209 protein-coding genes and 1 tRNA gene (2 of these 210 only partly in view) are annotated in these 228,444 nt (G+C 72.9%); 123 read left to right on the top strand and 87 right to left on the bottom strand.

Annotation, left to right across the window (positions count from 1 at the left end):
- The 3 genes from BKA05_RS14055 to BKA05_RS14045 all read left to right on the top strand — a co-directional run.
- A protein-coding gene (locus BKA05_RS14055) for a carbohydrate kinase family protein (protein ID WP_179531985.1) crosses the window boundary here: on the top strand, positions 1–739 show its 3' portion. The gene continues 158 nt to the left of window position 1, outside the view; 739 of the gene's 897 nt are visible here — the last part of the coding sequence; its start codon lies beyond the left edge, outside the window; the stop codon is at positions 737–739.
- A 62-nt stretch (positions 740–801) separates the two neighbouring features.
- Positions 802–1,680 (top strand): tRNA pseudouridine(38-40) synthase TruA, encoded by an 879-nt coding sequence (truA, locus tag BKA05_RS14050; protein ID WP_179531984.1) that lies wholly within the window; start codon positions 802–804, stop codon positions 1,678–1,680.
- Positions 1,677–2,279, top strand: a complete 603-nt coding sequence (locus BKA05_RS14045) for a class I SAM-dependent methyltransferase (protein ID WP_179531983.1) — start codon at positions 1,677–1,679, stop codon at positions 2,277–2,279. The genes truA and BKA05_RS14045 overlap by 4 nt, the downstream gene beginning before the upstream one ends.
- A 27-nt stretch (positions 2,280–2,306) precedes the next feature.
- Here BKA05_RS14045 and BKA05_RS14040 read toward each other — a convergent pair whose 3' ends face one another.
- Genes BKA05_RS14040 through BKA05_RS14025 form a run of 4 tightly spaced genes read right to left on the bottom strand, consistent with a single transcriptional unit; the run spans position 2,307 to position 6,337 of the window.
- Positions 2,307–2,999, bottom strand: coding sequence for a maleylpyruvate isomerase family mycothiol-dependent enzyme (locus BKA05_RS14040; RefSeq protein ID WP_179531982.1), 693 nt, complete (start codon positions 2,997–2,999; stop codon positions 2,307–2,309).
- 53 nt (positions 3,000–3,052) lie between these two features.
- Complete coding sequence (locus BKA05_RS14035; protein WP_179531981.1) at positions 3,053–4,012, bottom strand: alpha/beta hydrolase; 960 nt, start codon at positions 4,010–4,012, stop codon at positions 3,053–3,055.
- 17 nt (positions 4,013–4,029) lie between these two features.
- Positions 4,030–5,175 carry an acyl-CoA dehydrogenase family protein gene (locus BKA05_RS14030; RefSeq protein WP_179531980.1) on the bottom strand — a complete coding sequence of 382 codons (1,146 nt, stop codon included), beginning with the start codon at positions 5,173–5,175 and terminating at the stop codon, positions 4,030–4,032.
- Between the two features lie 13 nt (positions 5,176–5,188).
- Positions 5,189–6,337 (bottom strand): acyl-CoA dehydrogenase family protein, encoded by a 1,149-nt coding sequence (locus BKA05_RS14025; protein WP_179531979.1) that lies wholly within the window; start codon positions 6,335–6,337, stop codon positions 5,189–5,191.
- A gap of 164 nt (positions 6,338–6,501) precedes the next feature.
- Between BKA05_RS14025 and BKA05_RS14020 the strand changes: the two genes are divergently transcribed.
- From BKA05_RS14020 to BKA05_RS14000, 5 genes are all read left to right on the top strand, one after another.
- Positions 6,502–8,196, top strand: a complete 1,695-nt coding sequence (locus tag BKA05_RS14020; protein WP_179531978.1) for an ATP-binding cassette domain-containing protein — start codon at positions 6,502–6,504, stop codon at positions 8,194–8,196.
- Positions 8,197–8,346: 150 nt separating this feature from the next.
- Complete coding sequence (locus BKA05_RS14015) at positions 8,347–9,915, top strand: cellulase family glycosylhydrolase (RefSeq protein WP_179531977.1); 1,569 nt, start codon at positions 8,347–8,349, stop codon at positions 9,913–9,915.
- Between the two features lie 79 nt (positions 9,916–9,994).
- Positions 9,995–11,779 carry a DUF294 nucleotidyltransferase-like domain-containing protein gene (locus BKA05_RS14010; RefSeq protein WP_179531976.1) on the top strand — a complete coding sequence of 595 codons (1,785 nt, stop codon included), beginning with the start codon at positions 9,995–9,997 and terminating at the stop codon, positions 11,777–11,779.
- Positions 11,780–11,786: 7 nt separating this feature from the next.
- Positions 11,787–12,374 carry an exonuclease domain-containing protein gene (locus tag BKA05_RS14005; protein WP_179531975.1) on the top strand — a complete coding sequence of 196 codons (588 nt, stop codon included), beginning with the start codon at positions 11,787–11,789 and terminating at the stop codon, positions 12,372–12,374.
- 43 nt (positions 12,375–12,417) lie between these two features.
- Positions 12,418–13,455, top strand: a complete 1,038-nt coding sequence (locus BKA05_RS14000; RefSeq protein WP_179531974.1) for a GNAT family N-acetyltransferase — start codon at positions 12,418–12,420, stop codon at positions 13,453–13,455.
- 322 nt (positions 13,456–13,777) lie between these two features.
- Here the strand turns inward: BKA05_RS14000 and BKA05_RS13995 are convergent, their stop codons facing one another.
- Positions 13,778–15,073 carry a S1C family serine protease gene (locus BKA05_RS13995; RefSeq protein WP_179531973.1) on the bottom strand — a complete coding sequence of 432 codons (1,296 nt, stop codon included), beginning with the start codon at positions 15,071–15,073 and terminating at the stop codon, positions 13,778–13,780.
- Between the two features lie 110 nt (positions 15,074–15,183).
- Here BKA05_RS13995 and BKA05_RS13990 point away from each other — a divergent pair, with 110 nt between their 5' ends.
- The 3 genes from BKA05_RS13990 to BKA05_RS13980 all read left to right on the top strand — a co-directional run bounded on the left by BKA05_RS13990 (position 15,184) and on the right by BKA05_RS13980 (position 20,413).
- Complete coding sequence (locus BKA05_RS13990; protein WP_179531972.1) at positions 15,184–16,803, top strand: long-chain-fatty-acid--CoA ligase; 1,620 nt, start codon at positions 15,184–15,186, stop codon at positions 16,801–16,803.
- 132 nt (positions 16,804–16,935) lie between these two features.
- Positions 16,936–19,896: a choice-of-anchor A family protein gene (locus BKA05_RS13985; protein WP_179531971.1), complete on the top strand. Its 2,961-nt coding sequence runs from the start codon at positions 16,936–16,938 to the stop codon at positions 19,894–19,896.
- 124 nt (positions 19,897–20,020) lie between these two features.
- On the top strand, positions 20,021–20,413 hold the full coding sequence (locus BKA05_RS13980; RefSeq protein WP_179531970.1) for a hypothetical protein: 393 nt from the start codon (positions 20,021–20,023) through the stop codon (positions 20,411–20,413).
- Between the two features lie 102 nt (positions 20,414–20,515).
- On the opposite strand, the gene BKA05_RS13975 is transcribed toward BKA05_RS13980, so the two are convergent.
- Both BKA05_RS13975 and BKA05_RS13970 read right to left on the bottom strand, forming a co-directional pair.
- Positions 20,516–21,124, bottom strand: a complete 609-nt coding sequence (locus BKA05_RS13975; RefSeq protein ID WP_343045685.1) for an HAD family hydrolase — start codon at positions 21,122–21,124, stop codon at positions 20,516–20,518.
- Positions 21,125–21,195: 71 nt separating this feature from the next.
- Entirely contained in the window at positions 21,196–22,485 is a 1,290-nt protein-coding gene (locus BKA05_RS13970) for a citrate synthase (RefSeq protein ID WP_179531968.1), read from the bottom strand.
- A 292-nt stretch (positions 22,486–22,777) separates the two neighbouring features.
- Here BKA05_RS13970 and rplM point away from each other — a divergent pair, with 292 nt between their 5' ends.
- The 6 genes from rplM to BKA05_RS13940 all read left to right on the top strand — a co-directional run bounded on the left by rplM (position 22,778) and on the right by BKA05_RS13940 (position 27,568).
- Positions 22,778–23,221, top strand: coding sequence for a 50S ribosomal protein L13 (gene rplM, locus BKA05_RS13965; RefSeq protein WP_179531967.1), 444 nt, complete (start codon positions 22,778–22,780; stop codon positions 23,219–23,221).
- A gap of 29 nt (positions 23,222–23,250) precedes the next feature.
- Entirely contained in the window at positions 23,251–23,763 is a 513-nt protein-coding gene (gene rpsI / locus BKA05_RS13960) for a 30S ribosomal protein S9 (protein ID WP_179531966.1), read from the top strand.
- A 16-nt stretch (positions 23,764–23,779) separates the two neighbouring features.
- The gene (gene glmM, locus BKA05_RS13955) at positions 23,780–25,120 is read left to right on the top strand and encodes a phosphoglucosamine mutase (RefSeq protein ID WP_179531965.1); all 1,341 of its coding nucleotides are present in this window, start codon (positions 23,780–23,782) and stop codon (positions 25,118–25,120) included.
- A gap of 80 nt (positions 25,121–25,200) precedes the next feature.
- Positions 25,201–26,094 carry an ATP-binding cassette domain-containing protein gene (locus BKA05_RS13950; protein WP_179531964.1) on the top strand — a complete coding sequence of 298 codons (894 nt, stop codon included), beginning with the start codon at positions 25,201–25,203 and terminating at the stop codon, positions 26,092–26,094.
- The gene (locus tag BKA05_RS13945; RefSeq protein ID WP_179531963.1) at positions 26,091–26,891 is read left to right on the top strand and encodes an ABC transporter permease; all 801 of its coding nucleotides are present in this window, start codon (positions 26,091–26,093) and stop codon (positions 26,889–26,891) included. Before BKA05_RS13950 ends, BKA05_RS13945 begins: the two co-directional genes overlap by 4 nt.
- Positions 26,892–26,980: 89 nt before the next feature.
- Complete coding sequence (locus tag BKA05_RS13940) at positions 26,981–27,568, top strand: hypothetical protein (protein ID WP_179531962.1); 588 nt, start codon at positions 26,981–26,983, stop codon at positions 27,566–27,568.
- 18 nt (positions 27,569–27,586) lie between these two features.
- Here the strand turns inward: BKA05_RS13940 and coaA are convergent, their stop codons facing one another.
- Positions 27,587–28,573 carry a type I pantothenate kinase gene (gene coaA, locus BKA05_RS13935; RefSeq protein ID WP_179531961.1) on the bottom strand — a complete coding sequence of 329 codons (987 nt, stop codon included), beginning with the start codon at positions 28,571–28,573 and terminating at the stop codon, positions 27,587–27,589.
- A 69-nt stretch (positions 28,574–28,642) separates the two neighbouring features.
- Here coaA and glmS point away from each other — a divergent pair, with 69 nt between their 5' ends.
- Together glmS and BKA05_RS13925 are read left to right on the top strand one after the other, a co-directional pair.
- On the top strand, positions 28,643–30,487 hold the full coding sequence (glmS, locus tag BKA05_RS13930) for a glutamine--fructose-6-phosphate transaminase (isomerizing) (protein WP_179531960.1): 1,845 nt from the start codon (positions 28,643–28,645) through the stop codon (positions 30,485–30,487).
- A gap of 21 nt (positions 30,488–30,508) precedes the next feature.
- Positions 30,509–30,862, top strand: a complete 354-nt coding sequence (locus BKA05_RS13925) for a holo-ACP synthase (RefSeq protein ID WP_179531959.1) — start codon at positions 30,509–30,511, stop codon at positions 30,860–30,862.
- 24 nt (positions 30,863–30,886) lie between these two features.
- Here the strand turns inward: BKA05_RS13925 and BKA05_RS13920 are convergent, their stop codons facing one another.
- Positions 30,887–31,636, bottom strand: a complete 750-nt coding sequence (locus BKA05_RS13920) for a hypothetical protein (RefSeq protein ID WP_179531958.1) — start codon at positions 31,634–31,636, stop codon at positions 30,887–30,889.
- A 311-nt stretch (positions 31,637–31,947) separates the two neighbouring features.
- Between BKA05_RS13920 and BKA05_RS13915 the strand changes: the two genes are divergently transcribed.
- From BKA05_RS13915 to BKA05_RS13880, 8 genes are all read left to right on the top strand, one after another.
- The gene (locus BKA05_RS13915; RefSeq protein WP_179531957.1) at positions 31,948–33,363 is read left to right on the top strand and encodes a bifunctional ADP-dependent NAD(P)H-hydrate dehydratase/NAD(P)H-hydrate epimerase; all 1,416 of its coding nucleotides are present in this window, start codon (positions 31,948–31,950) and stop codon (positions 33,361–33,363) included.
- Between the two features lie 109 nt (positions 33,364–33,472).
- Positions 33,473–34,609 (top strand): alanine racemase, encoded by a 1,137-nt coding sequence (gene alr, locus BKA05_RS13910; RefSeq protein ID WP_179531956.1) that lies wholly within the window; start codon positions 33,473–33,475, stop codon positions 34,607–34,609.
- Positions 34,606–35,670, top strand: a complete 1,065-nt coding sequence (locus BKA05_RS13905) for an alpha/beta fold hydrolase (RefSeq protein ID WP_343045684.1) — start codon at positions 34,606–34,608, stop codon at positions 35,668–35,670. The genes alr and BKA05_RS13905 overlap by 4 nt, the downstream gene beginning before the upstream one ends.
- A complete protein-coding gene (gene tsaE / locus BKA05_RS13900; protein WP_179531955.1) occupies positions 35,667–36,623 on the top strand; it encodes a tRNA (adenosine(37)-N6)-threonylcarbamoyltransferase complex ATPase subunit type 1 TsaE in 957 nt (318 codons plus the stop codon). The genes BKA05_RS13905 and tsaE overlap by 4 nt, the downstream gene beginning before the upstream one ends.
- A gap of 14 nt (positions 36,624–36,637) precedes the next feature.
- On the top strand, positions 36,638–37,099 hold the full coding sequence (locus tag BKA05_RS13895) for a hypothetical protein (protein ID WP_179531954.1): 462 nt from the start codon (positions 36,638–36,640) through the stop codon (positions 37,097–37,099).
- 73 nt (positions 37,100–37,172) lie between these two features.
- Positions 37,173–40,790, top strand: a complete 3,618-nt coding sequence (mfd, locus tag BKA05_RS13890; RefSeq protein WP_179531953.1) for a transcription-repair coupling factor — start codon at positions 37,173–37,175, stop codon at positions 40,788–40,790.
- A gap of 183 nt (positions 40,791–40,973) precedes the next feature.
- Positions 40,974–41,777: a hypothetical protein gene (locus tag BKA05_RS13885; protein ID WP_179531952.1), complete on the top strand. Its 804-nt coding sequence runs from the start codon at positions 40,974–40,976 to the stop codon at positions 41,775–41,777.
- Between the two features lie 4 nt (positions 41,778–41,781).
- Positions 41,782–42,414 (top strand): MazG family protein, encoded by a 633-nt coding sequence (locus tag BKA05_RS13880; protein ID WP_343045683.1) that lies wholly within the window; start codon positions 41,782–41,784, stop codon positions 42,412–42,414.
- Here the strand turns inward: BKA05_RS13880 and BKA05_RS13875 are convergent.
- Complete coding sequence (locus BKA05_RS13875; protein WP_179531951.1) at positions 42,401–45,046, bottom strand: esterase-like activity of phytase family protein; 2,646 nt, start codon at positions 45,044–45,046, stop codon at positions 42,401–42,403. The two genes, BKA05_RS13880 and BKA05_RS13875, sit on opposite strands and share 14 nt — an antisense overlap.
- Positions 45,047–45,262: 216 nt before the next feature.
- Here BKA05_RS13875 and eno point away from each other — a divergent pair, with 216 nt between their 5' ends.
- The 10 genes from eno to BKA05_RS13825 all read left to right on the top strand — a co-directional run bounded on the left by eno (position 45,263) and on the right by BKA05_RS13825 (position 51,933).
- The gene (gene eno / locus BKA05_RS13870; protein WP_179531950.1) at positions 45,263–46,540 is read left to right on the top strand and encodes a phosphopyruvate hydratase; all 1,278 of its coding nucleotides are present in this window, start codon (positions 45,263–45,265) and stop codon (positions 46,538–46,540) included.
- Positions 46,541–46,554: 14 nt separating this feature from the next.
- Complete coding sequence (locus BKA05_RS13865) at positions 46,555–47,124, top strand: FtsB family cell division protein (RefSeq protein WP_179531949.1); 570 nt, start codon at positions 46,555–46,557, stop codon at positions 47,122–47,124.
- Positions 47,121–47,639, top strand: coding sequence for a DUF501 domain-containing protein (locus BKA05_RS13860; RefSeq protein WP_179531948.1), 519 nt, complete (start codon positions 47,121–47,123; stop codon positions 47,637–47,639). Before BKA05_RS13865 ends, BKA05_RS13860 begins: the two co-directional genes overlap by 4 nt.
- Positions 47,630–48,532 (top strand): Ppx/GppA phosphatase family protein, encoded by a 903-nt coding sequence (locus tag BKA05_RS13855; RefSeq protein WP_343045682.1) that lies wholly within the window; start codon positions 47,630–47,632, stop codon positions 48,530–48,532. The genes BKA05_RS13860 and BKA05_RS13855 overlap by 10 nt, the downstream gene beginning before the upstream one ends.
- A 103-nt stretch (positions 48,533–48,635) precedes the next feature.
- The gene (locus BKA05_RS13850; RefSeq protein WP_179533217.1) at positions 48,636–48,887 is read left to right on the top strand and encodes a hypothetical protein; all 252 of its coding nucleotides are present in this window, start codon (positions 48,636–48,638) and stop codon (positions 48,885–48,887) included.
- Between the two features lie 77 nt (positions 48,888–48,964).
- The gene (locus BKA05_RS13845) at positions 48,965–49,594 is read left to right on the top strand and encodes a uracil-DNA glycosylase (RefSeq protein ID WP_343045681.1); all 630 of its coding nucleotides are present in this window, start codon (positions 48,965–48,967) and stop codon (positions 49,592–49,594) included.
- Positions 49,591–50,112 (top strand): ACT domain-containing protein, encoded by a 522-nt coding sequence (locus BKA05_RS13840; protein WP_179531947.1) that lies wholly within the window; start codon positions 49,591–49,593, stop codon positions 50,110–50,112. The genes BKA05_RS13845 and BKA05_RS13840 overlap by 4 nt, the downstream gene beginning before the upstream one ends.
- Positions 50,109–50,684 (top strand): peptide deformylase, encoded by a 576-nt coding sequence (gene def / locus BKA05_RS13835; RefSeq protein WP_343045680.1) that lies wholly within the window; start codon positions 50,109–50,111, stop codon positions 50,682–50,684. The genes BKA05_RS13840 and def overlap by 4 nt, the downstream gene beginning before the upstream one ends.
- A 93-nt stretch (positions 50,685–50,777) precedes the next feature.
- Positions 50,778–50,851 (top strand) — tRNA-Leu (locus BKA05_RS13830).
- A 218-nt stretch (positions 50,852–51,069) separates the two neighbouring features.
- Positions 51,070–51,933 (top strand): Bax inhibitor-1/YccA family protein, encoded by an 864-nt coding sequence (locus BKA05_RS13825; RefSeq protein ID WP_179531946.1) that lies wholly within the window; start codon positions 51,070–51,072, stop codon positions 51,931–51,933.
- 155 nt (positions 51,934–52,088) lie between these two features.
- On the opposite strand, the gene BKA05_RS13820 is transcribed toward BKA05_RS13825, so the two are convergent.
- Positions 52,089–53,150: an SGNH/GDSL hydrolase family protein gene (locus BKA05_RS13820; RefSeq protein WP_179531945.1), complete on the bottom strand. Its 1,062-nt coding sequence runs from the start codon at positions 53,148–53,150 to the stop codon at positions 52,089–52,091.
- 138 nt (positions 53,151–53,288) lie between these two features.
- Here BKA05_RS13820 and BKA05_RS13815 point away from each other — a divergent pair, with 138 nt between their 5' ends.
- The 7 genes from BKA05_RS13815 (at position 53,289) to BKA05_RS13785 (ending at position 63,227) form a co-directional block, all read left to right on the top strand.
- On the top strand, positions 53,289–54,683 hold the full coding sequence (locus BKA05_RS13815) for a cystathionine beta-synthase (protein WP_179531944.1): 1,395 nt from the start codon (positions 53,289–53,291) through the stop codon (positions 54,681–54,683).
- A gap of 132 nt (positions 54,684–54,815) precedes the next feature.
- Positions 54,816–55,259, top strand: coding sequence for a Zn-ribbon domain-containing OB-fold protein (locus BKA05_RS13810; RefSeq protein WP_179531943.1), 444 nt, complete (start codon positions 54,816–54,818; stop codon positions 55,257–55,259).
- Complete coding sequence (locus tag BKA05_RS13805; RefSeq protein ID WP_343045679.1) at positions 55,256–56,446, top strand: lipid-transfer protein; 1,191 nt, start codon at positions 55,256–55,258, stop codon at positions 56,444–56,446. The genes BKA05_RS13810 and BKA05_RS13805 overlap by 4 nt, the downstream gene beginning before the upstream one ends.
- Before the next feature lie 323 nt (positions 56,447–56,769).
- Positions 56,770–58,224 carry a cytochrome ubiquinol oxidase subunit I gene (locus BKA05_RS13800; protein WP_179531942.1) on the top strand — a complete coding sequence of 485 codons (1,455 nt, stop codon included), beginning with the start codon at positions 56,770–56,772 and terminating at the stop codon, positions 58,222–58,224.
- A 12-nt stretch (positions 58,225–58,236) separates the two neighbouring features.
- Positions 58,237–59,268 (top strand): cytochrome d ubiquinol oxidase subunit II, encoded by a 1,032-nt coding sequence (cydB, locus tag BKA05_RS13795; protein WP_179531941.1) that lies wholly within the window; start codon positions 58,237–58,239, stop codon positions 59,266–59,268.
- The gene (gene cydD, locus BKA05_RS13790) at positions 59,269–62,583 is read left to right on the top strand and encodes a thiol reductant ABC exporter subunit CydD (protein WP_179531940.1); all 3,315 of its coding nucleotides are present in this window, start codon (positions 59,269–59,271) and stop codon (positions 62,581–62,583) included.
- Positions 62,559–63,227 (top strand): response regulator, encoded by a 669-nt coding sequence (locus BKA05_RS13785; protein ID WP_343045678.1) that lies wholly within the window; start codon positions 62,559–62,561, stop codon positions 63,225–63,227. The genes cydD and BKA05_RS13785 overlap by 25 nt, the downstream gene beginning before the upstream one ends.
- Positions 63,228–63,265: 38 nt before the next feature.
- Here BKA05_RS13785 and BKA05_RS13780 read toward each other — a convergent pair whose 3' ends face one another.
- From BKA05_RS13780 to BKA05_RS13765, 4 genes are all read right to left on the bottom strand, one after another.
- Positions 63,266–64,837 (bottom strand): GAF domain-containing protein, encoded by a 1,572-nt coding sequence (locus BKA05_RS13780; protein WP_179531939.1) that lies wholly within the window; start codon positions 64,835–64,837, stop codon positions 63,266–63,268.
- 21 nt (positions 64,838–64,858) lie between these two features.
- Positions 64,859–65,299: a pyridoxamine 5'-phosphate oxidase family protein gene (locus tag BKA05_RS13775; protein ID WP_179531938.1), complete on the bottom strand. Its 441-nt coding sequence runs from the start codon at positions 65,297–65,299 to the stop codon at positions 64,859–64,861.
- A 95-nt stretch (positions 65,300–65,394) separates the two neighbouring features.
- Positions 65,395–65,778, bottom strand: coding sequence for a YchJ family protein (locus tag BKA05_RS13770; protein ID WP_343045677.1), 384 nt, complete (start codon positions 65,776–65,778; stop codon positions 65,395–65,397).
- The gene (locus tag BKA05_RS13765; protein WP_179531937.1) at positions 65,775–66,605 is read right to left on the bottom strand and encodes an adenylate/guanylate cyclase domain-containing protein; all 831 of its coding nucleotides are present in this window, start codon (positions 66,603–66,605) and stop codon (positions 65,775–65,777) included. The genes BKA05_RS13770 and BKA05_RS13765 overlap by 4 nt, the downstream gene beginning before the upstream one ends.
- A gap of 116 nt (positions 66,606–66,721) precedes the next feature.
- Here BKA05_RS13765 and BKA05_RS13760 point away from each other — a divergent pair, with 116 nt between their 5' ends.
- The 5 genes from BKA05_RS13760 (at position 66,722) to BKA05_RS13740 (ending at position 83,268) form a co-directional block, all read left to right on the top strand.
- Positions 66,722–67,621 carry a universal stress protein gene (locus BKA05_RS13760; protein ID WP_179531936.1) on the top strand — a complete coding sequence of 300 codons (900 nt, stop codon included), beginning with the start codon at positions 66,722–66,724 and terminating at the stop codon, positions 67,619–67,621.
- A gap of 38 nt (positions 67,622–67,659) precedes the next feature.
- Positions 67,660–69,075, top strand: coding sequence for a MoxR family ATPase (locus tag BKA05_RS13755; RefSeq protein ID WP_343045676.1), 1,416 nt, complete (start codon positions 67,660–67,662; stop codon positions 69,073–69,075).
- A gap of 3 nt (positions 69,076–69,078) precedes the next feature.
- Positions 69,079–71,163 (top strand): VWA domain-containing protein, encoded by a 2,085-nt coding sequence (locus BKA05_RS13750; protein ID WP_179531935.1) that lies wholly within the window; start codon positions 69,079–69,081, stop codon positions 71,161–71,163.
- A 286-nt stretch (positions 71,164–71,449) separates the two neighbouring features.
- Positions 71,450–76,603: a DUF7507 domain-containing protein gene (locus BKA05_RS13745; RefSeq protein ID WP_179531934.1), complete on the top strand. Its 5,154-nt coding sequence runs from the start codon at positions 71,450–71,452 to the stop codon at positions 76,601–76,603.
- Between the two features lie 548 nt (positions 76,604–77,151).
- Positions 77,152–83,268 carry a DUF7507 domain-containing protein gene (locus tag BKA05_RS13740; RefSeq protein WP_179531933.1) on the top strand — a complete coding sequence of 2,039 codons (6,117 nt, stop codon included), beginning with the start codon at positions 77,152–77,154 and terminating at the stop codon, positions 83,266–83,268.
- 11 nt (positions 83,269–83,279) lie between these two features.
- On the opposite strand, the gene BKA05_RS13735 is transcribed toward BKA05_RS13740, so the two are convergent.
- On the bottom strand, positions 83,280–84,158 hold the full coding sequence (locus tag BKA05_RS13735) for an ABC transporter substrate-binding protein (protein WP_179531932.1): 879 nt from the start codon (positions 84,156–84,158) through the stop codon (positions 83,280–83,282).
- Between the two features lie 36 nt (positions 84,159–84,194).
- Between BKA05_RS13735 and BKA05_RS13730 the strand changes: the two genes are divergently transcribed.
- Complete coding sequence (locus tag BKA05_RS13730; protein ID WP_179531931.1) at positions 84,195–84,974, top strand: TSUP family transporter; 780 nt, start codon at positions 84,195–84,197, stop codon at positions 84,972–84,974.
- 7 nt (positions 84,975–84,981) lie between these two features.
- Entirely contained in the window at positions 84,982–85,620 is a 639-nt protein-coding gene (locus tag BKA05_RS13725; RefSeq protein WP_343045675.1) for a YigZ family protein, read from the top strand.
- Here the strand turns inward: BKA05_RS13725 and BKA05_RS13720 are convergent.
- Together BKA05_RS13720 and BKA05_RS13715 are read right to left on the bottom strand one after the other, a co-directional pair.
- A complete protein-coding gene (locus BKA05_RS13720; RefSeq protein WP_179531929.1) occupies positions 85,603–86,010 on the bottom strand; it encodes a DUF2695 domain-containing protein in 408 nt (135 codons plus the stop codon). The genes BKA05_RS13725 and BKA05_RS13720 overlap by 18 nt on opposite strands.
- Positions 86,011–86,068: 58 nt before the next feature.
- Positions 86,069–87,082 (bottom strand): IS481 family transposase, encoded by a 1,014-nt coding sequence (locus BKA05_RS13715; RefSeq protein ID WP_179531928.1) that lies wholly within the window; start codon positions 87,080–87,082, stop codon positions 86,069–86,071.
- 165 nt (positions 87,083–87,247) lie between these two features.
- On the opposite strand from BKA05_RS13715, the gene BKA05_RS13710 reads away from it, so the two are divergent.
- Positions 87,248–87,760, top strand: coding sequence for a mycothiol transferase (locus tag BKA05_RS13710; RefSeq protein WP_179531927.1), 513 nt, complete (start codon positions 87,248–87,250; stop codon positions 87,758–87,760).
- Between the two features lie 124 nt (positions 87,761–87,884).
- On the opposite strand, the gene BKA05_RS13705 is transcribed toward BKA05_RS13710, so the two are convergent.
- A complete protein-coding gene (locus BKA05_RS13705; protein ID WP_246290301.1) occupies positions 87,885–89,219 on the bottom strand; it encodes an ABC1 kinase family protein in 1,335 nt (444 codons plus the stop codon).
- A 195-nt stretch (positions 89,220–89,414) separates the two neighbouring features.
- Positions 89,415–90,062, bottom strand: coding sequence for a peptide-methionine (S)-S-oxide reductase MsrA (gene msrA / locus BKA05_RS13700; RefSeq protein ID WP_343045674.1), 648 nt, complete (start codon positions 90,060–90,062; stop codon positions 89,415–89,417).
- 163 nt (positions 90,063–90,225) lie between these two features.
- On the opposite strand from msrA, the gene BKA05_RS13695 reads away from it, so the two are divergent.
- Genes BKA05_RS13695 through ilvA form a run of 4 tightly spaced genes read left to right on the top strand, consistent with a single transcriptional unit; the run spans position 90,226 to position 95,008 of the window.
- Complete coding sequence (locus BKA05_RS13695; protein ID WP_179531924.1) at positions 90,226–91,176, top strand: hypothetical protein; 951 nt, start codon at positions 90,226–90,228, stop codon at positions 91,174–91,176.
- Between the two features lie 12 nt (positions 91,177–91,188).
- Positions 91,189–92,379, top strand: a complete 1,191-nt coding sequence (locus BKA05_RS13690) for a cystathionine gamma-synthase (protein WP_179531923.1) — start codon at positions 91,189–91,191, stop codon at positions 92,377–92,379.
- Positions 92,380–92,411: 32 nt separating this feature from the next.
- A complete protein-coding gene (locus BKA05_RS13685; protein WP_179531922.1) occupies positions 92,412–93,806 on the top strand; it encodes an AI-2E family transporter in 1,395 nt (464 codons plus the stop codon).
- Complete coding sequence (gene ilvA, locus BKA05_RS13680; protein WP_179531921.1) at positions 93,803–95,008, top strand: threonine ammonia-lyase; 1,206 nt, start codon at positions 93,803–93,805, stop codon at positions 95,006–95,008. The genes BKA05_RS13685 and ilvA overlap by 4 nt, the downstream gene beginning before the upstream one ends.
- 124 nt (positions 95,009–95,132) lie before the next feature.
- Here ilvA and greA read toward each other — a convergent pair whose 3' ends face one another.
- Both greA and BKA05_RS13670 read right to left on the bottom strand, forming a co-directional pair.
- Entirely contained in the window at positions 95,133–95,636 is a 504-nt protein-coding gene (gene greA / locus BKA05_RS13675; protein WP_179531920.1) for a transcription elongation factor GreA, read from the bottom strand.
- Between the two features lie 296 nt (positions 95,637–95,932).
- Positions 95,933–96,334 (bottom strand): DUF4307 domain-containing protein, encoded by a 402-nt coding sequence (locus tag BKA05_RS13670; protein ID WP_179531919.1) that lies wholly within the window; start codon positions 96,332–96,334, stop codon positions 95,933–95,935.
- 59 nt (positions 96,335–96,393) lie between these two features.
- On the opposite strand from BKA05_RS13670, the gene mca reads away from it, so the two are divergent.
- A complete protein-coding gene (gene mca / locus BKA05_RS13665) occupies positions 96,394–97,311 on the top strand; it encodes a mycothiol conjugate amidase Mca (RefSeq protein WP_179531918.1) in 918 nt (305 codons plus the stop codon).
- A 2-nt stretch (positions 97,312–97,313) separates the two neighbouring features.
- Positions 97,314–97,568, top strand: coding sequence for a hypothetical protein (locus BKA05_RS13660; RefSeq protein ID WP_179531917.1), 255 nt, complete (start codon positions 97,314–97,316; stop codon positions 97,566–97,568).
- Positions 97,569–97,644: 76 nt separating this feature from the next.
- On the opposite strand, the gene BKA05_RS13655 is transcribed toward BKA05_RS13660, so the two are convergent.
- From BKA05_RS13655 to BKA05_RS13645, 3 genes are all read right to left on the bottom strand, one after another.
- Positions 97,645–98,028 carry a thioredoxin family protein gene (locus BKA05_RS13655; RefSeq protein WP_179531916.1) on the bottom strand — a complete coding sequence of 128 codons (384 nt, stop codon included), beginning with the start codon at positions 98,026–98,028 and terminating at the stop codon, positions 97,645–97,647.
- Between the two features lie 43 nt (positions 98,029–98,071).
- Complete coding sequence (locus BKA05_RS13650; protein WP_179531915.1) at positions 98,072–99,427, bottom strand: protein kinase domain-containing protein; 1,356 nt, start codon at positions 99,425–99,427, stop codon at positions 98,072–98,074.
- 279 nt (positions 99,428–99,706) lie between these two features.
- Positions 99,707–101,929, bottom strand: a complete 2,223-nt coding sequence (locus BKA05_RS13645) for a beta strand repeat-containing protein (RefSeq protein ID WP_179531914.1) — start codon at positions 101,927–101,929, stop codon at positions 99,707–99,709.
- 206 nt (positions 101,930–102,135) lie between these two features.
- On the opposite strand from BKA05_RS13645, the gene BKA05_RS13640 reads away from it, so the two are divergent.
- Positions 102,136–102,717, top strand: a complete 582-nt coding sequence (locus BKA05_RS13640) for a sigma-70 family RNA polymerase sigma factor (protein ID WP_179531913.1) — start codon at positions 102,136–102,138, stop codon at positions 102,715–102,717.
- Complete coding sequence (locus BKA05_RS13635) at positions 102,714–103,436, top strand: anti-sigma factor (RefSeq protein ID WP_179531912.1); 723 nt, start codon at positions 102,714–102,716, stop codon at positions 103,434–103,436. The genes BKA05_RS13640 and BKA05_RS13635 overlap by 4 nt, the downstream gene beginning before the upstream one ends.
- A 264-nt stretch (positions 103,437–103,700) precedes the next feature.
- On the opposite strand, the gene BKA05_RS13630 is transcribed toward BKA05_RS13635, so the two are convergent.
- The 9 genes from BKA05_RS13630 to BKA05_RS13590 form a co-directional block, all read right to left on the bottom strand.
- On the bottom strand, positions 103,701–104,093 hold the full coding sequence (locus BKA05_RS13630) for an ATP-binding protein (RefSeq protein WP_179531911.1): 393 nt from the start codon (positions 104,091–104,093) through the stop codon (positions 103,701–103,703).
- A gap of 37 nt (positions 104,094–104,130) precedes the next feature.
- The gene (locus BKA05_RS13625) at positions 104,131–105,174 is read right to left on the bottom strand and encodes an alpha/beta fold hydrolase (protein WP_218842414.1); all 1,044 of its coding nucleotides are present in this window, start codon (positions 105,172–105,174) and stop codon (positions 104,131–104,133) included.
- Complete coding sequence (locus tag BKA05_RS13620; RefSeq protein WP_179531910.1) at positions 105,171–106,577, bottom strand: wax ester/triacylglycerol synthase family O-acyltransferase; 1,407 nt, start codon at positions 106,575–106,577, stop codon at positions 105,171–105,173. Before BKA05_RS13620 ends, BKA05_RS13625 begins: the two co-directional genes overlap by 4 nt.
- Before the next feature lie 2 nt (positions 106,578–106,579).
- Positions 106,580–108,229 (bottom strand): AMP-binding protein, encoded by a 1,650-nt coding sequence (locus tag BKA05_RS13615; RefSeq protein ID WP_179531909.1) that lies wholly within the window; start codon positions 108,227–108,229, stop codon positions 106,580–106,582.
- Positions 108,229–109,032 (bottom strand): 1-acyl-sn-glycerol-3-phosphate acyltransferase, encoded by an 804-nt coding sequence (locus tag BKA05_RS13610; protein ID WP_179531908.1) that lies wholly within the window; start codon positions 109,030–109,032, stop codon positions 108,229–108,231. Before BKA05_RS13610 ends, BKA05_RS13615 begins: the two co-directional genes overlap by 1 nt.
- On the bottom strand, positions 109,029–109,844 hold the full coding sequence (locus tag BKA05_RS13605; protein WP_179531907.1) for an alpha/beta fold hydrolase: 816 nt from the start codon (positions 109,842–109,844) through the stop codon (positions 109,029–109,031). Before BKA05_RS13605 ends, BKA05_RS13610 begins: the two co-directional genes overlap by 4 nt.
- Positions 109,845–110,006: 162 nt before the next feature.
- Positions 110,007–110,918 (bottom strand): cation diffusion facilitator family transporter, encoded by a 912-nt coding sequence (locus tag BKA05_RS13600; RefSeq protein WP_179531906.1) that lies wholly within the window; start codon positions 110,916–110,918, stop codon positions 110,007–110,009.
- A 123-nt stretch (positions 110,919–111,041) separates the two neighbouring features.
- Positions 111,042–111,458 carry a response regulator transcription factor gene (locus BKA05_RS13595; RefSeq protein ID WP_179531905.1) on the bottom strand — a complete coding sequence of 139 codons (417 nt, stop codon included), beginning with the start codon at positions 111,456–111,458 and terminating at the stop codon, positions 111,042–111,044.
- A gap of 117 nt (positions 111,459–111,575) precedes the next feature.
- Positions 111,576–111,980, bottom strand: a complete 405-nt coding sequence (locus BKA05_RS13590; RefSeq protein WP_179531904.1) for a response regulator — start codon at positions 111,978–111,980, stop codon at positions 111,576–111,578.
- A 78-nt stretch (positions 111,981–112,058) separates the two neighbouring features.
- Here BKA05_RS13590 and BKA05_RS13585 point away from each other — a divergent pair, with 78 nt between their 5' ends.
- The 4 genes from BKA05_RS13585 (at position 112,059) to BKA05_RS13570 (ending at position 117,309) form a co-directional block, all read left to right on the top strand.
- Positions 112,059–113,687: a cation:proton antiporter family protein gene (locus BKA05_RS13585; RefSeq protein ID WP_179531903.1), complete on the top strand. Its 1,629-nt coding sequence runs from the start codon at positions 112,059–112,061 to the stop codon at positions 113,685–113,687.
- 149 nt (positions 113,688–113,836) lie between these two features.
- The gene (locus BKA05_RS13580) at positions 113,837–115,216 is read left to right on the top strand and encodes an ABC transporter substrate-binding protein (protein ID WP_179531902.1); all 1,380 of its coding nucleotides are present in this window, start codon (positions 113,837–113,839) and stop codon (positions 115,214–115,216) included.
- A 186-nt stretch (positions 115,217–115,402) separates the two neighbouring features.
- Entirely contained in the window at positions 115,403–116,371 is a 969-nt protein-coding gene (locus BKA05_RS13575; protein ID WP_218842413.1) for a carbohydrate ABC transporter permease, read from the top strand.
- Positions 116,368–117,309, top strand: a complete 942-nt coding sequence (locus BKA05_RS13570; protein WP_179531901.1) for a carbohydrate ABC transporter permease — start codon at positions 116,368–116,370, stop codon at positions 117,307–117,309. Before BKA05_RS13575 ends, BKA05_RS13570 begins: the two co-directional genes overlap by 4 nt.
- A gap of 85 nt (positions 117,310–117,394) precedes the next feature.
- Here the strand turns inward: BKA05_RS13570 and BKA05_RS13565 are convergent, their stop codons facing one another.
- Entirely contained in the window at positions 117,395–118,801 is a 1,407-nt protein-coding gene (locus BKA05_RS13565; protein ID WP_179531900.1) for a GH1 family beta-glucosidase, read from the bottom strand.
- Between the two features lie 59 nt (positions 118,802–118,860).
- On the opposite strand from BKA05_RS13565, the gene BKA05_RS13560 reads away from it, so the two are divergent.
- Both BKA05_RS13560 and BKA05_RS13555 read left to right on the top strand, forming a co-directional pair.
- Positions 118,861–119,880, top strand: coding sequence for a LacI family DNA-binding transcriptional regulator (locus BKA05_RS13560; protein ID WP_179531899.1), 1,020 nt, complete (start codon positions 118,861–118,863; stop codon positions 119,878–119,880).
- Positions 119,881–119,963: 83 nt separating this feature from the next.
- On the top strand, positions 119,964–120,854 hold the full coding sequence (locus BKA05_RS13555; protein WP_179531898.1) for a DUF1353 domain-containing protein: 891 nt from the start codon (positions 119,964–119,966) through the stop codon (positions 120,852–120,854).
- A gap of 10 nt (positions 120,855–120,864) precedes the next feature.
- Here the strand turns inward: BKA05_RS13555 and trhA are convergent, their stop codons facing one another.
- The gene (gene trhA / locus BKA05_RS13550; RefSeq protein WP_179531897.1) at positions 120,865–121,617 is read right to left on the bottom strand and encodes a PAQR family membrane homeostasis protein TrhA; all 753 of its coding nucleotides are present in this window, start codon (positions 121,615–121,617) and stop codon (positions 120,865–120,867) included.
- A gap of 90 nt (positions 121,618–121,707) precedes the next feature.
- Between trhA and BKA05_RS13545 the strand changes: the two genes are divergently transcribed.
- The 4 genes from BKA05_RS13545 (at position 121,708) to BKA05_RS13530 (ending at position 125,667) form a co-directional block, all read left to right on the top strand.
- Entirely contained in the window at positions 121,708–122,481 is a 774-nt protein-coding gene (locus BKA05_RS13545; protein ID WP_179531896.1) for an isoprenyl transferase, read from the top strand.
- Between the two features lie 472 nt (positions 122,482–122,953).
- Positions 122,954–124,297 (top strand): RNA 5'-3' helicase PhoH2, encoded by a 1,344-nt coding sequence (gene phoH2, locus BKA05_RS13540; RefSeq protein ID WP_218842955.1) that lies wholly within the window; start codon positions 122,954–122,956, stop codon positions 124,295–124,297.
- A gap of 182 nt (positions 124,298–124,479) precedes the next feature.
- The gene (locus BKA05_RS13535; RefSeq protein ID WP_179531894.1) at positions 124,480–125,151 is read left to right on the top strand and encodes an aggregation-promoting factor C-terminal-like domain-containing protein; all 672 of its coding nucleotides are present in this window, start codon (positions 124,480–124,482) and stop codon (positions 125,149–125,151) included.
- Positions 125,152–125,208: 57 nt separating this feature from the next.
- Positions 125,209–125,667 (top strand): thioesterase family protein, encoded by a 459-nt coding sequence (locus BKA05_RS13530; RefSeq protein WP_179531893.1) that lies wholly within the window; start codon positions 125,209–125,211, stop codon positions 125,665–125,667.
- A gap of 18 nt (positions 125,668–125,685) precedes the next feature.
- Here the strand turns inward: BKA05_RS13530 and BKA05_RS13525 are convergent, their stop codons facing one another.
- Positions 125,686–127,074, bottom strand: a complete 1,389-nt coding sequence (locus BKA05_RS13525) for an aspartate ammonia-lyase (protein ID WP_179531892.1) — start codon at positions 127,072–127,074, stop codon at positions 125,686–125,688.
- Between the two features lie 166 nt (positions 127,075–127,240).
- Between BKA05_RS13525 and BKA05_RS13520 the strand changes: the two genes are divergently transcribed.
- On the top strand, positions 127,241–128,638 hold the full coding sequence (locus BKA05_RS13520) for an O-antigen ligase family protein (protein WP_179531891.1): 1,398 nt from the start codon (positions 127,241–127,243) through the stop codon (positions 128,636–128,638).
- 25 nt (positions 128,639–128,663) lie between these two features.
- Positions 128,664–129,227, top strand: coding sequence for a hypothetical protein (locus tag BKA05_RS13515; protein ID WP_179531890.1), 564 nt, complete (start codon positions 128,664–128,666; stop codon positions 129,225–129,227).
- A 13-nt stretch (positions 129,228–129,240) separates the two neighbouring features.
- Here BKA05_RS13515 and BKA05_RS13510 read toward each other — a convergent pair whose 3' ends face one another.
- Entirely contained in the window at positions 129,241–129,951 is a 711-nt protein-coding gene (locus BKA05_RS13510) for a spermine/spermidine synthase domain-containing protein (protein ID WP_179531889.1), read from the bottom strand.
- An 85-nt stretch (positions 129,952–130,036) separates the two neighbouring features.
- On the opposite strand from BKA05_RS13510, the gene BKA05_RS13505 reads away from it, so the two are divergent.
- Complete coding sequence (locus BKA05_RS13505) at positions 130,037–130,234, top strand: hypothetical protein (RefSeq protein WP_179531888.1); 198 nt, start codon at positions 130,037–130,039, stop codon at positions 130,232–130,234.
- A 97-nt stretch (positions 130,235–130,331) separates the two neighbouring features.
- Here the strand turns inward: BKA05_RS13505 and BKA05_RS13500 are convergent, their stop codons facing one another.
- Positions 130,332–132,011, bottom strand: a complete 1,680-nt coding sequence (locus BKA05_RS13500) for a FumA C-terminus/TtdB family hydratase beta subunit (protein WP_179531887.1) — start codon at positions 132,009–132,011, stop codon at positions 130,332–130,334.
- 186 nt (positions 132,012–132,197) lie between these two features.
- Between BKA05_RS13500 and BKA05_RS13495 the strand changes: the two genes are divergently transcribed.
- The gene (locus tag BKA05_RS13495; protein WP_179531886.1) at positions 132,198–133,277 is read left to right on the top strand and encodes an ABC transporter ATP-binding protein; all 1,080 of its coding nucleotides are present in this window, start codon (positions 132,198–132,200) and stop codon (positions 133,275–133,277) included.
- A gap of 65 nt (positions 133,278–133,342) precedes the next feature.
- Here the strand turns inward: BKA05_RS13495 and BKA05_RS13490 are convergent, their stop codons facing one another.
- Genes BKA05_RS13490 through BKA05_RS13470 form a run of 5 tightly spaced genes read right to left on the bottom strand, consistent with a single transcriptional unit; the run spans position 133,343 to position 138,606 of the window.
- Positions 133,343–134,551, bottom strand: coding sequence for a sn-glycerol-3-phosphate ABC transporter ATP-binding protein UgpC (locus BKA05_RS13490; RefSeq protein ID WP_179531885.1), 1,209 nt, complete (start codon positions 134,549–134,551; stop codon positions 133,343–133,345).
- 3 nt (positions 134,552–134,554) lie between these two features.
- Positions 134,555–135,397: a carbohydrate ABC transporter permease gene (locus tag BKA05_RS13485; protein ID WP_343045673.1), complete on the bottom strand. Its 843-nt coding sequence runs from the start codon at positions 135,395–135,397 to the stop codon at positions 134,555–134,557.
- 7 nt (positions 135,398–135,404) lie between these two features.
- Positions 135,405–136,343, bottom strand: a complete 939-nt coding sequence (locus BKA05_RS13480; protein WP_298759842.1) for a carbohydrate ABC transporter permease — start codon at positions 136,341–136,343, stop codon at positions 135,405–135,407.
- Positions 136,340–137,659: an extracellular solute-binding protein gene (locus BKA05_RS13475; RefSeq protein ID WP_179531884.1), complete on the bottom strand. Its 1,320-nt coding sequence runs from the start codon at positions 137,657–137,659 to the stop codon at positions 136,340–136,342. Before BKA05_RS13475 ends, BKA05_RS13480 begins: the two co-directional genes overlap by 4 nt.
- Positions 137,660–137,694: 35 nt before the next feature.
- Entirely contained in the window at positions 137,695–138,606 is a 912-nt protein-coding gene (locus BKA05_RS13470) for an alpha/beta fold hydrolase (RefSeq protein ID WP_179531883.1), read from the bottom strand.
- 97 nt (positions 138,607–138,703) lie between these two features.
- Here BKA05_RS13470 and BKA05_RS13465 point away from each other — a divergent pair, with 97 nt between their 5' ends.
- Positions 138,704–139,540, top strand: a complete 837-nt coding sequence (locus BKA05_RS13465) for an esterase/lipase family protein (protein WP_179531882.1) — start codon at positions 138,704–138,706, stop codon at positions 139,538–139,540.
- An 84-nt stretch (positions 139,541–139,624) separates the two neighbouring features.
- Here the strand turns inward: BKA05_RS13465 and glpX are convergent, their stop codons facing one another.
- From glpX to BKA05_RS13440, 5 genes are read right to left on the bottom strand one after another with little or no spacing between them, the layout of a single operon-like run.
- The gene (gene glpX, locus BKA05_RS13460) at positions 139,625–140,641 is read right to left on the bottom strand and encodes a class II fructose-bisphosphatase (protein WP_179531881.1); all 1,017 of its coding nucleotides are present in this window, start codon (positions 140,639–140,641) and stop codon (positions 139,625–139,627) included.
- Complete coding sequence (locus tag BKA05_RS20505) at positions 140,638–141,633, bottom strand: ABC transporter ATP-binding protein (protein WP_218842412.1); 996 nt, start codon at positions 141,631–141,633, stop codon at positions 140,638–140,640. Before BKA05_RS20505 ends, glpX begins: the two co-directional genes overlap by 4 nt.
- Positions 141,630–142,445 (bottom strand): ABC transporter permease, encoded by an 816-nt coding sequence (locus tag BKA05_RS13450; RefSeq protein WP_179531880.1) that lies wholly within the window; start codon positions 142,443–142,445, stop codon positions 141,630–141,632. The genes BKA05_RS20505 and BKA05_RS13450 overlap by 4 nt, the downstream gene beginning before the upstream one ends.
- Positions 142,442–143,440 (bottom strand): molybdate ABC transporter substrate-binding protein, encoded by a 999-nt coding sequence (gene modA, locus BKA05_RS19770; RefSeq protein ID WP_218842411.1) that lies wholly within the window; start codon positions 143,438–143,440, stop codon positions 142,442–142,444. Before modA ends, BKA05_RS13450 begins: the two co-directional genes overlap by 4 nt.
- A complete protein-coding gene (locus BKA05_RS13440) occupies positions 143,437–143,826 on the bottom strand; it encodes a TOBE domain-containing protein (protein ID WP_179531879.1) in 390 nt (129 codons plus the stop codon). The genes modA and BKA05_RS13440 overlap by 4 nt, the downstream gene beginning before the upstream one ends.
- A gap of 107 nt (positions 143,827–143,933) precedes the next feature.
- Here BKA05_RS13440 and BKA05_RS13435 point away from each other — a divergent pair, with 107 nt between their 5' ends.
- On the top strand, positions 143,934–144,509 hold the full coding sequence (locus BKA05_RS13435; protein ID WP_179531878.1) for a DUF4245 family protein: 576 nt from the start codon (positions 143,934–143,936) through the stop codon (positions 144,507–144,509).
- Positions 144,510–144,588: 79 nt separating this feature from the next.
- Entirely contained in the window at positions 144,589–145,821 is a 1,233-nt protein-coding gene (locus tag BKA05_RS13430; protein ID WP_179531877.1) for an MFS transporter, read from the top strand.
- 22 nt (positions 145,822–145,843) lie between these two features.
- Here BKA05_RS13430 and BKA05_RS13425 read toward each other — a convergent pair whose 3' ends face one another.
- Both BKA05_RS13425 and xseA read right to left on the bottom strand, forming a co-directional pair.
- Positions 145,844–146,065 carry an exodeoxyribonuclease VII small subunit gene (locus BKA05_RS13425; protein ID WP_179531876.1) on the bottom strand — a complete coding sequence of 74 codons (222 nt, stop codon included), beginning with the start codon at positions 146,063–146,065 and terminating at the stop codon, positions 145,844–145,846.
- A complete protein-coding gene (gene xseA, locus BKA05_RS13420; RefSeq protein WP_179531875.1) occupies positions 146,058–147,332 on the bottom strand; it encodes an exodeoxyribonuclease VII large subunit in 1,275 nt (424 codons plus the stop codon). Before xseA ends, BKA05_RS13425 begins: the two co-directional genes overlap by 8 nt.
- Before the next feature lie 45 nt (positions 147,333–147,377).
- Here xseA and BKA05_RS13415 point away from each other — a divergent pair, with 45 nt between their 5' ends.
- The gene (locus tag BKA05_RS13415; RefSeq protein WP_179531874.1) at positions 147,378–148,388 is read left to right on the top strand and encodes a 4-hydroxy-3-methylbut-2-enyl diphosphate reductase; all 1,011 of its coding nucleotides are present in this window, start codon (positions 147,378–147,380) and stop codon (positions 148,386–148,388) included.
- A 27-nt stretch (positions 148,389–148,415) separates the two neighbouring features.
- A complete protein-coding gene (locus tag BKA05_RS13410; RefSeq protein WP_179531873.1) occupies positions 148,416–149,039 on the top strand; it encodes an L-threonylcarbamoyladenylate synthase in 624 nt (207 codons plus the stop codon).
- 135 nt (positions 149,040–149,174) lie between these two features.
- On the opposite strand, the gene BKA05_RS13405 is transcribed toward BKA05_RS13410, so the two are convergent.
- The 4 genes from BKA05_RS13405 to BKA05_RS13390 are packed head-to-tail and all read right to left on the bottom strand — an operon-like array spanning position 149,175 to position 151,720.
- On the bottom strand, positions 149,175–150,275 hold the full coding sequence (locus tag BKA05_RS13405) for a DNA recombination protein RmuC (protein WP_179531872.1): 1,101 nt from the start codon (positions 150,273–150,275) through the stop codon (positions 149,175–149,177).
- A 48-nt stretch (positions 150,276–150,323) separates the two neighbouring features.
- Positions 150,324–150,650, bottom strand: a complete 327-nt coding sequence (locus tag BKA05_RS13400; protein WP_246289803.1) for a type II toxin-antitoxin system PemK/MazF family toxin — start codon at positions 150,648–150,650, stop codon at positions 150,324–150,326.
- Position 150,651: 1 nt separating this feature from the next.
- On the bottom strand, positions 150,652–150,882 hold the full coding sequence (locus BKA05_RS13395; protein WP_179531870.1) for an antitoxin: 231 nt from the start codon (positions 150,880–150,882) through the stop codon (positions 150,652–150,654).
- 40 nt (positions 150,883–150,922) lie between these two features.
- Positions 150,923–151,720: an exodeoxyribonuclease III gene (locus tag BKA05_RS13390; RefSeq protein ID WP_218842409.1), complete on the bottom strand. Its 798-nt coding sequence runs from the start codon at positions 151,718–151,720 to the stop codon at positions 150,923–150,925.
- A gap of 103 nt (positions 151,721–151,823) precedes the next feature.
- On the opposite strand from BKA05_RS13390, the gene BKA05_RS13385 reads away from it, so the two are divergent.
- From BKA05_RS13385 to BKA05_RS20500, 5 genes are all read left to right on the top strand, one after another.
- Positions 151,824–152,660 (top strand): matrixin family metalloprotease, encoded by an 837-nt coding sequence (locus tag BKA05_RS13385; protein ID WP_218842408.1) that lies wholly within the window; start codon positions 151,824–151,826, stop codon positions 152,658–152,660.
- A 53-nt stretch (positions 152,661–152,713) separates the two neighbouring features.
- Positions 152,714–153,799, top strand: coding sequence for a redox-regulated ATPase YchF (gene ychF, locus BKA05_RS13380; protein ID WP_179531869.1), 1,086 nt, complete (start codon positions 152,714–152,716; stop codon positions 153,797–153,799).
- A gap of 258 nt (positions 153,800–154,057) precedes the next feature.
- Entirely contained in the window at positions 154,058–154,906 is an 849-nt protein-coding gene (locus BKA05_RS13375) for a hypothetical protein (RefSeq protein WP_179531868.1), read from the top strand.
- 86 nt (positions 154,907–154,992) lie between these two features.
- On the top strand, positions 154,993–155,214 hold the full coding sequence (locus BKA05_RS13370; protein ID WP_179531867.1) for an addiction module protein: 222 nt from the start codon (positions 154,993–154,995) through the stop codon (positions 155,212–155,214).
- The gene (locus BKA05_RS20500) at positions 155,211–155,585 is read left to right on the top strand and encodes a type II toxin-antitoxin system RelE/ParE family toxin (RefSeq protein ID WP_415836672.1); all 375 of its coding nucleotides are present in this window, start codon (positions 155,211–155,213) and stop codon (positions 155,583–155,585) included. Before BKA05_RS13370 ends, BKA05_RS20500 begins: the two co-directional genes overlap by 4 nt.
- On the opposite strand, the gene BKA05_RS13360 is transcribed toward BKA05_RS20500, so the two are convergent.
- Positions 155,539–156,498 carry a sterol desaturase family protein gene (locus BKA05_RS13360; RefSeq protein WP_343045672.1) on the bottom strand — a complete coding sequence of 320 codons (960 nt, stop codon included), beginning with the start codon at positions 156,496–156,498 and terminating at the stop codon, positions 155,539–155,541. The genes BKA05_RS20500 and BKA05_RS13360 overlap by 47 nt on opposite strands.
- Before the next feature lie 102 nt (positions 156,499–156,600).
- On the opposite strand from BKA05_RS13360, the gene BKA05_RS13355 reads away from it, so the two are divergent.
- From BKA05_RS13355 to BKA05_RS13335, 5 genes are all read left to right on the top strand, one after another.
- Positions 156,601–157,137, top strand: coding sequence for a DUF1697 domain-containing protein (locus BKA05_RS13355; RefSeq protein ID WP_179531864.1), 537 nt, complete (start codon positions 156,601–156,603; stop codon positions 157,135–157,137).
- A 61-nt stretch (positions 157,138–157,198) separates the two neighbouring features.
- Positions 157,199–157,501, top strand: coding sequence for a putative quinol monooxygenase (locus BKA05_RS13350; RefSeq protein WP_179531863.1), 303 nt, complete (start codon positions 157,199–157,201; stop codon positions 157,499–157,501).
- Between the two features lie 72 nt (positions 157,502–157,573).
- Positions 157,574–157,858, top strand: coding sequence for a type II toxin-antitoxin system Phd/YefM family antitoxin (locus BKA05_RS13345; RefSeq protein WP_179531862.1), 285 nt, complete (start codon positions 157,574–157,576; stop codon positions 157,856–157,858).
- A complete protein-coding gene (locus BKA05_RS13340) occupies positions 157,855–158,118 on the top strand; it encodes a type II toxin-antitoxin system RelE family toxin (protein WP_179531861.1) in 264 nt (87 codons plus the stop codon). Before BKA05_RS13345 ends, BKA05_RS13340 begins: the two co-directional genes overlap by 4 nt.
- Positions 158,119–158,161: 43 nt before the next feature.
- On the top strand, positions 158,162–158,818 hold the full coding sequence (locus tag BKA05_RS13335; protein WP_179531860.1) for a VOC family protein: 657 nt from the start codon (positions 158,162–158,164) through the stop codon (positions 158,816–158,818).
- A 127-nt stretch (positions 158,819–158,945) separates the two neighbouring features.
- Here the strand turns inward: BKA05_RS13335 and BKA05_RS13330 are convergent, their stop codons facing one another.
- Entirely contained in the window at positions 158,946–161,471 is a 2,526-nt protein-coding gene (locus tag BKA05_RS13330; RefSeq protein ID WP_179531859.1) for a hybrid sensor histidine kinase/response regulator, read from the bottom strand.
- A gap of 194 nt (positions 161,472–161,665) precedes the next feature.
- On the opposite strand from BKA05_RS13330, the gene BKA05_RS13325 reads away from it, so the two are divergent.
- The 8 genes from BKA05_RS13325 to BKA05_RS13290 all read left to right on the top strand — a co-directional run bounded on the left by BKA05_RS13325 (position 161,666) and on the right by BKA05_RS13290 (position 167,781).
- On the top strand, positions 161,666–161,926 hold the full coding sequence (locus tag BKA05_RS13325) for a metal-sensitive transcriptional regulator (protein WP_179531858.1): 261 nt from the start codon (positions 161,666–161,668) through the stop codon (positions 161,924–161,926).
- 31 nt (positions 161,927–161,957) lie between these two features.
- On the top strand, positions 161,958–162,974 hold the full coding sequence (locus BKA05_RS13320) for a GDSL-type esterase/lipase family protein (RefSeq protein ID WP_179531857.1): 1,017 nt from the start codon (positions 161,958–161,960) through the stop codon (positions 162,972–162,974).
- A 144-nt stretch (positions 162,975–163,118) separates the two neighbouring features.
- The gene (locus BKA05_RS13315) at positions 163,119–163,826 is read left to right on the top strand and encodes a YoaK family protein (RefSeq protein ID WP_343045671.1); all 708 of its coding nucleotides are present in this window, start codon (positions 163,119–163,121) and stop codon (positions 163,824–163,826) included.
- Positions 163,827–163,901: 75 nt separating this feature from the next.
- On the top strand, positions 163,902–165,005 hold the full coding sequence (locus BKA05_RS13310) for an ABC transporter substrate-binding protein (protein WP_179531856.1): 1,104 nt from the start codon (positions 163,902–163,904) through the stop codon (positions 165,003–165,005).
- A 9-nt stretch (positions 165,006–165,014) separates the two neighbouring features.
- Complete coding sequence (locus BKA05_RS13305; RefSeq protein WP_179531855.1) at positions 165,015–165,842, top strand: ABC transporter ATP-binding protein; 828 nt, start codon at positions 165,015–165,017, stop codon at positions 165,840–165,842.
- Between the two features lie 13 nt (positions 165,843–165,855).
- Positions 165,856–166,656: an ABC transporter permease gene (locus tag BKA05_RS13300; RefSeq protein ID WP_179531854.1), complete on the top strand. Its 801-nt coding sequence runs from the start codon at positions 165,856–165,858 to the stop codon at positions 166,654–166,656.
- Positions 166,653–167,513: an ABC transporter permease gene (locus tag BKA05_RS13295; RefSeq protein ID WP_179531853.1), complete on the top strand. Its 861-nt coding sequence runs from the start codon at positions 166,653–166,655 to the stop codon at positions 167,511–167,513. The genes BKA05_RS13300 and BKA05_RS13295 overlap by 4 nt, the downstream gene beginning before the upstream one ends.
- A gap of 58 nt (positions 167,514–167,571) precedes the next feature.
- Positions 167,572–167,781 carry a hypothetical protein gene (locus BKA05_RS13290; protein WP_179531852.1) on the top strand — a complete coding sequence of 70 codons (210 nt, stop codon included), beginning with the start codon at positions 167,572–167,574 and terminating at the stop codon, positions 167,779–167,781.
- Between the two features lie 30 nt (positions 167,782–167,811).
- On the opposite strand, the gene BKA05_RS13285 is transcribed toward BKA05_RS13290, so the two are convergent.
- From BKA05_RS13285 to BKA05_RS13220, 14 genes are all read right to left on the bottom strand, one after another.
- Positions 167,812–168,321, bottom strand: a complete 510-nt coding sequence (locus BKA05_RS13285; RefSeq protein WP_179531851.1) for a nucleoside deaminase — start codon at positions 168,319–168,321, stop codon at positions 167,812–167,814.
- Entirely contained in the window at positions 168,306–171,098 is a 2,793-nt protein-coding gene (locus BKA05_RS13280; RefSeq protein ID WP_179531850.1) for a molybdopterin-dependent oxidoreductase, read from the bottom strand. Before BKA05_RS13280 ends, BKA05_RS13285 begins: the two co-directional genes overlap by 16 nt.
- Positions 171,095–171,844: an FAD binding domain-containing protein gene (locus BKA05_RS13275; RefSeq protein WP_179531849.1), complete on the bottom strand. Its 750-nt coding sequence runs from the start codon at positions 171,842–171,844 to the stop codon at positions 171,095–171,097. Before BKA05_RS13275 ends, BKA05_RS13280 begins: the two co-directional genes overlap by 4 nt.
- On the bottom strand, positions 171,844–172,692 hold the full coding sequence (locus BKA05_RS13270) for a MurR/RpiR family transcriptional regulator (protein ID WP_246289802.1): 849 nt from the start codon (positions 172,690–172,692) through the stop codon (positions 171,844–171,846). Before BKA05_RS13270 ends, BKA05_RS13275 begins: the two co-directional genes overlap by 1 nt.
- Positions 172,689–173,981 carry an allantoate amidohydrolase gene (locus BKA05_RS13265; RefSeq protein WP_179531848.1) on the bottom strand — a complete coding sequence of 431 codons (1,293 nt, stop codon included), beginning with the start codon at positions 173,979–173,981 and terminating at the stop codon, positions 172,689–172,691. Before BKA05_RS13265 ends, BKA05_RS13270 begins: the two co-directional genes overlap by 4 nt.
- The gene (locus BKA05_RS13260; protein WP_246289801.1) at positions 173,978–175,195 is read right to left on the bottom strand and encodes a pyridoxal-phosphate-dependent aminotransferase family protein; all 1,218 of its coding nucleotides are present in this window, start codon (positions 175,193–175,195) and stop codon (positions 173,978–173,980) included. Before BKA05_RS13260 ends, BKA05_RS13265 begins: the two co-directional genes overlap by 4 nt.
- Positions 175,192–176,520, bottom strand: a complete 1,329-nt coding sequence (allB, locus tag BKA05_RS13255) for an allantoinase AllB (RefSeq protein ID WP_179531847.1) — start codon at positions 176,518–176,520, stop codon at positions 175,192–175,194. Before allB ends, BKA05_RS13260 begins: the two co-directional genes overlap by 4 nt.
- Before the next feature lie 4 nt (positions 176,521–176,524).
- On the bottom strand, positions 176,525–177,355 hold the full coding sequence (pucL, locus tag BKA05_RS13250; protein WP_179531846.1) for a factor-independent urate hydroxylase: 831 nt from the start codon (positions 177,353–177,355) through the stop codon (positions 176,525–176,527).
- A 3-nt stretch (positions 177,356–177,358) separates the two neighbouring features.
- Positions 177,359–177,655 (bottom strand): hydroxyisourate hydrolase, encoded by a 297-nt coding sequence (locus tag BKA05_RS13245; protein ID WP_179531845.1) that lies wholly within the window; start codon positions 177,653–177,655, stop codon positions 177,359–177,361.
- Positions 177,652–178,137, bottom strand: coding sequence for a 2-oxo-4-hydroxy-4-carboxy-5-ureidoimidazoline decarboxylase (gene uraD / locus BKA05_RS13240; protein ID WP_179531844.1), 486 nt, complete (start codon positions 178,135–178,137; stop codon positions 177,652–177,654). Before uraD ends, BKA05_RS13245 begins: the two co-directional genes overlap by 4 nt.
- A gap of 217 nt (positions 178,138–178,354) precedes the next feature.
- Positions 178,355–179,872, bottom strand: coding sequence for an AtzH-like domain-containing protein (locus BKA05_RS13235; RefSeq protein ID WP_179531843.1), 1,518 nt, complete (start codon positions 179,870–179,872; stop codon positions 178,355–178,357).
- A complete protein-coding gene (locus BKA05_RS13230) occupies positions 179,869–180,987 on the bottom strand; it encodes an acetamidase/formamidase family protein (RefSeq protein WP_179531842.1) in 1,119 nt (372 codons plus the stop codon). Before BKA05_RS13230 ends, BKA05_RS13235 begins: the two co-directional genes overlap by 4 nt.
- A 29-nt stretch (positions 180,988–181,016) precedes the next feature.
- Positions 181,017–181,625: a hypothetical protein gene (locus tag BKA05_RS13225; protein ID WP_179531841.1), complete on the bottom strand. Its 609-nt coding sequence runs from the start codon at positions 181,623–181,625 to the stop codon at positions 181,017–181,019.
- Positions 181,626–181,657: 32 nt separating this feature from the next.
- Complete coding sequence (locus BKA05_RS13220) at positions 181,658–183,241, bottom strand: hypothetical protein (protein WP_179531840.1); 1,584 nt, start codon at positions 183,239–183,241, stop codon at positions 181,658–181,660.
- 110 nt (positions 183,242–183,351) lie between these two features.
- Here BKA05_RS13220 and BKA05_RS13215 point away from each other — a divergent pair, with 110 nt between their 5' ends.
- The 3 genes from BKA05_RS13215 to BKA05_RS13205 all read left to right on the top strand — a co-directional run bounded on the left by BKA05_RS13215 (position 183,352) and on the right by BKA05_RS13205 (position 188,106).
- Positions 183,352–186,555, top strand: coding sequence for a hypothetical protein (locus tag BKA05_RS13215; protein ID WP_179531839.1), 3,204 nt, complete (start codon positions 183,352–183,354; stop codon positions 186,553–186,555).
- 161 nt (positions 186,556–186,716) lie between these two features.
- Positions 186,717–187,286: a YetF domain-containing protein gene (locus BKA05_RS13210; protein ID WP_179531838.1), complete on the top strand. Its 570-nt coding sequence runs from the start codon at positions 186,717–186,719 to the stop codon at positions 187,284–187,286.
- A 10-nt stretch (positions 187,287–187,296) separates the two neighbouring features.
- Positions 187,297–188,106 (top strand): acyl-CoA thioesterase domain-containing protein, encoded by an 810-nt coding sequence (locus BKA05_RS13205; protein WP_179531837.1) that lies wholly within the window; start codon positions 187,297–187,299, stop codon positions 188,104–188,106.
- 15 nt (positions 188,107–188,121) lie between these two features.
- Here BKA05_RS13205 and BKA05_RS13200 read toward each other — a convergent pair whose 3' ends face one another.
- Positions 188,122–189,702: a hypothetical protein gene (locus tag BKA05_RS13200; RefSeq protein WP_179531836.1), complete on the bottom strand. Its 1,581-nt coding sequence runs from the start codon at positions 189,700–189,702 to the stop codon at positions 188,122–188,124.
- Positions 189,703–190,028: 326 nt separating this feature from the next.
- Here BKA05_RS13200 and BKA05_RS13195 point away from each other — a divergent pair, with 326 nt between their 5' ends.
- Positions 190,029–192,629, top strand: a complete 2,601-nt coding sequence (locus BKA05_RS13195; protein ID WP_179531835.1) for an Ig-like domain-containing protein — start codon at positions 190,029–190,031, stop codon at positions 192,627–192,629.
- 290 nt (positions 192,630–192,919) lie between these two features.
- Here the strand turns inward: BKA05_RS13195 and BKA05_RS13190 are convergent, their stop codons facing one another.
- The 3 genes from BKA05_RS13190 to BKA05_RS13180 all read right to left on the bottom strand — a co-directional run bounded on the left by BKA05_RS13190 (position 192,920) and on the right by BKA05_RS13180 (position 195,785).
- On the bottom strand, positions 192,920–193,936 hold the full coding sequence (locus tag BKA05_RS13190) for a hypothetical protein (protein ID WP_179531834.1): 1,017 nt from the start codon (positions 193,934–193,936) through the stop codon (positions 192,920–192,922).
- A complete protein-coding gene (locus BKA05_RS13185) occupies positions 193,933–194,829 on the bottom strand; it encodes a DMT family transporter (protein WP_179531833.1) in 897 nt (298 codons plus the stop codon). The genes BKA05_RS13190 and BKA05_RS13185 overlap by 4 nt, the downstream gene beginning before the upstream one ends.
- 137 nt (positions 194,830–194,966) lie before the next feature.
- A complete protein-coding gene (locus BKA05_RS13180; RefSeq protein WP_179531832.1) occupies positions 194,967–195,785 on the bottom strand; it encodes a hypothetical protein in 819 nt (272 codons plus the stop codon).
- Between the two features lie 146 nt (positions 195,786–195,931).
- Here BKA05_RS13180 and BKA05_RS13175 point away from each other — a divergent pair, with 146 nt between their 5' ends.
- The 4 genes from BKA05_RS13175 to BKA05_RS13160 are packed head-to-tail and all read left to right on the top strand — an operon-like array spanning position 195,932 to position 199,639.
- Complete coding sequence (locus tag BKA05_RS13175; RefSeq protein WP_179531831.1) at positions 195,932–196,633, top strand: NUDIX domain-containing protein; 702 nt, start codon at positions 195,932–195,934, stop codon at positions 196,631–196,633.
- Positions 196,626–197,537, top strand: a complete 912-nt coding sequence (gene mshB, locus BKA05_RS13170) for an N-acetyl-1-D-myo-inositol-2-amino-2-deoxy-alpha-D-glucopyranoside deacetylase (RefSeq protein ID WP_179531830.1) — start codon at positions 196,626–196,628, stop codon at positions 197,535–197,537. The genes BKA05_RS13175 and mshB overlap by 8 nt, the downstream gene beginning before the upstream one ends.
- The gene (locus BKA05_RS13165) at positions 197,534–197,884 is read left to right on the top strand and encodes a hypothetical protein (RefSeq protein ID WP_179531829.1); all 351 of its coding nucleotides are present in this window, start codon (positions 197,534–197,536) and stop codon (positions 197,882–197,884) included. Before mshB ends, BKA05_RS13165 begins: the two co-directional genes overlap by 4 nt.
- 9 nt (positions 197,885–197,893) lie before the next feature.
- Entirely contained in the window at positions 197,894–199,639 is a 1,746-nt protein-coding gene (locus tag BKA05_RS13160) for a VanW family protein (protein ID WP_179531828.1), read from the top strand.
- 6 nt (positions 199,640–199,645) lie between these two features.
- Here BKA05_RS13160 and BKA05_RS13155 read toward each other — a convergent pair whose 3' ends face one another.
- Complete coding sequence (locus tag BKA05_RS13155) at positions 199,646–200,581, bottom strand: GNAT family N-acetyltransferase (RefSeq protein WP_179531827.1); 936 nt, start codon at positions 200,579–200,581, stop codon at positions 199,646–199,648.
- A 129-nt stretch (positions 200,582–200,710) separates the two neighbouring features.
- On the opposite strand from BKA05_RS13155, the gene fdxA reads away from it, so the two are divergent.
- Entirely contained in the window at positions 200,711–201,037 is a 327-nt protein-coding gene (gene fdxA, locus BKA05_RS13150; RefSeq protein WP_179531826.1) for a ferredoxin, read from the top strand.
- 8 nt (positions 201,038–201,045) lie between these two features.
- Positions 201,046–202,161, top strand: coding sequence for a succinyldiaminopimelate transaminase (gene dapC, locus BKA05_RS13145; protein ID WP_218842405.1), 1,116 nt, complete (start codon positions 201,046–201,048; stop codon positions 202,159–202,161).
- 168 nt (positions 202,162–202,329) lie between these two features.
- Here the strand turns inward: dapC and BKA05_RS13140 are convergent, their stop codons facing one another.
- Positions 202,330–202,716, bottom strand: coding sequence for a cupin domain-containing protein (locus tag BKA05_RS13140; protein ID WP_179531825.1), 387 nt, complete (start codon positions 202,714–202,716; stop codon positions 202,330–202,332).
- Positions 202,717–202,786: 70 nt separating this feature from the next.
- On the opposite strand from BKA05_RS13140, the gene BKA05_RS13135 reads away from it, so the two are divergent.
- Positions 202,787–204,718, top strand: a complete 1,932-nt coding sequence (locus BKA05_RS13135) for a hypothetical protein (protein ID WP_179531824.1) — start codon at positions 202,787–202,789, stop codon at positions 204,716–204,718.
- A gap of 18 nt (positions 204,719–204,736) precedes the next feature.
- Here BKA05_RS13135 and BKA05_RS13130 read toward each other — a convergent pair whose 3' ends face one another.
- The 3 genes from BKA05_RS13130 to BKA05_RS13120 are packed head-to-tail and all read right to left on the bottom strand — an operon-like array spanning position 204,737 to position 207,246.
- On the bottom strand, positions 204,737–205,702 hold the full coding sequence (locus tag BKA05_RS13130; RefSeq protein ID WP_343045670.1) for a VldE C-terminal domain-containing protein: 966 nt from the start codon (positions 205,700–205,702) through the stop codon (positions 204,737–204,739).
- A gap of 27 nt (positions 205,703–205,729) precedes the next feature.
- Positions 205,730–206,695, bottom strand: a complete 966-nt coding sequence (gene dapD / locus BKA05_RS13125) for a 2,3,4,5-tetrahydropyridine-2,6-dicarboxylate N-succinyltransferase (protein ID WP_179531823.1) — start codon at positions 206,693–206,695, stop codon at positions 205,730–205,732.
- Positions 206,696–206,718: 23 nt separating this feature from the next.
- Positions 206,719–207,246, bottom strand: a complete 528-nt coding sequence (locus tag BKA05_RS13120) for a DinB family protein (RefSeq protein ID WP_218842404.1) — start codon at positions 207,244–207,246, stop codon at positions 206,719–206,721.
- Between the two features lie 52 nt (positions 207,247–207,298).
- Here BKA05_RS13120 and BKA05_RS13115 point away from each other — a divergent pair, with 52 nt between their 5' ends.
- Together BKA05_RS13115 and ileS are read left to right on the top strand one after the other, a co-directional pair.
- Positions 207,299–207,883 carry a hypothetical protein gene (locus BKA05_RS13115; protein ID WP_179531822.1) on the top strand — a complete coding sequence of 195 codons (585 nt, stop codon included), beginning with the start codon at positions 207,299–207,301 and terminating at the stop codon, positions 207,881–207,883.
- A 308-nt stretch (positions 207,884–208,191) separates the two neighbouring features.
- Positions 208,192–211,494, top strand: a complete 3,303-nt coding sequence (gene ileS, locus BKA05_RS13110; protein WP_179531821.1) for an isoleucine--tRNA ligase — start codon at positions 208,192–208,194, stop codon at positions 211,492–211,494.
- An 81-nt stretch (positions 211,495–211,575) separates the two neighbouring features.
- On the opposite strand, the gene BKA05_RS13105 is transcribed toward ileS, so the two are convergent.
- Both BKA05_RS13105 and BKA05_RS13100 read right to left on the bottom strand, forming a co-directional pair.
- Positions 211,576–212,649 carry a helix-turn-helix transcriptional regulator gene (locus BKA05_RS13105; RefSeq protein WP_179531820.1) on the bottom strand — a complete coding sequence of 358 codons (1,074 nt, stop codon included), beginning with the start codon at positions 212,647–212,649 and terminating at the stop codon, positions 211,576–211,578.
- Between the two features lie 150 nt (positions 212,650–212,799).
- Positions 212,800–213,663 (bottom strand): LLM class F420-dependent oxidoreductase, encoded by an 864-nt coding sequence (locus BKA05_RS13100; protein WP_179531819.1) that lies wholly within the window; start codon positions 213,661–213,663, stop codon positions 212,800–212,802.
- 95 nt (positions 213,664–213,758) lie between these two features.
- Between BKA05_RS13100 and dapE the strand changes: the two genes are divergently transcribed.
- From dapE to BKA05_RS13075, 5 genes are read left to right on the top strand one after another with little or no spacing between them, the layout of a single operon-like run.
- On the top strand, positions 213,759–214,847 hold the full coding sequence (gene dapE, locus BKA05_RS13095) for a succinyl-diaminopimelate desuccinylase (protein ID WP_179531818.1): 1,089 nt from the start codon (positions 213,759–213,761) through the stop codon (positions 214,845–214,847).
- Positions 214,834–215,598 (top strand): LOG family protein, encoded by a 765-nt coding sequence (locus tag BKA05_RS13090; RefSeq protein WP_179531817.1) that lies wholly within the window; start codon positions 214,834–214,836, stop codon positions 215,596–215,598. The genes dapE and BKA05_RS13090 overlap by 14 nt, the downstream gene beginning before the upstream one ends.
- On the top strand, positions 215,595–215,870 hold the full coding sequence (locus BKA05_RS13085) for a DivIVA domain-containing protein (RefSeq protein ID WP_246289800.1): 276 nt from the start codon (positions 215,595–215,597) through the stop codon (positions 215,868–215,870). The genes BKA05_RS13090 and BKA05_RS13085 overlap by 4 nt, the downstream gene beginning before the upstream one ends.
- A 15-nt stretch (positions 215,871–215,885) precedes the next feature.
- The gene (locus BKA05_RS13080; RefSeq protein WP_179531816.1) at positions 215,886–216,308 is read left to right on the top strand and encodes a hypothetical protein; all 423 of its coding nucleotides are present in this window, start codon (positions 215,886–215,888) and stop codon (positions 216,306–216,308) included.
- On the top strand, positions 216,308–217,207 hold the full coding sequence (locus tag BKA05_RS13075; RefSeq protein ID WP_179531815.1) for a M14 family zinc carboxypeptidase: 900 nt from the start codon (positions 216,308–216,310) through the stop codon (positions 217,205–217,207). The genes BKA05_RS13080 and BKA05_RS13075 overlap by 1 nt, the downstream gene beginning before the upstream one ends.
- Before the next feature lie 97 nt (positions 217,208–217,304).
- Here the strand turns inward: BKA05_RS13075 and BKA05_RS13070 are convergent, their stop codons facing one another.
- A complete protein-coding gene (locus BKA05_RS13070) occupies positions 217,305–218,147 on the bottom strand; it encodes an enoyl-CoA hydratase/isomerase family protein (protein ID WP_179531814.1) in 843 nt (280 codons plus the stop codon).
- A 157-nt stretch (positions 218,148–218,304) separates the two neighbouring features.
- Here BKA05_RS13070 and BKA05_RS13065 point away from each other — a divergent pair, with 157 nt between their 5' ends.
- The 3 genes from BKA05_RS13065 to BKA05_RS13055 are packed head-to-tail and all read left to right on the top strand — an operon-like array spanning position 218,305 to position 220,381.
- A complete protein-coding gene (locus BKA05_RS13065) occupies positions 218,305–218,472 on the top strand; it encodes a DUF3117 domain-containing protein (protein ID WP_166191440.1) in 168 nt (55 codons plus the stop codon).
- Between the two features lie 10 nt (positions 218,473–218,482).
- The gene (locus BKA05_RS13060) at positions 218,483–220,033 is read left to right on the top strand and encodes a leucyl aminopeptidase (protein WP_179531813.1); all 1,551 of its coding nucleotides are present in this window, start codon (positions 218,483–218,485) and stop codon (positions 220,031–220,033) included.
- 3 nt (positions 220,034–220,036) lie between these two features.
- On the top strand, positions 220,037–220,381 hold the full coding sequence (locus BKA05_RS13055; protein ID WP_179531812.1) for a hypothetical protein: 345 nt from the start codon (positions 220,037–220,039) through the stop codon (positions 220,379–220,381).
- Between the two features lie 89 nt (positions 220,382–220,470).
- Here the strand turns inward: BKA05_RS13055 and BKA05_RS13050 are convergent, their stop codons facing one another.
- On the bottom strand, positions 220,471–221,061 hold the full coding sequence (locus BKA05_RS13050) for an O-methyltransferase (RefSeq protein WP_343045669.1): 591 nt from the start codon (positions 221,059–221,061) through the stop codon (positions 220,471–220,473).
- A gap of 285 nt (positions 221,062–221,346) precedes the next feature.
- On the opposite strand from BKA05_RS13050, the gene sigE reads away from it, so the two are divergent.
- The 3 genes from sigE to BKA05_RS13035 all read left to right on the top strand — a co-directional run bounded on the left by sigE (position 221,347) and on the right by BKA05_RS13035 (position 223,962).
- Positions 221,347–221,979 (top strand): RNA polymerase sigma factor SigE, encoded by a 633-nt coding sequence (sigE, locus tag BKA05_RS13045; protein WP_179531811.1) that lies wholly within the window; start codon positions 221,347–221,349, stop codon positions 221,977–221,979.
- Positions 221,976–222,446 carry an anti-sigma factor gene (locus tag BKA05_RS13040; protein WP_179531810.1) on the top strand — a complete coding sequence of 157 codons (471 nt, stop codon included), beginning with the start codon at positions 221,976–221,978 and terminating at the stop codon, positions 222,444–222,446. Before sigE ends, BKA05_RS13040 begins: the two co-directional genes overlap by 4 nt.
- A gap of 106 nt (positions 222,447–222,552) precedes the next feature.
- Positions 222,553–223,962 (top strand): trypsin-like peptidase domain-containing protein, encoded by a 1,410-nt coding sequence (locus tag BKA05_RS13035; protein ID WP_179531809.1) that lies wholly within the window; start codon positions 222,553–222,555, stop codon positions 223,960–223,962.
- A 34-nt stretch (positions 223,963–223,996) separates the two neighbouring features.
- Here BKA05_RS13035 and BKA05_RS13030 read toward each other — a convergent pair whose 3' ends face one another.
- Positions 223,997–224,230, bottom strand: coding sequence for a helix-turn-helix domain-containing protein (locus BKA05_RS13030; RefSeq protein ID WP_179531808.1), 234 nt, complete (start codon positions 224,228–224,230; stop codon positions 223,997–223,999).
- Between the two features lie 788 nt (positions 224,231–225,018).
- On the opposite strand from BKA05_RS13030, the gene BKA05_RS13025 reads away from it, so the two are divergent.
- The gene (locus tag BKA05_RS13025) at positions 225,019–226,383 is read left to right on the top strand and encodes a CpaE/TadZ family protein (protein ID WP_179531807.1); all 1,365 of its coding nucleotides are present in this window, start codon (positions 225,019–225,021) and stop codon (positions 226,381–226,383) included.
- On the opposite strand, the gene BKA05_RS13020 is transcribed toward BKA05_RS13025, so the two are convergent.
- Together BKA05_RS13020 and BKA05_RS13015 are read right to left on the bottom strand one after the other, a co-directional pair.
- Positions 226,346–227,710, bottom strand: coding sequence for a hypothetical protein (locus BKA05_RS13020; protein ID WP_343045668.1), 1,365 nt, complete (start codon positions 227,708–227,710; stop codon positions 226,346–226,348). The two genes, BKA05_RS13025 and BKA05_RS13020, sit on opposite strands and share 38 nt — an antisense overlap.
- A gap of 2 nt (positions 227,711–227,712) precedes the next feature.
- Positions 227,713–228,081: a hypothetical protein gene (locus BKA05_RS13015; protein WP_179531806.1), complete on the bottom strand. Its 369-nt coding sequence runs from the start codon at positions 228,079–228,081 to the stop codon at positions 227,713–227,715.
- A gap of 70 nt (positions 228,082–228,151) precedes the next feature.
- Here BKA05_RS13015 and BKA05_RS13010 point away from each other — a divergent pair, with 70 nt between their 5' ends.
- Positions 228,152–228,444, top strand: partial view of a WS/DGAT/MGAT family O-acyltransferase gene (locus tag BKA05_RS13010; protein ID WP_179531805.1) — the 5' end (the start) only. The gene runs 1,258 nt beyond the window's last position; the window shows 293 of its 1,551 coding nt (coding positions 1–293); the start codon lies at positions 228,152–228,154; the stop codon falls past the right edge of the window.

The raw sequence follows: 228,444 nt of genomic DNA, 5'->3' as shown, positions 1-228,444 counted from the left end.
GGACGAGTACGGCGGCATGCTGGCCGACCACCTCTCCACGGCGGGGGTGTCCCTGGCGTCGGACCCCAACGTGGTGGCGAGGACGTCCTCGGCCGTGGCCACGATCGGCCCGGACGGCGCGGCGTCGTACGAGTTCGACGTGGACTGGCAGCTCGGGGAGGTCCCCGCGGAGCCCCGGCCGCTGGCCGTGCACGTGTGCTCGCTGGGAGCCGTGCTGTCGCCGGGGGCCGAGGACGTGCGGGCGCTGGTCGAGCGGCAGCGTGCCGCGGCGACCATCACCTACGACGTCAATGCCCGCCCGTCGATCACCGGCACCGGGCCGGAGGTCGTCGCCACCGTGGAGGCCCTGGTCTCGCTGGTCGACGTGGTCAAGGTCAGCGACGAGGACCTCGAGGTCCTCTGGCCCGACCTGACGGTGGACGAGGCGGCCGGGCGGCTCGCGGGTCTCGGGCCACGTGCCGTCGTGGTGACCCGGGGCGGTGACGGTGCGAGCTGGGTGGAGGCCGACCGTCGTGTCGACGTGGCCTCCCGCCCGGTGACGGTCGCCGACACCATCGGTGCGGGCGACACCTTCGCGGCCGCGCTGGTGGACGGGCTGTGGACCCACGGCCTGCTCGGGGGTCGGCTGCCCGTGCTCGCCGACGACGTCGTGACCGACCTGCTCACCCACGCGGCGCGTGCCGCAGCGGTGACGGTGTCGCGGCCCGGGGCCGACCCGCCGTACCGCACCGAGCTCTGAGACCGGAGACGCAGCCGAGGCTCGATGTGCCGGACGGGTCCGGCCTGCGCGAGGATGGGGCCGTGCGCCTGCGGATCGACCTCGCCTACGACGGTGGCGGCTTCCACGGGTGGGCCGCCCAGCCCGGCCTGCGCACCGTGCAGGGCGAGGTGGAGCAGGCCCTGGCCGTCGCGCTGCGACGCCGGGAGGCCGACGGGACGCTGCGGCGGGTGCCCGTCGTGTGCGCGGGTCGGACCGACACGGGCGTGCACGCACGCGGCCAGGTGCTGCACGTGGACACGACCCCCGAGGAGCTGGCGGCCTCGGCGGGGCGCTCGCCCGAGCCGCCGCTGGAGGCACTGGTGCGCCGACTCGGCGGCATCCTCCCCCCGGACGTGGTCGTCCGGGCGGTGAGCCGGGCGCCGGAGGGCTTCGACGCACGGTTCTCCGCGACCTGGCGCCGCTACGTCTACCGGGTGGCCGACCAGGCGGCGGCGGTCGACCCGCTCACCAGGTCCCACGTCCTGGCCTGGCGCCGACCGCTCTCGCTCGAGGCGTTGCAGGCGGCCTCCGCGCCGCTGGTCGGCCTCCACGACTTCGCGGCCTTCTGCAAGCAGCGCGAGGGGGCGACCACCGTCCGCACCCTGCTCGACCTCACTTGGGCACGGCGCACCGACGGGGTGCTGGAGGCCACCGTGCGGGCCGACGCGTTCTGCCACTCGATGGTCCGGGCGCTGGTGGGGTGCCTGCTGGCCGTCGGGGAGGGCCGCCGCGACGTGGGCTGGCCGGCCGAGGTGCTCGGGTCCACGAGCCGGTCGCCGGAGGTGACGGTCGCGCACGCGCACGGGCTGACCCTCGAGGAGGTCGGCTACCCCGCGGACGACGAGCTGGCCGAGCGCGCCGAGCAGACCCGGGCCCGCCGGCTGCCGTTGGCCGACACGGCGCAGGAGGGCCAGGCATGACCGACGACGAGCACTACTTCACCGCCGACCCCAGTGTCGCCTTCCGGCGGGAGCCGGTCAGGGCGTCCGTCTGGGGCGTCGACCTCACCCTCGACTCCGGGTCCGGGGTCTTCGCGCGGGGACGCGTCGACGTGGGCACCGCGGTGCTCTTCCGCGAGACCGAGGCGCCCACGCAGGGCCACGTCCTCGACCTCGGCTGCGGCTACGGGCTGATCGGCCTGGCGGCGGCCGTCGCCTCACCCGCCGTGCGGGTCACGGCCGTCGACGTCAACGAGCGGGCGCTGCTGCTGGCCCGCGAGAACGCCGCCGCCCTCGGGGTGGCCGAGCGCTACCGGGCGGTCCTGCCCGAGCAGGTCGAGCCGACGACGACGTACGACGAGATCTGGTCCAACCCGCCCATCCGGGTCGGCAAGCAGGCGCTGCACGACCTCCTCCTGACCTGGCTGCCTCGGCTGGCGCCGGGCGGCCGCGCGGTGATGGTGGTCGGGAAGAACCTCGGGGCCGACTCGCTGCAGCGCTGGCTGGGCGAGCAGGGCTGGCCGACGACCAGGTTGGCGTCGGCGAAGGGCTTCCGGATCCTGGAGACCCGGCGCGGCTGACCGTGCGCGAGCGACCTCTCGGGGTCGTCAGGGGGTGATGGCGTGCTGCAGCAGCGCCGCGGCCTCGGGGTCCTGGGTCTCGGAACGGTGCCAGAGCAGGAGCAGCAGCTCGCGGGCGGTGCCGCGCAGGTGGACGTGCGGCTCGCCGTCGCCGATCCGGACCGGACCGGCCCCGGGGGCCTCGGCGGGTACGTCGGTGGCCTCGAGCACCAGGGTGCCCGGCAGCGGCTCGGTGCGGGCCATCTTGACCTGGCGCAGGTAGAAGGTGTCCTGGACCTCGCGGACGCCGTCCCACGCCACGGCCGGGTCGGGCTGCCACTCCGCGTCCCGCCCGGCGGCGGAGAGCAGGTCGTAGGTGTGCATGGAGGCCTCGTGGGTCTGGCGGCGCGCCCACCAGCCCGCGGTGCCGACACCGCGGCCGAACGTCCAGGCGGGCGCCGTGGGGTCGGTGGTGGCGAGGGTCTCGACGAGGTCACCGGCGTGACCGGCGTACCACGCGGCGAGCTCGCTGAGGTCGGTCGGCGCGTCCTCCGGGCGACCCTCGGGGGTCCCCTCGACCACCGCGTGCCGCGCCCACTGGTGGACCCCGCCGAGGTGCTCGACGAGGTCGGCCACGCACCACTCCGGGCAGGCCGGCACCGACGCGGTGAGGTCCACCTCGTCGATCAGCCGGGCGACGCGGCCGGTGGCGGCGGTGAGCAGTGCGTTCCAGTCGTGCATCCCGCCATCCAACCAGCCACGACCCTGCTCCGCCGTGATCTGTCCCACCCGGGTCAGCGGTGCAGGAGGTCCCCGAAGAGCCGGCAGGTCTCCAGCACCGCCGCGTCGGCCGCGGGGGAGTGGCGCCCCATGTCGACGAACCCGTGGATCAGGCCCGGGAACTGCCGGTGCTCGACCCGGACGCCGGCGTCGGTGAGGGCTCGTGCGTAGCCGTCGCCGTCGTCGCGCAGCGGGTCGAACTGGGCCGTGACGACGACCGCGGGCGCCAGCCCGGCCAGGTCGCCGTGGCGGGGTGAGAGGCGTGGGTCGCTCGGGTCCACGCCGGCGGGACCGGCGTACTGGGCGCCGAACCAGAGCATCGTGTCGGCGTCGAGGAAGTAGCCCTCGGCGTTGTCGCGGAAGGAGTCGGTGTCGGCACCCATCTCGGTGACGGGGTAGATCAGCAGCTGGGCGGTGAGGTCGTGCCCGCGGTCGCGCAGGTGCTGGGCGGTGACGGCGGCGAGGTTGCCGCCGGCGGAGTCGCCGGCCACGGCGGTGCGGTGGTCACCGCCGAGGTCGCCGGTGTGCTCCACGAGCCACTCGGCGGCCGCCAGCGTGTCCTCGACCGCGGCCGGGAACGGATGCTCGGGAGCCAGGCGGTAGTCGAGGGAGACGACGACCGCGCGGCTGTGCTCGGCGATGGTGCGGCAGGTCAGGTCGTGGGTGTCGAGGTCGCCGATGACGAAGCCGCCGCCGTGCAGGAAGAGCACGGTGGGCAGCGGGCCCTCGGCGTGCGGCCGGTAGACCCGGGCGGGCCGGGGGCCGGCGCCACCGGGGACCTCGACGTCGCGGACCTCCGCCATCGGTGGCAGCAGCGAGTCGTCACGCAGGTCGACGGCGAGCGTGCGGAACCCCGCGCGCGCCTGCTCGGGCGTCTGCTGCGACATCGGCGGGGTGCCGGCCGCGGCCAGGAACGCCAGCAGCGCACCGGTGGCGGGGTCGAGGTCGGGGTGCGTCCCGGTCGTCTCGGTCATCGTGGTGGTCCCCGGCCTCAGCCGACGGCGAGCGGGTCGATGGCGCCGTGGTCGGCCACGGACCCGGCCAGGTCGACGAGGTGGTGGTCGCCGTCGCCCAGCAGGTGGTCGAGCGCGGTGAGCACGGCGGTGTAGGAGCCGACGGAGTACTCGGCGGTCATGCCGATGCCGCCGTGCAGCTGGATCGCCTCCTGACCGATGTGGCGCCCGGCCCGGCTGGCCTGGAGGCCGGCCCGGGCGGCGGCGTCGCGCACCCGGGCGACGTCCCCGGTCTGCAGCACCATGGTGGCCCAGGAGACCACGCTCGTGGCCAGCTCCAGGGAGACGTACATGTCGGCGGCCCGGAAGGTCAGCGCCTGGAAGGTGTTGAGGGTGACCCCGAACTGCTTGCGACTGGTGAGGTAGCCGCTGGTCGTGCGCAACGCGGTCTCCATCGCACCGACGGCGATGTTGGCCGCCATGATCCGGGCGATGTCCTGGACCGTCGCGATGCTGCCGGCCAGGTCGCGGCCCGGCTCGCCCAACGGGGTCGCCGGGGTCGCGTCGAAGGTGACCTGCGCGGCCCGCCCACCGTCGTACGTCGGGTAGTCGGTGCGCTCGATGGCGTCGGCGTCGACGAGGAACAGCCCCGTGCCGCCGTCGGGCAGGGCGGCGCTGACGACCAGCTGGTCGGCGCGCGCGCCCTGGACGACCGGCTCCTTGGTGCCGGTCAGCGACCAGGAGTCGCCGTCCTGGGCGGCGGTGACCGCCGACGCGGTGGGGGCCCACCGCGAGCCGGGCTCGTCGTGGGCGAAGGCCAGCAGCCGCTCGCCGCCGGCCAGGGCGCCGAGGACGTCCTGGCGCTGCTCGGGGGTGCCGCAGGCCTGCACGAGCCCGCCCGCCAGGACGACCGCCTGCAGGTAGGGCTCGGGCGCGATGACGCGACCGATCTCCTGGCACACGATCGCGATCTCGACCGGGCCGGCGCCGACACCGCCGTCCTCCTCCGAGAACGGCAGCCCCAGCAGGCCCATCTCGGCCATCTGCGACCAGACCTGCTCGCTGAAGCCGGGGTCGGCCTTGCAGGTCTGGCGGCGCTGCTCGAAGTCGGAGTAGGCCTTGCCCAGCAGCCCGCGGACCGCGTCGCGCAGGGCGTCCTGCTCGTCGTCGTAGGTGAAGTCCATGACTGTCTGCCTCTCAGAGTCCGAGGATGGTGCGGGCGATGATCTGGCGCTGCACCTCGTTGGAGCCGCCGTAGATGGAGGCCTTGCGGTAGTTGAGGTACGTCGGGACCGTCCGGTGCACCCAGTCGGGCAGGGCGCCCTCCGCGGTGCCGCTGGCGAGTCCGGCCGGCCCGGCCAGGTCGACGAGCAGCTCGGTGACGGCCTGCTGCAGCTCGGTGCCCCTGAGCTTGAGCACGCTGGAGGCCGGGTGGGGCTCGCCGTCGGCGGAGTGGGCGACCACGCGCAGCGCGGTCAGCTCGAGGGCGAGCAGCTCGTTCTCGAGCTCGGCCACGCGCGCGGCGAGCAGCGGCTCCTGGAGACGGTCACCTGCCAGCTGCTTGGCGCGGGCCAGGGCGTGCTTCGTGGCCCCCACCGGGGCGACCCCGACGCGCTCGTTGCCGAGGAGGAACTTGGCCATCGTCCAGCCCTGCCCGGGCTCGCCGACGAGGTTCTCGCCGGGGACGCGGACGTCCTCGAACCACACCTCGTTGACCTCGTGGCCGCCGTCGATGAGCTCGATCGGGCGGACCGTGAGCCCCGGGCTGGTCATGTCGATGAGCAGCATGGAGATGCCGGCCTGCTTCTTCACCTCGGGGTCGGTGCGCACGAGGGTGAAGATCCAGTCGCCGTGCTGACCCAGGGTGGTCCAGGTCTTCTGGCCGTTGACGACCCAGTCGTCGCCGTCCCTGACGGCGCTGGTGCGCAGGCTCGCGAGGTCGGAGCCGGCGTCGGGCTCGGAGAACCCCTGGGACCACCAGATCTCGCAGGAGCGGGTCTTCGGGAGGAAGCGCTCCTTCATCTCCTGGCTGGCGAACTGCGCGAGCACCGGCCCGATCATGGAGGCGTTGAAGGCCAGCGGGACAGGGCAGCCAGCCGCCTGCATCTCCTCGAGGTAGAGGTGGCGGCGCAGGTCGCTCCAGCCGCGCCCGCCCCACTCCTCGGGCCAGTGCGGGACGGCGAGGTCGTGGTCGTCGAGCAGCTTCATGCTGCCGGCGATCTCCTCCTTGGAGAGCTCTCGGCCCTCCAGCACCTTGGTGCGGATCTCCTCCGGCACCACGGTGGTGAAGAAGGTCCGCATCTCCTCGCGGAAGGCCTGGTCCTCGGGCGACAGGGCGAGCTGCATGGAGTCACTATGGCGCAGGTCACCAAGCGCCGCGCCACCCCCCGTCTCGGGTCTCGTGGCTCGCTGCGCTCGCACCTCGTGCAGCGACCCGGCCGGCGGCGCGAGACCCGGCCCGGCGATATCGACGTGACCGCAGGCGGGGTGATCGCGGAGAATCCTCGGACGTGGGACACGTGGACGTCGCCGGGGTCAGGTACGAGCTGCCCGACGGGAGGGTGCTGCTCGACGACGTGTCGTTCCGGGTGGGGGAGGGCGCCAAGGTCGCGCTGGTCGGCGCCAACGGTGCCGGGAAGACCACCCTGCTGCGCATCGTCACCGGCGACCTCGTCCCGCACGCGGGGGTCGTGACGCGCAGCGGTGGGCTGGGCGTCATGCGCCAGGACGTGAAGGCCGGCCTCGGCGAGGACCCGACGGTGGCCGACCTGCTGCGGAGCGTCGCCCCGCCGCGGGTGCGCGCCGCCGCCGACGAGGTGGACCGCCTCGAGCTCGCGCTGATGGACAGCGACGAGGAGGCCACCCAGATGCGCTACGCCGAGGCGTTGGCGGAGTACGCCGACGCCGGCGGCTACGACCTCGAGGTCACCTGGGACGTGGTCACCAGCGCGTCGTTGGGGGTGCCCTACGAGCGCGCGAAGTACCGCGCGCTGTCGACCCTGTCCGGCGGTGAGCAGAAGCGGCTGGTGCTGGAGTCGCTGCTCAGCGGCCCCGACGAGGTGCTGCTGCTCGACGAGCCCGACAACTACCTCGACGTCCCCGGCAAGATCTGGCTCGAGCAGCGGCTGCGCGCTAGCGACAAGACCGTGCTGATGATCAGCCACGACCGCGAGCTGCTCGACAACACCGCGACCCGGGTCGTGACCGTGGAGCTCGGGTTCGCCGGGAACACGGTGTGGACCCATCCCGGTGGCTTCGCGTCGTACCACCAGGCGAGGAAGGACCGGTTCGCCCGCTTCGAGGAGCTCCGCAAGCGGTGGGACGAGGAGCACGCCAAGCTCAAGGCGCTGGTGCTGCGGCTGAAGGTGAAGGCGGAGTTCAACGACGGGATGGCCGCGGCCTACAAGGCCGCACAGACCCGGCTGCGCAAGTTCGAGGAGGCCGGCCCGCCGACCGCGCAACCGCGCGAGCAGCAGGTGACGATGCGGCTCAAGGGCGGGCGTACCGGCAAGCGTGCGGTGGTCTGCGAGCGGCTCGAGCTCACCGGCCTGATGCGCCCCTTCGACCTGGAGGTCTGGTACGGCGAGCGCGTGGCCGTGCTCGGCTCGAACGGGTCCGGCAAGTCGCACTTCCTGCGGCTCCTGGCCGCGGGCGGCACCGACCCCGAGGTCGGCAACCGCCCGGTCGGGGAGAACCCGATCAAGCCCGTCGAGCACACCGGCCTGGCCAAGCTCGGTGCCCGGGTGCGGCCGGGGTGGTTCGTGCAGACCCACGACCACCCCGAGCTGGTCGGTCGCACGCTGCTGGAGATCCTGCACCGCGGTGACGGGCACCCCGACGGCCGCCAGGGCATGGGGCGCGAGCAGGCCGCGCGGGTGCTGGACCGCTACGAGCTGGCCGCCTCCGGTGAGCAGACCTTCGAGTCCCTCTCCGGGGGTCAGCAGGCGCGCTTCCAGATCCTGCTGCTGGAGCTCTCCGGCGCGACGCTGCTGCTGCTCGACGAGCCGACCGACAACCTCGACGTGCAGTCGGCCGAGGCGCTCGAGGAGGGCCTGGCGGCCTTCGAGGGCACGGTGCTGGCGGTGACCCACGACCGGTGGTTCGCCCGCGGGTTCGACCGCTTCCTGGTCTACGGAGCCGACGGCGAGGTCTACGAGTCCGACGGGCCCGTGTGGGACGAGGGACGGGTGCAGCGGGTGCGGTAGCCCGGCCGGGACGAACCGTGCGCAAGCACGCGACGGGCCGCCGTGTCATACCCCATTGTGGGTACGTCCGACGTCGCGGCGCCGGTCCGGATTCGTACGGTGCCGCGACCTTCCCGCCCGGGATGGTCGTGTCTTCCGCAAGGATCCCCCATGTTGCACCTCCACCGCGTCCTGGCCGCTGCAGTCGGCGGGACGCTCCTGCTCGGCGGCGTCCAGGCCGTCGCGACCTCGCTCCCGCCCGACACCCCGAGCCCGGCGGTCACGCCGGGCGGTGGTGACGGCGCCGAGCGCAGGACCGACGGCTACCGCGCCGTCCCGGCACGCCGGGTCGAGCTCACCAGGACCGCCCGTACCCTCCGGGTGCGCGCCGTCCGCCCCGGTCGCGCTCGCGTCCACGTCCCGCCCGGCGAGGCCCTGACGGGGTTGCCGACCGGGACCCCGGTCGACGGCAGCGCCTGGTTCCGAGCCCGGCGCGGGGACCACGTCGCCGCGGTCGTCGTGCGCGAGCACGTCGGCGACGAGCTGGTGCAGCGGCAGGTGAGCCGGGTCCGCCTCTCCCGCGGCGAGTGGACCGAGGTGCGGACCCCGCTGACGACCGACGAGGCGGGCTCGAGGCTCACCGTCGTCGTCGCGGCCGACGCGACGGGCGGGACCGTCGACGTGCGCATCCGCGACGTGGACCTGGGCGTCACCGGGGCGGTGACCCCGCTCGAGGAGCCGACGGTGCCGGCCGAGCCCGAGGAGCCGACGGTGCCGGCCGAGCCCGACGAGCCGACCGTGCCGGCCGAGCCCGACGAGCCGACCGTGCCGGCCGAGCCCGAGGAGCCCGTGGCGACCGAGCCCGGGGGCGCCGGGGTGCTGACCAACGGCTGCACGTACACCAAACGGGGTATCCCGGCTTGCGGCGCCTACCTGGGCGCCACCTACGGCGGGAACTCCGACCCCGCGGTGCTGGAGGGGCAGCTGGGGCGCCGGCTCGGCGTCCGGCGCACCTTCTACACCGGCAGCGGCGTCAGCTCCGCGGTGCGCAACGCCACCGCGGACCTGGCCGCGGGGCGGCTGCCCTGGATCAGCTTCAAGCTGCCCCACTCCTGGGAGCAGATGGCCGCCGGCGCCGGGGACGCCTGGGCGAAGGACCTCGCCACCCGGCTGAGCCGGCTCGACGGCCCGGTCTGGGTCGCCTTCCACCACGAGCCCGAGGGCGACGGTGACATCGACGCCTGGCGCAGGATGCAGGAGCGGCTCGCGCCGCTCGTGCGCTCCGCGGCGCCGAACGTCGCCTACACCGTGGTGCTGACCGGCTGGAACCAGTTCTTCGGCAAGGCCGAGTACAGCCTGGCGAACCTGTGGCCGCGGGACACCAAGGTCGACGTCGCCGGCTTCGACCTCTACAACGAGTACGGCGTGCGCAAGAACGGCTCCACGATCACGCGCTGGCCGGACTTCGACACCGAGTACTTCGCCAAGATCCAGCAGTGGGCCGACGCCCGCGGCATCGCCTGGGGCATGGCCGAGTGGGCCTACACCGACGAGGGCCACCGCTACGACAAGGACTGGATCGAGAAGACCTACCACCAGATGGTCGCCCGCGGTGGCGTCGCGGCGGCCTACTTCGACACCGAGCTGAACGCCTACGGCTCGTGGCTGCTCGGCACCGACAGCAAGCGGGCCGACCTCGCGGCCGGGCTGCGGGGCTCCGCGGCGCTGCCCCTGCCCTGACGCCGGGCCCGCGCCGAGGGCGGCGGGCAGGGACCTCCGTCCCTGTCCCGTCGACCCCCGGCGCGGGCAGGATGGCGCCATGGGTGACCGGCTCCCGCCCGAGGTCCTCGCCGACCTCGTCGACCTGCTCGCCGGGTGTCGCGCCTTCGAGGGCGTCCCCCGCCAGCAGCTGCGCGGGGCCGCGCGCGGCATCGAGGTGGGCTACCTCGCGGCGGCCGAGGACGCGCCCGGACCGCTGGTGGTCATGCGCGGGGCGCTGCGCGTCCTCGATCCCGCCGGGACGGTGGTCGACGTCGTCGACGAGGGGGAGTACGCCGCCCCCGGGCCGTCCGCGAGGGTCGAGCCGGTGACCAGCGCGCTGGTGGCCTGGCTCGACGAGAGTGCGGGCGCCCTGGCCTGGTCGGCGGCGCGCGACCCGTCGTGGCGGGCACCCGCCACCGGGTCGACCACCCGCCTGCACGCGACCCCGGTCCGAGCCGTGATGAGCAGCCCGGTGCTGATGGTCGAGCCCTCGGTCACCTGCCGCGAGGCGGCGGTCCTGATGCGCGAGCAGCGGGTCTCCTCGGTCCTCGTCGCCGGCCGCGACGGCCCGGGGGTCCTCACCGACCGCGACCTGCGCTCCCGGCTGGTCGCCGAGGGGCGACCGGCCGACACCGTGGTGGCCGAGGTGGCGTCGTACCCGGCGCTGGTGGTGGGGGCCGAGGTGACCTGCGCCGAGGCGCAGCTGGAGATGCTCTCCGCGGGCGTGCACCACCTGCCCGTGACCGAGGGCGACCGCGTCGTCGGGATGGTGACCTCGACCGACCTGCAGACGCTGGAGGGGCGCAGCCCCCTCGCGGTGCGCGCGGCGGTCGACCGCGCGGGCAGCGTCGACCAGGTCGCCGCCGCGATGGCCGAGCTGCCGGGTTCGGTCGCGCGGATGCTCGGCGACGGGGCCGGCCCGCACGAGGCGGGGCGGGTGGTCGCGACGGTGACCGACCGGGTCCAGCGCAAGCTGCTCGACCTGGCCTTCGACGACCTCGGCCGGCCCGAGGGGCGTTTCGCGTGGCTGTGCTTCGGCAGCCAGGCGCGCCGCGAGCAGACGGTGCTCACCGACCAGGACACCGGGCTGGTGCTGCCGGAGGGTGCCGATGACACCCAGGACGCGGCGTGGGCGGCCGTCGCGGCGTGGGTCACCGACGCGCTGGAGCGGGTGGGCTACCCGCGCTGCCGGGGCGGGGTGATGGCCTCCGAGCCGCTGTGGCGTCACGACATGGCCGGCTGGCACGCCCGGCTGGACGCCCTCGTGCGCCGACCGACCGAGCACCACCTGCTGGAGAGCGCGATCGTCTTCGACGCCCGGGTGGTGACCGGCTCGGTGACGGTGGCCGACCTGCTGGGGCCCGCCCTGGCCGGAGCGGTCCGCGACGCCACCTTCCGGGGTCGGCTGGCCCGGGTCGCCACGACGCACCGACCACCGCTGGGCTTCCTGCGCCGGCTGACCGTGGAGCACCGGGGCGAGCACCGCGGCCAGCTGGACCTGAAGAAGGGGGCCCTGCTGCCGGTGGCCGACCTGGCCCGGCTGACCGCCGTGGCGCGGGGCGGCCCCGAGGTCGGCACCGACGAGCGGCTCGTGGCGGCGGCCGAGACCGGGGCGATGTCGCGCGAGCTGTCCGGGACGCTGCGGGCCGGCTACACCCTCGCGCTCGGGCTGCGCCTGCAGCGGCACGCGGAGCTCTTCGCGGCCGGGGAGCCGCTGTCCAACCACGTGGACCCGACCGAGCTCGACCCGTGGGTACGCGCGGAGCTGCGGGAGTACTTCCGGGCCGTCCGGGTGGCGCAGGAGCACGTCGCGTCGACGTACCTCGTGGGGATGCTGGGGTGAGCCCGCGGTGAGGAGCGCTCGTCGGGTGGACTGGCGCGAGGCCGACCTGCTGGTGCTGGACTTCGAGGCCACGGGCGCGGACCCGCGGACCGCGCGGCCGCTCTCGGTCGGCTGGGTCGGGGTCGTCGGCGGTCGGGTGCGCGCCGCGGAGTGCGGGTACGCCGTGGTCCGGCACCACGACCCGGTGCCGGTCGCGGCGCTGGCCGTGCACGGGCTGACGCCTGACGTCGTGGCCGCCGGACGACCGGTGGAGGAGGTGCGCGGGGAGCTGGCGCCGATGCTGGAGGGGCGGGTGCTGGTCGCGCACCACGCCCCGCTCGAGGTCGCCCTCCTGCGCGGGTGGGGCCTGCGGCCGGACGCGGTGCTGGACACGCTGGCCCTCCTGCGACGGCTCGACGAGCGCGCCGGCCGGCCCCGCGCCGACGTGACGCTCGCCGGTGCGGCGCGCCGTCTGGGCGTGCCGGCGGCACGGTCGCACCACGCGTTCGGCGACGCCTGGACGACGGCGCTGCTGCTCCTGGGCCTCGCGGGGGACCTGGAGGCGGAGCGCGGCACCGTGAGTCTCGACGACCTGCTGCGGCTGGGGCGGGCGTAAGTCGGTGGTGGACGGGGCGGCGCCCGGGCAGGATGTCGGTCCCGTGAGCACCGTGCAGATCACCCGCGTCGACGTCCACGACGATGCCGCGCTCGCGGCCTGGCACGACCTGGTGGACCGCTCGGAGCGGCACGACCACGGCGACCTGATGACGATCTGGACGCTGCCCGAGCTGACCGCGGAGCTGCGCTCGGGCCGGCGCCAGGTGGCCTCCGCGGCGTACGTCGGCACGGTCGACGGCGCGCCGGTCGTCTGGGGGATGACGATGCTCCCGCAGCTGGACAACCTGGGCACGGCCGACCTCGGGGTGGCCGTGCCGCCGGAGCACCGGCGTCGTGGGCACGGCTCGGCGATGCTGCGGCACCTGGAGGCGGAGGTGTCCGGGGCGGGTCGATCGGTGCTGACCGCGGAGGTCATGTGGCCGGTGGCGGCGAGCCGCGACGGGGTCGGCCAGGCGGGCGTGGAGTTCGCGCGGCGACAGGGCTTCACCGTCGGCAACGTGGAGGTGAAGCGGGTGCTGCGCTGCCCGGTGGCGACCCAGCGGCTCGACGAGCTCGCGGCGTCGGCCGCACCCCACCACGCCGGCTACACCCTGCGCTCGTGGACCGGCCCGGTGCCCGAGGACCTGCTGGAGAGCTGGGCGGTGCTCACCTCGAGCCTGACCAGCGAGGCCCCCAGCGGTGACCTGCACGTCGAGCCCGAGGCCGCGGACGTCGAGGCGGTGCGCGAGAACGAGCAGCTCTTGGTGGCGCAGGGGCGCACGGCATACCGGTGCGTCGCGATGGCGCCGGACGACACCCCGGTCGCCTACACCGAGCTGGTGACGACGGTCCACGAGCCGGGGCGGGCCTACCAGTGGGGCACGCTCGTGCACGGTGACCACCGCGGCCACCGGCTCGGGCTGGCGCTGAAGGTCGCCACCCAGCGGGCGGTGCAGGAGGCCGGTGCGGTCGACCCTGCCGGCCCGGTCGACCACGTGCTCACCTGGAACGCCGACTCCAACGCGCACATGGTGGCCGTCAACGAGGCCTTGGGCTTCGAGCCGGTCGAGTGGTGCGGGATGCTGCAGAAGCGGCTCTGACCGAAGCCGGTCTCATCCGTCACAGGGGGCTCAGGAATCACGCGGCGGAGATAGTCCGCATCACAACGAATGCTGCGCGCGCGCTGAGGGTGACATCGAATGCGTCGTATCCCGCGCGCCGGCTCACCCCACCAACCCCGCCAGCACCAACCGCCCCACGAGGGACGCCACGACCCCCGCCCCACCCGGGAGACGGACCGGTGGGACGGGGGTCGTGGTGGACGGCGGGTGCGGAGGGAGGGGCCGCACCCACCGTCCGGTCCCGGCGCAGCGACGCCACCGGGAGGTCGGTGATCCGCGAGGGATCAGGACGGGGGAGGGGTCATGACTGGTCCGCGTCGGAGTCGAGCACGAGCGTGGTCGTCTGCTCCTCGCCGTCGCGCTCGTAGGTCACGGTGACCTCGTCGCCGGGGCGGTAGGAGCGGATCGTGGCCACGAGGGAGTCGGCGCTGGTGATCGCGGTGTCGTCGATGCCGGTGATGACGTCGCCCTCCTGCAGACCGGCCTCGCCGGCGGTGGAGCCGGCGCCGATGGTGCGCACCTGCGCGCCGTCGGTCACCAGGGCGCCGTCGGTCGACCCCGGGACCGAGCCGTCGCGGCCGGTCCCGACGCCCACGTCGCTCACCGAGATGCCGAGCCGGGCGTGCGTGGGCGCCTCGCCGGCGGCCATCTGCTCCACGATCGGCATGATCTCGTCGATGGGGATCGCGAAGCCCAGGCCGATCGACCCACCCTCGCTGCTCTGGCCGAACGGCGTGCTCGAGCCGGTCGTGCGGATCGAGGAGTTGATGCCCACGACCCGGCCGGCGAGGTCGACCAGCGGACCACCGGAGTTGCCGGGGTTGATGGCGGCGTCGGTCTGGACCGCGGGGTAGACCGTCGCGTTGCCCTCGCTGTCGGTGCCGACGTCGACGGGGCGGTCCAGCGCCGAGACGATGCCGCTGGTGACGGTGGCGTCGAGGCCGAAGGGGCTGCCGATGGCGACGACGTCCTGCCCGACGGCCAGGGCGTCGGAGCTGCCGATGGTCGCCGGGGTCAGGCCGGAGACGTCCTGGGCCTGGATGACGGCGGTGTCGGTGAGCGGGTCGAGACCGAGGATCTCGGCGCGGGCGTGGCTGCCGTCGGCGAAGTCGACCGTGATGGTGCCGCCCTCGGCGGCCAGCTCCACGACGTGGTGGTTGGTGAGGATCTGGCCGTCCTCGGTGAGGATGACGCCCGAGCCGGAGCCACTGCCCCCGCCGCCGGAGACGTTGATCTTCACCACCGAGGGGAGCACCGCCTCGGCCGCGGCCTGCACCGAGCCGTCGGTCGCGGCGGGGGCCGGAGCGGCGTCCAGGACGGGGGAGGCACTGGTCGCGCCGGTCGTCGAGGTGCCGGAGGCGGCCGGCTCGGGGCCCCACTCCTGCCAGGCGGCGGCCCCGCCCACGCCGGCGGCGCCACCGGCGAGCACGGCCGTGGTGAGCACGGCGGCCGCGAGGCCCGCCCGACGGCGCGGCGGCGGCGGGGGAGCGGCGTACGCCGGCTGCTCGGTCTGCCAGAGGGGACCCAGGTCGCGGGTCGGCTCCTGCAGGTGCTCGGGGGTGGCCCCGCCGTGCTGCGGGTCGGGCGTCTCGGTCATGGCTCCACTGTGCAGAGCCAGTCTGTGAGCCGGCTTAGAGAGCGCTGGGTGGTCAGGAAGAAGTGACCCCCACCCTTGAGTCCGCCTGTGACCTGGACCACAATGACAGCATGACTGTCACGGACGCGTCCACGGACCTGATCGACACCTCCGACGCCCCGGAGCCCCGTTTCGTCGACGACCGGCTCGCCCACTGGGCGGCGACCACGCCCGACGCGGAGTGCTTCACCTACCTCGGCCGCAGCTGGACCTACGCCCAGACCGACGACCGGGTACGCCGCTTGGCCGGCGCCCTCCACGGGCTGGGCGTCCGGCGCGGCGACACCGTCTCGTTCCTGGACAAGAACCACCCGGCCTGCGTGGAGCTCAGCCTGGCCGCGGGGTCGCTGGGGGCGGCCAACGCGATCATCAACTTCCGGCTGGCCGGTGACGAGATCGACTACGCCGTCAACGACTCCGGGGCCAAGGTGCTGCTGGTGGGCACCGAGTTGATTCCCGTCATCGAGGGGATCCGCGATCGGCTGACCCACGTCGAGCACGTCATCGAGGTGACCCCAGAGGGCGGCGAGGGTGACGCCTACGAGCAGCTGCTCGCGGGCGCCGAGCCGATGGCCCGGCCCGACGAGGTCTCACCCGAGGACACCTGCCTGGTGATGTACTCCTCCGGCACCACGGGGCGTCCCAAGGGCGTGATGCTCAGCCACGCCAACATGGTCGCCCACACCCTCAACGCCCACGACGGCTGGGGCTTCGCCCCCGGTGACAAGTCGATGGTCGCCATGCCGCTGTTCCACGTGGGCGGCTCCTCCTACGTGCTCTTCGGCCTGCACGACGGCATCCCCAGCGTGATGACCCGCGACCCCGACGGCGCCTCCCTGGCCGGGGCCATCCTCGCCGGGGCCAACCGGACCTTCCTGGTGCCGGCGGTCCTCGCCCAGGTGCTGCAGGCCGGCCCGGACGCGGTGAAGCTCTTCGGCGCGCTCAAGACCTACACCTACGGCGCCGCCCCGATGCCGCCGCCGCTGCTGCGCGCTGCCATGGAGGCCTGGCCCGACACCGACTTCCTCCAGGTCTACGGCCTCACCGAGGTCGCCGGCGTGGTCACCCACCTGATGCCCGACGACCACCGCACGGCGATCCCCGACGGCCACCCGGAGCGGCTGGTCTCGGCCGGGCGGGCCATCCCCGGCGTGGAGGTGCGCATCGTGGACCCCGGCACGCTCGAGGACGTGGCGACCGGCGAGCCCGGCGAGATCTGGCTGCGCACCCCGCAGCGCTTCCAGGGCTACCTCAACAAGCCCGAGGCGACCGCGGAGGTCGTCACCGAGGACGGCTGGTTCCGCTCGGGGGACCTCGGGCGGTTGGACGCTGACGGGTACCTCTTCGTCGAGGACCGCCTCAAGGACATGATCATCAGCGGTGGGGAGAACATCTACAGCCCCGAGGTCGAGCGGGTCCTCGCCGAGCACCCGGCGGTGATGGAGGTCGCCATCATCGGCGTACCCGACGACCGGTGGGGCGAGTCGGTCAAGGCGGTGGTGTCCTTCCACGAGGGCGCCAGCGCGACCGAGGAGGAGCTCATCGCCTTCTGCCGCGAGCACCTCGCGCACTACAAGTGCCCGCGCAGCATCGACGTGCTGGAGATGCTCCCGCGCAACCCGACCGGCAAGATCCTCAAGCGGGACCTTCGCCAGCCCTACTGGGACGGGCGCTCCCGCCAGGTGAACTAGGGGCCGGTCTGGACCAGCGGGTCCCTCGCGGGGACCCGTCAAACACCCTTCCTCAACAAGACCCCCACGGCCGGGCAACAGCCCGCGAACCGGTGGCACGGTGGGCTCACATCCACTGACCAGGGGGGTCACATGCTGGGGGGCACACCACGGCGCGCGCCTGCGCGCTCCACCAGGGGCGGGCGACCGCTCGACCACGGCGGCACCCGCGCCGCCGACCGCACCGCCGACCGCACCGCCGACCGCACCGGCGCCGGTCGCGCCCTGGCGGTGGCCGGCACCGGTGCGGCGCTCGCGTTCACCGCCGTCCTGGTGCCGGGCCTGCTGCTCGAGGGCAGCTCGGCCACCGGCACCAGCTGCACGCCGGTGACCCAGCCGCTGGGCCCGGCCACCGGCTTCACCGAGTTCGTGCGGACCGACGGTCAGCGCGGTTCGGAGTCCGAGGGCGCCATCGCCTACGGCGGCAACCTGCCGACCGCCATGACCGTCGGCACCCGGCTCACCTCGGCGGCCGGTGCGCCGACCCTGGTGGTCGCGGGCAGCCACGGCCAGTGGTTCAACCTGCAGAAGGGGTCGGCGTACGTCGTGCCCCAGTCGGGCGTGAACTTCAACGGCGGCGGCAGCTACCTCGCCAGCAACCCGATCGACTTCGCCGCGGGCTTCACCTACCTCGAGGGCCTCTCCGACGACCTCGCGACGAGCGCCGCGACCGGCACGGTCTCGGTCGGGAGCGCCGGCGGGAACCAGGTGCTGGTCCTCAGCGGGTCGAACGCCGGCCGCAACGTCTTCAGCCTCACCGCCGCGCAGCTGGCCTCGCAGTCGGGCATCGGCTACGACGTGCCCGCCGGCTCCCAGGTCCTGGTCAACGTCACCGGCTCGGCCCCCAGGGTCACCGGTCAGATGTGGATCCAGCAGGGCGGCGGCTGGCAGCAGGTCAGCGACACCACGATGGAGAGCTGGCCGGGCATCCTGTGGAACTACACCGGTGCCGACACCTTCACCGTCCAGGTCGGCTCGGCCTGGGGCGGCACGATCCTGGCGCCTCGCGCCTTCGTGGACGTGGCGTCGGCCGGCCACACCATCGGCCAGATCATCGCGCGCAAGCTCAGCTCGGGCTTCGAGACCCACCAGCGGCTCTTCCCGAACACGCTGTGCGTGCCGGGCGCCGGTGGCGGCACGGGTACGCCGACACCCACCGCGTCCGGGTCGGCCACACCGACCGGTGGCCCGACGGCCACGGTCACCGTGACCGAGACCGCGACGGCCACCGCCACCGCGACCCAGACCGCGACGGCCACCGCCACCGCGACAGAGACCGCCACCGCCACCGCCACCGCCACCGCCACCGCGACGGCCACCGCGACGGCCACCGCCACCGAGACGGTCACCGAGACCGCGACGGCGACCACGACGGCGACGGTGACCGAGACGGCCACCGCCACCGCGACCGCCACGCAGACGGCGACCGCCACGGCCACCGCCACGGTCACCGAGACGGTGACGTCCTCGCCGTCGCCCACGGCGTCGCCGACCACCCCGGGCGGTCCCGGCGGCACGCCGGAGAGGTCCGACGTGACGATCCTCAAGAGCGTCTCGGACGCCGCGCCGGAGGGTGGTGACCAGGTCACCTACACGCTGGTCGTCACCAACCAGGGCACGGCGCCCGCTACGGGGGTCGTCGTCCGTGACGACCTGCCCTCGGGCGTCACCTACGTCAGCAGCAGTCCCGGGTGCGCCATCGCCGGGAGCGTGCTGACCTGCACCGTGGGCGACCTCGACCCCGGCGAGTCGGTCTCGCTGCAGATCGTGGCCACCGTCAACCCGACGGCCGGCGCCGGCCGTCCGGTCGACCCGCAGTCGCACCACTGGCTCACGCCGTACAAGTCCGAGCAGCAGATCGACCTCGAGCCCGGCCAGACGCGCACCGTCACCGTGGACTGCGTCGACGGCGGCATCGTGACCGACGGCTCCGTGCGCATCGACCACGTCGACCAGGGCACCGGCGATGCCTCCGACGTCCACGTCCTCTACGCCGGCTCCCCGACGACCAGCACCTGGAAGGCGATCGTCCGCAACGACGCGACGGGTCGCGCCCAGGCCAAGGCGTTCGTCGCCTGCCTCCCGGCCGAGACCGGTGTCGCGGACAGCCAGGTGGGCACCGGCAACAGCCACACCCACCAGCTGCTCGCCGACCCCGACCTGGTCACCGACACCCGGGCGCTGCCTGCGGGCACCACCTCGATGACGGTCACCTGCGCGGCCGAGGGCACCTTCCCCATCGCGCCGACCCACGCCCTGAGCGGAGGCGAGGCGTGGCTGGTGGGCTCCGAGCCCGCGGGCGGCCGCACGTGGGAGTTCACCTTCCTCGTCGACGACCCGACGACCGCCACGGTGGGGGTCCGCTGCCTGCACCTGACCACCTCGGCGGTCCAGGGCCACACCCACGACCTGCAGCACACGATCGAGTCCACCGCGGCGACCGTGCCCGCGGGCGCGAACGTGGAGCGGCAGCTGCACTGCCCCGACGACGCCAAGGGCATGGTCTCGGGCTGGCGCGTCCCGCCCGGCGTCCTCGCCGTGGGCAACGACCCGCGGCTGAAGACCCGGGCCTTCCGGTTCCAGAACACCTCGGCCTCCGACCGGCAGGTGACCATGTGGCTGGTGTGCTTCAAGGACCGCACCACCGTGGAGTCGATCGGCACGGGCTCGCCGCTGCTGGTGACCAACGTGGCTCGGGTGAGCTCCACCTCCGAGGACGCCGACCCGGGCAACAACCAGGGCACCGCGTCGATGCTGGTCGAGCCCGGCGACGACAACGTCACGCTCCCGCCGGTGGCCCTGCGGGTGGGCAAGAAGCTGCAGCTGCAGGTCCTGTCCGCCGTGCCCGGCACCAGCAAGGTCGTGGTCAGGGCGGGCGGCAAGAAGCTGGCCAAGGGCCGCCTGGTCCTCGACCCCGACCACCAGACGCCCGGCACCGTGGAGCTCACCAGGAAGGGCAAGCGCCTGCTGGCCCGTACCGACGTGGTGGCGACGGTGACCGCGGACCCGAGCCGCGGCCGCACCGCTCGAGGAAGGGTGCAGCTGCAGGGGTGAGCCCTGCCCCGCCGGCGGGCGTGGGTCGAGACCAGGCACCGGTCACGACCCACGCCCGTTCTGCGTCTCCGGGGCCGTGCCGGGGCGTTGGCGTGCCCCGCCCGCTCCTGCGATCCTGGCGCCCATGCGGTTCACCGAGCACGAGATGACCCGGGCCATGGAGGCGGCGGCCAAGTCGGTCCTCGCGCTGCGCCGAGCCAACCGGCGGCGCGACGTCGAGGTCGTCTGGGCGGAGATGACCCGCTATCAGCGCTACCAGGTCCTGGACTCCCTCGGCGACCAGGTGCTCCCCGTGCTGGTGGCGCTCCCGGACGTCGAGGTCGCCGCCGGCACCCGCCCCACGTTCACCGACGCGCAGGTCACCGCCGCCGTGCAGGAGCAGATGGCCGCGGAGGGCGGCGGGCGGCTGCGCAGGGCTGTGGTCCTGCGGGCCCGGGTCGCCCTCGTGCAGGCGGCCCTCGCCGGCGTACCCCCTCGGCAGGATCCGGACGCGCTGGTGGTCCCTGACCACCTGTGAGTCGATCCGGTTTCACCACCCGGGTGGTGAAACCGGCGCTTGTCGACCGGAACTCCGGACGACAAGCGCCAGTTCCATGAGACCAGTGCGCCGGCCGGTGGGTCAGACGGGCAGGCCGAGGGCGCGCAGGTCGGTGCGCAGGGTGTCCGCGTCGGTGAAGACCAGCCCGTGCAGGCCGCAGGCGATCGCGGCCTCGACGTTGGAGGCGCGGTCGTCGACGAAGACCAGCTGGTACGCCGGTAGCCCGGAGCGCTCCACGGCCAGCCGGTAGGCGGCCGGGTCCGGCTTGGCCACGCCCTCCGTGCCGGACACGACGACGGTGCCGAGCAGGCCCAGGACGGGGAACAGCCGTGGGGCGTGGGGGTGGTAGAGCTCGTCGGACCAGTTGGTCAGCCCCCACTGGCCGATCCCGGCCGCGTGCAGCTCGCGGATGAGCGCCTCGGTGCCGGGGACCGGGCCGCGCAGCGAGGCCTCGAAGTGGCGGCGGTAGGCCCGCGCGTGCGGCAGCCAGTGCGGGTGGGTGCGCTCGAGGTCGGCCTCGGCGTCGTCCCAGGAGTCGCCGGAGTCGGGACCGTGGTTGTAGGCCATGAAGTCGACGTCCTCGGCGTCGAGGAAGCGTCGTGCCTCGACCTCGCCGACCCCTGCTGCGATCGCGTGGAAGGGGTCCCAGTCGACGATCACGTTGCCGAGGTCCCAGACGACCCCGCGCACGCGCGAACCGTCCGGAGACGGGACGACCCCGGACACGGGGTCCGGGGTCGTGCCGAGTGGAGCGGGGTGGCTCATGCCCAGCGCTGCTCGCGCGGGGTGAAGTCGAGACCACGGTCGCCCATGTAGAGCTGCTTGGGGCGAGCGATCTTCTGCTCCTTGTCCTGGGTCAGCTCCAGCCACTGCGCGAGCCAGCCGGGGGTGCGGCCGATGGCGAAGAGGACCGTGAACATCTCCGGCGGGAACTGGAAGGCCTCGTAGATCAGGCCGGAGTAGAAGTCGACGTTGGGGTAGAGCTTGCGCTTGACGAAGTACTCGTCCTCGAGCGCGATCTTCTCCAGCTCCAGCGCGATCTCGAGCAGCGGGTTGACCCCGGTGACCTCGAAGACGTCGTCGCAGGCCTTCTTGATGATCTTCGCGCGCGGGTCGTAGTTCTTGTAGACGCGGTGCCCGAAGCCCATCAGGCGCTCGTTGCCGTCCTTCACGCCCTTGATGAAGGCGGGGATGTTCTCCTTCGACCCGATGCGGCGCAGCATCCGCAGCACGGCCTCGTTGGCGCCACCGTGCAGCGGGCCGTAGAGCGCGCCGATGCCGGCGGCGACGGCGGAGTAGGGGTCGACCTGCGAGGACCCGACGGAGCGGACCGCGTTGGTCGAGCAGTTCTGCTCGTGGTCGGCGTGCAGGATGAACAGGGTGTCCAGCGCCTTGACGAGGCGCTCGTCGGCCTCGTACTTGCTCTCGCTCATCTTGAACAGCATCGAGAGGAAGTTGGCGGTGTAGGACAGGTCGTTGTCGGGGTAGACGAACGGCTTGCCCTGCGCGTGGCGGAACGACCAGGCGCCCAGGGTCGGCATCTTCGCGATCATGCGGACGATCTGCATCTGCCGGTTCTCGGCGTCCTGGATCATCCCGGCCTCGGGGTAGAACGTCGAGAGGGCCCCCACCGACGCCATCAGCATCCCCATCGGGTGCGCGTCGTAGCGGAAGCCCTCCATGAAGCCCTTCACGTTCTCGTGGACGAACGTGTGGTAGGTGATGTCGTGCACCCACTGCTCGTACTCCACCTTGGAGGGCAGCGAGCCGTGGATGAGGAGGTAGGCGACCTCGAGGAACGTCGAGCCCTCGGCGAGCTGCTCGATGGGGTACCCGCGGTACTCCAGGATCCCCTTGTCACCATCGATGTAGGTCACGGAGGAGCGGCAGGAGGCGGTGTTGACGAAGCCGGGGTCGTAGACGGCCAGTCCGGGCGCGTCGTCAGCGGCCTTGATCTTCCCGAGATCCGCGGCCTTGATGGCGCCGTCGGCGATCGGGACGTCGTACTCCTGTCCGGTGCGGTTGTCACGGACGGTCAGAGATTCGGTCACGCCTTGCGACTCTAGCCCGCTCCGGCTGCGAGCGGGAATCCGGCGTCCCACGGAGCGACCCCTCGCCCGTTTTGGCGTACGCCGCCGGCGGCCCTAGTCTTGTCGGTCGCGACCTCTGCCGCGTGCTGGCCCTCGGGCCGGCGTGCAGATCTGGACGTGAGCCGCACCCGTTCTCCTCGCCGAGGAACCGGGTGGGTCGGTGCGAACCAGGCCGTGTTCGTCAGCGGTCGCAGCAGCACCACCCCGTCCGGGGCCTCCGGTCGGGACCGACGAACGAACAGGTAGTACTGCCGTGCGCACCTACAGCCCCAAGCCCGCTGACATCCAGCGCGAGTGGCTCGTGATCGACGCGACCGACGTCGTGCTCGGTCGCCTCGCGACCCACACCGCCAACCTCCTGCGGGGCAAGCACAAGCCGACCTTCGCCCCCCACATGGACATGGGCGACTTCGTGATCATCGTCAACGCCGAGAAGGTCTCCCTCTCCGGCTCCAAGGCGACCAAGAAGATGGCCTACCGCCACTCCGGCTACCCGGGCGGCCTGTCCTCCACGCCGTACGGCGAGCTGCTGGACAAGGACGCCCGCAAGGCCATCGAGAAGGCCGTGTGGGGCATGCTCCCCAAGAACAAGCTGGGCCGCCAGATGCTGAAGAAGCTGAAGGTCTACTCGGGTCCCAACCACCCGCACGCCGCCCAGCAGGCCACCCCCTTCGAGATCAGCCAGATCTCCCAGTAATCGCCACCGCAGAGGATTTGAGGACCACCATGGCTGACTCCGCCACCACCGAGACCACCGAGGTCGAGGAGACCTTCACCACCGACGAGCAGGGCATCGCCTACAGCTCCGAGTCCGCGCCCTCGGCCGACGCCGAGCTCCGCCCGGCCACCATCGCCCCCGCCGCGGCCACCGGCCGCCGCAAGGAGGCCGTCGCCCGCGTCCGGATCGTCCCGGGCACCGGCGTGTGGACCGTCAACGGTCGCACCCTGGACTCCTACTTCCCGAACAAGCTGCACCAGCAGGTCGTCAACGAGCCCTTCGCCGAGCTGCAGCTCGAGGGCCGCTTCGACGTCATCGCCCGCATCCACGGCGGCGGCATCACCGGTCAGGCCGGCGCCCTGCGCCTCGGCGTGGCCCGCTGCCTGAACGCCGTCGACGTCGAGGCCAACCGCCCGGCCCTGAAGAAGGCCGGTCTGCTGACCCGCGACGCGCGCGTGATCGAGCGCAAGAAGGCCGGTCTGAAGAAGGCCCGCAAGGCGCCCCAGTTCTCCAAGCGCTGATCCGGTCGTCTCTCCTGTGGGACGACTCTTCGGCACGGACGGGGTCCGCGGTCTCGCCAATGGCGACCTGACCGCGGACCTCGCTCTGCGTCTGGGCGAGGCTGCCGCGCGCGTGCTCGTCGGCCAGGTCGACGGCCGGCGTCCGCTGGCCGTGGTCGGTCGCGACACGCGCATCTCCGGGCAGTTCCTGGAGCACGCGGTGGTGGCGGGGCTGGCCTCCGCCGGCGTCGACGTGCTGCGGCTGCGCGTGGTGCCGACCCCGGGCGTCGCCTACCTCACCGACCACCTCTCCGCCGACCTCGGCGTGGTCATCTCCGCGAGCCACAACCCGATGCCCGACAACGGCATCAAGCTGCTCGGTCGCGGCGGTCACAAGCTCGACGACGCGGTGGAGCAGGCCATCGAGGCGGCCATGGACACCCCGGTGACCCTGCCGACCGGCGCCGACGTGGGTCGGGTGACGCCGTACGCCTCGACGATCGCCGACTACGTCGAGCACCTCGTCGAGACCCTCGACGTGCGCCTCGACGGGCTCACCGTGGTGCTCGACTGCGCCCACGGTGCCGCCCACGAGGCGGGCCCGAGGGCGCTGGCCGCCGCGGGCGCGCGCGTCATCCCGATCGGGGACCGCCCCGACGGGCTCAACATCAACTCCGGCTGCGGCTCGACCGACCTGACCGCGCTGCGGCAGGCCGTCCTCGAGCACGGGGCCGACGCCGGCTTCGCGGTCGACGGTGACGCCGACCGCTGCCTGGCCGTCGACCACACCGGGCAGGTCGTCGACGGCGACCAGATCCTGGGCCTGCTGGCCGTCGCGCTGCGCGAGCAGGGCCGCCTCGCCGAGGACACCCTGGTGGCGACCGTGATGAGCAACCTCGGCCTGCACCAGGCGATGACCGCCGCCGGCGTCCGGGTCGAGCAGACCGCGGTCGGCGACCGCTACGTCCTCGAGGCGATGCGCACCGGCGGGTTCTCCCTGGGCGGCGAGCAGTCCGGCCACGTCATCCTCAGCCGGCACGCCACCACCGGCGACGGCCTGCTGACCGCGCTGCACGTGATGCAGTGGATGTCGATCACCGGTCGCTCGCTGCGCGACCTCGCCTCCCGGGTGCGGCGGCTGCCGCAGGTGCTGGTCAACGTGCCCGGCGTCGACAAGGACCGCACCGACGACCCCGAGCTGCTGGCGGCGGTAGCGGCCGAGGAGGCCGAGCTGGGTGCCGAGGGCCGGGTGCTGCTGCGGGCCTCGGGCACCGAGCCGCTGGTCCGCGTGATGGTCGAGGCACCCACGCAGGAGCGTGCGCAGGCGGTGGCCGACCGGCTCGCCGACGTCGTGCGCGCCCGTCTGAGCCTGGCCTGAGCCCCGGCCCGACACGCGGCGGTCGCCACCACGCTCGCCCGGTCCTCGCCGAGGCTCCGGGCGCGGTTAGGGTCGGGCGGGTGGAAGCTCCCGCTCTCGAGGTCGCGGGCCTCGGCAAGTCCTTCGGGTCGGTGCGCGCCGTCGACGACCTGTCCTTCCGGGTCGAGCCGGGCCGGGTGACCGGCTTCCTGGGCCCCAACGGCTCGGGCAAGACCACCACGCTGCGGATGCTGCTCGGCCTCGTGCGGCCCAGCGACGGCCGGGCCCTGGTGGGTGGTCGCGCCTACGCCGACCACCCGGTACCCGGTGCGCTCGTCGGCGCCGCGCTCGAGGCGACCGGGTTCCACCCCGGCCGCACCGGGGCGGCCCACCTGGCGGCGTACGCCCCGCAGGTCGGCGCGGACCGGGACCGCTGCCGCGAGGTGCTCGACCTCGTCGGTCTCACGCCCGCGGCCGAGCGGAAGGTCGGGGGCTACTCCCTGGGGATGCGTCAGCGCCTCGGGCTGGCCACCGCCCTGCTGGCGGACCCGCCCGCGCTGGTGCTCGACGAGCCGGCCAACGGCCTGGACCCCGAGGGCATCGTGTGGCTGCGCGGGTTCCTGCGCCACCTGGCCTCCCAGGGGCGGACCGTCCTGGTCTCCTCCCACGTGCTCGGCGAGGTGCAGCACACCGTCGACGACGTCGTGGTCATCGCCCGCGGCCGGCTGGTGCACGCCTCCTCGCTGGCCGAGCTGGCCTCGATGGCGGGGGTGCGCACCTACGTCGAGACCCCCGACCCGGAGCGCTTCGCCGCCCTGTGCGCCGAGCGGGGCTGGGAGTGCGCGGCACGCGGCGCCGGGCACGAGGTGGCCGACGTGCCCGCGGCCGCGGTGGGGGCGGCGGCGTACGCCGCGGGGCTGGAGCTGCACCAGCTCGCCACCCGGGGCGCGGACCTCGAGGACGTCTTCCTTCGACTGACGGGAGCCGCGGCATGAGCAGGTTCACCGCGGCGCTCGCCGCCGAGTGGCGCAAGCTGACCAGCACGGCCCTGTGGTGGGTGCTCGCTCTCGGGATGGCCGCCTACCTCGCCTTCGTCGGCGCGGCCATGGCGTTCTCGCTGACCGTCGCGCCGGAGGGCCAGGCGCCGCCGCTCGGCGGGCTCGACGCGGCGCTCACGGCCTACGGCGTGCTCAACGCGGTGGGCTACGTGTTCCCGCTGGTCGTCGGCACGCTGCTGGTGACCACCGAGGTCCGCCACAAGACCTTGACCCAGACGCTGCTGGCCGAGCCGCGCCGGGGCGTCGTCCTGGGCGCCAAGCTGGTGCTGGCCGCGGGGATCGGACTGCTCTACGGGCTGGCCGGCGTCGTGGGCCTGGTGGCCGCGGCCGCCCCCGTGCTGTCGGCTGCCGGCGACGGCGCCTACCTCGGCGTCCCGCAGGTGCTGCGGGCGCTGCTGCTGGGGGTGCTGGTGACCGGGCTGTGGGCCGTGCTCGGCACCGGCTTCGGCGCGGTCGTGCCGCACCAGGTCGCCGCCGTGGTCGCGATCCTCGCCTTCACCCAGTTCGTCGAGCCGATCGGCCGGCTCGCGCTCGGCGCCGTCGACGGGCTGTCCGTGGTCTCCGCCTACCTGCCCGGCGCCGCCGCCGACGCCGTCGTGGGCGCCAGCCTGTTCAGCCAGATGGGCGACGTCGACCTGCTGCCCGCCTGGGCCGGCGCGCTCGTGCTGCTCGGGTACGCCGCCGCCCTGGCGCTCGCCGGGCGGCTCACGACCTTCGCACGGGACGTGGTCTGACCGCCCCGCCCCGGACCTGTGGAGAGCCGCTCGCGGCCGTCGGTGATCTGGCGTAGACCTGTGCCGTGCTCTCGGGACGGTCGTGGCGGGTGTCTGCGCGGTCGCTCGTGTGGCTGCTGGCCGCGCTGACGACCTGCCTCGTGCTGTGCACGGCCGTGCTGCTGGCGGGGGACTGGCGGGCGCGGGCGTCGGGTCCCGGGGCGGCGGGTCCGGCCCTGGAGCGGCACGGTCTCGTGGTGCGGCTCCCGCCGGGGACGGAGGTGCTGGCGCCGGGGGAGCGGCTGCTCTACCGGGGCGACGACGGCAGGGTGGCGGCGTCGGTGGCCGGTGCAGCGTTGCTGGTCCCCGGGGCGTGCCCCGACGTGCCCGGGTCGTCGCGGGGGTTCGTGGGCGTGGTGCGCGGCGACCACGAGGAGCTGGTCCGAGCCTGGTCGCGGGGGCTCGCGGCCGCGGTCGGGTCGACCCCGACACAGTCCGACGTGGAGGCACCGGTGGGGCGTCGTACGGACCTGGAGGTGGCGGTGGGGGTCGACGCGCCGTGCCAGCCGCCGCGGGTGCGCGCCAGCCTGCTGACCCGCAGCGGGGTCACGGTGGTGCTGGTGCGCGACGTCGGGGTCGCAGGGGCGATCGACGACGCGACGGCCGAGCTGGTGCTGGCCTCGACGCAGTTCCGGTGAGGGAGTGCCGGGCAGGGCTCAGAGCTTGCGCAGGCGGACGTAGCGCACCGAGTGGTCGCGGTCCTTGCGCAGCACGAGCGTCGCCCGGGAGCGGGTGGGCAGCACGTTGTCGGTGAGGTTGGGCCCGTTGATGGTGTCCCAGATGCGGGCGGCCTCCGCGAGGGCCGCCTCGTGGTCGAGGTCGACGTACTTGCCGAAGTAGGAGCCGGGGTCGCGGAACGCGGTCTCCCGCAGCCGCATGAACCGCTCGACGTACCACTGGCGGATGTGGGAGGTGCCCGCGTCCACGTAGACGGAGAAGTCGAAGAAGTCGCTGACGGCCAGCCCGGTGCGACCGTCCTCGCGGGCCCGCGCCGGCTGGAGCACGTTGAGGCCCTCGATGATCACGACGTCGGGGCGCTTGATGACGATCTTCTCGTCGGGGACGACGTCGTAGACCAGGTGGGAGTACGTCGGAGCCTCGATCTCGTCCTTGCCGGACTTGATGTCCACGACGAAGCGCAGCAGCGCGCGGCGGTCGTAGGACTCCGGGAAGCCCTTGCGCTGCAGGATGCCGCGGCGCTCAAGCTCGGCGTTGGGGTAGAGGAACCCGTCGGTCGTCACCAGCGCGACGTTGGGGTGCTCGGGCCAGTGGGCCAGCATCTGCTGCAGCACGCGGGCGGTGGTCGACTTGCCGACCGCCACCGAGCCGGCCAGCCCGATCACGAACGGCGTGCGCGGGGGCACCGGTCGCTGCAGGAACTCCTCCTGCTTGCGGTGCAGCCGCCCCGCGGAGCCGACGTACATCGAGAGCAGGCGGGACAGCGGGAGGTAGACCTCGCGGACCTCGTCGATGTCGAGGGAGTCACCGAGCCCGCGCAGCCGGCGTACCTCCTCGGCCGTGAGGGGGCTCTCGGTCTCCGCGGCCAGCGCCGCCCAGGCGTCGCGGTCCAGCTCGATGAAGGGTGACGGCTCCCGGCCGTTGTCGTCGTGACCCTGCGCAGGGCCCCGGCCGGGCGTGGACATGGCTGCCAGTCTGGCAGGACGCGCCGGCTGTGCCGGGACCGGCCCACGGGTTGCGTAGACTCCTGGGCCATGTGCGGGATCGTCGGTTACGTCGGGCACCGCTCCGCGCAGGACGTCGTCGTGGAGGGGCTGCGCCGCCTGGAGTACCGCGGCTACGACTCGGCGGGGGTCGCCCTGGTCGAGGCGGGGCGGATCGAGTGGCGCAAGCGCGCCGGCAAGCTGGCGAACCTGGAGAAGGTGATCTCCGAGGAGCCACTGCCGGGCACCACGATCGGCATCGGGCACACCCGGTGGGCCACCCACGGGGCGCCCAACGACCGCAACGCCCACCCGCACCTGGGCCACGGGCGCCGGGTCGCGGTCGTGCACAACGGCATCATCGAGAACTTCGACGACCTGCGGGCGCGTCTCGAGGACGACGACCACCACCTGGTCTCCGAGACCGACACCGAGGTGGCGGCGCACCTGCTGGAGCTCCAGGTGGCCTCGGGGGAGGACCTGACCACCGCGATGCAGCGGGTCTGCCAGATGCTGGAGGGCGCGTTCACGCTGGTCGCGGTCGACGCGCAGGACCCGGACCGGGTGGTGGCCGCGCGCCGCAACAGCCCGCTGGTGGTGGGCGTGGGCGAGGGGGAGAACTTCCTGGGCTCGGACGTCGCGGCGTTCATCGAGCACACCCGTGAGGCGCTGGAGCTCGGCCAGGACCAGGTCGTGACGATCACCCGTGACGCGGTGTCCGTGACCGACTTCGCCGGCCGTGAGGTGGAGGCGAAGGCCTACCACGTGGACTGGGACCTCTCGGCGGCCGAGAAGGACGGCCACGACTGGTTCATGCGCAAGGAGATCTTCGAGCAGCCGCACGCGGTGGCCGACTCCCTGCTGGGGCGGCGCACCCGCACCGGTGAGCTGCAGCTGGACGAGATGCGGCTCTCGGACCAGGAGCTGCGCGACATCGACAAGATCATCATCATCGCGGCCGGCACCTCCTTCTACGCGGGGATGGTCGCCAAGTACGCCATCGAGCACTGGTGCCGCATCCCGGTGGAGGTCGAGCTGAGCTCGGAGTTCCGCTACCGCGACCCGATCCTGGACTACTCCACGCTGGTGGTGGCGATCAGCCAGTCCGGGGAGACCGCGGACACCCTGCAGGCCATCCGGCACGCGCGGTTGCAGCGCAGCAAGGTGCTGGCGATCTGCAACACCAACGGCTCCACGATCCCGCGGGAGTCCGACGCGGTGATCTACACCCACGCCGGGCCCGAGATCGGGGTGGCCTCCACCAAGGGGTTCGTCACCCAGCTGGTGGCCTGCTACCTCCTCGCGCTCTACCTGGCCCAGGTCAAGGGCACCCGCTTCGGTGACGAGATCGCCGACGTGGTCCACCAGCTCGAGGCGATCCCCGGGCACATGAGCACGGTCCTGGACCGTGCCGAGGAGGTCTACGAGCTCGCCCGCGACCACGTCGGGGAGCGCACCGTGCTGTTCCTGGGCCGTCACGCGGGGTACCCGATCGCGCTCGAGGGGGCGTTGAAGCTCAAGGAGCTGGCCTACATCCACGCCGAGGGGTTCGCCGGCGGTGAGCTCAAGCACGGTCCGATCGCGCTGATCGACGAGGGGATGCCGGTCCTGTGCGTCGTACCCCCCAAGGGCCGCGACCAGCTGCACGGCAAGATGCTCTCGGCGATCCAGGAGGTCCGGGCCCGCGGGGCGCGCACCATCTGCCTGGCCGAGGAGGGCGACCGCTCGGCCGCGGCCGTCGCCGACACCGTCATCGAGCTGCCCAAGGTCCCGGTGCTCCTGCAGCCGCTGCTCGCCGTCGTACCCCTCCAGCTCTTCGCCTGCGAGCTGGCCACCGCCATGGGCCACGACGTCGACCAGCCGCGGAACCTCGCGAAGTCCGTCACCGTCGAGTAGCGCGGACCGGCGGAGGCGAGCGTGGCCGTGATCGGCGTCGGCATCGACGTCTGCGACATCGAGCGCTTCGGGCTGTCGCTGGAGCGCACCCCCGGGCTGCGGGAGCGGCTGTTCACCCCCGGCGAGGCGACCCGCCCGCTGGCCTCCCTCGCCGCGCGCTTCGCCGCCAAGGAGGCACTCGCCAAGGCGCTCGGTGCCCCCGTCGGCATGTCGTGGCAGGACGCGGAGATCGTCTCGGAGTCCACCGGTCGCCCGCGCTTCGAGGTGCGCGGCACGGTCGCCGACCAGGTGCGGGCCTGCGGCGCCACCTCCGTCCACGTCTCGCTCTCCCACGACGCCGGCGTCGCCTCGGCCGTGGTGGTCCTCGAGTCCTGACCGTCTCGTGTGGCTGAGCGCGGTCTATGCGCCGCGCTGGACCACACGAGGCGGGACGCCGAGCCGGATGAGGTCCGCGGCGAGGCGGGCGGCGTCCTCCCTCAGCTCGCGCGCCGTGCACCTGACAGCCTGCCGATCCGCGGCGAGGAGGCTCCGCTCACGGGCGATGTCCTCCTCCCAGTGCTCGACCTCCATGTGGAAGCCGCCGTCGATCTCCAGGACGAGCGTGCGACCGTCCGACAGCCGCCACTCCGCGTCGGTGTAGCGCAGGCGTCCGTCGCTGCCCCGCCTGCGTGCCTGCCGGGTGGGCGCGGCCAGGCCGAAGGTGCGGCACAGGCGGGCGAGGTCGACCTCCGCGAGGGAACCGGCGCCGCCCGCGATCTCCTCGAGGCACGTCCGCAGCAGCGGGGCCTTGTGGAGCGGCTTCATCCGGCGGATCCACTCCTGCAGGGCGGCAGGGGTCGTGAGGCCCTGCTGCACGACGGCGGCCATCACGCCCTGCGCAGTCCGGGGCGAGCGCTGGTAGGCAGCGAAGTGCAGCACGGCGGGCTCGAGCTTCATCGTCGGCAGTGACAAGGCGCTACGCATCGAGGGAAGGTGGCGACGCGTGCGGCGGTACACCACACCGTCGACCTGGCTGTCCAGCACCAAGTCGTCGGGGATGATCACCGTGGTGTCGTCACGGTGCCATCGCTGGAGACCGTGCACCTCTGCGGCCGACAGATCGGCCACCAGCGCCCGCGGGCCCGCGTGCAGCACACCCACCCAACGCATCTGTGCCCTCGTGGGAGGACCGGTCGTGGTCGACAGCACCATGGAGGAGCGAGCCACCCATCGTTCTGCGTCCACCTGTGCCCGCACGTGGTGGCGATCCACCCCGAGCATGGTCAGCTGACGCCGAGAGAGGAGGCCCTCCTGCGCGCGCGCCAGCTCGCGCCAAGTGGGTGCGGCTCGCTCGGATGTCACGGATCCAGGATGGCTTCTCGGCCGGATCCGTGCGCTCCGCTCTCCACAGCCCCGCCTCGTGTGGCTCAGCGCGGTCCATGGCCCGCGCTCAACCACACGAGGCGACTACGTTTGGCGGCATGAGGCGGGCGCACACGGTCGAGGAGGTCCGGGCGGTGGAGGGCGCGCTGATGGCGCGGTTGCCCGAGGGGACGCTGATGCAGCGCGCGGCGCACGGGCTGGCGGGGGCCGTGGCCGACTGGCTGGGGTCGACCTACGGCCGACGGGTCGTGCTGCTGGTGGGGTCGGGGGACAACGGCGGCGACGCGCTGTACGCCGGAGCCCTGCTCGCCCGGCGCGGAGCCGGTGTCGAGGCGTGGTTGCTCGGCCGGTCGGCGCACGAGGGCGGGCTGGCGGCGCTCGCGGCGGCCGGTGGCCGGGTCGGTGCACCACGCGCGCTGCGCGACCGGCCCGACGTGGTGGTCGACGGGATCGTGGGCATCGGTGGTCGCCCGGGGCTGTCCGACGCGGCGTCCGCGGCGCTGGCGTTGCTCGAGGGCGTGCCGGTGGTGGCGGTGGACACCCCCAGCGGCGTCGGCGTGGACTCCGGCGAGACCCCCGAGCCGCACGTGCGGGCCGACCTGACGGTCACGTTCGGCACCCACAAGACCTGCCACCTGGTCGACCCCGCGGCACAGGCGTGCGGCGCGGTGCAGCTCGTCGACATCGGGCTGGACCTCCCCGAGGCGCCGGTCGAGAGCCTGCAGCCCGCCGACGTCGGCCGCCTCCTGCGCGTGCCCGGGCCGGACGACCACAAGTACACCCGCGGGGTCGTCGGGGTCCGGGCCGGCAGCGCGACGTACCCCGGCGCGGGGCTGCTCTCCGTCGCCGGTGCCTCCTGCGGGCTGGCCGGGATGGTGCGCTACGTCGGTGACTCCGCCGTCGCCGACCGGGTGCGCGAGCAGCACCCCGAGGTCGTGGGGGCCGGGAGGGTGCAGGCCTGGGTCGTGGGTTCGGGGGGCGGCGCCGCGGCCGGCGACGAGCTCGCCGCCGCGCTGGCCGACGAGGTCCCCACCGTCGTCGACGCCGACGCGCTGCAGCACCTCGAGGCCGTGCTCGACGGGAGCACCCGGGCCGACCTCGTGCTCACGCCGCACGCCGGCGAGCTGGCGGCGCTGCTCGGGGTCGAGCGCGGCGAGGTCGAGGCCCGCCAGCTGCACCACGCCCGGCTCGCGGCCCGGCGCTTCGGCTGCGTGGTCGGGCTCAAGGGGCGACACACGCTCGTCACCCGCCCCGACGGGCGCACCCGCGTCACCACCACCGGCACCCCGTGGCTGGGGACCGCCGGCGCAGGCGACGTGCTCGGCGGCGTGATCGGTGCGGTGCTCGCCACCGGGCTCGACCCCTGGGACGCCGCCGCCGTCGGGTCGTGGCTGCACGGCGCGGCCGCCACGCTGGTCTCCGACGGCGGTCCGATCGTGGCCGGTCAGGTGGCCGGTGCCGTGGCGGACGTGGTGCGGGGGCTGCCGGTGGTCTCGACGCCCGCTCGTCGCTAGCGCTCCTCGCTGCTCGACCACCGGAGGGGGCCCGCTCGTCGCTGACGCTCCTCGCTGCTCGACCACCGGCGACCTCGCCCACCGGGGTGGGATGGGAGGATGGGCGGCGATGTCCTCGGACCCGGTGGTGCGTGCGGAGATCGTCGTCGACCTGGCGGCGGTCCGCGCCAACGTGCGTGCCCTCGCGGCGCACACCCGGACCCCGCTCATGGTGGTCGTGAAGGCCGACGCCTACGGCCACGGGTTGCTGCCGGTCGCGCGGGCGGCCCGCGCGGCGGGCGCCTCGTGGCTCGGCGCCGCCACCCTCGAGGAGGCGCTCGCGCTGCGCGAGGCCGGTGACACCGGGCCCGTCCTCACCTGGCTCTTCGTCCCCGGGGAGCCGCGGCTCACCGACGCGGTCGCCGCGGGCATCGACGTGACCGCCCACAGCGCCGAGGGCCTCGACGCCGTCGCCGAGGCGGTACGACGCAGCGGCACGCCCGCGCGGCTCCAGCTCAAGATCGACACCGGCCTGTCCCGCAACGGCTGCGCCCCCGAGGACTGGGCGGGGCTGGTCGAGCGGGCCCGCGACGGGGAGCGCGCCGGCACTTGGCGGGTGACCGGCGTCTGGTCGCACCTGGCCTGCAGCGACGAGCCCGACCACCCGGCCAACGTCGCGCAGCTGGTCGCCTTCGAGGACGCCCTGGCCGTCGCCACCGAGCACGGACTCGCGCCGGAGGTGCGCCACCTGGCCAACTCCGCGGCGGCGATCATCAGCCCCGAGACCCGGTTCGACCTGGTGCGGGTGGGGATCGCGGCGTACGGCCTGGACCCGGCGCCGGGGCACACGCCCGACCTCGGCCTGCGTCCGGCCATGACGGCGCGGGCGGCCCTGGCGCACGTGAAGCGTGTCCCGGCGGGTGCGGGGGTGTCCTACGGGCACAGCTGGGTCGCGGACCGCCCGACCACCCTGGGCCTGGTGCCCGTCGGCTACGGCGACGGGGTGCCGCGGCACGCGGGAAACCACGCGCAGGTCGACGTCGGCGGCAAGCACTGCCCGGTGCGCGGCCGGGTGTGCATGGACCAGCTGGTCGTCGAGGTGCCGGACGGCCACGGGGCGGTCGGTGACGAGGTCGTACTCTTCGGTGCCGCCCCGCACCCGACCGCCCAGGACTGGGCCGAGGCCTGCGGGACCATCAGCTACGAGATCGTGACCCGCATCGGTGGGCGCTTCGGCCGCCGGTGGGTGGGCCAGGAGGACGAGTGAGCAGGACCAGGAGCACGGTGTGGCGCTGGGCCGGCGCCGCCGCGGGTGCGCTGGCGCTCGGGGCCGGGGTCGAGGTCGCCCGACGGCGCCGCGACCTCGCGGCCCGCAGGGGAGCCGGGGACGCCACGCCCCTGGGCTCGCTGCGCTCGCCCGCGCGGACGGTCGTCACCCCCGACGGCGTCCCCCTGCACTGCGAGGTCGACGAGCCGTCGGAGCCGGACGCGGAGACCGCGGTCACGGTGGTCTTCGTGCACGGCTACGCCCTCACCCTCGACTGCTGGCACTTCCAGCGCGCCGGCTACCGCGGGCTGGTCCGCACGGTCCTTTACGACCAGCGCTCGCACGGCCGGTCCGGCCGGTCGGACCACCACCACGCCACCATCGACCAGCTGGGGCTGGACCTCGAGCAGGTCATCGAGGAGCTCGCGCCCGACACCCCGGTCGTGGTCGTCGGGCACTCGATGGGCGGGATGAGCATCATCGCCCTGGCCGAGCAGCGACCGGAGCTCTTCGGCGAGCGGATCGTGGGCGTCGGGCTGCTCTCCACGACCGCCGGCGGCCTCGACGTGGGCCGCATCCTGCTGCCGATCGGGCCGGCGCGCCTGGGCGGTGTCATGACCACCCGCGCCGTGCGCGGCCTGCGCCGCGGGCACCGCGGGGTCGACGTCCTGCGGCGCCTCGGGGCGACGGTTGCGGAGGTGTTCACCGACGTGTTCGCCTTCGGGGACGAGGTGCCGGCCTCCTACGTGCGCTACGTCGACGCCATGCTCAGCCGTACGCCGTTCGAGGTGCTGGCGGAGTTCTTCCCGAGCCTGCACGGGCTGGACAAGTTCCACGCCGTGGAGGCGCTGGGGGGCGTCCCCACGACCATCGTCTGCGGCACCGCCGACCGGCTGACCTCGATCGGCCACAGCCGCAAGCTGCACAGCCGCATCGACGGCTCCGTGCTCGTCGAGGCCGAGGGCGCCGGGCACATGGTGATCATGGAGCGGCACGAGCAGGTCAACGCGGCGCTCGACCAGCTGCTGGCCGCCGCGACCGAGCGGGTGGGGCAGCGGTGACCGACACCCGACCCGAGTCCAAGGTCGCCGTACGCCGCGTGGGGCCGGAGGCCGCTGCCGAGGTGCTGCACGTGGTGCGCGCCGCCTTCGGGGCCCGACCGGACATGGACCCCAAGCCCGACGCGTTGCTGGAGACCGAGGAGACGATCGCCGCCAAGCTCGCCGCCGGCGGTGGGCTGCTCGCCGAGCTCGACGGCGAGCCCGTGGGGACGCTGATCCTCGACCCCATCGGCTCCACGACGTACCTGCGGCGGTTCGGCGTGGTGCCCGGGCACCAGGGGCACGGCATCGCCGGGTCGTTGATCGACGCGGCGGTCGACGCCGTGCTCGAGTCCGGCACCGGCACCGACGACCTCACGGTCGTGGCCCGCGAGGAGCTGCCGAAGACCATCCGCTTCTGGGACCGCCAGGGCTTCCGGGAGATCACCCGGCGCTCGCCGCTGGTGGAGATGCGCCGTCCGCTGCGCACCGCGGTCTTCCAGGCCCCGACCGCCGACGCGATGCGCGGCATCGGTCGCTCGCTGGCCGGTCAGCTGACCCGGGGCGACCTGATCGTGCTCACCGGCGACCTCGGCGCGGGCAAGACCACCTTCACCCAGGGCCTGGGTGCCGGCCTCGGGGTGCGCGGCCACGTGACCTCGCCGACCTTCGTCATCGCCCGGGTGCACCCCTCCCGGGTCGGTGGGCCCGAGCTCGTGCACGTCGACGCCTACCGGCTCGACGGGTTGGAGGAGCTCGACGACCTCGACCTCGACACCTCCCTGGAGGACGCCGTGACCGTCGTGGAGTGGGGCGAGGACCTCGCCGAGGGGCTCTCGGAGTCGCGGCTGGAGATCAGGATCGTGCGCGACCTCGAGGGCGGCGACCCCGACGACACCTTCGACCCGCGGCGCGTGGAGATCACGCCCGTCGGGCCGCGCTGGCACGCGCTGTCCTTCCGCGGCCTGGGCTGAGGCGGCGGTCGCAGGTGAGGGGTCGCCGCGCGCTCGTCCTCGCCGTGGTGGTGGGGCTGCTCGGCGCCGGGCTCGCGGTGTCGGTGGCGGACCAGCGGCTGCGCGCGGGGGAGGACCGAGCCCTGCGGGCGTGCGGTGAGCGCGCGTACGCCGCGGCCGTCCGCGCCGACCGGGTGCTCGGGTCCATGGCGGAGTACATCCGGCCCTCGCTCGCCGAGCGCAGTGGGCTGTGGGTGCTGATGTCCGAGGCCGCCGAGCGGGCCCGGCCCTCGGTGGACGACGCGCTCGCCTCCTGCCGCGACGTGGAGGTCCGCGGGGTCCACCGCACCCACGTGCGCGAGCGGGCCGCCTACGTCGACTACCTGCGGGCCCGCAGCGAGCAGCTCGGCGCGATCGTCACCGACGGCCGGGCCGCCGCGGAGTCCGACCCCGAGCTCGCCCGCCTGCGTGAGGTCGCCTTCGGGGACCGACCGTAGGATCGGGTCCGCACCCCCCGGTCGCTCGTCGACCGGGGGCGCTCGTGCTGCCCGGCCCCTGCCCAGGAGACAGATGAACCCCGACCTGCTCGGTCCCGTGCTCGAGGACCCCACCCTCGCGGCCGCCCTCGAGGACGCCCGCGAGGCGCGGGTGCGCGCCCTCGACCTGACCGCCCCCGAGGCGCTGCGGCCCTTCGTCACCGCCGGGCTGGTCCGCGCCGGACGCAGCGTGCTGGCCGTCACGGCGACCGCGCGCGAGGCCGAGGACCTCGTGGCGCACCTCGGAGACCTCCTCGACCCCGACCGGGTCGCCTACTACCCCAGCTGGGAGACGCTCCCGCACGAGCGGCTCAGCCCGCGCAGCGACACCGTCGGCCGTCGCCTGGCAGTGCTGCGCCGGCTGCTCCACCCGGGGGTCTCGACGAGCTCGACCAGCGGTGGGGTCAACGGGCCGCTCGACGTGGTCGTCGCGCCGGTCCGCTCGGTCCTGCAGCCGCAGGTCAAGGGGCTCGGCGACCTCGAGCCGGTCGAGCTGAGCGCCGGGGACACCGCGCCCCTGGAGGACCTCACCCGTCGCCTCGCCGACGCCGCCTACACCCGCGTCGACCTGGTCGAGAAGCGCGGCGAGTTCGCCGTGCGCGGCGGCATCGTCGACGTCTTCCCGCCCACCGAGGAGCACCCGCTGCGCGTGGAGCTCTGGGGCGACGACGTCGAGGAGATCCGTGCGTTCTCTGTCGCCGACCAGCGCACCCTGGAGCCGGTCGACCGGCTGTGGGCGCCGCCGTGCCGCGAGCTCCTGCTCACCGAGGACGTACGCCGCCGCGCGGCCGAGCTCGGCGCCAGCCACCCGCAGCTGCTCGAGCTGACCGACAAGATCAGCCAGGGCATCGCGGTCGAGGGCATGGAGTCCCTCGCCCCGGTGCTCGTCGACGAGATGCAGCTGCTCGTCGACCTGATGCCGGCCGACACCCACGTGCTGGTGCTCGACCCCGAGCGGGTCCGGGCGCGGGCGCACGACCTGGTGGCCACGAGCGAGGAGTTCCTCGGCGCCTCCTGGGCGGCTGCCGCCTCGGGCGGGTCCGCCCCCATCGACCTCGGTGCGGCGTCGTACCGGACCCTGGCCGACGTGCGCGAGCACAGCCTCGAGGGCGGGCGGCCGTGGTGGACCGTGAGCCCGTTCGGGCTCGACCCCGGCGCGGGTGGTGACGGGGAGCAGGTCGTCCGCGACGAGACCGGACAGGTCGTGCACGTCGACGTGGACGTCACCGTGGGCGCCGTCCCCACCCGGGCGTTGGCCGCCGGCCCCGTCGAGGCCTACCGCGGTGACGTCGACCGGGCGATGAAGGACCTCGACACCTGGCGCTCCGACGGCTACCGCGTGGTCGTCGTGCACCCCGGTCACGGCCCGGCGCAGCGGATGGTCGAGGCGCTGTCGGAGGCCGAGGTGCCCGCCCGGCTGGTCGAGCCCGGCAGCGGGGAGGACCTGTGGCAGGTCGGCGTCGTCACGGTCACCTGCGGCGCGCTGACCCAGGGCTTCGTCGACGAGACCCACCGGCTGGTGCTGCTCACCGGCGAGGACGTCAGCGGGCAGCGGACCTCCACCCGCGACATGCGCAAGATGCCGGCGCGACGCAAGCGGCAGATCGACCCCCTGGAGCTCAAGACCGGCGACTACGTCGTCCACGAGCAGCACGGTGTGGGCCGCTTCGTGGAGATGAAGCAGCGCGAGGTCGGCGGCGCCACCCGCGAGTACCTCGTCCTGGAGTACGGCGCGTCCAAGCGCGGCGCGCCGCCGGACCGCCTCTACGTGCCGGCCGACGCGCTGGACCAGGTCACCCGCTACGTCGGCGGCGAGCAGCCCAGCCTGGACCGGCTCGGCGGCGGTGACTGGGCCAAGCGCAAGAGCCGGGCCCGCAAGGCGGTCCGGGAGATCGCCGCGGAGCTGATCAAGCTCTACGCCGCCCGGCAGGCCACCAAGGGGCACGCCTTCGGGCCGGACACGCCGTGGCAGCGCGAGCTCGAGGACGCCTTCCCGTTCCAGGAGACCCCCGACCAGCTCTCCACGGTCGACGAGGTGAAGTCCGACATGCGGCAGGTGGTCCCGATGGACCGGCTGATCTGCGGCGACGTGGGCTACGGCAAGACCGAGATCGCGGTGCGGGCGGCGTTCAAGGCCGTGCAGGACGGCAAGCAGGTCGCGGTGCTGGTGCCGACCACGCTGCTGGTCACCCAGCACCTGTCGACCTTCGCCGAGCGGATGAGCGGCTTCCCGGTGGTGCTCAAGGCGTTGAGCCGCTTCCAGACCGACAAGGAGGCCGCGGAGGTGATGCGGATGATGGCCGACGGCTCCGTCGACATCGTCGTGGGCACCCACCGGCTGCTCAACCCCGACGTCCGCTTCAAGGACCTCGGGCTGATCATCGTCGACGAGGAGCAGCGCTTCGGCGTCGAGCACAAGGAGCAGCTCAAGCGGATGCGCACCGCCGTCGACGTGCTGTCGATGTCGGCCACGCCGATCCCGCGGACCCTGGAGATGGCGATCACCGGCATCCGCGAGATGTCCACGATCACCACGCCGCCCGAGGAACGGCACCCGGTGCTCACCTACGTCGGTGCCTACGAGGACCGCCAGGTCGTCGCCGCCGTGCGCCGTGAGCTGCTGCGCGAGGGCCAGGTCTTCTACATCCACAACCGGGTGCAGTCGATCGAGAAGGCCGCCGCCCGCATCCGCGAGCTGGTGCCCGAGGCGCGCGTCGCCACGGCGCACGGCCAGATGAACGAGAAGCAGCTCGAGCAGGTCATGCTCGACTTCTGGGAGAAGCGCTTCGACGTGCTCGTGTGCACGACGCTCGTGGAGTCCGGGCTCGACGTCTCCAACGCCAACACGATGATCATCGAGCGCGCCGACACCCTCGGCCTCTCCCAACTGCACCAGCTGCGCGGACGTGTCGGCCGCTCCCGCGAGCGGGCCTACGGCTACTTCCTCTACCCCGGGGAGAAGCCGCTGACCGAGACCGCCCACGAGCGGCTGGCGACGCTGGCCCAGCACTCCGACCTCGGCGGCGGCATGGCGATCGCGATGAAGGACCTCGAGATCCGCGGCGCCGGCAACCTGCTCGGCGGCGAGCAGTCCGGCCACATCGCCGACGTCGGCTTCGACCTCTACGTCCGCCTCGTCGGCGAGGCCGTGGCGGAGTTCAAGGGCGACGGTGCCGAGGAGCTCTCCGAGGTCCGCATCGAGCTGCCCGTGGACGCCCACCTCCCGCACGACTACATCGGCTCCGAGCGGCTGCGCCTGGAGATGTACAAGCGGCTGGCCGAGGTGCGCTCCGACGAGGACGTCGACGCGATCGAGGAGGAGCTCAAGGACCGGTACGGCGACCTGCCGATCGTCGTGGTGTCGCTGCTGCTCGTGGCGCGGTTCCGTGCGCGGGCCCGGGCCGCGGGCATCGGCGAGGTCACGATCGCGGGCAAGAACGTCCGCTTCGCGCCCGTCTCGCTGCCCGACTCCCGCGTCGTGCGGCTGCAGCGGATGTACCCCAAGTCGCTGGTCAAGCCGCAGACCGACACCATCTTGGTCCCGCGCCCGCAGACGGCCGTGATCGGCGGCAAGCCGCTGGACGGCATCGCGCTGCTGGAGTGGGCCAAGGGCGTCATCGACCAGGTGATCGACCCTCCCGCCGCCTCCTGACGCTCCTCGGGTCACCGTCCTCCAGCCGAACCGGCGTATTGATACGCCGGTTCGGCGGGCTGGGGTCGGTCCGTGCGGGTCGAGCCGGCGTATTGATACGCCGGTTCGGCGGGCGGTGCGTGGGTGCGGGAGAACGGCTGGTTCAATGGGCGACGCAGGTCACACCACCCGCTAGGAGTCCCCGTGCGTCTGTCCCGTCCTCTCGTCGGTCTCGCCACGGTCGCGGTGCTCGCCACCGGCGCCCTGAGCGGCTGCGGGGTCGCCGATGCCGGCGTGCGTCCCGGCGCCGCCGCGGTGGTCGAGGGGGAGGAGATCTCCCTCGGCGAGGTCGACGACGCCACGACGGCCACCTGCGAGGTCCTGCAGGGCTCCGCCGACCTGCTCGCCGGTGGGTTCACCGGCGCCGAGCTGCGCGGCATCGTGGTCCAGCAGCTGGTCGTGACCGAGGTGGCCGAGGCGATCGCCGCCGACAACGACCTGCCCGCCGATGAGGTGCGCCGCGAGGCCGAGAAGCAGGCCCGGATCAGCTTCGGGCTGGCCGGGGACGACCAGAACGCCGCGGTCACGGTCTTCGCCGCCAGCAGCTTCTTGACCTCGGTCGTCTCCGAGATCGTCGACCCGACGCTGAGCGAGGACGAGCTGGTGCAGCCGGGCCCGGCGTACCAGGCCTACCTCGAGCAGTGGCAGGCCGAGCACGACGTGGAGGTCAACCCGCGCTTCGACCAGGTCGACTTCGCGACCTCCGCGTCCGACTCCACCACCTCCGACCTCTCGGTCGCGGTCTCGCAGGCGGCCTCGCTGCGTGCGGAGATCGACGAGCTGCGGGCCCGGGCCCAGCAGGGCGACGTCGGGGCGCAGGCCGAGATCACCGCGCTGGTCTCCGGGCTCCCCGACTCCCAGGGGTGTGCCCCGGAGGTCGCCGAGACCGAGCCCGAGCCGACCATGCCGATCCCGCTCGAGAACCCGGGCAACCCCAACCAGGGCTGAGCCCGTGACCGCGCAGGAGCCGCCGCTCGAGCCCCTGCTGGAGTTGCGGTCGGTCATGGCCAGGCTGCGGGCCGAGTGCCCGTGGAAGCGCGAGCAGACGCACCGCTCGCTGCTGCGCTACCTGCTCGAGGAGGCCTACGAGACCGTCGAGGCGGTCGAGTCCGGGGATCCTGAGCCCGACGCGGACCACCTGCGCGAGGAGCTCGGGGACCTGCTGCTGCAGGTCTACTTCCACGCCGCGGTGGCCGCCGAGCGCGGTGCCTTCGACATCGACGACGTGGCCCGCGGCATCACCGAGAAGATGGTGCGCCGCAACCCGCACGTCTTCGCGCCCTCGGCCGCCGAGCAGCCGCAGGACGCCGCCGCGGTCAACGACGCCTGGGAGGCGATCAAGGCGGAGGAGAAGGCCGAGCGCACCGATCCCGCCGACGGGGTGCCCACGGCGCTGCCGGCCCTGCTGTACGCCGACAAGCTGGTCGACCGGCTGTCCCGCGCCGGTCGGCCGGTGCACGTCGACGCCGGCGCCGACGCGATCGGTGAGCGCCTGCTGGCGCTCGTGGTGGAGGCGAGGGCGGACGGCGTCGACCCGGAGCAGGAGCTCCGCGACGCCGTCCGCCGCCGGCTCACTTCCTCGTGACCCGCACCTTCACGGCCTTCGAGGTCGACCCCGCGGCGAAGCCGTCGCCGGTGTAGGTCGCGACCAGCGTGTGCCGGCCGGAGCCCTTGATGCGCACCCGCATCGGCGTCGTGCGGCCGTCGACACGGGTCGAGGCGGCCTTCTTGCCGTCGACCTCGAGGACGACCCGGCCGCCCTGGGGCCCGGGCTTGACCACGACGACGACCCGGAACGCCTGACCGGCGCGTCGGCTCTTGCCCTTGACCTTGAGCGTGGTGTCCGTGGCGACGTCGGCGGCGAAGACCGAGGAGACCCGGCCGAGGGCGAAGAGCTGGGTCTCACCCGTGGCGTCGTCGACGCCGTCGTTGTCGGTGACGGCGTAGACGCGACCCCGGGTGGTGATGCCGAGACCCTCGAGCTTCTCCTGGGTCCAGCCGTTGCGGGCGGTCATGGCCGGGAGCAGGTCGACCGCGAGCGTCTTGGTCACGGGCGTCACCGCGTCGGCGCTGCCCGCGGGCAGGTCGACGGTGTAGACGCGCTTGACCGCGGCGGCCGGGCCCATCAGCTTGTCGCGCTCGATGACGGCCACGGTGTCCTTGTCGACGACGGTGATCTCCGACAGCCCGATCCAGTCGCCGGCGGTGCTGGTCGTCTCCAGCGGGTAGCCGAACCAGGTCCACGTCGACCCGGTGACGTCGTAGCGACCGATCCGTGCGGTGGTCTCCCCGCTCAGCGGGCGCTGCAGGGCGACGTACACCGTCTCGGCGCTGCCGGAGCCGCGCACGGCCACGCCCTCGAGACCCCACTTGCCGAGGCCGGCGGCGACGTCGGTGGGCAGCGAGACGGTCTCGACGACGGCGCCGTCGGCGTCGGTGCGGACCAGCGCGTTCTCGGGGCCGGTCTTCCCCTCCGAGGCCAGCCAGAAGCCGCCCTGGGTGCGCTCGGCGATGCCCTCGACGTCGAGGGCGACCGGCTCGCCGTCCTCGGTCACCTCGATGACGTCGTCCAGCACGGCCGGGGTCGAGGAGACGTCGAGGTGGTAGATCCGGGCGGGGGAGTACGCCGAGTCGCTGGCGCTCCACAGACCCTTCGGGTCGTGCTGGTCACCGGACAGGGCGCCGAGCGCGCCCCAGCCGATCGGCCGGTCCTCGCCGGGCGCAGGGACGGAGACGACGTCGGGCCAGACGACCCCGTCGGTGCCGAGCTCGAAGAGCGCGACGCTGGCACGCACGCCCACGTCGGACTCGTCGACCTCGCTGGAGACGACCAGCAGGTCGCGCGAGGGGATGGGCAGCAGGCCCTCGGGGCCGTTGGTGGTGGGCAGCACCTGGGTGAGCGCGGGCTCGGTCGGGTCGGTCATGTCGTAGACCGCCACGAGGTTGCTGCGCTCGGAGCCGACGAAGGCGTAGGGCACACCGTCGTACTCGGCGTAGGTCAGGCCCTCGGGCTCGGCGCCCTTGTTGTCGGCGCGGCCGTCGTTGAAGCTGCCGACGGAGAGGACGAGGTCCTCGAAGGAGGTGCCGGCGTCCCAGACGACCTCGCCGGTGGCGGCCTCGAAGACCGTCCAGCCGCGGCTGCCGCCCTTCCAGTCGCCCTCGTTGGCGGTGGCGACCAGGCCCTCGCCGACCCAGTGCACGGCGTCGGGCTCGCGCGGGACGTCGATGGTGTCGACGGTGTTGAAGACACCGTCGTCGGTGGTGTCGACGCCCTCGAGCACGACGTTGCCGGCGCTGAAGGCGCTGGTGAGCTCGCGGGTGGGCAGGTCGACGACGACCAGGCCGTTGTTCTCCTGCAGGCTCACCACGAGCTCGTCGTCGGCGTTGATGTCGACGTACTCCGGCTCGGGGTCCTCGGGGGTGTCCATGCCCGCCAGGTCCTCGGCCGGCAGCAGCAGCGGGTCCGGGGTCCAGGTGGCGGGAGCGCCGTCGAGCTCGAGCACCTGCACGAAGCCGGCGGGCGCCTGCGGCAGGTCGCCCTCGTCCGCGTCGTCGCCGGCACCGTCGGGCAGGGCGTCCTCGTCGCGCTCGTTCTCCATCGCGATCGCGGCGTACTCGCCCGACGGGCTGACGGCGATCGAGTCCGGCTGCCCACCCAGGTCGTGGGAGGCCACCAGCTCGCGGGACTCGAGGTCGACGACGTCGACGCGCCCCGAGGGCGCGGTGTAGCTCGGGGAGGTGTTGACGACCACGAGCACGTGGTCGCCGACGACCGCGACGGAGGTCGGCTCGTCCTCGGCGTCGCCGAGCTCGCTGAGGTCCAACGTGCCCAGGCCCTCCGGGGCGGAGGGGTCGCTGATGTCCAGGAAGCCGATCCGCCTGCCGGCGGCGTCGGTGTAGACCAGCGTCTCGCCGTCCTCGCTGACCGCGGAGATCTCCGCGACGGTCTCGTCCAGCGGGTCCACGCCCTCGGGGACGTTGAGGTGGACCGGGTACGTCGCCGTCCGGCCGAACCGCGCGGCCTGCTCGTCCACGGGCTCGGCCAGGGCGCCGGCGCCCGCGTCGGTGGTGGTCGGGGCGGTCGGGGCGGTCCGGGCGGCGCTGGTCGTGGTGCCGAGCGCGAGGCCGGAGAGGGCCAGGGCGCCGACCGCCGCGAGCGCGAGCCCGCCTCGGAGCCGTCGTCCGCGAGGGACCCCGGTGGTGTGCTGCAAGGACATGCCGCTGCCTTTCGTGGTGGGTGGGGGAGGCGGGGCGTCCCGAGGCGGCGCCGCCGCCGGAACCCAACCCACGTGGAGCGACGAGGTCGTGTCGGTGCGGGGAGCGGCCGGTGAACAGACGGGTGGGTCGGCACGGCGGCCGGGGAGGCAATAGGCTCGTGGACCGTCCTACGAGCCCGTCCCCGCCCCTCACCGGCCATCCCCAGGAGAAGCACCGTGGCATCCATCGAAGCAGTCGGCGCCCGCGAGATCCTCGACTCCCGCGGCAACCCCACCGTCGAGGTCGAGGTCGTCCTCGACGACGGCACCTTCGCGCGAGCGGCCGTGCCCTCCGGCGCCTCCACCGGCGCCTTCGAGGCCGTCGAGCTGCGTGACGGCGGCGACCGCTACGTCGGCAAGGGCGTGGGCAAGGCCGTCGACGCGGTGATCCACACGCTCGGCCCTGCCGTGGAGGGCCTCGACGCCGACGACCAGCGCCTGGTCGACCAGGCAATGCTGGACGCCGACGGGACCCCCAACAAGGCCGAGCTCGGTGCGAACTCGATCCTCGGCGTCTCGCTGGCCGTCGCGCGGGCCGCCGCCGACTCCGCCGGCCTGCCGCTCTACCGCTACGTCGGTGGTCCCAACGCCCACGTGCTGCCGGTGCCGATGATGAACATCCTCAACGGCGGCGCCCACGCCGACACCAACGTCGACATCCAGGAGTTCATGATCGCGCCGATCGGCGCCGCCTCCTTCCGCGAGGCGCTGCGCTCGGGCGCGGAGGTCTACCACGCGCTGAAGTCGGTGCTGAAGTCGCGCGGCCTGGCCACCGGCGTCGGCGACGAGGGCGGCTTCGCCCCCGACCTGGAGTCCAACCGGGCCGCGCTGGACCTGATCGCCGAGGCCATCGACAAGGCCGGCTACGAGCTGGGCAAGGACATCGTGCTCGCCCTCGACGTCGCCGCGACCGAGTTCTGCGAGGGCGGCTCGTACACCTTCGAGGGCCAGCAGAAGACCGCGGCCGAGATGACCGCCTACTACGCCTCGCTGGTCGACGCCTACCCGATCGTCTCGATCGAGGACCCGCTCGACGAGGACGACTGGGAGGGCTGGCGCACCATCACCGACCAGCTCGGCTCGCGCACCCAGCTCGTCGGCGACGACCTGTTCGTCACCAACGTCGAGCGCCTGCAGCGCGGCATCACCGGCGGTCAGGCCAACGCCCTGCTGGTGAAGGTCAACCAGATCGGCTCGCTCACCGAGACCCTCGACTCCGTGGACCTGGCGCACCGCAACGGCTACCGCTGCATGATGAGCCACCGCTCGGGCGAGACCGAGGACACCACCATCGCCGACCTGGCCGTCGCCACCAACTGCGGCCAGATCAAGACCGGTGCCCCGGCGCGCTCGGAGCGGGTCGCGAAGTACAACCAGCTGCTGCGCATCGAGGACGAGCTCGGCGATGCCGCGCGGTACGCCGGTGTGTCGGCGTTCCCGCGGTACACCTCCTGAGCGACCCTAGAGGGGTGGCTGACCGTCGTACGTCCTCGCGCGCCTCGGGGCCGCGGGGTCGCACCGGCCCCGGCCGCCCCGCGCGGCCGACCGCCGGGCGACCCGCGCGCCCCGCGGCGGCGGCTCCCGTCCGCCGACGTCCCCGGCTGACCAGCCGGGCCACCGTCCTGGTGGTGGTGCTGGCGGTGCTGGTGGTCTCCTACGCCTCCTCGGCGCGGGCCTACCTCCAGCAGCGCAGCGAGCTGGACGCCCTGCGTGCCGAGATCGACCAGCGCGAGAGCGCGATCGCCGACCTCGAGCGGGAGATGCGGCGCTGGCAGGACCCTGCCTTCGTGCAGCAGGAGGCCCGCGAGCTCGGCTACGTCATGCCCGGCGAGACCTCCTACGTCGTCCTCGACGAGGACGGCGAGCCGCTGGAGGCCTCCTCCGAGCTGGCCGACCCCGACGAGGTCGGGGACCAGGAGGAGCCGGCCTTCTGGGAGGACGCCTGGGCCTCGGTGGTGCTGGCCGGCCGACCGCCCGCCGACGACGGCACCCCGCCCCTGACCGAGATCGACCCCGGCACCGACGGAGCCCCTGAATGACCGAGCCCTTCACCCCGGCCGACGCCGCCGCCGTCGAGGCGCAGCTGGGCCGGGAGTCGCGTGGTGTCCACGGCGTGGGTCACCGGTGCCCCTGTGGCAACCCCGACGTCGTGACCACCCAGCCGCGGCTGCCCAACGGCACGCCGTTCCCCACGACCTACTACCTCACCTGCCCCCGCGCCGCGTCGCGGATCGGCACCCTCGAGGGCTCGGGCGTGATGAAGCAGATGCAGGAGCGGCTGGCCGAGGACCCCGAGCTCGCGGCCGCCTACGCCGCCGCCCACGAGCGCTACCTCGCGGCCCGCGCCGAGATCGCCGCCGAGCACGGGCTCGACGTCCCCGAGATCGAGGGGATCTCCGCCGGTGGCATGCCCGACCGTGTGAAGTGCCTGCACGTGCTGGCCGGGCAGTCCCTCGCGATGGGGCGCGGCGTCAACCCGCTCGGCGACGAGGTGCTCGACGAGCTCGGTGCCTGGTGGGAGTCCGGACCGTGCGTGGAGAGCCCGTGCGTGTAGCTGCGATCGACTGCGGCACCAACACGATCAAGCTGCTGGTCCTCGACGAGGACGGTGCCGACCTCGAGCGGGAGATGCGGATCGTCCGGCTCGGCCAGGGCGTCGACCGTACCGGCCGGCTGGCCGAGGAGGCGCTGGAGCGCACCTTCGCCGCGGTCGAGGAGTACGCCGCCCTCATCGCGCGCCATGACGTCGACCGCGTGCGGTTCTGCGCGACCTCGGCGACCCGGGACGCCGCCAACGCGGCCGACTTCGCCGCAGGGGTGCGGGCCAGGCTCGGGGTGGCCCCCGAGGTGGTCACCGGCGACGAGGAGGCCGCGCTCGCCTGGGCCGGAGCGACCCGGGGGCTGCCCGGGCTCGCCGGCCCCGTGGTGGTGCTCGACATCGGCGGTGGCTCCACCGAGCTGGTGCTCGGCTCGGGCCCGACCCCCGACGCCGCGCACTCCATGGACATCGGGTCGGTCCGGATGACCGAGCGGCACCTGCGGTCCGACCCGCCCGCGGCCCCCGAGGTCGCCGCCTGCGTGGCGGACGTCGATGCGGCCCTGGACACCTGCCCGGTCGACCCGGGGGCAGCCGTGACGATGGTCGGCGTCGCGGGCACCGTGACGACCCTCGCCGCCGGGGTGGTCGGCCTGACGTCGTACGACCGGAGCGCGACGCACGGGGCGCGGCTCCCGGTCGCGCAGGTGCACGCGTTGTGCGACCGGCTGGTCGGCTCGACGGCGGCCGAGCGGGCCGAGATGGCCTGGTTGCACCCCGGTCGCGCGGACGTGATCGCGGCCGGCGCCCTGGTGGTCTCCCGGGTGCTGGCGCGCTCACGGGTCACCGAGCTGGTCGTGAGCGAGGCCGACATCCTCGACGGCATCGCCTGGTCCCTGCTGGAGGGCTGAGGCCCGACCCTCGGGCCCTGCGGGGTCGGCTCACCGCATGGGGTGGGCTGGCGCTGGGTCCGGCGGGGCACAGTGGAGGGCCCGACCCAGGAGGAGGAGCACCATGAGCAAGCTGTCCCTGATCACCGGCCTCGGTGTGGGCTACGTCCTCGGCGCCCGCGCCGGTCGCGAGCGGTACGAGCAGATCAAGGCGGGTGCGCAGAAGGTGGCGCGCGACCCGCGGGTGCAGTCCGCGGCCGACCGGGCCGCCGAGCAGGCGCGCGCCCAGACCGAGGCCGCCGTCGCGACCGCGAAGGAGAAGGTGCAGGACGCCGCCCAGGGGGTCGGCGGCTTCACCCAGCAGGCCACGCCCTGAGCGCACCGGTCCCGTCCCCCACCGGGCTGGCCGCCCTCGACGAGGAGGTCACCCACTGCCGCGCCTGCCCGCGCCTCGTGACGTGGCGCGAGCAGGTGGCGCGGGAGAAGCGCGCCTCCTTCCGCGACGAGGAGTACTGGGGGCGCCCCGTCCCCGGCTGGGGGGACCCGCAGCCGCGGATCCTCGTGGTCGGGCTGGCGCCGGCGGCGCACGGCGCCAACCGCACGGGCCGGATCTTCACCGGCGACCCCTCGGGCGACTGGCTGTTCGCGTCGCTGCACCGGGTGGGTCTGGCGGCGCTGCCGACCAGCACCCACGCCGACGACGGGCAGGCGCTGCGCGGGACGCGGATGGCGGCGGCCGTGCGGTGCGCCCCGCCGCAGAACAAGCCCACGCCCGACGAGCGCGACCGGTGCGCCCCCTGGCTGGACCGGGAGTGGGCGCTGGTGGCGCCGTACGTCGAGGTGGTGGTGACCCTGGGGGCGTTCGGCTGGGCGGCGGCGCTCGGGATGCTCGCGCGGGGCGGGGTCGAGGTGCCGCGGCCGCGGCCGCGCTTCGGCCACGGGGCGCAGGTCGACCTGGGGGAGCGGACCCTGCTGGGCTGCTACCACCCGAGCCAGCACAACACCGCCACCGGGCGGCTCACGGCGCCGATGCTGGACGAGGTGCTGGGTCGCGCGGCGGCGCTTGCGAGAATGACCGGGTGAGCACCCTCCACGCCGTCACCGTCCTCGGCCACGACCGCCCCGGCATCATCGCCGAGACCACCGGTCGGCTCTCCGGCCTCGGGCTGAACCTCGAGGACTCCACCATGACGCTGCTGCGCGGGCACTTCGCGATGATGCTGCTCTGCGCGGGCGAGACCCCGGCGGGCGACATCGAGTCGGCCCTGGCTCCGCTGACCGAGGACGGCACGCTGACCGTCACGGTCCGCGAGGTGCCGCAGGAGTCGGCCGGTGCCGAGCGCGGGTCCTCGTGGGTGCTGACCGTCCACGGCGGCGACCGGCCGGGCATCGTCTCCTCCGTCGTCGGGAAGGTCGCCGACGCCGGGGGCAACATCACCGACCTGACCACGCGGCTGGCCGGCGAGCTCTACCTCGTGGTCGCCGAGATCGACCTGCCGGCCGACGCCGACGTCGAGGCCGTCACCGCCGCGATCGGGGAGGCGGCGGCCGAGCTCGGGGTCGGCGCGACCCTGCGGCCGGCGGAGGCCGACGAGCTGTGAACCAGCCCGCTCCCGAGGGCCTGAACCAGCAGGTCCTGGCGTGGACCGAGGCCGACCTCGGCGTCGAGGGCCGCGTCCTCGAGGTGGTCCGCGCCCCCGCCACGGTGCTCTCGAGCGTCGGTGACGTCGTCGACCCGACGTCCGCCGAGTCCGTGCAGCTGGCCGCCGACCTGGTCGCCACGATGCGCGTGAGCCCGGGCTGCGTGGGCCTGGCCGCCCCGCAGGTGGGGGTCGGCGTGCAGATGTTCTGCGTGGACGTCTCGGCCCACCCCAAGACCCGCGACCACCACGGGACCTTCGTGCTGTGCAACGCCGAGGTCGTCTCCTCCAGCCGCAACGAGAAGGCGCGCGAGGGCTGCATGAGCGTCCCGGACCTCACCGGCGACGTGAAGCGGGCCTCCCGGCTGGTCGTGCGCGGGCGGCTGCCGGGCTCCGGCGCCGAGGTGGAGCTGTCGGCCAACGCCTTCGAGGCCCGCTGCCTCCAGCACGAGATCGACCACTGCCAGGGCCTGCTCTTCGTGGACCGGGTCGCCGGCGCGCACGCGATCTACGCGCGCCAGACCTACCTGTGACCCGCCGCCGCCCGGGGGACGTCATACGCTGCGCGGCGACGGACGTCCGCTCCGCATGACGTCCCCGGGCCGGCACCGGCCCGTCCGTCACCAGCCCCCGTGTCCCAATCGGCAGAGGAAGGCGCCTTAAAAGCGCTGTGTTCCGGGTTCGAGTCCCGGCGGGGGCACCGTGTGGAGCGGGCCGGGCCGGCGCGAGCTTCCGTGCACGGCGTACGGAAGGTCGCGCCGGCTCGGCGTCCTCGGCGTCCTCGGCAGCCGCTCGGCGGCGGTCGGGAACGTCTGGGGACGCCGGGGCGTTGTACGTCTCGAGACCCCCTAAGGTGGGTACATCCCCTGTAGGCCGCCATCCCGGCGGCCGCCGTCGGCCTCCAAGGAGAGACCAACCATGCAGAGCAACAACCCGGTGTTCCGCCGGTCCGAGGCGTTCAGCGGAAGCGGCGCCCACGGCAACCAGTCCTACGGCAACTCCGGCTACGGTTCTGACCCCTCGCAGTGGGGCGTCGGGAACCCCGGTGACCCCCAGGGCACGGCGTACGCGCCCGCCCCGCAGGCGCCCAGCGCCCCCATGACCATCGACTCGGTGGTCCAGAAGACCGCCATCACCCTCGGCGTCGTGGTGGTCACCGCGTTCGCGACCTGGGTGATGCTGCCGGAGATCAACGAGTCCACCGCCGACTCCGCCATCGGCACCGTCGGCGCGGTCGCGACCTTCGGTGCCCTCGGCGCCTTCGTGCTGTCGATGGTCAACGCGTTCAAGAAGGTCGTCAGCCCCGGCCTCGTGCTGGCCTTCGCCGCCCTCGAGGGTGTCGCCCTCGGTGCGATCTCGATGATCTTCAACGTCGCCTACCCCGGCGTCGTGCAGGGCGCCGTCATCGGCACCTTCGCCGCCTTCGGCGGCACGCTGGCCGCCTACAAGGTGCTCAACATCCAGGTCGGCGACAAGTTCCGCAAGTTCGTCGTCGCGGCCGTGTTCGGCATGATCGGCCTGTCGCTGATGGAGCTGGTCCTCGGCCTGTTCGGTGCCCAGATCGGCCTCTTCGGCGTCTCCGGCCTCGGCATGATCACCGCGGTGGCCGGCCTGGTGCTCGGTGTGTTCATGCTGATCATGGACTTCGACTTCGTCGAGCAGGGCATCCGCTACGGCGCCCCCGAGCGCGAGTCGTGGACCGCGGCGTTCGCGATGACCGTCTCGCTGGTGTGGATCTACACCAACCTGCTGCGCATCCTGGCCTACTTCAGCCAGGACTGACCGCAGCCGCCTCCTCGCGAGGACGAGCTCACCACGAAGGCCCCCGGCGTCAGCCGGGGGCCTTCGTGCATGTCCGGGGACCGCGGCTCGTGTGGGCCAGCGCGGTCCATGGCCCGCGCTGGGCCACACGAGGCGGTCCAGCAGCGCGCCGAGGCTCAGTCGTCGAGCGGCTCGGCCGGCTCCGCGGCGGCGTCGTCGCTCCCCGCCTCGTGCTCGTCGCTCTCGTCCGGGGTCTCCTCGGCGGAGTCCGGGCGGCGGCGACGGTGCCGCAGCTCGACCCACAGGCCGCGGACTCCGCGGCGGGAGCCGCCGACCTCGGTGCCGTCCAGCTCGGTGCCGGGCACCTGGACCGCGCGGATCGCGGCGTCGCTGATGGGGAGCACGCCCTCGCCCCGCAGGGACTCCAGCGACTTCTCGTCCGGCTCGATGACGCCGACTGCGGCCAGCACCGAGGGCACCATCACCCCGGCCAGCGAGCGGTACCCCTCCGCGGAGGGGTGGAACTGGTCGGGCCCGAAGAGCAGCGCGGGCGCGGCGGCGAACTCCGGGCCGAGCACCGAGCCGAGCGAGACCGTCCGGCCGCCCTCCTCGATGACCGCGATCGTCTGGGCGGCCGCGAGCCGACGCGACCACGCCCGGGCGACCTGCTTGAGCGGGGGAGCGATGGGCTTGATCGTGCCGAGGTCCGGGCAGGTGCCCACCACGACGGCCACGCCGGCCTCCTTGAGTCGGCGCACGCCCTCGGCGAGGTGTCGCACCGACGTCGAGGGGGACATCACGTGGGTCACGTCGTTGGCGCCGATGAGGATGACCGCCACGTCGGGGTGCATCGGCAGGGCCCGGGTGATCTGGTCCTCGAGGTCGGAGGAGCGGGCACCGACCACGGCGAAGTCGCGCAGGTAGACGCGGCGGTCGGCGTGCTCGGCCACACCGCTGGCCAGGACCGCGCCGGGGGTCTGCTCGACCCGCTCGACGCCGTACCCCGCAGCCGAGGAGTCGCCGAGCAGGGCGATGCGCACCGCGGGCGCGGGTCGGCCGCGGCCGTACCAGCCGGTGGAGTCCGGCGGCGGGTGCTCGATCATCGGCCCGATGGTCTTGCGGGCCAGCTTGGCCTCGGCCGTCAGCACGCCGTAGAGGCCGGCGCCGAGCACCGAGAGCCCGCCACCGCCGTACGCCGCCGCCGAGGCGAGCTTGCGCGCTGCTGCTGCCTTACCCACGCCCCCACTCTAGGGACACCTCCTGCTCCCGGGGGAACACCCGTCGGGGGCGGCCCCGGGGCGGGTGCGGGTCGTCACGTGCGCAGGGGGCCGGCCCGGCCTTTCGTCCTGTCCAGCATGTGGGCATAGGTTGGGTGCGTGCAGTACGTCGACTCGCTCCTGGACCTGATCGGCCACACCCCCCTGCTGCGGCTCAGCCGCACGCTCGACGCCCCGCTGGGGCAGGGCGAGGAGGGGCCGATGGTGCTCGCGAAGGTCGAGTACCTCAACCCCGGCGGGTCGGTGAAGGACCGCATCGCCACCCGGATGATCGAGGCGGCGGAGGCCTCCGGGGAGCTGCAGCCCGGCGGCATCATCGTCGAGCCGACGTCCGGCAACACCGGCGTGGGGCTGGCCATGGTGGCCCAGGCCAAGGGCTACCGGTGCGTCTTCGTCTGCCCCGACAAGGTCAGCGAGGACAAGCGCAACGTGCTGCGCGCCTACGGCGCCGAGGTCGTGGTGTGCCCGACCGCCGTCGCGCCCGAGCACCCCGACTCCTACTACAACGTCTCCGACCGGCTGGCCTCCCAGCCGGGCGCCTGGAAGCCCGACCAGTACTCCAACCCGAACAACCCGCGCTCGCACTACGAGACCACCGGGCCGGAGATCTGGGAGCAGACCGAGGGCCGGATCACCCACTTCGTCACCGGCATGGGCACCGGCGGCACCATCTCCGGCGTCGGGCGCTACCTCAAGGAGCAGAACTCCTCGATCCAGGTGGTCGGTGCCGACCCGGCCGGCTCGGTCTACTCCGGCGGCACCGGCCGGCCCTACCTCGTCGAGGGCGTCGGCGAGGACTTCTGGCCCGACACCTACGACCGCGGCGTGGCCGACCGGGTCATCGAGGTCTCCGACGCCGACGCGTTCTCCTTCACCCGCCGGCTGGCCCGCGAGGAGGCGCTGCTGGTCGGCGGATCGGCCGGCATGGCGGCGTACGCCGCGAAGCAGCTGGCCCACGAGCTGGCCGCCGAGGGGCGCACCGACGCGGTGATCGTGGTGCTGCTGCCCGACTCCGGGCGCGGCTACCTCACCAAGATCTTCAACGACGACTGGCTGGCGCAGTACGGCTTCCCCACCGGCACCACCACCGAGACCACCGTCGGCGAGGTGCTGCGCGGCAAGTCCGGCCGCCTCCCCGACCTCGTGCACACCCACCCCGGCGAGACGATCGCCGAGGCCGTGCAGATCCTGCAGGAGTACGGCGTCTCGCAGATGCCCGTGGTGCGTGCGGAGCCCCCGATCGTGGCCGCCGAGGTCGCGGGGTCGGTCTCGGAGCGGGCGCTGCTCGACGCGCTCTTCGCCGGGCACGCCTCGTTGACCGACCAGGTCGAGGACCACATGTCCGCCCCGCTGCCCACCATCGGCGCCGCGGAGGAGGCGACCTCCGCGGTCAAGCTGCTCGAGTCGGCCGACGCCCTGCTGGTCCACGAGGACGGCAAGCCCGTCGGCGTGGTCACCCGGCAGGACCTGCTGGCGTTCCTCGCCCGCGCCTGAGGGCGCCCCGGCGGGGTACTCCGCAGGAAATGTCACCCTCAGCGTGCGCTGAGGGTGAGATCTCGTGCGGACTATCCCGACCGTCGGGCTAGTGTGAGAACACGTTCTAGTTCCGCACTGTCTGGAGGACGGATGACGGCCACGCCTGCGATCGAGGGTTGGTTCACGCTCGGGGAGCAACCGACCCTGCTGGGGGAGCGGTGCACGGCGTGCGCCACGACCTACTTCCCGCCCACCGCGGCGGCGGCCGGCTTCTGCCGCAACCCCGCGTGCGAGGGCGAGGCGTTCGAGACGGTGCCGCTCAGCCGGCGCGGGACCGTGTGGTCCTACACCGACGCGCAGTACCAGCCGCCCGCGCCGTACCAGGCGCCCGAACCGTTCGTGCCGTTCGCGCTCGCGGCCGTCGAGCTGCCCGAGGGGATGGTCGTGCTCGGCCAGGTCGCCCAGGGCTACGGCACCAGCGACCTGCGGGTGGGCGCCGAGGTCGAGCTCGTCGTGGAGCCCGAGCACGCCAGCGACCAGCTCATCTGGCGCTGGAAGCCTGTCGTCGAGCTCGGCGAGGAGGCCGACCAGTGAGCACCGCGAGCAGCCAGGTCAGGATCGCCGGCGTGGGCATGCACCCCTGGGGCAAGTGGGGTCGCCCGTTCGTCCAGTACGGCGTGCACGCCGCCCGCGAGGCCCTCAAGGACGCCGGCGTCCCGTGGACCGACGTCGACCTCGTCGTCGGCGGGGAGACCGTGCGCAACGGGTACGCCGGCTACGTCGCCGGCTCGACCTTCGCCCAGGCGCTGGGCTGGAACGGCGCCCGCATCGCCACGTCGTACGCCGCGTGCGCGACCGGCGCCCAGGCGCTCGACACCGCGCGGGCCCGCATCCTGGCCGGCATGAGCGACGTCGCGCTGGTCGTCGGCGCGGACACGACGCCCAAGGGCTTCCTGGCCCCCAACGCGGGCGAGCGCTGGGAGGACCCGGACTGGCTTCGGTTCCGCCTGCTCGGCATGACCAACCCGGCGTACTTCGCGATGTACGCCCGTCGCCGGATGGACCTCTACGGCGCCACGTCGGAGGACTTCGCGCAGGTCAAGGTCAAGAACGCCCGGCACGGCCTGAGCAACCCCTACGCGCGCTACCGCAAGGAGGTCGCGGTCGAGGACGTCCTGGGCAGCGCCGTGGTCTCCGACCCGCTGCACCTGCTCGACATCTGCGCCACCTCCGACGGCGCGGCGGCGGTCGTCCTGGTCTCCGAGGAGTACGCCCAGCGCATCGGCCTGGACGACGCGGTGCGGGTCGCGGCCGTCTCCACGGTCACCCCGACCTTCCCCAACACCGTGCTCGACATGCCGATGCTCTCCACCGACGCCGGCACCCCGGGCGACCGGACCTTCAAGCAGTCGATCGGCGCCGCGGCGTACGACGAGGCGGGCGTCGGTCCCGAGGACGTCGACGTCGCCGAGGTCTACGACCTGTCCACCGCCCTGGAGCTGGACTGGATGGAGGACCTCGGCCTGTGCAAGGAGGGCGAGGCGGAGTCGCTGCTGCGCGCGGGCGACACCACCATCGGTGGGCGGATCCCCGTCAACCCCTCCGGCGGCCTGGCGTGCTTCGGCGAGGCCGTCCCCGCCCAGGCGCTGGCACAGGTCTGCGAGCTCACCTGGCAGCTGCGCGGGCAGGCCGGGGAACGGCAGGTCGAGGGCGCGCGCGTCGGCATCACCGCCAACCAGGGGCTCTTCGGCCACGGCTCGTCGGTGCTGCTCACCCGCTGAGGGGTCTCGATCACCGGGGCCTCGAGACTCGCTCCGCCTGCACACCTCGACCAGCGGGAGACGGTTCGGCGGGAGGCGCGGGTCGAGCCGGGAGGGGTGGGTCGAGCCGGCGTATTGATACGCCGGTTCGGCGTCACGGCTGGGTCGAGTCGGCGTATTGATACGCCGGTTGGCGGGAGGCGCGGGTCGAGCCGGCGTATTGATACGCCGGTTCGGCGTCAAGCCCGGGGGACCTAGGTCCCGCAGGGTGGGGGCCAGGGTCCGCCAAGACGGGTACCTACGCCCGTGACGGGGGAGGGCCTGCCGCCTCCAGAGTGAGGGCCGTGGATCTCGAAGCCCTCGACATCGCGCGGTGGCAGTTCGCCATCGCGACGGTCTATCACTTCCTGTTCGTCCCGATCACGATCGGCCTCTCGGCCCTCGTCGCCGGCTACCAGACCGCCTGGTTGCGCACCGGCAACGAGCAGTGGCTGCGGCTGACGAAGTTCCTGGGGAAGCTGTTCCTCATCAACTTCGCCCTCGGCCTGGTCACCGGCATCGTGCAGGAGTTCCAGTTCGGCATGAACTGGTCGGACTACTCCCGCTTCGTCGGGGACGTCTTCGGGGCTCCGCTCGCGGTCGAGGGCCTGCTGGCCTTCTTCCTGGAGTCGACGTTCCTGGGCCTGTGGATCTTCGGCTGGGACCGGCTGCCCCGGGCCGTGCACGCGTCCTGCATGTGGCTGGTGCACCTCGGCACGCTGTTCTCGGCGTACTTCATCCTGGCCGCCAACTCCTTCATGCAGCACCCGGTGGGCTACGAGTACAACCCCGAGACCGGGCGCGCGGAGCTGACCGACTTCGTGGCGGTCCTGACCAACAAGGTCCAGCTGGTGACCTTCCCGCACGTCATCACCGCGGCGTACATGACCGCGGGCGGGTTCGTCGTCGGCGTCGCGCTGTGGCACCTGGTGCGCGGCAAGGGATGCGAGGGCAGCGAGGACCGCCCGATGTACCGGTCCGCGGCCCGCGTCGGCGCCTGGGTCGTGCTCGTTGCGGGGCTCGGTGTCGTCGTCTCCGGCGACGTGCAGGGCAAGGTGATGACCGAGGTGCAGCCGATGAAGATGGCCGCCGCCGAGGCGCTCTACGAGACCGAGGAGCCGGCGGCGTTCTCCCTCTTCACGATCGGGACCCCGGACGGGGCGACCGAGAAGTTCTCCGTCACGGTCCCGAACCTGCTCTCCTTCCTGGCCACCGGCGAGCTCGACGGTCGGGTCGAGGGGATCAACCCGCTGCGCGAGCAGTACCTCGCGACGTACGGCGAGGACCCGGGCGCGACCTACTACACCGCCGGCGACTACACGCCCTACATCCCGCTGACCTACTGGAGCTTGCGCTTCATGATGGGCTTGGGCTTCGCCGGCATGGCCGGAGGTTTGGCCGTGCTCTGGGCCACCCGCCGCGGCCGCGCACCCACCGGCTCGCGCTGGACCTGGGTGGCCGTCGGGCTCCCGCTGATGCCGCTGTTCGCCAACAGCTTCGGCTGGATCTTCACCGAGATCGGCCGCCAGCCCTGGGCCGTCTTCGGCCTGATGACCACCGAGCAGTCGGTCTCGCCGGGCACCAGCGCCGGTGAGGTGCTGACCTCGCTGATCGTGCTCACCGCGCTGTACGGCGTGCTGGCCGTCGCCGAGCTGAAGCTGATGCTCACCTTCATCGCCAGGGGCGCCGACCCCTACGTCGAGCCGCAGCTGCGCGACGACGACAACGACCCCGACCGGCCGCTGGCCTTCGCGTACTGAGGAGACGACGACATGGAGCTCACCACCGTCTGGTTCTGCCTGATCGCCGTCTTGTGGATCGGCTACTTCGCCCTCGAGGGCTTCGACTTCGGCGTCGGCATGCTGCTGCCCGTCCTGGGTCGGGAGGAGCGCGAGCGCCGCGTCCTCATCAACACCATCGGGCCCGTCTGGGACGGCAACGAGGTGTGGGTCCTCGTCGCCGGCGGCGCGACCTTCGCGGCGTTCCCCGAGTGGTACGCCACGCTCTTCAGTGGGTTCTACCTGCCGCTGCTGCTGATCCTCGTCGCGCTGATCGTGCGCGGGGTCGCCTTCGAGTACCGCGCCAAGCGCGACGACCCCACCTGGCGGGCCCGCTGGGACCTGGCCATCTTCTGGGGCTCGCTGCTGCCGGCCGTGCTGTGGGGCGTGGCGTTCGGCAACATCGTGCGGGGCGTGCCCATCGACGCCGACCTTGAGTACGTCGGCGGCTTCTTCAACCTGCTCAACCCCTACGCCCTGCTCGGCGGGCTCACCACGCTCACGCTGTTCCTCACCCACGGCGCGATGTACGTCGCCCTCAAGACCGACGGCCCGATCCGTCGTGAGGCCCGCGCGCTGGCGACCCGGCTGGGCCTGGTGGCCGCGCTGGTCGCCGTGCTCTTCCTGGTGTGGACCCAGGTGGACACCGGCTCGGTCGCCTCGGGCGTGCTGTTCGTCCTGGCCGCGCTCGCCCTGCTGGCGGGGGTGGCGGCGGCCGGTGCGGCCCGTGAGGGCTGGGCCTTCCTGGGCACGTTCGTCACCATCGCGCTGGCCGTGGCGGGGCTCTTCGCCGCGCTCTTCCCCGACGTCATGCCGACCTCGCTGGCCGACGGCACCTCGCTGACCACGACGAACGCGGCAGCGACCGCCTACACGCTCAAGATCATGACCGGCGTCGCCGTGGTGTTCACCCCGATCGTGCTGGTCTACCAGGGCTGGACCTACTGGGTCTTCCGCAAGCGCCTCTCCGTCCACCACATCCCCGAGGCGGTGCTGGCGGGGGAGCGGCCGGCGGGGGGCCGCTGAGTGCGCCCCTCCGACCCGCGCCTGCGTCGGCTCGTCGCGCCGGCACGGCGGCCCCTGGCCGTCGTGCTCGGCGCCGGCGTCGTCGGCTCGCTGCTCGTCATCGGCCAGGCCTTCGCGATCACCGGCCTGGTCGTCGCGGCCGTGGAGGGTCGCCTCGCACTGGGCTGGGCGGTCGCCGTGGTGGCCGTGCTCCTCGGTCGCGGCCTGGTCGGCTGGGCAGGTGACGCGGCCGCGGCCCGCGCCGCGGCCACGGTCGCCTCCGTCGTACGACGCAGGGTGGCGGGGTCCGTGCTCAGCCGCCCCGGTGGGTCGACCAGCGCCGACGCGGTGCTGGTGACGCGGGGCGTGACCGCGATGGAGCCGTACCTCACGCGCTACGTCCCCGCCCTGGTCCTGGCGACGGTGCTGCCCGTGCTGACGGTGGCCGCGATCGCCTCGCAGGACCTCCTGGCGGCGCTCATCGTCGTGTGCACCCTGCCGCTGGTGCCGGTCTTCGGTGCGCTGGTCGGGCTCGCGACCCGCGACCGGGCGGAGCGGCAGTGGCGGGCGCTGTCGTCCCTCTCCGGGCACTTCCTCGACGTCGTGCGCGGGCTGCCCACGCTGGTGGCCTTCCGTCGCGCGCAGGCGCAGTCGGCACGCATCGCGGAGGTGACCGACGCCTACCGCCGGCGGACCCTGGAGACCCTGCGCGTGGCCTTCCTGTCCTCGGGGGTGCTGGAGCTGGTCGCGACCCTGTCGGTCGCGCTCGTCGCCGTCACCGTCGGCCTGCGGCTCGCCGAGGGCGGCCTGGACCTGCGCACCGCCCTGGTGGTGCTGCTGCTGGCTCCCGAGGCGTACTGGCCGCTGCGCCGGGTCGGCGCCGAGTTCCACGCCGCAGCGGAGGGCGTCGCCGTCGTCGAACGGGTCAGCGAGCTGCTGAAACCGACTTTGGTGGTCGAGCAGCGAGGAGCGCCAGCGACGAGCGGGCGTCGAGACCACCCCGCGAGCCACCCGGCGGACCAGCCCCTGACCGTCACCGACCTCACCGTCCTGCGGCCCGGCCGGACGGTGCCGGTGCTCGAGGACCTGTCGCTGACGATCCCGGCGCAGGGCGTCACGGCGCTGACCGGCCCCTCGGGGTGCGGGAAGTCCACCCTGCTGGCGGTGCTCGCCGGCCTGCTTGAGCCCACGTCCGGCGGGGTCGCCGCGCCCTCGCAGGAGGACATCGCATGGCTGCCGCAGCGGCCGGGGTTCGTGGACGGCACGGTCGCGGACAACCTGCGGCTCGGCCGTCCCGACGCCGACGAGCAGGACCTGTGGGCGGCGCTGGCCCAGGTCGCGCTCGCCGAGCGGGTGCGGGGCCTCCCCGCCGGCCTGGCGACCCCCGTCGGCGAGGACGGCGCGGGGCTCTCGGCCGGTGAGCGCGCCCGTCTGGCGCTCGCCCGGGCCGTCGTCTCCGACCGGCCCTGGGTGCTGCTCGACGAGCCCACGGCCCACCTCGACCCCGTCACCACGCGGATCGTGGCCGACACCCTGGTCGACCTCGGCCGGACCCGGGCCGTGGTCGTCGTCGCGCACGACCCCACGCTGGTCGCGGTGGCGGACCGGGAGGTCCGGCTGGAGCGGCCGATGGCCCCGCGCCTGTCGCGCCCGCAGCGGGAGTCGTGCCCCTCAGCGGGCGCCATGGCGCCCCCTGAGGGGCACGACCCCGGCGGGTCGTCGGCCGGTCTCGGGCTGGCGACCCTGCTCGGCACGTTGGCCGGCCTGTCCGGCGTCGCCCTGACCGCGACCGCCGGCTGGCTGATCGTCCAGGCGTCCACCCACCCGCCGGTCCTCACGCTGATGGTGGCGATCGTGGGCGTGCGTGCCTTCGGTCTGGCGCGCCCGGTGCTGCGCTACGCCGAGCGGCTGCGCTCCCACGACACCGTGCTCGGGCTGCTGGCGCGGCGGCGCGTGGAGGTCTACGAGGCGCTCGTGCCGCTGGTCCCGGGGCGCACCGGCCGTCGTCGTGGCGACCTGCTGGCCTCCCTCGTCGACGACGTGGACGCAGAGCTGGACGCGGCGCTGCGGGTGCGGATGCCGGTGCGGTCGGCCGCGGCCGCGCTGGCCGTGGCCGGGGTCGTGACCGTGGTCTGGGAGCCCCGCTCGGCGCTCGGGGTCGCCGTGGTCGCGGTCGGCGCTGCCGCGGCGTACCTCCTGGCGCGCAGCGGCGCCACCCGCGCCGAGCGGGCCCAGGTCGCCCTGCGCGCCCGGCTCGGGGACCGCGTGGTGGCGACGACCGCGCTGGCCGAGGAGCTGACGATGTGGCAGGCGACCGGTCGCGCCGTCGAGGCCGTCGGTGAGGTGAGCGACGAGCTCGGCCGGCAGGTCCGGCGCTCCGCCCTCTGGCAGGGGGCCGCCCGGGCCCTCGTGCTCGGCAGCACCGGCGTGGCGGTCGCCACCGTGGCGCTGCTGTTGCCCGGTACGCCGGTGGGCGGCCCGGTCCTCGCGCTGCTGGTCCTGGTGCCTCTCGCCCTGGCCGACCTGGTGCTGCCCGTGGTCGACGCAGGGGCGCTGTCGGCCCGCACCGATGCCGCCCGTGCCCGGGTCGACGCCCTGCTCGGGCAGGCGCCGGCGACCTCCGAGCCCACCGACCCCGAGACCGCCGCCGGCTCCCGGGTCGACCTCGTCGACGCGGCTGCCGGGTGGGGCCCGCGGCCCGCGTTCACGGGGCTGGGTCTGCACCTGCCCGAGGGTGGCCGCGTGGCCCTGGTCGGTCCCAGCGGCTGCGGCAAGAGCACGGTGGCCGCGCTGCTGCTGCGGTTCCTCGATCCGGCGGCCGGCACGGCCGCCCTGGGGTCGGTCCCCCTCGTGGCCCAGGCCGCCGACGACGTACGACGCAGGGTCGGCCTGGTCGACGACGACCCGCACCTGTTCTCCACCACCGTGGCCGAGAACGTCCGGCTCGCCCGGCCGACCGCGAGCGACGCCGACGTGGTCGAGGCCCTGCGCCAGGCCCGGCTGGGGGAGTGGCTGGACTCCCTCCCCGAGGGGCTCGGCACCTGGGTCGGTGAGGGGCACGCGGGGGTGTCGGGCGGGGAGCGCGCGCGGCTGGCGATCGCCCGCTCGCTGCTGGCCGACCAGGCGGTGCTGGTGCTCGACGAGCCGACCGCGCACCTGGACGAGGCGACCGCGGCCGAGCTCGCCGAGGAGGTGCTGGGGAGGGGTGGTCGCAGCGTCCTGTGGATCACCCACGGCACGGCCGGGCTCGACCTGGTCGAGGAGGTGGTAGAGATGTCGGCAGAGCCGCCGACCTCCGAAGGAGCCACCGCATGTCCGAGAGCACCGATCGCCTGATCAAGGTGTTCCTCCTCGACGACCACGAGGTGGTGCGCCAGGGGCTGCGGGCGCTGCTCGAGAGCACCAACTCGATCGAGGTCGTGGGGGAGGCCGGCACGGCCGCCGAGGCGTCGGCGCGGATCCCGGCGCTGCACCCCGACGTGGCCGTGCTCGACGCGCGCCTGCCCGACGGGTCGGGGATCGAGGTGTGCCGCACCGTGCGCGCCGTGGACCCGACGATCCGCGCGCTCATCCTCACCTCCTACGACGACGACGAGGCGTTGTTCGCCGCGATCATGGCCGGCGCCTCCGGCTACGTCCTCAAGGACGTCAAGGGGCTCGACCTCGTCGCGGCGATCCGTCAGGTGGCCGACGGCAACTCCCTCATCGACCCGACCCTGACCGCACGGGTGCTCGAGCGGGTGCGCAACGGCCCGGCCACGGCTCCCGAGCTCGCGGACCTCACCGAGCAGGAGCTCAAGCTGCTGGCCCTGATCGCCGAGGGTCTGACCAACCGGCAGATCGGCGAACGGATGTTCCTGGCCGAGAAGACGGTCAAGAACTACGTCTCCAGCATCCTGGCCAAGCTCGGCCTCGAGCGGCGCACCCAGGCCGCCGTCCTCGCCTCCAAGCTGCTCGGCCCCGACGGCCGCCCCCGCTGACCCCTCGCCGAGCCGTCACCCGCGCACGGCCGGAAAGCTCAGACCGGGACCCGCCAGCTGAACACCGAGCCCCCGCCCTCGCGGCGGGTGAGGGCCGAGGTGCCGCCCAGCCCGGCGGCGCGGCCGCGGGCGTTGCGCAGCCCGCTGTGCGACGCGCCCTGGGTGGGGCCCACGCCGTCGTCGGAGACCTCGAGCACCAGCTCGCCGCCGTCGATCGCGACCCGCACCCAGGCCGCTCGGGCCTCGGCGTGGCGGGAGAGGTTCGACAGGGCCTCGCGCAGCACGGGGACGAAGTGCTCGGCCACCTCGGGGCGTACGGCGGTGTCGACCGGGCCCTCGACCCGCACGACCGGCGCCCAGCCCAGGAACCGCGCGTACTCGCGCACCAGGTCCCGCACCTGCGCCTGCAGCGACTCGCCCCCGGTGTGGCGCAGCTCGAAGATGGTGCCGCGGATGTCGCGGACCACCTGGTCCAGGTCGTCGACCGCGCGGGCGACGCGGGCGGCCACGCCGGGGTCGGAGACCCCTGACGACACCGCCTGAAGCGTGAGCCCGGTGGCGAAGAGACGTTGGATCACGGTGTCGTGCAGGTCGCGGGCGATGCGTTCGCGGTCGGAGATGACCGCGAGCTCGGCACGGTCGGCGACGGCCTGGGCGCGGTCGAGTGCGAGCGCGGCCTGGTCGGCGAAGGAGATCAGCAGCTCGCGCTCCTCGACCTCGAGTGCGTTGTGCTCGTCGGCGAAGAAGGTGATCAGGGCGGTCGGGTCGGTCAGGTGCGCCCGCAGGGGCACCACCAGGGCACGCACGGCGCCGTCGTCGACGTCGACCGGCTCGTGCACGGCCCCGCCCAGCCCTCGCAGCAGGACGGCGACCTGGTCGCGCAGCGAGTCGACGTCCGTGGTCGCGGCGGCGAGGACCGCCGCGTCCGAGGCGGCCTCGGGGTCTCCGGCGGTGCGCACGATCGCGGTGCACCGCGCACGGGCGACGGCGAGGGCGGAGTGGGCGATGCGCTGCAGTGCCACCCCGGTGTCGAGCGGCGGCTGCAGGTCCTCGACGAGGTCCGCGGTGGCCTGCAGCCACTGCCGGCGCCGCTCGCTGAGGGTGTAGGCGCGGGCGTTCTCGATGACGAAGCCGGCCGCCGAGGCCAGTGCCTCCACCAGCCGGGTGTCGTCCTCGTCGAACTGCCCGTGCGCCTTCTCGGTGAGGTAGAGGTTGCCGAAGACCGTGCCCCGGATGCGCACCGGCACCCCGAGGAAGGAGCGCATCGGCGGGTGGTTGGGCGGGAAGCCGTAGCTCTCCGGGTGCTGGGAGAGGTCCTCCAGCCGCAGCGGCTCCGGGTGGTCGATGAGCAGCCGCAGGATGCCCCGCCCGTGCGGCGGCGAGCCGATCTGCTCGCGCTCGTGGGGGTCCAGCCCGTGGGTGATGAACTCCGCCAGGTTGCCGTCCGCGCCGATGACACCGACGGCGCCGTACTGTGCGTCGGTCAGCTGGCAGGCGGCCTCGACGATGCGGGTGAGCACGCTGCCGAGGTCGAGGTCGCTGGAGATCGCGACGACGGCGTCCAGCAGCGCCTGGGCGGAGTCGGAGAGCTCAGGTCGGCGGAAGGGCACGACCCCAGTCTGCGACACGGGTCACACGATCCGTCGGACCGTCGCCTCGCGGACCGGGTCCCAGCCGCTGCCCAGGCGACGACCCGTGACCTCGTCGAGCCTGATGCCGATGTGCAGGTTGCGCTGCCCGGAGGCCCACGGCCGCGGCGGCCAGATGCGGTGGATGGACTCCAGCGTCGCGGCGTCGTTGATGACCTCGGCGCGGCCCCGCACCAGCACGCTCCAGCCGCGCTGCCGCTCGTGGTCGAAGGTGTCGGTCTCGAACGCGACGGTGGTGCGGTGGGCGTGCGTGCCGAGGATGGAGTACGGCGAGGTGCGGATGACCACGTGCTCACCCACGACCGAGTAGTTCACCGGAAGGATGTGCGGTCCCTGGGGGGTGGAGACGGCCACGCGTCCGGTCACACCGGATCGCAGCAGCGTCTCCGCCTCGGAGAGGGAGAGCTCCACGGGTTCGAGCACGTCGTCACTTCCTGGGTCGGGGCCTTCGACCATGCTCCGTGAAGCCCGGGCGTGACAGGAGGGACGAAGGTCCCCGCCCGGGGGGACCTCGGACGTCAGTCCAGCGCGTCGACGTAGACCCAGCGGCCCGCGCGCTGCTCGAAGCGGCTGCGCTCGTGCTGGACCCCCGCGACCCCGTCGACGGTGTAGTGCGCGTCGAAGTCCACCCAGTCCTCGCCGTGGCCCAGCACCTCCAGGCCGGTCCAGGTGCGGCTGGTGTCGAGGCCGTCCTCGACGAGCCCGGCGGGACGGGTGCGGGGGTGCCAGGTGCGGAAGAGGTGGTCGACCTCGCCGAGCACGAACGCGGAGTAGCGGCTTCGCATCAGCTCCACCGCCGTCCCCGCCTGCCGGGCGCCGCGGTGCAGCGGCCCGCAGCAGGAGTCGTACGACGCCGCGGACCCGCACGGGCACGTGGTCGGTCGTCCCAGGGGGCCGGTCACGTCTCCACCACCAGCCGCCACAGGTCGTGCTCGCCCGGAAGCCCCTTCAGCTCGACCGTGCCGGCCTCCTCGAAGCGCATCCGCCGGTCCTCGGAGTCAGCGGCCTCGTCGCGGACCGCCTGCGTGACCAGCACCTCGCCGCCGTCGGCCAGGGCCGCCACCCGGGCGGCCATCGCGACGTTGCGACCGAAGTAGTCGCCGTCGCGGCTGATGACGGTCCCGGTGTGGATCCCGATGCGCACCCGGACGGGCGTCAGCCGCAGGCGCGGGTCGAGCGTGCGGGCGAGGGCCCGCTGGATCCCGCGGGCGGCGAGCACCGCGGCCACGGGCTCGCGGAAGGCGACCATGAAGCTGTCGCCGGCGGTCTTCACGACCCGGCCGCGGCGCTTGTCGACCATCGCGCGCACGAGCGCGTCGTGGGAGGCCAGCACGCGCACCCACGCCTTGTCGCCGAGGCGGTCGTTGAGGGCGGTAGAGTCCTCGATGTCGGAGAACAGCAGCGTGACGGTGCCGTCGGGAGCGGCGACCTGGAGGATGTCGGACTGCTCGTCCGACGCCCAGGTCGCAAGGTCGTCCAGCGAGGCGCTGAGCATCCCGGCGACACCTCGCTCGCGGACCCGCGCGGCCGTGCCGACCAGGGCGCGCATGGCCCGCTCGGCCGAGGAGACCGGGGGACGCGGTCGCAGGGCGGCGTCGAGGTCCTCCTCGAGCTGGCGCACCATCGCCTCGGAGAGCGCCAGGTGGCGGCGGAGCCGCGCCACCGTGGTGACGGCCACGACCAGGGCCACGACCAGGAGCGCGCACAGCACTCCCAGCGTCGAGGTCACGGTGCGCAGCCTAGTGGGGGCGGGGCCGCCCACCCGGGGCTCGTCGGTCCCTCCGGCCCGTCGACCGGGGACCAAGGTCCGTGGGCTTCTGCGGGCGAGAGGTAAAGACTGGTGCCATGACCGAGACCATGACCCCTGTCCCTGCCGGTTGCGTCGTCGTCGGGGTGGACGGCTCCGAGGGAGCGGACGCCGCCCTCGACTGGGCGAGCGAGCACGCACGTCTCACCCACCGCACCCTGGCGCTGGTGCACGGGTGGGACAGCGTGCCGTCGGTCTGGCTCGACCAGGTCGGCGCCGACCCGGTGACCCTGCAGGCGGAGATCAGGGCGGCGGCCGCCGAGGTCGTCGCGACCGCGGCGCAGCGGGTCTCCGAGCGCGCGCCCGAGGTCGAGGTGCTGCCGGTCGTCCGGCACGCGGACGCCCGGGCCCTGCTGGCCGGTCTGGCGGCCCACGCCGAGGTCACGGTCGTGGGCTCGCGCGGACGGGGTCCGATCAGCTCGCTGCTGCTGGGCTCGGTGAGCAGCGCGGTCGCCGGCCACGCCACCGGACCGGTCGTCGTGGTCCGCCCCGGCGGTCCGGCTCCCGGTGAGGGGCAAGGGGTGCTGGTCGCCGTGGACGGCGAGGAGGGCTGCCGGCCGCCGCTGGAGGCGGCCTACGACGCTGCCGCGGTCCGCGGGCTGCCCCTGACCGTCCTGCACTGCACCTTCGACGCCCGCATCGCTGCCGGGGGTGCGGTGACGGCGGAGCTGCGGCAGCAGGCGGAGGAGGAGGCCCGGCTCGTGGTCGCGGAGGCCGTGTCCGGGCTCGCGGAGAAGTACCCGGACGTGGACGTCCACGTCCGCACGATCTTCGGCCACGTGGAGTCCGAGCTGCTGAGGGTCGCGCACGACGCCGACCTGGTGGTGGTGGGCAACCACCGCCGCAACCCCGTGGCGGCGGCGCTGCTGGGCTCGGTGAGCCGCACCTTCCTCGAGCACGCGCACGGCGCGGTCATGGTCGTCCCGGAGGGCGACTGAGCCTGCCCGGGTTGGGTGTCCGGGGCTAGCGTGGGGACGTGACGGTCTCCTCCGCGGACTCCCCGCGCACCCACCCTCCCGTTCCGGCCACCCTCGGTGAGCTGAGGGCCTCGGGGCACCAGCTCAAGACCCTGCGCGTCGAGATGCGCGACAACCTCCTCGCGGCGCTGCGCGAGGGGCGGGACCCGTGGCCGGGGCTGCACGGCTTCGAGGACACCGTGATCCCGCAGCTCGAGCGGGCCCTCATCGCCGGCCACGACATCGTGCTGCTGGGCGAGCGTGGCCAGGGCAAGACCCGGCTGCTGCGCACCATGGTCGGCCTCCTCGACGAGTGGAGCCCGGTCATCTCCGGCTCCGAGATCGGCGAGCACCCCTACGAGCCGATCACGGTGCAGTCCCAGCAGGCGCTGGCGACCTACGGCGACGACCTGCGGATCTCCTGGCGCCACCGCGACGAGCGGTACGCCGAGAAGCTGGCCACCCCTGACACCTCGGTCGCCGACCTGATCGGTGACGTCGACCCGATGAAGGTCGCGGAGGGCCGCTCGCTGGGTGACCTGGAGACCATCCACTTCGGGCTGATCCCGCGCAGCCACCGCGGCATCGTGGCCATCAACGAGCTGCCCGACCTCGCCGAGCGCATCCAGGTCGCCATGCTCAACGTGATGGAGGAGCGCGACATCCAGATCCGCGGCTACGTGCTGCGGCTGCCGCTGGACGTGCTCGTCGTGGCCAGCGCCAACCCGGAGGACTACACCAACCGCGGGCGCATCATCACCCCGCTCAAGGACCGCTTCGGCGTCGAGATCCGCACCCACTACCCGACCGAGCTCGAGGACGAGGTGGCGGTGATCCGTCAGGAGGCCGACCTCGTCGCCGACGTGCCGCCGCACCTGCTGGAGATCCTCGCCCGATTCACCCGGCACCTGCGCGGCTCCAGCGCCGTCGACCAGCGTTCCGGTGTCTCCGCGCGCTTCGCGATCGCCGGCGCCGAGACGATCGCGGCCGCAGCGCTGCACCGCGCGACCGTCCAGGGCGAGCCGCAGGCCGTGGCCCGGGTCGTCGACCTCGAGACCGCGGTCGACGTGCTCGGCGGCAAGATCGAGTTCGAGTCCGGCGAGGAGGGACGCGAGGCCGAGGTCCTCACCCACCTGCTGCGCACCGCGGTCGCCGAGACCGTCCGTGAGCGTTTCCGTGGCCTGGACTTCAGTCTCCTGGTGGACGCCCTCGAGGCCGGACAGATGGTCACCACCGGCGAGCAGGTGACCGCGCTGGACTTCCTCGCGGGTCTGCCCCGCCTCGGGGAGTCCGAGCTCTACGACGACATCTGCGAGCGCGTCGGAGCGACCGACGACGGTCAGCGGGCCGGGGCGATCGAGCTCGCGCTCGAGGGCCTCTACCTCGCGCGCCGGGTCAGCAAGGAGTCCGGTCGCGGCGAGACGGTCTACGGATGAGCCGTGGCTGACGTCTGGTCCCAGCGCCGCGCCTCCCGCTACGGCCGGTACGACGGCGGGCCGGACCCGCTCGCCCCGCCGGTCGACCTCTCCGAGGCCCTCGACGCCATCGGTGAGGACGTCATGGCCGGGTACAGCCCCGAGCGGGCGCTGCGGGAGTTCCTGCGGCGCGGCGGGCGCGACCAGCAGGGCCTCGACGACCTGGCACGCCGGATCGCCGAGCGCCGCCGCGAGCTGGCCTCGAAGCACAACCTCGACGGCACGCTGCAGGAGATCCGCGAGCTCCTGGACACCGCCGTCCTCGAGGAGCGCAAGCAGCTGGCCCGCGACGCGATGATGGACGACGGCGACCGGGCGCTGCGGGAGATGACGCTTGACAGCCTGTCGCCCAACCCCGCCGCCGCGGTGAGCGAGCTGGCCTCGTACGACTGGCAGAGCAGCGAGGCCCGCGAGGCCTTCGAGCAGATCAAGGACCTCCTCGGTCGCGAGCTGCTGGACCAGCGCTTCCAGGGCATGAAGCAGGCCCTGGAGAACGCCACCGACGAGGACCGCGCGGCGATCGACGAGATGCTCGGCGACCTCAACGAGCTGCTGGAGAAGCGGCAGCGCGGCGAGGACACGCAGGAGGACTTCGAGGAGTTCATGCGCAAGCACGGGGACCAGTTCCCCGAGGACCCCCAGGACCTCGACGAGCTGCTGGACGCCATGGCAGCCCGGGCCGCCGCGGCCCAGCGGATGCTCAACTCGATGAGCCCCGAGCAGCGCCAGCAGCTGATGGAGCTCTCGGCGCAGGCCTTCGGGTCACCGGCGCTGATGGAGTCCCTCGCGCGGCTGGACGGCAACCTCCAGGCGCTGCGCCCGGGCGAGGACTGGTTCGGCTCGGAGCAGATGGGTGGCCAGGAGGGTCTCGGCCTCGGCGACGGCACGGGCGTCTTCCAGGACCTCGCCGAGCTCGACGCGCTCTCCGAGCAGCTCTCCCAGTCCTACGGCGGAGCCCGGATGGACGACCTCGACCTCGACGCCCTCTCCCGGCAGCTGGGGGAGCAGGCGGCGGTGGACGCCCGCACCCTCCAGCGCCTCGAGCAGGCGCTGCGGGAGCACGGCACCCTGCAGCGCGGCTCTGACGGCCAGCTGCGGCTGACACCGCAGGCCATGCGCCAGCTCGGCAAGTCCCTCCTCCGCGACGCCGCGGAGCGGCTCTCGGGCCGCCAGGGCCAGCGGGAGTCCCGACGTGCCGGGGCCGCGGGGGAGCGCTCCGGCGCCACCCGAGCCTGGGCGTTCGGCGACACCGAGCCCTGGGACGTCACCCGCACGCTGACCAACGCCATCGTCCGCGAGGCCGGCGAGGGGCGTCTCCCCGGTGGTCGAGCAGCGAGCGTCGGCTCGGACGAGCGGGCGTCGAGACCCGGCGTGCGTCTCACCATCGACGACGTCGAGGTCCAGGAGACCGAGGAGCGCACCCAGGCGGCGGTCGCCCTGCTGGTCGACACGTCGTTCTCGATGGCGATGGACGGCCGCTGGGTTCCGATGAAGCGCACCGCGCTGGCCCTGCACACCCTCATCCGCTCCCGGTTCCGCGGTGACCACCTGCAGCTGATCGCCTTCGGGCGGCACGCCCAGCGGATGGAGATCGAGGAGCTCACGGCCCTCGACGCGATGTACGACAAGGGCACGAACCTCCACCACGGCCTGCTCCTGGCCAACCGGCACTTCCGCAAGCACCCCAACGCGCAGCCGGTGCTGCTGGTGGTCACCGACGGTGAACCGACCAGCCACCTCGAGCCCGACGGCGAGGTCTTCTTCTCCTACCCGCCGCACCCGCTGACCATCGCCTACGCCGTCCGCGAGCTCGACAACGCGCGACGGCTCGGCGCCCAGACGACCTTCTTCCGGCTCGGGGAGGACCCCGGGCTGGCGCGCTTCATCGACTCGATGGCCTCCCGGGCGGAGGGACGGGTCGTGGCGCCCGAGCTCGACGACCTCGGGGCCGCCGTGGTCGGCTCCTACCTGGGCGACCGGTCCGGCTTCAGCCGACCCGGCGGCTACTCCGACTGGTTCGGCGGACGCGGCTTCTGGGTCGGCGGCTGACCCCACCGGAGATCCCACCCCCCGGTTGTTACTGAGACGTCTCTCGGGCAACAGGACATCCACAGCGGGAATCAGTTCGCCCACACCACCACCACAAGGCCGGCGAGGCGCTTCCCCTCGAGGAGACCCGCAGATATCCATGACGGTGGAGGGGATCACGCGCCTGTTCTCAGGACGCGGATCCGGGAGACATCGCGTCCGGGGGGACGCATCACAGGGGGGAAGGACGACCATGTCGTCATGCCAGCGCGCGCTCGAACGCGCCTCGAAGTCGCTACGCAGGAGGGTGGCCGGCTCACTGGCCGTGCTGCTCGCCGGCACCGGCCTGGCGCTGCTGCCGGCGGGCGCCGCTCATGCGGTCTACCCGAGCTTCGTCTGCACGTCCAACACCGTCTACGCCATGCAGCAGAGCACCGGCAACGTGTACGCGGTCAACTCGACCAACGCCAGCTCCAGCATCAGCGCGGAGTTCGGCTCCGGGAACTGGAACGCGCTGGCGCTCGGTGGCGCCGGCAGCGACATCTGGGCCTTCGACCGCACCAACAACCGCGTGCGGGTCGCTCGCAACGACCACTCCGACAACACCTACGCCGTGCCCACCAACTCGCTGGCCGGCAGCGTCGTCGCGGGTGCCATCAACCCCGACAACGGGATCTACTACTACGCCTCCGGCGGCTCGACCTGGACGGTCTTCGCGTTCAACACCGTGACCAAGACGGCCATCGGCCAGGTCGCCACGATCAGCGGCACCGGTCTCGGTGGCAACGGCGACTTCGCCTTCGACGCCTCCGGCAACCTCTACATCGTCAGCAACGACACCTTCAGCAGCGGTTCCGGCCCCGCGGGCACCCTCGCGCGGGTCAACGGTGCGCTCCCCACCACGGCCGGTAGCACCGCGCTGGGTGTCACTGTGCTGGCGACCACCCCGGCCGGCAACGGGCAGTACCACTCGATGGCCTTCGACTCCAGCGGCCTGCTGGTCATCGGCACGAGCTCGCCCAAGATCATCCGGGTCAACCCGGTGACCGGCGCGATCGTCGACTCCTCGACGATGGGGTACGCCTTCACCGACCTGGCCTCCTGCGCCCAGCCCTCGACGGCCCAGGCGCAGGTCGACCTCCCCGAGGGCCGGCACACCGCCGGTGACCAGTTCACCGTGACGCTGAGCGGCAGCGGCCTCGGCACCTCGAACACCGGTACGACGACGGGCACCGACTCCGGTGTCCAGTCCGACTCGGCGGAGAAGGCCGGCCCCGCGGTCGTCCTGCCCAGCCAGACCTACACGATCACCCAGACCGCGGCCGGCAGCACCTCGCTGTCGAACTACGCCACGACGTGGACCTGCAAGACCGCGTCCGGCACCACCGTGGCCTCCGGGACCGGGAACAGCGGCACCTTCACGATGCCGTCGGCCTCCGGCTCCGAGGTGACCTGCACCTTCACCAACACCCCGCAGCGGCCGGCCATCAAGCTGACCAAGACCGCGGGAGCGCTCACCGACACCGACAGCAACGGCCCCGACGCCGGTGACACGATCACCTACACGTTCACGGTCAAGAACACCGGGAACGTCGCGCTGAACCCGGTGACGGTCCACGACCCGCTCTTCGGTGGCTCGACCCCGAACATCACCTGCCCGTCGGGCTCGCTGGCGCCCAGCGCCTCGGTGACCTGCACCGCGAAGACGTACACCCTGACCCAGGGTGACGTCGACGCCGGCAAGGTCGACAACACCGCGACCACGACCGGCACCGCGGCCAACGGCGTCAAGGTCTCCGACACGTCCTCGACCAGCACCCCGGTGGCCGCCTTCCCGGCGATTTCGCTGAAGAAGACCTCCGGCGCGATCAACGACGTCGACGGCAACGGGCCGGACGCGGGTGACACCATCGGCTACACCTTCAAGGTGACCAACACCGGCAACGTCACGCTGAACCCGGTGACGGTGCACGACCCGCTCTTCGGGTCGACCGCCCCCAGCATCACCTGCCCCACCGGTGCCCTGGCACCGGGTGCGTCGGTGACCTGCTCGGGGAAGACCCACACCCTGACGCAGGCCGACGTGGACGCGGGCAAGCGCGACAACACCGCCACCGCGACCGGCACCGCCCCGTCGGGGGCGAAGGTGACCAGCGCCGACTCGACCAGCACCCCTGTCGCCCGCACCGCGGCGATCGACCTGGTGAAGACCGCCTCGGCGATCAACGACGTGGACTCCAACGGCGCCGACGCGGGTGACACGATCACCTACTCGTTCAAGGTGACCAACACCGGCAACGTCACGCTGAACCCGGTCAAGGTCCACGACCCGCTCTTCGGCGGGGCCAACCCCAACATCACCTGCCCGGCCGGCGCCCTGGCGCCGGGTGCGTCGGTGACCTGCTCCAGCCGGACCTACACGCTCACCCAGACGAACGTGGACGCCGGCAAGCTCGAGAACACCGCGACCGCCACCGGCACGGGCCCCTCCGGCGCGACCGTCACCGACACGGCCTCGACGCTCAGCCCGATCCCGGCCGGTCCCGGCCTGGAGCTGGACAAGAGCGCGTCGACGATCAGCGACCTCGACGGCAACGGGGCTGACGCGGGTGACACGATCACCTACTCCTTCAAGGTGACCAACACCGGCACGGTGACGCTGAACCCGGTGACCGTGCACGACCCGCTGTTCGGCGGGGCGAACCCCAGCATCACCTGCCCGACCGGCCCGCTCGCGCCGGGTGCCTCGGTGACCTGCACCAGCAAGACGTACACGCTCACGCAGAGCGACGTGGACGCGGGCAAGGTCGACAACACCGCGACCGCCACCGGCACCAAGCCCGGCGGCGGCACGGTGAGCGACACCGACTCCACCTCGACCACCATCGTGGCCGGTCCGGCGATCCTGCTGGACAAGACCGCGTCGGCGATCGACGACGTGGACGGCAACGGTGCCGACGCCGGCGACAAGGTCACCTACTCGTTCAAGGTGACCAACACCGGCACGGTGACGCTGAACCCGGTCGCGGTCCACGACCCGCTCCTGGGTGCCACGTCGCCGAGCGTCACCTGCCCGGTCGGCGCGCTCGCCCCGGGTACGTCGGTGACCTGCACCAGCGCGACGTACACGCTGACGCAGGCCGACGTGGACGCCGGCAAGCGCGACAACACCGCGACCGCCACCGGCACCGCGCCCGGTGGCGCCAAGGTCACCTCGAGCGACTCGACGACCACGACCATCACGGCCGTGCCGGCGATCGAGCTGACCAAGACCGCGTCGGCGATCGACGACAACGACGGCAACGGCCCGGACGTCGGTGACACGATCACCTACGCGTTCAAGGTCAAGAACACCGGCACGGTGGCGCTGGACCCGGTCACCGTCCACGACCCGCTGTTCGGCGGCGCGAGCCCGAACGTCGTCTGCCCGGCCGGCGCGCTGGCCCCGGGTGCCTCGGTGACCTGCACCAGCAAGACGTACACGCTCACGCAGAGCGACGTGGACGCGGGCAAGGTCGACAACACCGCCACCGCGACCGGCACGGCGCCGGACGGCTCGAAGGTCACCGACCCCGACTCCACGTCCACCCCGGTGGTCGCGGCTCCGGCGATCAAGCTGACCAAGACCGCCTCGGCGATCGACGACAACGACGGCAACGGTCACGACGCGGGTGACACCATCACCTACACGTTCAAGGTCAAGAACACCGGCACCGTGGTCCTGGACCCGGTGACGGTGAACGACCCGCTGTTCGCGAACCCGACGGTGACCTGCCCGGCCGGGCCGCTGGCCCCGGGCGCGACGGTGACCTGCGCGACGAAGACCTACACGCTGACCGTCTCCGACGTGGACAACGGCACGGTCGACAACACCGCGACCGCGACCGGCACCGCACCCAGCGGCGCCACGGTCTCCGACGCCGCCTCGACCAGCACGCCCGTCGTCCCGGTGAAGGCCGACCTGGTCGTCACCAAGTCGGTGGACAAGAAGAAGCCGTACGCCGGTGAGACCGTCACCTACGCCGTGACCGTCGCCAACGAGGGCGGTCAGACCGCGGAGAACGTCAAGCTCGTCGACACCCTGCCCGACGGGGTCACCTTCGTCTCGGCGGCCCCGGGCGCCTGCTCGGAGTCCGGGGGCACGGTCACCTGCGAGTGGCCCACCCTCCTGGGCGGCGAGTCCAAGACGGTGACCATCACCGCCACGGTGGACCCGGTGGTGACCGGTGGTCCTGACCACGACCACCAGATCGACGTGCAGAAGGCCGAGGTCCACATGGACCTGCTGCCGGGCCAGGAGCGTGCGCTCTCGGTGACCTGCCCGACGGGTTACGTGGTGACTGATGGTTCGGGTCGTATCGACCACGTGGACCAGGGGACCGGCACGCTGGCCTCGGTGGGTCACGTGGAGTCGCGGGCGACCAACGACACCACCTGGCAGGCGACGCTTCGCAACGACGCGACGGGTCGGGCTCAGGCCAAGGTGTTCACGGTGTGTGTCAAGGAGGTCAGCGAGGTCAACCAGGCCCACGCCCACGACCTGCAGCTCGGTGACGTGGTCACGCAGTCGGTGGACCTGTCCTCGGGTGCGGCCACGGCCACGCTGGAGTGTGCTCCTGGGACGGTTCCGATCCGTCCGGGCTATGCGCTGAACGGGACCGCGGAGGTCGTGACCTCCTACCCGGCCGGTGACAACGACTGGACCTTCGCCCTGGCGGTGGGTGGCGGCGACGCCACCTCCGGTGTGGTGAGCATCCAGTGCATGCTCGATGAGCTGGCTGAGGCCAATGGTCACGGCCACGACCTGAACCTGCGTGAGGTCACGCAGAACGTCACGGTGCCGGCTGGGGAGGTGCTCGAGGTCACGCTGACCTGCCCGGTGGGCTACAAGGGCATCGTCGCTGGGTGGCGTCTGGACGAGGGTCTGGTGAACCTGGGCAACGACCCGCGTCCGATCATCCGGGTGTTCAAGCTGTTCAACCCGACCTCGGGGCCGCTGACCGCGGACCTGTGGCTGGGCTGCCTGGCCACCCGCACCCTGTCCGGGGTCGGCAACCCCACGGTGGTGAACACGGCCTCGGCCACGACCACCAGCACGGAGTCGAGCAGCTCGAACAACTCCGGCTCGGCGACGCTGACGGTGCAGTCGGGCTCCGCCCCGGCGGCGCCGGCCGCACCCCGGGTCGCCGTGAGCGGCTCGAAGGTGACCGCGCCGGTGACCTGCCTCGTCGAGGTCGACTGTGGTGGTTCCGCCACCCTGGTCGCGCTGAAGACCCAGAAGGTCGCCGGCAAGACCCTGAAGAAGGGCACGGTCCTGGCCAAGGGCAGCTACACGGTCGACGCCGGCGCCCGGGGCAAGGTCGTCCTCAAGGCCACCAAACAGGGCAAGAAGGCCCTGAAGAAGGTCAAGAAGGCCAGGCTCACGCTGGGCAGCACCACGAAGAAGGTGACCCTGCGCTGACCCCGTCCTGACCAGGATCTGCTCAGCAGACCCAGCGAACGGCCGCCCGGAGGCTCTCCTCCGGGCGGCCGTTCTCGTTGCCGCTGCGTGGATGTGGGCCCCGGCGGTGTGGCAGTGCCGTGGATCCGCCGAGGATCTGACCGGCCCCTCTCGGCAGGCTCGAGGCGGACCTGAGGGGTGAGTCCCGCCGGCTCGTCAACAGTTCCCCCACACCGACCCCACGGTTGGGTTACCGCCACTGACACGGCCGGTTTGCCTTCGCTATGAAGGAGCTGTCAGAAGTCTGCGCCGGCTCTCGGGGTGTGCGCGACGACCATCTCGAGACCCACGAAGAACCACCAACAGCCGCGCCGTTCAGGCGCTTCATACAGGGGGGCTGACGACCTATGTCGTCCACTATTGGCGCGCGCCCACAAGCGCGCAGAACAGCGACGTCCACGACGTCGCGGTGGCGCCGCCGGGCTTCGAGCCTGGCCGCGCTGCTACTGACAGGAACGGGGCTGGCACTGCTGCCCGCGGGGGCGGCGCACGCCAACTACCCGTCGTTCGTGTGCACCAACAACACGGTGTACTCGGTCAAGCTCGACAACGGCCAGGTGTACTCGGTCGACTCGACGACCGGCTCGGGCTCGATCCGCGCCGAGTTCGGCACCGGCAACTGGAACGCGCTGGCGCTCGGTGGCGCCGGCAGCGAGATCTGGGCGTTCGAGCGTGACGACAACAAGGTCAAGGTCGCGCGCAACACCCACACCCACCAGGCCTACTCGGTGCCGTCGAACTCCAAGTCGACGATCGTCGTGGCGGGTGCCATCAACCCGGCGAACGGGATCTACTATTACGCCTCCGGCGGCTCGACCTGGCACGTCTTCGCCTTCGACACCGTCTCCAAGACCGGTCTGGGTCAGGTCGCCACGATCAGCGGCACCGGCCTCGGCGGCAACGGCGACTTCGCCTTCGACGGCTCGGGCAACCTCTACATCGTCAGCAACGACACCTTCAGCAGCGGCTCCGGCCCCGCGGGCACCCTCGCCCGCGTGAACGGGTCCCTGCCGACGACGGCCGGCAGCACCGCCCTGGGTGTCACCGTGCTGGCGGACACGCCTGCGGGCAACGGCCAGTACCACTCGATGGCCTTCGACTCCTCGGGTCTGCTGGTCATCGGCACCAGCTCCCCGAAGATCCTGCGGGCCAACCCGGTGACCGGCGCGATCGTGGACTCCTCCTCGATGGGCTACGCGTTCACCGACATGGCCTCCTGCGCCCAGCCCAGCACCGCGCTCGCGCAGGTCAACCTGCCGCAGGGGCGCCACACCACCGGTGACCAGTTCACCGTGAAGCTCAGCGGTGGCGGCCTCGGCACCTCCAACACCGGTACGACGACGGGCACCGACTCCGGTGTCCAGTCCGACTCGGCGGAGAAGGCCGGCCCCGCGGTCGTCCTGCCGGGCCAGACCTACACGATCACCCAGACCGCGGCCGGCAGCACCTCGCTGTCGAACTACGCCACGACGTGGACCTGCAAGACCGCGTCCGGCACCACCGTGGCCTCCGGGACCGGGAACAGCGGCACCTTCACGATGCCGTCGACCTCCGGCGCCGAGGTGACCTGCACGTTCACCAACATCCCGCTGCGCCCGGCGATCAAGCTGACGAAGACCGCCAGCGCGATCAACGACGTCGACGGGAACGGTCCGGACGCGGGTGACAAGATCACCTACTCCTTCACCGTGAAGAACACCGGCGACATCGCGCTGAACCCGGTGACGGTCAACGACCCGCTCTTCGGCGGCTCGAACCCGAACATCACCTGCCCCAGCGGCTCGCTCGCGCCCAGCGCGTCGGTCACCTGCACCGACAAGACCTACACGCTGACCCAGGCCGACGTGAACGCCGGCAAGGTCGACAACACCGCGACCGCCAAGGGCACCGGCACCAACGGCGTCCAGGTCTCCGACACGTCCTCGACCAGCACCCCGATCGCTGCGTTCCCGGCGATCCTGCTGAAGAAGACCGCCGGTGCGATCAACGACGTCGACGGCAACGGCCCCGACGTCGGCGACAAGATCCCGTACACCTTCACGGTGACCAACACGGGCAACGTGTCGCTCAACCCGGTGACGGTGCACGACCCGCTGTTCGGTGGTTCCTCGCCGAACATCACCTGCCCGCCCGGAGCGCTCGCTCCCGGTGCGTCGGTGACCTGCTCGACCGCGACCTACACGTTGACCCAGGCCAACGTGGACGCCGGTCAGGTCGACAACACCGGCACCGCCACGGGCACCGCACCCAGCGGCGCCAAGGTCACGGACTCCGACACGACCAGCACCCCGGTGGCCCGTACGGCGACCGTCGACCTGGTCAAGACGTCGTCGGCGATCGACGACGTCGACGGCAACGGGGCCGACGCCGGCGACAAGATCACCTTCGGCTTCAAGGTCGTCAACACCGGCAACGTCACGCTGGACCCGGTCAAGGTCCACGACCCGCTCTTCGGCGGGGCGAACCCCAACATCACCTGCCCGACCGGTGCGCTCGCACCGGCCGCGACGGTGACCTGCACCAGCCGGACCTACACGCTGACGCAGGCCGACGTGGACTCGGGCAAGCTCGAGAACACCGCCACGGCGACCGGCACCAAGCCCGGCGGCGGCACGGTCAGCGACACCTCCTCGACGCTCAACCCGATCCCGGCCGGTCCGGCGATCAAGCTCGAGAAGAGCGCCTCGGCGATCCAGGACGTGGACGGCAACGGCGCCGACGCGGGTGACACGATCACCTACTCCTTCAAGGTGACCAACACCGGCACCGTCACGCTCGACCCGGTCACGGTCCACGACCCGGTCTTCGGCGGGGCGAACCCCAACATCACCTGCCCGACCGGTTCGCTGGCCCCGGGTGCCTCCCGCACCTGCAGCAGCCGGACCTACACCCTGTCCCAGGGCGAGGTCGACGCGGGCAAGATCGAGAACACCGCGACGGCGACGGGCACCAAGCCCGGCGGCGGCACGGTGAGCGACACCGACTCCACCTCCACGGCGATCGTGGCCGGTCCGGCGATCCTGCTCGACAAGACCGTCTCGGCGATCGACGACGTGGACGGCAACGGCGCCGACGCCGGCGACACGGTCACCTACTCCTTCAAGGTGACCAACACCGGCAACGTCACGCTGAACCCGGTCACGGTCCACGACCCGCTGCTCGGTGGTTCCTCGCCCAACGTCACCTGCCCGACCGGTCCGCTGGCCCCGGGCGCCTCGGTGACCTGCACCGACGCGACGTACGCCTTCACCCAGGCCGACGTCGACGCCGGCAAGCGCGAGAACACCGCCACCGCCACCGGCACGGCGCCCGGTGGGGCGAAGGTGACCTCGAGCGACTCGACGACCACGACCATCGCCGCCGTCCCGGCCATCCAGCTCACGCTGACCGGCTCGGCGATCGACGACGTGGACGGCAACGGTCACGACGCGGGCGACACCATCACCTACACCTACAAGGTCAAGAACACCGGCACGGTGGCGCTCGACCCGGTCACCGTCCACGACCCGCTGCTGGGTGGGGCGAACCCCAACGTCACCTGCCCGGCCGGCTCGCTGGCCCCCGGTGACACCGTCACCTGCTCGAGCAGGGTCTACACGCTGACCCAGGCCGACGTCGACGCGGGCGTGGTGGACAACACCGCGACCACGACCGGCACCGCACCCAGCGGCGCCCAGGTCTCCGACCCCGACACGGTCTCCACCCCGGTGGTGGGCCAGCCTGCGATCAAGCTCGTCAAGACCGCCTCGGCGATCAACGACGTGGACGGCAACGGCCACGACGAGGGCGACAAGATCACCTTCGGTTTCAAGGTCACCAACACCGGTGCCCTGACGCTGGACCCGGTCACGGTCAACGACCCGCTGTTCGCCAACCCGGCGATCAGCTGCCCGGCCGGTGCGCTGGCTCCGGGTGCCTCGGTGACCTGCTCGACCAAGACCTACACGCTCACCGTCATCGACGTCGACAACGGCAAGGTCGACAACACCGCGACGGCGACCGGCACCACCGCCGGTGGGGCCACGGTCACGGGCAGCGACTCGTCGTCCACCCCGGTGGTCGGCGCGCCGTCGATCAAGCTGGTCGTGACCCCGTCGGCGATCGACGACAACGACGGCAACGGCCACGACGCCGGTGACACCATCACCTACACCTACGAGGTGACCAACACCGGTGGCACGACGCTCGACCCCGTGGTCGTGCACGACCCGCTGTTCCCGGGCGCTGCGCCCAACGTCACCTGCCCGGCCGCTCCGTTGGCTCCGGGTGCGTCGGTGACCTGCACCGGCAAGACCTACACGCTGACGCAGGCCGACGTGGACGCAGGCACGGTCGACACCCTCGCCACCACCACCGGCACCGCGCCGGGTGGCGCGACCGTCACCGACGACGACACCACCTCGACCCCCGTGGTCCCGGAGGCGCCGTCGATCGAGCTGGACCTGATCGCCTCGGCGATCGACGACGTGGACGGCAACGGCCACGACGCCGGCGACACGATCACCTACACCTACGTGGTGATCAACACCGGCACCCAGGTCCTCGACCCGGTCGTCGTGCACGACCCGCTGCTCGGTGGAGCCTCGCCGAACGTCACCTGCCCGGCCGGTCCGCTGGCCCCGGGGACGTCGGTGACCTGCACCAGCGAGGTCTATACGCTCACCCAGGCCGACGTCGACGCGGGCGTGGTGAACAACACCGCGACCGCCACCGGCACCGCTCCGGGTGGCGCGACCGTCTCGGACGACGACATCACGGCCACCCCGGTGGTCGGTGAGCGTCCGTCGATCGAGCTGGACCTGGTCGCCTCGGCGATCGACGACGTGGACGGCAACGGCCACGACGCGGGTGACCTCATCACCTACACCTACGTCGTGACCAACACCGGCACCCAGGTCCTGGACCCGGTGACGGTGAACGACCCGCTGTTCGCCAACCCGACGGTGATCTGCCCGGCCGGCCCGCTGGCTCCCGGCGCGAGCGTGACCTGCACCAGCAGGACCTACACGCTCACGCAGGCTGACATCGACGCCGGCCAGGTGGTCAACACCGCCACCGCGACCGGCACCGCCCCTGGTGGTGCCACCGTCACCGACGACGACTCCACCACCACCCCGGTGGTCGTCGAGAAGGCCGACATCAAGGTCACCAAGACCGTCGACGACAACTCGCCGAAGGTCGGTGACACCGTCACCTACACCATCACCGTGCAGAACAAGGGCGGCCAGACGGCCGACTCGGTGAAGCTGACCGACGTGCTGCCCGAGGGCGTCACGTTCGTCTCGGCCGGCTCGCCGTGCACGGAGTCCCACGAGACCGTGACCTGTGAGTGGTCGAGCCTGACCGCCGGTGCCTCGCGCACCGTCACCATCACCGCCACGGTGGACCCGGTGGTGACCGGTGGTCCTGACCACGACCACCAGATCGACGTGCAGAAGGCCGAGGTCCACATGGACCTGCTGCCGGGCCAGGAGCGTGCGCTCTCGGTGACCTGCCCGACGGGTTACGTGGTGACTGATGGTTCGGGTCGTGTCGACCACGTGGACCAGGGGACCGGCACGCTGGCCTCGGTGGGTCACGTGGAGTCGCGGGCGACCAACGACACCACCTGGCAGGCGACGCTTCGCAACGACGCGACGGGTCGGGCTCAGGCCAAGGTGTTCACGGTGTGTGTCAAGGAGGTCAGCGAGGTCAACCAGGCCCACGCCCACGACCTGCAGCTCGGTGACGTGGTCACGCAGTCGGTGGACCTGTCCTCGGGTGCGGCCACGGCCACGCTGGAGTGTGCTCCTGGGACGGTTCCGATCCGTCCGGGCTATGCGCTGAACGGGACCGCGGAGGTCGTGACCTCCTACCCGGCCGGTGACAACGACTGGACCTTCGCCCTGGCGGTGGGTGGCGGCGACGCCACCTCCGGTGTGGTGAGCATCCAGTGCATGCTCGATGAGCTGGCTGAGGCCAATGGTCACGGCCATGACCTGAACCTGCGTGAGGTCACGCAGAACGTCACGGTGCCGGCTGGGGAGGTGCTCGAGGTCACGCTGACCTGCCCGGTGGGCTACAAGGGCATCGTCGCTGGGTGGCGTCTGGACGAGGGTCTGGTGAACCTGGGCAACGACCCGCGTCCGATCATCCGGGTGTTCAAGCTGTTCAACCCGACCTCGGGGCCGCTGACCGCGGACCTGTGGCTGGGCTGCCTGGCCACCCGCACCAAGCCGGGCACGGGCAACCCGGTCGTCAGCAACACCGCCTCGGCGACGACGACCAGCCCGGAGAAGACGCTGGGCAACAACTACGGCTCGGCCACCTTCACCGTCGACATGGCCCCGGCGTCCCCGTCGGCCCGCGTCGCGGTGGCCGGCTCCAAGGTCAAGGCACCGGTCGTCTGCAAGGACGACGAGGGCTGTGGTGGCGTCGCCACCCTGGTCGCGCTGAAGACCCAGAAGGTCGCCGGCAAGAAGATCACGAAGGGCACGGTCCTCGCCGAGGGCACCTACGTGCTCGAGTCCGGCGAGAAGAGCAAGGTCGTCCTCAAGGCCTCGAAGAAGGGCAAGAAGGCCCTGAAGAAGGTCAAGAAGGCCAAGCTCACGCTCGGCAAGAAGTCGAAGAAGGTGACGCTGCGCTGACCTGAAGCGACTCACCCACTTGGCCGCCTGGGGGCTCCCTCCCTCAGGCGGCCGAGTGCTGTCCGGAGGTCCGCCACGCCCTCGACCACCCGCGGTCCGGGCCTGGCCCAGTGGCCGTTCGCGTCGACGGCGTACGTCGGGACCCCGGGCGGGAGGACCCCGGCCTCCAGCAGCGCCCGCTCCTGCTCCCGGGCGCCCTCCCGGTCGAACCCGCACGGAGCCACCACCACGAGGTCGGGGCGCGCGGCGGCGACCTCGTCCCACGTGGTGCGCACCGACCGCGCGCCGGCGGTGCCCAGGACGCACTCGGCACCGGCCGCCTCGACCATCTCGGGGATCCAGTGCCCCGGGGCGTACGGCGGGTCGGTCCACTCCAGCACGGCCACGCGAGGTCGCGGGCCGGAGACAGCGCTGTCCGCGCGGCCCCGGCCGAGGGCCTCGACGGGCGCGGCTAGCTCCACGGCCCGCTGCTCCCGCCCGACCGCCCGTCCGATGGCGCGGATCGACTCGGCGATCTCGGCCAGCGTGTGCGGGTCGAAGGACACGACCTGCGCCCGGCAGCCCAGGTGTGCCAGCGCCTCGTCGACGGTGTCCACGTCGATCGCGCACACGGCGCAGAGGTCCTGGGTGAGGACCAGGTCGGGATCGAGGTCGGTCAGGGCGCCGGCGTCGAGGGTGTAGAGGTCCTCCCCGGCCGCTGTCGCGGCGGCGACCCAGGTGTCGATGCCGGCTGGGTCGAGCCCCTCGGGCATGGTCGTGCCCGAGACCACCCGCCGGCTGCGCGCCTCGGCGGGGTGGTCGCACTCGAAGGTCACGCCGACGACGTCCTCGCCGACGCCCAGGGCGAAGAGGATCTCGGTGGTCGAGGGCAGCAGGGAGACGATCCGCACGCGCCCACGGTAGGGGCGTCACCTAGGGTCGGCGCCGTGGAGGACCCGACGACGACCGTGCTGCTCCTCCTGGCCCTGGCCGGGCTCACGGCCGGCTTCGTCGACGCGGTGGTCGGGGGCGGGGGGCTGATCCAGCTGCCCGCCCTGCTGCTGGGCCTGCCGCAGGCCGCCCCCGTACAGGTGCTGGCCACCAACAAGCTGGCCTCCATCTGCGGCACCACCGTCAGCTCGGCGACCTACTTCCGACGGGTGCGACCCGATCCCCGGACCTTCCTGCCGCTGATGGCGCTCGCCTTCGTCGGCTCCGCGCTGGGCGCCGCGGTCGCCTCCCACGTCCCGCGCTCGGCCTTCGAGCCGATCGTGCTGGTGGCGCTGGTGCTCGTGGGCGGCTACGTCGCCTTCCGGCCGAACCTCGGCGGGGCGACGGTGCTGCGCTTCGCCGGGCACCGGCACACCGCGGCCGCCCTCGGCGTCGGCCTGGTCGTCGGCTTCTACGACGGCGTGTTGGGCCCCGGCACGGGCTCCTTCTTTGTCGTCGCCCTCGTCGCGCTGCTGGGCTACGGCTTCCTGGAGGCCTCGGCCAAGGCTCGGATGGCAAACTGGGCCACCAACCTCGCCGCGCTCGTGGTGTTCGTCCCGCAGGGGGCGGTGCTGTGGAAGGTCGGGCTGCTGATGGGTGCGGCCAACCTCGTGGGCGGGTACGTCGGGGCCCGGACGGCGGTCGCGAAGGGCTCCGGCTTCGTGCGGGTCTTCTTCCTGGTGGTCGTCGGCGCCTTCGTGGTGCGACTCGGGGGAGAGGTCGCGGGCTGGTGGTGAGCCGGTGGTGATTTACCGGGTGCCGCGCCGCGCCGCGCAGGCCGAGATCGAGGTCAAGCGCTCGCGCTTCCTGTGCACGCTGGAGCGGGTCGAGGACGAGCCGTCGGCGCGGGCCCTGGTCGACCGGCTGCGACGCGAGCACTGGGATGCACGGCACCACTGCTCCGCGTTCGTCGTCGGGACCCCTCCGGTCCCGGTGGAACGCTCCTCCGACGACGGGGAACCGGCAGGCACCGCCGGGGCGCCCATGCTCGAGGTGCTGCGCGGCGCCGGCCTCTCCGACACCGCGGTCGTCGTGACCCGCTGGTTCGGCGGGACGCTGCTGGGTGCCGGAGGACTGGTGCGCGCCTACGGCGACGCCGTGCGCGCCGCGGTCGCGCGAGCCGGGCTGCTCGAGCGCCGGCTGCGCAGCGAGGTGGCCCTCGACCTCGACCACGGCGACGCCGGCCGGGTCGAGTCGGAGCTGAGGTCGCGCGGCGTGGACGTGCTCGAGACGTCGTACGGCGCGCGGGTGCGGCTGCTGCTCGGCGTCGACCCCGAGCAGGTCGGCCGGGTCGAGGGCCTGCTGGCCGAGCTCACGTCCGGGGGCGCCGCTCCCGTCGAGGTGGGTCAGCGGTGGGTCGACGGCTCACCAGTCGTCGAGTGAGCGACGCCGCGACCGCTCCCAGAGCGTGCACGGCTTGGTCGAGTCGAGCCGACCGACGCCCGCACAGGTCGGAGGGTGGTCGGGGGCGCGCAGCTCGTCGGTGTGGATGTCGCGCTCGAGGTGCTCGCGGCGCAACCGGTAGCCGTTGAGGAAGACCTCGCAGTCGCAGAACCCGCCCACGGCCTGCATCCGGCCCTCCAGCGCGGTGGCCCGCGGGGAGCGCAGCTCCCGGAACCGACCCGTCCACCGCAGCGTCTCGTCGCACCCGTGCTCCCCGAGCATCCGCGCGACGTAGCAGAGCACGCACTCGGCCGGGTGCGGTGCCATCACCTCCGCCACCACGAGCTGGAGGTACTCCTCCGCGTCCCTGACCACCCGCTGCTGCTCCATGCTGCTCCTCCCCGTCTCCACGCACCGCGGCCCTGCACCGCCGTGGCGTCGTTCCTTCCTAGATGTTCTGCCCGGGGAGGTTGGGCACGCGGTCGATGGGTGACTTGCCTTTGAGGCTGGTGTGGCCGCGGTGGTGATTGTAGTGATGGAGCCACTCCGGGTAGGCGGACGCGCGGTCGGCTTCTGAGGTGTAGGCGCAGGCGTAGGCCCATTCCTCGAGCAGGGTGCGGTTGAAGCGTTCGACCTTGCCGTTGGTCTGGGGCCGGTAGGGGCGGGTGCGGCGGTGTTTGACGTCCTGGCCCAGGGTCGCGGCCCAGAGCCGTGATCGGTAGCAGGAGCCGTTGTCGGTCAAGACGGCGCTGACCGCGATGCCGTGCTCGGCGAAGTAGGCGCGGGCGCGTTGCCAGAACCCTGCGGCGGTCTCCTTGCGTTCGTCGGTGAGGATCTCGGAGTAGGCCAGCCGGGAGTGGTCGTCTACGGCGTGGTGGAGGTAGACGTAGCCGCGCGAGGGTGTGGCACCGGAGCGGGCGGCCCGGTCGCGTGTGGCGCCGGCGCTGCGGTCTTGGGCTGATCCGCGGCCGTGGACGCGCCAGCCGCCGCCGTCGGGGATCTTGCCGAGCTTCTTGATGTCGACGTGGACCAGATCGCCCGGTGCGGCGTGCTCGTAGCGTCGCTTGTCCCGCGAGGAGGTCTTGATCCGGGTGCCGGTGGCGGGGTCGGTCCACTTCAGCCGTGGGCAGCCGTAGCGGCGCAGGACCTGGTGGACGGTCGAGGGGTTCTGCCCGAGGTGGTAGGCGATCCGGGCCGGTCCCCAGCGCCGGGTGACTCGCAGGCTCACGATCCGACGCTCGGTTCGTCGGGGCAGCTGGTTTGGGCAGCGGTGCGGTCGTGAGGACCGGTCGACCATGCCGGCCCTGCCGGATTCGCGGTAACGCAGGGCCCAGCGGCGGGCGGTGGTGATGCTGACGGAGAACCGTTCGGCGGCACGGGCGTAGGTCCAGTCGTGGTCGACGACGAGCTGGGCCAGACGCAGTCGCCCGGCTGGGGTGAGGGTGGCGTTAGCGTGGGTCATGAAGACCTCCGTGGTGGATGTGGTTGCTGTGGTAGCTCCACACCTCACCCGGAGGTCTTCGTCATGGTCCAGCCGACCCGCCGTACCTAACGTCCGTGGTCAGAACACCTAGAGGGCGGCACCGACACTCGCTGCCGAGCCCTCGCGCGCCCTAGGGTCGGCCGCGTGAGCATCCCCACCGTCGCCGACGAGACCACCACGCTGCGCGCCTTCCTCGACCACTTCCGCGACACCCTGCGCCGCCAGTGCGCCGGCATCGGCGCGGACGGTCTGGCGTGGACACTGCCGCCGGCGACGATGACGCTCGGCGGGATGCTCAAGCACCTGACGTTCGTGGAGCAGTGGTGGTTCTCGATCGTGCTGCACGGCCACGAGCCCAGCGGGATCTGGGCGGACGTCGACTGGGAGGCCGACGAGGACTGGGACTGGCACAGCGCCGTCCACGACAGCCCCGACCAGCTGCGCACCTGGCTCGATGAAGCCATCGAGACCTCGGACCGCCTGGTCGACGAGGCGCTCGCCCGTGGGGAGGGGCTCGACGTGCTGGCCGCCCGCGAGCGGCGCGGGGGCCCGGTGTCCCTGCGCTGGATCCTCGTGCACATGGTCGAGGAGTACGCCCGGCACTGCGGCCACGCCGACCTGATCCGCGAGTCGATCGACGGCGCCACCGACCTCTAGCCGCGCCCGTGCGTGCCGAGCCGGCGTATCAATACGCCGGTTCGACGTGAAGTGCCTGCCGAGCCGGCGTATCAATACGCCGGCTCGGCGTGAAGTGCTTGCCGAGCCGGCGCGTCCTTCCGGGTCAGTCGAGCGTGAAGCCGGGCAGGTGGTCGAGCAGCATCTGCCGGAACGGCACCTCGGCCTCGAGCTGGGAGAGGATGCCCAGGCCGCCGAGCCACGTCCGGTGGATCAACAGGTACGACGGCGGCAGGTTGAGCTTCAGCCCGACCGTGTAGGCGGGCTCGCGCGGGTCGTTGATCTTCGCGAAGACCCCGCGCATCCACTCCCGCGAGAAGCGGAAGGTCTCGGTCGTGGCGGGCTCGACGAAGGGCAGCAGGTAGTCGCGCACCAGGTCGGGCTCGACCCGGATGCGGTCCTTGATGAAGCCCTCCTCGCGCAGTGCGTCCACGAGGTCCTCGCCGGAGCGGGTGGCGGCGACCGACAGCAGCCGTCCCATGGCGGGCGGGAAGCCACCGTCGAGTCGGGCGACCGCGCCGAAGTCGAGCACGCCGAGCCGGGTGGGCCCGCCGTCGACGCCCGGCACGACCCGGAAGTTGCCCGGGTGCGGGTCGGCGTGCAGCAGGCCGGTCCGCGCGGGCGCCGCCACGAGGAACCGGGTGAACAGCAGACCGAAGTGGTCGCGCTCCTCCTGGGTGCCCTGGGCGATGACGGTGGCCAGCGACGACGCCGACTCCAGCCACTCGGTGACCAGGACGGTCGGCCCCGTCGCGACGGCATCGGGCACGACGATCTGGTCGTCGCCCTCGAAGGCCTCGTGGAAGGTCCGCTGGCTGGCGGCCTCGAGCTGGTAGTCCAGCTCCTCGACGACTCGTTGCTGCAGCTCGGCCACGAGGGGCTTGATGTCGATGCCGGGGATCAGCGGCGCCACGGTCCTGCCGAGACGGCTGAGCTGGCGCAGGTCTGCCTGGAGCGCGTCGCCGGCGCCGGGGTACTGCACCTTCACGGCCACGTCGTGCTCGACCCCGTCGTCGGTGAGCCACCGGCCGCGGTGCACCTGCCCGATCGAGGCGGCCGCGGTGGGGCCGCCGTCGAGCCAGACCAGGCGCGCCTGCCAGTCCGCCCCGAGGTCGCGGGCGAGGACCTCGCGCACCGTCGCGGTCGGCATCGGGGGAGCGGCGTCCTGCAGCTTGGTCAGCTGGTCGCGGTAGGGACCGGCCAGCTCCTCGGGCAGCGCGGCCTCCAGCACCGAGAGGGCCTGGCCGAACTTCATCGCCCCGCCCTTGAGCTCGCCCAGGGTGCGGAAGACCTGCTCGGCGGTGCGCTGCTGGATCTCGCTCATCACGGCCTCGGCCGGCTTGCCACCGAGTCGCTTGCCCAGCCCGACGGCCTGGCGGCCGGCGTACCCCAGGGGCAGGCCGGCCAGCCTCGCGGTGCGCGCCATCGCCTTGCGGGGCATCTCGGTCACCCCCACATCATCTCCGACCGCCCAAGACCGCGACGGGTGACGCATCGCCGTGGGACGTCATGCGTCGCGCGGGGACGTTGCTCCCGTCCGCATGACGTCCCGGCAGGTCTCGACACATCACGACGATCTGCAGGGAATGCGCTCCCATGGCCTGCACAACGTCGTGCTGCGTGCGGTCGTGTGAGGTCAGGCGGGGAAGGCGACGCCCGTGTTGGCGTGGCAGCGGTAGCCGAACGGGTTCTTGTGGAGGTACTGCTGGTGCACGTCCTCGGCGTAGTAGTACGGCGTGTCCTCGGCGGAGCGGATCTCGGTGGTGATCGAGCCCAGCCCCCGCCGGGCCAGCTCGGCGCCGTACACCTCGGTCAGCTCGCGGGCGACGGCCTCCTGCTCCGGGGTGGTCCAGTAGATCGCCGAGCGGTACTGCGTGCCCACGTCGTTGCCCTGGCGCATGCCCTGGGTGGGGTCGTGCACCTCGAAGAAGCGCTTCACGAGGTCGGCGTAGGACACGACGGCGGGGTCGAAGACGACGCGCACGGCCTCGGTGTGGTTGGTCCGGCCCGAGCACACCTCCTCGTACGACGGGTGCGGGGTGTCGCCGCCGGCGTACCCGACCGACGTGGACCACACGCCGGGCACCTGCCAGTAGATCTCCTCGGCCCCCCAGAAGCAGCCGAGCCCGAACACCGCCACCTCGTGGCCCGCCGGTGCGGTGTCGGTGACGAGCGGCGCGTCGAGGACGGCGTGCCGCTCCGAGAGGTGCCAGGGGCGCTCGCTGCGGCCCGGCAGCGTCTGCTCGGGGGCGACGAGGGCGGTCTGCTTGCGGCCGAGGAACACGGTGACTCCTTGCGACGAGGGGCGTGGGGGACGAGCGGGCGGGGGCCGGTGTGTGGCCCTCCACGTTTGCAACAACGCTGCTCCGAGCATGTTCCCCAGGACCAAGAAAACCCGTCGGACCGAGTCGTCCGTCGGGCCACGAGACCGCTCGGGAGGCTCGATCGTGGGGATGTTGCGTCGTCGGGGGCCGATGCGCCCGGAGCCCGACCTGCCGTTGTCCACCTTCCAGGCGCGCCGGCTCTACCGGCTCGTGGCCGAGGCCTTCGGTGAGGCCGGCCTGGTGGTCGAGGTGCTCGGCGACCACGTCGTCGACGAGCGCGGCCGCGCGCACGGGCTGCGTGACCTCGCCGCCGCGTGCGCCACCGAGCCGCCCGCCGCCTGGCCGCAGGTCGTACGCCGGCACGTGCACGCCGCGGTGTCCCCGGCCCCCACGCTGGCCGACCTCGACGACGCGACCCTGGAGGCCTCCTGCGTCCTGCGGCTCCTGCCGGCCGCGCTGCTGCCGCCCGACTGGGACCCTGCCGCCGAACACGTCACCGAGGACCTCGTCTCGGTCGTGGCGATCGACCTCGGGGACCAGGCCCTGATGCCCCCGGCCGACGCGCTGCGTGAGCGCGCACCCCTGCTGCCCTGGCGCGAGCGGGCCGCCGACAACCTGCGGCACCTTGCCGACCGCCTGTCCCTGCACCACGAGGGGGTCGCCCCCGAGGGTGCGCCGGACGACGGGTTCGACGTGGTCGTGGGGGAGTCGGGCCTGGTCGCGAGCCTCGCGCTCGACGTCGACGCGCTCCTGGAGCGGCTGGGGCTGACCGACCACGGACGAGGGGTGCTGGTGGGAGCGCCGTACCGCCACCAGCTGGCGCTCCGCGTGGTCGACGGGCCCGGGGCGGTGACCGCGCTGGGGCACCTTGCCGACTACACCCGCAGCACCTACGCGGTCGCTCCCGGGCCGGTCACCCCGCTCGTCCACTGGGTGCACGAGGGCGTGTGGCGGCCGACGTCGTCGGCGCCTCCCCAGGACCCGCCGTTGGCTCGCGCGGCGCAGCAGACCAGGGCCGGTCGGGTCGCCACCGAACGCCTCCACCCCGAGGTCGCCGCGGCGCTCGGTATCTGAGACTCTCGACCGGTGAGCGAGCACCCTGCGCAGCAGCCCTACTGGTCCGACGCCGGCTTCGAGACCCGCGCCATCCACGCGGGCTACGAGCCCGACCCCAGCACCGGCGCCGTGATCCCGCCCATCTACGCCACCTCGACCTACAAGCAGGACGGCGTCGGAGGGCTGCGCGGCGGGTACGAGTACTCCCGCTCCGCCAACCCCACCCGCACCGCGCTCGAGGGCGCGCTCGCCGCGGTCGAGGGCGGCACCCACGGCTTCGCCTTCGCCAGCGGCCTGGCCGCCGAGGACACGCTGGTCCGTGCGCTGTGCGGCCCCGGCCAGCACGCCGTGATCCCCGACGACGCCTACGGCGGCACCTTCCGTCTCTTCGACAAGGTGGAGCAGGTCTGGGGCCTGGTCCACAGCCCCGCGGCGGTCTCCGACGTCGACGCGGTCCGCGCGGCCATCCGCCCCGGCGAGACCCGGCTGGTCTGGGTCGAGACCCCCACCAACCCGCTGCTCGGCATCGGTGACATCGAGGCGCTCGCCGCGGTCGCCCACGACGCGGGCGCGTTGCTGGTCGTCGACAACACCTTCGCCTCGCCGTACCTCCAGCAGCCGCTGGCCCTCGGCGCCGACGTCGTCGTGCACTCCACCACCAAGTACGTCGGAGGGCACTCCGACGTCGTCGGCGGCGCCCTCGTGGTGCGCGACGACGACCTCGCCGACCGGATCCGCTTCCACCAGAACGCCATGGGCGCGGTGGCCGGCCCGTTCGACGCCTGGCTGACCCTGCGCGGCCTGAAGACCCTCGCGGTGCGGATGGACCGGCACTGCGACAACGCCGAGCGGATCGTGGCCCACCTGCTCGACCACCCGGCCGTGGAGCAGGTCATCTACCCGGGCCTGCCCGACCACCCCGGCCACGAGGTGGCGGCACGCCAGATGAAGCGCTTCGGCGGCATGGTCTCCTTCCGCGTCAAGGGCGGTGAGGCTGCGGCCCTGGCCGTCTGCGAGCGCACCCACGTCTTCACCCTGGGGGAGTCCCTCGGCGGCGTGGAGTCCCTCATCGAGCACCCCGGTCGGATGACCCACGCGAGCGTGGCCGGCACCGACCTGGAGGTCCCCGCCGACCTGGTCCGCCTCAGCGTCGGCATCGAGTCCGTCGAGGACCTCGTGGCCGACCTGGACCAGGCGCTCTCCGCGGCCCTGCCGCGCTGAGGGGTGGGGGTGCGGTGCTCTAGGTTGAGGCGATGAGCGACGAGCAGCCGCCCCCGGGGCCGCCCGGGCCGACCGACGGCCCCCGCAGCGGGAACGGGCCCGACCGCCCCGGTGCCCCCGACCCCGAGCGGATCCGGCTGGGGGAGCGTCGTCGGCTGCGCCGCGAGCGCTCCGAGAGCGAGGCCGAGGGCCTGGCGCAGCGGCTGTTCTCCCAGTGGTCGGCGCTGCGCGACGAGCGTGAGCGACAGCTGGCTCCGCCCCAGGTCGTGGCGGTGAGCTCGATGACGCGCTCCCCGGTGCCGGTCGGCTACGACCTGGCCGCGGCCTGGGCGTGGCGCTTCCTGGTGATCGTGGGTGCCCTGGCCGTCGTGGGCTGGGTCCTGGGCTACCTCGTCGTGATCGTGGTCCCGGTGGTCGTCTCCCTGCTGATCACCGCCCTGGCGGTGCCGCTGGTCGACCGCCTGTCGGGCTGGGGCGTGCCACGGGGCCTGGCGGCGCTGCTCACGGTCGCGACGGGGATCGCCGCGGTGGTGGCGCTGCTGACCTTCGTGGGCCAGCAGGTGGCCGGGGGTGCCAGCGACCTGGCCGACTCCACCGTCGCCGGTCTCGGCGAGATCCGGCAGTGGCTCCAGGAGGGGCCGCTGCACGCCACCGACAGCCAGATCGACGGCTACATCGACCAGGCGCAGAAGGCCATCGCCGAGCGGTCCGACGAGGCCGAGATCCTCTCCCGGGTCACCGAGCTCGGGACGACGCTGACACACGTCTTCGCCGGCTTCTTCATCGTGCTCTTCTCCACCTACTTCTTCATGGCCGACGGCTCCCGCATCTGGGCGTGGATCGTGCGGTTGTCCCCGCGCTCGGCGCGGGCACGCTTCGACTCCTCCGGGCGGGTCGCGTGGATCTCGCTGCGCCAGTTCGTCCGCGCCACGGTGATCGTCGCGCTCGTCGACGCCATCGGCATCTCCATCTGGGCCGCGGTCCTGGGCCTGCCCTTCGTGGCCGCGATCGGTGTCCTGGTCTTCCTCGGTGCCTTCGTCCCGATGGTGGGTGCCACGGTGGCCGGCACCGTCGCGATCCTGGTCGCGCTGGTCGACCAGGGGCCCTGGGCGGCCCTGCTGATGCTGATCGGCGTCATCGTGGTCCAGCAGCTCGAGGGCCACGTGCTGCAGCCCTTCCTCATGGGCCGCTGGGTCTCGGTGCACCCGCTCGGCGTGATCGTCGCGATCGCGGTGGGCGTGCTGGTGGCCGGCATCGTCGGCGCGCTGGTGGCCGTCCCGCTGGCGGCCGCGCTCAACGCCGTGGGGCAGCACCTGGCGGCGTACACCGATCCGGGCGACGACCCCGTCGAGGAGCTGGACGAGGACTACGTCGAGACCGGAGGAGCGCCCACCGACCCGACCCGTGGCGAGGACGACCCCGCATGAGCCGGGTGGGGCTCGCCGAGATCGAGGCGGCGCGACTGCTCCTCGACGGCGTCGCGGTGCGCACCCCGATGGAGGAGTCGCGCTGGCTCTCGGCCGTGGCCGGCGGCGAGGTGCGGATCAAGGCGGAGAACCTCCAGCGCACCGGCTCCTTCAAGGCCCGGGGCGCCTACGTCCGGCTCTCCCGTCTCAGCGAGGCCGAGCGCGCGCGGGGCGTGGTCGCGGCCAGCGCCGGCAACCACGCCCAGGGCGTGGCGCTGGCCGCCCAGCTCGTCGGCACCCGCGCCACCGTCTTCATGCCTGAGGGCGCGCCGATCCCGAAGGAGCGCGCCACCCGCGGGTACGGCGCCGAGGTGGTCTTCACCGGCACCTACCTCGAGGACGCGCTGGTCGCGGCGCGGGAGTTCTCCGAGCGCACCGGGGCGGTGTTCATCCACCCCTTCGATCACGAGGACGTGATCGCCGGCCAGGGGACGGTCGGGCTGGAGATCCTCGAGCAGCTCCCCGAGGTGGCCAGCGTCGTGGTGCCGACCGGCGGCGGCGGGCTGCTGGCGGGCGTGGCGCTGGCGGTGAAGGCGGTGCGTCCCGACGTACGCGTCGTCGGCGTGCAGGCCAAGGACGCCGCGGCCTACCCCGGCTCGCTGGAGGCCGGGCGGCCCACCCCGCTGGAGCAGATGCGCACGATGGCCGACGGCATCGCGGTCGGGCGCCCCGGCGACCTCACCTTCGCGGCGGTGCGCGACCACGTGGACGACGTCGTGACCGTCTCGGAGGACTCCCTGGCCCGGGCGGTGCTGGCGCTGGCCGAGCGCGCCAAGCTGGTCTCCGAGCCGGCGGGCGCGGCCGCGGTGGCTGCGCTGCTCGACGACCCCAGCCGCTTCCCGACGCCGTGCGTGGCCGTCGTCTCGGGCGGGAACATCGACCCGCTGCTGCTGGGCAAGGTGATCCGTCACGGCATGGCGGCCGCGGGTCGCTACCTCAACCTGCACGTCACGATCCCCGACGTGCCCGGTGGCCTGGCGCGGCTGCTCGCCGTCGTCGGTGACTCCGGCGCCAACGTCCTCGAGGTCGCCCACGAACGGATCTCACCGTTGCTCTCGGTCGACGAGGTCGACGTCATGCTGCAGCTGGAGACGCGGGGGTCCGAGCACTCCGACGCGGTGCTCTCCGCCCTGCGCGCGCAGGGCTACCGGGTGCTGGAGTGAGGGCGGTTTCGCCACCCGGGTGGTGAACATGGCGCTGGTCGACCGGAATTCCGGTCGACCAGCGCCAGTTCCATGAGACGAGCAGGGCAGTGTCACCACCCGGGTGGTGAAACTGCCGCCGGGCTCAGCCCGTGTAGGGCTCCGCGTCGAGGACGACGACCTCGAGCGTCTTGCCGTTGGGTGCCTCGTAGGACACGGTGTCGCCGCGCTTGGCGCCGTTGATGGCAGCGCCGAGCGGGGACTGCGGGCTGTAGACGGTCAGGCCCTCGGGCTCGATCTCGCGTGCGCCGAGCAGGAACGTCTCGGCCTCGTCGTCGTCGTCGCCCACGAACTTGTAGGTCACCTTCATGCCGGGCTCGACGACACCGTCGTCGGGGGGCGTCTCGCCGACCTCGGCGCGGCGGAGCATGTCCTCGAGCTGGCGGATGCGCCCCTCGATGCGGCCCTGCTCCTCACGAGCGGCGTGGTAGCCGCCGTTCTCCTTCAGGTCGCCCTCGTCGCGGGCCGCGCTGATGCGCTCGATGACCTCCTGGCGCACGGGGCCCTTGAGGTCCTCCAGCTCGGCGACCAGCTTGTCGTGGGCCGCCTGGGTGAGCCAGATCTTCTCCTGCTGCGGGGACTGCGTCATTGGGGAACTCCTGCCATGGAGCCGCGGGACCCCGCTCCGCCTCTCGCGGTGCGGCCCGCCGGCCCGTCTCGTCACTGTCGGGTGCGAACTGTCTCGACCGCCTCCGGTCGGCTGCGAATGGCCGTACGACGGAGGTCGCGGGCCGTTTCGCGAAGCAGCCCTGCGGGACGGTCGATCGCGTCACTGTAGCAACGACCAGGCCCTCGCGCAGGTCCCTCCGCACACCCTCCGGGGTGGGGTGGCGCCGGGGCGCACCCACGAGCCGCCCGGTCGGCGCCGGTCGCGGGGGTGGCGGGTCAGCGGGGGCGCTGCTGCCCCTCCGCGGTGCAGCCGACCTTCTCCACGGCGGTGGCCCGACGCTCGGTGCGGATCGAGACGTTCAGCCGCCCCGAGGACTCGGGGGTGAAGACGGCCTCGCCGACGGCGCTCTTGTCCTCGGCCAGGGCCCGCAGCACGCACTGCACACCGGCGGCCCGGTCGCTGAGCTGCACCTGCACGTCCGCCACGACCTCGTGCTCGTCGGTCACGGTGAAGCCGACCAGCTCCGAGCGCGCCTCGGGGGTCGCGTGGCTCCAGGCGGCCCACGCGACCAGCAGGCCGGCCACGGCCGCGAGCACGACGGTCAGGACCACGGCCGTGCGACGCCGCCAGGGCGAGGGAGCGCCGTACCGCTGCGCCATGAGGTCCTGCGAGGTCACCCCCCGATGGTCCCATCCTCGCGGTCGGCGCTCGCGGGCGCCCTCCTACGATGGAGGGCATGTCGCAGGAGCCCCAGGACAGGCCGTACGCCGGTCTGCGTCTGATGCACGTCCACGCCCACCCCGACGACGAGTCGAGCAAGGGTGCCGCCTCCACCGCCCGCTACGTCGCCGAGGGCGCCGAGGTGCACGTGGTGACCTGCACCGGTGGGGAGCGGGGGTCGATCCTCAACCCGAAGATGGACCGTCCCGAGATCCTGGCCAACATCACCGAGGTGCGTCGCCAGGAGATGGAGCGCGCCCGCGACATCCTGGGCATCACCCAGCACTGGCTCGGGTTCGTCGACTCCGGCTGGCCCGACGGCGACCCGAAGCCGCCGCTGCCCGAGGGCTGTTTCGGGCTGGCGCCGCTGGAGGAGTCGGTCGCGGCGCTGGTGCGGATCGTGCGCGCCGTGCGGCCGCACGTGCTGACGACGTACGACGAGCGCGGCGGCTACCCGCACCCCGACCACATCCGCTGCCACGAGGTGTCCGTCGCCGCCTTCGAGGCCGCCGGTGACCCCGACCGGTTCCCGGAGGCGGGGGAGCCCTGGCAGCCCGCGAAGCTCTACTACCACCACTCCTTCAACCGGCCGCGGATGCAGGCGCTGCACGACGCCATGCAGCAGCACGGGCTGGAGTCGCCGTGGGAGGAGCGGCTCAAGGACTGGAAGCCCGAGCCGGAGTGGGACGCCCGGATCACCACCCGGGTGGTCTGCGACCGGTGGTTCGGCGTCCGCGACCAGGCGCTGCTGGCCCACGCCACCCAGATCGACCCCGACGGCTTCTGGTTCGCCATCCCACGAGAGCTGCAGGCCGAGGTGTGGCCCACCGAGGACTACGAGCTCGTCACGAGCCACGTCGAGGCGCCCACGCCCGAGGACGACCTCTTCGCGGGGCTGCTGGACCACCCTGACGCCACCGGTGGGAGGATCTGAGCATGTTGCTCGACGTCGTCCACTCGGTCCTCCCCCTCGTCCTCGGGCTCGTCGACGAGGTCCCGGAGGCGGAGGACGTCAAGGCCGGCTCGATCGCCTTCGTCATCTTCATCGCCGGCTTCGTGGCCGTCGGTCTGCTCGGCTGGAGCCTGGTGCGTCACCTGCGCAAGGTCGAGGACGCCCGCAAGCGCGGTGTCTTCGGCGACCAGCCGGAGTCGTCCGAGCCCTCCGACGCCGACACCCGCACCACCGACTGACCGGCCGGGGGCCGCACCTGCCCGGACCGCGGTCCGCGCAGGCGCGGCTGAGCCCGCTCAGGTGTGGGCCGGGGGCTCAGCCCCGGGCGTCACCGGGCTGCTCGGCCTGGGCGGCGACCTGGGCGCGCACGTCGTTCATGTCGAGCCCCTTGACCGCGCCGATCAGCTGGTCGAGGCCCGCCGGCGGCAGCGCACCGGGCTGGGCGAAGACCAGGATGCCCTCGCGGAAGGCCATCAGTGTCGGGATCGAGGAGATGCCAGCCGCCGAGGCGAGCTCCTGCTGCTCCTCGGTGTTCACCGACCCGAACGTGACGTCGGGGTGGGACTCGCTGGCAGCTTCGTACGTCGGGGCGAACTGCTGGCACGGGCCGCACCAGCTGGCCCAGAAGTCGACGAACAGGATGTCGTCGTCCTTCACGTGGGACTCGAAGTTCTCGGTGGTCAGCTCGATCGTGGCCATGTCACCACCGTAGCCCGCGGTCCTGAGCCGCGACCGTGGTCGGTCAGTCCTTGTCGCGGCCCTTGGACTTGTCCTTGCTCTTCCCCTTGCCCTTGCTCTTGCCGGGGGAGAGGACGCTGGGGTCGGTGACCACGGGGGAGAGCAGGTCGTCGCCCGAGTCGCCCGAGTCGCCCGAGTCGCCCGAGTCGTCCGAGTCGCCCGGGTCCTCGCTGGTCTCGTCGTCCTGGTCGTCCCCCGGTGACCCCTCCGAGTCGGTGGGGTCGTCGGCGGGGGTGGTGCTCTGCTGGACCGGCTCGGTAGGCGTGGGCTCGGGGGCGGTGCCGCCGGCGGCGAGGCCGGCCACCACGACCAGCAGGACCAGCCCGGCGACCGCACCGGCGACGCCGCGCTGGTGCGGCTCCAGGCCGCGCCAGGTGGCCAGCACCCGGCCGGGTGTCCGGGCGAGGGCGTCCCCCGCACGGTCGACGGTGGGGGCGCGGCTGCCGGCGGGAGCCGAGGCACGGGCAGGAGTCGCGGCAGCGGCGGCCGCGGGGGCGGCTGCGGCGGCCAGCGGCGCCGTGGCCACGGGCGCGGTGAGGAGCGCGGTGCGGGTGGCGCCGGCGTCGGGCGCGCCGTCGGCGAGCAGCCGGGCGACCTCGGCGGCCTCCGGGCGGGCGGCCGGGTCGGAGGCGGTCATGGCGGTCAGCAGCGTGACCCAGCCCTCGCCGAGGGTCTGGGGGACGTCGGGGTCGCGCTGCAGGCGGGCCAGTGCCGCCTCGGTGGGACTGCCGGGGAAGGCGCGGGTGCCGGTCAGCGACTCCAGCAGGACCAGGCCCAGGGAGTAGGTGTCGGCGGCCCCGGTGACGTCCTCGCCGCGGACCTGCTCGGGGGCGAGGTAGGCGGCGGTGCCGATGGCGGTGCCGGTGCGGGTGTGCCGTGCGGTGTCGCCGAGCAGCCGGGCGATGCCGAAGTCGGCCAGCTTGACCCGGCCGTCGTGGCTGAGCAGGACGTTGCCGGGCTTGACGTCACGGTGCACGACCCCGCGCTCGTGGGCGTAGGCCAGGCCTGCCGCGAGCTGGGCCCCGACGGAGGCCGCGTCCTCGGCTGGGAGCGGCCCGGAGCGCAGGGCGTCGTCGAGCGAGCGGCCCTCGACCAGCTCCATGACGAGGAAGGGACGGTCGTCGTCCTCGCCGATGCCGGCGTCGAGGACCGTCACGAGGTTGCGGTGCGAGAGCCGGGCCAGCGTGCGCGCCTCGGCCACGAACCGGTGCCGGGCGGACTCCTCGCCCGCCACGTCGCGGAGCACCTTGACCGCGACGCTGCGCTCCAGCGTGCTGTCGGTGGCGCGGTGCACGTCGGCCATGCCGCCGGAGCCCAGGAGGCCCTCGAGGACGTAGCGGTCACGCAGGGTGGCGCTCACCAGGGGACTCCTCGGTCGATGTGTCGTGGGGGACCTGAGGCCTCTACCCGCGGTCCGGCCGCTTCACACACCGACCTCGTCACACCGGAGTCGGGCAGGGGTCGCGCTCGCGTGGCTGAGCGCGGCCCATCGACCGTGCTGAGCCACACGAGAGGGTCCCCGGACGCACGTCGGCCCCGGGACCTGAGACCGGTCCCGGGGCCGCGGTGGGTGCCGCGGTGGGTGCCGCGGTGGGTACGGCGGCCCCGGCTCAGGTCCGGGCGCCGCCGTACCGCGGTGTCACTGGGCGGTGACGGGAGCGCCGTTGAGCGTGAAGACCCCGCCCGGGGTGTTGAAGGCGTTCGGCCCGGTGGGGGCGGTGTTGCCGGTGACCACCAGGTTCGTCGCGGTGATGGTGCCGGTGGAGGAGTTCCACAGGCCGCCGCCCTCCTTGGCCGCGTCGTTGCCGGTCACGGTCCCGCCGTCCCAGGTGACGGTGGCGGCGCCGGTCACGTGCAGGCCTCCACCGTTGCCGGGGGCGGCACCGGTGCCGTTGCCGGTCATGTCGACGTCGGTGACCAGCAGCGTGCCGACGTTGGACTCCACGGCGCCACCGGCGCGGGAGGAGGAGTTCGCGTCGAAGGAGGTGGCGTCGATGGTCAGCATGGCCGGGTTGGTGCCCTCGCCGTTGTTCAGCACGCCGCCGCCGGAGCCGCTGGCGCCGGTCGCGGCGTTGCCGTCGATCCGCGAGCCGGAGATGGTCATGACGCCGTCGTTGTAGACGCCGCCACCACCCTGGGTGGCGTCGTCACCGGTGGCGGTGTTGTCCTCCACCACGGTGTCGGTGATCGAGAAGGTGCCTCCGGCGGAGTTCCACAGGCCGCCGCCCTCGACCGCGGTGTTGCCGGTCACGGTGCTCTGGGAGACGTCGACGGTGCCGGCACCGGTGAGGTGCAGGCCGCCGCCGTTGCCGGGCGCCGCCCCCGCGTCGTTGCCGAGCAGGTCGGTGCGGAAGACCTCGGTCGAGCCGGCGTTGGCCTCGATGCCGCCGCCGGCGCGCTGGGCGTCGTTGCCGTCGAGCACGCTGCGGCGTACGACGAGCGAGCCTCCCTTGGTGAGGATGCCGCCGCCGGAACCGGCCGCGCCCGTGGCGCTGTTGTCGGCCAGCTCGGAGCCGAGGACCTCGGTGGTGCCGCCGTCGGAGTAGACCGCGCCGCCACCCTGGTCGGCCTCGGCACCCGAGGCGCTGTTGCCCGCCAGCGAGGAGCCGCGCACGGTCAGCGTGCCGCCCGAGGAGTTCCACAGGCCGCCGCCCTCGACGGCGGTGTTGTCGGTGACGGTGCTCTGGAGGACCTCGACGGTGCCCGCGCCGGTGAGGTGCAGGCCGCCGCCGTTGCCGGGAGCCTGGCCCGCGTCGTTGCCGCTGAGCTCGACGCCGTCCAGCGTGGTCGTGCCGACGTTGGCCTCGATCCCGCCGCCGGCGCGGTTGGCGGTGTTGCCCGAGAGCGTCGAGCGCTCGACGCTCAGCGTGCCGAGGTTGTTGAGGATGCCACCGCCGGAGCCGGCGGTGCCGGTGGCGCGGTTGCCCTCGAGCGAGGACCGGGTCACGGTCAGCGCACCGCCGTCGTTGTACAGCGCACCCCCGCCCTGGTCGGCCGCCACGCCCTCGGCGACGTTGTTCATCAGCACGGTGCGGTCCACGGTGAACGTGCCGGTGGCGGAGTTCCACAGCCCGCCGCCCTCGGCGGAGGCGGTGTTGTCGGCGACCCAGCTGCTCTGGACCGACACCGTGCCGGCGCCGGTGAGGTGGAGCCCGCCGCCGTTGCCCGGCTCGGCGCCGGTGGAGTTCTCGATGACGCGGGTCTCGATGAGGGTGGTCTCGCCCTCGACGGCCTCGATGGCGCCGCCGGCGCGGGTCGCGCTGTTGCCGCGCAGCACCGAGCCGGAGACCAGCAGGGTGCCGGCCTCGTTGGCGATGGCACCGCCCGAGGCACCGGTGCCCTCGGCGACCGAGGCGCGGATCGTGGTGCCGCGCAGCACGACCTCGCCGGCGCTGCGGATCGCGCCGCCGTTCTCGCCGGTCGGGGCCGCGCCCTTGACCAGGCGGGCCTGCTTGAGCACGAGACGACCGCCGTCGGCGACGTCGAAGACGCGGCTCGCGCCGCGGGCGTCGATGCGGTGGGCCCGGGCGTTGATCACGATGTCGCCGGTGACGTCGAGCTGGCCGCCGCGCAGCCGCACGTGGTCACGGACCTTGATCCGGGTCAGGCCCGTCGAGGCGTTGGCCTGCTCGACGGCGTCGCGCAGGTCGCTCTCGGAGTCGACCTTGACCTTGCGGGCAGCGGCGCGGGCCGCGGTGGCCCCGGCGGTGGCACCGGTGGCCGCGTCGGCCGTGGAGACGTCGACCGTGGTGAGGTCGGCAGCGGAGGCGGGGAGGGTCAGCCCGGTCCCGGCGCCGAACGCCAGGAGGGCCGCTGCGGCGCCACCGGTGACCCGGGAGCGCCTGCGGGAGGGAGCAGTCATGTCGTGATGGCCCTTCAGTCGGCGGCCGGGCGGTCCGGCCACGGGCGAGGACGCGGACGGTCCTCGTGAGTGGGTACGGCGCCGGGTCGGTGCGCGTTCATCGCCGATCGGGATCCGTCCCGATCCGGTCCTTCCGGGTGAGCGACCCATCCGGTCCCACGCGCGGTTCCGAAGGCAGGGCAGAGCCCCCTGCGAGAGGACCCCCGGTGACCGAGACCCCCGCGGCCACGACGACCACCCGGCCGGCCGCGCCCCCGGTACCGGCCGGTCTGCGCGACGAGGACGAGGTGCACGCGGCGTACCTGCTCTACGGCCCGCAGATCTTCCGCTTCGTGCTGCGCGGGCTCGACGACGCAGGAGCCGCGCAGGACGTCACGCAGGAGACCTTCCTCAAGGCGTGGCGGCGGGCCGACCTCTTCGACCCCACGCTGTCGTCGCTGCGCAGCTGGCTCTTCGGCATCGCCCGGCACGCGATGATCGACCACGCCCGCGCGGCCTCGGTCCGGCCGTGGCAGAGCCGGCTGGTCGACCCGCCGACGGCGCAGGTCGCGGGGGAGACGGTGCCCGACCCCACCGAGCGACTGGTGGGAGCATGGGTGGTGGAGGAGGCGTTGCGTCGCATCTCCGAGCACCACCGCGTGGCCATCGTCGAGACCCACCTGCGCGAACGACCCCACGACGAGGTCGCCGCCGAGCTGGGGGTCCCGGTCGGGACGCTGCGCAGCCGGGTGTTCTACGGGCTGAAGGCGCTGCGGACCGCGATGGACGAGATGGGGGTCGACCGATGACCGGACCCGACGACGCGCACCAGCGTCTGCGTGAGCTCCTGGGGGTGCACGCCCTCGGGCACCCCCTCGACCCGACCGACGAGACGGTGCTGCGGGCACACCTGGACGGCTGCCCGGCATGCCGGACCGAGCTGGAGGAGCTCGTCCCGCTGCGTGGGGCCCTCGCCGACGTCGACCCGACCCGCCTGGCGTCACCGGCCTCCCCGCCCCCGGGGCTGGGACGCGAGGTGCGCGACGCCGTCGCCGCCGAGCGCAGGCTCCAGGAGCGCGACGTGCTCGCCCGGCATCGCGACAGCCGGCTGCAGCGGCGTACCCGGTGGGTCCAGGGGATCTCGGCCGCGGCCATGGTCACCGTCCTGGTCGGCACCGGGGGCGTGCTGCTCGGGCGCGCCTCGGTGCCGGAGCCGCCCGCGGTGCCCTACGAGGCGGTGTCGCTGGAGGTCGTGGGCGACCCGGAGGTCACCGTCGCCGAGGCCGGCCTGGTGCCGCACAGCTGGGGTGTCGAGCTGCGCTTCCGGGGAGCGGGCTTCGAGGAGGGTGCGGTCTACCGCGCGGTCTTCGTCGGCCCCGACGGTGAGCAGACACCGGCGGGGGAGTTCCTCGGCACCGGCGCCCGGGAGATGACCTGCAACCTGCAGTCGGCCCTGCTGCGCGACGCCGCCACCCGCGTCGTCGTCACCGACGAGTCCGGGCAGACGGTGCTCACCGCAGCGCTGTGATCGCGCGCGTCGGTCCCGGGGAAGGTGGGACTGACATCAGTCAGACCTTGCGCTGCGCGGTCGAACCCTCGACCGCCATCTGAAAGGTGGGACTGACATCAGTCAGACCTTGCGCTGCGCGGTCGAACCTTCGACCGCCATCTGAAAGGTGGGACTGACATCAGTCAGACCTTGCGCTGCGCGGTCGAACCGTCGACCGCCATCCGAAAGGTCTGACTGACATCAGTCGAACCTTCAGCAGACCCGCAGCCGCGGGCGGGCCCGTCAGGCCATGGCGAGGGCGAGCTCGGCGACGACGTGGGTACGCCGGTCGCGTCGGTCGACGTGCCAGTGCTCGCAGACCTCGCTGACGATCATCAGGCCCCGGCCGTGGTCGGAGTCGGCGTCGGCCTCGACGGGCTCCACGGTGCCGGTGCGGCCGCCGTCGCAGACCTCGAGGACGAGGCGCTCGGGCTCCAGCGACCAGGAGACCTCGACGTGCCCCGTGGGAGTGGGACGCCCGTGGCGCACGGCGTTGGAGACCAGCTCGCTGAGCACGAGTGTCGCGTCGTAGACGACCGAGTCGCCGACGCCCTCGCGCTCGAGCAGGTCGCGCAGCCCGTGCCGGGCGACCGCGACGCTCGCGGGCTCGTGGGCCAGGCGGTGTGTCTCGTGCATGTGGACTCCCCTCTCCGACCAGCCGTATACCCAGGACTCAGCCCGCGGACACGTCCCGGAGCCGAGGAGTGCTGGTCGCCACGTCGGCGCCGGCCCGCGCCCACACGTCGTCGAGGGCGTCGTGGAAGACCGGTAGCCAGCGGGCGGCGTCCAGGACGACGGAGGCGTGGCCGCCGGGGGCGGAGAAGACCCGGGCGCCCGGGACCGCGGCCGCGAGCTTGTGCTGGCGGCGGGTGGGGATCGCGTGGTCCTTCTCGGTCACCACGACGGCCGTGGGGACGTCGACCTCGCCGATCCACGGCGCGGAGTCGAAGTGCCCGACCGCGTTGACCACCTCGGGGTAGGCCCAGCCCGAGGTGCTACGCACCTGCGCGAGCCCCCAGCTGGTCAGGTCCGTCAGGTGCACGTCGGGGGTGAGCGGCAGGCTCTGGGCGAGCTGTTCGACGCGGGCCGCGGCGTGGCGGGACACCGGGTTCATCGTGGCGGCCAGCACGGGGAAGAACAGTCGCTCGTGCACCGTCCCCTGGCCGTTGCGCGCGGTGGAGGCCAGCACCAGCCCGGCGACCCGTTCGGGGTGGCGGTGCCAGGTCTCCTGCGCGACGAAACCGCCCAGGGAGTAGCCGGCGAACACGGCCCGGTCGATGCCCAGGGCGTCGAGCACGGCCACCGCGTCGTCGGCGCAGTCCTCGATGCGGAACCGCTCGGAGACGATGCCGCGCCCGTGCCAGCGCTGGTCGAAGGCCACGACCCGGTAGCGGTCGCCGAGGGCACCCAGGACCGGGAACCAGTTGAGGTACGCCGTGCAGGCCAGCCCGTGCAGCAGGACGACGACCGGTGCGTCGGGCGTGGGCCCGGGGACGTCGACGACGAAGGTGCTGCCGCGGCCGGCCAGCCGCACGGTGCGGCCGGCCGGGACCGTCCCGGTGGGCGGCTCGGGCATCAGCCGGCGACCCAGGGCCCCCGCCGCGAGCCTCGGGACCGCCAGGCCCGAGCGGACGGCCAGGCGGGTGACCGCCCAGGTGGCGTCGCCGCCGACCTTCACCGCACGGGTGAAGGGTCGGTGGAAGAGGGGGTGGGTCATCGCGGGGTCTCCTCACGGATGGTCGCCAGCAGCTCGTCGAGCGCCGGGCGGAGCTCGGCGGTCAGCTCGTCGAGGTCGGGCAGCAGGTCGGGACAGGCCAGCAGGGTGAAGTTCATCCGGTCGACGTAGGACCAGACCGTCACGTTGAGCCCGATCCCCTCGAGGATCGGCCCGACGCTGAAGATGTCGGTCATGGGGGTGCCGTCGATGGTGACCGGGGCCCGGGGACCGGGGACGTTGGAGACCACGACGTTGACCGGGGAGGGGTGCCACCGCGCGGCGCGCAGCCAGGAGTAGAGCCGCATCACGACCGCGGCGGGGCCGGGCGGGGAGAACTCCAGCCACGCCCGCAGCATCTCCGCGCCGAGGGTCTGCTGGACCTGCTTGGCCTCGACGGTGGTGCGGTGCACGCGGTGCAGCCGCGCCACCGGGTCGGCCTGGTCGGTGCCCAGCACGGTGAAGAAGTTCGACACCAGGTTGCCGCGCAGCCGGGGCGCCTGGCCCGTGGGCTCGGTCGAGACCGGCACGGCACAGGTGAGGGTGCGCTCCGGCAGCGCGTCGCGTGTGAGCAGGTAGCGGCGCAGCGCACCCCCGACCACGCACAGCACGACGTCGTTGAGCGTCACCCCGTGCGCGGACTTGACCGCCTTCAGCTCCGCCAGCGGCAGGGACAGGGTCGAGAAGGAGCGCCGCGGCGTCAGCGCGGAGTTGAACGGCGTGGCGGGGGTGTCCAGCACGGGGCGGGGTACGTCGGTGTCGTCGGGTCGCTCCCGGCGTACCAGACGGACCAACGCCGCGACGGTGCGCGCCAGCAGCCCCGGCAGCTGCACCGCCCGGGCCACCCCGTCGCGGATCCCGAGCCAGGCCAGCTCGCGCGGCGGCGGCGTGTGGTCGTCGACCACCTGCGGCGAGGGCTGCGGTGCGCCGAGCGGGTTCTGGTCGGCGACGTTGCCGAGCATCGCGTTGGCGGCGACCCCGTCGGCGAGGGCGTGGTGGATCTTCACGACCACCGCCACTCGGCCGCCCTCGAGCCCCTCCACGAGGTGCAGCTCCCACAGGGGCACGTCGCGGTGCAGCGGGGTGCTGGCGATGCGGCCGATGACCTGGTGCAGCTCGTGCATGGTGCCGGGGTCGCGCAGGCGGTGGTGGAAGCAGTGCTGGCGCGGGTCGACCGGCCGGTCGGAGACCCACACCGGGTGGTGCAGCGCCCACGGGATCGGCTGGACCCGGCGGCGCAGCGCCGGCATCGCGTCCAACCGGAGCACCAGCCAGCGGCTCAGGGCGTCGAGGTCGATCGCCCCGCCGGGCGGGTCGAGCACCGCGATCTTGAGCGTGTGCATGTGGGTCGACGGGGTCTCCATGTAGAGGAACCCCGCGTCGATGCCGGTCATCCGCTCGACCACGGTCAGGAGCCTGCCAGACCGGGGCCGCCCGCGGTGGACGGAAGCAGGCGTTTCATCACCTTGCCGGTCGCGTTGCGCGGCAGCTCGTCGAGCAGCACCACGTCCCGGGGCACCTTGTAGCCGGCCAGCTGCGCCTTCACGTGCGCCTTGAGCCCGTCGACGTCGACCCCCGCGCCCGGCCGCAGCACGACGTACGCCGCCAGCCGCTGCCCGAACGCCTCGTCCTCGACCCCGACGACCGCGCTCTCGTGCACCTCGGGGTGGGCGTCCAGGGTCTTCTCGACCTCCAACGGGTACACGTTCTCCCCGCCCGAGACGATCATGTCGTCGTCGCGGCCGACCACGAAGAGCCGGCCGTCGGCGTCGAAGCGGCCGACGTCGCCGGAGACCATGTAGTCGCCGTGGAAGTCCTTGGTCGCCCCGGAGGTGTAGCCGGAGAACTGCGAGCCGGAGAGCACGCAGATGCGTCCGACCTCACCGGTCGGCACCTCGCGCAGGTCGTCGTCGAGCAGCCGCACGGTGGTGCCGCGCACGGGGCGCCCGGCGGTGTCGGGGGCGACGCGCAGGTCGGCCGGCGTGGCGGTGGAGATCAGGCCCGCCTCGGTGGCGTTGTAGCTGTTGCAGATGACGTCGCCGAAGCGGTCCATGAAGGCGAGGACGGCGTCGGGGCGCATCCGCGACCCGCTGGCGGTGGCGAAGCGCAGGGAGCGGCAGGGATAGCGCTCCAGCACCTCGTCGGGCAGGTCGATGATCCGCTCGAGCATCACGGGTACGACGGCGAGGCCCGTCGCGGCGTGCTCCTCGACCAGCGCGAGGGTCGCCTCGGGGTCGAAGCGTCGTCGGGTCACGACCGTGCAGGTCGTGGCGGCCGCCACGGCGAGCTGTCCGAAGCCCCACGCGTGGAACATCGGCGCCGCGACCACGACGCTCTCCTCGGCCCGCCAGGGGATCCGGTCGAACATCGCGGCCAGCGCCGCGGCCCCGCCGTCGGCCCCGCGCCGGGCGCCCTTGGGGGTGCCGGTGGTGCCGGAGGTCAGCAGGATGACCGAGCCCCTACGCGCGGCGCGGCCGGGGCGCTCGCCGGCGTGCTGCGCCACGAGGGTGTCCACCGTGGTGCGCCCGGCCAGTGCTGCGTCGTCGTCGACCCAGGCCACGACCTCGGCCACGTCCAGCCCCTCGGTCGCCACGTCCACGACGCCCTGGAACTCCTGGTCGTAGACGACCATCGCGGCCTGCTCGCGCACCAGCACGTCACGCAGCTGCGGGCCGGAGAAGGCGGTGTTGAGCAGCAGCACGTCCGAGCCGGCGCGGGTGGCGCCGGCCAGCCCGTGCACGAAGCCACGGTGGTTGCGGGCCAGCACCGCGACCGTGCGCGGCTCGCCGCCGGTCAGCGTCAGCAGCCCGACCGCGAAGGCGTCGCAGCCGGCGTCGAGCTCGGCCCACGTGAGCGCGCCCCGCTCGTCGACCAGCGCCGTGCGTCGCGGGGCCCGCGCCGCGGCCAGGGCGATGCCCGTCGTGGCGGTCACCCCCCGGCGTACGACGGCGATCATCCGCAGGTAGCGGTCGGGCCGCACCAGCGGGACCATCCCGGCGCGCTGCAGCACGCGGACCATCCACAGCGCGTCGCGCACCCGCGCCACCACGGCCGCCATCAGCCGAGCACCGGGAAGCGTCGCTCGCGGGCCAGCTCGTCCAGCGCGTCCTGCATCCGGCCGCGCACCAGCTCGTCGACCTCCGCGGGGTCGGGGTCCGGGCCGAGCGCCGCCACCGGGTCGATCGGGTCGAGCACGCGGGTGGTGATCTTGGTGGGCAGCGGCAGGTTCGGCGGGAAGGCGCCGACCAGGCCGAAGGGGAAGCCGAAGGAGATCGGGAAGTACCTGCTGCGCAACAGCTTCTCCAGGTGCAGTGCGCGGCCGATGATCTCTCCGCGGGTCAGGAAGTACTGCGCCTCCTGGCCGCCGATGCTCACGACCGGCACGATCGGCACCCCCGCACGCAGGGCGGTGCGGACGTAGCCGGTGCGGCCGGCGAAGTCGATGCGGTTGGCGACCCGCGTGGGTCGGAAGGTGTCGTAGTCGCCGCCGGGGAAGACCATCGTCACCGATCCGGCGCTCAGCACGGCGTGCGCGTGCTCGCGGTCGGCGGGCAGGAAGCCGCAGCGCTTGAAGAACGGGTCGGCGGCGCCGGTGAAGAGCATGTCGTGCGCCAGCACGTGCAGCGGCCGCTCGACGCCGAACTCGTCGGCGAACGCGACCGCCAGGATCGGCACGTCCATCGCCAGCAGGCCACCGGAGTGGTTGGAGACCATCAGCGCGCCGCCGTCGGGCACCTTCTCCATGCCGGTCACCGAGGAGCGGAACCACCCCTTCATCGCCAGCTTCAGGAGCGGCAGCAGCCTCGCGACGTACGCCGGGTCGCGCAGCTCCACGTCACGACGGGTCACCGGGGCGCTCATGCGGCCACCCGCGCCCGGCGGGCCAGCGCGGCCCGCCACGAGAAGGGCCGCCAGTCGGCGGGGTCCTGGGCCAGCCGGTCGTCGAGGACGGCCAGCGCCAGCGGGTTGGAGACCAGGCCGACGTGGCTGCTGGGCACGTCGACGTCCTCGACGGGCGCGGGGGCGTCCACGGCGTCCCCCACCCGGCAGCCGCGCCAGTGCGCGATGCCGTCGGTGCGCGACCAGATGGCCGTCAGCGGCACGTCGAGGGGTCGGCGCAGCTCGTCGATGATGTCGCGCGCACGCTCGGAGAGACCGTGCTTGGCCGCTGCCCTCTCGAACATCCCGGTGGCGCGGGTGCGCTCACCCTCGGCCCGCCACGGCGAGCCCAGGCACACCACCTGACGCACCTGCCCGGGACGGCGGTGGGCGGTCCAGCGGGCCAGCAGGCCACCGAAGCTCCAGCCCACGAGGGAGACCGGGGTGCCCGGCGCGGTCGCCGCGACCTCGTCGAAGCGCTCGAGCAACCCGTCGACGATGGTGTCGGTGAGGCCCACGTTGCGCCCGAGGCCCCAGCCGTGCGCGGCGTACCCCTGGCGGCGCAGGTGACCGCGCAGGCGCGCGGTGAGCGGGTCGTCGGCCATGAAGCCGGGGAGCACGAGCACGGGGCGCTGCTGGGCGTCCACGCTGCGACGAGGGGGGAGGACAAGGTCGCTGACCAGGGAGGTGGTCAGCTCGACCGGGAAGCGCAGCGCCTCGGCCGCGGTCAGCAGCAGGGGAGGGGCGCCGTAGCCCGCGGCCTGCGGGTCTGCGTCGTGGGCGAAGTCGTACATCGGGTGCGTCCTCCGGGGCTCGCACTGGCCGGCGGCTCGACCAGAACTAGAACGTGTTCTCACTTTACGCAAGGTCAACGATCCAGTCGCCCGGACGTGACGCACGCCCCAGTGAGGTCGCTCGGTGACCGGACCGATCGGGCGGGGACGGCCAGGAGCGGGTCAGGGGTGGGTGTCGTGCTCGTGCGCGGCATGGGTGCTGCGCTCGAACTGCAGCGTGGAGTGGGCGACGTCGAAGTCGCTGTCCAACGCCCCCTGGAGATCGTCGAGCATGGTCGCGAGATGGCCGTCGTGGAAGCAGGAGTCGTCGACCACCAGGTGGGCGGTGAGGGTCGGCAGGCCGGTGGCGACCGAGGAGACGTGCAGGTCGTGCACCGCCCGCACGTGGGGGTGGGCGAGCAGTCGCGCCCGCACGTCGGGCAGGTCCAGGCCGCGCGGCGTGGCCTCGAGCAGGACGTGGGTGGTCTCCCGGAGCAGGTGGAGCGTCCGCGGGACGATCAGCGCCACGATGAGCAGCGAGGCGATCGGGTCCGCGCGGCTCCAGCCGGCGGTGGCGACGAGGACGGCGGCCACGATCACCGCCACCGAGCCGAGGGCGTCGGCGAGGACCTCGAGGTAGGCCGCCCGCATGTTCAGGTCGTGGTGCTCGCGCCCGCCCGCGGCGAGCACCGACATCCCGACCAGGTTGCCGACCAGGCCCACGACACCGAAGACGAGCATCGCGGTGCCGGTGACCTCAGGGGGCTCGTCGAGGCGACGCACGGACTCCACGAGCACGAAACCGCCCACCGCGAGCAGCAGGCCTGCCTGGGCAGCCGCGCCGAGGACCTCGGCACGGCGCATGCCCCAGGTGTGGGTGTCGGTCGGCGGGCGACGGGAGATCGCCGCCACGACCAGGGCCATGGACAGGCCCGCGACGTCGGTGAGCATGTGCGCCGCGTCCGCGAGCAGCGCCAGGCTGCCGCTGACCCACGCGCCCACCACCTCGACGACGAGCACGGCGACGGTGAGGGCGAGCACGGCGGCCAGTCGCCGACGCGAGTCCGGCGGCGCGTGCGAGTGGCCCTGGCCCATGGGCTCAGCCTAGGTGCCAGGTAGGGGCCAGCGCCCAGGGCCGGCGCTGACGCGAGGGGAGACGTTCCCGGGGGGACGGGGCGAGGGGTGGTTCCGGGGGTGGGATGGAGCGGGGGGAGAGGCTCAGGCGACGCCGCCGGCGGAGCCGGGAGGGCTCATGGCGAACTGCATCGCACGCTCGTCGAGCAGCAGGTGGATGCGCTCCACGAGCTCCTCGCGGGAGAACGGCTTGGCCAGGAAGTCGTCGGCGCCGGCGACGTAGCCGTTGCGGATGTCCTGACGCGTGGCCAGCGCGGAGAGCATCAGCATCACCGGGCGGGTGGCGCCGGTGACGTCCTGGCAGGCGCGAAGGACCTCGAGCCCGGTCATGCCGGGCATCATGTTGTCGAGGACGACCAGGTCGTAGCCACCACGGGTGATGGCGCGCAGTGCGGCGACGCCGTCACCGACCCCCTCGACCTCGTGGCCGGCTCGTTGGACGACAAGTCGGAGCAGGAGGCGGAGGTCTTCGTCGTCCTCGGCGATCAGGATGCGTGCCATGAGTACATCATCGCCTCTCCGTCAGCGACCCTGAGGTCAAATCGGTCATACCAACCGTGAAAATCCTGTGCAGGCCGCTGGTGACTGCGCTGAGCGGTCGTGTGTCGCGTTGCGCGGTCATCCCGCTGCACGTTCCTCGCCCGGGCGGGTCAGGGAGCGCTCGTCGAGCAGCATGGCCACCCTAGCGACCAGCTCGTCGGTTGCGAAGGGCTTGGCCAGGAAGTCGTCGGCGCCCCGGACGTAGTAGGAGCGGATGTCGGCGCGGGTGGCGAGGGCCGAGATCACCAGGATCAGCGGCCGCTCGACCCTGCGCAGCAGCTGCACCGACTCCAGGACCTCGACCCCGCTCATCCGTGGCATCAGGTTGTCGAGCAGGACCACGTCGAAGGTCTCCCGCGACATCGCCTCGAGCGCCTCGACCCCGTCGCGTGCCTCGCTGACCTGGTGACCGGCGCGGTGCAGCACCAGGCGCAGGAGCAGCCGCAGGTCGGCGTCGTCCTCGGCGATCAGGATGCGGGTCACGCCCTCCTCATCGGCTCGGGGGGACCCGACTTGAGCCGGACCTGTGCGGGAGCGCCGTCATGCCGGGAGGATGTGGGCATGGACGACGCCACCGCCATCCTGCTCGGCGCGCTGATCGGTGGCCTGGTCGCAGGCGCGGTGCGGCTGCCGCCGCTCCTGGGCTTCCTGGTGGCGGGCTTCGCCCTGCACCTGCTCGGCGTCGAGCCGGTCCCCGCGCTCGACACCGCCGCGGACCTGGGGGTGACGGTGCTGCTCTTCGGCGTCGGGCTCAAGCTCGACGTGCGCACCCTGCTGCAGCGGGAGGTGTGGGCCACCGCGACGATCCACCTCGGCGCCTGGAGCCTGGTCACCGCAGCGGTCCTGGGCCTGGTGGGTCTCGTGGGCGCGGGCCTGGCGGCGGAGGCCGACCTGCGTGCCCTGCTGCTGGTGGGTCTGGCGATGTCCTTCTCCAGCACCGTCTTCGTCGTCAAGGTCCTCGAGGAGCGCAGCGCCACCCGCGCGCTGGGCGGTCGCACCGCGATCGGCGTGCTCGTGGTGCAGGACCTCGCGGCCGTGGTGTTCCTGGCGGTGTCCGGCGGCTCGGGGCCGAGCTGGTGGGCGCTGCTGCTGGTGCTGCTGCTCCCGGGCGCCTGGGTGCTGCGCCGGGTCCTGGGGGCGGTGGGGCACGACGAGCTCCTCCCGCTGCTGGGCGTGGTGCTGGCGCTCGTCCCCGGCTACGCGCTCTTCGACGCGGTCGGGCTCAAGGGCGACCTGGGTGCGCTGGTGCTGGGCATGCTGCTCTCGGGCCACCGCCGCGCCCCCGAGCTGAGCAAGAGCCTGTTCACGCTCAAGGACCTGCTGCTGGTCGCCTTCTTCGTCAGCATCGGGCTGGGCGGCCTGCCCACCCCGGGCGAGCTCGCGCTCGCCCTGATGCTGGTGGCACTGCTGCCGCTGAAGGCGCTGGCCTTCGCGGGGCTGCTGTGGCTGGCACGGCTGCGGCGGCGCACCTCGGTGCTCACCGGGGTGACCTTGGCCAACTACTCCGAGTTCGGGCTCATCGTGGTGGTGGGCGCGCCCGCCGGCTGGTTGGGGGAGGGCTGGCTGACGGTGGTGGCGACCGCGGTGGCGGCGGGGTTCGTCGTCGGCTCGCTGCCCGGCCGGCACCCGGAGTACCTCGTCCGCGCCGTGCGCCGGGTGCTGCCCGAGCGGCAGCGGTCCGACCTGCACCCCGAGGACCGGCCGCTCGACGTGGGCGACGCGCAGGCGGTCATCCTCGGCATGGGACGGGTGGGGAGCGCGGCGTACCTGCGCATGCGCGACGAGTACGGCCTGCGGGTCGTGGGCCTCGAGACGTCTCGTGAGCGCTGCGAGCGGCTGCGCGCGGCGGGCCTGGACGTCGTCGAGGGCGACGCGACCGATCCCGAGCTGTGGCAGGACCGGCCGTTGTGCCACGTGCCGATCGTGCTGCTCGCCATGCCCTTCCACGGCAACAACGTCGACACACTGCGCCAGCTGCGGGCCGGCGGGTTCTCCGGCACGGTCGCGGTCGTCGCGCAGTACGACGAGGACCTGCGCCAGGCCGAGCGCGCGGGTGCGGCCGTCGGCTTCCAGCTCTACGACGGCGCCGGTGCCGAGCTCGCCGACCGAGCGGCGCTGGCTGCCGGACTGGACACCGGACTGGACCGCTCGGGGCACGGCTCGCCGCCCGCTCGGCCGTCCACGCCCTGACCTGAGTGGTGGACAGGGCTTTGTGACCTGCGTTACACAATCGTGATCGGGAAACCTTGACGCCACAATTGCGTAAGCGGTTGCATCGGGTTTACGCAAGCATGGGTGGGGTCGACGCCGTGTCGGCCCCCAGGGAAGAGAGGGACCCGATGCGCTCACGCAAGATCCGAGTCGGAGCCGTGGCCGCGATGGCCGTGACCGGGCTCGTACTGGCCGGCTGTGCCAGCGACGACAGCACCAACGAGCCTCAGTCGGCCGGCGGCACCTGGCCGGGCGAGGGCAAGGCCGAGTGCGAGGGCCTGGACCAGCTCGCCGAGTTCGGCGACCTCACCGGCACGACGGTCGGGGTCTACACCTCGATCCTCCCGCCGGAGCAGGAGGCGCACGAGGCCTCCTACGAGCTCTTCACCACCTGCACCGGCGCCGAGGTCGACTACGACGGCTCGGACCAGTTCGAGACCCAGCTCGTGGTCCGCGTCAAGGCCGGCAACGCCCCCGACATCGCCTACATCCCGCAGCCGGGCCTGCTCCAGACCGTGGTCTCCTCGGGTGAGGTCGTCGCGGCGCCCACCCCGACCGCCGACAACGTCGATGAGTTCTTCGGCGAGGACTGGAAGGGCTACGGCACCGTCGACGGCACCTTCTACGCCGCTCCGCTCGGTGCCTCGGTGAAGTCCTTCGTGTGGTACTCCCCGAAGATGTTCTCCGACAACGGCTGGGACATCCCCGAGACCTGGGACGACATGCTCGCGCTCTCCGACGAGATCGCCGACTCCGGCATGAAGCCGTGGTGCGTGGGCATCGAGTCCGGCGAGGCCACCGGCTGGGTCGCCACCGACTGGCTGGAGGACGCCGTCTTGCGTGACGCGGGCGCCGACACCTACGACCAGTGGGTCAACCACGAGATCGCCTTCGACGACCCGGCGATCGTCGAGTCGCTCGACCGCGTCGGCGAGATCATGAAGAACCCCGACTACGTCAACGGCGGCTTCGGTGACGTGAACTCGATCGCCACCACCGCCTTCCAGGACGGCGGTCTGCCGATCCTCGACGACAAGTGCGCCATGCACCGCCAGGCGTCCTTCTACGCCGCGCAGTGGCCCGAGGGCACCAAGGTGGCCGAGGACGGCGACGTCTTCGCGTTCTACCTGCCGCCGACCAACGAGGAGAACGGCAAGCCCGTCCTCGGTGGTGGCGAGTTCGTCGCGGCGTTCTCCAACGACCCGGAGGTCCAGGCCTTCCAGACCTACCTGTCGACCGACGTGTGGGCCAACGAGAAGGCCATGGCCACCCCGGGCGGCGGCTGGGTGAGCGCCAACACCGGTCTGGACATCGCCAACCTGACCAGCCCGATCGACCAGCTGTCGGCCGAGACCTTCCAGGACCCCGAGGCGGTCTTCCGCTTCGACGGTTCCGACCAGATGCCCAGCGCCGTGGGCGCCGGCTCCTTCTGGAAGGAGATGACCGCCTGGGTGACCGGCGACAGCAGCGAGGACGCCCTCGGCAACATCGAGAGCTCCTGGCAGTGACGTGGTGACGGTGGGTGGTCGGCCTCGGTCGGCCACCCACCGTCGTCCCCGCTGCGGGGTCCGGCACCAGCCGGACCGCCGCAGCGCCCGGGGCGGCCGGCCCGCCCCGGCCCCGTCGGTCGACCTGCACGGTCGCACCGCCCCGCCGATCAGCCCGACCCGCCGACCCGCCATGGGAGAGACGCGTTGAGTACCCCCGAGAAGCTCATCCAGATGGTGATCGCCGTCGCGCTGTTCTACGGCGTGGTGGCCCTGATCCTGCTCGCCACCCAACGACTGCGCTCCCGCTCTGGTGAGCGCGTCCAGACCGCCGCCTTCCTGGCGCCCTCGCTGCTGTTGATCGGCGTCGGGCTGCTCTACCCGGCCGGTGTCACCGTCTACGACTCGCTCTTCGGTGCGGCGATCTTCGACCCGCCCTTCGTGGGCCTGGACAACTACCAGCGGCTGTTCACCGACAGCAACCAGCTCGAGGTGCTGCGCAACACCCTGTACTGGGTGGTGCTGACGCCGCTGCTCTCGACCGGCATCGGGTTGACCTACGCCGTCCTGGTCGACCGGGCCTCGTTCGAGAAGTTCGCCAAGGCCCTGCTGTTCTTGCCGATGGCGATCTCGATGGTCGGCGCGTCGATCATCTGGAAGTTCGTCTACGACTACAAGTCCGGCGAGAGCACCCAGATCGGCCTGCTCAACCAGATCCTGGACTGGCTCGGTCTGGAGACCTACAACTTCCTGCTCAACGAGCCGTGGAACACCTTCTTCCTCATCGTGATCCTGGTCTGGATCCAGGCCGGGTTCGCGATGACGCTGCTCTCGGCCTCGATCAAGGCGATCCCGGAGGACATCGTGGAGGCCGCCCGCCTCGACGGCGTCAGCGGCTGGAAGATGTTCCGCCACATCACCGTCCCGAGCATCCGGCCCACGCTGATCGTCGTGCTGACCACGATCACCATCGCGACGCTGAAGGTCTTCGACATCGTGCAGACCGCCACCGGCGGCAACTTCGGCACCAGCGTCCTGGCCTACGAGTTCTACCGACAGAGCTTCGTGGCCAACAACCCCGGCCTGGCCGCCGCGATCGCCGTGGTGATCTTCGTGCTGGTCATGCCGATCGTCATCTACAACGTCCGTCAGATGCGCAAGCTGGAGGCCCGATGACCACCACGACCCCCACCGCGCCGCCGCAGCCGAACCCGGCCGGCAACCCCAAGAAGGCCAGCGCCGCCGCCCGCGGCGCGCTGTCCAACGGCTGGGCCTCCGCCGCGGCCCTGGTGATCGCGCTGTTGTGGACCGTGCCGACCGCAGGTCTGCTGATCAGCTCCTTCCGGCCCGAGGGCGAGGTGAAGTCCAACGGCTGGTGGAACATCTTCACCGACCCCAGCTTCACCCTCGACAACTACCGCGACGTCCTGTCCGGCGGCTCGAGCGGGCTGATGACCAACCTGGTCAACTCGATCGTGATCTCGGTGCCCTCGGTGCTGATCCCGATCAGCCTGGCGACGATGGCCGCCTACGCCTTCGCCTGGATGGACTTCAAGGGTCGCGACACGCTCTTCGTGGCGGTCTTCGCGCTGCAGATCGTCCCGATCCAGGTGACCCTGGTGCCGCTGCTCTCGCTGTACGTCAACCCGCCGTTCAACCTGATGCCGCTGGCCGGCACCGACGCCCCGGGCGGCGGCTTCTACACGATCTGGCTCTCGCACAGCATCTTCGCGCTGCCGCTGGCGATCTTCTTGCTGCACAACTTCATGCGGGAGATCCCCGGCGAGCTCATCGAGTCCGCGCGCGTCGACGGGGCCGGGCACGTCCAGATCTTCACCCGGGTGATGCTCCCGTTGATGATGCCGGCCATCGCCGCGTTCGGGATCTTCCAGTTCCTGTGGGTCTGGAACGACCTGCTCGTGGCCCTGGTCTTCAGCTCCCCGCAGGCGGCGCCGATGACGGTGAAGCTGGTGAGCCTGGTCGGTGAGCGCGGTCAGGACTGGCAGCTGCTGGCCTCGGGCGCGTTCGTCTCCCTCATCATCCCGCTCATCGTCTTCCTGGCCCTGCAGCGCTACTTCGTGCGCGGCCTGCTCGCGGGCAGTGTCAAGGGGTGAGCTGACCCCGGGCCCTGCCACCAGCGCAGTCGATCCGGGCCCGGGCCGCGACCCTCGTCGCGACCCGGGCGCCGGACGCGGTCGGCTACGCGCGTGCCCGGACGGTCTCGGCCAGCCAGTGGTAGGACGCCTTGGGGGTGCGGTCCTGGGTCTCGGGGTCGATGTGCACGATCCCGAAGGTCTTCGTGTAGCCCTCGGCCCACTCGAAGTTGTCCAGCAGGGTCCACACGACGTAGGCGCGCAGGTCGGCGCCGGCGTCCCGGGCCCGCTCGGCGGCGGCCAGGTGGTCGCGCAGGTAGCCGATCCGGTCCTCGTCGCGCACCGTGCCCTCGACCACGACGGTGTCGGCGCAGGCCGCGCCGTTCTCCATGACCAGCACCGGCAGGCCGGTGCGCTCGGCGGTGGTGCGGATGAGCTCGTCCAGGCCGCTGGCGTCGATCTCCCAGCCGATGTCGGTGACCGGCTCCCGCACGACCAGCTCGAACGGAGCCACCCCGGGATAGGCGCCGCCCTCGGGGTGGTCGGCCTTCCCGACGCCCGGCAGGTCCGGACGGACGGGGGTGTAGTAGTTCAGGCCGACCCAGTCGGCCGAGCCCTGGATGCGCTCGAGGTCACCGGGACGCACCAGCTCGGCGTCGGCCAGCTCCGGCGCCACGCGCAGCAGCCCGGCGTCGTACGCGCCGTCGACCAGGGGGTCGAGCCAGACCCGGTTGCGGATCGCGTCGACGCCGTCGGCGACGTCCTGCACCTCGGGGCGCTCCGGGTCCTCCGCCCAGATGGGCGCCAGGTTGAGCACGATGCCCACGTCGACGGGGTGCTCCCCGGCGCGCAGCCGCTCGGCGGCCAGCGCATGGCCGAGCATGAGGTGGTGGGCGGCGCGGTGCGCGCGACCGCCCTCCTGACGGCCGGGGGCGTGCACCCCGGCGGCGTAGCCGAGGTAGGCCGCGCACCACGGCTCGTTGTGGGTCGCCCACAGCCCCACCCGGTCACCGAGCCGGGCGTGCACGACCTCGGCGTAGTCGGCGAAGGCCTCCGCGGTGCCGCGCTCGAGCCAGCCACCGGCGTCCTCGAGGGGCTGGGGGAGATCCCAGTGGTAGAGCGTGCCGGTGGGCTTGACCCCGCGCTCGAGCAGCGCGTCGACGAGGCGGTCGTAGTAGTCCAGCCCGCGCTGCTCGACCCGGCCGCGGCCCTCGGGGACGATCCGCGGCCAGGCGACGGAGAAGCGGTACCAGTCCAGCCCGGCGTCCGCGACCAGGTCGGCGTCCTCGGTGTAGCGGTGGTAGGAGTCGCAGGCCACCGAGCCGTCGGACCCGTCCCGGATCGTGCCCGGCCGCGCGGTGAAGGTGTCCCAGATCGAGGGCCCGCGGCCGTCGGCCGTGCTCGCGCCCTCCACCTGGTACGACGCCGTCGCGGTGCCCAGCTCCAGGCGCTCGGGCCCGGGCAGACGGGTCGGCAGGGCGGTCGGCGGGACGGGGCGTGGGCGGGTGCTCATGGAGGCAGCCTAGAGCCTGTTGTTTACCGGTCAAGTCATCGGCGCTCCCAGGCGGGGCGATGACCAGCATCCACGACCTCGCCCGCGAGACCGGCGTCTCCACCGCGACGGTCTCGCGCGCCCTGCGCGGGCTCCCGCGGGTCTCCGAGGAGACCCGCGCCAAGGTCATGGATGCCGCGCTGCGGCTGGGCTACGTCCCCTCCCCGCACGCCGTGGGTCTGGCGAGCGGGGGGCAGACCCGCACCGTGGCCATCGTGGTGCTCTTCGTGACCCGCTGGTTCTTCGCCACCGTCGTCCACGGCGCCGAGCAGGTGCTGCGCGAGCGGGGCTACGACGTGCTGCTCTACAACATCGGCGGCGACCCCGACGCACGCCGACGCGTGCTGCTCACGCAGCTGGTCACCAAGCGCGCCGACGCCCTCATCGTCGTCGGGCTGGGCCCCACGCCCGAGGAGGTGCTCTGGCTCTCCCGGCACGGCATGCCGGTCGTCACCCTCGGCTCGCGGGTGCCGGAGTGGCCGTCGGTGCGCGTCGACGACGACGCCGTCGCCCGCACCGCCGTCTCGCACCTGCTCGAGCTCGGGCACCGACGCATCGCCTACGTGGGCCAGCTCAGTGACGAGGGGCTCGACCTCGCCACGCCGCGCGCTCGCCTCGAGGGCTACCGCGCCACGCTGCGGGAGGCGGGCGTCGAGCTCGATCCCAGCCTGGAGCTGGAGGGGCGGTTCACCCTCGAGGGCGGGCACGACGCCGGCGAGGAGCTGATGCGGCGTACCGACCGGCCGACGGCGGTGTTCTGCGCCAGTGACGAGATGGCCTTCGGCGTCCTCTACGCCGCCCGCGAGGCCGGGGTGCGGGTGCCGGAGGAGCTGTCGGTGGTCGGCGTCGACGACCACGAGATGGCCCACTACGTCGGGCTGACCACCGTGCGCCAACCGGTGCTGCAGCAGGGCCGGGTCGCCGCCCGGCAGATCCTGCAGCGGTTGCAGGGCGACGACCGGGAGTACGGCCACGTCAACGAGCACGTCGAGCTCCCCACCGAGCTGGTGCTGCGCAGCTCCACCGCACCGCCGTCCTGACACCTCCTCGCGCCGGTCGACCGCCCGGCTGTGTCCCCGGCTGTGTCCTCGGCTGTGTCCCCGGGCGGTGGCAGGGTGGGGTCATGGGGACGACGGTGCGGGCCGAGCCACTGCGCTTCTACGACGGGGGAGCGGGCGAGGAGCCGCCCCGGCGCGACCGACCGCCGCGCATCGTCCTGGAGCGCCGGCTCAGCGGCGAGCAGGAGCGCTTCGTGATGCTGCGCCGGGTGGGGTACGCCGACAGGCACCTCGGCGAGCTGCTCGTGCCCGCCGACCCGGCGAGGTTCACCACCGACCTGACCTCGGTGCCCACGGTCTTCGCCTGGCTCGTGCCCCGCACCGGCCGCCACCTGCCGGCCGCCCTGGTCCACGACGCGCTGGTCGCCCACACCGGCGAGCCGGCGTACGTCTCCCGCGGCGGGCGGGTGGACCGGGTCGAGGCGGACCGCGTCTTCCGGGACGCCATGGCCGACACGGGCACCGGCGTGGTGCGCCGGTGGTTGGCGTGGAGTGCGGTCACCCTGGCCACGATCGTCGTCGCGCCCGGGGCGCAGCTGCCGTGGGGCCCCGCCGTGGGCTGGTGGCGGCGCGGTGTCGCGGTGGGCAGCCTGCTGCTGATCGGCTGGCTGGGGTGGTGCGCCAGCTGGGACCTGGTGGACCGAGGGGCGTGGTTGGCGGTGCCGGTCCCGTGGGTGCCCGAGTCCACGCTGGGCGTCGAGCTCGCGCACGGCGCGGCCGGGGCGGTCGTCGTGCCGCTGCTGCTGGGGCTGCTGTGGGGCAGGTTCCGGGTGGCCGGTGCGGTGCTGGGGGTCGGGCTGGCCCTGCTGCTGCACGTGACCGTGCTGGTGGCGGCCCTGACGCTGCTCTACCGGGCGGTCGAGGCGGTCGCGACCCGCGTGCCTCTCCTGGCCGGGGCGGTGCTGGTGGGCGGCGTCGCCGCCTCGGTGGTGCTGGTCCTCGACGCGCTCGTGTGAGCGCGGTGCGTCACCGCAGGGCGTAGGTCGCCAGCGAGACCCCGACGTAGTGGCTGACGAACGCCAGGATGGTGAAGGTGTGGAACACCTCGTGGAAGCCGAACCAGCGCGGCCACGGGTTGGGCCGCTTGAAGCCGTAGACGACGCCACCGAGGGTGTAGAGCGCGCCGCCGGCGACGACCAGGGTGAAGACCGCGATGCCCACGCCGTCACCGAGCGCGGTCGCGCCGCGGAAGAAGCCGGGGATGAAGAAGACCGCTGCCCAGCCGAGCGCGATGTAGATCGGGGTGTAGAGCCAGCGCGGCGCGTCGGTCCACAGGACGCGGAAGCCCACGCCGAGCACGGCACCGGTCCACACGACCGAGAGCAGGACGACCTGCTGGGTGCCCTCGAGCAGGATGAGCGCGAAGGGCGTGTAGGAGCCGGCGATGAGCAGGAAGATGTTGGAGTGGTCGAAGCGACGCAGGAACGCCCACGTCCGCGGTGACCACGTGCCGGTGTGGTAGATCGCGGAGACGGTGAAGAGGATGAGTGCGCTGCCCGCGAACAGCGCCGAGCCGATGCGGGTCCCAGCGGTGGGGGAGAGCGCGACCAGCACGATGCCGGCGGCCAGTGTGAGCGGTGCGGTGGCCAAGTGCAGCCAGCCGCGCAGCTTGGGCTTGATCTCGCGCAGCTCCGCGCGCAGCTCGTCCCAGTGCTCGGTGACCGAGTCGTGGAGGGAGTCCACCCTCGCGCGGACGGCATCGGGAACGTGCTGGTTCATACGCCTCAGGCTACCCGCTGGTCACGTGGCCTAACGCGCGGTGAGGTGAACCTCTCGTGACGACGGGGTCAGCGGGCATAACCTTGGCTGGTGGCGGACTGGAAGCGCGGGCTCCGAAGGGTGCTCTACCCGGCGTACGAGGCACGGCTCGTGCGGCGACTCCCCGAGAGCCTGCCGCGGCACGTCGGGGTGATGCTCGACGGCAACCGCCGCTGGGCCAGGGCCGTCGGTCGCGACACCGCCCACGGCCACCGAGCCGGCGCGGCCAACATCGAGCCGCTGCTCGGCTGGTGCGACGAGATCGGGATCGAGGTCGTCACCTTGTGGCTGCTCTCGACCGACAACCTCAACCGACCCGCGGGTGAGCTCGAGCCGCTGCTCGCGATCATCGCCGACGCCGTGGACTCCCTGGCCGACCAGCGGCGCTGGCGGCTGAACCCGGTGGGCGCGCTGGACCTGCTGCCGGCGGTCACCGCGGAGCGTCTCAAGGCCGCGGCCGAGGCGACCCGCGACGTGGACGGGATGCTGGTCAACGTCGCCGTGGCCTACGGCGGCCGCCGCGAGATCGCCGACGCGGTCCGCTCGTTGCTGACCAGCGCCGCTGCGGAGGGGATGACGCTCGAGCAGGTGGCCGCCGAGGTCGACGTCGACGCCATCTCCGAGCACCTCTACACCAGGGGCCAGCCCGACCCCGACCTCGTGATCCGCACCAGCGGGGAGCAGCGGCTCGGTGGGTTCCTGCTCTGGCAGAGCGAGAAGTCGGAGTTCTACTTCTGCGAGGCCTACTGGCCCGACTTCCGCCGCGTGGACTTCCTGCGAGCCGTGCGCGCCTACGCCCTGCGCGAGCGTCGGTTCGGCACCTGACGCGCGGATCCGGGGGCGCGGGGCGGGCGGGGGTACTCCGCATCCGATCGCACCCTCGACTCACGCTGAGGGTGCGATTTCCTGCGGAGTATCCCCGCCGGCGGCCCCATCGGTCCCAGTTGACCCACCGGCCCCAGGACCCCCGTGGAGCACCGTCGTCACGTGGGCGCCGACGCCGCTAGCGCGTCACACGGTGTTCACACCCCGCACACGGCGTGTCGACCGGATCCGGGTCGGGGGCGGCGTACGTTCGCAAGCACCGGTGAGTGGGGAAGCTCACCGCACCTGGAGGCCCGATCGTGAGCACTCACGACTGCACAGCACCGCAGGAGAACTCCTGCGGCGTGAGCGGAGGCGGGCACTCCCGTCGTCGGGCGTCCCGGTCCCACCGTGTGAACTAGGGCCGCCTCGAGGAGTGCGCGCGTCGGCCCGTGAGGGGTGAATCGTGCCGTCCCAGGCCACCACGTCGCAGCTGTCCCCCACCGCTGGCTCCACCCGGAAGAAGAAGGCCCAGGCTCCACTGGTGCGCACCTACGTGCTCGACACCAGCGTCCTGCTCTCCGACCCCGGCGCTCTGCGCCGCTTCGCCGAGCACGAGGTCGTCCTCCCCGTCGTGGTGATCACCGAGCTGGAGGGCAAGCGGCACCACCCGGAGCTGGGCTACTTCGCCCGCACCGCCCTGCGTCTGCTCGACGAGCTGCGCGTCACCCACGGCCGGCTGGACAACCCGGTGCCCGTGGGCGAGGAGGGCGGCAGCCTCCGGGTCGAGCTCAACCACACCGACCCGACGGCGCTGCCGTCGGGCTTCCGGCTCGGCGACAACGACACCCGCATCCTCGCGGTCGCCAAGAACCTCGCCGACGAGGGCGCCGCGGTCACGCTGGTCTCCAAGGACCTCCCGCTGCGGATCAAGGCCTCCGCGGTCGGCCTCGACGCCCAGGAGTACCGCGGCGAGACGACCTCCGAGTCCGACCCCGGCTACTCCGGGATGGCCGAGCTGGACGTCCTCGCCACCGACCTCGACGAGCTGTACGACGACGGGGTCATCGACCTGGTCGAGGCCCGTGACATGCCCTGCCACCAAGGCCTCGTGCTGCTCTCGGACCGCGGGACGGCGCTGGCCCGGGTGGGTGCCGACAAGCGCGTCCACCTGGTCCGCGGCGACCGGGAGGCCTTCGGCCTGCACGGCCGCTCAGCGGAGCAGCGGATCGCGCTCGAGCACCTGCTCGACCCCGAGGTCGGCATCGTCTCCCTCGGCGGCCGCGCCGGCACCGGCAAGTCCGCGATGGCGCTGTGCGCGGGACTGGAGGCGGTGATGGAGCGTCGGCAGCACAAGAAGGTCGTGGTGTTCCGTCCGCTCTTCGCCGTCGGTGGTCAGGAGCTCGGCTACCTGCCCGGCTCGGAGTCGGAGAAGATGTCGCCCTGGGCGCAGGCCGTCTTCGACACCCTCGGTGCGATGACCTCGCGCGACGTCATCGACGAGGTGCTGGACCGAGGCATGCTCGAGGTCCTGCCGCTGACCCACATCCGCGGTCGGTCGCTGCACGACTCCTTCGTGATCGTCGACGAGGCGCAGAGCCTGGAGCGCAACGTGCTGCTCACGGTGCTCTCGCGCATCGGCGCCAACTCCAAGGTCGTGCTCACCCACGACATCGCGCAGCGCGACAACCTGCGGGTCGGGCGCCACGACGGTGTCGTCGCGGTCATCGAGAAGCTCAAGGGGCACCCGCTCTTCGCCCACGTCACGCTCACGCGCTCCGAGCGGTCGCCGATCGCGGCGCTGGTGACCGAGATGCTGGAGCACATGACGGTCTGACGTCCCCTCGACGCCCCACGCACGCCGGTCCCGCCCCGGGCGGGGCCGGCGTGTGCTCGCTCACGCCCGCCGCCTGAGCCGGGAGCCCCGATTTGGGTCGTCGGGGAGGCTGGGGCATCGTGACCGTTTCGTGACCTTCGGGTCACGGTTCCCCCGTCGTCGCACCACCTGGTTGTTCCCCTGTGTCTCATCGTTCCTACACGCCCAAGCACGCCGCCCCTCGCCCCACGGGCGCCGGGCGCGCCGCCGTCCGCGCGTCGGCCCGTCGTACGACGCTGATCGCCTCGACCGTCGCGGTCTCCGCGACCGGTGCCGCCGTCGGGGCCGGTCTCCTGGTCTCGCCGGTGGAGACCATGGCCTCGGTCAGTGCCGCCGATGCCTCGCCGCTCTCGGTGGACGTCGCGCCGGCCGCTGACCGCGAGACCCGCGACGAGGACGTCTCGCGCTCCGCCGAGCGTCGCGCCGACCGACAGGAGAAGCGCGAGGCGCGCCGGGAGCGCCAGGAGCGCCTTGCGAAGCGGGAGTCCCGCGAGCAGCGGCGCGCCGAGCGGCAGGCGGCCAAGGACCCGCGGTCGGTCGCGCGCTCGCTGCTGGGGGAGTACGGCTTCGCCGACGACCAGTTCGGCTGCCTCGACGCCCTGTGGGTGAGCGAGAGCGACTGGAAGGTCGACGCCGACAACCCGACGTCCTCGGCCTACGGCATCCCGCAGGCGCTCACCGAGACCCACGACCTGCCGGCCGACTACATGACCAACGCCGAGACCCAGATCCGCTGGGGCCTGGGCTACATCGCCGACTCCTACGGCAGCCCGTGCAGCGCCTGGTACTTCAAGCAGGCCAACAACTGGTACTGAGCGGGGTCGGACACCCCGCCGGATCGGCTGGGGGCAGGGCCACGAGACGATGACCCCGTGAGCGAGTTCTTCGAGTGCGAGATCCAGTCGCGGCTGCGTGATGTCAACCTCGGCGGGCACGTCGACAACGTCGAGGCGATCCGCATCCTCGACGAGGCGCGGATCCTCTTCCTGCGCTTCGCCGACCTCGCGACCGACCACGCGCGCCCGGGACTGCTGGGCGGCGTACCCGACGGGGTGGCGGAGCTGGTCGGCTCCCAGCGCGTGGACTACCACGCCGAGATGCGCTTCGCGGCCTTCCAGTCCTTCCGGCTGCGCCTGTGGGTGCCACGCGTGGGCCGCTCGTCGTTCACCGTCGCCTCGCAGCTGCGGGTCGAGGAGGGCGGCGCCCCGGCGATCGTCGCCGAGACCACGTGCGTGCTGTGGGACCACGGGAGCCAGGGGTCCTGGGTGATGGACCAGCCGGTCCGCACCACCCTCGAGCGGTACGCCGGGGAGCCGGTCGGCCTGCGGTGAGGCGGCTCGCGCCGCCGGTCAGCGGCCCGTCATCGACTCCACGTCCAGCGCCGCGTCCAGCTCGGCCTCGGTGAGGTCGCCGCGCTCGACGTACCCCATGGCGAGCACCTGCTCGCGGATGGTGCGGCCCTCGGCCAGCGCCGCCTTGGCGACCTTGGCGGCCTCTTCGTAGCCGAGGTGCTTGTTGAGCGGGGTGACGACCGAGGGCGAGGACTCGGCGTAGGTGCGCATCCGGTCGGCGTCGGCGGTGATGCCGTCCACGCAGCGGGTCGCCAGCTCGCGGGAGGAGGCGGCGAGCAGCCGCACGGACTCCAGCACGTTGCGCGCGATCACCGGCATCGCGACGTTGAGCTCGAAGGAGCCGCTGGCACCGGCGGCGGTCACGGCGGCGTCGTTGCCGACGACCTGGAAGCACACCATCAGCGTCGCCTCGGGCAGGACCGGGTTGACCTTGCCGGGCATGATGCTCGACCCGGGCTGCAGGTCGGGGAGGTGGATCTCGGCCAGGCCGGTGGTCGGGCCCGAGGACATCCAGCGCAGGTCGTTGCAGATCTTGGTCAGCCCGACCGCGTAGGTCTTCAGGACCCCGGACAGCTCGACGAGGGAGTCGCGGGTGCCCTGGGCCTCGAAGTGGTTGCGGGCCTCGGTGAACGGCTGGCCGGTCCGCTCGCCGAGCGCCTCGATGGCGCGGGCCGCGAAGCCGTCGGGGGTGTTGATGCCGGTGCCGACGGCGGTGCCGCCGAGCGGGAGCTCGCGGACCCGGGGGAGCACGGAGTCGAGCCGCTCCGCGGCGTACCTCACGGTGGCGGCGTACCCGGAGAGCTCCTGGCCCAGCATCACCGGCGTGGCGTCCATGAGGTGGGTGCGCCCGGCCTTCACCAGCCCCGCGAACTCCTCGGCCTTCGCCTCGAGGGAGCCCGCCAGCACCTCGAGCGCGGGCAGCAGGTCGTCGACCACGCTCGTCGCCGCGGCCACGTGGATCGCGGTGGGGAAGGTGTCGTTGCTGGACTGGCTGGCGTTGACGTGGTCGTTGGGGTGCACCTCGACCCCTGCGCGGCCGGCGAGCGTCGCGACGACCTCGTTGGCGTTCATGTTGGAGCTGGTGCCCGAGCCGGTCTGGAAGACGTCGACCGGGAAGGCGTCGTCGTGCGCGCCGTCGGCCACGGCCGAGGCGGCCCGCTCGATCGCCTCGGCCTGCTCGGCCGACAGCACGCCCAGCTCGCCGTTGGCGACGGCGGCCGCGGCCTTCACGTGCCCCATCGCGTGCACCAGCGCCGGCTCGACCGGCGTGCCGCTGATGGGGAAGTTCTCCACGGCCCGCTGGGTCTGCGCGCGCCACAGGGCGTCGACGGGGACGCGGACCTCGCCCATGGAGTCGTGCTCGGTGCGGTACTCCTGCTCGCTCACGCTCCCGAACCTACGCCGCAGCGCCGGCGCGCCCCAGCCTCGTGGGGGTGGGGTGCCGAGCCGGCGTATTGATACGCCGGCTCGACGTGCTCGGAGCTCGTGCTCGGGGCTCGTACGGGTCGAGGCAGCGCTCAAGGACGGGGTACGCCGCGCCGAGACCCACCCCGTGACGATCTTCGCCCCGCCGGCACACCCGACCCCGCGCGAGCCCGATCCGTCCGCCGAGCCGCGCCCCGGCCGACTGGTGGCGCTGCGCGCCTGGGCGCCCGACGTCGCGGTCGTCGCCGTGCTGGCCTGGTGGGCGACGTACCTGACCTGGGGCACCGGTGGCCGCGAGCCGCACCTGCTGTCGGTCGCCTGCGTGCTGACCGCGCTCGCCTGGCTGGCCGTCCGCCCCGAACGCTCCCTGTCGCCCTGGGCCACGCTGCCGGCGGGTGCGCTGGCCGTCGGCGCCTGCCTCGTGGTCGCGTTCTCGCCCACGGGGTGGGCCGGTCGTGACGACGCCGCTGCCTGGGTCCTGGCGGCGGCCACCGGCCTGGTCCTGCTGGCGTGGGTGGGCGACGAGGACGAGCGCGCGCACGCCGAGGTCCGCCGCACGCTGCTCCTGGTGGCGCTGCTCGGCGCCGGCGGCGCGCAGTTCGCCGCCGGGTGGTTGCCCTGGTGGGGCGCCCAGGACCCCGAGAAGCTGTTCCAGGGCACCTTCTACTGGCACAACCAGGTCGGCATCTTCCTCGCGGCGATCGGGGTCCTCGCCCTCGCCACCGTCGTCCGCGACGGCTCCCTGGCGCTGCTGGGCTGGGTGGTCGCTCCGCTGTGCATCGCGGGCACCTTCTTCTCCACCAGCAGGGGGTCGCAGCTGTCGCTGCTGCTCGGGTTCACCCTGGTCCTGGCCCTCGTCGGCGGCCGGGCGCTCCTGCCCCGCGTCAAGGTCCTGCTCGCGGGTGCCCTGGGCGTCGCGGTCAGCGTCGTGCTCACCGGCCCGCCCTTCTTCGCCGAGCGGGTGTCCCCGACCGCCGGCACCGCCGCGCGGTCGGAGAGCTTCGTCGGCAACGGCGTCACGCGGCTCGAGGACTGGGCGGCCGCGTGGCAGGTCTTCGAGCGCTGGCCGCTCACCGGGGCCGGGTTCGACGGGTTCCGGGCCGCGACCGAGGCCGTGGGGGTGGGCGCGCGGGCCGGTCGGACGGCCTACGTCCACAACGGGTTCCTGCAGGGGCTCACGGACGGAGGCCTCCTGCTGGGCCTGCCGCTGCTGGCGGTCACGATCGTGCTCGCGGTCGCCGTGTGCCGCGGGCTGCCCGGCGTCGTACGCCGGGGGGAGGGGGTGCGCGTGGGTGCGGGAGCGGCCCTGCTGGTGCTGGTCCTGCACAGCGGCATGGACTTCGACTGGGCCTACCCCAGCCTGCTGCTGATGCCGGCGCTGGTGGCGCCGCTGGCGCTCGGACCGGTCGCGACGGCTCGACGACGCGCCGCTTGGTGGCCGATCGTGCTCGCCGTGGCCCTGCTGGCGACCGGCGCCTGGTGGGCCTGGGGCGGAGGCCTGTCGCTCAACGCCCCGCTCGGGTGACGCGCCGGGCTCGTAGGGTGCCGTCATGGCGCAGTGGCTGGAGGACCTGAGCACCCTCGAGGTGCTGCTGCTCGTGCTCGGCATCGTCATCGGCGGCTCGATCGCCTCCGCGGTCGTCGGGGGCGTGCTGGTGCGGCTGGGGATGCGTCGACCGTGGGTGGTGCGGCGGGCCAGCCGGCTGGCCTACCGGCTGCTCGAGATGGTCAAGCGACCGCTGACCATCGTGGTGCTCGACGAGGTCGTCGCGGTCATCCGCACGGGCCACTACACCCGCAACATCTCCGACGCGCTGCTGGAGAACCACGACGAGCTCAAGGACATGGTGGCCGAGAAGGTGCGCGCCGACCCCAACGTGCGCCTGGTCAGCAAGCTGCCCGGCTACGACACCGTGGTCTCGGAGGTCTCCGAGACGGTGCTGCGCGTCATCGTCGACATGCTCAGCGACCCGCGCATGGACGAGCTGGTCTCCGACCTGCTGCGCAACAACCTCGAGCAGATCCGCGTGGCGGTGCGCCAGCGCGAGCACGAGGCGCACGGGGACATGGAGCCCCCCGACCCGGTCCCCGCGGACGCCCCGCGCCCGCAGTAGGAGGCGCCGGCCCTCAGACCCGGGCCAGGTAGAGCCAGTAGGTCTCCTCGCGCTCCTGCAGCAGCACCGGGTGCGGATGCACCTCGCACTCGCCGAGGGCCTCGCGCATCGCTCGCTCCAGCGCCGGCGACTCCTGGGCCGACCACACGACCACGGCACCGCCCGGGCGCAGGGCCCGCGCCGCCGTACGCAGGAACGGGGCGCGGTAGATCGCGGCGTTCTCGTCGTGCACCAGGTAGCCGGGGCCGTTGTCGACGTCCAGCAGCACCAGGTCGTACGACGCCGGGCGGGCCTCCTCGAGGGCGGCGGCCACGTCGGCGACCACCACCGTCACCCGCTCGTCGGCCAGCAGCGTGGGGCCGTGCGGGACCGTCCCGTCCCGCATCCAGTCGACCAGCGACTGCTCGATCTCGACGACCGCGGCCCGCTCGACCCGTGGGTCGGTCAGCACCTCGCGCAACGTGAAGCCCAGGCCCAGGCCGCCCACGACGACGGCACGCGGCTGCTCCACGACCGCCAGCGCTGCCGTGGCCAGGGCCCGCTCGCTGCCGACCTCCCGGGTGTCCATGACGAACACCCCGTTGGCGCGCAGCTCCAGCACGACCGGGCCCTCGCCCTCGCGGCGCTGGCGCAGCACCAGCTCACCGCGCTCGGACTCGGCGCGGGCCACCTCGGCGTACTCGACCTCCGTGTCGGGCGCGGGCAGGGGGGAGAGGTCCGGCATGGGCTCCATGCTGCCCGGTGCCGGCGCGGGCATGCACGACGGCCGGGTGAGGGATTGGGAGGATCTGCGACCTACCGTCGGGACCATGACCGACCAGTCGCCCACCCCTGAGTCCGAGCACGACACCGCGGAGGGTCAGGTCTCCGAGGTGCAGAGCATGGACGGCGCCGACGAGCCGATCAGTGACGACCAGGCGGTCGCGGGCCAGCCCGACGGGGAGTCCGGCGAGGTCGACGAGGGCCCGACGGGCCCCAACAGCCGGGCCGGGTCCAACCGCAACTGACGCGCACCGGCGGGCACTGGTCGTACGGAGCTGCCGCTGGTCTCACGGAGTTCCGGTCGACCAGTGCCCGTTCCACCACCCGGGTGGTGAAACCGCCTCACTCCGCCGAGCGCACCCGGATCCCCGAGAGCGGCACGGTCACCGCGCCCGACGGGTCGGTGAAGAAGTCGTTGCCCTTGTCGTCGACGACGATGAACGCGGGGAAGTCCTCGACCTCGATCTTCCAGACCGCCTCCATGCCCAGCTCGGGGTACTCCAGCACCTCGACGGACTTGATGCAGTCCTGGGCCAGCCGGGCGGCGGGGCCGCCGATGGAGCCGAGGTAGAAGCCGCCGTGCTCGGCGCAGGACTCGGTGACGACCTTGGAGCGGTTGCCCTTGGCCAGCATCACCATCGAGCCGCCGGCGGCCTGGAAGGACTGCACGTAGGAGTCCATCCGCCCGGCGGTGGTGGGGCCGAACGAGCCCGACGCGTAGCCCTCGGGCGTCTTGGCCGGCCCGGCGTAGTAGACCGCGTGGTCCTTCAGGTACTGCGGCATGTCCTCGCCGGCGTCCAGGCGCTCCTGGATCTTGGCGTGGGCGATGTCGCGGGCCACGACCAGCGGGCCGGTCAGCGAGAGCCGGGTCTTGACCGGGTGCTGCGAGAGCGTCTGCAGGATCTCGGCCATCGGGCGGTTGAGGTCGACCTGCACCACGTCCCCCTCGAGCGAGGAGTCGGTGGTCTCGGGGAGGTACTTCGCCGGGTCGGTCTCGAGCTGCTCGAGGAAGACGCCGTCGGCGGTGATCTTGCCCAGCGCCTGTCGGTCGGCCGAGCACGAGACCGCGATCGCGACCGGGCAGGAGGCGCCGTGGCGCGGCAGCCGGACGACGCGGACGTCGTGGCAGAAGTACTTCCCGCCGAACTGCGCGCCGATCCCGAAGTCCTGGGTGAGCTTGAAGACCTCCTCCTCCAGCTCGAGGTCGCGGAAGCCGTGGGCGCTCATCGAGCCCTCGGTCGGGAGGTTGTCGAGGTAGTGCGCCGAGGCGTACTTCGCGGTCTTGAGGGCGAACTCCGCGCTGGTGCCGCCGATGACCACGGCCAGGTGGTACGGCGGGCAGGCGGCGGTGCCGAGGGAGCGGATCTTCTCGTCGAGGAAGCTCAGCATCCGCTTGGGGTTGAGGATCGCCTTGGTCTCCTGGAACAGGAAGGACTTGTTGGCCGACCCGCCGCCCTTGGCCATGAAGAGGAACTTGTACTCCGGTCCCTTGGGGCCCTCGGTGGTGGAGTAGATCTCGATCTGTGCCGGCAGGTTGGTGCCGGTGTTCTTCTCCTCGTACGTCGTCAGGGGAGCGAGCTGGGAGTAGCGCAGGTTCAGCTTCGTGTAGGCGTCGTAGACCCCCCGGCTGATCGCCTCGCCGTCCTCGGCGCCGGTGAGCACGCCCTCGGACTTCTTGCCCATGACGATGGCGGTGCCGGTGTCCTGGCACATCGGCAGCACCCCGCCGGCGGAGATGTTGACGTTCTTGAGCAGGTCCGTGGCCACGAACCGGTCGTTGCCCGACGCCTCGGGGTCGTCGATGATCTTGCGCAGCTGGGCCAGGTGGGCGGGCCGCAGGTAGTGGGCGATGTCGTGCATCGCCTCCGCGGTCAGGCGCCGGATCGCCTCCGGGTCGACCTTGAGGAACGTGCGCCCGTCGACCTCCACGGTCGAGACGCCCTCGGTCGTGATCAGCCGGTACGGCGTCTGGTCGGCCCCGGTGGGCAGGAGGTCGGAATAGCGGAACTCTGCTTCGCTCACGAGCGACGAGGGTACCGCCGTCCTCGTCGCGCCCGGGCCGGCGGCAGGTAGGAGGGGCGGGCTCCTCCCTTCCGGACGAGAGTGGCGACCGGGGTGTGAAAGCGCTTGCGCATCGGGTAGCGTGACACGCGTCACTTCACGACGGATCGTCCGGCACGTGCCTGCCGGTGAAGGAGATGGGAATCAATGGCGTCTGTGAGTTTCGAGAAGGCCCAGCGCTGGTACCCGGGGGCCGACGTCCCCGCCGTGCCGGGCATCGACCTGGAGATCGAGGACGGCGAGTTCATGGTGCTCGTCGGCCCCTCCGGCTGCGGCAAGTCCACGACCCTGCGCATGCTCGCGGGTCTGGAGGAGGTGAACTCGGGCACCATCAGGATCGGTGACCGCGACATCACCCACCTCCCGCCCAAGGACCGCGACATCGCGATGGTCTTCCAGAACTACGCGCTCTACCCGCACATGAGCGTCGCGGAGAACATGGGCTTCGCCCTGAAGATGGCCAAGATGCCCACCGAGGAGCGCACCAAGCGGGTCAAGGAGGCGGCGACGATGCTCGGCCTCACCGAGTTCCTCGACCGCAAGCCCAAGGCCCTCTCCGGTGGTCAGCGCCAGCGCGTGGCCATGGGTCGGGCGATCGTGCGCCAGCCGCAGGTCTTCTGCATGGACGAGCCGCTGTCCAACCTCGACGCCAAGATGCGTGTCCAGACCCGCACCGACATCGCCAAGCTCCAGCAGGACCTCGGCATCACCACCGTCTACGTCACCCACGACCAGGTCGAGGCGATGACGATGGGCGACCGGGTCGCGGTCATGAAGCTCGGAGTGCTGCAGCAGGTCGACACCCCGCTGAAGCTCTACGACAAGCCGGCCAACCTCTTCGTCGCCGGCTTCATCGGCTCCCCGCAGATGAACCTCATCGAGGCCGTCGCCAAGGACGGCAAGGCGCTGATCGGCGGGTACGAGGTGCCCGTCGACCCGGCCGCCGCCCAGAAGATGAACGGCCGCATCACCATCGGCGTGCGGCCCGAGAACTGGCGGATCGTGGGCGCGGGGGAGGGCCTGCCGGTCACCACCACCGTCGTCGAGGAGCTCGGCGCGGACGCCTACGTCTACGGCACCTCCGACGTCGAGGGCACCCCCTCGGCGCTCATCGTGCGCACGAGCGGGCGCAGCCACGGCCGCAAGGGCGAGGTCATCCACGTGACGACCGACCCCCAGCACGTGCACGTCTTCGACACCGAGACCGGCGAGCGGCTCTCGGACTGACCCCACCGGCCGGGTCGGTCCTCGGCGTACGTCGCGGACCGGCCCGGCTCAGGCGGAGCCACGGCTCACGCGCCGGCGCCGACCTCGACCGCCTCCGCGGGGATCTCACCCGCGTGCTCGCGGTCGACGGTGAGGTTCTCGCCCGTGGCGGGGTCGAAGAGGTGGATGCGCGAGGCATCCATCCAGATCTCCGCCTCGTCGCCCTCGCTGATGCGTGAGGCCCCGTCGAGGGTGACCACGAGCTGGGTGCGCAGCGACTCCCCGTCGAGGTCCTGCTCGAGCTGCTTGAGCTGCTGCTGCACCTCCTCGGGCGCCTCGAACGGGATGTAGGCGTAGGTCTCGTTGCCCAGCCACTCCACGACCTCGACGGTCGCGGTGAAGCTGGACTCCGAGCCCTGCTTGTCGGCGATCGCGGCGTCCTCGAAGTGCTCGGGGCGGATGCCGGCGATCAGCAGCCCGCGGTCCCGGGCCCGCGAGGCCTTCTCCTCGCCGATCTCCACCGAGCCGAAGGGCAGGGTGAGCCGGGTGCCCTCCACCTCGGCGGGCAGGAAGTTCATCGGCGGTGAGCCGATGAACCCGGCGACGAACAGGTTGCCCGGGTTCTCGTAGAGCTCGCGCGGCGTCGCCAGCTGCTGGAGCAGGCCGCGCTTGAGCACGGCCACCCGGTCGCCCAGGGTCATCGCCTCGGTCTGGTCGTGCGTGACGTAGACCGTGGTGATGCCCAGGCGCTTCTGCAGCCGGGAGATCTCCGTGCGCATCTGCCCGCGCAGCTTGGCGTCGAGGTTGGACAGGGGCTCGTCGAAGAGGAAGGCGTCGGCGTCCCGGACGATCGCCCGGCCCATGGCCACCCGCTGGCGCTGACCGCCCGAGAGGTTGCCGGGCTTGCGCTCGAGGTGCTCGTCGAGCTCGAGGGTCCTGGAGGCGTTGCGGACCTTCTCGTCCACCTCCTCGTCGGAGGCGCCCGCCAGCCGCAGGGGGAAGGCGATGTTCTCGTAGACCGACAGGTGGGGGTAGAGCGCGTAGTTCTGGAAGACCATGGCCAGGTTGCGCTCCCGGGGCGCGAGGTCGTTGACCTTGCGGTCCCCGATGACCATGTCGCCGGAGGTGATGTCCTCCAGCCCGACGATCATCCGCAGCAGCGTGGACTTCCCGCAGCCGGAGGGGCCGACGAGGATCACGAACTCACCGTCGGCGATCTCGATCGACACGTCGTTGACGGCCGGGAACCCGTCGCCGTACTTCTTCACGATGTTGCGGAGGCTGATGGCGGCCACGGGTCACCCCTTCACTGCGCCGGAGGTGAGGCCGGCGACGATCTTGCGCTGGAAGAACAGGACGATGAGGACGATGGGGATCGTCGCGACCACGGCGGCCGCGGCGAGCAGGGAGGCGGGCCGCTGGAACGGGTCCGGCCCCACGAAGAACGAGAGCGCCGCCGGGATCGGGCGCGCCGCCTCGGTGGAGGTCAGCGTGATGCCGAAGACGAAGTCGTTCCACGCGAAGAAGAAGGTGAGGATGGCGGCGGTGAAGACGCCGGGGGCCGCCAGCGGGACGATGACCTTGCGGAAGGCCTGCCACGACGTGGCGCCGTCGACCTGCGCCGCCTGCTCCATCTCCCACGGGATCTCGCGGAAGAACGCCGACAGGGTCCAGATCGCCAGCGGCAGCGTGAAGGACATGTAGGGCAGGATCAGCCCCGGCCAGGTGTCGTAGAGCCCGATCGTGCGCCACAGGTCGAACAGCGGGCTGACCAGGCTGACCACCGGGAACATCGCGATCGCCAGCGCCGTGGTCAGCACCATCTTCTTGCCCTTGAACTCCAGACGGGCGATCGCGTACGCCGCCAGCGTGGCGATCACGACCGACAGCACGGTCGCGATCAGGCTGATGCCGATGGAGTTGATGATCGCCCGGCGGAACTGGTCGTCCTCCCAGACCGCGCGGTAGTTCTCCAGCCCGGCGAAGGAGTCCAGGGGCAGGAAGCCCGGGTCGGACCCGTTGGACACCGCGGCCTGGCTCTTGAACGACAGCGAGAGGATCCAGGCGACCGGCAGCAGGCACCATGCCAGCACCAGCGCCACCCCGACGCCCAGTCCGATCTTCTGCTTCAGCTCGTTCACGGGTGCCTCACTCTCCTCGGGCCTGGGCGAGGTCGACGCGGAAGAGCTTCACGATCGTGAAGGCCACCAGCAGCACCGAGAGGAACAGCAGCACCGCCAGCGCCGAGCCCATCCCGAGCTGGAACTGCTCGATGCTCTGCCGGTAGGTCAGGAAGGAGATCGACTCGGTGCCCTCGGCCCCGGCCGTCATCACGAAGATGTTGTCGAAGATCCGGTAGGCGTCCAGGGCCCGGAAGAGCACCGCCACCATGATCGCCGCCCGCATGTTCGGGATGACGACCTTCCACATCCGCTGCCACCAGGTGGCGCCGTCGACCTTCGCCGCCTCCACCATGTCCTCGCTGACCTGCGCCAGCCCGGCGAGCAGCAGCAGGGACATGAACGGCGTGGTCTTCCAGATCTCCGAGACCATGATCGCGATGACTGCCGGCACCGTGTCGCCGAACCAGTTGAAGTCGGCGTCGATGAACGGCAACCAGCCGTTGACGAAGCCGTTCTGGTAGGTGAAGGCGAACTGCCAGGCGAAGCCCGAGACGACGGTGATGATGCCGTAGGGGATGAGGATCGAGGTCCGGATCAGGCCGCGGGCGAAGATCACCCGGTGCATGACCAGCGCGAAGGCGAAGCCGATGACCAGCTCGATCGCGACGGTCACGACCATGTAGAGCACCGTCACCCCGATGTCGCGCCAGAACAGCTGGTCGGTCAGGGCTGTGACGTAGTTGGAGAACCCGATGAGCTCGCGCTCGTCCGGGGCCGTGAGCGAGTAGCTGTAGAAGGAGAGGTAGAGCGCGCGCAGGATCGGGAACGCGGTGACGATCAGCATGACGACGACCGCGGGCGCCACCAGGCGCTGGCCGAGCCGGTTCTCGTGGCGGACCCGCTCGCTGACCTCGGGTGGGACGTCCCCGGCGTCGGTCTGGGGTGTGGCGACGACGGAGGTCACAGCAGGGCCTTCCCTTCGAGCACGGCCCGGAGGTACTCCTCGGACTCGGCGGGCGTGGAGCGCGGGTCCACCTCGGTCGGTGAGTGCCAGGTCGCCTGGATCGCCCCGGAGACCGTCGCGTAGAACGCGCTCTTCGGGCGCGGTCCGCCCTCGTCGACGCTGGTGCGGAACAGCTCGAGCAGGTCGGATGGGTAGGCGTCGGCGAGCCGCGGCGCGTCGTACCCGCTCTGGGTGGCCGGCATCAGGCCGTCGGTGACCGCCAGCTCGACCTGGTGCTCGACGCTGGTGATGCAGGCGACGGCCTCGCGGGCGAAGTCTGGATAGGCGGTGAACGCGCCGACGCCCACGTCGATGCCGCCTACGGGCGGTGCAGAGGGCCGGTCCGGCACCGTGCGCGGGTAGCGCGCCCAGGCGAGGTCCTCGAACTGCTCGCGGGTGTAGTCGTTGGCGTCGGAGGGCTCGTAGTTCTTGTAGACGAACGTCCAGTTGGTCATGAACTCGCCCGGGCTGTCGGAGCCGAACATGTAGGCCAGCGCCGTGCCCTCGTTGGAGACCGACAGGTCGCCCTGCGCGGCGTCGGAGCTCGCCAGCGCCTCGATCACCCGCGCCGCCTCGGTGGCGGCCTCGGAGTCGAGGGTGACCTCGGCGTCCCGGCCGTCCTGGGGGTTCTCCAGGACCTGGCCGCCGGCGCCCAGGATCAGCGCGTTGATCCACACGACGTAGGCCTCGTACTTGTTGGCCTGCACGCCCACGGTCGCGCCGTCGACCGACGCGGCCGCGTCGATGACCTGCTCCCACGTCACCGGGCCGCCCATGTCCAGGCCGGCCTCCTGGGCCAGGGAGCGGCGGTACCAGAGCACCTGGGTGTTGGCCCACAGGGGAGCGGCGTAGACGCCCTCGTCCCACCGGACCGTCTCGGCGATGCCCTCGAGGGTGTCGTCGGTGACGGTGTCCTCCGGCAGCTCCAGCAGCCAGCCGGCGTTGGCGAACTCGGGGACGAAGACCGGGTCGAGGTTCATCAGGTCGGTCTGGGCGTCCTCGGCGGCGAGCCGACGGGCGAGCTGGACCCGCTGGTCGGTGGCGCTGGTGGGCAGCAGCCGGGTCTGGATGTCGTAGTCCTCGGTGCTGCAGGCCTCGGCGATCGCGTCGAGGGTCTCCTGGCCGTCCGGGTTGAGGTACCACGTCAGCGTGGGCTTCCCCGAGGACCCGCAGGCGGCCAGGGCGGCGAGCAGCCCGAGACAGGCCACCGCCACGCCGACCCGGGTGCGCCGGGGCGTCGCCGCGACCGGTGTGCGCGGCCTCGTTGCCGGTGTCATGACACCGGTCTAGGCCATCGCGGCGTCCCGGCGCCTCACCCCCCTGCGCGGGTCGCCCGGTCGGCCGTACGCCGGATGGCGGCGGCGAAGGTGTCGAAGAGCTCCTCGGGCAGGTCGTGCCCCATCCCGTCGACGAGGACGAGCTCGGCACCGGGGATCGCCGCCGCGGTGGCCCGGCCGCCGGAGACGTGGACCATCCGGTCGGCCAGCCCGTGCACGACCAGGCTGGGCACCCGCAGCCCGCGCAGGCGCGGCTCGCGGTCGGGCTGGGTCAGGATGGCCACCATCTGCCGCAGCGTGCCCGCGGCGCTGACCCCGTGGTCCCAGGTCTCCTCGGCGCGGACGCGGTTCTCCTCGGCGGCGACCGGGTAGGCCGGGGAGCCGAGCAGCGACCACATCCGCATGCTCTGCGCGACGTACGCCTCGCGGCCGGTGCGGCCCCCGGTGAGCAGGGGCGGCAGCAGCGACGGGTGCTGCCAGCCGACGGTGCGCCGGCCGGTGGTCGACATGATCGACGTCATCGACCGCACCCGCGGCTGGGCCGCCAGTGCCATGGTCTGCACGATCATCCCGCCCATGGAGATGCCGGCGACGTGCGCGGACTCGATGCCGAGGTGGTCCAGGAGGCCGAAGCCGTCGGCGGCCATGTCGTCGAGGGAGTACGGCGCGCGCACCGGCAGCCCGGTGAAGGCCCGCACCAGCGTGCCCCGCGTGACCCTCCCGGGCACCCGGCTGGACCGGCCGGCGTCACGGTTGTCGAAGCGGATCACGTGGAAGCCCTCGTCGGCGAGGCGACGGCACAGCACGTCGTCCCACCACGTGAGCGGCCCGCCGAGACCCATCACGAGCAGCAACGGCTCCCCGTCGGGGTCGCCGAAGGTCTGGTAGCACAGCTCGACGCCGGTGCTGACGGGCGCTCGGAGCAGGTCGGTGACCGGATGGGTCATGGGGCCAGTAGACCGTACGGGCCATCTGTGGACCACAGGTGTCCGTTTCGACGTGTCTCACCTCACAGGAGGAGTTACGACGTCGTAACGTTGAAGGATGAACAAGAACCCGGTCGCATCCTTCCTGCTGCCCGACGACTTCCGTCGCCCGCCGCTGGTCCGGATGCTGCACGAGGGTCGCATCGTCGGCGAGGCGTCACGGCACGCCGTCCGTGGCCTGTCGGCGGTGCGCACGCGTGCGCCGTACGCCGGCGGGTCGACCAGTCGCGACGCCGACCCGGTGCTGCTCGTGCCCGGGTTCATGGCCGGCGACTACACGCTGGCGGCGCTGGCGCGCCGGCTGCGCCGCGAGGGGCACCGCACCTACCGGGCCGGGATCCCGCTGGCCAACATGGGCTGCACCCTCGACACCGCCGAGATGATCGAGTCGCGGCTCGAGGCGATCGTCGCCCGTCGTGAGCAGCGCGTGCAGATCGTCGGGCACAGCCTGGGCGGCATGCTCGCCCGCGGCGTCGCCGCCCGACGGCCCGACCTGGTCAGCGGCATCGTGACGATGGGCAGCCCGGTGCTCGCGCCCGGCGCCCACCACCGCTCGCTCACGGTCTTCGTCCTCGGCCTCGTGGCGATGTCGAAGGTCGGCGTCAGCGGCGTCATGAACGAGACCTGCGTGGGTGGGGAGTGCGCGCTGGAGTCCTTCCAGGAGTGCCAGGTCGCCCTGCCCGCCGAGGTCTCCTTCACCGCCATCTACTCCCGCAACGACGGGATCGTCGACTGGCGCGCCTGCCTGGACCCGGCCGCCGCCCACGTCGAGGTCAAGGCCTCCCACATCGGCATGGCCGTGGACCCCCGGGTCGGCGACCAGGTGCTCTCGGCCCTGCGCAGCCACCGCGAGGAGTCCGTCGCGGCCTCGACGCTGCGGGTCGCCACCGCCTGAGGGTCGCCGAGCCGGCGCATCCTTCCGGAAAGGTTGCGCCGCCTCGACCCTGCTCGACCCCCTCGACGCCGCCGGCGAAGCGGGTCAGCGGTCGAAGTCGACCGCGGAGTAGGCGCGCAGCTTCGACAGCTTGTGCTCGGAGCGGATGGTGCGGATCGTGCCGCTGCGCGAGCGCATCACCAGGCTGTGGGTGCTGACGGAGTTGGCGCTGTAGCGCACACCCTCGAGCAGCTCGCCGTCGGTGATGCCGGTGGCGACGAAGAAGCAGTCGTCGCCGGTCACGAGGGTGTCGGTGTCGAGCACCGCGTCGAGGTCGTGGCCGGCGTCGATGGCGCGCTGGCGCTCCTCGTCGTCGGTGGGCCACAGCCGCCCCTGGATCACGCCGCCCATCGACTTCATCGCGCAGGCGGTGATGATGCCCTCGGGCGTGCCGCCGATGCCGAGCAGCATGTCCACGCCGGTGTCGGGGCGGGCGGCCATGATCGCGCCGGCCACGTCGCCGTCGGTGATGAACTTGATCATCGCGCCGGTCTCGCGGATCTCCTCGGCCAGCTGCTCGTGGCGGGGACGGTCGAGCAGGACGACCTTGACGTCCTCGGGGCGCTTGCCCTTGGCCTTGGCGACGGCCGCGACGTTCTCGGCGACCGAGGCGCGGATGTCCACGACGTCGGCGGCCTCGGGGCCGGTGACGAGCTTCTCCATGTAGAACACCGCCGACGGGTCGTACATCGAGCCGCGCGGGGACACTGCGAGCACCGAGACGGCGTTGGTCATGCCCTTGGCGGTCAGGGTGGTCCCGTCGATGGGGTCGACCGCGACGTCGCACTCGGGACCGGTGCCGTCGCCGACCTCCTCGCCGTTGAACAGCATCGGCGCGTTGTCCTTCTCGCCCTCGCCGATCACGACGGTGCCGCGCATGCCGATGGTGGAGATGAGCACCCGCATGGCGTTGACCGCCACGCCGTCGGCGCCGTTCTTGTCGCCGCGGCCGACCCAGCGTCCGGCGGCCATGGCGGCTGCTTCGGTGACGCGCACCAGCTCCAGCGCGAGGTTGCGGTCAGGGGACTGCGGGGCGACCTGGAGGCCGTCGGGCTCGCTCATGGGCGCATGGTATCGGTCGTCGTCGCGGTGGCCTTCACGGTCAGCCAGACCTCTCGACCCGCGGTCAGCCCCAGGTCCACGGCCGCGGCCGGGGTGACGTCGGCGAGCAGCTCCGGCCCGGCGTCGGTGACGACCAGCAGCCGCAGCGCGTCCCCGTGCGGGGTCGTGCCGGCGACCCGGCCGCGCCACGTGAGCCGCGCGGACCCCTCGGGCCGGGTCAGGGAGACGGTCACGGCGCTGGGCGGGAAGCTGCGGCGTACGTCGCGGTCGCGGTCGGCCACGACGTTGAGCCCCACCAGCCGGGCCACGTGCTCGGTACGGGGGCGCGCCGCGACCTCGCGAGGGGTGCCCGTCTGGGCGACCTCGCCGCCGTCGAGGACCACCACCCGGTCGGCCAGGGTGAGCGCGTCGAGGGCGTCGTGGGTCACCAGCAGCGTCACCCCCGGGTACGACGCCAGGTGCTCGGCCAGCGAGATCCGCAACGACGTCGCCACACCCACGTCGAGCCCCGCGAACGGCTCGTCCAGCAGCAGCACGGCAGGGTCGGTGACGAGCGCGCGGGCGAGGGCGACCCGCTGCGCCTGCCCGCCGGAGAGCTCGTGGGGACGTCGGCGGCCGAGGTCGCCGACGCCGAGCCGGTCGAGCCACTCCTGGGCACGGGCCCGGGCCGGGCCGGGGCGTGCGCCGCGGGCGCGGAGCCCGAAGGCGACGTTCTCGAGGGCGCTGAGGTGGGGGAACAGGGAGCGGTCCTGCGGCACGAGGCCGACGCCGCGCTCGCGGACGGGGAGCGGGGGAGCGTTCCAGTCGCGGCCGTCGACGGTGATCCGCCCGGCGACGGGCAGCAGGCCGGCGACGGCGGAGAGCAGCGTGCTCTTGCCGGCGCCGTTGGGGCCGATGACCGCGACGACCTCGCCGCGGCCGGTCCCGAGCGCGGCGGTGAGCCGGCCGGGGACCCGCACGTCGAGGTCAAGCCCCTCCCGGTGGTAGCTCACGGGGTCACCAGCCAGCGTCGACGCAGCCCGACGAGGACCCCGATCGAGACCACGAGCAGCAGCATCGAGAGCGTGCGCGCGGCGGCCGGGTCGGCCTGCAGCGTGGTGTAGATCAGCGACGGCATCGTCTGGGTGCTGCCGGGGAAGTTGCCGGCGAAGGTGATCGTCGCGCCGAACTCACCCAGGCTGCGCGCCCACGCCAGCACGCACCCGGCGGCCAGGCCCGGCAGCGCCAAGGGCAGCGTGACCCGCCGGAATGTGGTCCAGCGGTCCGCGCCCAGCGTCGCGGCCACGACGTCGAAGCGCTCGCCCGCGGTGCGCAGCGCCCCCTCGACGCTGAGCACGAAGAACGGCAACGAGACGAACGTGTGCGCCAGCACCACCGCGGCCGTCGTGTAGGGGATCGTCCACCCGGTCGCGGCCAGCAGCGGCGCCCCGACCAGCCCGTTGCGGCCCAGCGCCGCCACGAGCGCGACGCCCGCGACGACCGGAGGCAGCACCAGCGGGACCGCCACCAGCCCCCGCAGGAGTCGGCGCCCCGGGAACTCCACCCGCGCCAGCAGCCAGGCCAGCGGCGTCCCCAGCAGCACGCAGAGCCCGACGGTGAGGGCGGAGGTCAGGGCGGAGAGCCAGAGCGCGTCGCGGACGGCGGGGTCGGCCAGCTGGGTGCCGAGGTCGCGCCACGGGGTGTCGAGGACCAGGGCGACCAGCGGCACGACGAGCAGGGCGGCGCCGAGCGACCCCGGCAGCAGCAGGAGGAGCGGCGGCCGACCGAGCGAGGGCGCGCGCGACGGCGTACTGGCGGAGGTCACGGCAGCGCGAACCCCGCGGCGTCGAGGACGTCCCTCCCGACCTCGGAGAGCAGCAGCTCCACGAACTCCTCCGCCAGGCCGGGCTCCCGCGCCTGGTCCAGCACGGCCGCCGGGTAGGTGGTGGTGAACGCGTCCGCGCCCGGGATGGCGAGGGTCGCCACGGCGGGCCCGGCGCTGACGGCGTCGGTCGCGTAGACGACCCCCGCGTCGGCCTCGTCGGCGACCACCTTCGCGAGCACCGCCTTGACGTCGACCTCGAGGCTGACCGGCTGCGCGTCGACCTGCTGGTCGGCGGCGAGCGCCACCCACAGGGCGCCGCAGGGGGCGGTCGGGACGCACGCGACGTACGACGCCCTGCCGCTCGCCACGTCGTCGAACCCGTCCACCTCGGCGCGCCCGTCGGCCGGTGCGACCAGGACCAGCGAGTTGCTGGCGAAGGTCCGCGGCTCGGTGGCCAGCGCCTCCCGGGCCAGGTCCATGGTGCGCTCGTCGGCGGTCGCCAGCACGTCGGCGGGCGCACCCTCGAGGGCCTGCTGGGCCAAGGTGGCAGAGGAGTCGAAGGCCAGCCGCACCGTGACGCCGGTGTGCTCGGCCTCGAACTCCTCGGCGAGCGCGGTGAAGGTCTCGGTCAGCGACGCCGCGGCCAGCACCGTCAGGGTCTGCTCGTCGTCCTCGCCCCCGCACCCGCTCAGCGCGAGCGTGCCGACGATGGCCAGTGCCACGACCACTCGTTGGGCGGGCCCCTGCGGGTGGTCGAGCAGTGAGGAGCGCCAGCGACGAGCGGGCCCCTGGTGGTGGTCGAGCAGTGAGGAGCGCCAGCGACGAGCGGGCCCCTGGTGGTGGTCGAGCAGTGAGGAGCGCCAGCGACGAGCGGGCCCCTGGTGGTGGTCGAGCAGTGAGGAGCGCCAGCGACGAGCGGGCCCCTGGTGGTGGTCGAGCAGTGAGGAGCGCCAGCGACGAGCGGGCGTCGAGACCACCCCGTCACGAGACCTCACGGCAGCTCCACCACGACGTTGGTCGACTTCACCGAGGCCACGACGCGTGAGCCGGGCTCGAGCCCGAGCTCCTCGGCCGCCTCCGTCGACATCAGGGACACCAGTCGGTAGGGACCGCAGACCATGTCGACCTGCGCCATGACGGTATCCTTCTTGACGGCGGTGACGATGCCGACGAGGCGGTTGCGGGCGCTGACGGCTGCCCCGCGCCCGGGATCGGGGGTGCTGGCCAGGTCCGCGGCGAACGCGGCGAGGGCGGGGCCCGGGACGACGGTGCGGCCGTCCTCCTGCGCGGCCGGCAGCCGGCCGGCGTCGACCCACCGGCGCAGGGTGTCGTCGCTGACGCCGAGGAGCTCGGCGGCCTCCGCGATCCGGTACGTGGTCACCGCCCCAGCATGCCGCATCTGCGTCAAGAATTGCCATGCCAGTCCGCATCTGCGGAGAGACGATGGCTGCTCGAGGGTCGTCACCGGTCACCTGTGAGGATGTCGCCGTGAGCCAGACGAGTCCTCCCGCCGGTCGGCCCGGTGGCTACAACCGCTCCTTCGGCGGCCTGGTCGGCGCGATGATCGTCATGGTGGTCGCCGTGGTGCTGATCTGGCTGGCGCTGGGGCTCTTCCGTGACGAGGCGGAGTTCGAACCCGCACCGATCGACTACGACGCCTCGATGACCGCGCTCGCGGAGAACGGCGCCGCCCTCGCCTACCCCGAGACGCTGCCTGAGGGCTGGCGCGTCAACAACCTCGCGTACGACCCGGCGGACCCCTCGTTCTCGCTGGCGCTGCTCACCGCCGACGAGAGGTTCGTGGGCGTCTACCACGGTCGCGAGGACCTCGACGAGCTGCTCGAGCGACTCGTCGACGACGCCGTGAGCGAGGACGGGTCGGTGGAGCTGACCGACGGGGACGGCGAGTCGGGTCAGTGGCAGGTCTTCGGCGACGAGGGCGGCGACACGGCGTACGTCCGGGTCGGCGAGCAGCGCCGCGACCCGGTGGTGACCATCGTCTACGGCTCGGCCCCCGACGAGGACCTGCGCGAGGTCGTGGGCTCGCTGCTCACCGTCGGGTGAGCACCGCCTGATCCCGCCGGCCGCTGCGCCGTCAGCGAAATCGGTGGCCCCGGACGGCCGCCGCGCCTAGGTTGCGCCGGTGACCTCGTCCCGGACGGCGCCGCTCCGGGTGCCCGCCTTCCGCTGGTTCTTCCTCGGCCAGCTGGTCAACTCCGCGGGCAGCTCGATGTCCGGCATCGCGCTGGCCTTCGCGGTGCTGGCGATCAGCGACTCGCCAGCAGCCCTCGGTGCGGTGCTGGCGGGATGGACCGTCCCCATGGTCGCCTTCATGCTGCTGGGCGGCGCCCTCGCCGACCGGATGCCGCGCGGCCTGGTGCTGCGCGGCTGCAACCTGGTCGAGGCGGTGGCCCAGACGATGACCGCGGTGCTGGTGATCACGGGGTACGCCGAGATCTGGCACCTCGTCGTGCTCCAGCTGGTCAGCGGGACCGCGTCGGCCGTGAGCTATCCCGCGGAGCACGGGATGGTGCCGGTGCTGCTGCCGCGCGAGCTGCGCCAGGCGGGCTACCTGTTGATGTCGCAGTCGCGCAGCGCCACCACGATCGGCGGCCCCGCCCTGGCCGGTCTGCTGGTCGCCACCGCGGGGCCGGGCTACGCCCTGGCGATCGACGCGGCGACGTTCTTCGTCGCGGCCGGCTTCCTGACCCTGATGCGACTGCCTCCGGGGGAGCGCCCCGACCGTCAGGACAGCGTCCTCGGTGACCTGCGGGCCGGGTGGTCCTTCGCCCGGGAGCTGGGCTGGGTGATCCCGGCCTCGAGCTGCGCCCTGGTCTTCAACGCCCTCTTCGCAGGTGCGGTCGGGGTGCTCGGCCCGACCATCGCCGAGGACACGATCGGCAGCGAGGGCTGGGGCCTGGCTCAGTCCGCGCAGGCGGTCGGCGTGTTCGTGATGGCCCTGTCGCTCTCGCGGGTCGTGATCAGACGACCGATGGTCGTGATCATGGTGGCCTTCGCGGCGATGGGGCTCCCGATGCTGGTCCTGGGGACGTCGGTGGACCTGCTGCTGCTCTCCGTCGCCTTCGCCGGCACCGGCGCGTCCCTGAGCGTGCTGGACCTCGCCTGGAACATGACGGTGCAGGAGAAGGTGCCCGAGGAGATGCTGTCGCGCATCCAGTCGATCGACGGTTTCTTCTCCTTCGTCGGGATGCCGGTGGGACAGCTGCTCGTGGGGCCCCTGGCCCTGGCGCTGGGCACGCGCAGCGTCGAGCTCGGCTGTGCGGCGCTGTGCGTGCTGGTGGCGGTCGTCGCGCTGAGCCGACCCGTCATCGCCGGGGTCCGCCTGGACGCACCCGCCGCCGCTGCGTCGAGCTGACCGGGACCGTCGGTCGGTCCGGTCAGTCGGCGTCGGCCTCGAGCACCTTGTCGAGGCGCTCCCGGGCGCCGTCGAGCCAGCGCTGGCAGACCCGGGCGAGCTGCTCGCCGCGCTCCCACAGGGCCAGCGACTCCTCGAGCGTGGTGCCGCCGGCCTCGAGGCGACGGACGACGTCGACGAGCTCCTCGCGGGCCTCCTCGTAGGAGGTGGACTCCTGCCCGGTGCTCCCGGTCTGCTCAGTCATCGGTCTCCTCGGTGCTCTGCGGGTCTGTCTGCGGGTCGGTGGGAAGTGGGTCGGGCTCGGTGCCGTCTGCGGTGGCGCGCACCCGGCCGTCGGCGACCCGGACGCTCAGCGCGGCGCCGGCCGCGACGCCGGCCACGGAGGTGAGCACGTGCCCCTGGTCGTCCTGGAGGACGGCGTACCCACGGCGCAGCGTCTCCAGCGGCGACAGGGCGCGGGCCCGGGCACGCTGGTGGGCGACGTCGTCGGCGGCCCGGTCGAGGCGGTGGCCGAAGGTACGCCGGACGCGCTCGCGCAGCAGCCGCAGCTCGTCCACGCGCTGGGCCACGAGGCTGCGCGGGTCGGCGAGGGCGGGGCGCGACCGGAGGCCGTCGAGCAGGTGCTGCTCGCGGTCGAGGTGGGAGCGCACCAGCGTCCGCAGCCGCTCCTGCGCCCACTCGACCCCGCGCAGCTCCTCGGCGACGTCGGGGACGACCAGCTTGGCGGCGTCGGTGGGGGTCGAGGCACGCACGTCGGCGACCAGGTCGAGGAGCGGGGCGTCCTGCTCGTGGCCGATCGCGGAGACGACCGGGGTGGTCATCGCGAACACGACGCGGACCAGGCCCTCGTCGGAGAAGGGCAGCAGGTCCTCGACCGACCCGCCTCCGCGTGCGACCACCACGACGTCGACGTCGGGGCGACGGTCGAGCCGCTCGAGCGCCTCGATGACCTCGCCGGCGCAGCGCGGGCCCTGCATCGAGGACCCGACGACCTCGAACTCGACGGCCGGCCAGCGGCGGCGCGCGTTCTCCAGGACGTCGCGCTCGGCGGCACTGCCGGGGGAGGTCACCAGGCCGACGCGCTGCGGCAGGAAGGGCAGGTCGCGCTTGCGGTCGGCGGCGAAGAGCCCCTCCGCGGCCAGCAGCTGCCGACGCTGCTCGAGCCGGGCGAGCAGCTCGCCGAGCCCGACCATCCGGATCTCGCGGGCCTGCAGCGAGAGCGTGCCGCGGTTGGCGTAGTAGGAGGGCTTGGCGTGCACGACGATGCTCGCGCCCTCCACGAGCGGGGTGGGCAGGGAGTCGACGTAGGTGCGGGCGGCGGTCACGGTGACCGAGATGTCGGCCACGGTGTCGCGCAGGGTGAGGAAGACCGTGGCCATGCCGGGACGCCGGTTGAGCTGGGCCACCTGGCCCTCGACCCACACCGCTCCCAGGCGGTCGATCCACCCGCCGATGGCGTTGGCGACCGTGCGCACCGCGACCGGCGCGGTGGGGGAGGTCTCCAGGGCCATGCGGCGAGGTTAGAGGAGTGCGCCGACGCCCGTACGATGGCAGGCATGACGACCGACATGGGCATGCCCCCGGTGCTGACCCCCGACGAGGCCGACAAGGCGGTGCTGCTGGCCGCGCCGCGCGGCTACTGCGCCGGCGTCGACCGCGCCGTCGTGACCGTGGAGCAGGCGTTGGACCTCTACGGCGCCCCTGTCTACGTCCGCAAGCAGATCGTGCACAACAAGCACGTCGTGGCCGACCTGGAGGCGCGTGGCGCCATCTTCGTCGAGGAGCTCGACGAGGTGCCGGCCGGTGAGACCGTCGTCTTCTCCGCCCACGGCGTGAGCCCGGCCGTGCACGCCCAGGCCGCGGAGCGCGAGCTGAAGACCATCGACGCGACCTGCCCGCTGGTGACCAAGGTCCACCACGAGGCCAAGCGGTTCGCCAACGACGACTACGACATCCTGCTCATCGGCCACGCCGGGCACGAGGAGGTCGAGGGCACCGCGGGCGAGGCCCCCGAGCACATCCAGCTCGTCGAGGGCCCGTGGGACGTCGACAAGATCGAGGTCCGCGACCCCGCGAAGGTCGCCTGGCTCTCCCAGACCACGCTGTCGGTCGACGAGACGCTGGAGACCGTCGCGGCCATCCGCGAGCGGTTCCCGCTGCTGCTCGACCCGCCCAGCGACGACATCTGCTACGCCACCCAGAACCGCCAGCTCGCGGTCAAGGAGATCGCCCAGGACGCCGACCTGGTGATCGTCGTCGGCTCCGGCAACTCCTCCAACTCCGTGCGCCTGGTCGAGGTCGCCCTCGAGGCGGGCGCCAAGTCGTCGTACCGCGTCGACGATGCCTCGGAGATCGACGAGGCCTGGCTCGACGGGGTCCGCACCGTCTCGGTGACCTCGGGCGCGAGCGTGCCCGAGGCGCTGGTGCAGGGGGTGCTGGAGTTCCTCGCCGAGCGCGGCTACCCCGACGCCAAGGCCGTGCAGAGCGCCGAGGAGTCGCTGATCTTCGCCCTGCCCAAGGAGCTGCGCCGCGACCTCAAGGCCGCCGCCGCAGCCGCCCAGGGCTGACGGCGCGGCTGGCGCACAGGACCCGTCATGGCCCGCTACCTCGACCTCCACCCCGTCGACCCGCAACCGCGGCTGGTCGGCCAGATCGTGGCCGCGCTGCGCGACGACGACGCCCTGATCGCCTACCCGACCGACTCGGGCTACGCGCTGGGCTGCCGGGTCGGCAACCGCGACGGCCGCGACCGGATCCTGAAGATCCGCGGCCTCGACGACCGGCACCACTTCACCCTGGTCTGCGCCGACTTCGGCCAGCTCGGCCAGCTGGTGCACGTCGACAACGCGGCGTTCCGCACGATCCGCTCGTGCACCCCGGGGCCCTACACGTTCATCCTCCCCGGCACCCCCGAGGTGCCGCGGCGGCTGCTGCACCCGAAGAAGAAGACCGTCGGCGTGCGCATTCCCGACCACCGCGTCGTCTCAGCGATCCTCGCCGAGCTCGGTGAGCCGCTGCTGTCGAGCTCGCTGATCCTGCCGGGGGAGACCGAGCCGCGCACGATGGGCTGGGAGATCAAGGAGGACCTCGAGCACCAGGTCGACATCGTCATCGAGGCCGGGGAGACCCCCGCCGAGCCGACGACGGTCGTCGACTGGTCCGACGGGGCTCCCGAGGTGCTGCGGCACGGAGCCGGGGACTCTTCTCGCTTCGAGTGAGCAGCTGCCCGCGAGGGACGAGCGGGCGGCGTCGCGAACGAAGGTCGAGCAAGCGGCACGGCTGAGCCCGCGAAGCCGTGACCCGCGGGTCGAGACCCGGTGAGGTTCGCGCCGACGGTGCCCCCACTCCAGCCCTCAGCCCGTCGACCGGTCCCGCTCGACCGGCTGCTCCTCGCGCTCGAGGGATCGCTCGAAGGACCGTTCGACGGCCCGCAGCTCGACGGTCCGCGGGGCCGGCAGGTCCTCGTCGGTGACCGAGAGCTCGGTGAAGCGGCGCGCCGAGACCAGCACCCGTGACTCCAGGGAGCCCATCGCCTGGTTGTAGTGGCCGACGGCGGCGTTGAGCGAGCGGCCGACGTTGTCGAGGTGCCGGTCGAGCACCTGCAGCCGCTGGTGGAGGTCGACCCCGAGCCGGTGGATCGCGCGGGCCTGCTCGGCCAGCGCCTCGTGCTGCCACCCCTGCGCCACGGTGCGCAGCAGTGCGATGAGCGTGGTGGGGGAGGCGAGCACGACCTGGCGGGTGGCGGCGTGCTCGAGCAGGGACGGGTCGGCCTCGAGCGCCGCGGAGAGGAACGACTCGGCCGGCACGAAGAGCACGACGAACTCCGGTGCTCCCTCCAGTGCCTTCCAGTAGGCCTTCGAGCCGAGCTGGTCGACGTGGGTGCGCACCTGGCGGGCGTGCCGGGTGAGGTGGTGGTCGCGCTCGGCGTCGTCGGTGGCCGCGGCCGCGTCGAGGAACGCGTCGAGCGGCACCTTGGCGTCGACCACGACGTCGCGGCCCCCGGCCAGGTGCACCACGAGGTCGGGGCGCTGGGCGCCGTCGTCGAGGCGCACCTGCTCGGAGAAGTCGCACCGGTCCACCAGTCCGGCCAGCTCGACGGTGCGGCGCAGGTGCAGCTCGCCCCAGCGGCCGCGCACCTGCGGGCGGCGCAGCGCGGTCGTCAGCTGCTGGGTCTCGCGGCGCAGGCCGTCGGCCGAGCGGCGTACGTCGTCGACCTGCTGGTGCAGCTGGCCCTGCCAGGAGACCCGGGCGTGCTCGAGGTCGCGCAGGGTGTCGTGGAGCCGGTCGAGCCCCTCGAGCACCTCGGTGTCGCGCGCCTCCCCGCCGGCACCGGTGCCGAGGGACCCACCGTGAAGGGGGCGTCGCAGCACCCCGAGGGCCAGGCCGAGCGCGAGACCGAGGCCGATGCCCACGAGCAGCACCAGCAGCAGCGCGAGGGTGGTGGAGAGGCTCATGCGACCAGGGTGACGGCCAGCACCGACAGTCGACTCCCGACGCGCGGGTCAGGCGAGGTCGAGCCAGTCCACCAGCCATCGGCGGATCGAGGCGAGGCACTGATCCTCCACGACACCGATCGGGGAGTCGAGACGGGACCGGCTGATCGTGCGCGGCTGCTCGGTCATCGCGACGCCGGCAGGGAGGCCGTCCCCGCTGAGGGGGACGTGGTGGGGCCAGCCGCGATCAGTGCGCGACACGGGGACCACGATGACGAGGGTGTCGACGGTGTCGAGGTGGCCTGCGGACGAGACGACCACGACCGGTCGTCGCCCCGCCTGCTCACGCCCCACCGATGGATCCAGCCACGCCCAGACGACGGAGCCGGGCCTCATGTCAGGCACCGAGGTCGGCGTCCAGCCACTCGCGGGTCTCATCCTCGTAGCTGCGCATGTCTGCGTCGGAGGTGCGCGCCATCGCCTCGCGCACCGCCTGGAACCGGAGCTCACGGTCGCCAGCGTCGGCGAGCCGGGTCAGGTGCTCGCCGAGGGTGCGGTTGTTGCGCGCCGCCTGCGCCTTGAGGCGGTCGCGAGTCTCGCGTGAGACCTTGATCGTCGTGGCGGTCATACCCGGAGTATACCGACGCCGCCTCGCAGGGCCCGTGCGCTCAGACCAGGTCGACCACGACCGGGGCGTGGTCCGACGGGGCGCCTGCGCCCTGGGCGGGGTCGCGCTCGTCGCGGTCGATGAAGGCGCCGGTGACGCGCTGCGCCAGGGCGGGGGAGCCGAGGACGAAGTCGATCTTCAGACCGCGGTCGCGCTCGAAGCGCTGACGGTAGTAGTCCCAGTAGGTGTAGCCGGGGGCGTGCTCGCGGGTGACCTCGGACCAGCCGTCGTCGAGGAAGCCCTGGAACGCGGCACGCTCGGGCGGGGTGACGTGGGTGCTGGTGCGGAACTGCGTGACGTCGAAGACGTCGTCGTCGGTGGGGCAGATGTTCCAGTCGCCCACCAGGGCGGTCGGGGTGTCGAGCCAGCCGGCCGACGCCGTACGCAACCGGGCGAGCCAGTCGAGCTTGTAGCCGTAGTGGGGGTCGTCGGGCTTGCGGCCGTTGGGGACGTAGAGGCTCCAGATGCGTACGCCGCCGCAGGTCGCGCCGAGGGCACGTGCCTCCGCAGCGACCGGGTCGCCGAAGCCGGGCATCTCCGGGAAGCCGACGGTGACGTCCTCGAGGCCGACGCGGCTGATCAGCGCGACGCCGTTCCACTGGTTGTAGCCGACGGCGGCGACGTCGTACCCGCGCGACTGCAGCCCCATCAGCGGCAGCTGCTCCTCGCGGGCCTTGGTCTCCTGCACGGCCAGCACGTCGACGTCGTGCCGGTCGAGGAAGGCCTCGACGCGGTCGATGCGGGTGCGGAGGGAGTTGACGTTCCAGGTGGCGATGCGCACCGCGCCATCCTGGCTCATCTTCTCGCAGTGCAAGAACCTGACCCTGCCCACCTCTGGTCGGCCCGGGGGGATCGCGGGTTCACTCGCTCGCACCCATCCACCACTCGGGAGGAAGCACCCCATGCCCCACCGCACCACCGGCGCCCTGGCGGCCACCGCCGCCCTCGCCGTCTCGCTCGGCTGCTCGATGCTCGGCGCCACCACCGCCACCGCCGCCACCGAGGACTCCTCGTCCGTGCCGACCTACCAGCAGTTCCGCGACTCGACGTTCGTCGACACCGACGGGCAGTACGTCGTCAACGGCGACGAGCCGGTGGCCGACAACGGCAAGCTGCGGCAGTTCTTCGACGACATGGTGGGCGACAAGCACACCGGCCGGACGATGGAGGACGGCCTCATCGTCAACACCGTCTCCGGCAGGGACGACAAGTGGAGCGCCTCCCAGGTCGGGGACCTCACCTACTGCGTCTCGACGAAGTTCGGTTCCGACTACTCCGCGATGGTCAGCGCGATGGCCAGCGGCGCCGGGCAGTGGGAGGCCGCCTCGTCGGCGATCGACTTCGTGCACGTGGCGAGCCAGGACTCCAGCTGCACGACCCGCAACAACAGCGTGCTGTTCTCGGTGGAGCCGGTGAACACCACGCAGTACATCGCCCGGGCGTTCTTCCCCAGCACGCCCAAGCGCTCGCGCAACGTGCTGGTCGACGACTCGATCTGGACCTCGGGGTCGTGGAGCCCGTCGAACATCCTGGCCCACGAGCTGGGCCACACCCTGGGCTTCCGCCACGAGCACACCCGCCCGGAGTCGGGCACCTGCTTCGAGGACAACAACTGGCGGCCGCTGACGGCCTACGACTCGGCGTCGATCATGCACTACCCGCAGTGCAACGGGTCCTCCTCCGACCTGAGCATGACCACGGCCGACCGCCAGGGCGCAGCAGCGCTCTACGGCTCCTGACGGCCCGCTGCTGATTGGGGAGGGCCACGGGCGCGGGCCTAGACTCGCCGCCCGTGGCTCTCACCATCGGCATCGTCGGACTGCCCAACGCCGGCAAGTCCACCCTCTTCAACGCCCTGACCAAGAACGACGTGCTCGCGGCGAACTACCCGTTCGCCACCATCGAGCCCAACGTCGGCGTCGTCGGGGTGCCGGACTCGCGGCTGCCGCGGCTCGCCGAGATCTTCGGCTCCGAGCGGATCCTCCCGGCCACCGTCGAGTTCGTCGACATCGCCGGCATCGTGCGCGGCGCCTCCCAGGGCGAGGGCCTGGGCAACAAGTTCCTCTCCCACATCCGCGAGTCCGCAGCGATCTGCCAGGTGACCCGCGTCTTCCGCGACGAGGACGTCACCCACGTCGACGGCGAGGTCAACCCCGGCAACGACATCTCCACCATCCAGACCGAGCTGATCCTCGCCGACCTCGAGACCGTCGAGCGCGCGATCGTGCGGCTGGAGAAGGAGTCGCGCAAGGTCAAGGACCTCGTCGCGAACCTCGAGGCGACCAAGGTCGCCAAGGAGGCCCTCGAGGGCGGTACGCCGGTGATCGACCTGATCACGGCCGGCAAGGTCGACGGGGCGCTGCTGCGCGAGCTGTCGCTGCTGACGGCCAAGCCCTTCATCTACGTCTTCAACTGCGACTCCGACGAGCTGGCCGACGAGGACCTCAAGGCCAAGATGCGCGACCTCGTGGCCCCGGCCGAGGCCATCTTCCTCGACGCGAAGTTCGAGTCCGAGCTCGTCGAGCTCGACGAGGAGGAGGCCGCGGAGTTCCTCGCCGAGGCCGGCGTCACCGAGCCCGGCCTGGAGGTCCTGGCCCGGGTCGGCTTCGACACCCTCGGCCTGCAGACCTACCTCACCGCCGGCCCCAAGGAATCGCGCGCCTGGACGATCCGCAAGGGCGACACCGCCCCGCAGGCCGCCGGCGTCATCCACACCGACTTCGAGAAGGGCTTCATCAAGGCCGAGATCGTCTCCTTCGACGACCTCGTCGCCGCGGGCTCGATGGCCAAGGCCAAGGAGGCCGGCAAGGTCCGCATGGAGGGCAAGGACTACGTCATGGCCGACGGCGACGTGGTGGAGTTCCGCTTCAACGTCTGAGCAAGGCGTGCCCTGTCCGCTGTTGACGGGGAACTCTGGATGGATGTTGTGGGCTCAGCGTACTTCGGGGCTCCGACATTGCGGGTCCGTCACGCGTCCGCATGACGGTGCGCTACTCGCACTCCCTTATCGCCAACTCTGTGTGGACTTTCCACCGCGCCAAATGTGAAATCTGCGGCCAGACGCTTGATACGCGTTCCGCAGTAGGCCTCGTCAATCTGGATAGTGCGCACGTGAGGCACATGCGAGCATGCGGCCATGGGTGGCGCAGATAGAGACTCGGTGCTCGCAGTCGGGACAACGGTTGACCTTGGTGTCCCGGATGACCGAGCCACGGTGTGGTTCGGTGAGACGCCGAAGGCAGAGGGAGCGTGGAGCGGGAACCGCGTGCTCTACCTCAAGGAGAACCCTGCGTTCGAGTTGAGCTTCTGGTGCGGGACCTGCGCCTTCCTGTTCCAGCGCAAGGAGGGAGCCAATCAGACGGTGTCGTTGGAGGAGTTCCAGACCCGACTTGCTGAGGGGTTGAGCGAGGTGGACTCGGACATCGTCCGCACGTTCGGCGGCTTGCTGGGAGCCGACTCCTACGTCCCGCTTCTCCTGCGTGTGTCGCCGACGCTTGTGCAGCCCATGGGAGAGCACGACTACTTCAGTCGGGAGCAAGTGGCCACGTGGGGTCTCAACGGCTTCTGGGGGCTGCCTGAGTATCCGAGCACGCCCTACTACCGGACCTTCCAGACCGCCGTGAATCCTGACGCGCATCTGTATGAGTTCATCGCCCCGATGGTGCCGCCCTCGTGGAATGACGCCGCCCGCGTGGAGGAGTACGTCCGGCGACTGGAGTCGGGCTCGGAGCCGACTGCGGTGGCGGTGTCGACCCTTGACGTCTGCCAGTCTGCAACTGATGCGCCCAGCGACTACTACGCGCATTGGGGGCTGACCCACTTCCTCCTCGACGGGCATCACAAGGTGGAGGCGGCGGCCAGGTGCGGTCGCCCGCTGACGATTCTTGCGCTCGTCGGTTCGGCGGCGTCGCTTTGCGATGAGACCCATTTGAAGCGGCTTTCTGACCTGCGTAGACAGGCTGAGTCGGAAAGACCTCATACATAAAACGACCGCTTGCTGTCGGCTGGGGACCGGCGCCGCATGCCGCTGATCCACGAGAGGGTGTCTGTGGTGCCGGGTACTCTCGAGACATGGTGAATCCAGCGCTGCGGTCGGCCATCGAGGCCATGAGCCTCGATGAGCGGTTGGAGCTCGTGGAGTTCATCGAGAAGACCGTGGAGTCGGTCCCGATCGACGTCACCGAGGAGCAGAAGACGATCATCCGGTCGCGTGCTGCCGAGCTGGACGCCGACCCCTCCATCGGGTTGACCTGGGACGAGCTCAGGGCTCGTCTCGCCGCGCGTCGAGCATGAGCCGAGCCGTGGTCGTCTTCCATCCTGCGGTGGAGGACGACATCGCGGCTATCCAGGCGCACTACGAGCAGATAGACCCAGTCCTGCCCGACCGGTTCGAGTCCAGGTTGGACGACCAGGTGGAACGGCTGTCGATGTTCCCCGAGTCCGGGGCTGTGACCTTCGATGTCTACCGCCGCGTCTTGGTGAAGCGAGTCCCCTACATAGCGAACTATCGCGTCGTCCACCGGTGGGTCGAGGTGTCGGCCATCGTGAGCACCCGCATGACCCCGCCACGGTCGAGGCGTTGGTTACTGAGCGGGCGGGGGAGTAGCGCACGATCTCTCAGGCGCCGGCGATCTCCGGGGCTCCCTGCCGCTCGGGCTCGGTGACCACCATGTCGGGCCGCCAGCCCGGCGGGCCGAAGACGTAGCCCAGCTTGTCGCGCCACGTCGGGGCCGCACGGACGTCGCGCGCGATCGCGGCGTACTCGTGGGTCTGCAGTCGCAGCGGGTTGAAGGTCCCCACCGGGACGGTGAGGCCGTACGTCGGGCGGTGCAGCTCGGGCTGGAAGGTGCCGAACAGGCGGTCCCAGACGATGAGGATGCCGCCGTAGTTGCGGTCGAGGTACTCCGGGTCCGAGCCGTGGTGCACCCGGTGGTGCGAGGGCGTGTTGAGGACCAGCTCGACCGGGCGCCACAACGTCCCGACCCGCTCGGTGTGCACGAAGAACTGGTAGACGAGGCTGACCGAGAAGCCCAGGAACACCAGGGCCGGCGGGACGCCCAGCAGGGGCAGCGGCAGCCAGAAGACGATCTCGGCGGAGTTGTTCCACTTCTGCCGCAGCGCGGTGGAGAAGTTGAAGTACTCACTGGAGTGGTGGGACTGGTGGGTCGCCCACACCAGCCGCACCCGGTGGGCCACGCGGTGGGCCCAGTAGAAGAAGAAGTCCACGCCCAGGATCGCCAGCGCCCAGGTCCACCACGCGTCGGCCGGCAGCTGCCAGGGCGCGAGGTAGGCGAACACCACGGCGTACAGGCCGAGGGCGCCGAGCTTCCACAGCGTCATGGTGAGCACCGAGACCGCGCCCATCGAGATCGACGCCGCCGCGTCGCGCGTGAGGTAGCCGCCGGGCAGCGGGAGCGCCCGGCCGTCGGGGCCGGTGCGCTCGGCGACCGGCCGCTCGTCCTCGAGCATCCGGGCCGCCAGGGCCTCGATCGCCACGAACAGCACGAAGAACGGCACCGCCAGCGCGACCGGGTCGTGCAGCGGCTCGGGGACGGCCTGCCAGAGATCGTGGAGCACCGGCACAGCCAACCATCCGGCGCGGGGGACGTCACCGGTTCGGGGCGGATCTTGACCCGCGGGCCGGAGCCCGGTGTCCGCCCCGGCCGATAGCCTGCCGCCGTGGAGTACGTCGTCCTGCTCCGGGGCATCAACGTCGGCGGCACGAGCCGGGTGCCGATGGCCGAGCTGCGGGCACATCTGGCCGAAGCCTTCGGGGACGTGCGGACCTACATCGCCTCGGGGAACATCGTGCTGTCCAGCGACGCCGCCGCGGACGCGGTGGCCGGCGCGGTCGACGAGGTCCTGCACCGCCAGTTCGTGGTCACGCGGCTCGTCACCACGCTCGCGCTGCCGGCGGATGCCTACCGCGAGGTCGTCGCCCAGGCACCGGAGGGCTTCGGGAGCGAGCCCGACGTCTACCGCTACGACGTGGGGTTCTACGTCGGCACCGACCGTGACGAGGTCGCGCCCCACCTCGCCACCCACCCCGACGTCGACACCGTCGAGCTGGGCGAGCGAGCCTTCTACCACCGCCGCGTGACCGCGCTGGCGAGCAGGAGCAGGATGTCGAAGATCGTCAGCAGCCCGGTCTACCCGCGGCTCACGATCCGCAACTGGCGCACGACCACCACGCTGGCGGGCATGCTCACGAGCTGACTGGGGCTGTCGTCGCGCTGCTGTCGCCCTGGTGTCGGTGGGGCGGCCTACCGTGCCGGGCATGACCTTCGTGAACGCCGGAACGCTCGGCACCCTGCCCGGTCGCCGCGACGAGCTCGTGGCGCACCTGACCCGCCACAGCCCGGTGCTCGCCGACCTCGGCTGCCTGCAGTACGACGTCGGCGTCGACGACCAGCAGCCCGACACGGTCTTCGTGGTGGAGCGGTGGACGTCCGCGCAGGCGCACCGTGCCTCGCTCGAGCAGCCGGAGGTGCAGGCGTCGATCGCCGAGGCACGGCCGTTGCTGTCCGGCGAGTTCGGGGGGTTCCGCTTCGAGGTCGTGGGCTCGCCGTTGGGCGCCTGAGGACCAGCGCGTAGAGGAGAGGAGAGGAGTGACGCAGGGGACGTGTCTGCTGATCACGCTACGATCCTGTACATGAAGACGCTGCCGCTGGCCGAGGTGCGGGCCACGTTGTCCAAGCTCGTCGAGGAGGCGGGTCGCACGCACCAGCGGGTGGAGGTCACCAAGAACGGGCGGCGGGCAGCGGTGCTCATGAGCGCCGATGACTACGACTCCCTGGTCGAGACGCTCGACATCCTGAGCGACGACGAGACCATGGCCGAGATCCGTCAGGCGGAGGCCGACATGGCCGCCGGGCGGACGACGTCGCTGGACGAGGTACGCGCGGAGATGCGGGCGTCGGGACGACTGCGGGAGTGACCTACCGCATCGAGCTGTCGCCTGCCGCCCGGCGAGCGCTGACCCACGGCCTCCCCGAGGCAGTGGCCGCGGCGTGCGCCAACTTCCTCCACGACGTCCTGGCCGAGGAGCCCCACCGCGTCGGCAAGCCGTTGCGAGGCGAGCTCGCGGGGCGCTACTCCGCCCGACGTGGAGAGTTCCGCATCATCTACGAGGTGCACGACGACGTCGTGGTCGTGCGTGTCATCACGATCAGGCACCGTCGCGACGCCTACTCCTGACCGTCCCGCGGACCCAGTGACGGCGTCCGTACGATCACCGACCGTGAGCATCACCGTCGAGGAGCTGCAGGTCGCCGACACCGCCGAGGCGTGGGAGCGGGCCGGGTTCGCGGTCACCGACGACGTGTGCCGGGTCGGTCGGCTGCGGGTCCGGCTGCTGGGGCCCGGGGCCGACCGCGGGATCGTCGGGTGGACCCTGGCGGGGCTGCCCAGCGGCGTACCGACGGGGGAGGTGGACGGCATCGCGACCACCGTCGCGCCGCGCGAGGCCGACCCGCCGGCGCCGCCGACGCACCCCAACGGCGTCACGCACCTCGACCACGTCGTGCTCATGACACCCGACCTGCCGCGCACCGTGACCGCGCTCGGGGAGCTCGGGCTCACGGCCCGTCGGGAGCGGGACGGTGAGCTCGGCGGGGTCGCGGTGCGGCAGGTGTTCTACCGGCTCGAGGACGTCATCGTCGAGGTCGTCGGGCCGCCCGAGCCAAGTGACGGCCCCGACACCGCTCGACCCGCCCGGCTGTGGGGGCTCACCCACGTCGCCGCCGACCTCGGCGTGGCCGTCGGGCTGCTCGGCGAGCTCGCCGGCACGCCCAAGGACGCCGTCCAGCCGGGCCGGCGCATCACCACGTTGCGCACCCGCGAGCTCGGCATGAGCGTGCGCACCGCGCTGATCACCCCGCACGTGCGGTCTCGCTGAGGTGCGTCGAGGTGGGGGAGAGCCGGGATACGACGAATGACATCTCACCCTTACTGCGCAGTAAGGGTGAGATGTGATGCGTCCTAACCCGGCTGCGTGACCCAAGAGTCCCCTGGGACCGAAGTGGTCAGGCCCGGGTGCCCGTCCAACGCTCGAGGGCCGAGCCGAGGTCGGAGGGGGTGACCGGCTTGGGGACGAAGTCGTCCATGCCGGCCGCCTCGCAGCGCTCCCGTTCGCCCTCGGTCACCGAGGCGGTCATGGCGATCACCGGCAGTCGCGGGAGGTCGCGCTCGGCCTCGCGGCGGCGCAGCTCGCGGGTGGCGTCGTAGCCGTCCATCACGGGCATCTGGCAGTCCATCAGCACCGCGGCGTACGCCGTGTGCTCGATCGCCGCCAGCGTCTCCTCGCCGTCGGCGGCGATGTCGCAGTCGTAGCCCAACGCCTTGAGGATGCCCTCGGCCACGATCTGGTTGACCTCGTTGTCCTCGGCGACCAGCACCCTCGGGCGGGCCCGGGCCATCACCTCGACGGCGATGTCCACGGGAGCGGCCGGCTGGGCCGCGGTCGGCGTCAGCAGGGCAGCCAGCAGGTCGCGCAGGCGGGACATGGGCAGCGGCTTGGCGAGGATCTCGCGCACCCCCGCCTCCCACGCCTCGTCGTGGTCGAGCTCGGTGTCGGAGGTCAGCAGCACCAGCCGCGGCCCCTCCAGGGCGGGGTCGTGGGTGATGGCCCGGGCGAGGTCGAGCCCGTCGACCTCGGGCATGCACAGGTCCAGCAGCACCACGTCGTACGACGTCGAGCCCTCGCGCATGAGGGCCAGCGCATCGGCGGCCGACCCGGCCGTGTCGACACTCATGCCCCAGGCCCCGAGCTGGCCGTCGAGCACCATCAGGTTGGTCGCGTTGTCGTCGACGACCAGTGCGCGGCGACCCTCGAGGTTCCGCGGGCCGGCGGGCCGTCCGGCGGGCTGGTCCTCGGCGAGGCGCATCGGCAGCCGGAACCAGAACGTGCTGCCCTCCCCGGGCTCGCTCTCCACGCCGATGGTGCCGCCCATGGCGGCGGTCAGGCGCGCGCAGATGGCGAGCCCGAGGCCGGTGCCGCCGTAGCGTCGGGTGGTGGAGGAGTCCGCCTGGGTGAAGGGGTCGAAGAGCCGTTCGCGGCGTCCGGCGGGCAGGCCGATGCCGGTGTCGCGGACCTCGAACCGGATGACCGGCCCCTCAGGGGTGCCGCCGTCGAGGTGGGCGCTGATGACCACCTCTCCCTCGTGGGTGAACTTCACGGCGTTGGTCGCGAGGTTCAGCAGCACCTGACGCAGCCGACCGGGGTCGCCGCGCAGCGCGGTGGGCACCTCGGGGGAGCAGTAGGCGAGCAGCTCCAGGTCGCGGCCGCGGGCGGGCTCGGCCACGATCGCGGCCACGTCGTCGACGACCTCGTTGAGCAGGAAGTCGATGGACTCGATGTCGACGGCACCTGCCTCGACCTTGGAGAAGTCGAGGATGTCGTTGATGATCCCCAGCAGGGCGTCGCCCGCCGTGCGGACGCCTTGGGCGTACTCCCGCTGCCGGGCGTCGAGGTCGGTGGAGAGCAGCAGCCCGGTCAGCCCGATCACGCCGTTCATCGGGGTGCGGATCTCGTGGCTCATCGTCGCCAGGAACGACGACTTCGCGCGCGAGGCGGCCAACGCCTGGTCCCGGGCCGCGGCGAGCTCGACCGCGGTGCGGCGCTGCTCGTCCAGCAGCGCCCAGGTCCGCACCAGCGCCAGCGCGACCAGCAGCACCATCCCCACACCGGTCGCCACCGCGGAGCCGACGCTCTCACCGGCCAGGGCGCGCAGCTGCAGGGCCGTGGGGACCAGCAACGGGAGCACGGCGATCGCCAGGCGCGGGCCGAGCGAGGTCGGGGCGAGCTCGCGCGGCGCCGGCTCGCCACGGCTCGGGGAGACCGCCGCCCACGCCAGGGCCAGGCCCCCGAGCATCCACCCCAGGTCGAGCAGGGCGTCGACGAGGAGGGTCGGGGAGTCCACGAGCAGGAACCCGACGTCCGAGAGCAGCCACAGGGTCACGCCGCCGGCAAAGGTCCACCCGACGACCGCGCGCGCCTCGCGGACCCACAGCACCCGCAGCACCAGGCCGACGAGCACCGCGTCGAGCAGCGGGTAGGCGGCCCAGACCGTCCGTGTGCCCCAGCCGACGCTGTCGTCGGCCAGGATGCCCTGCACCCACAACTGCCAGCCGACCAGCACGAAGACGACGACGATCGTCGCGGCGTCGACGGCCCCCTCGAGCCGCAGGTGGTCGCGCTGGGAGCGCAGCAGCGCCACCAGCAGCGCGGCACCCAGCAGCACATAGGAGAGCAGGTAGGCCGGGTCGGCCCACGAGATGTCCGGCTCCCCGGAGGTCCAGTAGTAGACGTACCAGACCAGGTCGCCCAGGGTCGTCGCCGCCAGCGCTCCGGTCACGCACAGCGCCAGGACGCGCGCGGTGCCGCGGCGACGCCGACCGCCCCACCAGGCCACGGCGGTGGCGCCGGTGAGCACGGACAGGTAGCCGACGTCGTACGCCGTGCCGGGGGAGACCGCGGCCAGTGCGCCCAGTCCGAGGGCGAGCAGCACGAGGGCGCCGAGCGTGCTGCGCGGCCCGTCGGGTGTCTGCATGGCGCCTCGAAGTCGGGGATGTCGGGGATGTGAAGGGATCTGCAGGGACGGAGGCACGAAGGTGCTCCGGGGAACAGGGTGACGCATCCGCGGGCCTCGCGGGGGCGCTCCCCCCTGCGGGATCGCAAAGTTAGGCGTACCTTGGTCCCAGACACCAGGGCCGAGGGAGGCCCCTGCCGACACGGGAGCACCAGATGGACCTCGACCCCCAGGACATCCGCGCGATCATCCTGCGCATGAAGCGTGCCCACGGACACCTGGCCAGCGTGATCCGGATGATGGAGGAGGGCTCGGACTGCGAGTCGGTCCTGACCCAGCTCGCCGCGGTCAACAAGGCCCTGGCGCGCAGCGGCTTCGCGATCGTCGCGACCGGGCTGCAGGACTGCATGGCCGACGGCACGCCCGACGAGGCGGACCTGAAGAAGATGGAGAAGCTCTTCCTCTCCCTCGCGTGACCTCCGGGCGGGGTGTGGCGTTGATCACCATGTGCAGCAGATCCAGCCCCGCTCCCACCGCTCCCCGCGCCGCAGCCTGGCGGCCCTGACCGCTGCGGTCGCGCTCGCGACCGCGGCCGCGCTGCTGCCCGTCGGCGGCAGCGTCTCGGCGACCCCGGCCCCCGAGCGGCGCCTCCCCCCGGTCGGCATGGAGTACGTCGCGCTCGGCGACTCCTGGACCGCCGACGTGGTCATCCTCAACCGCGACGGGGTCCCGGACACGACCCACGCCCCGATCGACTGCGCCCAGTCCCACCGCAACTACCCCAAGCTGCTGGCGGACGCCCTGAGCGTGGGGGAGTTCCGTGACGCCTCCTGCGGCTCCGCGACGACCGACGACTTCTACGAGCCCCAGACCGGGCTGCCGCTGGGTGGCACCAACCCGCCGCAGTTCGACCGGCTCAGCCCCACCACCGACCTGGTGACCGTCGGCATCGGCGGCAACGACGCCGGGGTCGCCAGCGCTGGCCTGGACTGCCTGGGCGTGGTCCCGGTCGACAACCCGGTCACCGACTCCGGGGCCGGCCTGCCGTTCGGTGGCTGCAAGGCGAAGTACACCGCCGAGGGCTACGACGAGATCGGCCGGGCCATCCGGGCCTCGACCAAGAAGCTCGTGCGTGCCTTCCGCACCATCCACGAGATCGCCCCCGGCGCGCGGATCCTCGCCATCGACTACATCAACGTCGTGCCCGACCACGGCTGCTACCCCACGGTCCCTGCCTCCGACGAGGACATGGCGTGGATCTCCCAGAAGTTCCGCCAGCTCAACCGCATGGTCAAGCGGGCCGCCCGCCGTGGTGGCGCGGAGTTCGTCAACACCTACCGCCGTACGCCGGAGGGCGTGGACCTGTGCGGTGACCCCAACGTCCGCTGGGCGGAGGTCTACGGCCCCTCGGCCAACGACCCGGCCATGGGTGTGCCCGCCCACCCCAACGCCGCCGGGGCCCGCGGGCAGGCCGCCGCGATCCTGGACCACCTGCGCACGAGCGACCCGGACATCTTCGACTGACCCCCCACCGACACGCGATCGTCCCGAGCCACCCCCTTCTCGGGACCCGACCCCGCCAGAGGCGCCAGCCCCCCCCCAAGCGCCCGGCGGGGTCGGCGCGTGCCGCCCGTCAGCGCGCCGGAGGACCTGCCCCACAATGGGCGCGTGACGAACCGACTCGCCGCCGTCCCCGCCGAGCGGCTGCACCTGGTGCTGATGCTGGTGCTGACCTTCACGACCGGCATCGTGGACGCGGTGGGCTACCTCGGCCTGGACCGGGTCTTCACCGGCAACATGACGGGCAACGTGGTCATCCTCGGCATGGCGGTCGTCGGGGCGGAGGACCTGCCGGTGCTCGGCCCGGTGCTGGCGCTGGTGGGCTTCATGGCCGGTGCGGCGCTGGGCGGCCGGGTGCTCAAGCGGGCGGCGGGGAAGTGGACCGGCCTGACCACCACGCTCTTCCTCAGCGTCGGGCTGGTCTGCCTCGGGCTCGCCGGCGTCCTGTTCGCGGTGGGCGACCACCCCGATCCGGCCGTGGGACTCCCCGTCACCACCCTGCTGGGTGCCGCCATGGGCCTGCAGGCCGCGACGGCCCGCTTCGTCGCGGTCAAGGACGTCACGACCGTCGTGGTGACCTCGACCATCACCGGCCTCGCCGCCGACTCCACTCTCGGCTCGGGGCGGGCGCGTGCCGAGGGCGGTGGCTCGGGACGCCGGTTCCTGGCCGTCGTGCTGATCCTGGCCGGCGCGGCGGCCGGTGCGGCGCTGCTGACCATCCACGTCGGAGCCGGCCTCATGCTCGCCGCGGTGCTCATCCTCGCCGCCACCCTGGTCGGCTCCACCCACGGGCGGCTGCACATTTCACAACCCTGAAACGAACGTGCCAGTGCGTGAAACGCGCCCTGGATACGTTGCGGCGAACCCGAGACCACACCCGGAGGGAACGCCATGTCCACCACCCCCCGTCCGCGCTCGTTGCGCGGGCTCGCCGCCGTCTCAGCGGCCCTCGTCCTCACGCTGTCGGCCTGCGGGTCCGACGACGACGAGACCACCACCGGGAGCGATGGTGAGGCGTCGTACGGCGAGATCTCCATGCAGTACTCCTGGATCAAGAACGAGGAGTTCGCCGGCGAGTTCTACGCCTACGAGAACGGCTACTACGACGAGGCCGGCTTCGACGAGGTGTTCGGCATCTCGGGCCCGGACACCGGTGTCGCGAAGCTGCTCAGCGGCACCGTGCAGGTCGCCCTCTCCGACGCCGCCTCGGTCGGCGCCGCGATCGCCGAGCAGGACGCCCCGCTGAAGATCATCGCCGCGACCTTCCAGAAGAACCCCTTCACGATCCTGTCGCTGGCCGACGGCGCCGACATCGCCACGCCCGAGGACCTGGTGGGCAAGAAGATCGGCGTGCAGGACTCCAACGCCAGCGTGTTCGCCGCCATCCTCAACGCCAACGGCATCGACCCCGACGACGTCGAGGTCGTGCCCGTCGACTTCGACCCGACCCCCCTCATGGAGGGCGAGGTCGACGGCTTCATGGCCTACCTCACCAACGAGGCGATCACGGTCGAGAACGCCGGCTACGAGATCACGAACCTGCCCTACGCCGACAACGGCGTGCCCTACGTCGCGGAGACCTACACGGTCACCGACGAGTACCTCGCCGAGAACCCCGACCTCCTCGAGGCGCTGCTCGTCGCGGAGATCAAGGGCTGGAGCGACACCTTCACCGAGCCGACCGACGACACCGTCTCGCTGATCATGGAGTACTACGACAAGGCGGCCTCGGAGAACGAGGAGGGTCTCGAGGCCATCTTCGGTGCCCTGGACCCGGCGAAGACGGCCCAGGGCCTGGAGGCGCAGGCGGACCTGATCTCGACGCCCGACACCGAGGCCAACGGCCTGTTCACCATCACCGACGAGCTCAAGCAGCAGACCGTCGACTCACTGGCCGCTGCCGGCTGGGAGGTCAGCGTCGACGAGCTCTTCGACACCACCATCATCGACGGCATCTACGAGGAGTACCCCGAGCTCGTGGACTACCTCGGCTGATCGACACCGATGACCGCTGAGCACACACCCGGTGCCGGTGCCGCCCGTCGGGGCGGCACCGGCATCCAGGTCGACGGACTGGGCAAGACCTTCAAGGTCGGCGCCGGCAGGAGCGTGACCGCACTGGAGGACGCGCACCTGCACACCGAGCAGGGCTCGTTCCTGGCGCTGCTGGGGCCCTCGGGATGCGGCAAGTCGACGATCCTGCGGGTCCTCGCCGGTCTCGAGGAGCCCACCACGGGGCGCGCCCTCGTCGACGGCCGCACCCCGGCCGAGCTGCGCAGGGACAGCGAGCTCGGCATCGCATTCCAGGACCACGCGCTGCTGCCCTGGCGCAGCGTGGTGAAGAACATCGCCCTGCCCTTCGAGGTGGCCGGCCGCTCCGTCGACAAGGAGTACGTCGCCGAGCTGATCGCCCTGGTCGGCCTGACCGGCTTCGAGAACGCCAAGCCCGCCCAGCTCTCCGGCGGGATGCGTCAGCGGGTCTCGATCGCCCGTGCGCTGGCGCTCAAGCCGTCGGTGCTGCTGCTCGACGAGCCGTTCGGCGCCCTGGACGACATGACCCGGCAGAACCTCAACCTCGAGCTGCTGCGGATCTGGACGGAGAAGCCGGCGACCACGCTGCTGGTCACCCACGGCATCTCCGAGGCGATCTTCCTCTCCGACCAGGTCGCGGTGATGAGCCCACGACCCGGGCGGATCAAGGAGGTCATCGACATCGACCTGCCGCGGCCGCGCACGCCGGAGATGATGCGCACGCCGGAGTTCCACCACCTCGTGGACCGGGCCTCCGAACTGCTCTTCGGGGCCGACGGCCGCGCCGCGGCCGAGGCCTGAGGGCGGGCGGGCGATGGGCGAGCGTCGGATCCCCGGGTGGCTCTCCGGCGTCATCGGCGTCGGGGTGCTCCTCGCGGCGTGGTGGCTCTTCGCGCTGGCCTTCCGGCCCGACACCGGCACCTACACGCCGGTGCCGTCACCGGGCGCCGTGCTGGGCCGGCTCGTCGAGGACGGCTTCTCGGCGTACTGGGGCTCCTTCCGGGTCACCATCACCGAGGCGGCCTACGGCTTCTTGTGGGGCAACCTGGCGGCGCTGCTGCTGGCGGCGACCGTGCTGCTGGCCCCGCGGCTGGAGCCGATCATCGTGCAGATCGCGGTCGTCTCCTACTGCCTGCCGCTGGTGGCGGTCGGGGGCATCTCGATCGTCGTGCTGGGCGGAGCGACCCGTCCCGGGGACCCGTCGACGACGGCGATCTTCCTGGCGGCGCTCGCGGTCTTCTTCACCACCGTCGTCGGTGCGCTGCTGGGCTTCAAGGCCGCCGACCGGGCCAGCCTCGACGTCATCCGGGTCTTCGGTGGTGGGAGGTTCACCCAGCTGCGCAAGGTGCGGCTGGTCGCCGCACTGCCGGGCATCCTCAACGCGCTGCAGATCGCGGTGCCGACGGCGTTCCTCGGCGCGGTGCTGGGGGAGTACATGGGTGCCACCGACCGCAGCGTCGGCATCCTGCTGATCCGGCTGCAGGGCAACCTCGACTCCGAGCGCGTCTGGGCGGTCTTCCTGCTGTGCGCCGTGGTCGCGATGATCGGCTACGGCGCGCTCGGGCTCGTCTCGCGCCTGGTCACGCCCTGGGTCTCGGGACGGAGCACGCCATGACCGGCACTCCCGCCGTGGCGACGGCCAGCGTCGCCGGCACCTCGCGCGCCGTGCTGGCCGCCGTCGGCAAGGGCCTGCTCAACGCCGCGATCACGGTCGGCATCGTGCTGGCCGCGTGGCAGGCGCTGATCATGAGCGGCAAGATCTCGCCGTACGTCGCCAAGGGCCCCCTCGACGTGTGGCGCTTCCTCTTCGTCACCGACCCCGATGCCCGGGCCACCGCCGGCGAGCGGCGCGAGCTGCTCTTCGACCTGGCCGCGGTGTCGCTGAAGGACGCCGCGATCGGCTTCGTCGTCGGCATGGCCATCGCGATCGTCCTGGCGGTGCTGTTCACGCTCTCGAAGACCGTCGAGGCGGGCGTGATGCCGCTGGCGCTGCTGCTCCGCTCGATCCCGCTGGTCTCGATCGCCCCCGTCATCATCCTGCTGACCGGCCGCGGGACCACCGCGTCCGTGGCGGTGATCGGGTCGATCGTCGTGCTGTTCCCGGCGCTGGCCTCGGTGCTCTTCGGCCTCTCGCGCGCCAACAGGGAGAGCCTGGACCTGGTGCGGGTCTACGGCGGGGGCAACCTGGCCGCCCTGCTCAAGGTCGCCATCCCGGGGGCGCTGCCGTCGCTCTTCGCCGCGGCCCGGGTCTCGGTGCCCGGCGCGGTGACCGGTGCGTTGCTGGCGGAGTGGCTGTCGACCGGCAAGGGCGTGGGCGGGCAGATCGTGAAGTTCAACGCCGCCGCGCAGTTCGACAACCTGTGGGCCTCGGTCGCGATCATCACCCTCGTGACGCTGCTGCTCTACAACCTGGTGCAGCTGGCCGAGACCGTCGTGCTCGCCCGGATGGGGATGAGCCAGTCCCAGCTGTGATGGGGCACCCTGTGCTCTCAGCCGGCACGTCAGAAGAGCTCGTCATGGGGGTGGGATCGTGAGGGAGCGTCGTCGCCTCATCGCGGTCGGCTTCTACCTCGTCACCTCCGTGCTGTGCGTGCTGCTCATCGCCGGGCACGGCCCCTGGGCCGGCGGGCTGCTCTGGGAGGTCTCGATCGGCCACGGGCTCAACACCGGCGACCTGCCCGTCCTCGCCCTGTGGGGCGCCTCGCTCTGGATGTGCTGGCTGCTCTGGCGCGACGCCTGATCGCCGTGCCGGTCGAGGTGCGGCGTAGGGCTAGTAGTGCGTCCGGTCCGCCTTGGCCAGCCACGCGTCGAACGGGGCGAAGGAGCCGGCGAGGCTGACCCCCGAGACGGGGGTCGCCCACCGCTCGCGCGGGGTGTCGAAGAGGTCGTAGAACGCCCGGTCGTCGAAGCCGCCCCGGGCGGCGTCGTCGCGGTCGGCGGCGTACGCGACCCGGTCGACCCGCGCCCACAGCGCGGAGGCCAGGCACAGCGGGCAGGGCTCGCAGGAGGAGTAGAGGACGCAACCGGCCAGGGAGAAGTCGCCGACCTCCCGGCAGGCGGCCCGGATCGCGACCACCTCGGCGTGCGCGGTGGGGTCGAGGTCGCGAGTGACACGGTTCTGCCCGGTGGCCAGCACCTCGCCGTCGCGGACGACGAGCGCACCGAACGGCCCACCGCCGGCTGCGACGTTGGCCGCGGCGAGGTCCACGGCCTGCTGCAGGAAGCCCTCGTGCTCCAGGGGCTCGTGCTTCAGGGGCTCGTGCTTCAGGGGGTGGGACATGGGTCCTCCTCGGACGTCAGGAGCCGCCAGACCCGGTCGCGGCTCATCGGGAGCTCGCGGGGTCGGCGGCCGGTGGCGTCGCGGACGGCGTTGGCCACGGCGGGGGCGACGGGGTTGTAGGGGGCCTCGCTCATCGACTTCGCACCGAGCGGCCCGACCGGGTCGACGGTGTCGGCGAAGAGCACCTCGGTGTGCGGGACCTGCCCGATCTGGGGCACGCGGTAGTCGCGGAAGCCGCGGGTCGCGACCACCCCGTCCTCGATCCGCACCTCCTCCTGCAGCGCCGAGCCGAACCCCTGGGCGACGCCGCCCTCGACCTGGCCGCGCAGCTGCTCGGGGTTCAGCACGACCCCGGCGTCGGCGGCGTGCACGCTGCGCAGCACCCGCACCTCGCCCGTCGGCGGGTGCACGGCCACCCGGACACCGTGCACGTTGAAGGCCACCGAGCGGGGCGTGCCGTGGTGCTCGCCGGTGCCGACCAGCGGCCGCTCGGCCTCCCCGGCGTCCAGGCGGCGGGCGAGGTCCTGTGCGGCGGCGTGCACCGCACCGCCCGCGACCACCGAGCCGGTCGACCCGTAGGCCCCCGTGTCGTACGCCGCCGCGTCGGTGTCGCCGCCGCGGACCCGGATCCGCGCCGGGTCGACGCGGTCCCCGAGGGCCGTCGCGACCAGCTGGACGTGGACCGTGGCCGACCCGTTGCCGAACTCCGCGCTCCCGACCCCGACCTCGACGGCGCCGTCCTCGGCCAGCGTGACGGTGGCCGTGCTGTGGTGCCCGCGCGGCGGGATGGTCGCGATCATCGCCGCAGCCAGTCCCTCGCCGACCAGCCAGCCAGGGCCCGGCGCCTCGTCGTCGGCGCGGGCGAGTGCCTGCTCCACCAGGTCCAGGCACTGCGGCAGCCCGTCGGTGGCGTGGACGATGTCGTCGACCGGGGGACCGTTGACGACCAGCTCGTCGCCGGGCACGACCGCGTTGCGCCGGCGGATCTCCACGGCGCTGATCCCGACCTCGCGGGCCAGGTCGTCCAGCGCCGACTCGATCGCGAAGATGACCTGCCCGAGGCCGTAGCCGCGGAACGCACCGGCCGGGACGGTGTGGGTGTAGACCGCCTCGGCGTCGACCCGCTTGCTCGCGCAGCGGTAGAGCGCCACGGACTCGTGGCAGCCGTGGAAGAGCACCCCGACCGCGTGGTTCCCGTAGGCGCCGGTGTCGCTGAGCACGTCGAGCCGCATCGCGGTCAGCACGCCGTCGTCATCGGCCCCGAGCTCGACCTCCACCCGGAAGGTGTGCCGGCCGGGGACCAGCGTGAACTGCTGCTCGCGGGTCAGCTCCCACTGGACCGGCCGGTGCACGTCGCGCTCGGCCAGCCGCAGCACCGCCAGCGCGACGAGGTCCTCGACGAGCATCTCCTGCTTGCCGCCGAAGCCGCCGCCGACCCGACCGGTCGTGACCCGCACCCGCGTCGGCCCCAGGCCCAGCACGTGCGCGAGCTCGTCGCGCACGAGGAACGGGACCTGGCTGGAGGTGCGCACCACCAGCCTTCCGCCCTCGGACAGCGGGGCGTCCAGCCACGCGCGGGCGCCGTGGGTCTCCATGGCTGCCTGGTTGACCCGGGCGGTGCGCCAGGTGCCGTGCACGCGGTGGACGGCGGCGGCCAGCCCGGCGGACACGTCGCCGACCTCGCCGTGCGTCTGGGCGACCACGTTGCGACCCGGCTCGCTGATGCGGGAGGTGACGGGATCCTTCTCCCCGTGCACGAGCGGTGCACCGGCCGCGCGGGCGGCCTCGGGGTCGTGGACGGCCGGCCTGACGTCGTACTCCACGTGGAGGAGGCGGAGCGCGGCCTCCGCGACCGCGGGGGAGTCGGCGACGACCGCGGCCACGCGCTGGCCGACGAAGCGCACGACGTCGTCGAGGACGCGGGTGTCGTCGGGGTCGTCGAGCCGGCTGTCGTGGCGCGCGGTCGAGAACAGCACGCCGGGGTCGTCGCGGTGGGTGAGCACCAGGTGCACCCCGGGCAGCGCCTCCGCGGCGGCGGTGTCGACCCGGGTGATCGCCGCGTGGCTGTGCGGGCTCTGCAGCACCGCGAGGTGGAGCGTGTCGCTCCCTGGCCCTGTGGGGGGCAGGTCGAGGGTGTACGACGCACGGCCGGTCACCACGTCGACCGCCGCGGGTGGCCGGGTCGACTCGCCGATGGCCGTCTCCGGTGGTCTCGACGCCCGCTCGTCGCTGGCGCTCCTCGCTGCTCGACCAGCTGAGGCGTCCGGTGGTCTCGACGCCCGCTCGTCGCTGGCGCTCCTCGCTGCTCGACCACCTGGGGCCATGGGTGGTCGAGCAGCGAGCGCCAGCGAGCGGGCGTCGAGACCGCCCTCCGACGCTCGGGCGATCGCGTCGCGGATGCTGCGGTAGCCGGTGCAGCGGCAGAGGTTCCCCTTGAGGTCGCGGTCGGTGCAGGCGCCGGTGGAGGCGGTCAGCACGAAGCCGGCGGTGCAGAAGCCGCACTGGAAGCCCTGTGCCTCCAGGAACGCCCGCTGCGTGGGGTGCAGGTCGTCGGGGGAGCCGAGCCCGGACAGGGTGGTGACCTCGGCGTCGGCGGCGCGGACGGCGGGCACCAGGCAGGACTGCCGCGGCTGCCCGTCGACGAGCACGGTGCAGGCGCCGCAGTCCCCGGCGTCGCAGCCCTTCTTCACGTCCAGGTAGCCGGCGCCGCGCAGGTAGGTGCGCAGGCACTGGCCCGCTACGGGGTCGACGGTGGTGGGGGAGCCGTTGACGATCATCCGAGCTCCTCGCGGACCTCGGCGAGGCACCGCTCGGTCTGGGCGGCCCGCCAGTCGAGGGCGCCGTGGGCGTCCTCGTGCCAGCAGTCGATCGCCTCGACGCCCTCGCCGTCGGCGAGCACCACGGGACGCGTGGTCGAGCCGGTGACGGTGGCGCGGACGCCGTCGTCGGTGCACAGCCCGATCACCACGCCGGCGGAGCGCCCGAGGTCGGCGAGCGAGAAACGGCGGTGGGCGATCGGTGCGGCCAGGGACGAGGCGGGGACGTCGAAGCAGCGCACGACCTCGCCGGAGGTGAGGGACGTGGCGGCGTTGCCGACGACCAGGTCGGTGACGGCCACGACCCGCTCACCGCCGTCGGGGGTCCACACGACGGCCGTCGCGTCGAGCCCGGCGAGCAGCGAGGTCATCGCGCCGGCCGGGAGCGCGAGGCAGACGTTGCCGCCGACGGTGGCCATCGCCTGCACCTTCGGCGACATCAGGAGCGCGTCGGCGCACCACGCGAAGACCCCACCGCGCTCGCGCAGCACCGCGACCGGGCAGGTCGCGGCGATCCGCAGCGAGCCGTCGGGCAGCTCCTCGAGGTCGGGCCAGCCGAGGGTGGTGAGGTCGACGAGGCCGGTCGTGGCGGGCTGGGGCTCGGAGAAGAGCCAGGTGCCGCCTGCCAGCAGGGTCTCTCCCGCGCCGAGGCACAGGTCGTCGCGGCTGCGCGCGAAGCGGTGTGAGGAGACGGTCGCGAGGTCCATCAGCCGCCCTCGACCTCGGCCATCCGCTCGTACGCGCGGCTGATCGCCTGCACGCGCTGCTCGGCAGGGTCGCCCAGGGTGGCGAGCACGCCGTCGGCCAGCACGCTGACCAGGCTCATCGCCGCGGCGTAGGAGTCGAAGGCCAGTGCGCTGGAGACCGGGCACTCGAGCCACAGCGTGGCGGTCCGGGCGTGCTCGATGGCGGTGGGGTCGGCGACGAGCACCACGTCGGCGCCGCTGGCCGCGGCCTCGCGCAGCACCTCCGCGAAGCCGGTCGGGCGCCGACGGAAGCCGATCACGACGACCGCGTCGCCGGGCCCGACGTCGGCGAGCTCCTCGCCGACGACCTGACCGGGCAGCGGCGCGAGCCGTACGTCGCCGCGGGCGTGCGCCAGCTGCTGGCGCAGGTGCAGCGCCACGGGGTGGCTGTTGCGCCAGCCCACGACGCTCACCCGACGGGCCGAGGCCAGCAGCGCGACGACCTGCGGGACGGCCGGGTGCTCGACCGCGCGGCGCACGACCTCGGCCTCGCGGGCCAGGTGGGCGGGCAGGTCGGTGCCGCCGTCGCGGCGTCGCGGCTCCCCGGTGGAGGTGCGCAGGATGCGCAGGTGCTCGCGGACCTCGTCGAAGTCGGCGAACCCCAGCGAGCGGAACAGCCGGCTCATCGTGGCCTTCGAGACACCGGCGAGCTGGGCGAGCTCGGCGGCGCGGTAGGTCGCGAGGTCGTCGAGGTGCTCCAGGAGGGTCGCGGCGGCCTTGCGCTCCTGGGGCGAGAGGTCCATCCGGGTCGCGGCGATCCGCTCCTCGATCCGCAGCTCGGACATGTCGGGCGCGGTCGGGACGCTCATGCCGGGCTCGATCGCAGGGCGCGGGCGGCGTACGACGTGGCGGTGGCGCGGACGGCGGCCTCGAACGCGTCGAGACCGACCTCGACGTCCTCGGGCAGCACCGCCTCGTCGGGGTGGTGGCTGATGCCGTCGTGGCAGCGCAGGAAGAGCATGCCGATGTCGGTGATGCGCGCCATCGCCATCGCGTCGTGACCGGCGCGGCTCCACAGGCCCAGCGGCGAGGGCTGCCCGGTCGACCCGATGCCGGCGACGACGGCGTCGGTGAGCCACGGCGCGCACGGGGCGGCCGGGGCACGGTGCCGCTCCTGGGCCTCGAACCGCAGCCCGCGGGCAGCGCACAGCTCCTGGATCCGGCGCTCCATCCGCACCCACATGGCGTCGCGCGCCTCGTCGGTGGCCGCGCGCAGGTCGAGGCTGAGGTCGGCGCGGCCCGGGATCACGTTGACCGCGCCCGGCTGCACCTCGATCCGGCCGACGGTGGCGATGCAGCCGTCGTGCTCGTCGGCGTCCCCCGACGCGCGGGCCATCCGCTCGATCTCGGTGATCACCTCGGCGGCGCCGACCAGGGCGTCACGACGTCGGGCGTACGGCGTGCCGCCGGCGTGCCGGGCCTCGCCCACCACCGACAGGCGGAACCGGCGCGCACCGGCGATGGTCGTGACGTAGCCGAGCGGCTCGTCGCGGGCCTCGAGGTAGGGACCCTGCTCGATGTGCGCCTCGAGGTAGCCGACCAGCTCGTGCGGCTGGCGCGCCGCCTCGTGGACCCGCCGCGGGTCCAGACCGAAGTCGAGGAACGCCTGGTGCAGGGTCACCCCGTCGCGGTCGCGCAGGTCCCACCAGTCCTCGCGCCAGTGCCCGGCGACGGCCTGGGAGCCGAGCAGGGCGGTGCCGAAGCGCGAGCCCTCCTCGTCGCTGAAGCCGATCAGCTCCAGGGCGAAGGGGAGCTCGACGTCGTGCAGCCGCTGGGCGACGGCGATCGCCATGACGACCCCGAGCATCCCGTCGTAGGAGCCGGCGTCGGGGACGGTGTCGAGGTGCGAGCCCAGCAGCAGCGCGGGCAGCCCCGGCTCGCGACCCTCGCGTCGGCCGCACACGTTGCCGGCGGCGTCGACCCAGGTGCGCAGGCCGGCGTCGGCCATCCAGCCGGCGACCACCTCGTTGGCCCGGGCGTGCTGGGGGGTCAGGTGGGTGCGTTCGAGGTGGGCGGGGTGGGCGGAGTAGCGGTCGAGCTCGTGGCAGCGCTCGAGGACCCGGGCGGCGTCGGCCCCGGGGCCGGGACGGGCGTTCACGCGTATACCTCCCGGGCCGCCCCGGTGCCGCCGCCGGCGGTGACCGGCACGCCCGCGGCGCGCAGCACGGCCTCGAGCGCGGCGAGCGTGGTGAGCACGGCGTCGCGGCGGGCGTTCCAGCCCATCGTGCCGATCCGCCAGACCCTGCCGTGCAGGGGGCCGAAGGAGGTGCCGATCTCGATGCCGAAGTCCTCCAGCATCGCGGTGCGCGCAGCATCCCCGTCGACGCCGTCGGGGATGTGCACCGCCACGACGTTGGTCATCTTGTGCTCGACGTCGCCGAAGACCTCCAGGCCCAGGCCGCGCACGCCCTCGAGCATCGCGGCGCCGTGCAGCCGGTGCCGCTCGATGCTCGCCTCCAGGCCCTCGTCGAGCAGCACCTGCGCGCAGGCGCGGGCGCCGTAGAGCATCGTCGTGGCCTCGGTGTGGTGGTTGAGGCGACGCTGGCCCCAGTAGTCCATGACCTGCGCGAGGTCGAGGTAGTTCGACGCGATCCGGGTCCCCCGTGACCGGTCGTCGTCGGTGCGCAGGCCGGCCTCGACGTGCTTGCGACCCTCGATCACCTCGACGGCCCGCGGCCCGAGGGTGATGGGTGCCGAGCCCGACGGCCCGCCGAGGCACTTCTGCAGCCCCGCGCTGGCCACGTCGATGCCCCAGGCGTCGGTCTCGAAGGGGTTGCCCCCGAGGCTAGCGGTGGCGTCGACGTAGAGCAGCACCCCCTCGCGGCGGCAGATCTCGCCGATGCCGGCGAGCGGCTGGCACATGGTGGTCGACGTGTCGCCCTGGACGGCCGCGACGAGCCGCGGTCGCACCCGGCGTACGGCGTCCTCGACCGCGTCGTCGGGCACGACCTCGCCCCACGGCACCTCGACGGTGTGCACCTCCGCGCCGCAGCGTTCGGCGATCTCGACCAGCAGGTGGCCGAAGCGTCCGAAGACCGGCACGAGCACCCGGTCGCCCGGCTCGAGCAGGCTGACCAGGGCGGCCTCGATGCCGGCGCGCGAGGTGCCGTCGACGAGCAGCGTGTGCTCGTTGTCGGTGCGGAAGACGTCGCGGTAGAGCGCCATCGTCTCGTTCATCGCCGCGGTCATCGACGGGTCGAACTGGCCGACGAGCTGCATCGACATCGCCTGCAGCACCCGGGGGTGGGCGTTGATCGGGCCGGGACCCATCAATAGCCGCGGGGGCATCTGTGGGTTCGCTGCTGTGGTCATGCTGCTGCCTCCCGAGTGAGCAGGTGGCCCGCGGTCGGCTCCTCGCCGCGCAGCCAGGTGTGGGTGACCGACCCGGCCAGCCGGCGGCCGTCGTAGGCGCTGATCGGGTGTCGGTGCGCGAGGTCCGCGGCACGCACGTCGAGGGGCGCGGCGGTGTCGAGGACGGTGAGGTCGGCATCGGCGCCGACCGCGATCCGGCCCTTGTGCCCGAGCCCGACGAGGTCGGCGGTGGCGGGGGCCATCCAGCGACTCACCTGCTCGAGGCCGATGCCGCGGGCGGCCGCCTCGTCGGCGACGGCGGTGAAGCCGACCTGCAGCCCGGAGATGCCGCCCCAGGCCTGCTGCAGGTCACCGTCGCCGCGGCCCTTCTCCTCCGGTGTCGAGGGGGAGTGGTCGGAGACGACGCAGTCGATGACGCCGTCGACCAGGGCGCCCCACAGGGCGTCGCGGTTGCCGCGGTCGCGGATCGGCGGGCAGCACTTGAACTGCGGGGCCGCGTCGGGCAGGTCCTCGGCGCTGAAGCAGAGGTAGTGGGGGCAGGTCTCCACGGTCACCGGCAGGCCCTCGGCGCGGGCCTCGGCCAGCAGGTCCAAGGCGCGGGCGCTGGAGAGGTGCAGCACGTGCACGCGGCAGCCGGTGGCGCGGGCGCCGTCGAGCAGCCGGCGGATCGCGTCGGTCTCGGCGCGGTCGGGGCGGGAGAGCAGGAAGTCGGCGTACGCGCGGCTCGGCGGGTGGGGTGCCTCGTCGAGCACCCGGGCGTCCTCGGCGTGCACGATCATCAGCCCACCGAAGCCGGCGATCTCGGTCAGCGCCGCGTCGAGCTCGGGCGGGGTCAGCGGTGGGAACTCGTCGACGCCGGAGGGGGCGAGGAAGCACTTGAAGCCGAACACACCGGCCTCCCACAGGGGCCGCAGGTCGGCGAGGTTGCCGGGCACGGCGCCGCCCCAGAAGCCCACGTCCACGCGCGCCTTCTCGGCAGCCACGTGCTGCTTGAGGCGCAGGTGCTCCACGGTGGTGGTGGGCGGGACCGAGTTCAGCGGCATGTCGATGATCGTGGTGACGCCGCCGCGGGCCGCGGCCGTCGTCGCGGTCGCGAACCCCTCCCACTCGGTGCGGCCCGGCTCGTTGACGTGCACGTGGGTGTCCACCACGCCGGGCAGCAGCCGGGCGGAGTCGGGGAGGTCGAGCGCCCCGGGGTCGTGCCGGCCGTCGTCGTACGCCGCCACCTCGGTGACCCGGCCGCCGCCGATCCGCACCGTGGCCGGTCGGAAGGCCCCGTCGACCAGGACGTGGCGGGCCCGCACGGCCGTGATGGCCTCCACCACGTGCTCAGTCCTCCCTCATGACCGTCGCCCGGATCAGCCCGTAGGGCCGGTCGGCGGCGTGGAAGACCTCGCCGGGGTTGTCGAGGCCGAAGGGCTCGAGGTCGACGAGGAAGTGGTGCTTGTTGGGGCAGCTCAGGTCGATCGAGGTGACCGTGTCGTGGGTCTCGAGGACGGCTCGACCCATCGCGTAGATCGTCTGCTGCAGCGCCAGGCTGTGGTGGTCGGTGAAGGTGTCGAGCAGGGTGCGGGTGATGCTCGCGTGGAGGGCGTCCCAGTCGTGGTCCGTGCCGGCGTAGGTCCAGGTCGCGGTGAGGCTGGTGGCCAGGATGCGGTCGTCGGTCTCGGCCAGGGTCGTGTAGCGGTCGCGCGGGAACCCGTGGAACTCCGAGTCGGTGGACTTCAGGATCGTGCAGTCGGTGAGCCCGGCGGTGACGGTGCTGGTCTCGGGACCCCGCTCGACCCGGGCGGTGCGGGTGCTGGTGCCGTCGCGGAGGAACGCGTGGTCGCCGAGCCGGCCCCACGTGTGCGAGAGCGCGGTCATCTCCGCGCCGGTGACCTGCTCGAAGCCGTCGACGAAGTGGTCGGCGAGCCGCAGCAGGAACGCCTCGGGGGAGTCGATGCCGTCGCGGGCGAAGGCGTGGACGGTGTTCTTCTGGGTGTCGGTGGCCACGACGAGGCTGTTGTCGCCGTCGACGTGGCAGGCCTCGAAGTCGCCGCGCAGCTGTGTGGTGACGGTGAGGTCCTCGATGGTGTGCGCGTCCCGGTCGCGGTCCACGCGGACCAGGCGGCACTCCGCCTTGCCGTACTGGTTCGGGCCGAGCACGATCCGACTCATCGCTCAGCTCCCGCGGTAGGTCGAGTAGGCGAACGGGCTCAGCAGCAGCGGCACGTGGTGGTGCGGTCGGGCGGCGTCGGCGACGAAGGTGAGCACGACCTCGGGGAAGAAGTCGCTGATCGCGGCTGTCTCGAAGCGCAGCGTGGTGGCTCCCTCGACCTCGGTCTCGAAGCGGGCGCGGCCGTCGCCGTCGGTGACCTGCTCCTCCGTGGCGCCGGTGAGCGTGCGCAGGGTGACGGTGACACCGGCCGCGGGCTCGCCGCGGGCGGTGTCGAGCACGTGGGTGGACAGGCTGCTCATCGGTCCTCCTCGACCAGGGTCTCGAGCCGCAGCATCGCGATCTCGGTGAGCTGCTGCTTGGTGACGGCCAGCTCGGTGGCGTCGTCGTGGGTCAGCCGCTGCTCGAGCAGCGCGAGCATCTCGGCGGCGGTGCGACCCGCCGCCCGGACGAGGTAGATCCGGTCGAAGCGCTCCTCGTAGCGGCGGTTGGCCTCCCTGAACGCCTCCCGGTCGGCGTCGGTCACGCCGGCCTGCTCGTGGGCGCTGGTCGCAGCCCTCGGGCCGGTGCCGCGCTCGCCGATGCGGGGGTGGTCGGCCAGGGCGTGGTCGAGCTCGGCGTCGGACCAGGTGGCCAGCAGGTGGGCCGTGTCGAGCAGGGTCCGGCGGTCGGCGTACGGGCGGCGGACCAGGAGCGCGGCGACCCAACGGTCCACGTCGGCGCAGCCGCGCAGGGCGCGCGCCGCGTCCGGCGCCTCCATGGTGTTGAGCTCCGCGAGCCGCACCGCTGCCTCCCCTCACGGACCGTCCCAGCAGCGGGGTCGGTCCTCGTGAGGTGAAACTAGGGCGCCGATGTTAAGCGCATCTGGAACTCGTGTTTCAGGGCCATTTCGTCCTCATCCGACTGCCCCGGGACGCCGAGCCGGCGTATTGATACGCCGGTTCGATGCGTCCGCGCCGCCGAGCCGGCGTATTGATACGCCGGCTCGGCGTGAAGGACGGTCAGCCCAGGGAGACGGCGAGGTCGAGCAGCGCGCGGTCGCGGCCGGGGGCGGCGACGAGGCTGACGCCGCACGGCAGCCCGCCGCGGGTGGCGAGCGGCAGCGAGACGGCGGGCGCGCCGGCGAGACCGGCCACGCAGGTCAGTCGCATCGTGGCGTCGCGGACCGCCTGGAGGCCCTGACCGAGCAGCGGGGCGACCGAGGACGACGACGGCAGCACCAGGACGCGGTCGCCGATCAGGTCGCGCAGCCGTGTGCGGGCGGAGCAGACGACGTCGTACGCCGCGTCGGCCTCGGCCTTCTCGACCGAGGCGGCGTGCCGGAAGCGGGTGCGGACGTCGGCCCCGAGGGTGTCGAGCCGGTCTGCGAGCCAACCGCCGCGCACGGCCCACGCCTCCCACGCCTGCCAGGTCTGGAACGCCCGCAGCCACGTGGTCAGCTCACCCAGCGGCCAGCCCTCGCGGACGATGAGCCCCTGGTCGGCGACCCAGGTCTCCACGGCCGAGCGCACGTCGGGCTCGGCGAGCGCGAGCAGCTCGGGCACGACGACGAGGTCGGTGCCGCCGGGCACCGGGTCCGGCGGGAGCAGCACGTCGCCGACCTCGCGCAGCAGCGCGACCGAGCGGGTCAGCCAGCCGACGGTGTCGAAGGTGGGGGAGAGGGCGAGCACGCCGTTCATGGGCAGGGCGCCGTGGGTGGTGCGGATGCCGGTGAGCCCCTGGTACGCCGCCGGCACCCGGATCGAGCCACCTGTGTCGGTCCCGAGGCCGATCGTGGCGTGGCCCAGCGAGACCGCCGATGCGGACCCCGACGACGAGCCACCGGGCACCCGGCGCGGGGCGCGCGGGTTGGGCGGGGCGCCGAAGTGGGCGTTGGTGCCGGCCAGGGAGTAGGCGAACTCGTCGGTGCGGGCGATGCCGCGCAGCGCGGCACCGGCCTCCACGAGGGTGTCGACGACGGTGGCGTCCGAACGCTCGACGGGAGCAGCGGCCTCCCACGTGGGGTTGCCGGCGCCGACCTTCTGCCCGGCGACGGCGAAGAGGTCCTTGACCGCGACGCTCTCGCCCACCAGCGGGCCGGCCGGGGCGCCGGGGACGAGCGGGTCGCCGACGACCCGCCAGATCCGGGTGTCCAGCGCGGGGGCGGGAACGGACACGTGGGCGGCGGTGACCTTCCAGCCGCCGCAGAAGTCGTCGTCGGTGCGGGCCCACAGCTGGGTCTGCTGGCCGCGGCCGCCGCGCGCCAGCTCGGTCACCGCGACGACGAGGGCGTGGTCGGGGTCGGTGACCTGGACGTGGGTCTGCACCAGCCGGCGGGCAGGAGCGCCGCCGCGGCCGGAACGGAACGCGGCGATCTGGTCGTGGCCGACCAGCAGCCCGTCGGCGTCGCCGCGCAGGGTCGTCGACGCGGGCGCGAAGAGGCGGTCGAGGACCTCGACGTCGTCGCTCATCAGCGCCTGCTCGTAGGTGCGGAAAGCCTCGACGAGACCCGGCGGCACCGGCAGGGACGGCCCGTTCATGGTCTCGACGCCCGCTCGCTGGCGCTCGCTGCTCGACCACCGGAGGACACCCCTGCGAAGTCGCTCTTCCGGATGCGCGCGTGCACGCCCTTGACCACGTCCACCACCTGGGAGATCTCGAAGTCGGTCGCCGCGGAGAGATAGGCGTAGGCCATCCGCGGGTCCATGCCGTAGCGCGCGACGAGCAGGCTGATCGCGTGCCGGACGCACTGCTGGACCGCGACGTCGAGGTCCTCGTCCAAGCCTGTGGGGACGAGGTGGTCGACGCTCTCGGCGAGCGGGGAGACGACCTCGCCGAACTGCGCCACCGCCTCGGCCGCGGGCACGACGTCGAGCCGGACGGTCGCGCGCAGCGACGCCTCGAGCGCGGTCAGCGCGACCTCGCCGTCGCCCTGCGCGAAGTGCGGGTCGCCGGCGTAGAAGAGGGCGTCCTCCACCTGCACCGGGAGGTACAGCGTGGCGCCCGCGGTCAGCAGCGAGATGTCGAGGTTGCCGCCGTGGACCCCGGGCGGCACCGAGTGCGGTCGCTGGTCACCGGTGACGGCGACCCCGAGGATCCCGAGGAACGGCGCCATCGGGAAGCGCACCACCGGTCCGTCGCCGATCGGGCCCGGGACCAGGCCCATCTCCGCGTGCGTGCCACCGTCGGCGACGCGGGCGAAGGCGGAGAAGACATCGCCCTCGAGCGGGTACTCCCCGGGCAGGGCCCCACGTCCGTGCCGGTTGGACACCACGCCGTACGGCACCCGCGGCGCGGTCTCGAGCAGGGTGATCGCGAGCAGGTCGCCGGGCCGCGCGCCGGTCACCGCGACGGGACGGCTCACCACGTGCGGCCCGTCGACCCCGACCACGTGCGGGGCACCGGAGGACGCGAGCGCGCGGGCGTCGGCCAGCACCGGCACGTCGTACGCCGCGAAGAACCGGTCGGGGTCGCGACCCTGGTCCTCGAGGATGCCCTCGTGGCTGAGCGTGTCGAGGGTGACCTCGTCACCCGGCTCGACCCGCAGCACCGGCTCGTCGGCGGCGCAGGGGAGGCGTCCCCACAGGACGTTCTCGACCGTGGAGGGCAGGTAGGCCCCGCGGATCGGGCCGGTGCCGATCTCCAGAGGGTCCATGCCAGAACCCTAGGGGGACGCGTCGGGGCTCAGGCGTCCCAGGTCCAGGAGTCGAGCAGCTGCTGGTTGACCGCGGCGCGCTGGTCGGCGTCGTACTCGTCGGAGGCCAGCCGCAGGGTCAGGCGCACCGCGGTGCCGTCGACGACGGCACCGTAGACGTCGGCGAAACGACCCTTCGACTCCTTGCCGGACAGGTGGTACATCTCGACGCCGTCGACCTCGACCGGGTCCTGGGCCTCGAACTTGTCACCGAGGCCCATCAGGGTGATCTCGGCCTGGCGCTCCAGGCTCGGGGGGTCACCGGCGAAGTCGAGCTCGACGACCGAGACCAGGTTGCCCCCGGGGCCGGTCGCGAGGACGGCGGCGCTCTTGCCGGAGCCCTCGGCGACCACGAAGCCGCTGGGGGCCTCGAAGGTGGCCGTGTCGGCCTCCACCTCGGGGCCGGGCTCGGCGGCGGTCGACGCGGAGGCGGCCGAGCCCTCCGGCTCGGAGGAGGAGTCGTCGTCGCCGCTGCACGCGGAGGCACCGAGCAGCAGGCCCAGGGCCAGGACGGAGGCCCCGACACGGGCCCCGACGCGGGAGCCGGAGCGGGAGCCGGAGCGGGAGGAGCGGGAGGAGGGGAGCACGCCGAGTCGCATGGGACAGTCGTACCCGATCGGTAAAGGCCGGGTCACATCGGGCGGTCCACCACCGCGGTCCCCACCCGCTGCCACCAGTCGATGGCCCGGTCGGTCACGGCGTCCAGCCCCCGCAGGGCCGGCAGGGACCCGGGGGAGGCCAGGCCCAGCGCCAGCGTGGCGGCGTACCGCAGGTCCGGTGACTGCGCCGCCAGCGCCGCCACGGCACGCGACTCGCTGGGGGTGAGCGGGACCTCGGAGAGCCCGAGCGCCAGCAGGGCCTCGCTGCGGTGCGGGGCCTGCTCGTCCAGGGCGCGCGCCACGATGCTGCGGTGGGCGTCGCCGTGGCCCAGGACGTGCACGAGCTCCCAGGCCCGGGTGGCCAGCAGCTCGCGCGGGTCGTCGGTGAGGGCCACGACGTGGGTGGCGAGGACCGGGCCGTACGGCGTCGCGGCGACCAGGCGGCCGGCGAGCTCGCGCCGGCGGCCGTCGACGTGGAACAGCGCCTCGCGGACCAGCCGCTCCAGCATGGGGTCGGGCTCGGGCGGCTCGCGGTCCTCGGCGCCCCACTGCGCCCGCCACGCCAGGCTGCGGGCCAGCCGGCGGTGCGCGGCGTCGGGGATCAGGGTCGAGGAGTCGCGGATCTGCAGCAGCTGGTCACGGACGCCGCCGTCGCGCTGAGCGTCCACGACCCGCTCGAACTCCGGGCGCGGCAGCTGGCAGACCAGGTCGAGCAGGTCGGCCAGGGCCCGGCCGGCCACGCCGGGGACGAGCCCGGTCGCGAGGTCGGCGAGCGCGCGCACGTGCCGGGGCCCGACCTGCCCGGCGGCCAGCTTGGCGGCCGCCACGGGCAGGGTCGCCTCGGCCACCCGGGCGTCCTGGCCCTGCAGCAACCGCAGCACCAGGTCGTCGGTGTCGCCCCCCACCGAGCCGAGCAACGCGACGACCGGGGTGACCAGCTGGACGTCGGGGTCGGTCAGCCAGCTGCCGACCGCCCGGAGCACCGCCCGCTGGGACGAGGGGTGCTGGAGCAGGGTCAGCGCCGCCTCGAGGCGGAGGTGGTGGGCGGCGCCGGCGCTGCGGGCGAGCTCACCGACCAGGCGGCCCGCCAGCGTGTGGAGGTCGTCGGCGCGGAGGAAGAAGCGGTCGTGCCAGGTGAGGGCGAGGGCGAGCCGCAGCCACCGGCTCCCGTCCAGGGGACGGTCGGCGAGTGCCTCGGCGAGCAGCCCCTCCACCTCCTCGTCCGGTACGCCGTCGGGCGCACCACCGGTCGTGCGGGCCAGGGTCCGCACCGGGGCCAGCAGCCGCCCCGGGGGCAGGCCCAGCAGCCGCTCGTACCCGAGGGTGACCGCGACCGGCGGCTGCTGGCGGCCGCTCTCCCAGCGGCTGACCCGGCTGGGGTCGGCGACCAGGGCGGCGCCGGAGTGGTCGGTCATGGCCTCGAGGCCGAGGCGCAGCTCGGCGCGGGTCAGCCCGGCGACGGCTCGGTTGGCCAGGTGCAGCCAGCCCGTGCGGGCGGGGGCGTCGACGACCTGGGCGTCCCAGGAGGACCGGTCCTCCGGCACGCGGGCGGGACGACCCGGCCGGGGCGGATCGCCCGCAGCGGGGTAACGACGCACGCTGCCTCCCGAGGACATTGACGCGAATTTACCTCGCGGTCACAGAAGTCCGCGGGGGTGGGCCCGGGCTTCCTAGCGTCGCGGCTGCTCGGGGGATCCCCCCTGGGCGACCTGTGGAAAGGAAGCTGATGTTCACCAGCGGCACGAAGAAGGGCCTCGCGGGCTCGGCGGTCACCGCCCTCGCCATCGCAGGCCTCCCCCTCCTCGCCGGGCCTGCAGGCGCGGTCACGCACACCTCCACCCTGGGCGCGGACGAGGTCGACCTCGTCTCGCCCGTCGCCACCACCGTCTCGGCCAAGCCGGACGGGCAGAACGCCACCCAGCGGCTCACCGCCATCGGTGGCAGCAACGTCACGGGCGTGCGGTTCGAGTACCGCATCGGGAGCGGCCCGTGGACGCTCATCGCCAACCAGACCTCGCGCAACGACGACGGTGCGTTCGCGGTCGAGTGGAACCCCACCCCGATCGCCGGGTCCGCGAACGTGACCCTGCGCGCGACCGGGCTCGGCCCGGCTACGCCGGACACCGACGAGCTCGGCGGCGTGACGGTCGACAACAACGCCGACACCGTCAACGTGACCGACGGGTCCGCGCTCGACGTGTTCCAAGCGCCGTACTCCAACGACGCCGACGGCGGCCAGTTCGCCGTCGTCGAGGGCACCTCCTCGGCCACCGGCGCGACGCCCTCGCTCGACTTCTACGACCCGAGCGCGGACGCCTGGGCAGGTCAGGGCGACAGCACGGAGTCGACGACCCCGCAGGGCTCGCCCACCGGCACCTGGCGCGGCGTCCTCGACATCACCGACTACGACTACGGCAACGGCACCGACCAGGTGCTCGTGAAGGCCGCGGGCGCGACCGACGACGCCGAGTCCTTCGCCATCAACCGCCAGCAGCTCGGCACGGTCACCGCCGAGCCGACCAACGCCAACGTGCCCGGCAGCGGGTCCGCGGAGATCACCATCACCGTGGTCGACGGAGCAGGCACGCCGATCGCCGGGGCGGAGGTGCGCCGGGAGGGCGGCGCCTACGTCGGGCAGACCGATGCCGACGGCCAGGTCACCACCGACCAGGAAGGCGGCACCGAGGCCTACTACTACGCCAACGCCACCGACTCCGACGCCTTCGAGTCCGGCCTGGGCGACAAGCGGTCCGAGGACGTGACGGTGGGGCAGTACAGCCCCGAGCCCACCAGCCTGGAGGCCACCTCGGCCAACGGCGAGGCGTTCGACTACGACGAGTACGACGCCGACGACATTCAGGTCCAGGTCAAGGACCAGGAGGGCGAGGACGTCCCGTTCGCCCAGGGTGCCGGCCAGACCGTGGAGTACACCTGGACCTTCCAGGCCTTCGACGGCGACCCGGCCGCCCAGGAGACCGAGGGCACCGCCGTGGTCGGGGTCGACGGCAGCGCGAACATCCCGCTGCCCTCCCCGCGCCCCGAGGGCGGCACCTACACCCTCGAGGCCGGTCTGCGCGCCAACCCGGTCACCGGCGGCGGCGCCGTCGACTCCGAGCAGGTACTGCAGGTCAAGGCCGGCCAGGCCGAGATCACCTTCGACGACGACGAGGTCGCCGGTGCCGCCGGTGACTCCGCGCCGGTCGCGGGCACGCTCGCCCTGGCGGACAACACCGGACTGCCGGGCCGCCCGATCACGCTGACCTACGCCGCCGACGGCAGCGGCGACGCCGCCTTCGACCAGGAGACCGGCGACGACGCCGCGACCCGCGAGGTCGAGACCGGCGCCGACGGCTCCTTCTCCGCGACCCTCGACGACCCCGCCGCCGCGCAGGGCCAGGCGCAGGGGACCGAGACCGGTGAGGTCACCGCCGAGACCGACTCCTACGAGGACCCGAACAGCCCGGCCGACACCGACGACGCCGACGCGTCGGCCACCACGGACGTGACGTTCTTCAACGACGCCGCGCCCGAGGGTGCCGAGGTCGCCATCACGGGCCTGCAGGGCACCGGGAAGCCCGGCGCCCCGGCGTACGGCACGGTGACGGTGACCGACGACCAGGACCAGCCGGTGCCGAACGTCGCGGTGCGCCTCACGGTGGACGGCGACAGCTTCTTCACCAACGGGCCGGCCGACGGCCGCGTCGGCCAGCCGGCGGGCGACCTGCAGGAGCGGGGCCAGGCCATCACCCTGGTCACCGACGGCGACGGCGAGGTGTCCTTCGGCGTCGGCATCGAGCGCAGCGAGGAGTTCGACGACGACGGCGAGGCGACCGACACGGTCACCGCGAAGGTCGGGGACACCACCGACACCGCCGACGTCGCGTGGAGCACCGCGGACCCGCTCAACGGCGGCGACGTGCTGGTCGACCTGGCGGCCGACCGCTTCCAGGAGTCCGGCGTGCTGCCCAAGGCGCCGGTCACCGACGACGTGGCGTACGACGTCAAGGTGACCGACCAGTTCGGCAACCCCGTCGGGGGCGAGGACGTGGCGATCACCGCCGACGGCGGCGACGTCGTGGACGAGGACGGGGACGCGGTCGACACCGTGACCTCCGACTTCGACGCCGACCCGGAGTTCGAGCTGTCCTCCGACAGCGCGGACGAGGTCACGCCGACCGGCACCTGGGACGCGAACACCTCGGTGTACGCCGCTGACGGCGGCGACGCCGACGACGACGCGGACATCGTCACCACCGACGGCACCGACGAGGTGACCGGCAACGGCCCGACTGCGCAGTTCTACGAGGTCGACTTCGCCAACAGCACCTTCGAGCTGGCCCAGGTGGGCGACGAGCAGCGCGAGGTCGGCGACACGGTGATCATGACCTACACCGCGACCGACCAGGAGGGCGAGGAGATCGAGTTCGACGTCGCCTTCTTCCGCACCGGGCCGGGCAACGACGACGACGGGTCGGCCGACGACCGGGTCGCCACCGGCGAGGACGGCATCGCGTCGTACGTCTTCTCGGGCAACACCGAGGGGCGCGCCCGCGTCTCGGCCATCGGGTACGTCGGCAATCAGGTCGTCGCCGACTCCAAGGCCAACGACACCGTCGACTTCGGTGAGGTCGACGGCCCGGGTGAGCCGATCGTCATCACCCTGGCCGCGGACAGCAACGGTGGGAAGAAGGACATCGTGCGCGCCGACATCGACAACGGCGTGGGCGAGACCATCAAGCTGTTCGTGATCCGCGGGACGAAGGCGCAGGGCAACAAGCGCCTCATCCAGATCCGCGAGGACGTGGTGCCCGACGGTGGTCGGATGACCTTCAAGAAGGCCGACCGCAACGGCAACCGCAAGACCCGCTTCATCGCCAAGATCCGCAGCGGTGGCGAGGTCTACAAGTCCAACACACAGAAGCCGCGGTGACCGGCCGATAGGCCACCCACGACGGCCCGGGTGTCGCTGCCGCTGGCGGCGCCCGGGCCGTCCCCTGTCCCCACGTCATCGCCGGTCGAGGTGCGAGCGGAGCGAGCCTCGAGACCCGGTCGCCAGCGCAGCGTCCAGCGATGGGGAGCACGATGGAGCCCATGGACGAGCTCGCCTATTACCTCGGCATGCCCGCGCACGGCGCCCTCGCGGTCGTCGTCTCGACGGTGGTCCTCTACAGCGCGATCACCAGCCTGCTGAGCCGGGCCGGCCAGCGACTCTACGCCTCGCCCTCGAGCCTGGACCTCGCAGTCGTCACGGTCCTCGGCGCCATCGTCGGTCGCTCGATCCTCGGGCAGGTGCCGACGTTGAGCGGCGGTCTGCTGGCGCTGGGCACGCTGTTCGTGGTCGAGGGCCTGGCCGGCCGGGTGCGCCGCAGCGAGCGGATGTCGCGTCGTCGGCGCCACCGCGCGGTCGCCGTGATGGTCGCCGGGCACGTCCAGCGCCACGAGCTGCACCGGCTCGGGCTCGACGAGTCGGTGCTGTGGAGTGCCCTGCGGTGCGCCGGGGTGCGGGGCCCGCACGAGGTGTCGCTCGTGGTGGTCGAGCCGGACGGCCGGTTCAGCGTGCTGAAGGTGGGGGAGACCGTGCACCCCGCGGCGCTCACCGGTGTCCGGCACTCCGGTGAGCTGTTGGACCAGCTGGCGCAGTCGGGTGACCGCGCCCAGTAGGTTCACCGACGTGACCTACGAGCTCGACCGCCACCTGTCCCTGACCGCCCTTGGTGAGGGCCGGTACTCCGGCGCTCTCGACGGCGGCTGGAGCGTCGGGGGCGGCATCAACGGCGGCTTCCAGATGGCCCTGGCCGGTCAGGCGATCTCCCAGCACCTGGAGTCCAAGCCGGACCCGGTCGCGGTGTCGGCCTACTTCCTCTCCGCCGGGACGCCCGGCCCCGCCGAGGTGGCGGTCGACGTGCGACGCGAGGGTGGCCGGATGGCCACGGTCGCGGCCGACCTGACCCAGGACGGGCAGACCCGCCTGACCCTGCTGGCGACGTACGCCGACCTCGGACGTTTCGAGGGGGAGGTCCGCACCACGGCCACCGAGCCGGAGCTGCCGGCGCCCGAGGACTGCGCGGGCCCCGAGGACGTGCCGGACTTCGTGCTCGAGCTGGCGCCGATGATGCGGCGCTTCGAGATGCGCTTCCCGGTCGAGCAGACCGGGTGGGTGCGGGGGGAGCCGCGCGGGGTGGGGCACCTGTCGGCGTGGTTCCGGATGGCCGACGGGCGCGAGGTCGACCCGGTCGCGCTGCTGATGGTCCTCGACGCGCTGCCGCCGGTGACCTTCGACCTCGGCATGATCGGGTGGGCCCCGACGCTCGAGCTCACCGCGCACGTGCGGGCCAAGCCGGCGCCGGGGTGGCTGAAGGTGCAGCACCGCACGCGGAACTTCGCGGGCGGGACGTTCGAGGAGGACTGCGAGGTCTGGGACTCCACCGGCCGGCTGGTCGCCCAGTCCCGCCAGCTCGCCCTGGCGCCGCGCACCGGCTGAGGCACCGCCGGCGGGTCAGTCGGCCAGCGGCTCCAGGTCGAAGCGGCCGTCGAGGTCGCGCAGCGCCGGCCCGACCTTGCGCCACCAGCGCACGACCGAGGCGTCCGGGCTGGACTGCGTCTCCAGCGGGGTGGGCAGGTGGTGGGGGGCCTGCAGCCCGGTGGCGGCGAGGGCGGCGCGGCGGACGGCGGAGTTCGCGCTGTCCATCGCGCGGCGAACGACGCCCTGGTGCTCCTCGCGCAGCCCGGCACCCGAGCGGGCCAGGCTGATGAGCGCGCGGCGCTGGGTCCAGGGGTGGTCGGTGTCGACGAGCGCGACGACGTCGTCGCGGCGGGTGCCGTGGCCGATGGTCCACACCGCGTCCCAGGCGCGGTCGCCGAGCAGCTCGCGGTCGGAGCCGGCGAGGGAGAGGAAGCAGTCGGCGACGGCGGGGGCGTACGGCGAGATGCCCAGCACCTGGCCGGCCAGGCGCCTCCGGTTGCCGCTGACGTGGAAGAGCGACTCGCGCACGAGACGGTCCAACAGCTGGTCGGGCTCGGAGCGGTAGACCGCGGGGGTCATCGCCTGCGCCTGGGTGGAGACCTGCCGGCTGATGCTCCGGCTGACGTCGCGCACGGCCAGGTCGTGGGTCTCGCGGGTCTGCAGGATGCGGGTGCGCAGCGGGCTGTCCTTGAGGTTGCCGGTGACCCGGGCGAAGGACTCGTCGGGCAGATGGGTCAGCAGGTCGAGCAGGTCCGCGCTGCGCTTGGACGTCGGCGTGACGAGGCCCCGGATGGCGTGCTGCTCGATGAGCGCGAGGTGTGCCCGGCCGACGTGGCCGCGCGCGAGCTTGGCCGCGGCCACCTGGATGGCGCCGCGTGCGAGCTGGCTGCTGGGGGCGTCCATGAGGCGGCAGACCAGGTTGCTGGCGCCGGGGTCCTCGAGCTGCTGGAGGACCGTGAGCATCGGGAAGACGACCTGCACGTCGGGATCGGTGAGCCAGACACCGAGCGCGTGCAGGACGTGTCGTTGGGCGACGGGGTGGGTGACCAGGGTGCTGAGCGCCTCGAAGCGGCGCAGCTGGTCGACGCCGCTGGTGCGGGCCAGCTCGTGGAGCAGCCGCTCGCACACCAGGGACCAGGTGCGGTTGGAGAGCAGCACCAGCTCGAAGCGCTCGAGCTCGGTGGCGAGCCGCAGCCAGTCGCCCCCGGTGAGGTGGTCGTCCTTGTCGGTGGCCCGGTCGACGAGGTCGGAGACCATCGTGTCGGGGGAGAGGTGATCGAGCCCGGCGAAGGAGATCTTCTCCGGGGGCTTGGCCGAGGTCTCGGCGTCGCGCACGAGCTGGCGGCTGGCGGCGACCAGGGCGCCCTCGGAGAGGCCGAGGACCGTCTCGTAGCCGCGCAGGGCCCGGAAGGACACGGCCTGCTGGCCCGACTCCCACCGGCTGACCCGGCTGGCGTCGGCGTTGACACCGGAGTCCACGAGGGCGTCGACGAAGGTCGCGCGGTCGGCGTACGCCGGGTCGGACCCGAGTGAACGCGCGGTGACCAGCAACCAGGCCGTCCGGGCCCAGGGGTCGTAGTACCCCTCGGCCATCGGCGTGGTGTCGTCCGGCATCCGGGGCGGTCGCCCGCGCCGTGGCTTGGGCACACCCGCGGTGCGGCGGGAACCGCTGCGTGGCTCATCAGCGCTCAACTGCTGCTCCTAGGTCGACCCGAGTCGCCGTGGGGTGGGGGGAGGGACAGTAACGAGTGACCTCGGCCACAGTTATTGCAAGGCAAAAAGTAAAGAACATAAAGGCCGCAGCGCAACTCACAGGATCTTTACTGTGCGATCCGTCCAGACAGGTCCCTAGTGAACCTCGCCTGGGTCCTGGCCTCGGGGCCGGGTGGTCCGTTCTGTGTCGGACCAGTCCTAACAACCTTCAGAAGGGTTCAATCTTCATGAACAGCAGCGGCATCAAGCGGGGCCTGGCCACCACGGCCGTCTCCGCTCTCGCGGTGGCGGGTATCCCGTTCATCGCTTCCTCCGCCTCGGCGGCGGCTGGTGACTCGATCACCGTCGCGTCCGTCGGCCCGATCCGTAACGCCGGCGCGCTCGGCGGCGAGGTCCTCCTCAAGACCAAGGGTGTCGACGAGGCCGACCTCAAGCTCAAGGCCACCAACCTGACCAGCGGCGCGAACTCGCCCTCTCAGACGGTCTCCATCGTCTCGGTCGACCGCATCGCCAACGGCGACCCCGGTGACTCCAACAAGACCGACGGACTCGACGAGATCACGGTCAACCTGGCCGTGACCACCCCGTCCGCTGGTGGCAGCTTCGCTGTCGCCATCTACGAGGACGAGGACGGCGCCGGCTCTGTCGACGCTGCCGAGGCCCGCGCGACCATCTCCGGTGCCACCGCCGGCGCGCCTGCGTCGATCGCGATCAGCCCCGACTCGCAGACCACCTCGGCTGGCGTCCCGACCGGCAACTACACCGCCGCGATCGCCGACTCGGCTGGCAACGCGACCCAGCTGACCACCGGTGAGGGCTTCGCTCTGGCCGGGACCGGCGTGACCTTCACCCCGGACAACACGCTCGACCCGGCTGACCTCGTCAGCGGCTCGACCACCTTCAAGGCCAGCTCGAACACCTCCGGTGAGACCACGTTCACCGCGACCGGCAACGGCACCGGCGGCACGCCGGCCACCGTCACGGACTCGGCGGTCATCAACGTCATCGCCAACGCCACCATCGACGCCGACGAGTTCGACCTCGTCACCGGCGCCGACGAGTTCGAGGCGGGCGACGCGTTCGGCGGCACCTACCAGGTGCGCGTCGACCAGGGCTCGGTGACCTTCGAGTTCATGAGCAAGGACGGCGGCGACGCCGACACCATCCCGGACGACGCCAACAAGGCTGTGGTCCTCACGCTCTCGAGCGGCACGCTCAAGTTCGGCGGCGCGGCGTCGAAGTCCTACACCGTCGTCCTCGACGCCGACGGCAAGGGCTCCCTGACCGTCAGCCCCTCCGGCATCGTCGCGGGCTCGCAGATGACCTTCGAGTCGGCCAGCTCCGGCATCGCCAGCACCACGCTCGAGTTCGCTCGCGCCGCCGCTGACTCGGTCAAGGCCGGCCAGGCCGTCTACGTGACCAAGGTCGGCAGCCCGACCGAGGTCACCGTCTCGGTGCTCGACCAGTTCGGCGACCCGATCGGCGCTCCCGCGCAGGTCTCGATCGTCCGCGGCTTGCGCAACGGCAGCACCCAGACCGCTCGCCAGACCGTCGGCTCCGACGGCAAGGCGACCTTCACCCTGCCCGACGCCGGCACCACCGTCGGCAGCGAGACCTTCACCATCAACCTGTTCGAGGACCAGTTCGACGGCACCCCGTCCAACTTCGCCGGTGCTCGCATCGACTACACCGCTGACGGTCTCGGTGGGAACTTCACGATCGCCGGCGCGTCCGACGACGCGACCGCCACCAAGGTCTTCCCGCTCTACGACGGTGTGGCGAACTCCGCCGGTAGCGAGTTCGAGACGATCTCGGTTGCCCTCGGCACCCCCGACGCCCCGGCGACCTTCTCCGTGGACAACGGTGCGCTGATCGTCGGTTCGGACAACACCCTCGCGAAGGCTGTCGAGTCCAAGACCATCACGCTGAGCAACACGGGCACGGGTTCGGTCAACGTCATCGGTACCAAGACCGGCGTCGTCACCGTGACCATCACCAGCGCGGGTCGCACCAAGACCGTCAAGTACACGGTCGAGCAGCCCACGGGTGCTGCTCTCGAGGCCTCGGCTCGCAACGTCGAGCTCGACGGCCCTGAGGGTGTCGTCGCCGGCGACGTGGCCACCTACACGGCCACCGTCACCGACGCCTTCGGCAACCCGGTTCCGACCGTGGACGACTCCAACGTGGTCTTCCAGGTCTCCGGCCCGGCCAGCCTCCAGAACAAGGAGGGCGCCACCGACGCCAACGGTGAGATCGAGCAGACCGTCCTCCTGACGGACTCCGCCAACGGCAGCATCACCGTCAGCGTGCGGGGCGAGAACAGTGGCAACGTCACCCAGTTCGGCAAGGCCGCGAACTCCTACGCTGCTGCGAACGACGCCCCGGGTCTCTCGGCTTCCAAGAACACGGACTCCGTCACCTCGACCGTCACCAACATCGAGGCGCTGGAGCAGGCTGTCGAGGACGCTGAGATCGCTCTCGCCGAGGCCGAGGCCGACCTGGCCAGTGCTCAGGCCGAGCTGGACGTGGCCCAGGCTGAGCTTGCCATCGCGCAGGCGAACGTCGACACCCTGACCGCGAAGAAGCAGAAGCTCCGCAAGAAGCTGAACCGCGCGAAGGCCAACGACAACAAGCAGAAGGCCAAGACCACCCGCAAGAAGCTGCGTCAGACCAAGCGGGCCCTGCGTGCCGCGAAGGACGACGTGACTCTTGCCCAGGCCAAGGTCGACGCCCGCACCACCGTCGTGACCCTCCGCCAGACCCAGGTCGACAAGGCTCAGGCCGACCTGGACGAGGCTCAGGCGAACCTCGACGAGGCCCAGAACTGATCGATCCCTCCGGGATCGGTCCGCTCTGAGCGCACCGACACGGGAGGTCCCCGGGGCGTGAGCCCCGGGGACACTCTCCGGGAGGGCACCTGACTCCCAGCTCCAGCTCGATGAGCCGGAGACACAGACGCGGTCCGGGCCTTTCTCTGTTGCCGCTGCTCGAGAAAGGTCCGGACCGCCTGTGCCACCTTAGGGCACGGGGTCTCTTCGGCTAGGTCACCGGGGCCGCACACGATGTGTGCGGCCCCGGTGGCTATTTCAGTCAACTCCGAGTTGACCGATCGAGGTGACTAGCCGTGCAGGCGCAGGACCGCGCGCCGACCGGGGTGCTCGCCGACCGTCCACAGACGGCCAAGGTCGTCCCTGGTCAGGTCCTCGACCCCGATGGGTGCCGCTCTGCGGAACGGTCCCGAGGCCAGCTCGATGGCGGGCCTCCCACGCGCTCTGTCACTCAGGCCGGGGAGGGTCCCGGGTGCGTCTTGGTCGGTGTCCGTCTCACTCAGCTCGGTACTAGGACCTCCGGTCAGGTGCAGGCTGCCCCTGAGCCAGGGGCCGGCCGAGGTCGAGACCAGCAGGTCGTCGGCGTACGTCGTCACGCCCTGCATGCCGGCCGGGCCCTCGCCCACGACGTGGAGGTCGCCCACCGGCTGGCCATCTCGGACCTCCAGTCGGGCCAGGCGGGTGGACTTGCCGCCCCGGCCGTACTCTCCGGCCAGGAGGGGTCTCGAGGCCCGCTCCGCTCGCACCTCGACCATCGGGAGAGGCCGGCGCTCCTCGCTGCTCGACCACCCTGGGGGCGCGAGGTCCATGAAGGACCAGCGGAACGGGTCGTCCGATCCCGGGAGTGTCGGCCGGTGGAGGGTGCGGGCGCGCCAGGTTGCGGGGTCTCGACGACGCTCGTCGCTGGCGCTCCTCGCTGCTCGACCGGCAGTGAACGCGAGGTCGTCGACGTGGAGGGTCCAGAAGCCGCGGGCGGTGGCGGCGACGTACAACCAGCCGTCGTCCCACGCCAGGCCGCCGGCATGCACGCGCAGCGACTCGCCGTCGGGCGTCAGCAGCGGCACGTGGGCGTAGCGGCGGGCGACCAGGTCGACGACGGAGATCCGTGAGCCGCCGCCGCGGCGCGAGTACCACGACACCAGCAGCCGCTTGCCGGCCCACGTGATGCCCTGGGGCCACCACTCGCGGGTCCACTGGTCGCGCAGGTCCCACGACCAGGCTCGCTCGGCCGCACCCCCGTGCACCAGCCGTACGACGGGGAGCCGGTGCATCCGTCGGGGGAGTGGCACGTCGAGCAGTGAGCTCACGACCGCCGCCTCGTCGCGACCGCGACCCCGACCGTCGAGAGTGCCAGCCCCAGCACCGCCAGCCCGGTGAGCCGCTCGTCGAGCAGCACCCACGCCAGCACGGCCGTCACCGGCGGCATCAGGAAGAACACGCTGGCACTCGCCCCGGCACCGCCGCGGCGCACCAGCAGCCCGAGCAGCAGGAGCCCGAGCACCGAGTTCACGCCTGCCAGCCACAGCACCGCGACCGTGGCGTCGACCGGGGAACCCACGCTGGGCGCCCCCTCGACGGCCAGCGCGAGCACGACCAGCGGCGGCACGCACACCGCGCACTGCAGCGTCGCTGACCAGATCGGGTCCGTGCGGGTGCCGATCCACCGCTGCCCGAGCGTCCCCAGCGACAGGCACGCCAGCGAGGCGACGCCCAGCAGCAGCCCGGCGACGCCACCGGCCCGGTCGATGTCGGGCCCGAGCACCACTACGACCCCCGCCACGCCGACCACGAACCCGACCACCTGCAGCCGGGTCAGCCGCTCACCGAGCAGCACCCCCGCCAGCACCGCGGTGAGCACCGGTGAGAGCGAGTGCAGCAGCGCGCCGAGGGTGGCCTGCAGGCCGAGCTCGAATGCGGCGTACATCGTGCCGAACAGCAGCCCGTTCATCACCAGCCCCGACGCCGCGACCCGCACGAGGTCCTCGCGCGAGATCCGCAGCGCTCCGCGGGTCAGGCGCGCCAGGGGGTAGAGCATCAGCGCCGCCACCGCGAACCGCAGCACCAGCACCCAGAACGGCGAGACGACCTCGACCCCGGCCGGCCCCGCGACGTACCCCGAGGACCACACGAGGACGAAGGCCGCCGCCGGCCAGAACGGCACGCCCACCAGGGGCGTGGCTGCAGGGGCCCGAGACGTCATGGCGACAGCCTGCCGCACCACGCCCGCCCGGACGGGTCGTGCCCCTCAGCGGGCGCCATGGCGCCCGCTGAGGGGCACGACCGGGCTACCGCAGGTGCTGAGACGCCCTCACCTGCGGTAGCCAGCACGTCGGTGGGTCAGCGACGCACCTTCAGCTCGTAGTACCAACCCCACGGCGCTGCCAGGGAGACGGTGTCCTCGACCGCGGCCTGACCGTAGATGGAGATGACCAGGGTCTTCCCGCGGAAGTGCTTCGGTACCCGGAACCTGGTGGCCAGGTCCTTGCTGCGAGTCGAGACGTACGTGATGCCCTTCTTCGTGGGGCAGTAGGAGTTCTTGCAGACAAGGAAGTCGCGGCGGGACTCACCGAAGGAGCGCCCCTTGCGGGCCGCGATCACCTGGGTGACCGAGGCGACGTCCTCACCGAAGGCCCCGGTCCAGCGCATCTTGACGACCTCACCGACGCGCACCGCCTTCTTCGACGAGCGCTTCATCCGAAGGTTCGAGGGGTGACTGATCACCCGCACGGTGTGAGCGACGGCTGCGGACTGCTCGACGAGGACGTCGCCGTCGTACTCGCTGAGGACGACGTCGAACGTGTCGCCGATCGCCATGTCGCCGTCGTTGGGGATGTAGACCTGCATCGGGGTGACCCCGTCCCACCCTTCCCAGACGTAGCCCTCGCCCTCCTTGACCACGCCCGGCTCCTCGCCCTCGGCGGTCACCTGCGTCGCGGTCGCGACGTACCGGTGGCTGCTGTCCGGCGTCGTGTCTGTGAACGTCGCCAGGAGCCCGTAGAAGCCGAAGTGGATGGTGGGGTAGCCGCCTGTGTCCGCAGCGATCCCGACACGTTCGGTCGTGAGGCCGGTGGTCTCCTCGGCAGTGGCTGGGCTGAGGATGCCCGCCGTCAAGGTGAGGGCGGCGCCGACCAAGGTGGCCGTGAGCATTCGTCGCATGGGGGATCCGTTTCGTGAGGATGGGGAGCCACCAGCCTCGTCTCCGGTGGCCTCCCCGTCTGGTGGATCCGGCCCCAAAGCTGTTCGGATTTGTCCGGGGTCGTCCGACGTGAGCGTGCCGGACGCTCCGGATAGGGTCGTGCCCCGTGAGGAAGGTCGTCGTGGCAGCCGCCATCGTGCGCGGCGGGCGCGTGCTGGCAGCCCGGCGTACGGCGCCGCCGGAGGCCGCGGGGCGCTGGGAGCTCCCGGGGGGCAAGTGCGAGCCGGGCGAACCGCCCACGGCCGCGCTGGAGCGCGAGATCGCCGAGGAGCTCGGCTGCGACATCGAGGTGACCGCCTGGCTCGAGGGCAGCACGCCCATCGGCGAGACCCACGAGCTGCGCGCCGCCCTCGCACGCCTGACGCGGGGCGAGCCGACTCCCACCGAGCACGACGAGGTCCGCTGGCTGGCACCCGACGAGCTCGACACCATCGACTGGCTCGAGCCGGACCGGCCGTTCCTCCCCGAGCTGCGCTTCGCCCTCGAGCACGCCGCGAGCCTCGCCGGGGGCGGCAGCGGGACCCGCCGCATCATCGTCTTCGACGAGGACGACGCCCTCGCCGTGGAGCAACGGCTGCGAGCGGACGGCTTCGACGCCGAGGTCGTCCGCGAGCGGCTCCAGGGCGAGGACGACGACGAGGACCACCCCTGGGCCGTGCTGACCGACGCCCCGGCCCTCATCGCCGAGGTCCTCGTCGACGAGTTCGACGGGTGGCTCGACGAGGAGCAGGAACAACCCGCGCCCCGGGCGGGTTCTCCGCTCGACCTCCCCACCGCGCCCCGAAGGATCAAGAGGACCGATGCCTGACGCGACCCAGCGCCTCCTGCTCGTGCACGCCCACCCCGACGACGAGACCATCGGCAACGGCGCCACGATGGCCAAGTACGTCGCCGAGGGCCGCCAGGTCACCTGCGTCACCTGCACCGCGGGGGAGATGGGCGAGATCCTCGTCCCCGACCTGGCCCACCTCGCCGCCGACCAGGAGGACGGCCTCGGCGAGCACCGGCGTACCGAGATCGAGGACGCCATGGCCGCCCTCGGCGTCACCGACCACCGTTGGCTCGGCGGCTTCGGCCGCTTCCGCGACTCCGGCATGAAGTGGCACGAGGCCGGCCACGCCATCGCCGCCGACGAGACCGACGACCGCGCCTTCGCCAACGCCGACCTCACCGTCGCGGCCGACGAGCTGGTGCAGATCATCCGCGAGGTCCGCCCGCAGGTGATGGCCACCTACGACCAGTTCGGCGGCTACGGACACCCCGACCACATCCAGGCCCACCGCGTCGCGACGTACGCCGCGCACCTGGCCGCGGTGCCGTCCTACCGCCCCGAGCTCGGCGAGGCCTGGGACATCGCCAAGATCTACTGGAACGCCATGTCGGAGTCGAAGATGCGTGAGGGGCTGCGCAAGCTGCGCGACGCCGGCGAGCAGACGTTCTTCGAGGGCATGGACCCCGACGGCCCGATGCCGCACTTCGTCACCGCCGACGAGCACCTCTCCTGCGCCGTCGACGCCACCGCCTTCGTCGACCGCAAGATGGCGGCGATGAAGGCCTACCCCACGCAGATCCAGCTCGACGGGCCGTTCTTCGCGCTGTCCAACAACGTCGGCGACACCGCCTGGGGCGTGGAGTACTACCGCCTCGCCAAGGGCGCGCTCGGCCCCCTCGGCGAGGACGGCCTCGAGACCGACCTGTTCGCGGGGCTGTGACGCGGGCGGGGCTGCTGCTGCTCGGTCTCGTCGTCGGGCTGGCCGGGGCCGCGCTGCACCAGTCCTTCCTCTGGCTCACCGTCACGCTCCTCGCCGGCGCCGCCGTCACCGCGGCGACCCCGCCCCCCGGGCGGATCTGGTGGGCCGTCGGCTTCGCCGCGGTGCCGCTGGCGCTGTCGTGGCCGCAGGGCGAGGGCGACGTCGTCCTGGCGGGCACCGCGAGCCTGCTGCTGGCCTGCCAGGCAGCGCTGTGGCTGGGGATCGGCCTGGCCGGGCTGCTGCCCGCCGGACGCCCCGCGCGCCCCACGTCGCAGCCCGTGCACGACCCGCCACCGCCTCCTTCCTAGACTCGCCCCATGGCAAAGGACTCCGGACGCGAAGCCCTCGGCGGCAGGGCCGTCGTCGTGGCCGTGGCGACGGTGGCCCTCCTCCTCGGGGGCGGGTACGCCGCTGCCGGGGCGTTCGCGAGCGACCGGGTTCCGCGCGGGACGACCGTCGGCGGGGTCGCCGTCGGCGGGCAGACACCGGCCGAGGCGAAGCAGACGCTGGCCCGCGCCTGGCGGGACCGGGTCGACGCGCCGATCACCGTCACGGTCGACGGCGAGAGCACGACGGTCGCACCCTCCGAGGCCGGGCTCGAGCCTGCGCTGGACGCGACGGTCGAGGCCGCCGGGGCCGGCGACTCCTGGGCGCCGGGCCGGCTCTGGGACTACTGGACCGGCGGTGACGAGGTCGCCCCGGTCGTCACGGTCGACGAGCAGCGGATGCAGGCGACCGTGCAGCGACTGGACGGCGAGCTCGGCACCGCACCGGTCGACGGGACGGTCTCCTTCACCGGGTCCACCGTCCGGACCACGAAGGCCACGACCGGTCGGGTGCTGGACGACGAGGCGGTGCGAGAGGCCCTCGTGGCGGCGTACCTGTCGGAGGAGCCGAGCGCGGAGCTGGAGCTGGTCGAGGTCGAGCCGGACATCACCGACGCCGACGTCGAGCAGGCCGTGGAGGACTACGCCAACCCCGCGCTGTCCGGCCCGGTGACGCTGGTCTTCGGCGACACCCCGGTGAAGCTGCGGCCCAGCGACTACGCCAAGGCCCTGAGCCTCGACGCCGACGGCGGCGTGCTCACGCTGGCCACCGACATCGACGTGGTGATGGACCTCGTGGACCAGTCGACCGTCCAGGGCGAGCCGGTCGACGCGACCGTGCGCATCGTCGACGGCGAGCCCGAGGTCGTCCCCGCCAAGCCCGGCGTGAGCTTCGCGGACGCCGACGTCTACACCCTGTTCATCGACCTCCTGACGCAGCCGGAGGGGGAGCGTCGCGGTGAGGTCGACGCCACCGTCGTGGAGCCCGAGGTCACCACCAAGGACGTGCGGCAGCTGGGGATCAAGGAGCAGGTCTCGACCTTCACGACCTACTACCCCCACGCGGAGTACCGCAACACCAACATCGGCCGCGCCGCCGAGCTGACCAACGGCACGCTGCTGCTGCCCGGCGAGACGTTCTCGATGAACGACATCGTCGGCGAGCGCACCCGCGAGAACGGCTTCACCGAGGGCTTCATCATCTCCAACGGCATCCTGCGCGAGGACCTCGGCGGCGGCGTCTCGCAGCTGGCGACGACGCTGTTCAACGCGATGTTCTTCGCCGGGCTGGAGGACGTCGAGCACAAGCCGCACTCCTTCTACATCGACCGCTACCCGGTCGGTCGCGAGGCCACCGTCGCCTGGGGCGCCCTGGACCTGCGGTTCCGCAACAACACCGAGCACGGGGTCTTCGTGCAGTCCTACATCCGCCCCAGCACCCCGTCCTCGCAGGGCTCGGTGACCGTCTCGCTGTACTCCACGAAGGTGTGGGACATCGAGGCCCGCGCCAGCAACCGCTACGCCTACACCGAGCCCGAGGTCCGCTACCTGCAGACCGACGACTGCTACGCCTACACCGGCTCCTCGGGCTTCCAGATCGACGTGTTCCGCGACTTCCGGCGGCCCGGCAAGGACAAGGTCGTGCGCACCGAGAAGTTCCACACCGTCTACACCCCCAGTGACTCCGTGCGCTGCGGCAAGCCGCCGGAGGACGGCGAGGGCGGCCAGGGCGGCTGAGCCACCTCAGGGGCTGCCGCGGAAGGTCCCCGTGGGGGAGAGGTAGCGCACCGTGTGGTGCACCCCCAGCCCGAGCGAGTCGTAGAACGCCCGGGCCCCGTGGTTGTCGCTCTCCACGTGCAGCCACGCGGTGAGCGCGCCGCGCTCGGCGCCCCACTCCAGCAGCGTCGAGACCACGTCGCGGGCCAGCCCGCGGCGACGGTGCTCCAGGCGCACCCGCAGCTCGTGCAGACCCAGCCAGTCGCCGTCGAGGACGGCGCGCCCCACGGCCAGCGGCTCGCCCTCGCCGGGTACGACGGCGACCACCCGGTCCTCGCCGGACTCCGGCGCCACGACGGCCTCGCCCGTGGTCGGGCCCAGCCCCCGCCGGGTGCGCGACACCGACCCCAGGCGCAGCTCGGCCGCCCCGTGCTCCAGCGGCACCCACCCGGCGGCCAGCAGGCCAGCCTCGCTGACCGACCCCGCGTCGACCTGCGCGAGCGGGTCGCGGCCGCGGGCGTCGTACCACTCGAGGAGGTCGGTGGCGGCCTGCTCGACCGGGACGCCGGGGTCGCCGATGGCCAGGCAGGAGTTGGCGCGCTTGTAGAGCCGGCCGACCGGGGCGGGGTCGGTGCGCAGCAGCCAGTCGCCGAGCGGCTCGGTGAGGGTGCCGGGGAACATCCGCAGGCCGCGGAGCTCGGCCTCGCGCGTGGGCACCCGCTGGCGCACCGAGGGGCGCGGCGGCACCGGCTTGCCGGAGACGATGTCGGCGAGCGCGATCCGCACCGGCTCGCCGATCTCGGGTGCGACCACGCACACGCCGTCGGCCCAGGAGAGGCAGGTGCCGAGCAGGTCGGTGAACGCCGGGCCGCCCGTGGGGCCGGTCTCGCCGCGCAGCAGCCGGCGCACCACGACCCGCTCACCGACGACGTGCGGTCCGAGACTGGCGGCCTGCGGCGACATGCGGGGCTCCAAAGGGTGGGCTTCCTCGCTGTCGTGCACGCCGGGATACTAGGCTGCCAACGGTGTTGACCGGCCGGCGGACGGCCGCGTGATCGACCAGGCCAAGCCCAGCCCTCCAGGAGGATTCCGGTGACCTACGTCATCTCCCAGCCGTGCGTGGACGTCAAGGACCGCGCTTGCGTGGACGAGTGCCCCGTCGACTGCATCTACGAGGGCAAGCGGATGCTCTACATCCACCCCGACGAGTGCGTGGACTGCGGTGCCTGCGAGCCCGTCTGCCCTGTCGAGGCGATCTTCTACGAGGACGACGTCCCGGAGGAGAACAAGGAGTACTACGACGCCAACGTGCACTTCTTCGACGATCTCGGCTCGCCCGGTGGCGCCGCGAAGATGGGCGAGATCGACCACGACCACCCGATGGTCGCCGCGCTGCCACCGCAGAACCAGGACCACTGAGCGACCCGTTGGTCCTCCGTACGCCGGGCCGGCGCGTCTCCGCGCGCCTGCCCGACTTCCCCTGGGACAGCCTGGCCGCGCACAAGGCGACCGCCTCCGCCCACCCCGACGGGCTCGTCGACCTCTCGGTCGGCACGCCGGTCGACCCGACGCCGGAGGTGGCCCGGGCAGCGCTGCGTGAGCACGCCGACTCTCCGGGCTACCCGGTCACCATCGGCGTCGAGCGGGTCCGGCAAGCCTGCCTGGACTGGCTCGAGCGCCGCCACGGCGTGACCGGTCTCGGGCTCGACCAGGTCATCCCCTCGATCGGCTCCAAGGAGCTCGTCGCGACCCTGGCCCAGCACCTGGGCGTCGGGCCGGGGGACACGGTCGTGTTCCCGGAGCTGGCCTACCCGACGTACGAGGTGGGTGCGGCGCTGGCCGGGGCCACCCCGGTCGCCACCGACTCGCTGGTCTCGCTCGGGCCGACCGCACCGGCGCTGCTGTGGCTCAACAGCCCCTCCAACCCGACCGGCCGGGTGCTGCCGCCCGACCACCTGCGCAAGGTCGTGGAGTGGTGCCGCGAGCGCGGCACGGTCCTGGTCTCCGACGAGTGCTACCTCGAGTGCGCGTGGGAGGCCGAGCCGGTCTCGGTGCTGCACCCCTCGATCAACGGCGGCTCGACCGAGGGCATCCTGGCGCTGCACTCGCTGTCCAAGCGCTCCAACCTCGCCGGCTACCGCTGCGCGTTCGTCGCCGGCGACCCCGACCTGGTCGGCGAGCTGCTCGCGGTCCGCAAGAACCTCGGGCTCATCGTCCCCGGCCCCATGCAGCACGCGATGGCCGCCGCGCTCGACGACGACGCCCACGCCGATGAGCAGCACGCGCGCTACGCCGCCCGGCGTAGCGCCCTGCGGGCCGCGCTGGAGTCGGCAGGCTTCCGGGTCGACCACTCCGAGGCCTCGCTCTACCTCTGGAGCAGCCGCGACGAGGACTGCTGGGACACCGTCTCCTGGCTCGCCGACCGCGGGATCCTCGTCGCCCCCGGCTCCTTCTACGGCTCCGCCGGGTCCCGGCACGTCCGCGTCGCCTTCACCGCCACCGACGAGCGCATCGGCGCCGCCGTCGAGCGGTTGTTGGGCTGAAATCCGGGTACTCCGCATTCGATTTCACCCTCAGCGCGCGCTGAGGGTGAGATTTCATTCGGAGTATCGCGAGGTCGGAGTCCCCTCAGCCGCGACCGTGCCCCGCGCCCTGGCGGGTCAGGCGAGCCGCGAGCCGCCATCCCAGGCGGTGCAGTCGCGGGAGGAGCCTCACGCGGGTGCTGCCAGTCCGACGAGCATGTGGTCGAGGACGGCGGTGTGGGCCACGGTCGGGCTGAAGACGACCACCTCGGCGTCCTCCTGGACCGCGACCGAGTGACCGGCGGGCCAGTGGAAGAGGTCGCCGGTGGAGCATCGTTCCACGGTGCCGTCGGTGTAGGTCACGACGAGGGCGCCGGTGACGACGAAGCCCCAGTGGGGGGACTGGCAGGCGTCATCGGGCAGCCCCTGCAGGAGGGGGCTGATGTCGAGCCCGGCGTCGAGGGAGAAGTGCTCGGCCCCGATGAGCCCGTCCGCCGTGCCGAAGTCCGGTAGCTGGCGGACCTTCGCCCCGGGGACGTCGATCTTGGTGGGGATGTCCTGCTTGGCGATGCGCATGGTGGCTCTCCTTCGATGACGGGACTGCTGACACCCCCTCCTGCGTGACATGCGGTGTCACACTGTGACGGTGCGGACCTCCGCGGCTCCCCAGGAGCCAGCCCGACTCGAGGAGCGGGCCCGGCGGGCCTACGCCGACGGTGACCTCGACGGGGCCCTGGACGGCTACGAGCAACTGCACGCGCTGCACCTGCGTGAGGGCGACCCGGAGGAGGCCGCCCGGGCCGCCATGAGGCTCGCGCTCCACCTGCTCATCGACTCGGGCCTGATGTCGTCGGTGCGCGGCTGGGTCAGTCGGGCCGAACGACTGGTCGTGGGCTCACCCGACCACCCGTTGCATGCGATGGTCGCGGTCGTCCGGGCCTACGAGCGCTTCTTCGCGGGCGACCTCGCGGCGTCCGCCGCGCTGGCCGACCGAGCAGTGGCCCTCGGGCGTCGCCTGGACGTGCACGCGGCGGTCGTCATCGGCCGGACCGCCCAGGCCCGCCTGGCTGTCAGCGCCGGTCGCGTCGAGGAGGGGCTCGGCATGCTCGACGAGCTGGCGGTCGACCTGGCCTCACCTGAGCTCGACTCCATGACAGCGGGGATGATGCTGTGCGAGCTGGTCTGCTGCGCCCAGGGCCTCGGACGCCTCGACCTGGCGCGGGAGTGGACCGAGGTGTTCGACCGGTGGCGCCACGACCAGCTCTTCGGAGGGCTCCACGGACGCTGCCGGGTGCACCGCGCCGAGCTCCTGCGGGCCTCGGGCCCCGCGCGGGCGGCCGAGGACGAGGCGCTCGCGGCCTGCGAGGAGCTGAGGCCGTGGCTGCGCCGGGAGCTGGGGTGGCCGCTGGTCGAGCTGGGGACCATCCGACTGCAGCGAGGTGACCTGGTCGGGGCGGAGGAGGCGCTGCTGGCGGCGTACGCCCATGCCTGGTGCCCGCAACCGGCGCTGGCCCGGGTGCGGCTGGCGCAGGGCCGCGTCGCCGAGGCCCTCGACATGCTCGTCGACGCCGTCGCCCACCCGCTGCCCATGCCCTCCAAGGAGCGCCCGCCCTTCCACGACCTGCGGTTGGCCCCGCTCCTGGAGGGGTTGGCCGAGGTTGCGGCGGCCGCCCGTCGCCCGGATCTCGTCGACCATGCCGCCGACCGCCTGCGCGGCATCGCCGAGCGGTACGGCGGACCGGGGCTCGCCGCCCTGGCCGCGGTCGCCCGGACCCGGGCGCTGCTGGCGGCGGGCGAGCCGGCCGTGGCGCAGGCCCAGACCGCCGTCTCGGCCACGGCCGACGCCGGGTGGTCCTACGAGGCCGCCGTCGCGCGGGGCCTGCTGGCGCGGGCCCACGACGTCGCCGGGGAGGCCACCCCAGCGGCAGAGGAGCGGTTGGCGGCGCAGTCCGGGTTCGCGGCCTTCGGGGTGCCCTGCGCCGCGCCGAGCGGGGGACCCGGGTGGGGACCGGGATGGTCGCCGCGTCGAGTGCCGGGGCGATGGACACGCGAGGGCGACCTGCGCTGGGTGGGACTCGCCGACGAGGGTGGCCCGGTGCGCGACCTCAAGGGCCTGCGGTACCTGCGGGTGCTCCTGGCCGCTGCGGGCCGGGAGGTGCATGTGCTCGACCTGGTGGCCGCGGAGTCGGGATCGGTCCTGGAGGAGCCGGGCCTGACGGCCATCGACGAGGCTGCCCGGGTGGCCTACCGCCGCCGGCTGCTCGAGGCCGATGAGGACCTCCAGGAGGCACTCGAGGAGCACGACTTGGCGCGCCAGGAGCTGGCGATGCGGGACCGCGAGTTCCTGCTGGCCGAGCTGGGGGCGGCCGTGGGGCTGCACGGCCGCGTGCGCACCGTGGGCGGGTCCGCGGAGCGCGCTCGCACCGCCGTCACCCGCTCCATCCGCTACGCGCTGGCGCGTCTCGCGGAGCAGCACCCCGCGGTGGCCGCCCACCTCGACGCCACGGTGATCACCGGCACCTGGTGCCGCTACCGGCCCGACCCGCTGGTCGAGGTCGAGTGGGAGGTCGGGGCGTAGACGCTCTGCTCGCCCGCCTCAGCTGAACACGTCGACGTGCACGTGGTCGCGGTGGGCCAGGACGTCGGGGTCCCCGGGGCGGTCGGGGGTGTCGTACTTCCGCCAGCCCTCGTCGCTGCGGCGGGCGGTCCAGATCTTGGCGTCGAAGATGATCGTCTGGATGGACAGCCGCTCGGCCTGCGCCACGAGGTACGACGCGACGGCCCAGCCGCGGGTCCGGCTGGCGTCGCTGATCGGCCGGAAGAAGATGTCGACCGCGCGACCGTCGTAGTGCGTCGACCCGGGGATGTGGCCGTCCCGCACGCCACCGGGGGCGAACCCGCCCAGGGAGAGGGGGCCGAAGACCGCCACCGCCTCCGTCCGCACGTCCTCGGCCCGCGGGGTCAGCCCGTTGCCGCCCAGCCGGGCGTCGGCCGCCTCGGCCGTGCCGGGGACCTCGCAGTGGAACGCGGCCCGGGAGTTGCCGGTCAGCGCGCTGGCCAGGGCGCGGGCGTCGTCCTCGTGGTCGGCGTAGGCCTCGGGGAACGCCGAGCGCTGCACGGCCTGCGCGGCCTCGGTGATCGGCAGGTCGCGGTAGCCCTCGATCTCGACCAGCGCGTCGTAGAAGGCGTTCGTGGCGTGCACCGGGTCGGTGACCTCGCGCTTGGTGCCCCACCCCTGCGACGGCCGCTGCTGGAAGAGCCCCAGCGAGTCGCGGTCACCGGTGGTCAGGTTGCGAATGCCCGACTCCTGGTAGGCGGTCGCGAGCGCGATCGACACCGCCCGCGCCGGCAGCCCGCGTCGTACGCCGATGGCCGCGATCAGCCCGGCGTTCTCGGCCTGCTCGGGGGTGAGCTCGACGGTCCGGCCGCCGACCGTCGCCTCGCATCGGTCGGGGAGGAACCCCGGGCCGATCTCGCGCACGACGTACCAGGCGCCCACGGCCGTGGCGGCCACGAGCCCGAGGGCCAGCAGGGCGCCGACGGCCTTGCTCGCGGGGTTCACGCCCCCATGGTCCGGGACGGCTCCAAGTCAGTTCTTGTGCAGGTCGGCGTTGAGCGCGATGCCCTCGCCCTTCCACGGCACGGCCTCGACGGCGCCGGTGACGGAGTTGCGACGGAACAGCACGTTGCTGGCGCCGGAGAGCTCGGCGGCCTTGATGACCTCGCCGTCCTCGACGCCGGCGACACCGCGGACGGTCACCTTGGTGCCGGCGGTGACGTAGCAACCGGCCTCGACCACGCAGTCGTCGCCCAGCGAGATGCCCAGGCCGGCGTTGGCGCCGAGCAGGCAGCGCTCGCCGATGGAGATGACCTGCTTGCCGCCGCCGGACAGGGTGCCCATGATCGAGGCCCCGCCGCCCACGTCGGAGCCGTCGCCGACGACGACGCCGGCCGAGATGCGGCCCTCGACCATCGAGGCGCCGAGCGTGCCGGCGTTGAAGTTCACGAAGCCCTCGTGCATGACGGTGGTGCCCGAGGCGAGGTGGGCGCCCAGGCGCACGCGGTCGGCGTCGGCGATGCGCACGCCGGTGGGGACGACGTAGTCGGTCATCCGCGGGAACTTGTCGATCCCGTAGACCGACACGTGCTGACCGTGCATCCGCATCCGGGCACGGGTGTCCTCGAAGCCCTCGACCGCGCACGGCCCGGCGCTGGTCCACACCACGTTGGTGAGCAGACCGAACTGGCCCTCCAACGACAGGCCGTGCGGTGCCACGAGCCGGTGGGAGAGCAGGTGCAGGCGCAGCCACACCTCGGCGGTGGTGGTCGGGGCGGCGGCGAGGTCGGCGATCTCGACGGTCACGACCTCGCGGCGGATGCGGCGTGCGTGGTCGCTGCCGGTCGCCTCGACCAGCTCACGGGGAGCCTCGTCGTCGGCGGGACGCTCACCGAGGTGGGGGTGGGGGAACCACACGTCCAGGACGCTGCCCTCGGTGGCGGAGTCGGTCGAGACGGTGGCCAGTCCGTGGGCCCAGGCAGAGGTCGCAGTACTCACGGCTCCACCCTAGAACGCAGCGGTCACTGCCCGACGCGGCCGTCCAGGCACTCGCGCAGCAGGTCCACGTGACCCAGGTGACGGGCGTACTCCTCGACCAGGTGCACCAGCACGTCGCGCACCTCGATCCGCTCGCCGTGCACCTCGACCAGCGCGTCCATCGCCATCGCGTCGGCCACCGACCGGGCGTGCGCGACCTCCTCGCGCCAGCGGGCCCAGGCCTCGTCGACGTACGCCGCCTCGACGGTGTCGGGGAGCGTGAACCCCGCGTCCTCGGACTGGAAGAGCCGCTCCAGCCCGGTCTCGCCCTCCAGCACCCGCCGCGCCCAGTGGTGCTCGACGCGGGCCAGGTGGCGCACCATGCCGAGCAGCGACATCCGCGACGGCGGCACCGACGCGGTCGCCATCTGCGCGGGGGAGAGGCCGCCGCACTTGAGCTCCAGCGTGGCGCGGTAGTGCTCGAGGTAGCCGAGCACCGTCTCCTTCTCGCCGCGGGTCGGACCGGCCTGCATCCGCGGGTCCTCGTCCTGGGGCAGCCACATGTCGCTCATGCGCGCAGGAAACGCCATCGCGTCCAGCGGGGCAACTGGTTAGCCTCCGCGCATGTCCTCGGGAGAGCTGCTCGTCGTGATCGGCCCGCCAGCGGTCGGGAAGATGACCGTCGGGCGCACGATCACGGCCGCCTCCGACTTCCGGCTCTTCCACAACCACCACGTCATCGAGCCGCTGGCCGAGGTGTTCGGCTTCGGGCACCCGGGCTTCGAGCGGCTCAAGGAGGCGTGGCGGCGCGAGGTCGTCGAGGAGGCCGCCGCGTCCGGGATGCGGCTGGTCGCCACGTTCGTGTGGGGCGTCGACCTGCCCGAGGACGCCGACTACGTGCGCCGCTTCATCGCGCCGTACGCCGACCGCGGGCTGCGGGTCTCGTTCGTCGAGCTGTACGCGGGGCTGGAGACGCGGCTGGTGCGCAACACCGGCGCCGACCGGGTCGCCGCCAAGCCCTCCAAGAGCGACCTCGAGTGGTCGCAGCGCCACGTCGTGGAGATGGACCGCGAGCGGATGAACACCGACCCCGATCGGCCCAGTCCCGCCGACGTGGTCCTCGCCGAGCACCGGCACCTGCGTCTGGACAACACCGACCTCTCCCCGGAGGAGGTCGCCGCGCGGGTGCTCGCCTGGCTCGCGGGCTGAGGGGAACCCATTTCCGGATCGACCGCGCTGCGCCGTACCATCCGACGTACAGGCGTCTGAGCCGTCATCAGCGGCGAGCCTCCGGAAGAACGGTCCCGACGAGCTCGACCACCGAGCGACGCGGGACTCAGTAGAACCGGACGGGTAGGCCCGTCACAGCCGTGAACGAGTGGTGGTCTCGACACGCTCGACCAGCTGGTCGGGACCGCAAGCAGGGTGGTACCGCGGTCCGCGAGGGTCGTCCCTGGGTGTCGACATGCTCGACGATCGAAGACCCAGACGACCAGCAGACGCAGGAGAGCCCAGCGATGACCTACCCCAAGGTCTCCCACACCGACGCCTCGTCGGTCCCCAGCAGCCCGCGCTTCCCCGAGATCGAGGAGCGGGTGCTGGCCTACTGGGCCGCCGACGGCACCTTCCAGGCCTCCATCGACCAGCGCGACCCGGGCGAGCGCGGCGAGAACGAGTTCGTCTTCTACGACGGCCCGCCGTTCGCCAACGGCCTGCCGCACTACGGCCACCTGCTCACCGGCTACGTCAAGGACCTCGTCCCGCGCTACCAGACGATGCGAGGCAAGCGCGTGGAGCGCCGCTTCGGCTGGGACACCCACGGCCTGCCCGCCGAGCTCGAGGCGATGCGTCTCAACGGCATCAAGACCACCGACGAGATCGTCGAGCTCGGCATCGAGAAGTTCAACGACGCCTGCCGCGAGTCGGTCATGAAGTACACCGGCGAGTGGCGCGACTACGTCACCCGCCAGGCCCGCTGGGTCGACTTCGACCACGACTACAAGACGATGAACCCCGACTACATGGAGTCGGTCATCTGGGCGTTCAAGTCCCTGCACGACAAGGGTCTGGTCTACGAGGGCTTCCGCGTCCTGCCGTACTGCTGGAACGACGAGACGCCGCTGTCCAACCACGAGCTGCGGATGGACGACGACGTCTACAAGCAGGTCCAGGACCCGGCGGTCACCGTCGGCCTGCGGATGCACGCCACCGGGGAGGACGAGGTCCTCGACGGCGCGCACCTGCTGGTGTGGACGACCACGCCCTGGACCCTGCCCAGCCACCTGGCCGTGATGGTCGGCTCCGAGATCGAGTACGTCGTCGTCGAGGGCCCGGTCCCGGGCACGGAGGAGAAGGCCAAGTACGTCGTCGCGGAGGCCCGGCTGACGGCGTACAAGCGCGAGCTCTTCCCCGACGCCGACGAGGCGACGGTCCTCGGTCGCTACACCGGTGCCCAGCTGGTCGGGCGCACCTACGACCCGCCGTTCTCCTACTACGCCGACCATGCCGGCGAGGAGTTCGGTCGCGCGTTCCGTGTCGTCGCCGCCGACGACGCCGTCACCACCACCGACGGTGTCGGCCTGGTGCACACCGCCGGCGCGTTCGGTGAGGTCGACAAGGAGGTCACCGACCGCGAGGGCATCGAGGCGGTCATGCCGGTCGGCAAGGACGGCCGCTTCACCCACCCCGTCACCGACTACGCCGGCATGCGCGTCTTCGACGCCAACCTGCACATCATCGACCACCTCAAGGCCGCCACCCGTGGCGAGGGCGAGATCGGCAGCGTCACCCCCGGCACGATCCTGCTGCGCCGCGAGACCTACGACCACTCCTACCCGCACTGCTGGCGCTGCCGCGAGCCGCTGATCTACAAGGGCGTCTCGTCGTGGTTCGTCGAGGTCACCGCGATCAAGCAGCGGATGCTCGAGCTCAACCAGCAGATCAACTGGGTGCCCGGGCACATCCAGGACGGCCAGTTCGGTCGCTGGCTGGAGAACGCCCGCGACTGGTCGATCACCCGCAACCGCTTCTGGGGCAGCCCGGTGCCGGTGTGGAAGTCCGACGACGAGGCGTACCCGCGCATCGACGTCTACGGCTCGTTCGAGGAGATCGAGCGCGACTTCGGCACGCTCCCGCGCAACGCGGCCGGCGAGCCCGACCTGCACCGGCCGTTCGTGGACGACCTGGTGCGTCCCAACCCCGACGACCCCACCGGCAAGAGCATGATGCGCCGAGTCCCGGACGTGCTCGACGTGTGGTTCGACTCGGGCTCGATGTCCTACGCCCAGGTGCACTACCCGTTCGAGAACGCCGACTGGTTCGCCGGCACCGCCGGCAAGGACGCGCACTTCCCGGCCGACTTCATCGTCGAGTACATCGGCCAGACCCGCGGCTGGTTCTACACGCTGCACATCCTCGCGACCGCGCTCTTCGACAAGCCGGCCTTCGAGAACTGCATCAGCCACGGCATCGTGCTCGGCTCCGACGGCAACAAGATGTCGAAGTCGCTGCGCAACTACCCCGACGTGCGCGAGGTCTTCGACCGCGACGGCGCCGACGCGATGCGCTGGTTCCTCATGGCCTCACCCATCCTGCGCGGTGGCAACCTCATCGTCACCGAGCAGGGCATCCGCGACTCGGTGCGCCAGGTGATGATCCCGCTGTGGAACAGCTGGTACTTCTTCCAGCTCTACGCCAACGCCGCCGCCGACGGCGCGGGCGTCGACGTCGAGGGCTCGACCGACTCCACCGACCCGCTGGACCGCTACCTGCTGGCCAAGTGCCGCGACTACGTCGCCGACATGACCGAGGCCCTCGACGGGTACGCCGTCGCCGACGCCTGCGAGCTGACGCGCGGCTTCCTCGACGTGCTGACCAACTGGTACATCCGCCGCTCCCGCGACCGGTTCTGGGACGAGGACGCCCAGGCCTTCTCGACGCTGCACACGGTGCTCGAGACGGTCTGCCGCGCCACCGCGCCGCTGCTGCCGCTGACCACCGAGGAGATCTGGCGCGGCCTGACCGGCGGCCGCTCGGTGCACCTGGCCGACTACCCGGCGGCCGACCGGCTGCCCGCCGACGACGCGCTCGTGGCCGCCATGGACACGGTGCGCGAGGTCTGCTCGGCGACCTCGGCGCTGCGCAAGGCGCGCTCGCTGCGCAACCGGCTGCCGCTGTCCACGCTCACCGTGGTCGTCGCCGACCCCGCCGGGTTGGAGGGCTTCGAGTCGATCGTGGCCGACGAGGTGAACGTGAAGACGGTCCGACTGCTCGCCGCGGACGCGGACGAGGCCGCGGCGTACGGCGTGGAGCAGAAGCTCACCGTCAACGCCCGTGCCGCCGGTCCGCGCCTGGGCAAGGACGTCCAGCAGGCCATCAAGGGCTCGAAGTCCGGTGACTGGTCGGTGGCCGAGGACGGCACCGTCACCGCCGGCGGGCTGGCGCTGGTCGAGGGGGAGTACACCCTCGAGACCGTCGCCGGTGCCGCGGACGACGCCACCGCGGTGGGCATGCTGCCGGCCGGCGGCTTCGTGGTCCTCGACACCACCGTCACCGACGAGCTGGCCGCCGAGGGCCTGGCCCGCGACCTGGTCCGCGCCGTGCAGCAGGCCCGCCGTGACGCCGGCCTGGAGGTCTCGGACCGCATCCGCCTGGTCGTCGGCGGCTCCGAGGCGCTGCGGGCCGCGGCCCGCACCCACGAGCAGATGGTGTGCGAGGAGACCCTCACGACGTCGTACGCCGTGGGGCCGGCCGACGCCGACGCCCTGCTCGTCGACCTCGGCGCCGGAGAGAAGGCGACGCTCAGCGTCACCAGGGCCTGACGGGTCGTGTGGCTCAGCGCGCGCCATGGCGCCCGCTGAGCCACACGAGGCCGACCCGGGGGAGACGGCCGGGGAGGTCCGCTAGCCGGTCGAGCCGTGCCGGCCGAGGACGCGCTCGGCGTACCAGCTGTTGAACAGGTGCGAGACGACCTCCGTGCGGCTGGTCGTCCCGGTCTTGCGGAACACCGCCTTGAGGTGGTCGCGCACGGTGTGCGGCGACACGCACAGGCGCGCGGCCATGGTCTCGGTGCTCTCGCCGCGTGCCAGGCCGAGGGTGACCTCGCGCTCGCGCGCGCTGAGGCCGTGGGCGCGGGCGAGGAGGTCCGCGATCTCCGGCGGCGCGGTGGGCTCGACGATGACGACCCGGTCGTCGCTGTCGACGGCCGGTGCGACGTGCAGCGTCACCCAGCGACCGTCGGCCGCGCGGGTCCGCAGGCGCGCGGTGCCGATGTCGCGGGTGCCGAGCGCGGCGACGGTGTGCAGGGCGGAGTGGGTGTCCTGGGAGTCCCGCGGCACCAGGAGCGCCAGCCAGGCCGCGCCGGCGGCGGTGCCCGGCCGGACCTCGCCGTCCGGTGAGACCAGGAGCAGCCCCGGGCCCGTCTCGTCCGCCCCGTCGCGCGCCGCCCGCTCCAGCGCCTGGCGGCGGATGCCACGGGCGACCACGGGGGCCAAGCGGGCCAGGAGGTCCAGCTCCTCGGTGTCGAAGTCGCGGCTGCCGCGCTCGCGGTGCAGCTCGATGGCTCCCCAGGTGCCCGACGCGTCGCCGACGGTGAGCCGCACCTCGTGCTCGAGCCCCCGCGGCCGCATCACCTCACGGTGGCGGGCGCTGCGGCGTACCGGGTCGTCGCAGTCGCGCGCCAGCACGGCCACGCGCCCGGTGCCGGCGAGGTCGCGGAAGAGGTTGACGTCCTCGACGTTGAGCTCGTGGTGGAACCAGGGGGCGCAGGTGTCGGGTGCGAAGCCGTCCACGTGCGCGTCGGTGAACAGCGTCGTGCTCGGGTCGGTGGTGAACCACACGCCGCAGTCCCAGCCCACGGCCGGGCGCACCCGCTGCGCCAGCCCGGCCAGCAGGTCGGTCTCGACGGTCGCGCTGCCGCAGAAGCGGCGTACGCCTGCGAGGGTGCGTTCGGCGCAGTCGGGGCTGAGCGTGGGCATGCGTCCTCCGGTGTGGGGCCGGTCCGAGACGGTCCTACGAGACTAGGCCCGCTCCGGCCCGCCCGCACCCCCTCAGATGGGGGGGCGTGCGGGTCAGCGGGCGCCATGGCGCCCGCTGGGGGGCACGACCCTGCCGGGTCAGCCGGCCGGTCAGCCGATGAGTGCCGGCGGCTGGATGCCCAGCCGGTCGGCCATCCGGTCCAGCGAGGCGATGACCTCGTCCGGGGCCTTGTCGGGCACGCCCCAGATCAGCTCGGAGACGCCCTGCTCGGCCCAGCGCACGAGGTCGTCGGGGTTCGGCTTGAACGCGATGAGGATGCGGATGTCCGGCAGTCCGTCGCGACCGGCCTCGGCCCAGGCGGCCTTGAGCTCCTCGATCTTGCCGGAGATGTCCTGCTGGGTCGGGGTGGTCATCCAGCCGTCGGCGTTCTCGGAGATCCACCTGAAGGTCTTCGGGCCGCCGCCGGCACCGATGATCAGCGGGATGTGCGCGGCCGGCTTGGGGTAGGCCCAGGACGGGCCGAACTGCACGAACTCCCCGTCGTACGACGCCTCCTCCTGCGTCCACAGGGCCCGCATGGCCTCGACGTACTCCCGCAGCACGGTGCGCCGCTTCTCGGCGGGCACGTGGTGGTCGGCGAGCTCGTCGGTGTTCCACCCGAACCCGGCGCCGATCTCGACGCGGCCGTCGGAGAGGTGGTCGAGGGTGGCGATCGTCTTGGCCAGCGTGATCGGGTCGGACTCGACCGGCAGCGCGACGGCCGTGGACAGCTTGATCCGCGAGGTGCGCGCGGCGACGGTGGCCAGCGAGACCCACGGGTCGAGCGTGCGCAGGTAGCGGTCGTCGGGCAGCGTCTCGTCCTTGGTGCCGGGGTGTGCAGCGGTCCGCTTGACGGGGATGTGGGTGTGCTCGGGCACGTAGAAGGTGTCGAAGCCGCGCTCCTCGGCCGCGACCGCGAGGTCGGCGGGCCGGATGCCGCGGTCGGAGGTGAACAGGACGAGTCCGTTGCGCATGCCCGCAGACTAGAACGTGTTGCAGTTCCTGGGAAGGGCATTCTGGACACCTGTCCAGTGAGCGGCCGCGACCCTCGGGCTGCTTGACTCTCCCCATGGCCTCCCTCGCCCACGGGCTCGACCTGACGGTGGACCCGGTCACCCTCACCCGCCACCTGGTGGACATCGAGTCCGTCAGCCACGACGAGGGCCGGATCGCCGACGCCGTCGAGGCCGCGCTGCGCACCCACCCGCACCTCGAGGTGACCCGCCGCGGCCACACGATCGTGGCCCGCACCGACCTCGGCCGCCCCGAGCGCGTGGTCATCGCCGGTCACCTCGACACCGTCCCGGTCAACGACAACCTGCCCAGCCGCCTCGACGAGGAGACCGGCATCCTGCACGGCTGCGGCACCTGCGACATGAAGGGCGGCGACGCGGTCCTGCTCCACCTCGCCGCGACGCTGCCCGAGCCGGTCCGCGACGTCACCTACGTCCTCTACGAGGCCGAGGAGGTCGAGGAGCGCTACAACGGCCTCAAGCACCTCGCAGAGCGCGAGCCCGAGCTGCTCACCGCCGACTTCGCGATCCTCATGGAGCCCTCCAACGCCGGTGTCGAGGCCGGCTGCCAGGGCACCCTGCGCGTCGAGGTCACCACCACCGGCGAGCGCGCCCACTCCGCCCGCTCCTGGAAGGGCGTCAACGCCATCCACGCCGCCACCGACGTCCTCGCACGGCTGCAGGCCTACGAGCCGCGTCGTCCGGTGATCGACGGGCTGGAGTACCACGAGGGCCTCAACGCCGTGCGCATCCGCGGGGGAGTGGCCGGCAACGTCGTCCCCGACGAGTGCGTCGTCGAGGTCAACTACCGCTTCGCACCCGACCGGTCGACCGACGAGGCGGTGGCGTTCGTGACCGAGTTCTTCGCGCCGTACGACGTCCGCCTCACCGACCTGGCGCCCGGCGCGCTGCCCGGCCTGGACCGGCCGGCCGCCGCGGCGTTCGTCGAGGCGACCGGCGGCCAGGTGGCGCCGAAGTTCGGCTGGACCGACGTCGCCCGCTTCACCTCGCTGGGCGTCCCGGCGGTCAACTACGGGCCGGGTGACCCGTTGTTCGCCCACAAGGCCGACGAGCACGTGAAGATCTCCGACATCGAGACCTGCGCGACGACGCTGAGGGGGTGGCTCACCGATGGGCTGGCGTGACGAGAAGGGCCGGGCGAGCCGGTTCAAGGGGCCGGTGCGGCTGCGCCGCGACCAGGTGCCGAGCACCACGACCGACCAGCGGCTGCTGGACTCCCGCGGGCCGCACGACTGGGTGCACACCGACCCGTGGCGGGTGCTGCGGATCCAGGCGGAGTTCGTCGAGGGCTTCGGGCAGCTCGCCGAGCTCGGCTCCGCGGTGGCCGTCTTCGGGTCGGCCCGCACCAAGCCCGACGAGCCGGCCTTCGCCCAGGCCGAGGAGGTCGGCCGCAAGCTGGTCGAGGCGGGCTTCGCGGTGGTCACCGGCGGCGGGCCCGGCGCGATGGAGGCCGCGAACCGCGGCGCCAGCCAGGCCGGGGGGATCAGCGTCGGCCTCGGCATCGAGCTGCCCTTCGAGTCCGGGCTCAACGACTGGGTCGACGTCGGCATCAACTTCCGCTACTTCTTCGTGCGCAAGACGATGTTCGTGAAGTACTCCCAGGGCTACATCGTCCTGCCGGGCGGTGTCGGCACCCTCGACGAGCTCTTCGAGGCGCTCACCCTGGCCCAGACGCGCAAGGTCACGCAGTTCCCGATCGTACTGCTGGGCACCGCCTACTGGCGCGGCCTGCTGGACTGGATGCGCGACACGCAGCTGGCGGAGGGCAAGATCTCGCAGGCCGACCTGGACATGATGGTGCTGACCGACGACGTCGACGAGGCGGTGGCCCTGATGGTCGCCGCCCGCGAGCAGGAGGAGGACCCGGCGCGATGATGTGGCTGTTCGCGATCTTGTCGGTGCTGCTGCTGGGCGGGGTCGCCGTGGTCGCCGCCGGCATGGGCACCCCCCTCGCCGAGGAGTACGACGACCGCCCCGACGCCGCCGTGCCGGCCGACCGGCCGATCGGTCCCGAGGACCTGCGGCGGGTCCGCTTCTCGGTCGCGCTGCGCGGCTACCGCATGAGCGAGGTGGACGCGCTGCTGGCCCGGCTCGCCGACGAGCAGGCGGCACGGGCCGAGGGTCGTGGCGCCACGGGCGAGGAGTGAGGCACACTCACCCGCGTGTCCGTCGCCGTCGTCGTCTACGTCCTCACCGGTCTCGCGGCGGTCGTCGTCGCCCTGACCCGGCTTCGCCTGGGGCGCGGTGCGGGGGCGGCCCGTGTCGACGTCGGGCCGGCGTGGCTGATGGCGCACACCGTGCTCGGCTCCCTGGCCCTCCTCGTGTGGCTGGTCTTCCTGGTCTCCCCGGAGGACACCCCCAGCGGTGACCCGCTGGTCGGCGTCGTCGCCCTCGGCCTGTGGTGGGGCGTCGCCATCGCCGGGCTGATGATCCTGGTGCGCTGGCTGCCCTCGAAGGGCCGGCACGCCGTCGCCGCGGCCGAGGACACCTGGTCCTCCGGGCCGGGGCTCTCGCTCCTCGCGCATCTCGGGATGGTCGTCGGCGTCGCCGTTTTCACCTGGGCCTACTGGACGGCAGCGGTCTGATGGCCGCCCGCCGGGTCGCGCTCGTCGGCGTCTCGGCACTGGGGCTGCTCGCGACGGCCGTCCCCGTGGGGCTGCACCTCACGCCCGTGGGGGCGGCCGCCGCGGCCCGCAAGCCGGCCGTGATCGAGACCGTGACGATCGGGACGTCGGTCCGCGGTCGCCCGATCTACGCCCACCGTCTCGGTGAGCCGGCCGACAACGGCGTGCCGAGGATCGTGCTGATCGGCGCGATGCACGGCAACGAGCCGCTCACCCGACCCGCGCTGTGGTCGATCAAGGACGGCGACCCGCTCGTCGGGGCCGAGGTCTGGCTGATCCCCACCTACAACCCCGACGGCATCGCCGCAGGCACCCGGAAGAACGCCCGAGGGGTCGACCTCAACCGCAACTTCCCCTACCGCTGGGCCGACCTCGACGGGAACTACGAGTCCGGCCCGCGACCCGCCTCCGAGCCCGAGACCCGCGCGGTCATGAGGTTCCTTCAGCGGCTGCGGCCCGACCGGATCCTCAGCTTCCACCAGCCGCTGCACGGCGTGGACACCGACACCAAGGACCGCGCATACGCCGAGCGGGTCGCCCGCATCCTCCGGCTGCCCCGCAAGACCTTCGACTGCGGCGGGGTCTGCCACGGCACGATGACCGGCTGGTTCAACGACCGCTTCGCCGGCTCGGCACTGACCGTCGAGCTGGGGCCGAGGCCGGGCCGGCGCTACCTGCGCACCACCTTCGCGCGGCGCGTCCTGAGGGTGATCGGTGCCGAGCCCGGCGACTTCGCCTGGGGCCCCATGCCCACGCCCACGCCCACGCCGACCCCCACGCCCACGCCGACCCCCACGCCCACGCCGACCCCCACGCCCACGGGGGAGCCCGAGCCGTCGGAGGGACCGGGCCGGGCCTGACCGGTTTCACCACCCGGGTGGTGAAACCGGCGCTTGTCGACCGGAACTTCGGTCGACAAGCGCCAGAATCGGTCGACAGGTCCCGTCCCGGGCGCCCTCAGCGGCCGGTGAAGACCGGCTTCTCCTTGGCGACGAACGCCGCGACGGCCGCCCGGTGGTCCTCGGTGGCCCCGGTGGAGTTCATCATCTGCCGCTCGAAGTCCAGCGCCTCGTCGGTGTCGTGCCCGGCGGCGTACGTCACCGAGCGGCGCATCGCGCCGTACGCGCGGGTGGGGCCCGCGGCAAGGCGCGCGGCCAGGGAGGCGACCTCGCCGGGCAGGTCGTCGGGGGAGACGACGCGCGTTGCGAGGCCGAGCTCGAGGGCCTCGGTCGCGGGGACGGTGCGGGGGAAGTAGAGCAGCTCGATCGCCTTGGCGCGTCCCACGAGCAGCGGCAGGCTGATGCTGGCGCCGGTGTCGCACGACAGCGCGACGCCGGCGAAGGCCAGGTTGAAGCCGGCGGTGTCGGCGACGACACGCAGGTCGCAGGCCATGGCCAGGCTCGCGCCGGCACCCGCCGCGACGCCGTTGACGGCGGCGATGACCGGCTTGTCCATCGACATGATGGCCGAGACGATCGGGTTGTAGTGCTTCTCGACGGTGGTGAACAGCTGGTCGCTGCCACCGGTCTCGAGCAGGTTGATGTGCTCCTTGAGGTCCTGGCCGGTGCAGAAGGCGCGCCCGGTGCCGGTCAGCACGACGCACCGCACGGCGGGGTCCTCGGAGACCTGGCGCACGACCTCGACGAGGATCTCCTTGGTCGTGATGTCGAGGCTGTTCATGGCCTCGGGGCGGTTCAGGGTGATCGTGGCGACGCCGTCGGAGACGTCGAGCAGGACGGGGCCGGAGGTGAGGTCGCCGGTGGTCTGGCCGGTGGTGTGGCCGGTGGTGTGGCTGGTCATGGGCGGGAGTCTGCCGCATGTCGCAGGACCCCTGTGCTCCCGATCACCGTCGCCGTGGGGGATAATGGTCGTCCACGCGTGGTCCGGGCACCCGGAGGCACGCGTCAGGTGCCCATGAGGCCCCACGGGGGCCTCACGACGAGGGAAGAGGTGCGCGATGGCGGCGATGAAGCCGCGGACGGGCGACGGTCCGCTGGAGGTCACGAAGGAAGGGCGCGGCATCGTCATGCGCGTCCCCCTCGAGGGCGGCGGCCGTCTCGTCGTCGAGCTGAACGCCGAGGAGGCCGGCGCCCTGGGCGACGCCCTCAAGGCCGTCGTCGGCTGACGCCTCCTCGATGGAGCCCTCCACACCAGTACTCCCCACCCAGGTCACGCCGCCGGAGATCGCGCTCAGCGACGCCTCGCCCCACGCCATCGTCGGCGTGGAGGTGGTCGCGGTGCCGGTGCTCCCGGGGGACGACGACACCGGTCCCGCCCTGGGGCCGGGCGCCGAGCAGCTCTCCGAGCAGCTCGGCATCGACCTGCTGGCCCTGCTGGAGGCCGAGAAGGCCACCGGCAAGGTCGGCGAGGTCGTGCGCTTCCCGGTGCCGCTGGGCGGCCCGGAGAACGCCGACCTGCGCTGGGTGTTCCTCGTGGGCGTGGGCGACGGGGGCGCCGACGCGCTGCGGCGCGCCGGTGCGACCCTGGCCCGCGCCACCCTGGGGCGCAGCAGCGTGGCGACCTCGATCGCCTCGCTGAGCGACGACGCCGGCCTGGAGGCCTTCGTCGTCGGTGCGGTGCTGGGCTCCTTCTCCTTCTCCTGGCGCTCCACGGAGCGTCCGGAGAAGGCGCCGGTGGCCCGGATGGTGCTCACCGGCTGCGCCGAGGACCGACGCCCCGCCCTGGAGCGGGGTCTTGCGCTCGCCGGTGCCGGCTGGCGGGCGCGGATGCTCGCGACGGTGCCGTCCAACCTGAAGAACCCGCCCTGGCTGGCCGAGCAGGCCCGCCTGGTCGCCGAGGAGGCCGGTCTGGCGTACCGCGTCTGGGACGAGCAGCAGCTGGCGGCCGAGGGGTTCGGCGGCATCGTCGGCGTCGGGCAGGGCTCGGCGACCCCGCCGCGCCTGGTCCGTCTCGACTACACCCCGCGCAGGGCCAACCGGAAGACGCCCACGGTCGTGCTGGTCGGCAAGGGCATCACCTTCGACACCGGTGGCCTGTCCATCAAGCCGGCCGAGGGCATGACCACCATGAAGCGCGACATGACCGGTGCGGCCGTCGTGCTCTCGGTCATGGCCGCCCTCGAGGCGGTCGGCTGCCCGGTCAAGGTCGTCGGCCTGCTGGCCTGCGCCGAGAACGCGGTCTCCGGCTCCTCGATGCGCCCCGGTGACGTGCTGCGCCACTACGGCGGGCGCACCACCGAGGTCACCAACACCGACGCCGAGGGCCGCCTGGTCATGGCCGACGCCCTGGCGTACGCCGTCGCCGAGCTCGCGCCCGCGGCGCTGGTCGACGTGGCGACCCTCACCGGCGCCATCAAGGTCGCGCTGGGCCAGCGCACGGGCGGCTTCTTCGCCGACCACGAGGCTCTGGCCGGCGCCATAGCCGAGGCCGGCACCCGTGCCGGTGAACCGCTGTGGCGCTTCCCGCTGGCCTCGGTCTACGAGGAGAAGATCTCCTCCACCGTCGCCGATGCCGACAACGCCGGCGGCGGGCCGGGCGCGATCACCGCGGCGCTGTTCCTGCAGCACTTCACCGGCGACGTGCCGTGGGCGCACCTCGACGTCGCCTCCGTGGGGGACTCCCCGTCGGAGAGCTTCGAGTGGACCGCCGGCCCCACCGGCTTCGGCGCCCGCGCGCTGCTGACCTGGCTGGGCTCGCCCGAGCCGCTGGCCGGCATCGGGGACTGAGCCGTGATCGGCCTCAGCGTGCGGTGGTCCCTGGAGGGGCTGCCGGACGCCGTGGCCGAGGAGCTCGCGGCGTACGTCGAGTCGACCTCGCACGCCCGCTTCACCGGGATGTCGGGACTGCGGCAGAAGGTGTGGCGGATGCGCCGCGGCGAATGGTTCGAGGGCACCTACGTCTTCGCGACCCTCGCCGACCGGGAGGCCTTCCAGGCCGAGCTCGAGGCGACGATGGCCGACGCGCCGGGCACCCGCATCGTCGGCGCCCCGCCCGTCCTCGTCGAGCCCTGGGAGCTGGTCGCCGTCGCCGAGGGCTGGGACGCCCTCACCCCCACCGCCCGCGGCGAGCGCTGAGGGCGGCCGGACCGGGTTACGACGAATCAGATCTCACCCTTACTGCGCAGTAAGGGTGCGATCTGATTCGTCGTAACCCGTTGGGCTCCTCAATCGACCTCGGGGACCCACACCTTCTTGGCCGCCAGCAGCCCGTCTCCGACGGGGAGCAGGACGCTGAGCAGGCTGTCGTGCTCGGCGACGGAGCGGTTGAGCTCGCGGATGGCGACGGTCTCCTCGTCGCGGCGGCTGGGGTCGGCCACGCGGTCGTGCCACAGGGCGTTGTCGAAGGCCACGACGCCGCCGGGGCGCAGCAGGCGCAGCGCCTCGGAGAGGTAGGCGGCGTACTCGCGCTTGTCGCCGTCGCAGAAGACCAGGTCGTAGTGACCGTCGGTGAGTCGCGGCAGCACGTCGAGCGCGGCGCCGGCGATGGTGCGGACCCGCTGGGAGGGCACGCCGGCCTCGGAGTAGCCCTCGCGCGCGAGCCGCTGGTGCTCGGCCTCGATGTCGACGGTCGTCAGCACGCCGTCGGCGCGCATGCCGCGCAGCATCCACAGCCCGGAGACGCCGGTGCCGGTGCCGATCTCGACCACGGCACGGGCGTCGAGCACCGAGGCCAGGAAGCGCAGGGCCGCGCCGCCGCCGGGGCTGATCGGCACGACGCCCATCTCCTCGGCGCGGGCACGGGCGCGCGCGAGCACGTCGTCCTCGGCGACGAACTCCTCGCTGTAGGTCCAGCTGGTCGCGTTGATCGGCGTGGTGATGACGGCCTCCTCGGGCGGACGGACGGGCTCAACCTATCGCGAGGCCGCTCCCTCACCACGTACGCCGCACGGCAGGTGGTCCGGCCCCACGGGAACACCGGCCGACCCCCGTCCGTTGGGACCCTCAGAGAAGCAGTGGGGTGCTCACAGCCTCCTCTCAGCCACCGTCCCTACCGTGAGGAGCCAGCAGTGCGAGGCAGGTACCTGTCGAGGGGGAGCGCAGTGGCGGAGAAGACGGCACACCAGCAGGCCGACCAGCATGCCCAGCAGCCGGCCCAGCAGCCGGGCCAGGACCTGTCCTGGGAGCGGATCGTCGAGGAGCACTCCGACCGCGTCTACCGCCTCGCCTACCGCCTCACCGGCGACCGCCACGACGCCGAGGACCTCACCCAGGAGGTCTTCGTCCGGGTCTTCCGCTCGCTGCACACCTACACCCCGGGCACCTTCGAGGGCTGGCTGCACCGCATCACCACCAACCTCTTCCTCGACCAGGCCCGCCGCAAGCAGCGGATCCGCTTCGACGCCCTCTCCGACGAGCGCGCCGACCGGCTCACCAGCGCCTCCCCGGCCCCCGAGGCGGCCTACGCCGACCAGCGCTTCGACGACGACGTCGAGGCCGCCCTGGCGACGCTGCCGCCCGACTTCCGCGCCGCCGTCGTCCTGTGCGACGTGGAGGGGCTGACCTACGAGGAGATCGCCACGATCCTCGACGCCAAGCTCGGCACCGTCCGCTCGCGCATCCACCGCGGCCGCGCGATGCTGCGCCAGGCGCTCGCCCACCGCGCGCCCGGCGACGGCCGGCAGCGGTACGCCGGCCCGTCGGCCGCCCCGTTGTCCGAGGTGGTCCGCCCGTGATCGGCCACCTCGGCACCCGCGCCAGCGCACTCCTCGACGGGCAGCTGCCCCCGGCGGAGGCCGAGCGGCTGTGGGCGCACGTCCACGGCTGCCACCTGTGCCGGGACCTGGTCGAGCGCGAGGGCTGGGTCAAGACCCGGCTCTCCGGGCTCGGCGCGCCCGACCGGACCCAGGCGCCCGCCCACCTCAAGGGGGCGCTGCTCGGCGCCTGTGCGGCTCCCCTCGAGAGCGGGTACCCCTCGGCCCTGAGCGCCCCGGCGCTCGGCGCGACGTCGCGACCCAAGCGGGTCGGCGCGGTCGCTGTCGGCGTGGGTGGCGCCGCCGGGATGGCCGTGATGGGCGTGCTCGCCCTCGGGGCCGCCCCCGCCGACGCCCCGACCGTCGACCGGCGCGCTCCCGTCGCCAACCTCACCCCGCCCAGCAGCGGCAGTAGCCTGCTGCCCGCCGGCCGGCAGACCCGGCCCTGAGCCGGACGCTCGCGCGGGCCCTTCCAGCGGCGGTCGGCCAGCCCGGCGCGGTCCCGTCCGCGACCCGAGCCCGACCGGGTTACCGACGGTCGGGGATGATGGCCCGGTGAGCCAGCACGACCCGGACCAGCCGGAGCACCACGAGCACAGCGGCGACCACAGCAGTGACCAGGACGCCGGGGTGCCCGAGGCCGAGACGCGCGAGCACCCGACGGTGCCCTCGTCGGCCGGAGGGACCGACCCTGCGTCGTACCACCCGGTGCCCGACGCCCACGGCGACTGGACCCAGGTCACCCGCGAGCAGCCCGCGGTCCCGCCGCAGGCGCCCGGTCCCTGGGGCTACCCCGCACCGGCGCCGGCCCCCGTGCCGCAGCAGCTGACCGCTCGCCACGCGGCTCCCTCGGCGCGCGTCGCGGGCTGGGTCTGGCCGCTGGTGGCCATGCTGGCCCTCGTCGTCGGCGTGGTCGGCGGCGTCGTGGGCGCGGCTGGTTTCCGGCTGGTCGACGAGACCGCCGCCGACCGCCCCGGCACCGTCCGCGACGGGCTCTTCGGCGTCGACACGGCCACGGAGGCGCCGCTGGCCCCCGAGGACGGCACGATCGCCAACGTCGCGGCCGAGCTGCTGCCCAGCACGGTCCAGATCATCGCGGCGTACGGCGGTGACGACCAGGGCGCCACGGGCTCGGGCTTCGTGCTCGACCGCCAGGGCCACGTCGTCACCAACAACCATGTGGTGGCCGAGGCCGCCGAGGACGACGGCCGCATCCAGGTGGTCGACCAGCAGGGCAACCGCTACGACGCCACCGTCGTGGGGCGCTCCGCGGTCTACGACCTCGCGGTGCTGGTGTCGGAGGACATGGCCGGCGAGTTCGAGCCGACCGCCCTGGGGGCCTCCAGCCGGCTGCGGGTCGGCGAGACCGTGGTCGCGATCGGCTCCCCGCTGGGGCTCTCCTCGACGGTCACCGCCGGCATCGTCTCGGCGCTGCAGCGCCCCGTGACCACCGGGGACCCCGACTCCGACACCTCCTACATCAACGCGGTGCAGACCGACGCGGCGATCAACCCCGGCAACTCCGGCGGGCCGCTGGTCAACCTGCTCGGCGAGGTCGTGGGCGTGAACTCCGCCATCGCGACCACCGGCGGCGGCTTCGGCGCCGAGGCCGGCAACATCGGTGTCGGCTTCGCGATCCCGGTCGAGCAGGTGCGCATCACCGCCGACCAGATCCTGCGCACCGGCGAGGCGCAGTACCCGATCATCGGCGCCGAGGTCCGCACCGGCAACGAGAACGGCGACGGCGCCGAGATCCAGAAGATCACGCCGGGCAGTGCCGCCGAGGAGGGCGGCCTGGAGAAGGGCGACGTCGTCACCGCCGTCGACGGGGTGCGCGTCACCGACGGCATCGCGCTGATCGTCTCCATCCGCACCCACCAGCCCGGCGAGACGGTGGAGTTCACCGTCCGGCGCGGTGGCGAGGAGCGCCGGATCTCGGTCCAGCTGCGCGGCCAGGTCGGCTGAGCGTCCCCGGCGGTCGTGACGGCGAGGCCGGGCGCTACTCGCGCTCGGCCTCCTCGTAGGGGTGCTCGTCGACGAACGTCTTGGTCTGGGCGTACATCTGCTCGATGAACTCCTCGAGCCGCTGCGCCTCGACCCGCCACTGGCCGCGGCCACCGATCTTGATCGCCGGCAGCTCACCGCGTCGCACCAGCGCGTAGACCTGCGCGCTCGAGGTGTTGAGCACCTCCGCCACGTCGGCGAGCGTCAGGAAGCGGGGCGTGGCGGACATGGGGTCATGGTGTCATCTCCCGCCGGGTCCGCGGGCGCGACCCGGCGGGCCTGTGGAGGAGCAGGTGAGGAGACCGCGACGGCGGGGAAGGATGCCGCCCGTGGCCATCGATCTCGGGACCTCTCCAGCCCCTCCAGCCCCTCCATCCCACGTATCCCCTGCGCCCCCGGCGACGCGCACCCGCACGCCGGGCTGGCGTGACCCCCGTCTGTGGGTGGGGGTGGTCGTCGTCGCGGGCTCCGTGCTGATCGGCGCCAGGGTGATCGGCGCGGCCGACGACACCGTCACGGTCTGGGCGGCCGCCGAGGAGCTGCCGGCCGGTGCGCCGCTGGCCGCGGACGACCTGGTCGCGGTGCGGGTCCGCTTCGCCGACGAGGCCGACCTCGCGGCGTACCTCCCCACCAGCGCGGAGCTGCCGGCCCAGGCCGTCCTCGGCCGGGCCGTCGGGGCCGGGGAGCTGGTGCCGGGCGCCGCGGTCGGCACCGGCGGCGACAGCGACCTGCTGCAGCTGGCGGTCGCGGTCGAGCCCGAGCAGCTGGCGGGGGTGGTGGCGGCCGGCAGCCGGGTCAACGTCTACCTGGTGGCCCGCGGTGGCGGCGACCGGGGCCACGACTCCGGGGAGCCGGTCCTGGAGGACGTCGTGGTGGTCGACGCGGCGGCCGCCGACGACGGGTACGCCGCCAGCGGGCTGCGTCGGCTGGTCCTGGCCGTTCCCGAGGAGGACGCCGGCCGCTACTACGGGCTGCTCGGCAGCCTCACCGACCCGCTGGTCTCCGTGCGGTCCGCGGATGAGCTCGACGGTCGTCCTCGTCGCCGGCGGGGGAGCGGCGTGGGAGGCCGGCGCCCTGGACGCGCTCGCGGCCAGGCCCGGTGTGGTGGTGCTCAAGCGCTGCGTCGACGTCGACGACCTGCTCGCCACGGCCGCGTCGGGTCAGGCCGAGGTGGCTCTGGTCGGGTTGGAGGCCCACGGCCTCGACGCGACCGCCGTGGACCTGCTGCGTCGCCACGGGGTGCGCCCGGTCGGCGTCGTCGGCGCCGGGACCACCGGGGAGCAGGCCCGCCTGCGGGCGTCCCGGGTGGGCGTCCGCACGCTGGTCCCCGAGAGTGACATCGCCTCGGTCGGCGAGGTGGTGCTCAGGCCCGAGGAGGCGCTGTCGGGGTCGACGGTCGCCCGTGATCCCGAGGGCGGGCCGGGTGCCGACCCGGCCGCAGTCGTCCCGGCCGCCCGCGAGCCGGGCGGGGTGCTGGCGGTGTGGGGTCCCGCCGGAGCCCCAGGGCGCACCACGGTGGCGACCGCGCTGGCGGCGACGTCGGCGGCCCGTGGCCGCGAGACGGTGCTGGTGGACGCCGACCCCTGGGGCGGGGCGGTCGCCCAGCAGCTGGGGATCCTCGACGAGGTCTCGGGCCTGCTGGCCGCCGCACGGCTCGCCACGGGCGGCGTGCTGGAGGAGCGGTTCGCCACGGTGCTGCGCTCGCTCGGTGGGCGGCTCGAGGTGCTGACCGGCCTGCCGCGCGCCGACCGCTGGCCCGAGCTGCGCGACTGGGTCGTCGAGGAGGTCCTCGACCTGGCCCGGGCCCGTGGACAGGTCGTCGTGGACACCGGTGCCCCGCTGGAGCGTGATGCGGCCGTGGACCTCGCCGGTCGCCCGGGGCGCAACACGGCGACGCTGGCCGCGCTCGCCGAGGCCGACGACCTGCTGGTGGTCGGCACCGCCGACCCGGTGGGGCTGGCCCGCCTGGCCCGTGGGCTGGTCGAGCTCGCCGAGGAGACCGGCGGCCGCCCGGTGCACGTGGTCGTCAACCGGATGCGTCCGAGCCTGGGCTGGTCCAGCGGCGAGGTCGACCAGATGGTGCGGGGCTTCGGTGACGTGGCCTCGGTGAGCTTCCTGCCCGAGGACCGGGCGGCCACCGACCGGGCCCTGGTCGCGGGGCGCTCGGTCGTGGAGCTGGGCGAGGGGCCGCTGGCGGCCGCGGTCGCCGGCCTGGCCGACACGCTGTGGGGTCCGGTGCCCGGGAGCGCACGGCCTGCCAGGGCCGGACGCTCCGCGCGGGGCGGGCGTGCCGGTCGCGGAGGGCGTGCCGGTGCGGCCGGGCGGACCCGGGTGGGGACGCCGCTCAGGCGGCGAACAGGAGGTACAACCCGCCGGCGGTGAAGAAGACCATCGCCACCAGCATGCCGAGCTGTCCGGTCAGGTGGTGGCGCGGCGGCAGGAGCCTGATCGCCCGGTCGTGGGCGGCGACGACACCGACCACGTGGCCCAGCACGACCGCCAGCACCTTGATGTTGGCCAGCAGCGTCGGGTGGTAGGACAGCCAGTAGTTGACGCTCCAGTCGCCGGTGCCGAGGTAGTCGGCCCCGGTGGTCAGCGGGTCGCTGGCCTTGATCAGGGTGTCCTGGCCGACCTCGAACCAGTACGACAGGTAGTGGGCCACGATGTAGCCGAGGATGATCGGCACCACCGAGTGCGCGAACTGTCGCGGCAGGCCGAGCCTGGACTGCCCCGGCGCCACGCCGGTGAGCATCGAGCCCACCGACAGGATCACCGCGACGCCGACGCAGAAGGTCACCAGCGCGAGGTTGTCGGCGACCAGGCCCAGGTCGTGCTCGCCGATGAAGGAGTTGGTCTGCACGAAGCGGACCCAGGGCGCGGAGTCCTTGAAGGAGTCGAAGGCCGTGGAACCGAACAGCACCGCCACGACGCCGACCAGCCCGGCACGCGGCACGACGGTGTTGAGGTTGGCCAGCGGAGAGATGACCAGCAGCCGGCCCTCGCGCACGGTCCAGGGGGACAGCTTGCCGATCAGCGTGGAGTAGACCTCGAACGGGTCGGCGTTCTCGTAGAAGTCGTTGCCGAACAGCGCCCCGCCGAGCAGCATGACCGCGACGTACGCCGCGCACCAGAGGCGTACCGGGCCGAGCTCGGTGGAGTAGGGGTAGACCAGCTCCAGCCACACGAACGCGTAGAGCCCCAACGCGGCCGGCCAGTGACCGAGCCAGGCGGGGTAGCGGAACAACCCCTCGTCGGGGTCGGAGCCGGAGATCCTCGCGAACGCCAGGTTGATGGTCCGGGCCGGGCTGATCGCCTTCCAGACCGGACCGAGCACGGCGGAGAAGAACACCAGGCCGACCCAGAGCCAGACGTAGAACATCCCGAAGAACGGGTTGGTCAGCAGGTCCTCGCCGAGCACGGCGGCGAAGGCGGCGTACCCGAAGACCACCAGGCCGAGCACCCGCATGGCGACCGACCAGCCGGCCGAGGTGACCAGCGTGCTCAGCGCGGCAGGCGCCGGCCGGCCGTCGGTGGCCGCGTCGTAGCGCGGGGTGCGCCAGGCCAGCGCCAGGACGATGAAGGAGATCGTCAGCGCCGCGACGGCGCCGGAGATGGCCAGCTCCGGGGAGATCGGCAGGTCCTTGGCGCCGCCGATGCCGTGCATCGGCAGCGGACCCGGCAGCAGGCCGGGCAGCAACGTGGTCGGCACGGTCAGGAGACCTGCAGCTGGACGACGATCTGGTCGAGGTCGTGCGACTCGACGTCGACGACGCCCGGCTGCTCGACGACCATCGTCTGCTCCGACTCCCCGGCCGGGTAGGCCAGCGTGAGCTCCTCGGTGGTGTGCGCGTGCAGCTCGCCGGCCTCGTCGGCGGTGATGTCGAAGACGATCTCCTGGCCGACGCCCACCTGGATCCGGTCACCCTTCGGGTCGACGTCGCCGTCGGCGAAGGTCACCTCGATGACCATCGGCTCGTCGGTGCCGGCATCCGGCGCCTCGTCCCCGCCGCAGGCGGCCAGGGAGAGCGGCAGCACGAGGGCCACACCGAGGGACAGGACGCGGGAGGTCAGTCGCGACATGTCTGACAGAATCGCATGAGCACCAAGGGGTCCCGCGATGGGGAGCGGGCCCGACGACGAAAGGGACGCGATGAGCGAGCGGCTCCGGCCGAAGGACCTCGCCTTCCTGGCCGAGGAGACGCCCTCGACGCCCATGCACAACGCCACGGTCGAGATCTTCGACCCGGGCGACTCGGGCTTCGACTACGACAAGCTGGTCGAGCTGATCGGCGACCGGATCTCCTTCGTGCCCCGCTACCGGCAGCGGATCCAGCAGGTTCCCGGCCGGCTGGCCAACCCGGTGTGGATCGACGACCCGCACTTCGACCTCGGCTACCACGTACGCCGCTCGGCACTGCCCCGCCCGGGCAGCCTCGACCAGCT

The organism is Nocardioides marinus (assembly GCF_013408145.1).
Lineage (GTDB): Bacteria > Actinomycetota > Actinomycetes > Propionibacteriales > Nocardioidaceae > Nocardioides > Nocardioides marinus.
The sequence above is the reverse complement of the archived record's forward strand: the minus strand, read 5'-3'. Positions and strand labels throughout refer to the sequence as shown.

Bases quoted from the DNA above. Each gene is read 5' to 3' on its own strand.
- BKA05_RS14045 (WP_179531983.1), top strand. From the start codon at position 1,677: ATGACCGACGACGAGCACTACTTCACCGCCGACCCCAGTGTCGCCTTC.
- BKA05_RS14040 (WP_179531982.1), bottom strand. From the start codon at position 2,999: ATGCACGACTGGAACGCACTGCTCACCGCCGCCACCGGCCGCGTCGCC.
- BKA05_RS14035 (WP_179531981.1), bottom strand. From the start codon at position 4,012: ATGACCGAGACGACCGGGACGCACCCCGACCTCGACCCCGCCACCGGT.
- BKA05_RS14030 (WP_179531980.1), bottom strand. From the start codon at position 5,175: ATGGACTTCACCTACGACGACGAGCAGGACGCCCTGCGCGACGCGGTC.
- BKA05_RS14025 (WP_179531979.1), bottom strand. From the start codon at position 6,337: ATGCAGCTCGCCCTGTCGCCCGAGGACCAGGCCTTCCGCGAGGAGATG.
- BKA05_RS14015 (WP_179531977.1), top strand. From the start codon at position 8,347: ATGTTGCACCTCCACCGCGTCCTGGCCGCTGCAGTCGGCGGGACGCTC.
- BKA05_RS14010 (WP_179531976.1), top strand. From the start codon at position 9,995: ATGGGTGACCGGCTCCCGCCCGAGGTCCTCGCCGACCTCGTCGACCTG.
- BKA05_RS13995 (WP_179531973.1), bottom strand. From the start codon at position 15,073: ATGACCGAGACGCCCGACCCGCAGCACGGCGGGGCCACCCCCGAGCAC.
- BKA05_RS13990 (WP_179531972.1), top strand. From the start codon at position 15,184: ATGACTGTCACGGACGCGTCCACGGACCTGATCGACACCTCCGACGCC.
- BKA05_RS13985 (WP_179531971.1), top strand. From the start codon at position 16,936: ATGCTGGGGGGCACACCACGGCGCGCGCCTGCGCGCTCCACCAGGGGC.
- BKA05_RS13980 (WP_179531970.1), top strand. From the start codon at position 20,021: ATGCGGTTCACCGAGCACGAGATGACCCGGGCCATGGAGGCGGCGGCC.
- rpsI (WP_179531966.1), top strand. From the start codon at position 23,251: ATGGCTGACTCCGCCACCACCGAGACCACCGAGGTCGAGGAGACCTTC.
- BKA05_RS13945 (WP_179531963.1), top strand. From the start codon at position 26,091: ATGAGCAGGTTCACCGCGGCGCTCGCCGCCGAGTGGCGCAAGCTGACC.
- coaA (WP_179531961.1), bottom strand. From the start codon at position 28,573: ATGTCCACGCCCGGCCGGGGCCCTGCGCAGGGTCACGACGACAACGGC.
- glmS (WP_179531960.1), top strand. From the start codon at position 28,643: ATGTGCGGGATCGTCGGTTACGTCGGGCACCGCTCCGCGCAGGACGTC.
- BKA05_RS13920 (WP_179531958.1), bottom strand. From the start codon at position 31,636: ATGCGTTGGGTGGGTGTGCTGCACGCGGGCCCGCGGGCGCTGGTGGCC.
- BKA05_RS13915 (WP_179531957.1), top strand. From the start codon at position 31,948: ATGAGGCGGGCGCACACGGTCGAGGAGGTCCGGGCGGTGGAGGGCGCG.
- alr (WP_179531956.1), top strand. From the start codon at position 33,473: ATGTCCTCGGACCCGGTGGTGCGTGCGGAGATCGTCGTCGACCTGGCG.
- mfd (WP_179531953.1), top strand. From the start codon at position 37,173: ATGAACCCCGACCTGCTCGGTCCCGTGCTCGAGGACCCCACCCTCGCG.
- BKA05_RS13875 (WP_179531951.1), bottom strand. From the start codon at position 45,046: ATGTCCTTGCAGCACACCACCGGGGTCCCTCGCGGACGACGGCTCCGA.
- BKA05_RS13860 (WP_179531948.1), top strand. From the start codon at position 47,121: ATGACCGAGCCCTTCACCCCGGCCGACGCCGCCGCCGTCGAGGCGCAG.
- BKA05_RS13850 (WP_179533217.1), top strand. From the start codon at position 48,636: ATGAGCAAGCTGTCCCTGATCACCGGCCTCGGTGTGGGCTACGTCCTC.
- BKA05_RS13825 (WP_179531946.1), top strand. From the start codon at position 51,070: ATGCAGAGCAACAACCCGGTGTTCCGCCGGTCCGAGGCGTTCAGCGGA.
- BKA05_RS13810 (WP_179531943.1), top strand. From the start codon at position 54,816: ATGACGGCCACGCCTGCGATCGAGGGTTGGTTCACGCTCGGGGAGCAA.
- cydB (WP_179531941.1), top strand. From the start codon at position 58,237: ATGGAGCTCACCACCGTCTGGTTCTGCCTGATCGCCGTCTTGTGGATC.
- BKA05_RS13785 (WP_343045678.1), top strand. From the start codon at position 62,559: ATGTCCGAGAGCACCGATCGCCTGATCAAGGTGTTCCTCCTCGACGAC.
- BKA05_RS13760 (WP_179531936.1), top strand. From the start codon at position 66,722: ATGACCGAGACCATGACCCCTGTCCCTGCCGGTTGCGTCGTCGTCGGG.
- BKA05_RS13720 (WP_179531929.1), bottom strand. From the start codon at position 86,010: ATGGAGCAGCAGCGGGTGGTCAGGGACGCGGAGGAGTACCTCCAGCTC.
- BKA05_RS13715 (WP_179531928.1), bottom strand. From the start codon at position 87,082: ATGACCCACGCTAACGCCACCCTCACCCCAGCCGGGCGACTGCGTCTG.
- BKA05_RS13705 (WP_246290301.1), bottom strand. From the start codon at position 89,219: ATGCCCCGCAAGGCGATGGCGCGCACCGCGAGGCTGGCCGGCCTGCCC.
- BKA05_RS13685 (WP_179531922.1), top strand. From the start codon at position 92,412: ATGAGCGACGAGCAGCCGCCCCCGGGGCCGCCCGGGCCGACCGACGGC.
- ilvA (WP_179531921.1), top strand. From the start codon at position 93,803: ATGAGCCGGGTGGGGCTCGCCGAGATCGAGGCGGCGCGACTGCTCCTC.
- greA (WP_179531920.1), bottom strand. From the start codon at position 95,636: ATGACGCAGTCCCCGCAGCAGGAGAAGATCTGGCTCACCCAGGCGGCC.
- mca (WP_179531918.1), top strand. From the start codon at position 96,394: ATGTCGCAGGAGCCCCAGGACAGGCCGTACGCCGGTCTGCGTCTGATG.
- BKA05_RS13660 (WP_179531917.1), top strand. From the start codon at position 97,314: ATGTTGCTCGACGTCGTCCACTCGGTCCTCCCCCTCGTCCTCGGGCTC.
- BKA05_RS13655 (WP_179531916.1), bottom strand. From the start codon at position 98,028: ATGGCCACGATCGAGCTGACCACCGAGAACTTCGAGTCCCACGTGAAG.
- BKA05_RS13645 (WP_179531914.1), bottom strand. From the start codon at position 101,929: ATGACTGCTCCCTCCCGCAGGCGCTCCCGGGTCACCGGTGGCGCCGCA.
- BKA05_RS13635 (WP_179531912.1), top strand. From the start codon at position 102,714: ATGACCGGACCCGACGACGCGCACCAGCGTCTGCGTGAGCTCCTGGGG.
- BKA05_RS13630 (WP_179531911.1), bottom strand. From the start codon at position 104,093: ATGCACGAGACACACCGCCTGGCCCACGAGCCCGCGAGCGTCGCGGTC.
- BKA05_RS13625 (WP_218842414.1), bottom strand. From the start codon at position 105,174: ATGACCCACCCCCTCTTCCACCGACCCTTCACCCGTGCGGTGAAGGTC.
- BKA05_RS13615 (WP_179531909.1), bottom strand. From the start codon at position 108,229: ATGGCGGCCGTGGTGGCGCGGGTGCGCGACGCGCTGTGGATGGTCCGC.
- BKA05_RS13610 (WP_179531908.1), bottom strand. From the start codon at position 109,032: ATGAGCGCCCCGGTGACCCGTCGTGACGTGGAGCTGCGCGACCCGGCG.
- BKA05_RS13605 (WP_179531907.1), bottom strand. From the start codon at position 109,844: ATGTACGACTTCGCCCACGACGCAGACCCGCAGGCCGCGGGCTACGGC.
- BKA05_RS13600 (WP_179531906.1), bottom strand. From the start codon at position 110,918: ATGGGCCAGGGCCACTCGCACGCGCCGCCGGACTCGCGTCGGCGACTG.
- BKA05_RS13595 (WP_179531905.1), bottom strand. From the start codon at position 111,458: ATGGCACGCATCCTGATCGCCGAGGACGACGAAGACCTCCGCCTCCTG.
- BKA05_RS13585 (WP_179531903.1), top strand. From the start codon at position 112,059: ATGGACGACGCCACCGCCATCCTGCTCGGCGCGCTGATCGGTGGCCTG.
- BKA05_RS13580 (WP_179531902.1), top strand. From the start codon at position 113,837: ATGCGCTCACGCAAGATCCGAGTCGGAGCCGTGGCCGCGATGGCCGTG.
- BKA05_RS13570 (WP_179531901.1), top strand. From the start codon at position 116,368: ATGACCACCACGACCCCCACCGCGCCGCCGCAGCCGAACCCGGCCGGC.
- BKA05_RS13565 (WP_179531900.1), bottom strand. From the start codon at position 118,801: ATGAGCACCCGCCCACGCCCCGTCCCGCCGACCGCCCTGCCGACCCGT.
- BKA05_RS13560 (WP_179531899.1), top strand. From the start codon at position 118,861: ATGACCAGCATCCACGACCTCGCCCGCGAGACCGGCGTCTCCACCGCG.
- BKA05_RS13555 (WP_179531898.1), top strand. From the start codon at position 119,964: ATGGGGACGACGGTGCGGGCCGAGCCACTGCGCTTCTACGACGGGGGA.
- trhA (WP_179531897.1), bottom strand. From the start codon at position 121,617: ATGAACCAGCACGTTCCCGATGCCGTCCGCGCGAGGGTGGACTCCCTC.
- BKA05_RS13515 (WP_179531890.1), top strand. From the start codon at position 128,664: ATGGCGCAGTGGCTGGAGGACCTGAGCACCCTCGAGGTGCTGCTGCTC.
- BKA05_RS13510 (WP_179531889.1), bottom strand. From the start codon at position 129,951: ATGCCGGACCTCTCCCCCCTGCCCGCGCCCGACACGGAGGTCGAGTAC.
- BKA05_RS13505 (WP_179531888.1), top strand. From the start codon at position 130,037: ATGACCGACCAGTCGCCCACCCCTGAGTCCGAGCACGACACCGCGGAG.
- BKA05_RS13495 (WP_179531886.1), top strand. From the start codon at position 132,198: ATGGCGTCTGTGAGTTTCGAGAAGGCCCAGCGCTGGTACCCGGGGGCC.
- BKA05_RS13475 (WP_179531884.1), bottom strand. From the start codon at position 137,659: ATGACACCGGCAACGAGGCCGCGCACACCGGTCGCGGCGACGCCCCGG.
- BKA05_RS13470 (WP_179531883.1), bottom strand. From the start codon at position 138,606: ATGACCCATCCGGTCACCGACCTGCTCCGAGCGCCCGTCAGCACCGGC.
- BKA05_RS13465 (WP_179531882.1), top strand. From the start codon at position 138,704: ATGAACAAGAACCCGGTCGCATCCTTCCTGCTGCCCGACGACTTCCGT.
- glpX (WP_179531881.1), bottom strand. From the start codon at position 140,641: ATGAGCGAGCCCGACGGCCTCCAGGTCGCCCCGCAGTCCCCTGACCGC.
- BKA05_RS13425 (WP_179531876.1), bottom strand. From the start codon at position 146,065: ATGACTGAGCAGACCGGGAGCACCGGGCAGGAGTCCACCTCCTACGAG.
- xseA (WP_179531875.1), bottom strand. From the start codon at position 147,332: ATGGCCCTGGAGACCTCCCCCACCGCGCCGGTCGCGGTGCGCACGGTC.
- BKA05_RS13415 (WP_179531874.1), top strand. From the start codon at position 147,378: ATGACGACCGACATGGGCATGCCCCCGGTGCTGACCCCCGACGAGGCC.
- BKA05_RS13410 (WP_179531873.1), top strand. From the start codon at position 148,416: ATGGCCCGCTACCTCGACCTCCACCCCGTCGACCCGCAACCGCGGCTG.
- BKA05_RS13405 (WP_179531872.1), bottom strand. From the start codon at position 150,275: ATGAGCCTCTCCACCACCCTCGCGCTGCTGCTGGTGCTGCTCGTGGGC.
- BKA05_RS13400 (WP_246289803.1), bottom strand. From the start codon at position 150,650: ATGAGGCCCGGCTCCGTCGTCTGGGCGTGGCTGGATCCATCGGTGGGG.
- BKA05_RS13395 (WP_179531870.1), bottom strand. From the start codon at position 150,882: ATGACCGCCACGACGATCAAGGTCTCACGCGAGACTCGCGACCGCCTC.
- BKA05_RS13390 (WP_218842409.1), bottom strand. From the start codon at position 151,720: ATGAGCCAGGATGGCGCGGTGCGCATCGCCACCTGGAACGTCAACTCC.
- BKA05_RS13385 (WP_218842408.1), top strand. From the start codon at position 151,824: ATGCCCCACCGCACCACCGGCGCCCTGGCGGCCACCGCCGCCCTCGCC.
- BKA05_RS13375 (WP_179531868.1), top strand. From the start codon at position 154,058: ATGGGTGGCGCAGATAGAGACTCGGTGCTCGCAGTCGGGACAACGGTT.
- BKA05_RS13370 (WP_179531867.1), top strand. From the start codon at position 154,993: ATGGTGAATCCAGCGCTGCGGTCGGCCATCGAGGCCATGAGCCTCGAT.
- BKA05_RS20500 (WP_415836672.1), top strand. From the start codon at position 155,211: ATGAGCCGAGCCGTGGTCGTCTTCCATCCTGCGGTGGAGGACGACATC.
- BKA05_RS13350 (WP_179531863.1), top strand. From the start codon at position 157,199: ATGACCTTCGTGAACGCCGGAACGCTCGGCACCCTGCCCGGTCGCCGC.
- BKA05_RS13345 (WP_179531862.1), top strand. From the start codon at position 157,574: ATGAAGACGCTGCCGCTGGCCGAGGTGCGGGCCACGTTGTCCAAGCTC.
- BKA05_RS13330 (WP_179531859.1), bottom strand. From the start codon at position 161,471: ATGCAGACACCCGACGGGCCGCGCAGCACGCTCGGCGCCCTCGTGCTG.
- BKA05_RS13325 (WP_179531858.1), top strand. From the start codon at position 161,666: ATGGACCTCGACCCCCAGGACATCCGCGCGATCATCCTGCGCATGAAG.
- BKA05_RS13310 (WP_179531856.1), top strand. From the start codon at position 163,902: ATGTCCACCACCCCCCGTCCGCGCTCGTTGCGCGGGCTCGCCGCCGTC.
- BKA05_RS13305 (WP_179531855.1), top strand. From the start codon at position 165,015: ATGACCGCTGAGCACACACCCGGTGCCGGTGCCGCCCGTCGGGGCGGC.
- BKA05_RS13300 (WP_179531854.1), top strand. From the start codon at position 165,856: ATGGGCGAGCGTCGGATCCCCGGGTGGCTCTCCGGCGTCATCGGCGTC.
- BKA05_RS13295 (WP_179531853.1), top strand. From the start codon at position 166,653: ATGACCGGCACTCCCGCCGTGGCGACGGCCAGCGTCGCCGGCACCTCG.
- BKA05_RS13285 (WP_179531851.1), bottom strand. From the start codon at position 168,321: ATGTCCCACCCCCTGAAGCACGAGCCCCTGAAGCACGAGCCCCTGGAG.
- BKA05_RS13280 (WP_179531850.1), bottom strand. From the start codon at position 171,098: ATGATCGTCAACGGCTCCCCCACCACCGTCGACCCCGTAGCGGGCCAG.
- BKA05_RS13275 (WP_179531849.1), bottom strand. From the start codon at position 171,844: ATGGACCTCGCGACCGTCTCCTCACACCGCTTCGCGCGCAGCCGCGAC.
- BKA05_RS13270 (WP_246289802.1), bottom strand. From the start codon at position 172,692: ATGAGCGTCCCGACCGCGCCCGACATGTCCGAGCTGCGGATCGAGGAG.
- BKA05_RS13260 (WP_246289801.1), bottom strand. From the start codon at position 175,195: ATGACCACAGCAGCGAACCCACAGATGCCCCCGCGGCTATTGATGGGT.
- pucL (WP_179531846.1), bottom strand. From the start codon at position 177,355: ATGAGTCGGATCGTGCTCGGCCCGAACCAGTACGGCAAGGCGGAGTGC.
- BKA05_RS13245 (WP_179531845.1), bottom strand. From the start codon at position 177,655: ATGAGCAGCCTGTCCACCCACGTGCTCGACACCGCCCGCGGCGAGCCC.
- BKA05_RS13235 (WP_179531843.1), bottom strand. From the start codon at position 179,872: ATGAACGGGCCGTCCCTGCCGGTGCCGCCGGGTCTCGTCGAGGCTTTC.
- BKA05_RS13230 (WP_179531842.1), bottom strand. From the start codon at position 180,987: ATGGACCCTCTGGAGATCGGCACCGGCCCGATCCGCGGGGCCTACCTG.
- BKA05_RS13225 (WP_179531841.1), bottom strand. From the start codon at position 181,625: ATGCGACTCGGCGTGCTCCCCTCCTCCCGCTCCTCCCGCTCCGGCTCC.
- BKA05_RS13220 (WP_179531840.1), bottom strand. From the start codon at position 183,241: ATGTCCTCGGGAGGCAGCGTGCGTCGTTACCCCGCTGCGGGCGATCCG.
- BKA05_RS13215 (WP_179531839.1), top strand. From the start codon at position 183,352: ATGTTCACCAGCGGCACGAAGAAGGGCCTCGCGGGCTCGGCGGTCACC.
- BKA05_RS13210 (WP_179531838.1), top strand. From the start codon at position 186,717: ATGGACGAGCTCGCCTATTACCTCGGCATGCCCGCGCACGGCGCCCTC.
- BKA05_RS13200 (WP_179531836.1), bottom strand. From the start codon at position 189,702: ATGCCGGACGACACCACGCCGATGGCCGAGGGGTACTACGACCCCTGG.
- BKA05_RS13195 (WP_179531835.1), top strand. From the start codon at position 190,029: ATGAACAGCAGCGGCATCAAGCGGGGCCTGGCCACCACGGCCGTCTCC.
- BKA05_RS13185 (WP_179531833.1), bottom strand. From the start codon at position 194,829: ATGACGTCTCGGGCCCCTGCAGCCACGCCCCTGGTGGGCGTGCCGTTC.
- BKA05_RS13180 (WP_179531832.1), bottom strand. From the start codon at position 195,785: ATGCGACGAATGCTCACGGCCACCTTGGTCGGCGCCGCCCTCACCTTG.
- mshB (WP_179531830.1), top strand. From the start codon at position 196,626: ATGCCTGACGCGACCCAGCGCCTCCTGCTCGTGCACGCCCACCCCGAC.
- BKA05_RS13160 (WP_179531828.1), top strand. From the start codon at position 197,894: ATGGCAAAGGACTCCGGACGCGAAGCCCTCGGCGGCAGGGCCGTCGTC.
- BKA05_RS13155 (WP_179531827.1), bottom strand. From the start codon at position 200,581: ATGTCGCCGCAGGCCGCCAGTCTCGGACCGCACGTCGTCGGTGAGCGG.
- BKA05_RS13140 (WP_179531825.1), bottom strand. From the start codon at position 202,716: ATGCGCATCGCCAAGCAGGACATCCCCACCAAGATCGACGTCCCCGGG.
- BKA05_RS13120 (WP_218842404.1), bottom strand. From the start codon at position 207,246: ATGAGCGACATGTGGCTGCCCCAGGACGAGGACCCGCGGATGCAGGCC.
- BKA05_RS13115 (WP_179531822.1), top strand. From the start codon at position 207,299: ATGTCCTCGGGAGAGCTGCTCGTCGTGATCGGCCCGCCAGCGGTCGGG.
- ileS (WP_179531821.1), top strand. From the start codon at position 208,192: ATGACCTACCCCAAGGTCTCCCACACCGACGCCTCGTCGGTCCCCAGC.
- BKA05_RS13105 (WP_179531820.1), bottom strand. From the start codon at position 212,649: ATGCCCACGCTCAGCCCCGACTGCGCCGAACGCACCCTCGCAGGCGTA.
- BKA05_RS13100 (WP_179531819.1), bottom strand. From the start codon at position 213,663: ATGCGCAACGGACTCGTCCTGTTCACCTCCGACCGCGGCATCCGGCCC.
- dapE (WP_179531818.1), top strand. From the start codon at position 213,759: ATGGCCTCCCTCGCCCACGGGCTCGACCTGACGGTGGACCCGGTCACC.
- BKA05_RS13090 (WP_179531817.1), top strand. From the start codon at position 214,834: ATGGGCTGGCGTGACGAGAAGGGCCGGGCGAGCCGGTTCAAGGGGCCG.
- BKA05_RS13085 (WP_246289800.1), top strand. From the start codon at position 215,595: ATGATGTGGCTGTTCGCGATCTTGTCGGTGCTGCTGCTGGGCGGGGTC.
- BKA05_RS13075 (WP_179531815.1), top strand. From the start codon at position 216,308: ATGGCCGCCCGCCGGGTCGCGCTCGTCGGCGTCTCGGCACTGGGGCTG.
- BKA05_RS13070 (WP_179531814.1), bottom strand. From the start codon at position 218,147: ATGACCAGCCACACCACCGGCCACACCACCGGCCAGACCACCGGCGAC.
- BKA05_RS13065 (WP_166191440.1), top strand. From the start codon at position 218,305: ATGGCGGCGATGAAGCCGCGGACGGGCGACGGTCCGCTGGAGGTCACG.
- BKA05_RS13060 (WP_179531813.1), top strand. From the start codon at position 218,483: ATGGAGCCCTCCACACCAGTACTCCCCACCCAGGTCACGCCGCCGGAG.
- BKA05_RS13030 (WP_179531808.1), bottom strand. From the start codon at position 224,230: ATGTCCGCCACGCCCCGCTTCCTGACGCTCGCCGACGTGGCGGAGGTG.
- BKA05_RS13025 (WP_179531807.1), top strand. From the start codon at position 225,019: ATGAGCTCGACGGTCGTCCTCGTCGCCGGCGGGGGAGCGGCGTGGGAG.
- BKA05_RS13015 (WP_179531806.1), bottom strand. From the start codon at position 228,081: ATGTCGCGACTGACCTCCCGCGTCCTGTCCCTCGGTGTGGCCCTCGTG.